Source organism: Pontibacter ramchanderi, assembly GCF_002846395.1.
Taxonomy (GTDB): Bacteria; Bacteroidota; Bacteroidia; order Cytophagales; family Hymenobacteraceae; genus Pontibacter; species Pontibacter ramchanderi.
The window spans coordinates 518,060-748,745 of the sequence record NZ_PJMU01000002.1; the positions used below are offsets into that span (position 1 = coordinate 518,060).

General features: G+C 50.9%; 225 protein-coding genes, 7 tRNA genes and 1 riboswitch (2 of these 233 cut by a window edge). Of the genes, 123 read left to right on the forward strand and 109 right to left on the reverse strand.

All coding sequences use genetic code 11. The annotated features are described in order from the left end of the window. From rplO to BD749_RS09285, 39 genes are all read right to left on the reverse strand, one after another. Positions 1 to 14, reverse strand: partial view of a 50S ribosomal protein L15 gene (rplO, locus tag BD749_RS09095; protein ID WP_101444069.1) — the start only. The gene continues 433 nt to the left of window position 1, outside the view; only the first 14 of its 447 coding nucleotides appear in the window; it begins with the start codon at positions 12 to 14; its stop codon lies off the left edge, out of view. Between the two features lies 1 nt (position 15). Next, on the reverse strand, positions 16 to 195 hold the full coding sequence (gene rpmD, locus BD749_RS09100) for a 50S ribosomal protein L30 (RefSeq protein WP_076669288.1): 180 nt from the start codon (positions 193 to 195) through the stop codon (positions 16 to 18). A gap of 5 nt (positions 196 to 200) precedes the next feature. Beyond that, positions 201 to 719 (reverse strand): 30S ribosomal protein S5, encoded by a 519-nt coding sequence (rpsE, locus tag BD749_RS09105; protein ID WP_101444070.1) that lies wholly within the window; start codon positions 717 to 719, stop codon positions 201 to 203. Between the two features lie 5 nt (positions 720 to 724). Then, a complete protein-coding gene (gene rplR, locus BD749_RS09110) occupies positions 725 to 1,075 on the reverse strand; it encodes a 50S ribosomal protein L18 (protein ID WP_101444071.1) in 351 nt (116 codons plus the stop codon). 8 nt (positions 1,076 to 1,083) lie between these two features. Continuing rightward, positions 1,084 to 1,638, reverse strand: a complete 555-nt coding sequence (gene rplF, locus BD749_RS09115) for a 50S ribosomal protein L6 (RefSeq protein WP_101444072.1) — start codon at positions 1,636 to 1,638, stop codon at positions 1,084 to 1,086. Positions 1,639 to 1,653: 15 nt separating this feature from the next. After that, positions 1,654 to 2,052 (reverse strand): 30S ribosomal protein S8, encoded by a 399-nt coding sequence (rpsH, locus tag BD749_RS09120; protein WP_101444073.1) that lies wholly within the window; start codon positions 2,050 to 2,052, stop codon positions 1,654 to 1,656. A gap of 89 nt (positions 2,053 to 2,141) precedes the next feature. After that, a complete protein-coding gene (gene rpsN, locus BD749_RS09125) occupies positions 2,142 to 2,411 on the reverse strand; it encodes a 30S ribosomal protein S14 (RefSeq protein WP_007654283.1) in 270 nt (89 codons plus the stop codon). 5 nt (positions 2,412 to 2,416) lie between these two features. Further along, positions 2,417 to 2,971, reverse strand: a complete 555-nt coding sequence (gene rplE, locus BD749_RS09130; RefSeq protein WP_101444074.1) for a 50S ribosomal protein L5 — start codon at positions 2,969 to 2,971, stop codon at positions 2,417 to 2,419. Position 2,972: 1 nt separating this feature from the next. Continuing rightward, a complete protein-coding gene (gene rplX / locus BD749_RS09135) occupies positions 2,973 to 3,296 on the reverse strand; it encodes a 50S ribosomal protein L24 (protein WP_101444075.1) in 324 nt (107 codons plus the stop codon). A 20-nt stretch (positions 3,297 to 3,316) separates the two neighbouring features. Continuing rightward, positions 3,317 to 3,685, reverse strand: a complete 369-nt coding sequence (rplN, locus tag BD749_RS09140) for a 50S ribosomal protein L14 (protein WP_076420876.1) — start codon at positions 3,683 to 3,685, stop codon at positions 3,317 to 3,319. 1 nt (position 3,686) lies between these two features. Further along, on the reverse strand, positions 3,687 to 3,944 hold the full coding sequence (gene rpsQ, locus BD749_RS09145; protein ID WP_101444076.1) for a 30S ribosomal protein S17: 258 nt from the start codon (positions 3,942 to 3,944) through the stop codon (positions 3,687 to 3,689). A 15-nt stretch (positions 3,945 to 3,959) separates the two neighbouring features. After that, the gene (rpmC, locus tag BD749_RS09150) at positions 3,960 to 4,160 is read right to left on the reverse strand and encodes a 50S ribosomal protein L29 (protein ID WP_076669271.1); all 201 of its coding nucleotides are present in this window, start codon (positions 4,158 to 4,160) and stop codon (positions 3,960 to 3,962) included. 3 nt (positions 4,161 to 4,163) lie between these two features. Next, a complete protein-coding gene (gene rplP, locus BD749_RS09155) occupies positions 4,164 to 4,586 on the reverse strand; it encodes a 50S ribosomal protein L16 (RefSeq protein ID WP_101444077.1) in 423 nt (140 codons plus the stop codon). Positions 4,587 to 4,616: 30 nt separating this feature from the next. After that, entirely contained in the window at positions 4,617 to 5,390 is a 774-nt protein-coding gene (rpsC, locus tag BD749_RS09160; RefSeq protein ID WP_101444078.1) for a 30S ribosomal protein S3, read from the reverse strand. A gap of 4 nt (positions 5,391 to 5,394) precedes the next feature. Continuing rightward, on the reverse strand, positions 5,395 to 5,790 hold the full coding sequence (rplV, locus tag BD749_RS09165) for a 50S ribosomal protein L22 (protein WP_101444079.1): 396 nt from the start codon (positions 5,788 to 5,790) through the stop codon (positions 5,395 to 5,397). 1 nt (position 5,791) lies between these two features. Then, complete coding sequence (gene rpsS, locus BD749_RS09170) at positions 5,792 to 6,070, reverse strand: 30S ribosomal protein S19 (protein WP_076420878.1); 279 nt, start codon at positions 6,068 to 6,070, stop codon at positions 5,792 to 5,794. A 3-nt stretch (positions 6,071 to 6,073) separates the two neighbouring features. Next, positions 6,074 to 6,898: a 50S ribosomal protein L2 gene (gene rplB / locus BD749_RS09175; protein WP_101444080.1), complete on the reverse strand. Its 825-nt coding sequence runs from the start codon at positions 6,896 to 6,898 to the stop codon at positions 6,074 to 6,076. Positions 6,899 to 6,908: 10 nt separating this feature from the next. Beyond that, positions 6,909 to 7,196 (reverse strand): 50S ribosomal protein L23, encoded by a 288-nt coding sequence (gene rplW / locus BD749_RS09180; RefSeq protein WP_040573765.1) that lies wholly within the window; start codon positions 7,194 to 7,196, stop codon positions 6,909 to 6,911. Between the two features lies 1 nt (position 7,197). Next, positions 7,198 to 7,824, reverse strand: a complete 627-nt coding sequence (rplD, locus tag BD749_RS09185) for a 50S ribosomal protein L4 (RefSeq protein WP_101444081.1) — start codon at positions 7,822 to 7,824, stop codon at positions 7,198 to 7,200. 1 nt (position 7,825) lies between these two features. After that, positions 7,826 to 8,443, reverse strand: a complete 618-nt coding sequence (gene rplC, locus BD749_RS09190) for a 50S ribosomal protein L3 (RefSeq protein WP_101444082.1) — start codon at positions 8,441 to 8,443, stop codon at positions 7,826 to 7,828. A 174-nt stretch (positions 8,444 to 8,617) separates the two neighbouring features. Continuing rightward, complete coding sequence (rpsJ, locus tag BD749_RS09195; RefSeq protein ID WP_007654312.1) at positions 8,618 to 8,923, reverse strand: 30S ribosomal protein S10; 306 nt, start codon at positions 8,921 to 8,923, stop codon at positions 8,618 to 8,620. 12 nt (positions 8,924 to 8,935) lie between these two features. Continuing rightward, on the reverse strand, positions 8,936 to 11,038 hold the full coding sequence (fusA, locus tag BD749_RS09200; protein ID WP_101444083.1) for an elongation factor G: 2,103 nt from the start codon (positions 11,036 to 11,038) through the stop codon (positions 8,936 to 8,938). A gap of 3 nt (positions 11,039 to 11,041) precedes the next feature. Continuing rightward, on the reverse strand, positions 11,042 to 11,509 hold the full coding sequence (gene rpsG, locus BD749_RS09205) for a 30S ribosomal protein S7 (protein WP_007654316.1): 468 nt from the start codon (positions 11,507 to 11,509) through the stop codon (positions 11,042 to 11,044). Between the two features lie 19 nt (positions 11,510 to 11,528). After that, on the reverse strand, positions 11,529 to 11,945 hold the full coding sequence (rpsL, locus tag BD749_RS09210) for a 30S ribosomal protein S12 (RefSeq protein WP_076669251.1): 417 nt from the start codon (positions 11,943 to 11,945) through the stop codon (positions 11,529 to 11,531). A gap of 106 nt (positions 11,946 to 12,051) precedes the next feature. Beyond that, positions 12,052 to 12,369 (reverse strand): DUF3467 domain-containing protein, encoded by a 318-nt coding sequence (locus BD749_RS09215; protein WP_101444084.1) that lies wholly within the window; start codon positions 12,367 to 12,369, stop codon positions 12,052 to 12,054. A 6-nt stretch (positions 12,370 to 12,375) separates the two neighbouring features. After that, complete coding sequence (rpoC, locus tag BD749_RS09220) at positions 12,376 to 16,701, reverse strand: DNA-directed RNA polymerase subunit beta' (RefSeq protein ID WP_101444085.1); 4,326 nt, start codon at positions 16,699 to 16,701, stop codon at positions 12,376 to 12,378. A 101-nt stretch (positions 16,702 to 16,802) separates the two neighbouring features. Then, a complete protein-coding gene (gene rpoB / locus BD749_RS09225) occupies positions 16,803 to 20,681 on the reverse strand; it encodes a DNA-directed RNA polymerase subunit beta (RefSeq protein WP_101444086.1) in 3,879 nt (1,292 codons plus the stop codon). Positions 20,682 to 20,832: 151 nt separating this feature from the next. Then, a complete protein-coding gene (gene rplL, locus BD749_RS09230; RefSeq protein ID WP_007654319.1) occupies positions 20,833 to 21,213 on the reverse strand; it encodes a 50S ribosomal protein L7/L12 in 381 nt (126 codons plus the stop codon). 42 nt (positions 21,214 to 21,255) lie between these two features. Next, positions 21,256 to 21,780 (reverse strand): 50S ribosomal protein L10, encoded by a 525-nt coding sequence (gene rplJ, locus BD749_RS09235; RefSeq protein WP_101444087.1) that lies wholly within the window; start codon positions 21,778 to 21,780, stop codon positions 21,256 to 21,258. Between the two features lie 4 nt (positions 21,781 to 21,784). Next, on the reverse strand, positions 21,785 to 22,477 hold the full coding sequence (rplA, locus tag BD749_RS09240; RefSeq protein ID WP_101444088.1) for a 50S ribosomal protein L1: 693 nt from the start codon (positions 22,475 to 22,477) through the stop codon (positions 21,785 to 21,787). 16 nt (positions 22,478 to 22,493) lie between these two features. Beyond that, positions 22,494 to 22,937, reverse strand: coding sequence for a 50S ribosomal protein L11 (gene rplK, locus BD749_RS09245; RefSeq protein ID WP_018476831.1), 444 nt, complete (start codon positions 22,935 to 22,937; stop codon positions 22,494 to 22,496). Between the two features lie 12 nt (positions 22,938 to 22,949). After that, positions 22,950 to 23,507: a transcription termination/antitermination protein NusG gene (gene nusG, locus BD749_RS09250; RefSeq protein WP_101444089.1), complete on the reverse strand. Its 558-nt coding sequence runs from the start codon at positions 23,505 to 23,507 to the stop codon at positions 22,950 to 22,952. 9 nt (positions 23,508 to 23,516) lie between these two features. Continuing rightward, the gene (gene secE, locus BD749_RS09255; protein ID WP_101444090.1) at positions 23,517 to 23,708 is read right to left on the reverse strand and encodes a preprotein translocase subunit SecE; all 192 of its coding nucleotides are present in this window, start codon (positions 23,706 to 23,708) and stop codon (positions 23,517 to 23,519) included. 27 nt (positions 23,709 to 23,735) lie between these two features. Continuing rightward, positions 23,736 to 23,808: transfer RNA gene (locus tag BD749_RS09260), tRNA-Trp, on the reverse strand. Between the two features lie 108 nt (positions 23,809 to 23,916). Further along, complete coding sequence (gene tuf, locus BD749_RS09265) at positions 23,917 to 25,104, reverse strand: elongation factor Tu (RefSeq protein WP_101444091.1); 1,188 nt, start codon at positions 25,102 to 25,104, stop codon at positions 23,917 to 23,919. Between the two features lie 69 nt (positions 25,105 to 25,173). Next, positions 25,174 to 25,245, reverse strand: a tRNA-Thr gene (locus BD749_RS09270). Positions 25,246 to 25,357: 112 nt separating this feature from the next. Then, a tRNA-Gly gene (locus tag BD749_RS09275) sits at positions 25,358 to 25,430 on the reverse strand. Between the two features lie 40 nt (positions 25,431 to 25,470). After that, a tRNA-Tyr gene (locus BD749_RS09280) sits at positions 25,471 to 25,553 on the reverse strand. 154 nt (positions 25,554 to 25,707) lie between these two features. Beyond that, complete coding sequence (locus BD749_RS09285) at positions 25,708 to 28,260, reverse strand: M1 family metallopeptidase (protein ID WP_101444092.1); 2,553 nt, start codon at positions 28,258 to 28,260, stop codon at positions 25,708 to 25,710. 88 nt (positions 28,261 to 28,348) lie between these two features. Between BD749_RS09285 and BD749_RS09290 the strand changes: the two genes are divergently transcribed. From BD749_RS09290 to frr, 3 genes are all read left to right on the forward strand, one after another. Further along, positions 28,349 to 28,846 (forward strand): biotin/lipoyl-containing protein, encoded by a 498-nt coding sequence (locus tag BD749_RS09290; protein ID WP_101444093.1) that lies wholly within the window; start codon positions 28,349 to 28,351, stop codon positions 28,844 to 28,846. A gap of 82 nt (positions 28,847 to 28,928) precedes the next feature. After that, entirely contained in the window at positions 28,929 to 29,714 is a 786-nt protein-coding gene (gene pyrH, locus BD749_RS09295) for a UMP kinase (RefSeq protein WP_101444094.1), read from the forward strand. Between the two features lie 61 nt (positions 29,715 to 29,775). Continuing rightward, positions 29,776 to 30,339, forward strand: a complete 564-nt coding sequence (frr, locus tag BD749_RS09300; protein ID WP_101444095.1) for a ribosome recycling factor — start codon at positions 29,776 to 29,778, stop codon at positions 30,337 to 30,339. A gap of 76 nt (positions 30,340 to 30,415) precedes the next feature. Here frr and nadD read toward each other — a convergent pair whose 3' ends face one another. The 4 genes from nadD to BD749_RS09320 are packed head-to-tail and all read right to left on the reverse strand — an operon-like array spanning position 30,416 to position 32,476. Continuing rightward, complete coding sequence (gene nadD, locus BD749_RS09305) at positions 30,416 to 30,988, reverse strand: nicotinate (nicotinamide) nucleotide adenylyltransferase (RefSeq protein ID WP_101444096.1); 573 nt, start codon at positions 30,986 to 30,988, stop codon at positions 30,416 to 30,418. Beyond that, positions 30,985 to 31,569: a guanylate kinase gene (gene gmk / locus BD749_RS09310; protein ID WP_101444097.1), complete on the reverse strand. Its 585-nt coding sequence runs from the start codon at positions 31,567 to 31,569 to the stop codon at positions 30,985 to 30,987. The genes nadD and gmk overlap by 4 nt, the downstream gene beginning before the upstream one ends. Before the next feature lie 6 nt (positions 31,570 to 31,575). Beyond that, positions 31,576 to 31,857, reverse strand: a complete 282-nt coding sequence (locus BD749_RS09315; protein WP_101444098.1) for an anti-sigma factor family protein — start codon at positions 31,855 to 31,857, stop codon at positions 31,576 to 31,578. A 25-nt stretch (positions 31,858 to 31,882) separates the two neighbouring features. Beyond that, positions 31,883 to 32,476 (reverse strand): sigma-70 family RNA polymerase sigma factor, encoded by a 594-nt coding sequence (locus BD749_RS09320; protein WP_007653448.1) that lies wholly within the window; start codon positions 32,474 to 32,476, stop codon positions 31,883 to 31,885. 267 nt (positions 32,477 to 32,743) lie between these two features. Between BD749_RS09320 and BD749_RS09325 the strand changes: the two genes are divergently transcribed. From BD749_RS09325 to BD749_RS09335, 3 genes are all read left to right on the forward strand, one after another. Beyond that, positions 32,744 to 34,285 carry a glycosyltransferase family 2 protein gene (locus BD749_RS09325; RefSeq protein ID WP_101444099.1) on the forward strand — a complete coding sequence of 514 codons (1,542 nt, stop codon included), beginning with the start codon at positions 32,744 to 32,746 and terminating at the stop codon, positions 34,283 to 34,285. 228 nt (positions 34,286 to 34,513) lie between these two features. Then, positions 34,514 to 37,486 carry a two-component regulator propeller domain-containing protein gene (locus BD749_RS09330; RefSeq protein ID WP_101444100.1) on the forward strand — a complete coding sequence of 991 codons (2,973 nt, stop codon included), beginning with the start codon at positions 34,514 to 34,516 and terminating at the stop codon, positions 37,484 to 37,486. A 30-nt stretch (positions 37,487 to 37,516) separates the two neighbouring features. Then, entirely contained in the window at positions 37,517 to 38,257 is a 741-nt protein-coding gene (locus tag BD749_RS09335; RefSeq protein WP_101444101.1) for a LytR/AlgR family response regulator transcription factor, read from the forward strand. 354 nt (positions 38,258 to 38,611) lie between these two features. Here BD749_RS09335 and ahcY read toward each other — a convergent pair whose 3' ends face one another. After that, positions 38,612 to 39,919 (reverse strand): adenosylhomocysteinase, encoded by a 1,308-nt coding sequence (gene ahcY, locus BD749_RS09340; protein ID WP_101444102.1) that lies wholly within the window; start codon positions 39,917 to 39,919, stop codon positions 38,612 to 38,614. Positions 39,920 to 40,080: 161 nt separating this feature from the next. After that, positions 40,081 to 40,767, reverse strand: a complete 687-nt coding sequence (locus BD749_RS09345; protein ID WP_101444103.1) for a DUF4397 domain-containing protein — start codon at positions 40,765 to 40,767, stop codon at positions 40,081 to 40,083. A 134-nt stretch (positions 40,768 to 40,901) separates the two neighbouring features. Between BD749_RS09345 and BD749_RS09350 the strand changes: the two genes are divergently transcribed. From BD749_RS09350 to BD749_RS09360, 4 genes are all read left to right on the forward strand, one after another. Continuing rightward, the gene (locus BD749_RS09350; RefSeq protein ID WP_101444718.1) at positions 40,902 to 42,098 is read left to right on the forward strand and encodes a THUMP-like domain-containing protein; all 1,197 of its coding nucleotides are present in this window, start codon (positions 40,902 to 40,904) and stop codon (positions 42,096 to 42,098) included. A gap of 293 nt (positions 42,099 to 42,391) precedes the next feature. Beyond that, entirely contained in the window at positions 42,392 to 42,844 is a 453-nt protein-coding gene (locus BD749_RS09355) for a hypothetical protein (protein ID WP_143741246.1), read from the forward strand. Between the two features lie 121 nt (positions 42,845 to 42,965). Beyond that, positions 42,966 to 43,136 (forward strand): hypothetical protein, encoded by a 171-nt coding sequence (locus BD749_RS19375; RefSeq protein WP_180336362.1) that lies wholly within the window; start codon positions 42,966 to 42,968, stop codon positions 43,134 to 43,136. A 110-nt stretch (positions 43,137 to 43,246) separates the two neighbouring features. Further along, on the forward strand, positions 43,247 to 43,990 hold the full coding sequence (locus tag BD749_RS09360; RefSeq protein WP_101444105.1) for an EcsC family protein: 744 nt from the start codon (positions 43,247 to 43,249) through the stop codon (positions 43,988 to 43,990). Here the strand turns inward: BD749_RS09360 and BD749_RS09365 are convergent, their stop codons facing one another. Continuing rightward, entirely contained in the window at positions 43,991 to 44,590 is a 600-nt protein-coding gene (locus tag BD749_RS09365; protein ID WP_101444106.1) for a DNA-3-methyladenine glycosylase, read from the reverse strand. It lies immediately after the preceding gene. Positions 44,591 to 44,888: 298 nt separating this feature from the next. Continuing rightward, positions 44,889 to 45,091: riboswitch (cobalamin riboswitch) on the forward strand. A gap of 103 nt (positions 45,092 to 45,194) precedes the next feature. Here BD749_RS09365 and BD749_RS09370 point away from each other — a divergent pair. Together BD749_RS09370 and BD749_RS09375 are read left to right on the forward strand one after the other, a co-directional pair. Next, positions 45,195 to 47,108, forward strand: a complete 1,914-nt coding sequence (locus tag BD749_RS09370; RefSeq protein WP_143741247.1) for a TonB-dependent receptor plug domain-containing protein — start codon at positions 45,195 to 45,197, stop codon at positions 47,106 to 47,108. A 20-nt stretch (positions 47,109 to 47,128) separates the two neighbouring features. After that, positions 47,129 to 48,259 (forward strand): YncE family protein, encoded by a 1,131-nt coding sequence (locus BD749_RS09375; protein WP_101444108.1) that lies wholly within the window; start codon positions 47,129 to 47,131, stop codon positions 48,257 to 48,259. Between the two features lie 81 nt (positions 48,260 to 48,340). Here BD749_RS09375 and BD749_RS09380 read toward each other — a convergent pair whose 3' ends face one another. Continuing rightward, positions 48,341 to 48,625 carry a hypothetical protein gene (locus tag BD749_RS09380; protein WP_101444109.1) on the reverse strand — a complete coding sequence of 95 codons (285 nt, stop codon included), beginning with the start codon at positions 48,623 to 48,625 and terminating at the stop codon, positions 48,341 to 48,343. 143 nt (positions 48,626 to 48,768) lie between these two features. Here BD749_RS09380 and BD749_RS19380 point away from each other — a divergent pair, with 143 nt between their 5' ends. The 3 genes from BD749_RS19380 to BD749_RS09390 all read left to right on the forward strand — a co-directional run bounded on the left by BD749_RS19380 (position 48,769) and on the right by BD749_RS09390 (position 51,853). Beyond that, complete coding sequence (locus BD749_RS19380; RefSeq protein WP_180336363.1) at positions 48,769 to 48,945, forward strand: hypothetical protein; 177 nt, start codon at positions 48,769 to 48,771, stop codon at positions 48,943 to 48,945. A 51-nt stretch (positions 48,946 to 48,996) separates the two neighbouring features. Next, positions 48,997 to 49,230, forward strand: a complete 234-nt coding sequence (locus BD749_RS09385) for a DUF2798 domain-containing protein (protein WP_101444110.1) — start codon at positions 48,997 to 48,999, stop codon at positions 49,228 to 49,230. A 418-nt stretch (positions 49,231 to 49,648) separates the two neighbouring features. Continuing rightward, a complete protein-coding gene (locus tag BD749_RS09390; protein ID WP_101444111.1) occupies positions 49,649 to 51,853 on the forward strand; it encodes a B12-binding domain-containing radical SAM protein in 2,205 nt (734 codons plus the stop codon). Positions 51,854 to 52,055: 202 nt separating this feature from the next. On the opposite strand, the gene BD749_RS09395 is transcribed toward BD749_RS09390, so the two are convergent. From BD749_RS09395 to BD749_RS09455, 14 genes are all read right to left on the reverse strand, one after another. Then, on the reverse strand, positions 52,056 to 53,729 hold the full coding sequence (locus BD749_RS09395) for a M28 family metallopeptidase (protein WP_101444112.1): 1,674 nt from the start codon (positions 53,727 to 53,729) through the stop codon (positions 52,056 to 52,058). Between the two features lie 151 nt (positions 53,730 to 53,880). Continuing rightward, the gene (uvrB, locus tag BD749_RS09400; RefSeq protein ID WP_101444113.1) at positions 53,881 to 55,908 is read right to left on the reverse strand and encodes an excinuclease ABC subunit UvrB; all 2,028 of its coding nucleotides are present in this window, start codon (positions 55,906 to 55,908) and stop codon (positions 53,881 to 53,883) included. 186 nt (positions 55,909 to 56,094) lie between these two features. Beyond that, positions 56,095 to 56,463 carry a hypothetical protein gene (locus BD749_RS09405; RefSeq protein ID WP_101444114.1) on the reverse strand — a complete coding sequence of 123 codons (369 nt, stop codon included), beginning with the start codon at positions 56,461 to 56,463 and terminating at the stop codon, positions 56,095 to 56,097. A 118-nt stretch (positions 56,464 to 56,581) separates the two neighbouring features. Continuing rightward, positions 56,582 to 57,040 carry a hypothetical protein gene (locus BD749_RS09410; RefSeq protein WP_101444115.1) on the reverse strand — a complete coding sequence of 153 codons (459 nt, stop codon included), beginning with the start codon at positions 57,038 to 57,040 and terminating at the stop codon, positions 56,582 to 56,584. Positions 57,041 to 57,058: 18 nt separating this feature from the next. Next, on the reverse strand, positions 57,059 to 57,208 hold the full coding sequence (locus BD749_RS19385; protein ID WP_180336364.1) for a hypothetical protein: 150 nt from the start codon (positions 57,206 to 57,208) through the stop codon (positions 57,059 to 57,061). Between the two features lie 112 nt (positions 57,209 to 57,320). Continuing rightward, positions 57,321 to 59,024: an outer membrane beta-barrel protein gene (locus BD749_RS09415; RefSeq protein ID WP_101444116.1), complete on the reverse strand. Its 1,704-nt coding sequence runs from the start codon at positions 59,022 to 59,024 to the stop codon at positions 57,321 to 57,323. After that, a complete protein-coding gene (locus tag BD749_RS09420) occupies positions 59,008 to 59,586 on the reverse strand; it encodes an RNA polymerase sigma factor (protein ID WP_101444117.1) in 579 nt (192 codons plus the stop codon). The genes BD749_RS09415 and BD749_RS09420 overlap by 17 nt, the downstream gene beginning before the upstream one ends. Before the next feature lie 228 nt (positions 59,587 to 59,814). Beyond that, positions 59,815 to 60,216, reverse strand: coding sequence for a YkvA family protein (locus BD749_RS09425; protein WP_101444118.1), 402 nt, complete (start codon positions 60,214 to 60,216; stop codon positions 59,815 to 59,817). A gap of 98 nt (positions 60,217 to 60,314) precedes the next feature. After that, positions 60,315 to 61,052 (reverse strand): shikimate dehydrogenase family protein, encoded by a 738-nt coding sequence (locus tag BD749_RS09430; protein WP_101444119.1) that lies wholly within the window; start codon positions 61,050 to 61,052, stop codon positions 60,315 to 60,317. Between the two features lie 19 nt (positions 61,053 to 61,071). Continuing rightward, positions 61,072 to 62,016: a DUF368 domain-containing protein gene (locus BD749_RS09435; protein ID WP_245868966.1), complete on the reverse strand. Its 945-nt coding sequence runs from the start codon at positions 62,014 to 62,016 to the stop codon at positions 61,072 to 61,074. Positions 62,017 to 62,105: 89 nt separating this feature from the next. Continuing rightward, complete coding sequence (locus BD749_RS09440; RefSeq protein ID WP_101444121.1) at positions 62,106 to 62,894, reverse strand: phosphosulfolactate synthase; 789 nt, start codon at positions 62,892 to 62,894, stop codon at positions 62,106 to 62,108. Beyond that, on the reverse strand, positions 62,894 to 64,291 hold the full coding sequence (locus tag BD749_RS09445; RefSeq protein ID WP_101444122.1) for a tetratricopeptide repeat protein: 1,398 nt from the start codon (positions 64,289 to 64,291) through the stop codon (positions 62,894 to 62,896). Before BD749_RS09445 ends, BD749_RS09440 begins: the two co-directional genes overlap by 1 nt. Before the next feature lie 68 nt (positions 64,292 to 64,359). Further along, positions 64,360 to 65,370: an NAD-dependent epimerase/dehydratase family protein gene (locus BD749_RS09450; protein WP_101444123.1), complete on the reverse strand. Its 1,011-nt coding sequence runs from the start codon at positions 65,368 to 65,370 to the stop codon at positions 64,360 to 64,362. 22 nt (positions 65,371 to 65,392) lie between these two features. Next, positions 65,393 to 66,139, reverse strand: coding sequence for a tyrosine-protein phosphatase (locus BD749_RS09455; protein WP_101444124.1), 747 nt, complete (start codon positions 66,137 to 66,139; stop codon positions 65,393 to 65,395). Positions 66,140 to 66,466: 327 nt separating this feature from the next. Between BD749_RS09455 and BD749_RS09460 the strand changes: the two genes are divergently transcribed. From BD749_RS09460 to hpf, 4 genes are all read left to right on the forward strand, one after another. Beyond that, the gene (locus tag BD749_RS09460; RefSeq protein WP_101444125.1) at positions 66,467 to 67,606 is read left to right on the forward strand and encodes an acyl-CoA dehydrogenase family protein; all 1,140 of its coding nucleotides are present in this window, start codon (positions 66,467 to 66,469) and stop codon (positions 67,604 to 67,606) included. A 163-nt stretch (positions 67,607 to 67,769) separates the two neighbouring features. Beyond that, complete coding sequence (rpsU, locus tag BD749_RS09465; protein ID WP_101444126.1) at positions 67,770 to 67,964, forward strand: 30S ribosomal protein S21; 195 nt, start codon at positions 67,770 to 67,772, stop codon at positions 67,962 to 67,964. A 74-nt stretch (positions 67,965 to 68,038) separates the two neighbouring features. Then, complete coding sequence (locus BD749_RS09470) at positions 68,039 to 68,917, forward strand: tyrosine-type recombinase/integrase (RefSeq protein WP_101444127.1); 879 nt, start codon at positions 68,039 to 68,041, stop codon at positions 68,915 to 68,917. Between the two features lie 24 nt (positions 68,918 to 68,941). Further along, complete coding sequence (gene hpf, locus BD749_RS09475; RefSeq protein WP_101444128.1) at positions 68,942 to 69,244, forward strand: ribosome hibernation-promoting factor, HPF/YfiA family; 303 nt, start codon at positions 68,942 to 68,944, stop codon at positions 69,242 to 69,244. A 95-nt stretch (positions 69,245 to 69,339) separates the two neighbouring features. Here hpf and metK read toward each other — a convergent pair whose 3' ends face one another. Then, positions 69,340 to 70,644, reverse strand: coding sequence for a methionine adenosyltransferase (gene metK, locus BD749_RS09480; protein ID WP_101444129.1), 1,305 nt, complete (start codon positions 70,642 to 70,644; stop codon positions 69,340 to 69,342). Between the two features lie 310 nt (positions 70,645 to 70,954). On the opposite strand from metK, the gene BD749_RS09485 reads away from it, so the two are divergent. Then, positions 70,955 to 71,776, forward strand: coding sequence for a phosphatase PAP2 family protein (locus tag BD749_RS09485; protein WP_101444130.1), 822 nt, complete (start codon positions 70,955 to 70,957; stop codon positions 71,774 to 71,776). Positions 71,777 to 71,975: 199 nt separating this feature from the next. Here the strand turns inward: BD749_RS09485 and BD749_RS09490 are convergent, their stop codons facing one another. The 6 genes from BD749_RS09490 to BD749_RS09515 all read right to left on the reverse strand — a co-directional run bounded on the left by BD749_RS09490 (position 71,976) and on the right by BD749_RS09515 (position 82,001). Beyond that, positions 71,976 to 74,378: a prolyl oligopeptidase family serine peptidase gene (locus BD749_RS09490; RefSeq protein WP_101444131.1), complete on the reverse strand. Its 2,403-nt coding sequence runs from the start codon at positions 74,376 to 74,378 to the stop codon at positions 71,976 to 71,978. A 112-nt stretch (positions 74,379 to 74,490) separates the two neighbouring features. Beyond that, positions 74,491 to 76,158: an amidase gene (locus BD749_RS09495; protein ID WP_101444719.1), complete on the reverse strand. Its 1,668-nt coding sequence runs from the start codon at positions 76,156 to 76,158 to the stop codon at positions 74,491 to 74,493. Positions 76,159 to 76,303: 145 nt separating this feature from the next. Then, a complete protein-coding gene (locus tag BD749_RS09500; RefSeq protein WP_101444132.1) occupies positions 76,304 to 77,779 on the reverse strand; it encodes a RagB/SusD family nutrient uptake outer membrane protein in 1,476 nt (491 codons plus the stop codon). A gap of 17 nt (positions 77,780 to 77,796) precedes the next feature. Next, positions 77,797 to 80,964 carry a SusC/RagA family TonB-linked outer membrane protein gene (locus BD749_RS09505; RefSeq protein ID WP_101444133.1) on the reverse strand — a complete coding sequence of 1,056 codons (3,168 nt, stop codon included), beginning with the start codon at positions 80,962 to 80,964 and terminating at the stop codon, positions 77,797 to 77,799. Between the two features lie 323 nt (positions 80,965 to 81,287). Beyond that, positions 81,288 to 81,668, reverse strand: coding sequence for a TM2 domain-containing protein (locus BD749_RS09510; RefSeq protein ID WP_101444134.1), 381 nt, complete (start codon positions 81,666 to 81,668; stop codon positions 81,288 to 81,290). A 3-nt stretch (positions 81,669 to 81,671) separates the two neighbouring features. Further along, complete coding sequence (locus BD749_RS09515) at positions 81,672 to 82,001, reverse strand: DUF2752 domain-containing protein (RefSeq protein WP_245868969.1); 330 nt, start codon at positions 81,999 to 82,001, stop codon at positions 81,672 to 81,674. A gap of 111 nt (positions 82,002 to 82,112) precedes the next feature. Between BD749_RS09515 and BD749_RS09520 the strand changes: the two genes are divergently transcribed. Further along, positions 82,113 to 82,328 (forward strand): YgaP family membrane protein, encoded by a 216-nt coding sequence (locus BD749_RS09520; RefSeq protein ID WP_101444136.1) that lies wholly within the window; start codon positions 82,113 to 82,115, stop codon positions 82,326 to 82,328. A gap of 63 nt (positions 82,329 to 82,391) precedes the next feature. After that, complete coding sequence (locus tag BD749_RS09525; RefSeq protein ID WP_101444137.1) at positions 82,392 to 82,925, forward strand: dihydrofolate reductase family protein; 534 nt, start codon at positions 82,392 to 82,394, stop codon at positions 82,923 to 82,925. Positions 82,926 to 83,074: 149 nt separating this feature from the next. Here the strand turns inward: BD749_RS09525 and BD749_RS19390 are convergent, their stop codons facing one another. Together BD749_RS19390 and BD749_RS09530 are read right to left on the reverse strand one after the other, a co-directional pair. Then, the gene (locus BD749_RS19390; RefSeq protein ID WP_180336365.1) at positions 83,075 to 83,242 is read right to left on the reverse strand and encodes a hypothetical protein; all 168 of its coding nucleotides are present in this window, start codon (positions 83,240 to 83,242) and stop codon (positions 83,075 to 83,077) included. 283 nt (positions 83,243 to 83,525) lie between these two features. Further along, positions 83,526 to 84,791, reverse strand: coding sequence for a DEAD/DEAH box helicase (locus BD749_RS09530; protein ID WP_101444138.1), 1,266 nt, complete (start codon positions 84,789 to 84,791; stop codon positions 83,526 to 83,528). Positions 84,792 to 85,151: 360 nt separating this feature from the next. Between BD749_RS09530 and BD749_RS09535 the strand changes: the two genes are divergently transcribed. Genes BD749_RS09535 through BD749_RS09550 form a run of 4 tightly spaced genes read left to right on the forward strand, consistent with a single transcriptional unit; the run spans position 85,152 to position 90,386 of the window. Then, entirely contained in the window at positions 85,152 to 85,838 is a 687-nt protein-coding gene (locus tag BD749_RS09535) for a TetR/AcrR family transcriptional regulator (protein ID WP_101444139.1), read from the forward strand. A gap of 9 nt (positions 85,839 to 85,847) precedes the next feature. Then, positions 85,848 to 87,587 carry a peptidase domain-containing ABC transporter gene (locus BD749_RS09540; protein WP_245868972.1) on the forward strand — a complete coding sequence of 580 codons (1,740 nt, stop codon included), beginning with the start codon at positions 85,848 to 85,850 and terminating at the stop codon, positions 87,585 to 87,587. Between the two features lie 2 nt (positions 87,588 to 87,589). Further along, a complete protein-coding gene (locus BD749_RS09545; protein ID WP_101444141.1) occupies positions 87,590 to 88,945 on the forward strand; it encodes an HlyD family secretion protein in 1,356 nt (451 codons plus the stop codon). 4 nt (positions 88,946 to 88,949) lie between these two features. Then, positions 88,950 to 90,386 carry a TolC family protein gene (locus BD749_RS09550; protein ID WP_101444142.1) on the forward strand — a complete coding sequence of 479 codons (1,437 nt, stop codon included), beginning with the start codon at positions 88,950 to 88,952 and terminating at the stop codon, positions 90,384 to 90,386. Between the two features lie 238 nt (positions 90,387 to 90,624). Here BD749_RS09550 and BD749_RS09555 read toward each other — a convergent pair whose 3' ends face one another. Then, positions 90,625 to 93,180, reverse strand: coding sequence for a lamin tail domain-containing protein (locus BD749_RS09555; protein ID WP_245868975.1), 2,556 nt, complete (start codon positions 93,178 to 93,180; stop codon positions 90,625 to 90,627). A gap of 429 nt (positions 93,181 to 93,609) precedes the next feature. Here BD749_RS09555 and BD749_RS09560 point away from each other — a divergent pair, with 429 nt between their 5' ends. From BD749_RS09560 to BD749_RS09575, 3 genes are all read left to right on the forward strand, one after another. Further along, complete coding sequence (locus BD749_RS09560; protein ID WP_101444144.1) at positions 93,610 to 94,599, forward strand: aspartate-semialdehyde dehydrogenase; 990 nt, start codon at positions 93,610 to 93,612, stop codon at positions 94,597 to 94,599. Positions 94,600 to 94,720: 121 nt separating this feature from the next. Beyond that, positions 94,721 to 95,626 carry a restriction endonuclease gene (locus BD749_RS09565; RefSeq protein ID WP_101444145.1) on the forward strand — a complete coding sequence of 302 codons (906 nt, stop codon included), beginning with the start codon at positions 94,721 to 94,723 and terminating at the stop codon, positions 95,624 to 95,626. 126 nt (positions 95,627 to 95,752) lie between these two features. Continuing rightward, positions 95,753 to 96,448, forward strand: coding sequence for a GNAT family N-acetyltransferase (locus BD749_RS09575; RefSeq protein WP_245868977.1), 696 nt, complete (start codon positions 95,753 to 95,755; stop codon positions 96,446 to 96,448). Between the two features lie 55 nt (positions 96,449 to 96,503). On the opposite strand, the gene chrA is transcribed toward BD749_RS09575, so the two are convergent. The 4 genes from chrA to BD749_RS09595 all read right to left on the reverse strand — a co-directional run bounded on the left by chrA (position 96,504) and on the right by BD749_RS09595 (position 101,195). After that, positions 96,504 to 97,853, reverse strand: a complete 1,350-nt coding sequence (chrA, locus tag BD749_RS09580; protein ID WP_101444146.1) for a chromate efflux transporter — start codon at positions 97,851 to 97,853, stop codon at positions 96,504 to 96,506. A gap of 108 nt (positions 97,854 to 97,961) precedes the next feature. Next, positions 97,962 to 99,104, reverse strand: coding sequence for an FAD-dependent monooxygenase (locus tag BD749_RS09585; protein WP_101444147.1), 1,143 nt, complete (start codon positions 99,102 to 99,104; stop codon positions 97,962 to 97,964). A gap of 119 nt (positions 99,105 to 99,223) precedes the next feature. Further along, positions 99,224 to 100,306: a lysylphosphatidylglycerol synthase transmembrane domain-containing protein gene (locus tag BD749_RS09590; protein ID WP_101444148.1), complete on the reverse strand. Its 1,083-nt coding sequence runs from the start codon at positions 100,304 to 100,306 to the stop codon at positions 99,224 to 99,226. A 118-nt stretch (positions 100,307 to 100,424) separates the two neighbouring features. Continuing rightward, positions 100,425 to 101,195, reverse strand: coding sequence for a segregation and condensation protein A (locus BD749_RS09595; RefSeq protein WP_245868980.1), 771 nt, complete (start codon positions 101,193 to 101,195; stop codon positions 100,425 to 100,427). A gap of 386 nt (positions 101,196 to 101,581) precedes the next feature. Between BD749_RS09595 and dxs the strand changes: the two genes are divergently transcribed. The 3 genes from dxs to BD749_RS09610 all read left to right on the forward strand — a co-directional run bounded on the left by dxs (position 101,582) and on the right by BD749_RS09610 (position 105,682). After that, complete coding sequence (gene dxs / locus BD749_RS09600) at positions 101,582 to 103,504, forward strand: 1-deoxy-D-xylulose-5-phosphate synthase (RefSeq protein ID WP_101444150.1); 1,923 nt, start codon at positions 101,582 to 101,584, stop codon at positions 103,502 to 103,504. Positions 103,505 to 103,734: 230 nt separating this feature from the next. Beyond that, positions 103,735 to 104,514, forward strand: coding sequence for an alpha/beta fold hydrolase (locus tag BD749_RS09605; protein ID WP_101444151.1), 780 nt, complete (start codon positions 103,735 to 103,737; stop codon positions 104,512 to 104,514). A gap of 25 nt (positions 104,515 to 104,539) precedes the next feature. Then, entirely contained in the window at positions 104,540 to 105,682 is a 1,143-nt protein-coding gene (locus tag BD749_RS09610; protein WP_245868984.1) for an MFS transporter, read from the forward strand. A gap of 127 nt (positions 105,683 to 105,809) precedes the next feature. Here the strand turns inward: BD749_RS09610 and BD749_RS09615 are convergent, their stop codons facing one another. Then, positions 105,810 to 106,241, reverse strand: coding sequence for a lipocalin family protein (locus BD749_RS09615; RefSeq protein WP_101444153.1), 432 nt, complete (start codon positions 106,239 to 106,241; stop codon positions 105,810 to 105,812). A gap of 206 nt (positions 106,242 to 106,447) precedes the next feature. Here BD749_RS09615 and BD749_RS09620 point away from each other — a divergent pair, with 206 nt between their 5' ends. Then, positions 106,448 to 106,756, forward strand: a complete 309-nt coding sequence (locus BD749_RS09620) for a LysM peptidoglycan-binding domain-containing protein (RefSeq protein ID WP_101444154.1) — start codon at positions 106,448 to 106,450, stop codon at positions 106,754 to 106,756. A gap of 79 nt (positions 106,757 to 106,835) precedes the next feature. On the opposite strand, the gene BD749_RS09625 is transcribed toward BD749_RS09620, so the two are convergent. Both BD749_RS09625 and BD749_RS09630 read right to left on the reverse strand, forming a co-directional pair. Further along, complete coding sequence (locus BD749_RS09625) at positions 106,836 to 108,110, reverse strand: energy transducer TonB (RefSeq protein WP_101444155.1); 1,275 nt, start codon at positions 108,108 to 108,110, stop codon at positions 106,836 to 106,838. A gap of 89 nt (positions 108,111 to 108,199) precedes the next feature. Further along, positions 108,200 to 108,619, reverse strand: coding sequence for a nucleoside-diphosphate kinase (locus tag BD749_RS09630; RefSeq protein ID WP_101444156.1), 420 nt, complete (start codon positions 108,617 to 108,619; stop codon positions 108,200 to 108,202). A 260-nt stretch (positions 108,620 to 108,879) separates the two neighbouring features. On the opposite strand from BD749_RS09630, the gene BD749_RS09635 reads away from it, so the two are divergent. The 3 genes from BD749_RS09635 to BD749_RS09645 are packed head-to-tail and all read left to right on the forward strand — an operon-like array spanning position 108,880 to position 111,460. Then, on the forward strand, positions 108,880 to 109,896 hold the full coding sequence (locus BD749_RS09635) for a DHH family phosphoesterase (protein WP_101444157.1): 1,017 nt from the start codon (positions 108,880 to 108,882) through the stop codon (positions 109,894 to 109,896). A 30-nt stretch (positions 109,897 to 109,926) separates the two neighbouring features. Continuing rightward, positions 109,927 to 110,889 (forward strand): FKBP-type peptidyl-prolyl cis-trans isomerase, encoded by a 963-nt coding sequence (locus tag BD749_RS09640; RefSeq protein WP_101444158.1) that lies wholly within the window; start codon positions 109,927 to 109,929, stop codon positions 110,887 to 110,889. A 28-nt stretch (positions 110,890 to 110,917) separates the two neighbouring features. Continuing rightward, positions 110,918 to 111,460 (forward strand): FKBP-type peptidyl-prolyl cis-trans isomerase, encoded by a 543-nt coding sequence (locus BD749_RS09645; RefSeq protein WP_101444159.1) that lies wholly within the window; start codon positions 110,918 to 110,920, stop codon positions 111,458 to 111,460. Positions 111,461 to 111,515: 55 nt separating this feature from the next. Here BD749_RS09645 and recO read toward each other — a convergent pair whose 3' ends face one another. From recO to BD749_RS09660, 3 genes are all read right to left on the reverse strand, one after another. After that, positions 111,516 to 112,226 (reverse strand): DNA repair protein RecO, encoded by a 711-nt coding sequence (gene recO, locus BD749_RS09650; protein WP_101444160.1) that lies wholly within the window; start codon positions 112,224 to 112,226, stop codon positions 111,516 to 111,518. 144 nt (positions 112,227 to 112,370) lie between these two features. Beyond that, positions 112,371 to 112,967: a thymidine kinase gene (locus BD749_RS09655; RefSeq protein ID WP_101444161.1), complete on the reverse strand. Its 597-nt coding sequence runs from the start codon at positions 112,965 to 112,967 to the stop codon at positions 112,371 to 112,373. Positions 112,968 to 113,332: 365 nt separating this feature from the next. Then, on the reverse strand, positions 113,333 to 113,653 hold the full coding sequence (locus BD749_RS09660) for a 2Fe-2S iron-sulfur cluster-binding protein (RefSeq protein WP_101444162.1): 321 nt from the start codon (positions 113,651 to 113,653) through the stop codon (positions 113,333 to 113,335). Positions 113,654 to 113,688: 35 nt separating this feature from the next. Between BD749_RS09660 and BD749_RS09665 the strand changes: the two genes are divergently transcribed. The 49 genes from BD749_RS09665 (at position 113,689) to BD749_RS09905 (ending at position 159,742) form a co-directional block, all read left to right on the forward strand. Next, the gene (locus BD749_RS09665) at positions 113,689 to 114,825 is read left to right on the forward strand and encodes a hypothetical protein (RefSeq protein ID WP_101444163.1); all 1,137 of its coding nucleotides are present in this window, start codon (positions 113,689 to 113,691) and stop codon (positions 114,823 to 114,825) included. Between the two features lie 309 nt (positions 114,826 to 115,134). Continuing rightward, a complete protein-coding gene (locus tag BD749_RS09670; protein WP_101444164.1) occupies positions 115,135 to 115,521 on the forward strand; it encodes a hypothetical protein in 387 nt (128 codons plus the stop codon). Between the two features lie 371 nt (positions 115,522 to 115,892). Next, a complete protein-coding gene (locus BD749_RS09675) occupies positions 115,893 to 116,357 on the forward strand; it encodes a hypothetical protein (protein ID WP_101444165.1) in 465 nt (154 codons plus the stop codon). A gap of 105 nt (positions 116,358 to 116,462) precedes the next feature. Next, entirely contained in the window at positions 116,463 to 117,455 is a 993-nt protein-coding gene (locus tag BD749_RS09680) for an AAA family ATPase (RefSeq protein WP_101444166.1), read from the forward strand. Positions 117,456 to 117,628: 173 nt separating this feature from the next. After that, complete coding sequence (locus BD749_RS09685) at positions 117,629 to 117,817, forward strand: hypothetical protein (protein WP_101444167.1); 189 nt, start codon at positions 117,629 to 117,631, stop codon at positions 117,815 to 117,817. A gap of 593 nt (positions 117,818 to 118,410) precedes the next feature. After that, complete coding sequence (locus tag BD749_RS09690) at positions 118,411 to 121,155, forward strand: TonB-dependent receptor (RefSeq protein WP_101444168.1); 2,745 nt, start codon at positions 118,411 to 118,413, stop codon at positions 121,153 to 121,155. A 70-nt stretch (positions 121,156 to 121,225) separates the two neighbouring features. Beyond that, positions 121,226 to 122,353, forward strand: a complete 1,128-nt coding sequence (locus BD749_RS09695) for a hypothetical protein (protein ID WP_180336366.1) — start codon at positions 121,226 to 121,228, stop codon at positions 122,351 to 122,353. A gap of 335 nt (positions 122,354 to 122,688) precedes the next feature. Beyond that, complete coding sequence (locus BD749_RS09700) at positions 122,689 to 123,978, forward strand: porin (protein WP_101444169.1); 1,290 nt, start codon at positions 122,689 to 122,691, stop codon at positions 123,976 to 123,978. A 293-nt stretch (positions 123,979 to 124,271) separates the two neighbouring features. Next, complete coding sequence (locus tag BD749_RS09705; RefSeq protein ID WP_180336367.1) at positions 124,272 to 125,459, forward strand: porin; 1,188 nt, start codon at positions 124,272 to 124,274, stop codon at positions 125,457 to 125,459. Positions 125,460 to 125,545: 86 nt separating this feature from the next. After that, complete coding sequence (locus tag BD749_RS09710; RefSeq protein WP_101444170.1) at positions 125,546 to 126,529, forward strand: PstS family phosphate ABC transporter substrate-binding protein; 984 nt, start codon at positions 125,546 to 125,548, stop codon at positions 126,527 to 126,529. Positions 126,530 to 126,553: 24 nt separating this feature from the next. Beyond that, the gene (gene pstC, locus BD749_RS09715; protein ID WP_180336368.1) at positions 126,554 to 127,477 is read left to right on the forward strand and encodes a phosphate ABC transporter permease subunit PstC; all 924 of its coding nucleotides are present in this window, start codon (positions 126,554 to 126,556) and stop codon (positions 127,475 to 127,477) included. Beyond that, positions 127,470 to 128,327: a phosphate ABC transporter permease PstA gene (gene pstA / locus BD749_RS09720; RefSeq protein ID WP_101444171.1), complete on the forward strand. Its 858-nt coding sequence runs from the start codon at positions 127,470 to 127,472 to the stop codon at positions 128,325 to 128,327. Before pstC ends, pstA begins: the two co-directional genes overlap by 8 nt. 10 nt (positions 128,328 to 128,337) lie before the next feature. Then, positions 128,338 to 129,102: a phosphate ABC transporter ATP-binding protein PstB gene (gene pstB, locus BD749_RS09725; RefSeq protein WP_101444172.1), complete on the forward strand. Its 765-nt coding sequence runs from the start codon at positions 128,338 to 128,340 to the stop codon at positions 129,100 to 129,102. Positions 129,103 to 129,163: 61 nt separating this feature from the next. Then, entirely contained in the window at positions 129,164 to 129,841 is a 678-nt protein-coding gene (gene phoU / locus BD749_RS09730) for a phosphate signaling complex protein PhoU (protein WP_101444173.1), read from the forward strand. Positions 129,842 to 130,194: 353 nt separating this feature from the next. Continuing rightward, positions 130,195 to 130,836: a heme exporter protein CcmB gene (locus BD749_RS09735; RefSeq protein WP_101444724.1), complete on the forward strand. Its 642-nt coding sequence runs from the start codon at positions 130,195 to 130,197 to the stop codon at positions 130,834 to 130,836. A gap of 191 nt (positions 130,837 to 131,027) precedes the next feature. Next, positions 131,028 to 131,693, forward strand: coding sequence for a cytochrome c biogenesis protein (locus BD749_RS09740; RefSeq protein ID WP_101444174.1), 666 nt, complete (start codon positions 131,028 to 131,030; stop codon positions 131,691 to 131,693). Next, a complete protein-coding gene (locus BD749_RS09745; protein ID WP_245868987.1) occupies positions 131,680 to 131,955 on the forward strand; it encodes a CcmD family protein in 276 nt (91 codons plus the stop codon). The genes BD749_RS09740 and BD749_RS09745 overlap by 14 nt, the downstream gene beginning before the upstream one ends. A gap of 116 nt (positions 131,956 to 132,071) precedes the next feature. Further along, entirely contained in the window at positions 132,072 to 132,389 is a 318-nt protein-coding gene (locus BD749_RS09750) for a hypothetical protein (protein ID WP_180336369.1), read from the forward strand. Positions 132,390 to 132,522: 133 nt separating this feature from the next. Beyond that, positions 132,523 to 132,948, forward strand: a complete 426-nt coding sequence (locus BD749_RS09755) for a cytochrome c maturation protein CcmE domain-containing protein (protein ID WP_101444176.1) — start codon at positions 132,523 to 132,525, stop codon at positions 132,946 to 132,948. 86 nt (positions 132,949 to 133,034) lie between these two features. After that, entirely contained in the window at positions 133,035 to 135,632 is a 2,598-nt protein-coding gene (gene ccsA, locus BD749_RS09760; protein ID WP_101444177.1) for a cytochrome c biogenesis protein CcsA, read from the forward strand. A gap of 117 nt (positions 135,633 to 135,749) precedes the next feature. Continuing rightward, complete coding sequence (locus BD749_RS09765; protein ID WP_180336370.1) at positions 135,750 to 136,667, forward strand: O-fucosyltransferase family protein; 918 nt, start codon at positions 135,750 to 135,752, stop codon at positions 136,665 to 136,667. A gap of 130 nt (positions 136,668 to 136,797) precedes the next feature. Next, positions 136,798 to 137,820, forward strand: coding sequence for a glycosyltransferase family 61 protein (locus tag BD749_RS09770; protein WP_180336371.1), 1,023 nt, complete (start codon positions 136,798 to 136,800; stop codon positions 137,818 to 137,820). After that, positions 137,817 to 138,596: a Rossmann-like and DUF2520 domain-containing protein gene (locus BD749_RS09775; protein ID WP_101444180.1), complete on the forward strand. Its 780-nt coding sequence runs from the start codon at positions 137,817 to 137,819 to the stop codon at positions 138,594 to 138,596. Before BD749_RS09770 ends, BD749_RS09775 begins: the two co-directional genes overlap by 4 nt. A gap of 116 nt (positions 138,597 to 138,712) precedes the next feature. Continuing rightward, positions 138,713 to 139,042, forward strand: coding sequence for a 2Fe-2S iron-sulfur cluster-binding protein (locus BD749_RS09780; RefSeq protein WP_101444181.1), 330 nt, complete (start codon positions 138,713 to 138,715; stop codon positions 139,040 to 139,042). A gap of 69 nt (positions 139,043 to 139,111) precedes the next feature. Continuing rightward, positions 139,112 to 139,354, forward strand: a complete 243-nt coding sequence (iscX, locus tag BD749_RS09785; protein ID WP_007652365.1) for a Fe-S cluster assembly protein IscX — start codon at positions 139,112 to 139,114, stop codon at positions 139,352 to 139,354. A gap of 92 nt (positions 139,355 to 139,446) precedes the next feature. Continuing rightward, positions 139,447 to 139,944: a KdsC family phosphatase gene (locus tag BD749_RS09790; protein ID WP_101444182.1), complete on the forward strand. Its 498-nt coding sequence runs from the start codon at positions 139,447 to 139,449 to the stop codon at positions 139,942 to 139,944. A gap of 117 nt (positions 139,945 to 140,061) precedes the next feature. Further along, positions 140,062 to 140,256 (forward strand): cold-shock protein, encoded by a 195-nt coding sequence (locus tag BD749_RS09795; protein ID WP_076669063.1) that lies wholly within the window; start codon positions 140,062 to 140,064, stop codon positions 140,254 to 140,256. A gap of 111 nt (positions 140,257 to 140,367) precedes the next feature. Continuing rightward, a complete protein-coding gene (locus BD749_RS09800) occupies positions 140,368 to 141,213 on the forward strand; it encodes a geranylgeranylglycerol-phosphate geranylgeranyltransferase (RefSeq protein WP_101444183.1) in 846 nt (281 codons plus the stop codon). Positions 141,214 to 141,371: 158 nt separating this feature from the next. Further along, entirely contained in the window at positions 141,372 to 141,809 is a 438-nt protein-coding gene (locus BD749_RS09805) for a Fur family transcriptional regulator (protein ID WP_101444725.1), read from the forward strand. 64 nt (positions 141,810 to 141,873) lie between these two features. Beyond that, positions 141,874 to 142,377: a PaaI family thioesterase gene (locus BD749_RS09810; protein ID WP_245868989.1), complete on the forward strand. Its 504-nt coding sequence runs from the start codon at positions 141,874 to 141,876 to the stop codon at positions 142,375 to 142,377. Positions 142,378 to 142,549: 172 nt separating this feature from the next. Next, positions 142,550 to 143,089 (forward strand): DUF1697 domain-containing protein, encoded by a 540-nt coding sequence (locus tag BD749_RS09815; RefSeq protein ID WP_101444184.1) that lies wholly within the window; start codon positions 142,550 to 142,552, stop codon positions 143,087 to 143,089. Between the two features lie 50 nt (positions 143,090 to 143,139). Next, on the forward strand, positions 143,140 to 143,607 hold the full coding sequence (locus BD749_RS09820) for a DUF1801 domain-containing protein (protein WP_101444727.1): 468 nt from the start codon (positions 143,140 to 143,142) through the stop codon (positions 143,605 to 143,607). A 490-nt stretch (positions 143,608 to 144,097) separates the two neighbouring features. Then, complete coding sequence (locus BD749_RS09825; RefSeq protein WP_101444185.1) at positions 144,098 to 144,784, forward strand: YceI family protein; 687 nt, start codon at positions 144,098 to 144,100, stop codon at positions 144,782 to 144,784. 22 nt (positions 144,785 to 144,806) lie between these two features. Then, positions 144,807 to 145,181, forward strand: coding sequence for a c-type cytochrome (locus BD749_RS09830; protein ID WP_143741249.1), 375 nt, complete (start codon positions 144,807 to 144,809; stop codon positions 145,179 to 145,181). A 27-nt stretch (positions 145,182 to 145,208) separates the two neighbouring features. Next, complete coding sequence (locus tag BD749_RS09835; RefSeq protein ID WP_143741250.1) at positions 145,209 to 146,135, forward strand: DUF5777 family beta-barrel protein; 927 nt, start codon at positions 145,209 to 145,211, stop codon at positions 146,133 to 146,135. A gap of 47 nt (positions 146,136 to 146,182) precedes the next feature. After that, entirely contained in the window at positions 146,183 to 146,416 is a 234-nt protein-coding gene (locus tag BD749_RS09840; RefSeq protein ID WP_101444188.1) for a hypothetical protein, read from the forward strand. A gap of 28 nt (positions 146,417 to 146,444) precedes the next feature. Beyond that, entirely contained in the window at positions 146,445 to 147,371 is a 927-nt protein-coding gene (locus BD749_RS09845; protein ID WP_101444189.1) for a 4Fe-4S dicluster domain-containing protein, read from the forward strand. 18 nt (positions 147,372 to 147,389) lie between these two features. Beyond that, a complete protein-coding gene (nrfD, locus tag BD749_RS09850) occupies positions 147,390 to 148,709 on the forward strand; it encodes an NrfD/PsrC family molybdoenzyme membrane anchor subunit (RefSeq protein ID WP_245868990.1) in 1,320 nt (439 codons plus the stop codon). Further along, positions 148,687 to 149,625, forward strand: a complete 939-nt coding sequence (locus BD749_RS09855) for a hypothetical protein (protein WP_101444190.1) — start codon at positions 148,687 to 148,689, stop codon at positions 149,623 to 149,625. The genes nrfD and BD749_RS09855 overlap by 23 nt, the downstream gene beginning before the upstream one ends. Before the next feature lie 60 nt (positions 149,626 to 149,685). Further along, positions 149,686 to 150,084: a c-type cytochrome gene (locus tag BD749_RS09860; protein WP_101444191.1), complete on the forward strand. Its 399-nt coding sequence runs from the start codon at positions 149,686 to 149,688 to the stop codon at positions 150,082 to 150,084. Between the two features lie 324 nt (positions 150,085 to 150,408). After that, complete coding sequence (locus BD749_RS09865; protein ID WP_101444192.1) at positions 150,409 to 150,975, forward strand: hypothetical protein; 567 nt, start codon at positions 150,409 to 150,411, stop codon at positions 150,973 to 150,975. A 114-nt stretch (positions 150,976 to 151,089) separates the two neighbouring features. Beyond that, complete coding sequence (gene purN, locus BD749_RS09870; RefSeq protein WP_180336372.1) at positions 151,090 to 151,683, forward strand: phosphoribosylglycinamide formyltransferase; 594 nt, start codon at positions 151,090 to 151,092, stop codon at positions 151,681 to 151,683. A 135-nt stretch (positions 151,684 to 151,818) separates the two neighbouring features. Next, positions 151,819 to 153,342 (forward strand): bifunctional phosphoribosylaminoimidazolecarboxamide formyltransferase/IMP cyclohydrolase, encoded by a 1,524-nt coding sequence (purH, locus tag BD749_RS09875; protein ID WP_101444194.1) that lies wholly within the window; start codon positions 151,819 to 151,821, stop codon positions 153,340 to 153,342. A gap of 270 nt (positions 153,343 to 153,612) precedes the next feature. Continuing rightward, entirely contained in the window at positions 153,613 to 154,638 is a 1,026-nt protein-coding gene (locus BD749_RS09880) for a rod shape-determining protein (protein WP_007652384.1), read from the forward strand. Between the two features lie 9 nt (positions 154,639 to 154,647). Next, complete coding sequence (mreC, locus tag BD749_RS09885; RefSeq protein WP_101444195.1) at positions 154,648 to 155,511, forward strand: rod shape-determining protein MreC; 864 nt, start codon at positions 154,648 to 154,650, stop codon at positions 155,509 to 155,511. Next, on the forward strand, positions 155,504 to 156,028 hold the full coding sequence (locus BD749_RS09890; protein ID WP_101444196.1) for a hypothetical protein: 525 nt from the start codon (positions 155,504 to 155,506) through the stop codon (positions 156,026 to 156,028). Before mreC ends, BD749_RS09890 begins: the two co-directional genes overlap by 8 nt. Then, on the forward strand, positions 156,025 to 157,857 hold the full coding sequence (gene mrdA / locus BD749_RS09895; protein WP_101444197.1) for a penicillin-binding protein 2: 1,833 nt from the start codon (positions 156,025 to 156,027) through the stop codon (positions 157,855 to 157,857). The genes BD749_RS09890 and mrdA overlap by 4 nt, the downstream gene beginning before the upstream one ends. 2 nt (positions 157,858 to 157,859) lie before the next feature. Next, positions 157,860 to 159,188, forward strand: coding sequence for a rod shape-determining protein RodA (rodA, locus tag BD749_RS09900; protein WP_101444198.1), 1,329 nt, complete (start codon positions 157,860 to 157,862; stop codon positions 159,186 to 159,188). A gap of 281 nt (positions 159,189 to 159,469) precedes the next feature. Continuing rightward, entirely contained in the window at positions 159,470 to 159,742 is a 273-nt protein-coding gene (locus BD749_RS09905; protein WP_101444199.1) for a DUF4242 domain-containing protein, read from the forward strand. Between the two features lie 57 nt (positions 159,743 to 159,799). On the opposite strand, the gene BD749_RS09910 is transcribed toward BD749_RS09905, so the two are convergent. Beyond that, positions 159,800 to 160,924 (reverse strand): hypothetical protein, encoded by a 1,125-nt coding sequence (locus BD749_RS09910; RefSeq protein ID WP_245868992.1) that lies wholly within the window; start codon positions 160,922 to 160,924, stop codon positions 159,800 to 159,802. Positions 160,925 to 161,280: 356 nt separating this feature from the next. Between BD749_RS09910 and BD749_RS09915 the strand changes: the two genes are divergently transcribed. Continuing rightward, the gene (locus tag BD749_RS09915; protein WP_101444200.1) at positions 161,281 to 161,772 is read left to right on the forward strand and encodes a hypothetical protein; all 492 of its coding nucleotides are present in this window, start codon (positions 161,281 to 161,283) and stop codon (positions 161,770 to 161,772) included. A gap of 234 nt (positions 161,773 to 162,006) precedes the next feature. Here BD749_RS09915 and BD749_RS09920 read toward each other — a convergent pair. The 3 genes from BD749_RS09920 to mutS form a co-directional block, all read right to left on the reverse strand. After that, a tRNA-Leu gene (locus tag BD749_RS09920) sits at positions 162,007 to 162,090 on the reverse strand. Positions 162,091 to 162,174: 84 nt separating this feature from the next. Next, a tRNA-Gly gene (locus BD749_RS09925) sits at positions 162,175 to 162,247 on the reverse strand. A 167-nt stretch (positions 162,248 to 162,414) separates the two neighbouring features. Beyond that, complete coding sequence (gene mutS / locus BD749_RS09930; RefSeq protein ID WP_101444201.1) at positions 162,415 to 165,045, reverse strand: DNA mismatch repair protein MutS; 2,631 nt, start codon at positions 165,043 to 165,045, stop codon at positions 162,415 to 162,417. Positions 165,046 to 165,695: 650 nt separating this feature from the next. On the opposite strand from mutS, the gene BD749_RS09935 reads away from it, so the two are divergent. The 5 genes from BD749_RS09935 (at position 165,696) to BD749_RS09955 (ending at position 171,809) form a co-directional block, all read left to right on the forward strand. Next, complete coding sequence (locus BD749_RS09935) at positions 165,696 to 166,226, forward strand: RNA methyltransferase (protein WP_101444202.1); 531 nt, start codon at positions 165,696 to 165,698, stop codon at positions 166,224 to 166,226. Positions 166,227 to 166,461: 235 nt separating this feature from the next. Continuing rightward, on the forward strand, positions 166,462 to 168,945 hold the full coding sequence (locus BD749_RS09940) for an outer membrane beta-barrel family protein (protein WP_101444203.1): 2,484 nt from the start codon (positions 166,462 to 166,464) through the stop codon (positions 168,943 to 168,945). Between the two features lie 731 nt (positions 168,946 to 169,676). Continuing rightward, positions 169,677 to 170,684, forward strand: coding sequence for a dipeptidase (locus tag BD749_RS09945; protein ID WP_101444204.1), 1,008 nt, complete (start codon positions 169,677 to 169,679; stop codon positions 170,682 to 170,684). Positions 170,685 to 170,863: 179 nt separating this feature from the next. Next, positions 170,864 to 171,049: a hypothetical protein gene (locus BD749_RS09950; RefSeq protein WP_101444205.1), complete on the forward strand. Its 186-nt coding sequence runs from the start codon at positions 170,864 to 170,866 to the stop codon at positions 171,047 to 171,049. A gap of 91 nt (positions 171,050 to 171,140) precedes the next feature. Beyond that, complete coding sequence (locus BD749_RS09955; protein ID WP_101444206.1) at positions 171,141 to 171,809, forward strand: hypothetical protein; 669 nt, start codon at positions 171,141 to 171,143, stop codon at positions 171,807 to 171,809. A 16-nt stretch (positions 171,810 to 171,825) separates the two neighbouring features. Here the strand turns inward: BD749_RS09955 and BD749_RS09960 are convergent, their stop codons facing one another. From BD749_RS09960 to BD749_RS09975, 4 genes are all read right to left on the reverse strand, one after another. Next, the gene (locus BD749_RS09960) at positions 171,826 to 172,380 is read right to left on the reverse strand and encodes a DUF4142 domain-containing protein (RefSeq protein ID WP_101444207.1); all 555 of its coding nucleotides are present in this window, start codon (positions 172,378 to 172,380) and stop codon (positions 171,826 to 171,828) included. A gap of 117 nt (positions 172,381 to 172,497) precedes the next feature. Further along, on the reverse strand, positions 172,498 to 174,795 hold the full coding sequence (locus BD749_RS09965; RefSeq protein WP_101444208.1) for a M20/M25/M40 family metallo-hydrolase: 2,298 nt from the start codon (positions 174,793 to 174,795) through the stop codon (positions 172,498 to 172,500). Between the two features lie 119 nt (positions 174,796 to 174,914). Further along, complete coding sequence (locus tag BD749_RS09970) at positions 174,915 to 175,697, reverse strand: TerC family protein (protein WP_101444209.1); 783 nt, start codon at positions 175,695 to 175,697, stop codon at positions 174,915 to 174,917. A gap of 77 nt (positions 175,698 to 175,774) precedes the next feature. Further along, positions 175,775 to 176,272, reverse strand: a complete 498-nt coding sequence (locus tag BD749_RS09975; RefSeq protein ID WP_101444210.1) for a YajQ family cyclic di-GMP-binding protein — start codon at positions 176,270 to 176,272, stop codon at positions 175,775 to 175,777. A gap of 757 nt (positions 176,273 to 177,029) precedes the next feature. On the opposite strand from BD749_RS09975, the gene BD749_RS09980 reads away from it, so the two are divergent. Together BD749_RS09980 and BD749_RS09985 are read left to right on the forward strand one after the other, a co-directional pair. After that, positions 177,030 to 177,461, forward strand: coding sequence for a GNAT family N-acetyltransferase (locus BD749_RS09980; RefSeq protein ID WP_101444211.1), 432 nt, complete (start codon positions 177,030 to 177,032; stop codon positions 177,459 to 177,461). A gap of 13 nt (positions 177,462 to 177,474) precedes the next feature. Next, positions 177,475 to 178,023: a lipocalin family protein gene (locus BD749_RS09985; RefSeq protein ID WP_101444212.1), complete on the forward strand. Its 549-nt coding sequence runs from the start codon at positions 177,475 to 177,477 to the stop codon at positions 178,021 to 178,023. Between the two features lie 45 nt (positions 178,024 to 178,068). On the opposite strand, the gene BD749_RS09990 is transcribed toward BD749_RS09985, so the two are convergent. The 10 genes from BD749_RS09990 to BD749_RS10035 form a co-directional block, all read right to left on the reverse strand. Further along, positions 178,069 to 178,674 carry a hypothetical protein gene (locus BD749_RS09990; RefSeq protein ID WP_101444213.1) on the reverse strand — a complete coding sequence of 202 codons (606 nt, stop codon included), beginning with the start codon at positions 178,672 to 178,674 and terminating at the stop codon, positions 178,069 to 178,071. Between the two features lie 10 nt (positions 178,675 to 178,684). Then, positions 178,685 to 179,116, reverse strand: coding sequence for a DUF4174 domain-containing protein (locus BD749_RS09995; protein ID WP_101444214.1), 432 nt, complete (start codon positions 179,114 to 179,116; stop codon positions 178,685 to 178,687). A 59-nt stretch (positions 179,117 to 179,175) separates the two neighbouring features. Beyond that, the gene (locus tag BD749_RS10000; RefSeq protein ID WP_101444215.1) at positions 179,176 to 179,619 is read right to left on the reverse strand and encodes a hypothetical protein; all 444 of its coding nucleotides are present in this window, start codon (positions 179,617 to 179,619) and stop codon (positions 179,176 to 179,178) included. 140 nt (positions 179,620 to 179,759) lie between these two features. Beyond that, positions 179,760 to 180,275 (reverse strand): GDYXXLXY domain-containing protein, encoded by a 516-nt coding sequence (locus BD749_RS10005; RefSeq protein ID WP_101444216.1) that lies wholly within the window; start codon positions 180,273 to 180,275, stop codon positions 179,760 to 179,762. Further along, on the reverse strand, positions 180,265 to 181,341 hold the full coding sequence (locus tag BD749_RS10010) for a DUF4401 domain-containing protein (protein ID WP_101444217.1): 1,077 nt from the start codon (positions 181,339 to 181,341) through the stop codon (positions 180,265 to 180,267). Before BD749_RS10010 ends, BD749_RS10005 begins: the two co-directional genes overlap by 11 nt. Then, a complete protein-coding gene (locus BD749_RS10015; protein WP_101444218.1) occupies positions 181,331 to 182,290 on the reverse strand; it encodes a DUF2157 domain-containing protein in 960 nt (319 codons plus the stop codon). Before BD749_RS10015 ends, BD749_RS10010 begins: the two co-directional genes overlap by 11 nt. A gap of 53 nt (positions 182,291 to 182,343) precedes the next feature. Continuing rightward, entirely contained in the window at positions 182,344 to 182,766 is a 423-nt protein-coding gene (gene yiaA / locus BD749_RS10020; protein WP_101444219.1) for an inner membrane protein YiaA, read from the reverse strand. 82 nt (positions 182,767 to 182,848) lie between these two features. Further along, entirely contained in the window at positions 182,849 to 183,412 is a 564-nt protein-coding gene (locus BD749_RS10025) for a Crp/Fnr family transcriptional regulator (RefSeq protein ID WP_245868995.1), read from the reverse strand. A gap of 92 nt (positions 183,413 to 183,504) precedes the next feature. Continuing rightward, entirely contained in the window at positions 183,505 to 184,227 is a 723-nt protein-coding gene (locus BD749_RS10030) for a YqjF family protein (protein ID WP_101444220.1), read from the reverse strand. 72 nt (positions 184,228 to 184,299) lie between these two features. Continuing rightward, positions 184,300 to 184,821, reverse strand: a complete 522-nt coding sequence (locus BD749_RS10035) for an adenine nucleotide alpha hydrolase family protein (RefSeq protein ID WP_101444221.1) — start codon at positions 184,819 to 184,821, stop codon at positions 184,300 to 184,302. A gap of 154 nt (positions 184,822 to 184,975) precedes the next feature. Between BD749_RS10035 and BD749_RS10040 the strand changes: the two genes are divergently transcribed. Further along, positions 184,976 to 185,917, forward strand: a complete 942-nt coding sequence (locus BD749_RS10040; RefSeq protein WP_245868998.1) for a glutamate--tRNA ligase family protein — start codon at positions 184,976 to 184,978, stop codon at positions 185,915 to 185,917. A gap of 96 nt (positions 185,918 to 186,013) precedes the next feature. Here BD749_RS10040 and BD749_RS10045 read toward each other — a convergent pair whose 3' ends face one another. Next, the gene (locus tag BD749_RS10045) at positions 186,014 to 186,541 is read right to left on the reverse strand and encodes a DUF2911 domain-containing protein (protein ID WP_101444222.1); all 528 of its coding nucleotides are present in this window, start codon (positions 186,539 to 186,541) and stop codon (positions 186,014 to 186,016) included. 208 nt (positions 186,542 to 186,749) lie between these two features. Between BD749_RS10045 and BD749_RS10050 the strand changes: the two genes are divergently transcribed. From BD749_RS10050 to BD749_RS10070, 5 genes are all read left to right on the forward strand, one after another. Further along, positions 186,750 to 188,111, forward strand: coding sequence for a mechanosensitive ion channel family protein (locus BD749_RS10050; protein ID WP_180336373.1), 1,362 nt, complete (start codon positions 186,750 to 186,752; stop codon positions 188,109 to 188,111). Positions 188,112 to 188,215: 104 nt separating this feature from the next. Beyond that, entirely contained in the window at positions 188,216 to 188,662 is a 447-nt protein-coding gene (locus BD749_RS10055) for a PepSY-like domain-containing protein (RefSeq protein ID WP_101444223.1), read from the forward strand. 182 nt (positions 188,663 to 188,844) lie between these two features. Beyond that, positions 188,845 to 190,602, forward strand: coding sequence for an ABC transporter ATP-binding protein (locus BD749_RS10060; RefSeq protein WP_101444224.1), 1,758 nt, complete (start codon positions 188,845 to 188,847; stop codon positions 190,600 to 190,602). Positions 190,603 to 190,670: 68 nt separating this feature from the next. Beyond that, complete coding sequence (locus BD749_RS10065) at positions 190,671 to 191,300, forward strand: hypothetical protein (RefSeq protein WP_101444225.1); 630 nt, start codon at positions 190,671 to 190,673, stop codon at positions 191,298 to 191,300. A gap of 69 nt (positions 191,301 to 191,369) precedes the next feature. Next, a complete protein-coding gene (locus BD749_RS10070; RefSeq protein WP_101444226.1) occupies positions 191,370 to 192,443 on the forward strand; it encodes a J domain-containing protein in 1,074 nt (357 codons plus the stop codon). Positions 192,444 to 192,460: 17 nt separating this feature from the next. Here BD749_RS10070 and BD749_RS10075 read toward each other — a convergent pair whose 3' ends face one another. Then, positions 192,461 to 193,264, reverse strand: coding sequence for an alpha/beta fold hydrolase (locus BD749_RS10075; protein WP_317046352.1), 804 nt, complete (start codon positions 193,262 to 193,264; stop codon positions 192,461 to 192,463). A gap of 165 nt (positions 193,265 to 193,429) precedes the next feature. Between BD749_RS10075 and BD749_RS10080 the strand changes: the two genes are divergently transcribed. The 6 genes from BD749_RS10080 to BD749_RS10105 all read left to right on the forward strand — a co-directional run bounded on the left by BD749_RS10080 (position 193,430) and on the right by BD749_RS10105 (position 201,423). Continuing rightward, positions 193,430 to 193,996, forward strand: coding sequence for a hypothetical protein (locus BD749_RS10080; RefSeq protein ID WP_101444228.1), 567 nt, complete (start codon positions 193,430 to 193,432; stop codon positions 193,994 to 193,996). A gap of 150 nt (positions 193,997 to 194,146) precedes the next feature. Next, positions 194,147 to 197,518: a transcription-repair coupling factor gene (mfd, locus tag BD749_RS10085; RefSeq protein WP_101444229.1), complete on the forward strand. Its 3,372-nt coding sequence runs from the start codon at positions 194,147 to 194,149 to the stop codon at positions 197,516 to 197,518. 175 nt (positions 197,519 to 197,693) lie between these two features. Continuing rightward, the gene (locus BD749_RS10090; protein WP_143741251.1) at positions 197,694 to 199,289 is read left to right on the forward strand and encodes a PAS domain-containing protein; all 1,596 of its coding nucleotides are present in this window, start codon (positions 197,694 to 197,696) and stop codon (positions 199,287 to 199,289) included. A 70-nt stretch (positions 199,290 to 199,359) separates the two neighbouring features. Further along, positions 199,360 to 199,767, forward strand: coding sequence for a response regulator (locus tag BD749_RS10095; RefSeq protein WP_101444231.1), 408 nt, complete (start codon positions 199,360 to 199,362; stop codon positions 199,765 to 199,767). 156 nt (positions 199,768 to 199,923) lie between these two features. After that, on the forward strand, positions 199,924 to 200,760 hold the full coding sequence (locus BD749_RS10100) for a hypothetical protein (protein ID WP_101444232.1): 837 nt from the start codon (positions 199,924 to 199,926) through the stop codon (positions 200,758 to 200,760). 225 nt (positions 200,761 to 200,985) lie between these two features. Next, the gene (locus BD749_RS10105; protein ID WP_101444733.1) at positions 200,986 to 201,423 is read left to right on the forward strand and encodes an acyltransferase; all 438 of its coding nucleotides are present in this window, start codon (positions 200,986 to 200,988) and stop codon (positions 201,421 to 201,423) included. Between the two features lie 14 nt (positions 201,424 to 201,437). Here the strand turns inward: BD749_RS10105 and BD749_RS10110 are convergent, their stop codons facing one another. Further along, positions 201,438 to 202,025, reverse strand: coding sequence for a hypothetical protein (locus BD749_RS10110; protein ID WP_245869003.1), 588 nt, complete (start codon positions 202,023 to 202,025; stop codon positions 201,438 to 201,440). Between the two features lie 63 nt (positions 202,026 to 202,088). Between BD749_RS10110 and BD749_RS10115 the strand changes: the two genes are divergently transcribed. The 3 genes from BD749_RS10115 to BD749_RS10125 all read left to right on the forward strand — a co-directional run bounded on the left by BD749_RS10115 (position 202,089) and on the right by BD749_RS10125 (position 204,731). Continuing rightward, entirely contained in the window at positions 202,089 to 202,673 is a 585-nt protein-coding gene (locus BD749_RS10115) for a uracil-DNA glycosylase family protein (protein WP_101444233.1), read from the forward strand. A gap of 60 nt (positions 202,674 to 202,733) precedes the next feature. Further along, positions 202,734 to 203,882, forward strand: a complete 1,149-nt coding sequence (locus BD749_RS10120; protein ID WP_101444234.1) for a pyridoxal phosphate-dependent aminotransferase — start codon at positions 202,734 to 202,736, stop codon at positions 203,880 to 203,882. Between the two features lie 75 nt (positions 203,883 to 203,957). Next, complete coding sequence (locus BD749_RS10125; protein WP_101444235.1) at positions 203,958 to 204,731, forward strand: amidohydrolase; 774 nt, start codon at positions 203,958 to 203,960, stop codon at positions 204,729 to 204,731. Here BD749_RS10125 and BD749_RS10130 read toward each other — a convergent pair. Together BD749_RS10130 and BD749_RS10135 are read right to left on the reverse strand one after the other, a co-directional pair. Next, positions 204,723 to 205,103, reverse strand: coding sequence for a hypothetical protein (locus BD749_RS10130; protein ID WP_245869005.1), 381 nt, complete (start codon positions 205,101 to 205,103; stop codon positions 204,723 to 204,725). The genes BD749_RS10125 and BD749_RS10130 overlap by 9 nt on opposite strands. Continuing rightward, positions 205,100 to 207,334 carry a T9SS type A sorting domain-containing protein gene (locus BD749_RS10135; RefSeq protein WP_180336374.1) on the reverse strand — a complete coding sequence of 745 codons (2,235 nt, stop codon included), beginning with the start codon at positions 207,332 to 207,334 and terminating at the stop codon, positions 205,100 to 205,102. Before BD749_RS10135 ends, BD749_RS10130 begins: the two co-directional genes overlap by 4 nt. Positions 207,335 to 207,460: 126 nt before the next feature. Here BD749_RS10135 and BD749_RS10140 point away from each other — a divergent pair, with 126 nt between their 5' ends. The 3 genes from BD749_RS10140 to BD749_RS19595 all read left to right on the forward strand — a co-directional run bounded on the left by BD749_RS10140 (position 207,461) and on the right by BD749_RS19595 (position 211,602). Beyond that, positions 207,461 to 208,747: a UDP-N-acetylmuramoyl-tripeptide--D-alanyl-D-alanine ligase gene (locus BD749_RS10140; protein ID WP_101444237.1), complete on the forward strand. Its 1,287-nt coding sequence runs from the start codon at positions 207,461 to 207,463 to the stop codon at positions 208,745 to 208,747. Between the two features lie 293 nt (positions 208,748 to 209,040). Then, positions 209,041 to 209,751, forward strand: coding sequence for a hypothetical protein (locus tag BD749_RS10145; protein ID WP_007654095.1), 711 nt, complete (start codon positions 209,041 to 209,043; stop codon positions 209,749 to 209,751). Positions 209,752 to 209,778: 27 nt separating this feature from the next. Further along, a complete protein-coding gene (locus BD749_RS19595) occupies positions 209,779 to 211,602 on the forward strand; it encodes a T9SS type A sorting domain-containing protein (RefSeq protein WP_101444238.1) in 1,824 nt (607 codons plus the stop codon). A gap of 128 nt (positions 211,603 to 211,730) precedes the next feature. On the opposite strand, the gene rfbC is transcribed toward BD749_RS19595, so the two are convergent. Next, positions 211,731 to 212,273: a dTDP-4-dehydrorhamnose 3,5-epimerase gene (gene rfbC, locus BD749_RS10155; protein ID WP_007654104.1), complete on the reverse strand. Its 543-nt coding sequence runs from the start codon at positions 212,271 to 212,273 to the stop codon at positions 211,731 to 211,733. 211 nt (positions 212,274 to 212,484) lie between these two features. Here rfbC and hflX point away from each other — a divergent pair, with 211 nt between their 5' ends. The 3 genes from hflX (at position 212,485) to ppk1 (ending at position 217,185) form a co-directional block, all read left to right on the forward strand. Next, positions 212,485 to 213,693 (forward strand): GTPase HflX, encoded by a 1,209-nt coding sequence (gene hflX / locus BD749_RS10160; protein WP_101444239.1) that lies wholly within the window; start codon positions 212,485 to 212,487, stop codon positions 213,691 to 213,693. A 798-nt stretch (positions 213,694 to 214,491) separates the two neighbouring features. Next, the gene (locus BD749_RS10165) at positions 214,492 to 214,986 is read left to right on the forward strand and encodes a SixA phosphatase family protein (RefSeq protein WP_101444240.1); all 495 of its coding nucleotides are present in this window, start codon (positions 214,492 to 214,494) and stop codon (positions 214,984 to 214,986) included. Positions 214,987 to 215,082: 96 nt separating this feature from the next. Continuing rightward, entirely contained in the window at positions 215,083 to 217,185 is a 2,103-nt protein-coding gene (ppk1, locus tag BD749_RS10170; RefSeq protein WP_101444241.1) for a polyphosphate kinase 1, read from the forward strand. A gap of 79 nt (positions 217,186 to 217,264) precedes the next feature. Here the strand turns inward: ppk1 and BD749_RS10175 are convergent, their stop codons facing one another. Next, a complete protein-coding gene (locus tag BD749_RS10175; RefSeq protein ID WP_143741252.1) occupies positions 217,265 to 218,314 on the reverse strand; it encodes a DUF6268 family outer membrane beta-barrel protein in 1,050 nt (349 codons plus the stop codon). Positions 218,315 to 218,394: 80 nt separating this feature from the next. Continuing rightward, complete coding sequence (locus tag BD749_RS10180; RefSeq protein ID WP_245869008.1) at positions 218,395 to 222,204, reverse strand: metallophosphoesterase; 3,810 nt, start codon at positions 222,202 to 222,204, stop codon at positions 218,395 to 218,397. Positions 222,205 to 222,555: 351 nt separating this feature from the next. Between BD749_RS10180 and BD749_RS10185 the strand changes: the two genes are divergently transcribed. The 3 genes from BD749_RS10185 (at position 222,556) to BD749_RS10195 (ending at position 224,669) form a co-directional block, all read left to right on the forward strand. Then, positions 222,556 to 223,818, forward strand: a complete 1,263-nt coding sequence (locus BD749_RS10185; protein WP_245869012.1) for a Pycsar system effector family protein — start codon at positions 222,556 to 222,558, stop codon at positions 223,816 to 223,818. Between the two features lie 293 nt (positions 223,819 to 224,111). Next, positions 224,112 to 224,183 (forward strand) — tRNA-Arg (locus BD749_RS10190). Positions 224,184 to 224,333: 150 nt separating this feature from the next. After that, positions 224,334 to 224,669 carry a hypothetical protein gene (locus BD749_RS10195; protein WP_101444243.1) on the forward strand — a complete coding sequence of 112 codons (336 nt, stop codon included), beginning with the start codon at positions 224,334 to 224,336 and terminating at the stop codon, positions 224,667 to 224,669. A 71-nt stretch (positions 224,670 to 224,740) separates the two neighbouring features. On the opposite strand, the gene BD749_RS10200 is transcribed toward BD749_RS10195, so the two are convergent. Beyond that, the gene (locus BD749_RS10200; protein WP_245869015.1) at positions 224,741 to 225,109 is read right to left on the reverse strand and encodes a T9SS type A sorting domain-containing protein; all 369 of its coding nucleotides are present in this window, start codon (positions 225,107 to 225,109) and stop codon (positions 224,741 to 224,743) included. A 158-nt stretch (positions 225,110 to 225,267) separates the two neighbouring features. Here BD749_RS10200 and BD749_RS10205 point away from each other — a divergent pair, with 158 nt between their 5' ends. From BD749_RS10205 to BD749_RS10220, 5 genes are all read left to right on the forward strand, one after another. Then, positions 225,268 to 226,380 carry an NAD(P)/FAD-dependent oxidoreductase gene (locus BD749_RS10205; RefSeq protein WP_180336376.1) on the forward strand — a complete coding sequence of 371 codons (1,113 nt, stop codon included), beginning with the start codon at positions 225,268 to 225,270 and terminating at the stop codon, positions 226,378 to 226,380. A gap of 169 nt (positions 226,381 to 226,549) precedes the next feature. Beyond that, a complete protein-coding gene (locus BD749_RS10210; RefSeq protein WP_101444244.1) occupies positions 226,550 to 227,671 on the forward strand; it encodes a type III polyketide synthase in 1,122 nt (373 codons plus the stop codon). A gap of 13 nt (positions 227,672 to 227,684) precedes the next feature. Continuing rightward, complete coding sequence (locus tag BD749_RS10215) at positions 227,685 to 228,353, forward strand: methyltransferase domain-containing protein (protein ID WP_245869018.1); 669 nt, start codon at positions 227,685 to 227,687, stop codon at positions 228,351 to 228,353. A gap of 39 nt (positions 228,354 to 228,392) precedes the next feature. After that, positions 228,393 to 228,569, forward strand: a complete 177-nt coding sequence (locus BD749_RS19400) for a hypothetical protein (RefSeq protein WP_180336377.1) — start codon at positions 228,393 to 228,395, stop codon at positions 228,567 to 228,569. Positions 228,570 to 228,592: 23 nt separating this feature from the next. Further along, entirely contained in the window at positions 228,593 to 228,805 is a 213-nt protein-coding gene (locus BD749_RS10220; protein WP_101444246.1) for a hypothetical protein, read from the forward strand. 2 nt (positions 228,806 to 228,807) lie between these two features. Here the strand turns inward: BD749_RS10220 and BD749_RS10225 are convergent, their stop codons facing one another. Beyond that, positions 228,808 to 229,710, reverse strand: coding sequence for a histone deacetylase family protein (locus tag BD749_RS10225; RefSeq protein ID WP_101444247.1), 903 nt, complete (start codon positions 229,708 to 229,710; stop codon positions 228,808 to 228,810). A 556-nt stretch (positions 229,711 to 230,266) separates the two neighbouring features. Between BD749_RS10225 and BD749_RS10230 the strand changes: the two genes are divergently transcribed. Continuing rightward, positions 230,267 to 230,686 carry the 5' portion of a porin family protein gene (locus tag BD749_RS10230; protein WP_101444248.1) on the forward strand. The gene runs 210 nt beyond the window's last position, so the window shows 420 of its 630 coding nt (coding positions 1–420); the start codon lies at positions 230,267 to 230,269; its stop codon lies beyond the right edge, outside the window.

The window sequence follows — 230,686 nt, forward strand, 5'->3', positions numbered from 1 at the left end:
GAATTCAAATACATATTAAATGTCCTTTACTTCTACTAAATTGTGAACCTTGTTGATCATACCAGCAATCTGAGGCGTTTTCTCAACAGTTACTGATTTATTGATTTTACCAAGACCAAGCGCTTTAATCGTAAGCTTTTGGTTCTTTGGTCTGTCAATAATGCTTTTAACTTGTGTGATTGTTACTTTAGCCATCTCAATTAACCGTTAAATACTTTCTGCAAATTAACACCACGCTGCTGAGCTACGGCCAAAGGATCACGCATCTTAGACAAAGCATCAAAAGTTGCTTTTACCACGTTGTGTGGGTTAGAAGATCCTTTTGACTTGCAAAGTACATCTTTGATTCCAGCACTTTCAAGCACGGCACGCATGGCACCACCAGCAATTACGCCAGTACCAGGTGCAGCAGGCTTTACAAGCACAAATCCACCTGAGTATTTGCCTTCCATCGCGTGAGGAACAGTGTGATGATACAGTGGAACTTTAACTAAGTTCTTCTTTGCATCATCTATACCTTTTGCAATAGCGTCAGTTACTTCATTGGCTTTGCCAAGACCATAGCCAACAACACCATTACCATCGCCAACTACTACAATGGCAGCAAAGCTGAATCTTCTACCACCTTTAACAACTTTGGCTACACGGTTGATCGCTACTACTCTTTCTTTGAGTTCGATCTCGCTAGCCTTCACACTACGAATATTATTTTTCAACATAATTCTTAGAATTTAAGGCCTGCTTCGCGAGCGCCTTCAGCCAATGATTTTACGTTACCATGGTAAAGATATCCAGAACGGTCAAACACCACCTGAGAGATACCTAACTCGAGAGCTTTAGCCCCTATTTCTTTTCCAACCTGATTGGACACTGAAATATTAGCGTTGGTTACACCGTCGAGCTTCGCAGAAGAGGCAGCCGCCAAAGTTTTTCCTGTAGTGTCATCGATTAACTGTGCATAGATAGCTTTGTTGCTTCTAAAAACAGATAATCTAGGTCTGGCAGAAGTACCAGAAATCTTGTTTCTGATACTTCTCTTAATTCTAAGTCTTCTTGATACTTTATTAACAGACATGATGATGATTATTTAGACGCTGTCTTACCAGCTTTTCTTCTTACAACTTCACCTACAAAGCGGATACCTTTACCTTTGTATGGCTCTACTTTGCGCAGTGATCTGATTTTGGCAGCTACCTGACCGATTAATTGCTTGTCATTGCTCTCAAGCGTAATAACCGGAGCCTTACCTTTTTCAGTAACTGCAGTTGCTGTTACTTCTGATGGCATGGCCAAAAAGATATTGTGTGAGTATCCCAATGCAAGCTCGAGTACGTTTCCTTGTACAGTTGCTTTGTAACCTACACCTACAAGTTCTAGCTGCTCCTTATAACCTTCACTCACACCAACAACCATGTTATTGATCAGTGAACGATAAAGACCATGCATAGCTTTGTGACGTTTTTGCTCAGTAGGACGCTCTACCAGTATCTGGTTATCCTCCTGCTTCACAATAATGTCTTTATCTACCGGAGTAGTAAGCGAACCTTTAGGACCTTTTACTGTCACAACGTTGTCTTTTGCAATTGCAATTTCAACATTGCTTGGCAGAGTGATTGGCAATTTTCCTATACGTGACATTGTCTATCCTCCTTATTAGTAAACGTAACACAATACCTCGCCACCAACGTTGAGTGACTTAGCTTCTTTTTCAGTCATCACACCTTTGGAAGTTGACAATATTGCAATGCCCAGACCGTTAAGTACGCGTGGCAGGTTGTCATTTCCGGTATACTTACGAAGCCCTGGCTTACTAATCCTCTCAAGTTTCACAATAGCAGACTGCTTAGTGGTAGGATTGTATTTCAGAGCGATTTTGATAGTACCCTGTACTGAAGAATCATCAAACTTATAGCTTTGAATGTATCCTTTGTCGTACAATACTTTTGTAATCTCTTTCTTGATATTGCTAGATGGTATTTCAACTACTCTGTGGTTCGCTTTGATGGCGTTACGCACTCTAGTTAAATAATCTGCTATTGGATCTGAGTTCATTATGAATCACTTAAATCTTGAACGCTTTTTCTAAGCGAGCGGCAAAGATAAGAATATCTTTTCTTCTTTCTTAATATGTTAAGAAAAAATTACCAGCTCGATTTTGTTACACCAGGAATTTTACCCATAACAGCCAGTTCTCTGAACACTACACGTGATATACCGAATTTTCTCATGTAACCACGTGGTCTGCCAGAAAGCTTGCAACGGTTATGTAACCTTACTGGAGATGAATTCTTAGGAAGTTTGTCAAGTCCTTCGTAATCTCCTTTAGCTTTCAGTTCAGCACGCTTCGCAGCGTACTTAGCTACTAACTTCTGTCTTTTAAGCTCTCTCGCTTTTACTGCTTCTTTAGCCATTTTTCTTATTTCTTAATATTAGTGAAAGGCATACCAAACGCTTTAAGCAATTCGTAACTCTCCTCATCTGTCTGAGCAGTTGTTACAAAGGTAATATCCATACCACTAATGGCTTTAATTTTATCAATGCTGATCTCAGGGAAAATGATCTGCTCTTTTATACCCAGGGTATAGTTGCCACGACCATCAAAACCTTTATCACTTACACCTCTAAAGTCACGTACACGCGGGAGAGCAATTGTCAAAAGACGATCCATGAACTCGTACATGCGCTCACCTCTAAGGGTTACGCGCGCACCAATTGGCATACCCTCACGCAACTTGAAGTTAGAAACTGACTTCTTCGCGATAGTAGCGACAGCTTTCTGACCAGAGATAGTTGTAAGCTCCTCTACACCGATATCAACAAGTTTCTTATCTGCAACTGCAGCACCGATACCTTTGTTGATGGAGATCTTTGTGATCTTTGGCACCTGCATTACGTTCTTGTACTGGAACTTCTCTTTCAGGGCAGGCACAACCTCCTTCTGATATTTTTCTTTAAATCTTGCAGTTGCCATATTAGATTACTTCTCCTGATTTTTTAGAATAACGCTCTGTTTTACCTTCGCTGTTTTTTCTTCTGCCAGCCTTAGCAGTTTCACCTGACTTAGGGTCTACTAAAGCTACGTTGCTGGCATGAATAGGAGCTTCCATTTTAGAGATACCACCTTGAGGATTCTTGGCGCTCGGCTTTGCGTGCTTAGTCACCATATTGATTCCCTCAACAGTTACTCTTTGCTTCTCAATATTAACAGCTGTAATGCGGCCTGTTTTTCCGCGGTCATCACCGGCAATCACTTTAACCGTATCGCCAGTTTTTACATGAAGTTTTTTCTTATTCATCTTGATGTCTGAATTAATGATTAAAGAACTTCAGGTGCCAACGAAACAATTTTCATGAATTGCTTTTCACGAAGCTCTCTTGCAACCGGACCGAAAATACGCGTACCACGAGGCTCGTTGTTAGCGTTCAGAAGTACAGCGGCATTATCGTCAAAACGGATATAAGAACCGTCTTTCCTTCTGATCTCTTTCTTTGTTCTTACAATAACTGCTTTAGAAACAGTTCCCTTTTTAACGTTACCAGAAGAAAGGGCTGATTTTACAGTTACAACGATTCTATCTCCTATAGAAGCGTATTTCTTGCCTGTACCACCTAAAACACGGATGCAAAGCACTTCTTTAGCACCACTGTTATCGGCTACGTTCAATCTTGATTCCTGCTGTATCATCTTATTTAGCCCTTTCTATAATTTCTACTAAACGCCAGTTCTTATTCTTGCTTAAAGGACGCGTTTCCTGAATGCGCACGATATCACCGATGTTGCACTCGTTTTTCTCGTCGTGAGCCATGAATTTGTTGGACTTGCTAACGAACTTACCGTAAATCGGGTGTTTCATTCTGCTTTCCACCAGTACAGTGATAGATTTGTCCATCTTGTTGCTAACAACCTTACCACTTCTTTCTTTTCTAAGATTTCTCTCTTCCATGATTTCTATTAAGTATTAAGAGTTAGCTTCAATTTCACGGCGACGAATTTCTGTATTCAGACGAGCAATAGATTTTTTCGTCTCACGGATTTTCATCGGATTTTCCAACGGAGAGATAGCATGTGCAAAACGCAGGTTTTGCATGGTTGTTTGCTCCGTATTAAGCTTCTCTTTCAGCTCTTCTAAAGACAAAGCTTTAATCTCTGAATTTTTCATATACTATTTCTCAACGTAATCTCTACGTACTACAAACTTTGTTTTAACTGGTAGCTTCTGAGCGGCAAGTCTTAAAGACTCCTGAGCTACTTCCAGAGGTACTCCGTCAGATTCAAACATGATGGTACCTGGCTTCACAACGGCTACCCAATACTCAGGCGAACCTTTACCCTTACCCATACGAACCTCTGCAGGCTTCTTCGTAACTGGTTTATCAGGGAAAATACGGATCCAAACCTGACCCTCACGTTTCATTGCTCTTGTCATGGCTATACGAGCTGCCTCAATCTGACGGCTTGTGATCCAAGATGCTTCAAGAGATTTGATGGCAAAAGAACCAAATGAAATAGTACTGCCTCTATGAGCCAGACCTTTCACGCGGCCTTTTTGCATTTTTCTATATTTAGTCCTTTTAGGCTGTAACATTTTCTAAAACTTAATAATGTTATCAATCAATTATTGACGACGCTTACGTGGCTTGGCAGCTCCGTCCGTTTTCTTACGGTCGCCACGCTCACCACCACGGCTTCTTCTGTCACCACTTCCACCTTGTGCTCCAGGTCCTCCTTTAGTTTCTAGGCCAGCATTTGGAGTAAGATCTTTCTTACCATAAACCTCACCTTTGAAGATCCAAACTTTGATACCTAGCTTACCATAAACTGTCTGAGCTTCAGACAAGGCATAGTCAATATCGGCACGAAGAGTATGAAGTGGAGTTCTACCCTCTTTGTAGTGCTCAGTACGGGCCATTTCAGCACCGCCCAAACGACCTGAAACCTGCACCTTTATACCTTCAGCACCTACACGCAGCGCAGAAGCAATAGCTTGCTTCATAGCACGACGGAAAGAGATACGGGCCTGCAACTGCTGGGCGATAGATTCGCCAACCAATTTAGCATCAAGCTCAGGGCGCTTAATTTCAAAAATGTTGATCTGAACATCTTTGTTAGTAAGCTTCTTGAGCTCTTCCTTGATCTTATCTACTTCCTGACCACCTTTGCCAATTACTACGCCTGGGCGAGCTGTATTAACAGTGATGGTTATGCGCTTAAGGGTTCTCTCAATAATGATTTTAGAAATGCCACCTTTAGGGATACGCGCTAAAATATACTTTCTGATTTTCTCGTCTTCAACCAGCTTCTCAGCGAAATCTTTGCCACCATACCAGTTAGAATCCCAACCTTTGATAACTCCTAGGCGAAAACCGATCGGATTTACTTTCTGTCCCATATTCTTACTTATTGGCTTTTTTAGATTTCTTAGTTTGCTGTTGCTCGAGTTGCTCTTCAGTCATGCTGTCAATCACGAGTGTCACGTGATTTGATCTTTTTCTGATGCGGTAACCACGTCCCTGAGGAGCAGGGCGAAGACGCTTCAGCATCTTACCTTCATCTACAAAGATCTCTTTGATGTAAAGATTTGCATCTTCAATGCGTGAATCCTCGTTCTTCTGTTGCCAATTTGATAGGGCTGATAAAAGAAGTTTCTCGATTCTGGCAGCGCCTGAATTTGCTTCGAATTTTAATAGGCCAAGAGCCTTGTTTACGCTCTTACCACGTACCAAACCCGCAACTAATCGCATTTTGCGAGGAGAAGTAGGTACGTTTCTTAGTCTTGCTACTGCTTCCATTTTATCGCTTGCCTTTATCTTTTTTAGCAATATGACCTCTAAAGTTTCTGGTTGGTGCAAACTCACCGAGCTTGTGTCCTACCATGTTCTCAGTCACATATACTGGTATGAATTTGTTACCATTGTGAACTGCGAATGTGTGTCCAACGAAATCCGGAGAAATCATGGATCTGCGTGACCAAGTCTTGATAACAGTCTTCTTACCAGACTCGTTCATCACGTCTACTTTCTTCTCGAGCCTATAGTCAATATAAGGCCCTTTTTTTAATGATCTAGCCATTTACTATTTCTTTCCTCTATTAACTATAAGTTTCTCAGAATGCTTCTTCTTGCTGCGAGTCTTAAGACCTTTAGCCAGTAAGCCTTTGCGTGAACGTGGGTGACCGCCTGATGACTTACCTTCACCACCACCCATAGGGTGATCAACTGGGTTCATCGCTACACCACGAACTCTTGGACGCTTACCTAACCATCTGTTACGACCGGCTTTACCGATCTTCACATTCATATGGTCTGAATTAGAAACTGTACCTACTGTTGCGTAGCAGTTTACCAATACCATTCTAAGTTCACCTGAAGGCAATTTAATAGTTGCATAACGACCTTCTCTTGCTACCAGCTGGGCATAAGAACCTGCGCTTCTAGCAAGTGTTGCGCCTTGACCTGGCTGCAACTCGATGTTATGGATGATAGTACCAAGAGGAATATCAGATAAAGGAAGGCAATTGCCTACTTCAGGAGCTACTCCAGGGCCAGAAACGATCTCTGTTCCAACCTGCATGCCAGATGGAGCAATGATATAGCTTTTCTCACCATCTGCATAGTAAAGCAGGGCGATGCGTGCTGTTCTGTTTGGATCGTACTCAATAGTCTTTACCGTGGCTGGTACTCCATGCTTTGAACGCTTAAAGTCTATTACTCTGTACTTTTGCTTATGACCACCGCCCATATAGCGCATCGTCATTCTGCCTGAGTTATTGCGTCCACCAGATTTTTTACTCGGTGCCAACAAAGATTTCTCTGGAGTAGCGGTGGTGATCTCATCGAACGCCGGCGCTACACGGAATCTTTGACCTGGTGTTGTTGGTCTTAACTTCTTTAAAGCCATTGTTATTTAATTAAATGCTGCTGTAAAAGTCTATTACTTCGCCCTCTTTCAAGGTAACGATTGCTTTCTTTTTGGAAGACGTACGGCCAGTTACAGCACCAGACTTAGTGTATTTGCTTTTAACTTTGCCTTGTGTTTTCATGGTAGCTACTTTCTCAACAGTAACTCCATAAAGTTTCTCAACTGCCTTCTTGATTTCTACTTTGTTGGCTTTGATGTTCACCTCAAAAGCATACTTTCCAACCTCATTCATGGCAGCGAATTTTTCCGTCAGAAGTGGTTTCTTCAGTATCATAATGTTATGCGCTTAAGAGGTTTTCAATAATGTTAACTGAATCTTCAACCAGCAGTACACGGTCTGTATTCAACAAATCGTATGTATTTAAATCGCTAGCTGTAGAAATCTTTACCTTGTTAAGGTTGCGGCCAGAAAGTACAACGTTCTTATCAACTGCAGGTATAACCAGCAAAGTTTTGCCTTCTACCTTTAGATTGCCCAAGATGCTTTTGAATTCTTTCGTCTTTGGAGTCTCAAATGTGAAAGACTCTAGTAAAGAAACCTTATTATCTTTTGCGAGTAATGAAAGCGCAGAAATACGTGCTACTTCTTTCAGCTTTTTGTTTAGCTTAAAGCTGTAGTTCCTTGGTCTCGGACCAAATACTCTACCACCACCAACAAAAAGAGGGGCTTTCAAGCTACCTGCACGAGCACCACCAGTTCCCTTTTGCTTTTTGATCTTCTTAGTAGATCCAGCAACTTCGTTTCTTTCTTTGGACTTGTGCGTACCCTGTCTCTGATTAGCCAGGTACTGCTTTACGTCAAGATACATCGCATGCTCGTTTGGCGTAGCACCAAACACAGCATCAGAAAGTGTTACCTTTCTACCTGTATCCTCACCTTTAATATTCAATACAGAAAGCTCCATTTTATTTCTCAATTAACACGTAAGAATTTTTGGCACCTGGAACAGAGCCACTAACTACTAACAGATTTCTATCTGCGATTACACGTACCACCGTCAGGTTTTGAATCTTCACACGGTTACCGCCCATACGACCGGCCATACGCATACCTTTAAATACTCTTGATGGCCAAGAGCATGCACCGATTGAACCAGGGTGTCTAGCTCTGTTGTGCTGCCCGTGCGTCTGCCCGCCAACACCGGCAAAGTTATGGCGCTTTACAACACCTTGGAAACCTTTACCTTTTGACGTACCTACTACGTCAATGAACTCTCCTTCTTCGAACAGATTCACATCAACTGTATCTCCCAGATTCAGTGATACTCCTTCTGTATCGAATTCAGCAACTTTTTTCTTAGCTGACGTATTAGCTTTCTTGTAGTGACCAGCTTCCGCTTTCGTTACTCTCTTCAGCTTTTTGTCGCCATAGCCAAGCTGCACAGCTGCGTAGCCATCAGTCTCAACCGTCTTCACCTGAGTAACTACACATGGGCCAGCTTGAATAAGCGTAACTGGTGTGTATTTACCATCTGCTGTGAAGAGGCTTGTCATTCCGATTTTTTTACCGATAATTCCAGGCATTCAACTTGTTTTTTAAAAGATGGATATAATGATTTTACCCTTCAGCTTTTGCTAAGGGAGTGCAAAGTTAATGAATTTTAAAATTCTATAACAACATTTGTCTAAAATATTATTAATCAGCGCATAAAAAAAGAGAACCCGAAGGTTCTCTTTTTCATATCCGATCAGTTTTTATCAAACTTTAATTTCAACATCCACACCACTAGGAAGTTCTAGCTTCATCAGGGCGTCTACTGTTTTAGAGCTGGTTGAGTAAATATCAACCAGTCGCTTATAAGTGCAAAGTTGAAACTGCTCTCTTGATTTCTTGTTCACGTGTGGTGAACGAAGCACAGTGAATTTGTCTTTCTCTGTTGGAAGAGGAATAGGTCCGCTTACGATAGCACCTGTTGCCTTTACAGCTTTTACAATCTTCTCTGAAGACTTGTCTACCAGGTTATGGTCGTAAGACTTAAGCTTAATTCTAATTTTCTGATTCATTATCTTTTACTACTATTTAGCTGCAGTTCCTTTTAATTTAGCAATGATGCCATCAGCCAGGTTTTGTGGTACTTGCTCGTAGTGAGAGAAAGTAAGAGATGCTGTGGCTCTACCTGATGTGATCGTACGAAGATCAGTTACATAACCGAACAGTTCTGAAAGTGGAACATCAGCCTTAACTACTGTTGATGTACCTTTCGTATCCATACCTTTCATGATACCTCTTCTTCTGTTCAAGTCACCTGTTACAGGACCTGTATACTCATCTGGAGTCACTACATCAACTGCCATAATTGGCTCGAGTAGTTTCGGAGCACACTGCTTACCTGCTTCTTTGAAGCCCTGACGTGCAGCCAGTTCAAATGAAAGTGAGTCAGAGTCAACGTCGTGGAATGAACCGTGGAATAGACGAACTTTCATCGAGTCGATTGGGAAGCCAGCCAGAATACCATTCTTCATTGCTTCTTCGAAACCTTTCTGAATAGCTGGAATGAATTCTCTTGGAATCACACCACCCACAATCGCGTTTTCGAACTCTAGTCCCTGCTTGCCATCCTCACGTGGCCCCATTGTGAACACGATATCGGCAAATTTACCACGACCACCAGACTGCTTCTTGAACACTTCTCTGTGCTCTACAGACTTTGTGATAGTCTCTTTGTAAGCTACCTGAGGAGCACCTTGGTTCAACTCAACCTTGAACTCACGCTTCATACGGTCGATGATGATCTCCAAGTGAAGTTCACCCATACCTCTTAGGATTGTCTGACCAGTCTCCTCGTCTGTGTTTACCTGAAGCGTTGGATCTTCTTCAACAAGTTTGGCAATTGCCATACCCATCTTATCAGAGTCAGCCTGTGTTTTTGGCTCAATCGCGTAACCAATTACTGGCTCAGGGAATTCCATTGACTCCAGAACGATTTTAGCTTCCTGAGCACAAAGTGTATCACCTGTTTTGATGTCCTTGAAACCTACTACAGCGGCGATGTCACCAGCCTGCAGTTTGTCAATCTGGATCTGCTTATTAGCGTGCATCTGGAAAATACGAGAGATACGTTCTTTATTTCCTGAACGCGAGTTATACACGTAAGAACCAGAATCAAGTACGCCAGAGTATGCACGTACGAAGCACAAGCGACCTACATAAGGGTCAGTAGCGATCTTGAAAGCAAGACCCGCAAATGGATCGGCTTCTGATGGCTTTCTTGCAACCTCTGCACCTGTGTCTGGGTTTGTACCAATAATGCTTTCTTTATCAACAGGTGATGGAAGCAGTGCCATCACATAGTCAAGCATTGTCTGTACACCTTTATTTTTGAAAGAAGAACCGCAAAGCATTGGAACAATTGCCATGTCGATAGTAGCAGCACGAAGTGCAGCTAAAATCTCAGCTTCTGTAATTGAGTTAGGATCATCAAAGTATTTCTCCATCAATGATTCATCATACTCTGCCACAGCTTCCAGAAGCTTCTCTCTGTATTCTTCAGCTTCTTCCAACATATCGTCTGGAATAGGAACTTCTGTAAAAGTCATGCCTTTATCTTGCTCATTCCAAACGATGCCTCTGAAGTTTACCAGGTCAACCACACCTTTGAAGTTATCTTCAGAACCGATTGGCAACTGAAGTGCTACGGCATTGCTACCCAACATTTCTTTTACCTGGCGGCATACATTCAGGAAGTCAGCACCTGAACGGTCCATTTTGTTAACGAAACCGATACGGGCAACTTTGTAGTTATCAGCAAGTCTCCAGTTAGTTTCAGACTGTGGTTCTACACCATCTACTGCACTGAAAAGGAAAACAAGACCATCCAATACGCGAAGAGAACGGTTTACTTCTACTGTAAAGTCAACGTGACCAGGTGTATCAATAATATTGATATGGTAATCGTTGCCTCTGTATGGCCAGTTCACAGTTACAGCAGCTGAAGTAATGGTAATACCACGCTCCTGCTCCTGCTCCATCCAGTCGGTAGTAGCACCGCCCTCGTGTACCTCACCTAGTTTGTGAGATTTACCTGTATAATAAAGTATACGCTCTGTTGTCGTTGTTTTACCAGCGTCGATGTGAGCGGCAATACCAATGTTTCTAGTGTATTTTAAGTCTCTAGCCATTGATTAGAATCTGAAGTGTGAAAATGCTTTGTTTGCCTCGGCCATTCTGTGCGTGTCGTCTTTCTTCTTCACGGCAGCACCTTCACCTTTTGCAGCTGCGATGATCTCGCCAGCCAATTTGTCTTTCATTGTCTTCTCACCTCTCTTGCGAGCGTAAGAAATCATCCACTTGATACCAAGAGATACTCTGCGGTCCGGACGAACCTCAGTCGGCACTTGGAAAGTAGCACCACCGACACGGCGGCTTTTTACCTCTACGCTTGGCATCACATTGTTCAATGCTTTTTTCCAAGTTTCAAGGCCGTTCTCTTTCGTTCTTTGCTCTACTAATTCTACAGCATCATAGAAGATACCATAAGCAATACTTTTCTTACCATCTTCCATCAGATAGTTTACGAAACGTGTTACCAGGGTCTCTTTGAACTTTGGATCTGGAAGGAGAACTCTACTTTTAGGCTTTGCTTTTCTCATTATATTATTACGCTATCAATTATTTTTTCTTTCCACCCTTACCTGCGGCAGCAGCTGGCTGTCCTGGCTTAGGTCTTTTCGCTCCATACTTAGAACGAGACTGCAGACGACCGTTAACACCGGCAGTATCCAATGCGCCACGAACGATGTGATAACGAACGCCTGGAAGGTCTTTTACTCTACCTCCTCTGATCAGCACAATAGAGTGCTCCTGAAGGTTGTGACCTTCACCAGGGATATAAGCATTCACTTCTTTACCGTTTGTAAGTCTAACCCTAGCTACTTTACGCATAGCTGAGTTTGGCTTCTTAGGAGTGGTTGTGTACACTCTTGTGCATACGCCACGACGTTGTGGGCATGAATCTAAGGCTGGAGATTTTGAGTTATAAGTCAACTTCTCTCTTCCTTTTCTTACTAATTGCTGTATAGTAGGCATTTATAATTTGTTAATTATAAGATATTTTTCACTCTAAAATTTGGTCTGCAAAGGTAGGAAAATCACTTTGCAAATTCAAAATTTTAATCCATTAATTATTAGCACCTTAGGCTTCACCTATCGTTCCACCGAAGTTCATCGGGAAAGACGGTGCCTCCTTTGCCGGCTTAATTTCCCCAAAGCTGTTTTCAAATTTCTGAATGTTATCAGCCAGAGCTGCCAACAATCTTTTGGCATGCTCTGGCGTAATAACGATTCTCGATTTCACTTTCGCTTTAGGCAAACCTGGCATCAGTCTAATAAAATCAATTACAAATTCACCACTGGAATGAGCGATCATGGCCAGATTGGCGTACTCTCCCTCTGCTATCTCTTCAGATAGCTCAATGTTAATTTGATTCTGATTTTTTAGTTCCTCTGCCATACCTGCTTATCTGTTATTCTGTAGCTCCTGCTGTCTGGCGCGGCTTCCTACTCCAGACTTTTTAGATTCTACTAATGAATCATACTCTTCCTGGCTGCCAACAATTAGGTTCTGATATTCGCGCAGACCTGTACCAGCCGGAATCAAGTGACCTACGATCACATTTTCTTTCAGTCCAAGTAATTCGTCCGCCTTACCTTTGATAGCTGCTTCGCTCAGTACTTTTGTAGTTTCCTGGAACGAGGCTGCAGAGATAAAGCTTTGCGTACCTAATGAAGCCTGCGTTATACCTTGTAGTGTCGGACGAGACACAGCTGGTGATGCATCACGTACAGTCACCAGCTTCAAGTCACGACGCTTCAGGCTGGAGTTCTCGTCACGCAGTCTTCTGGCCGTCACGATCTGACCTGGCTTCAGGTTGGTAGAGTCACCTGCATCCTCAACAACTTTCATGTCGATGATGCGGTCGTTCTCCTCCATGAAGTTCACCTTGTCCACAACTTGATGCTCTAGGAAGCTGGTGTCACCAGCGTCGATGATCACTACTTTCTGCATCATCTGGCGTACTACCACCTCGATGTGCTTGTCGTTGATCTTCACACCCTGCAGACGGTATACCTCCTGGATTTCATTTACCAGGTACTCTTGCACTGCACCCGGACCCTGAATGTTCAGGATATCAGTTGGCGTAATCGCACCGTCTGACAGCGGCATACCTGCACGAACAAAGTCATTGTCCTGTACCAGGATGTGCTTAGAAAGTGGAACCATATACTTTTTCTTCACACCGTCTTTCGACTCAATGAAGATTTCACGGTTACCACGCTTCACGCTACCATAGGTTACTACACCATCGATCTCTGAAACAACCGCTGGGTTAGATGGGTTACGTGCCTCGAATAATTCTGTCACGCGTGGAAGACCACCTGTAATGTCGCGTGTTTTACCAATGGCTCGTGGAATCTTCACCAGGATTTGACCGGCTTTGATCTTCTCACCATTTTCTACTGTCAAGTGAGCTCCTACTGGAATGTTGTAGCCTTTCGACTCGCCACTCTTCGGATTCACGATGATAGCAGGGTTCTGTGTCTTATCTTTTGTATCGATAATTACTTTCTCACGGTAACCTGTCTGCTCATCTGACTCCTCACGGTAAGTGATACCCTCGATGATCGATTCGTAAGCAATTTCTCCGTCGAACTCAGAAAGAATAACCGCGTTATATGGATCCCATACACACAGTTGATCATTCTTTTCAACTTGCTGGCCTTCATTTACTGTAATGAATGAACCGTAAGGCACGTGGTTGCTGATAAGTAACTTACCTGTAGCAGGGTCAACAATCTTCACCTCACCTGAACGTCCCATTACTACTTTCACTGGCTCACCTTCGTTGTTGATAGTGTCGATCGTACGAACATCTTCGAACTCGATCTTACCCGCGAACTTAGCTCTGATCATCGCATCTACTGCAATGTTAGAAGCAGTACCACCCACGTGGAATGTACGGAGTGTCAACTGTGTACCAGGCTCACCGATGGACTGCGCAGCGATTACACCAACAGCCTCACCTTTCTGCACCATAAAGCCTGTCGCCAGGTTACGGCCGTAGCACTTTGCACATATACCACGTTTTGACTCGCAGGTCAGTACCGAGCGAATCTCCACTGTTTCGATAGCAGTATTTTCGATAGCGCGTGCAATCTCCTCTGTCACTTCTGAACCTGATTCTACGATCAGTTCATTGGTGATTGGATCATATACATCGTGTACAGTCACACGGCCCAAGATACGCTCAGAAAGCGACTCCACGATATCTTCGTTGTCTTTCAGTGCACTTACTTCCAGACCTCTCAGTGTACCGCAGTCCTCCTCGTTCACGATCACGTCCTGTGATACGTCTACTAGTCGACGCGTTAGGTAACCAGCATCCGCAGTTTTAAGGGCCGTATCGGCAAGACCTTTACGAGCACCGTGTGTAGAGATGAAGTACTCGATTACATCCAGACCTTCCTTAAAGTTAGAAAGGATTGGGTTCTCGATAATCTCACCTACTGAGCCCTGCAATGATTTCTGAGGCTTAGCCATCAGACCACGCATACCTCCGAGCTGACGAATCTGCTCTCTCGAACCACGGGCACCAGAGTGCATCATCATGAAGATCGAGTTGAAGCCTTGATCATCATTCTCCAGACGGCGCATCAACGTTTCCGTGATCTGGTTGTTGATACGAGTCCAGATATCAATTACCTGGTTGTAACGCTCGTTGTCTGTGATCAGACCCATCGAGTAGTTCTGCCATACAGCATCTACATCTTTCTTGGCCTGAGCCACCAGGATGTCTTTCTCTGCTGGAATCTGGATATCACCCAGACCCATTGACAGACCACCTTTGTAGGCAGACTGGAATCCTAGTGTTTTGATATCGTCCAGGAAGTGAGCGGTACGTGCCATACCTGTCTCTTTGAAGACTCTGGAAATGATCTGCTGAAGTTTCTTCTTCGTTAGCAGTTCATCGATGTAGCCCACTTCTTCCGGAACAAACTGGTTGAAAATCACGCGGCCAGCTACTGTCTCGATCAGTTTTGTCTCGAGTTCGCCTTTGTCGTTTTTAACCTTGGTTCTTACCTTAATGTAAGCCTGCTTAGACAAACGACCTTCATTGATAGCGATGATTACTTCCTCTGCTGAGTAGAAGCTCATGCCTTCACCAGGTATAGTTTCGTTTTCTGTGCTACGCTTTCCTTTTGATACATAGTATAGACCAAGTACCATGTCCTGAGAAGGTACCGCAATTGGCGCACCGTTCGCAGGGTTCAGGATGTTGTGCGAAGCTAACATCAGCATAGAAGCTTCCAGAACAGCAGCAGGTCCCAGTGGAACGTGCACGGCCATCTGGTCACCGTCAAAGTCGGCGTTGAATGCCGTACAAACCAGTGGGTGCAGCTGGATCGCCTTACCTTCGATCAGTTTCGGCTGGAATGCCTGAATACCTAATCTGTGGAGCGTAGGAGCACGGTTAAGGAGCACTGGGTGGCCTTTCAGCACGTTCTCCAGGATATCCCAAACAACAGGGTCCTTACGGTCTACAATTTTCTTGGCTGACTTTACAGTCTTTACAATGCCTCTTTCAATCAGCTTGCGGATGATGAACGGCTTGAAGAGCTCAGCTGCCATGTTCTTAGGCAGACCGCACTCGTGCAGCTTCAGTTCAGGACCAACCACAATTACCGAACGGCCAGAGTAGTCAACACGCTTACCAAGCAAGTTCTGACGGAAACGCCCCTGCTTACCTTTCAGCATGTCAGAAAGTGACTTCAGCGCACGGTTACCTTCTGCACGAACAGCGTTCACTTTACGTGAGTTGTCGAACAGGGAGTCAACCGCTTCCTGGAGCATACGCTTCTCGTTACGAAGAATTACTTCAGGAGCTTTGATCTCGATCAGACGCTTCAGACGGTTGTTACGAATGATCACACGACGGTAAAGGTCGTTCAAGTCAGACGTAGCGAAACGACCACCGTCCAATGGAACAAGCGGACGAAGTTCTGGTGGAATAACAGGTACCATGCGAATGATCATCCACTCTGGTCTGTTTTCGATTCTGGTTGCGGCGTCACGGAATGCCTCTACTACGCGCAGGCGCTTCAACGCATCAGCTTTACGCTGCTGCGAAGTCTCGTGTGCAGCAGCGTGACGAAGCTCGTAAGACAGGTCGTCCAGATTCGTACGCTCCAATAGCATCTGCAATGCCTCAGCACCCATCTTCGCGATGAACTTGTTTGGATCATTGTTGTCCAACATCTGGTTCTCACGAGGGAGCTTGTCAATCATATCCAGGTACTCGTCTTCGGTCAGGAAGTCCAGTGTGTTCACACCATCTTCTGCCAAAATACCTGGCTGGATTACTACATATCTTTCATAGTAGATGATCTGGTCAAGCTTCTTGGTCGGTAAGCCTAACAGATAACCGATTTTATTCGGAAGAGATTTGAAGTACCAGATATGTGCCACTGGAACTACCAGTTCGATGTGGCCCATGCGTTCGCGACGCACTTTCTTCTCAGTAACCTCTACACCGCAACGGTCGCAGATGATACCTTTATATCTGATTCTCTTATACTTTCCGCAGTGGCATTCCCAGTCCTTTACAGGTCCGAATATTCTTTCGCAGAATAGACCACCCATCTCAGGCTTATAGGTTCTATAGTTGATTGTCTCAGGCTTTGTAACCTCGCCATTTGATCTCTCCAGAATCGACTCTGGAGAAGCCAAGCTGATCGTTACTTTGGAGAAGTCCTGAGTTAGCTTTTTGTTTTTTGCAAATGCCATATTATTACAATAATGTCGATACAATGAATTGCCTTACAGCTAATCTGTATAAAGTGCGCTAAGCGCCCTGACTTATGCCAGGACGCTCAGCTTATACTTTATTACTCTAGTGTGATCTCGAGTGCCAAACCTCTCAACTCGTGAATCAATACGTTGAATGATTCAGGGATATTTGGCTTTGGCAACACGTCGCCTTTCACAATTGCCTCGTAGGCTTTTGCACGGCCGATCACGTCGTCAGATTTCACTGTAAGAATTTCCTGCAGTACGTTAGAAGCGCCGAATGCCTCAAGAGCCCACACCTCCATCTCACCAAAACGCTGACCACCGAACTGGGCTTTACCACCCAATGGCTGCTGTGTGATGAGTGAGTATGGTCCAATTGAACGGGCGTGCATCTTATCGTCAACCAAGTGACCCAGTTTCAGCATGTAGATTACACCTACCGTAACCGGCTGATCAAAGCGATCCCCAGACAGACCATCGTACAGGTATGTACGGCCAAAGCTTGGCAAGCCAGCTTCTTTTAATTCTGCCTGAACCTGATCTTCAGTGGCACCATCGAAAATTGGGGTAGCATATGTTCTACCCAATTTCTTACCCGCCCATCCAAGTACAGTCTCGTAGATCTGACCGATGTTCATCCTTGAAGGTACACCCAGTGGGTTCAGCACGATATCCATTGGTTCACCTGTCTCCAGGAATGGCATATCCTCCTCACGCACGATACGGGCAACTACACCCTTGTTACCGTGACGACCGGCCATCTTGTCACCCACTTTCAGCTTACGCTTCTTCGCGATGTATACCTTGGCTAACTGCACGATACCTGCTGGCAACTCATCTCCTACCTCCAGTGTGAAACGCTCACGTTTGAAGTGCGCAGAAGTGATGTTGCGGCGCTTGTTGTAGTTCTTCACAAGCTCAACCAGCATGCTGTTGGTTTTCTCGTCGGCAGTCCAGTTCTCCAAAATCAGGTCTTTGAACATGTTCACCTCTTCCGGAACCGCATAATTACTTTCGTCTTTGTATGGGTTCTTCTCAGGGAACAAGGCTTCAATGATGTTCTTTCTAGAGAACTTAACACCTTTTGTCAGGATCTCGTCACCGAACTTGTGCTTGACGCCCTGTGAAGTTTTGCCTTCCAGCAATGCCACCAGTTTATCAACCATTACATTCTTAATGGCGTTAAGATCCTTCGAGTATTTCACTTTAAGCTCTTCAACCTCTTTCTTAGACTTAGCACGCAGGTTTTTGTCTTTTTTAGGTCTGGAGAAAAGTTTTGTCTCAATTACTACACCGTTCAGTGATGGCGGCGCCTTAAGCGATGCATCCTTCACATCGCCGGCTTTGTCACCGAAGATCGCACGCAAAAGTTTTTCTTCCGGAGTCGGGTCTGTCTCACCTTTTGGTGTAATCTTACCGATCAGGATGTCACCTTCACGAACCTCAGCACCGATACGGATGATACCGTTCTCGTCCAGGTTCTTCACGGCTTCCTCGCTCACGTTCGGAATCTCAGAGGTAAGTTCTTCTTCACCACGCTTCGTCTCACGAACTTCAAGTTCGAATTCCTCAATGTGGATAGAAGTGAAGATGTCATCTCTTACTACTTTCTCAGAGATAACAATAGCATCCTCAAAGTTGTAACCTTGCCATGGCATGAACGCCACCTGCATGTTACGACCGATGGCCAGTTCGCCATTGTTCGTAGCGTAGCCCTCGCAAAGCGGCTGTCCTTTTGTTACACGCTGACCTGTGTAAACGATCGGCGTCAGGTTAATGCAGGTATCCTGGTTCGTTCTTCTGAACTTGATCAGGTTATAAGTCACATACTCCGCATCAAAGGCAACCAACTTCTCTTCTTCTGTCAGATCGTATTTTACGACGATCTTATTCGCGTCTACAAAGTCAATCACACCGTCACCTTCAGCGATAACAAGTGCTCTTGAGTCGATAGCTGCTCTCCTTTCCAGACCTGTACCTACAATTGGAGCCTCTGGCTTCAACAGTGGAACGGCCTGGCGTTGCATGTTCGAACCCATCAGGGCACGGTTGGCGTCATCGTGCTCCAGGAATGGAATCAACGAAGCCGCTACCGATACGATCTGGTTCGGAGCAACGTCCATGTAGGTATAAGTCTTAGGTTCTTCTACAGGGAAGTCACCCTCGAAACGACCTTTTACTCTATCATTAACGAAGTTACCATTCTCATCAATGATGGCATTTGCCTGTGCAATGTGATGGGTATCTTCTTCTTCAGCTGTCAGGTATTCAACGGTCCCATCCATCTCTACTACTCCCTCATTCACTTTGCGGTAAGGAGTTTCGATGAAGCCCATGTGGTTAACGCGAGCATGTACACATAATGAGGATATCAGACCGATGTTCGGACCTTCCGGTGTTTCAATAGTACACAGACGACCGTAGTGCGTGTAGTGAACGTCACGAACCTCGAAACCGGCACGCTCTCTTGAGAGACCACCTGGTCCGAGTGCAGATACACGACGCTTGTGCGTCACTTCTGCCAGCGGGTTAGTCTGGTCCATGAATTGAGAAAGCTGGTTCGTACCGAAGAACGAGTTGATTACTGAAGACAGCGTACGCGCGTTAATCAAATCAACAGGTTTGAAGTCTTCGTTATCGCGCACATTCATACGCTCTTTGATCGTTCTTGCCATACGGGCAAGGCCTACACCAAACTGCGCATAAAGCTGCTCCCCTACTGTTCTTACACGACGGTTGCTCAGGTGGTCAATATCATCCACAACAGCTCTTGAGTTGATCAAACCGATCAGGTATTTTACGATCAGGACTATGTCCTCATTCGTTAATACTTTAGCATCCCAGTTTGTATCAAGACCCAGCTTTTTATTGATCCTATAACGACCAACTTCTCCTAAGTCATAACGCTTATCTGAGAAAAACAACTTCTGGATAATATCACGAGCAGTTTCCTCATCTGGAGCCTCAGTATTACGAAGCTGACGATAGATCTGCTCTACCGCTTCCTTCTCCGAGTTTGAGTTGTCCTTCTGTAGCGTGTTATAGATAATGGCGTAATCCGCAATGTTTACATTCTCACGGTGTAGAATGATAGACTTGGTACCCGAATCTACTATAACATCGATGTCGTCTTGAGTGATTTCTGAGTCACGCTCTAAAAGCACTTCATTACGATCAATCGAAACTACTTCACCAGTATCTTCATCAACGAAGTCTTCTGTCCAGGTGCGAAGTACGCGAGCAGCTAATCTTCTGCCTATTGCATTCTTCAAATTAGACTTCGTAGCAGGTAATTCTTCAGAAAGACCGAATAGATCAAGGATATCTTTATCTGTTCCGTAGCCAATGGCACGCAAAAGGGTTGTTACAGGGAACTTCTTCTTACGGTCGATGTAGGCATACATAACGTTGTTAACGTCTGTCGCAAACTCAACCCAAGAACCTTTAAAAGGAATAATTCTGGCAGAATAAAGCTTAGTTCCGTTTGTATGTTTGCTTTGCGCAAAGAATACACCCGGTGATCTATGAAGTTGAGATACAATAACACGTTCAGCACCATTGATCACAAAAGAGCCTTTCTCAGTCATGTATGGGATGTTACCCAAGAACACTTCCTGCTCTATTGTTTCAAAGTCCTCATTGTCTTCGTCGTTACATATCAGACGAAGCTTTGCCTTAAGTGGAACCGAATAAGTGAGCCCTCTGTCAATACACTCGTCTACGGAGTATTTTGGAGGATCTATGTGATAGTCGATAAATTCGAGAACAAAGTTTTCTCGAGAATCAGAAATAGGGAAGTTCTCGGCAAACACCTTGAACAAGCCTTCCTGTGCCCTGTTTTCTGCTGGTGTTTCCAGCTGAAAGAAATCCTGAAAAGACTGCAGCTGAACATCTAAGAAGTCAGGGTAGTCAATTACTGGATTTATTGAGGCAAAATTGATTCGCTCTGTCGTTTTATTCTTAGCCAAAGCCATGGAATTTTAACGTTTACAATATGATTCCAGCACATAACCGTTGAGTTGGTTACGGGCAAAAAAAGGATTCAAATTTGAATCCGTATACAAACAGGAAAAGACCTGACGAATCTGCCAGGTCTACCTGTTGTCGGTATGTTGGTAAGTGAGATTATTTAACCTCTACTTCAGCACCAGCTTCTTCCAAAGATTTCTTCAGTGATTCAGCTTCGTTCTTGTCCACACCTTCTTTCAAAGGCTTAGGAGCGCCGTCTACCAGTTCTTTAGCTTCTTTCAGGCCAAGACCAGTCAATTCTTTTACAAGCTTAACAACTGCAAGCTTAGATGCACCAGCTGACTTAAGGATTACGTCAAAAGAAGTTTTCTCTTCTGCAGCAGCTCCTCCTTCAGCAGCACCACCACCAGCCATCATAACTGGAGCAGCAGCAGCTGGCTCGATACCATACTCATCCTTAAGAATTGTAGCTAGTTCATTAACCTCTTTCACAGTTAAGTTTACTAACTGCTCAGCGAATGCTTTCAAATCTGCCATTTTATTGAAATTAAAAGTTACTTATTGATTACGTTTTTAAAATTATTCTTTTTCAGATAGGGTTTTCAGGATGCCGGCTAATTTGCCGCCGCTGCTCTGAAGAGCAGAAACAACATTCTTAGCTGGAGACTGAAGCAAGCCGATGATATCACCGATAAGCTCGTTCTTAGACTTGATGCTAGCCAGTGTATCCAGCTGGTTTTCGCCGATGTAGATACCGCCATCAATGTAAGCACCCTTCAACAGTGGAAGTGTGTTACCTTTCTTTCTGAAGTCTTTCAGAAGCTTACCAGGAGCATTACCTGATTCAGCAGAAAACAAGATACCAGATGATCCTTTCAGGATTGCTTCCAGATTAGAAGTGTCTGCTTCTAAGGTATCAAGTGCTTTCTTAATGAAAGTGTTTTTGTAAACTTTGTACTCCAAGCCTCTATCAAAGGCCAATCTCCTGAACTGGTTAATGCTGGCTACGCTCATGGTAGAAGCATCTGTGATATAGAAATAGTTAGTGTTCGCTAACTTCTCGCTCAGGTCTTTTACAATTATCTCTTTTTCTTCCCTGGTCATGTTCTTAGATAGTTGCGTTCTTGTCAACGATTACGGCCGGGCTCATTGTACTAGACAATGTTATGCTCTTAATGTAAGTACCCTTTGCTGAAGATGGCTTCAGGCGGTTCAGTGTAGCAATTACTTCAGCAGCGTTTGCAGCTAGTTGCTCAGGCGAGAAAGAAACTTTGCCAACACTTGTATGGATGATACCATACTTGTCAACTTTAAAGTCAATCTTACCAGCTTTTACTTCTTTCACTGCTTTAGCAACGTCCTGAGTAACTGTACCAGACTTAGGGTTTGGCATCAGGTTACGAGGACCTAGAATTCTACCTAAACGACCTACTTTAGCCATTACAGCAGGCATCGTGATAATCACGTCTACATCTGTCCAGCCTTTTTCAATCTTTTGGATATAGTCATCCAGACCTACGAAGTCAGCGCCTGCATCTTTTGCTTCCTGCTCTTTGTCAGGTGTAACAAGTGCCAGAACTTTTACGTCTTTACCGGTGCCATGCGGAAGGGTAACAATACCACGAACCATCTGGTCGGCTTTGCGAGGGTCAACGCCTAAGCGTACATCAATATCAACAGAGGCATCGAACTTGGTAAAAGTGATCTCTTTTACAACTGAAGCCGCATCTGTTAAAGAATACTCTTTTGTCAGGTCAGCCTTTTCAAGGGCTGCTTTCCTGTTCTTTGAAATCTTCGCCATTATCCTTTAACTGTTATTATTCGTTCCATGGAGCGTTTCCAGACACTGTAATACCCATGCTTCTGGCTGTACCTGCTACCATTTTCATGGCAGACTCCAGTTTGAAAGCATTTAAGTCAGGCATTTTCAGCTCTGCAATCTCTCTTACCTGATCCCAAGTAACTGAACCTACTTTGTTACGGTTAGGCTCTTTTGAACCTCCCTTAATTTTAGCAGCATCCATTAACAATACTGGAGCAGGTGGCGTTTTAATAACGAAGTCAAAAGACTTATCTGCGTATATTGTAATCAACACTGGTAACACTTGTCCTGGCTTATCCTGGGTTCTGGCATTGAATTGCTTACAGAATTCCATGATGTTAAGACCTTTAGAACCAAGTGCAGGTCCAATCGGTGGCGATGGGTTCGCGGCACCTCCCTTTACCTGAAGTTTCAGGTAACCTTTTATTTCCTTTGCCATTATTTGTATTTACTACGATTCTTTTTCTACCTGCATGTAATTCAACTCAACTGGTGTGTTACGGCCAAATATTTTCACCATAACATTGAGCTTCTTACGTTCTTCGAACACTTCTTCTACAGTACCTGAGAATCCACTGAAAGGACCGTCCATCACTTTCACCATTTCTCCGACTAAGAACGGAGTATCCAATACTTCTGCTTGCTCTTCCGCTTCGTCTACAGTACCCAATATTCTGTTTACCTCTGACTGGCGTAAAGGAACCGGCTTTTTATTTTGGCCTCCCTCGTTTGATCCAAGGAAACCAATTACACCCGGCGTGCTGATAATAATGTGTTCAGCTTCACCATGTGAAAGATCAGCTTGTACCAGTACATAGCCTGGAAAGAAATTCCGCTCTCTGATTTTCTTTTTTCCTCCTCGCATTTCGTATACCTTTTCAGCCGGTATAAGAACCTGAGGAACGTACTCTCCAAGATTTTGTCTTATTACTTCGTTCTCTAAGTAAGCCTTCGCCTTTTTTTCCTGTCCGCTCACAGCGCGAACCACGTACCATTTTAAATCAGCCATAGACTTAAATTAAAATTGGTTGTAAAACCAAGACAGCGAAGAGTCGAAAACAAAATCCATAGCTCCAACAACTAGAGCAAAAATCAAAGACCCAATCAAAACCAATACAGAGCTATTCTGCAATTCAGAATATGCAGGCCATGAAACTTTGTTTTTCATTTCCTCCACTGTCTCGTCTATGTAGCCTTTTACTTTGCTCATTGCCTTCGCTTTAATAGATTAAAATTGCACGGGTGGAGAGACTCGAACTCCCAGCCAATGGTTTTGGAGACCACTACTCTACCAATTGAGCTACACCCGTAAAAAAATGCACACCAATTTTAATTGGAGTGCAAATTTATTTAAAAGAATATTAAAAACAAACCCGTTCCTGAAAAAGATTCCAGAAACGGGCTAGTTTTATATCTTATTAGCTAAGGATCTCAGTTACCTGACCGGCACCTACGGTTCTACCACCCTCACGGATAGCGAAACGAAGACCTTTCTCCATTGCTACAGCGTTGATCAGGTTTACCTCGATGGTGATGTTATCACCAGGCATAACCATTTCTACACCTTCTGGCAGCATGATCTCACCAGTAACGTCTGTTGTTCTGAAGTAGAACTGTGGACGGTACTTGTTGAAGAATGGCGTGTGACGACCACCTTCTTCTTTAGAAAGAACGTAAACCTCAGCTTTGAATTTCGTGTGAGGCTTCACAGATCCTGGCTTACAGATAACCATACCACGACGGATATCAGTTTTCTCAATACCACGCAGCAGAAGACCTACGTTGTCACCAGCTTCACCACGGTCAAGGATCTTACGGAACATCTCAACACCAGTAACAACTGACTTAAGGTTCTCAGCACCCATACCAAGGATTTCAACTGGCTCACCAGAGTTGATTACACCACGCTCGATACGGCCTGTAGCTACAGTACCACGACCAGTGATAGAGAACACGTCCTCTACTGGCATCAAGAATGGAAGGTCAGTCAGACGGGCAGGGATTGGAATCCAGCTATCTACTGCAGCCATCAGCTCCTCGATAGTCTTCACCCATTTCTCGTCGCCGTTCAAGCCACCAAGAGCAGAACCCTGGATAACTGGAATGTTGTCGCCGTCGAAATCGTAGAAAGAAAGAAGCTCACGGATTTCCATCTCAACAAGCTCAAGAAGCTCTGGATCGTCCACCATGTCAACTTTGTTCATGAATACTACCAGCTGAGGTACACCTACCTGACGAGCAAGAAGGATGTGCTCACGCGTCTGTGGCATTGGACCATCAGTTGCAGCAACCACAAGGATAGCACCGTCCATCTGGGCAGCACCAGTAACCATGTTCTTCACGTAGTCAGCGTGACCTGGGCAGTCAACGTGAGCGTAGTGACGGTTCTCAGTTGCGTATTCTACGTGAGAAGTATTGATTGTAATACCTCTTTCTTTTTCTTCTGGAGCGTTATCAATAGAAGAGAAGTCGCGAAGTGCAGCAAGACCTTTCTTAGCCAAAACTGTAGTAATGGCAGCAGTCAAAGTTGTTTTGCCGTGGTCAACGTGACCGATAGTACCGATGTTTACGTGCGGTTTGGAACGGTCAAATGTTTCTTTAGCCATTGTATGATAATTAAATTAAGGTTAAAACGTTTAAGTATGTTGCGTTAATTATACACGTAACGGACTTTGAGCCAACGATGGGAATTGAACCCACGACCCCTTCCTTACCAAGGAAGTACTCTACCCCTGAGCTACGTCGGCTTTTGCCATCACTTATCTTAAAAATGAGTTTATACTAAAAAGGAAATCCATCTGCATGAAATTCCTTACAAAGCAACCCATATTTGATAAGCAGCACGCTGTTTGCTTATTGAGCGGGAGACGAGGGTCGAACTCGCGGCCTATAGCTTGGAAGGCTATCGCTCTACCAACTGAGCTACTCCCGCTTTTAATGCAGCAAACCATTAAAATGCGTGGTCTTAATTGTGGGGAGAGCAGGATTCGAACCTGCGAAGTATCACTACAACGGAGTTACAGTCCGTCCCATTTGGCCGCTCTGGAATCTCCCCTAATATTCAACCTGACTGACTTATTCAGCCCTCCTTTAGGACTTCAAATTTGCTTTTCAGCTCGCTGTTCGTTCTAAGGAGATGCAAAATTAAGCGCTTTTTCTTTCCAGTCAAATATTCTCTAAAAAATTATTCACTTTTTTTTCCTGATGCTTTACAAGGAAACCTGATTATAGAGTTCCAGCAGCCTTTTATCCTGCTCATTTGCTCGTATCTCCTTCAGCAGTTCTATGATCTCGGGCCGCTCTGAATGCACCATAAGTGTCTGAAAAGCAGCCATGCGCACATAGTATATCTGGTGGTGCTGGGCCAGTTCAGAGAGCATGGCAATAGCCTCTGGTTTATAAGCCTCCGGATTTACAGCCATAAAGGCCCCGTAGCTTTGCAGCAGGTAGTACAAGCCAGTTCCTTTGGCGTTTTTCATCTGTTTCATGAACCAATCATACTTACCCGGTCCTCCTTTCACGGCATAATACGACGCTAATGCCAGCACAATCTCTTCGTTTGACTCCTTCTCAAATGTGGCCAGTCTTTGATTGATATCTGGAGCTCCCGTCATGGCATAGCTGAGAATGCCCGCTGCGGCTACTTTGTATGAGCTATCCTGCATAGCAGTTTTGTAAAGGGCTGTATACGCATCATCCCCCCATTCTGACAGTAACAAAATGGCCCCTGCCCTTACATCACCTTTCTTATCACTCATAGCCATTTTCTTGACAATCGGCTCTAGCGACTCGGCCTGCTTAGCTGGCAGGCGCCCTGCCATGTCTAAGGCCAGATTCCGAACACCCCAGAACTCATCTTTCAAGGCGCCTTGCAGCAACACCAACATTCGCTGCTGATCCAACTCCTCTCCTAGTGCCTCCAGCGCTTCTAATTTTGAGGCTAATGTTTTTGCGTTGTTAAATTGAAACTCCAGCTCTTCTGTCGTTTTTGCGTGCTCTACTGTGCCTAGCAGTTGCTGTTCGCTGTCAAACAGCACCAACTGGGGTTCAGCAGTGGCTGGCAATTTAAAAACCTGATTGGCTTTCGTGATGTCGATACGATGCTCCGTTTTCTGACCATTTTCCCAAACAGCCACGTTCAGCGGCAATCTGTATACCGGCTGATACAGCGTGTCCTGTTGCTGCCATACCTGTAGCTTCAGCAAACTGTTTTGGTAAGTATGGCTTACTTTGAGTTCCGGATGACCGGCACGCATAAACCACTGATCAAAGAACCACATCAGGTCTTCCCCGGTAGTGTCTTCAAAGGCCATGCGCAGTTCAGCTATTTCTACATCAGAGAACTTATTTTTTGTGAGGTAACGATTGAGCGATGCAAAGAAAGCCTCATCACCAACATACTTGCGGAGCATGTGAAGCACCCGGCCACCTTTGGCATATGAGTGGCTGTCAAACATGTCTTCGCGGTCGGCATAGCGATAGCGAATCAGCGGTTCCCGTTTCGTTTCAGCCTCGTCGAGGTACTGGCTCAGTTCATCCAGATGGTGCATGGCTGCTTCGTCAGCGCCATACTTGTGCTCTGTCCACATGTACTCGGAGTAGTTGGCAAATGCTTCGTTGAGCGGCAGATTAGCCCACGATTCGGTAGTGACATAATTACCGAACCATTGGTGGAAGAGTTCATGGGCGATAATGCCGTCCCAGTGTTTGTCCAGCAACTCGCGCTCATTCAACTGCAGATCTTCCATGAAAGTTGAGGCCGAGGTATTTTCCATGGCTCCTGACACAAAATCGCGAACCACCACCTGGGAGTACTTAGACCAAGGATAGTCAACACCCAGTTTTTTGGAAAAGAACTCCAGCATTTCTGGTGTGTTGCCAAATATCTTCTTGGCAGTTTTTTCATAAGCTGGCTCTACATAGTAGTTCACCTCCAGGTTCCGCCACTTATCTTTTACCACAGCGTACTTCCCGATGGCCATCATGGTCAGGTATGGCGCATGTGGCTGCTCCATTTTCCAGTAGTCGGTTTTAGTGCCGTTTGCGTTTTTGCGCGAGTACACAAAGGTACCGTTCGAGAGTGTCGTATACTTGGGGTCCACGGTAATGTAGAGCTCCTGTGTCATGCGCTCGTTCGGAGAGTCGATAGTCGGAAACCAGGCAGAACTCGCTTCGGTCTCCCCCTGTGTCCAGATCTGGCGCGGCTTATTTGGCTCCTCTCCTTTCGGGTTGATAAAGTATAGGCCCTTGTCCTGTGTGATGGCGTCGCTGCCGCCAACTGCCAGCTCGTTAGGTTTCGCCGTATAGTCTATTTCGATGGTATACTTGTCGTTTCGGGTATAGGGCTTCCCCAGGTCGATGGTCAGCTTCATGCCGTCGTAGGTATACTGAAGCACTTTGGCGTCTAAGCCGTTCATCAGGTTCACACTGTGAATGTCAAAGCCTTTGGCATCGAGCACGAGTTGGTGCTGAGGATAGAAATAAGGCTGAAGCGTCAGCTCGGCGAGGCCATGCAGGTACTGTTTCTCCCAATCAAAGCTCACCCGTAACTTCGTATGCAGCAGATCGTGCAACCTGGTTTTGGAAGGATTAAAGGCATGGTTTTTAGGCGCCCACACAGGTGGCTCAGTCACTGCAGGCGCAGGCGTGGCTGTAACTGGCTCAACTACAGGAGTTGCTTTCGTTTGTTTGTTCACACTGCAACCGCCTGTAAAAGCCATAGTGGCAGCCAGGCCAACCAGGCTCAAAAACCTATGATTCATGATGGAATGTTTTAATTTTGAGCTCAATTTCTAAAAATACTCTGATAAATCAATTATCTTTAAGCCTCTAAAACCTGATTTCATAAAGATGCTCCAGATAAAAACAGCTAACGACAAGACATGGCAGGTTGATACTCAAAAAGACGCTATTCTCCTTAATGGATCACCTTTCAACTGGGACATTTCCCCCCTTGGCCCCAACAGGTACCACATCATAAAAGACGATAAGTCGTATACCGCAGAACTGGTAGAGGCTGATTATCAGGCCAAAACATTCACATTCAAGATTAATGGTGCGAAGCATACCGTAAGTGTAAAAGACCGCTTCGATCTGCTGCTCGACAAGCTAGGCATGAGCAATGCCAATGCCCAGAAAGTAAACGATGTGAAGGCGCCGATGCCAGGTTTGATCCTCGAGATAAAAGTGCAGCCCGGACAGGAAGTAAAGAAAGGCGACCCGATCATGATACTTGAAGCGATGAAGATGGAGAATATCCTCAAATCGCCTGGTGACGGTGTTGTGAGGGAAATTAAGGTAGCCGTGAAGCAGAACGTGGAGAAGAACCAGATCTTGATTCTATTTTAATTTTTGTGTTGCCAACTGGGCAGCACGTACTGCCCGGCCGCAGCATGAGCACCATAAACGTTAACATTACAATAAAACGACCGTGAAGTATAAAAGAATATTGCTGAAGTTAAGCGGCGAAGCGCTGATGGGAGAACAGCAGTACGGCATTGACTCAGACAGGCTGATGCAGTACTCGCAGGAGATTAAGGAGGTAGCCGCACTTGGCGTAGAGGTAGCAGTTGTAATCGGTGGAGGAAACATCTTCAGAGGTGTTCAGGCTGAGCAAGTAGGCCTTGACCGCGTACAGGGCGACTACATGGGCATGCTGGCCACTGTTATCAACAGCATGGCGCTTCAGAGTGCGCTCGAAAAACTGGGTGTCTATACCCGTTTGCTGTCCGGTTTAAACATACAGCAGGTATGTGAGCCGTACATCCGTCGTCGCGCCGTACGCCACCTCGAAAAAGGACGTGTCGTAATCTTTGGAGCAGGCACTGGCAACCCATACTTCACAACAGACTCAGCGGCCAGCCTTCGCGCCATCGAGATCGAAGCGGATGTTGTGCTGAAGGGAACCCGTGTAGACGGCATCTACTCAGCTGATCCGGAGAAAGACCCGAACGCCATTTTCTATTCCAACATTTCTTTTAAGGATGTTTTTGAAAAAGGGTTGAACGTAATGGACATGACTGCGTTTACGCTCTGTAAGGAAAACGGCCTGCCGATCATTGTGTTTGACATGAACACAGCTGGTAACCTGAAGCGCCTGGTGCAAGGTGAGAAAATAGGCACTCTTGTAACCATGGAAGACCTGGCAGACACCATACAGGATGCTGTAAATGAGGTAGAGGCTTCGGAAGGTGGAAGAACATCCGACAAAAATTAATATTTTTGCAGCATAACTTAAGTATACTTAAACGGAAGAACCTTATTAAGATAAAATTGATATGACGGAAGAAATTCAGTTTTACCTCAGCGAAGCCGAGGAGTCGATGCAGAAAGCGTTGCAGCACACAAACTCTGAACTGCTAAAAATCAGAGCAGGTAAAGCCTCTCCTGCCATGGTAGAGGACCTGCGTGTAGACTACTACGGTACTCCTACGCCCATCTCTCAGGTAGCAAACATCACCATCCCGGACGCTCGCACGCTCATGATCAAGCCATGGGAAAAAAATATGATTGGCGAAGTTGGAAAAGCAATCAAGAACAGCGACCTGAACCTGAACCCACTGGTGGAAGCCGATGGTGTTCGCCTGAACATCCCCGCTCTGACTGAGGAGCGCCGCCGCGAACTGGTAAAGCAGGTAAAGAACGAAACTGAGTCTGGCAAAATCGCTATCCGCAACATCCGAAAAGATGTAAACGACTCGCTGCGTAAGCTGCAGAAAGAAGGCACTTCTGAAGATGCCGTGCGCGATGCTGAAGCAAAGGTGCAGAAACTGACGGATGCCTACATCGTGAAGATCGATGAGCTGCTGACTAAGAAGGAAGCTGAGATCATGACGATTTAAGTGAGCAACCATACTATTACAAAAGAAGCCCGCTGAGTCATCAGCGGGCTTCTTTATTTTTATACTGCAGTTATACCTACAGGTATAGCTTATGCACTTTTATATACGCAGCCACCTCGTCGGGTACCATGTACTTGATAGACTTCTCCTCTTTTATGCACTGCCGGATGAACGTAGCCGAGATATCCAGCACAGGTGCTTTTACAAAGGTCACATTCGGCATGGCCGGAAGCTCAGTTGTGGTAGAGCCGGAGCGAGGGTATACGTATACCCGATGATACTCCAGGATACGCTCGTAATTTTTCCACTTCGGAAAGAGCGGCAGATTGTCTTCCCCCATGATCAGCACAAACTCATAGCTGGGGTACTTCTCCTGCAGGTAGGTAAGTGTGTCAATGGTATAGCTCGGCTTGGGCATGTTAAACTCGATGTTCGATACTCCCAGGCTCGGATTGTCGGCCACAGCCAACGACACCATGTGCAAACGGTCGAACTCGTGCAGCAGCGTATTGCTTGGTTTAAAAGGATTCTGCGGCGAAACGACCAGCCAGACTGTATCCAGATCCGTGTTGTTAGCCATGAAATTGGCCAGGATCAAGTGCCCGATGTGGATGGGGTTAAAGGAGCCGAACAGCAACCCTACCTTCATACGATAGCCGGTTCAGCGTTCAGAAACTCGTTCACCAGCTTTTCTGCCTTAGCGCAGGCTTCTTCGAGGTTATCGTTCACGATTACCTTGTCAAACTGGTCCTCGAACTTGATCTCGAACTCAGCTTTGAACACGCGGCTCGAGATGCTGGAGGCAGAGTCTGTGTTGCGGGCTTGCAGGCGCTTGGCCAGTTCTTCAATGGAAGGCGGTTTTACAAATACCGCCAGCGCTCTCTCTTTGTAAAAATGCTTTATGCTTAGTCCTCCTTTAACATCTACGTCCAGTATCACGTGCTTGCCACTTTTCCAGATGCGCTCTATTTCCGATTTTAAAGTGCCGTAGAAGGCACCTTCGTATACCTCCTCCCACTCAACAAACTCGTCTCTTGCAATCTTCTGCTTGAATTCTTCTGGTGTTATGAAGTAGTAGTCTTTTCCGTTTTCCTCGGTGCGGCCGCGCTTGTCGCGTGTGCAGGCCGAAATAGAGAAGGCAAGTGACGGGTTTACCTGTAAGAGGTGCTTTACAATAGTGGTTTTGCCGGCACCGGAGGGAGCCGAAAAAATGATAATCTTTCCTTGCATCAGAGGTTATACAGTTTCTTGAATTCTGGCTTTAATGGACAAAGCTAAGCTTTCCGGCACAATTACGCGCTTAAGATGACCACTTACAAGCCCTTTGAGGAGTTTTTGCTTTTGATGGCTTTCGAAGCAAGGTACGCACTCTTCGATGTGGGTATTAAAATAGGCCTGTTCTTCAGTGGAGGCTTCCCCATCAATCATCAGGTCCAACAAATGAGCAATCTTGTCACACTCCGATTCATGCCCGTCTTCGGAAAGTTTCTGGTGCGTTTCTGTAAATCTTGATTCCATCTTAACTCAAACTCTTTAGGTTATTCTAACTGTTATATCCCATGCTCTTCGCATATTTCTCCAACTTCTCTTTCAAAGAGTTACGGGCCCGATGCAGCCTGGAGCGCACGGTACCGATCGGTATATCCAGAATTTTAGCCATTTCCTCGTAGGTGAAGCCCTCGAGGTCGCAAAGTATGATCACGGTTCTGAAGTCGACCGGCAACGCGTTCAGGGCACTGGCCACCTCGTCGCCAATCAGGTCCTGTACGCTCTCGGTGCGCATGTCGGTGGTGGAAGCTACGCCCCCCTCACCCTCAACGTCGTCCGAATTGTAATATCCTTCGACCTCGCTATAGTCTACCTTAGCAGGCTGTTTGCTCTTTTTCCGGAACTCATTGATGAAAGAGTTCTTCAGGATTCGGAACAGCCAGGCTTTTGCATTAGTTCCTTGCTCAAAGTAATCGAAAAAGCGATAAGCCTTCAGGTATGTCTCCTGCACCAGGTCATTGGCATCATCTTCATCGAGGGTGAGCCTGTAGGCAAAATTGTACAGAGGATCCAGGACAGGCAGCAACTCCGCCTCGAAACGGGCGTCTTTTTCCTCTTTACTCAACTGTTTACCTGTTTGCTCGCTCATTTGACTTGATTTTGTAATTTATAAAGTCGTAATCGCGTAATTATACGCAAATATAGAAATTTTAATTACATACCTCCCTTGCCGCTTTTGGGTTGCATCGTTCTGTAGAGGCATGTACGGATCGGCCCGCTTTTAGGCGCCCTCATCCATTTCTTTACTAGCAACATACGGATTTTCAGAACTTTCAGCAGTTCCTGCGCTTTTTTTAATTGAATTAAGTGTTAAAACTTAATTTTGCATTTCCAACCACTCAGGTTGCTTTGAAGCATGAGCCAAGCCATATCCGTTACCATTCTGACTAAAAACAGCCAGCAGTACCTCGCTGACTGCTTGCAGGCATTGCACCGCTTTGCCGAGATAATTGTACTGGACAATGGCTCTGCAGACGAAACACTGGCCATTGCCGCCCGCTTTCCGAATGTACGTATCGTGGAGCACCCCTTCATCGGATTTGGACCGATGAAGAACCTGGCCGCGCAGCATGCCACCCACGCTTGGGTGCTATCTGTCGATAGTGATGAAGTGCTTTCGCCGCAATTGGCTGACGAGCTTCTTGCACTGAACCTGGGCGACACACGCCAGGTATACAGTTTTCTGCGCCACAACTTTTATGGCAAAAAACACATCAAGGCCTGTGGTTGGGACAACGATTATGTGTTGCGCCTGTACCATAAAGGCACTACCCGCTTCGCCGACCTGCCCGTGCACGAGCATATCCTGACAGAAGGTATGCAGGTACAACGCCTGCAAGGCACCATGGATCACTTCTCTTTCAACAGCATTTCGCAATTGATCGGGAAGATGGACCAGTACACAACCCTTTTTGCCCGGGAGAAACGATTCCGGAAAAATTCCTCCCCTGCCAAAAGTTGTTTTAAATGGGCTTTCTCGCTCTTCAGGAACTATGTGATGCAGCGCGGTTTTTTGTATGGGTACGAAGGGATGGCCATTTCTTTCTCAAACGCCAACGGCACTTTTTACAAATACATGAAACTGCACGAAGAAAACCAACGCCTCGGCATCAGCCTGGTTATTACCACCTACAACTGGAAAGAGGCCTTGGGCACCGTGTTGCAAAGTGCTTTTAACCAAAGCGAGCTACCGCGCGAGATCATTGTTGCCGATGATGGATCAAGAGACGACACGCGTGCGCTTGTGGAGCGCCTGGCGAAGGAGTCTCCGGTGCCGTTGCTGCACAGTTGGCAGGAGGACCTTGGCTTCAGGGCGGCCGAAAGCCGGAACAAGGCGATCGCAATGGCAACGGGTGAGTATGTTGTGATAATTGACGGCGATATGGTGCTGCACCCTGACTTTTTGAAAGGTCATCGTCGGGCTGCCCGCAAGGGTTATTTCACGCAGGGGAAGCGGGTGCTCCTGAGCCCTTCGTTAAGCCAGGACCTGATTCAACGGGGACCAAAGGTTATCTCTCCTATTTCGTCAGGTATAAAGAACAGGCTCAACGCGACAAACGCTCCTTTTCTGTCGAGCCTATTCAGTAAAGAAAAGACGGGCATCGCTTCCATCAAGAGCTGCAACATGGGCTTTTGGATGGAGGATATCATTCGGGTGAACGGTTTTAATGAGGACTTCGTGGGTTGGGGCCGCGAAGACAGTGAGTTTGCCATCCGATTGCTTAACAGTGGCACCAAACGGCAAAACCTTGCCTTCGGAGGTATAGCCTATCACCTGCATCACCAGGAGAACTCCCGCCAAAGCCTGGCTGCCAATGACATCCTGCTAGAGCGAGCCATCTCCGAAAAAAGCACCTTCTGCCCCAACGGCATTGACAAACACCTCACAACAGCGTAGCATTCCTTCTGTTTCCCCTATCCCTATACCTGCTGCATGTACAATAATGCAGCAGGTATAGGCCTTCCTTTTTATGCGACTACTTTCTATACCTGGAACAATGGCATAACATCGGGTAAAGGTATAAGCAACAAAAGTGCAGCTTTACAGTAATATAAACATTATGTTATTTTTTATTACAAAATATATTAACTTTATATATTACTCGCACTAACGCACTAACCCCAGATGCGCCTTACTGGTCTTATACTTCTGTTGGTAATTTCGCTCCACCTTCAGGCGCAGCAGTTCAATTTTCGTAACTGGTCGCTTGAGCAGGGCTTGCCGCAGTCGCAGGTAAATGATGTGATACAGGACCATAAAGGGCAGCTCTGGGTTGCAACTTACGGGGGGCTAAGCCGCTTTGATGGGTCCACTTTCCATACCTACACAAAACGGGACGGCATGAGCAGTAACAGCATCAGCTGCCTCCTGCTCGATAGTAGGCACCGCCTTTGGATCGGCACTACCGACAAGGGGCTCATGCTGCATACCAGTGATGGCTTTTACGGATACGACCTGCAGGCGGGGCTGCCACCCGGTGGGGTATACAGTATAGCAGAAGACAGCCAGGGCACTATTTGGGTAGCTACGGGCAGTGGCATCTACTCTTTGACCAAGAATAAGTTTGTAAGGCACCCGATCTTACCTCCTACCCACTTCAACGACATTCTCTTCACGGCCACTAACGAGCTTTGGGCAGCTAGCGACTCCCAGGGCGTTTACAGGGTGAATGCAAAAGGCCTCATTCACTATACTACTGCCAATAGCGCCCTGCCGCATGATGCCGTCAATGTGTTGAACCAGTCACCTGACGGTACCATCTGGATAGGCACGGCAAATGGGGCGGCGACTTTTAAGCTGAACAATCTGGAAGAATTTGATCTGCCGGCAGGTATACAGAACCCCAACATCCGCGACTTTACTACTGATAACTATGGACATCAGTGGCTGAGTGTGCACCTCAATGGCATTCTCAAATTCGATGGGAAGGAATTCCAGCACCTCACCCGCTACAGTGGCTTGCGCACCGACAAAGTCAACTGCATCACAACAGACCGCGAAGGGAATATCTGGATCGGAACGACCGGCCATGGCCTGATGCAGTATCGTAATCCCTGGTTTGTCCATTACTTCGATATGGGGCAGGTGAAGGAGCCCGTGGTAACGGCACTGGCACAGGATACCAAGGGCAGGGTATGGCTCGGCACCGATGACGGTTACGCAGCTTTTATGGAAAGCGGCATCCTGAACTGGCTGGAGACCGATATCTGGCCGAAAGGAACAACCCTGCACAGTATGTGGGTAGCGAACGAAAAAGATGTATGGGTGTGCACCAGCAACGGACTTTACCGGTTAGGCCCGGCTAATATATCCCACTACGGTACCGCCCAAGGCTTGCCCGCAGCGGAGGTATACCAAGCCTTGCCGATGGGGAACGGCGACCTTTTGCTCGCAACTGCAGCCGGCTTAGCTGTTTTGCCCCCGAACCGGCTCCAAATCAACCCCTTACAAAAACCACAGCTCACCGGCAAGGTATACGCCCTGCACCGCGACAGCAATGGCAGAATATGGGTGGGTGCAGAGAAAGGTGTGTTCAACTACGAAGCGGGCAGTGTGCAGTCATCAGCCGGGCTGGGCGATACAGGGTTTGGGGAGATACGCACGATAGCCGAAGACGCATCAGGCACGCTGTATTTTGGCGGTTTCAATTATGGCATTATGGCCTGGCACGACAAATGGAAAGCGCCCAAGGTGTTCAACTCCCGCAACGGGCTCCCCAATGAAGGTATAAAGAGCCTGTTCGTTGACAACACAAATCACCTGTGGGTGGGCACCAGCCGTGGGGTGCTGAAGGTGCAGCTTGACCAGTTGCATGACTTGGGGCGCCTCACCATCCGGTCCTACGCAAACCAGGAGGGTTTCAGGGGGCTCGAAGTCAGCAACAAGGGAATTACGCAAACACCGGACGGCACGGTATGGTTTGCCACAGCCAAGGGCCTGACCATGTACCTGCCCGAAATGGACCGGCGCAACCAGGTATACCCGCATACCATGCTCACCAGCATCATGCTCTTCCAGAAGCCCACCGACTGGGAGAGCATGGGCTACAAGGTCGACTCCACATCCGGATTACCCCTTGACCTGCGGCTACCGCACAACCGTAACCACCTCACGTTCGACTTTCAGGGTATATCGCTCACAGCCCCCGACCGGGTACGCTACCGCTATCGCCTCAAAGGGCACGACGATCAGTGGTCAGCGGTTTCGGATTACTCCTTTGCCACCTATGCCAGCCTCGACCCGGGCACCTATACCTTTCAGTTGCTGGCCGCCAACAGCGACGGTTACTGGACCCCAAGCCCGCTCTCCTATACCTTTACCATCGTGCCCCCGGTATGGCGCCGGGAGTGGTTCATTGTGCTGCTGGTGCTGTTGGGCACGGCTGCCACCATCAGTGTAGTCAGGTTGCGTGAAAGGAGCCTAGTGAAACTAAATACAATGCTAGAGCAAAAGGTGCAGCACCGCACCCAACTTCTGGAAGAGAAAAACCGCGAGAAGGAGATTCTGCTGAAAGAGATTCACCATCGCGTGAAGAATAACCTGCAGATCATCATGAGTATGCTCAACCTGCAGACCCGGCGCGTGCAGGATCCCAAAGCACTGGAGGTGATGCAGTCGGTGCGGGGGCGGGTCAGGTCGATGGCTGTTTTGCATGAGCGCCTTTACCAGCACGAGGACCTGGCTTCCATTGACCTGAGCGCCTATATAGCTGACATCTGCGAAGGTCTTGCCGCCACCTACGGCACAAAGGAGCGTCACATTAAGATAAAACTCGACATACCGCCAATCATGGTAGAGGCTGACACAGCTCTTTCGCTTGGTTTGATTGTGAATGAGCTTGTGTCCAATTCTGTTAAGTATGCCTTTCCAAATCAGTATGGCCAAATCGCCATTTACCTCATGCCCCTGCATAACGATACCTATACCTTGGTGGTGCATGACGACGGTATTGGGTTGCCATCCGACTTTGAGGAGCGGCGAAAGAAATCATTTGGCCTGCAACTGGTCCTGTCACTTGCCAGAAAACTGGGGGGTAGCATCGAGTTTCAAAACAATAATGGTACAAAATCAATATTACATTTTGTTTTGGCATCGTAACTGATTACTTTTACGTATGGGATTAATACTATGACAAAACCAAAAATTCTTATTTCGGAAGACGAAATTATAATCGCAGAAGACCTGGCTGCCTGTCTGGATGAGCTAGGTTACCAGACGTGTGCCATCGACTCCGGTGAGAACACGCTTGACATGATCCGGACCATGCAGCCAGACCTGGTTTTGCTTGATGTAAACCTGAAAGGAGACATTGACGGCATTGAGATCGGCTCCAAAATTCGGGAGGAGTTCGACATCCCCTTCATATACCTGACAGCCTATGCCGACAAGGCCACCCTGGACAGGGCAAAGAAAACAGAGCCCGACGGTTTTCTGGCCAAACCCTTCGACGAAAAAAACCTCCGCTCTGCCATAGAGCTTGCCCTTTACAAACACGATTCCGGCCAAAAGTCAGGTGAAAACGGCGCAGGCAAGGCGCCAAAGGAAGCTGAGTCGCAACCCGACTACATTTTTGTAAAGGTAAAGCACCGCATCATCAAGGTGCAGTACAGCGATATTTTGTGGGTGGAGGCCTACGATAACTATTCATTCATCGTCACTGCGGATCAGAAATACCTGGTCAGCTCTACCCTGAAGGACATGGAGCATAAGCTGCCCTCCAATAACTTTGTGCGGGTGCACCGCTCTTACATTGCCAACCTGGACAAGGTAGAGGCGCTGGAGGAGAATGCAGTGGTGTTCTCCAGGGGCGATGTTCCGATTGGCAAGTCATATAAAAAGGCTTTGATGTCCCGCTTCAACATCATTTGAACGAACTAGTAAGCACCCCATACGTCAACATCATGCAAATGCCCTGATCCTGAAATATACACAGCGTCAGGGCATTTCGTTTATACCTAAAGCACTACCGCTGTTCTCTCTATTTGCTTCTTTACCGAAGAGAAGCAGGTATACCAGAGGATTAGGTATAGGAATATTTTTGCTCTGAACCCAAGCCTAAAGCACATAAGCAACTACAAACTAATGGGCTCATTCAAAGAGTAGAGCCTTGGCCAACTCGGGTGCGAACTACCCGTCTTCTTTAGCGACATGAGGTATAAGCCACAGTAACAAAAAAGGCCGGAGCTTATGCCCCGGCCTTTCTGTATCAATAGTTTCCTACAATTAGTATCTGTAGTATTCTGGCTTGTATGGCCCTTCAACTTCCACACCAATGTAAGCAGCCTGGTCCGGACGAAGCTCATCCAGTTCCACACCGATCTTGCTCAGGTGCAAACGGGCTACTTTCTCATCGAGGTGTTTCGGCAAGGTATACACTTTGTTTTCGTACGCCTCTGCGTTTGTCCAAAGCTCCAGCTGCGCCAGTGTTTGGTTCGAGAAAGAGTTAGACATTACAAAAGATGGGTGACCAGTAGCACAACCCAGGTTCACCAGGCGGCCTTCAGCCAGCACGATAATGTCTTTTCCTTCGATGTTGTAGAGGTCAACCTGTGGCTTAATGGTATCTTTCGTGTTGCCGTAAGCGCCGTTTAGCCAAGCCATGTCGATTTCGTTGTCGAAGTGGCCGATGTTACAAACAATCGCCTTGTCTTTCATGCTACGGAAGTGCTCCTCTGTAATGATGTCTTTGTTACCAGTGGCGGTTACCACAATATCAGCTTCTTTCACGGCATCGGCCATTTTCTTCACCGCAAAGCCGTCCATAGCAGCCTGCAGCGCGCAGATCGGGTCGATTTCGGTTACAATAACACGGGCACCGGCACCACGAAGCGAAGCGGCAGAACCTTTTCCTACGTCGCCGTAACCAGCTACAACCGCTACCTTACCGGCCATCATCACGTCTGTAGCGCGACGGATCGCATCTACCAACGACTCTTTACAGCCATACTTGTTATCGAACTTCGATTTGGTCACAGAGTCGTTCACGTTGATAGCAGGCATAGTCAGGGTGCCATTTTTCACGCGCTCATAGAGGCGGTGCACACCAGTAGTCGTCTCTTCAGAAAGACCTTTGATGCCTGGGGCCAGCTCAGGGTACTTATCCAGCACCATGTTGGTCAGGTCACCACCGTCGTCCAGGATCATGTTTAGCGGCTTGCTTTCATCACCGAAAAACAGCGTCTGCTCGATGCACCAGTCAAACTCCTCGGCCGTCATACCTTTCCAGGCATAAACCGAAATACCCGCAGCAGCAATGGCCGCAGCGGCATGGTCTTGCGTGGAGAAAATGTTACACGAAGACCAGGTTACTTCAGCACCCAGTTCCACCAGCGTCTCAATCAGCACAGCAGTCTGGATGGTCATGTGAAGGCAACCGGCTATGCGGGCACCCGCCAGTGGCTTGCTTGGGCCATACTCCTCGCGGATAGCCATCAGGCCAGGCATTTCAGCCTCAGCCAGCCTTATTTCTTTGCGGCCCCACTCGGCCAGCGAAATGTCTTTTACTTTGTACTTGAGCGTTGTATCAATCATATTCTACTTTTTTCTTAAGGAAGCACAAAATTACAAAATATATCCCTCATCTTCAACCCAGGAGCACTATTCAACTGAAAATCAAATGGTTTAGTTTCCTACTAAATGCAGAAGCCCGTGCCAATGGCACAGGCCTCTTATAGGTATAGTCTTCTTCTGGGTTATCGGTTGGTAATGATCTCGGCTCCAAGGGCATTGTTGTTACCACTAGGTGGTGACACAAAACCTCTGGCAAATATGGTGTAGATGCGGCCATTGGCCAATTGCACGTTCGGAACCGTTAACACCACAGTTTGTGTGCCGGCCAGGCGCACCTCCAGGTTATAAGAGGCAGCGTCTACAGGCGTAAACTCTGTAGCGCTTTTGAAAGCACGGTTACCAAAAAGCACAGGACCACCTGTTACAGCCACATCCACAGCAGGGGCATCAGGCGACAGGTGCACGAAACGCACGTGGGCCTTACCGGAGGCAGGGGCATCCAGATCATCCTCCAATACCAGCGGCTCGATGGCGCTCAGGGTGTTGATTGCAAACACAGTATAGCTGTCGTTTCTATCGAGGTCGAGGTTGGCGTTGATAACAGTTGTGCTGGTGCCAGCGGCGTTCACTTTTATATTGCGGCGGCCGGATGGCACCTCAAGGTAACCGGTGTTGTTCGGGAAAGTAAGGGCAGCTGAGTTTACCTTTGCATCGTCTACCAGCAGGTCAACACCCGGCGCGTCAGGCGAAGCGTGCACCACCATCACATTGGAGTTCTCGATCACAGTGTCATCGTCGTCGTCATCGCAGCTTGTAAGCACCAGCGCCGGCAATACGGCCAGCATCATGATTTTCATCCATTTCTTCATAGTAGTCTGATAAATTATTTTTTAAAAATTTCTTTTAGCTGAGAATACAACCAGCAGGTATAAGGATTGTTTGCGGAAGGATAATTTTTAACAGAAAATGAGGCTGAATTAAATGCTTACCTTTGCAGCGCACCATGAAACACTATACTCCGGAAGAGAAGGAATTCATACAACAGCACCAGCACCGCAACCCCGCCGAGCTCATGCTGCAGGCAGGCCGCTACCCGCAGTTGCCGGTTGCCGAGCTGGTAAAGCAGATACAGGCTCGGCACAAGGCCGCAGACAAACTGCCTACCTGGGCGGCAAATCCGGACGTGGTGTTTCCAACGGCAGTATCGGTAGAGCAAACCTCCTCGGAGGCGACGGCGGCCTACAAAGCCTCGCTTGTAAAGGGAAAGTTGCTCATAGACCTGACGGGCGGTTTTGGGGTGGACAGCTTCTTTTTCGCAAAGCGGTTTGAGCAAGTGGTGCATGTGGAGCAGAACAGCGAGCTTTCCGAAATAGCTGGCTACAACTTTAAACTGCTAGGCGCCTACAACATTAAGACGGTGAACTCCACTGCCGAGGATTTCCTGCAAGCCTTTACGGGCCGCGCCGATGTGCTATACCTGGACCCGGCTCGGCGGGGCGACAGGCTGGAGAAGGTACACCTGCTGCAGGACTGTGAGCCAGACATATTGCAGCTGCTGCCGGTACTGTTCGAGAAGGCTGATGCTGTATTGCTCAAGACCTCTCCTATGCTCGATATAGAACTGGCAGTTGAGCAGTTGCGCTCCGTTAGCCAGGTATGGGTAATGGCACTGCACAACGAGTGCAAGGAGGTGCTATACCTGTTGCAGCCCCGCGTGGGTAACAACCCGGAGCGCCATGCAGTCAACCTGTTACCAGACGGCACTGTGCATCTACTCAGCTTCCAAAAGGAGCAGGAAGAAAGCGCTTCCGTCAGTTACTCTGACCCAAAGGCATACCTCTACGAGCCTAATTCCGCCATCCTTAAATCTGGTGCCTACCGTAGCGTGGCCAGTCAGTTTGGCCTTTACAAGCTTCACCCCAACAGCCACCTGTATACCGCTGACCAGCTTATACCTGATTTTCCGGGACGAGCCTTTTTCTGCGAAGGCATAGGGCGCTATCAAAAGAAAGAGCTCCTTTCAAGGCTGCCACAGCGCAAAGCCAACATCACAGTGCGTAACTTTCCGGAGTCCGTGGCCGATATTCGCAAAAAGACAGGTATAAAAGAAGGCGGAGCGGATTACCTCTTCTTTACGACCGACATGCACCAGAAGCCGATCGTGGTCTATTGCCGAAAAGTGGTAGCAGCTTCAAATTAATTTTTTTAAATTTATTTTGCAGACTTTCAGTATTGCCTCTCCTTCTAAAGTCCAACTCACCAAGTAGCTAGAGCCTCCTTTTAAGCTGTTCAAATCGTTCAGTCACAAACACATACATCCATTGTTATACTTGCGTAGCGCTATATACCCATACTCGGTTTAGTCTGTTTTATTGCTATACCCGCCATGGCCAACAGAGCTCTAAACAACTAACTGTTAATAGTTTAAGCCGTAAAACAGAGAGTCCCGTTTGGAACGGGTACAACATGTTTAATTTAAATTACCAGAAAGCTATGAAACGTAATAATGAAGAGAATCAGGGTATGAACCGTAATCGTAACAACGAAGACAACCTGAATCAGAACCAGAATAGAAATCAGAATCAGCCAAGAAACGAATCGGGCGAGTTTACAAGCTCCTCCGGTTCTCAGAATAACCCATCAGGCCAAAGCAACCGAGGCTCTCAGGCCAGAAGCAGCAACCAGGGCCAGGGCTGGCACGGCGACTCACAAGGCCATGCTGAGGCCGGCAGACAGAGCCATAAAAACGACAGCTCATCTTCTGGTAGCAGAAGCTCGTCTCAGAGTGGCCAGACCCAAGCCAGAGGCGGTAATCAGACACAGGCCAGAAGTAGCAGTGGCAACCAAGGAAAAGGCTGGCACGGCGACTCCGAGGGGCACGCAGAGGCAGGACGCCAGAGTAACAAAAACAACAATAACTCAGGCTCCAGCAGCAGCAATTCTTAATATAGTTTAGCTGAATATTATATAGAAAAGCCCGTGGCAACTGCTGCGGGCTTCTCTATTGGTGCTAACCGGAGCTGCCGGGCTGCGTAAACTGTGTACCACAACATTTGATTTTAAAGCTATGAAGAACGAGAAAGAAAATAAGAACATGCCAAAGAACCAACAGGCCAGCACAAGCAAGTCTGGCTCTAAAAAGGATATCGGCAACGACCTGCACAAAGATGCGGTAGGCAAAATGGGCTCCAACAACCCAACGCCTCAAGCCCGCACGGACAACGAGCAGCAGAAATAAGGATAACCGGACTATAATAAGATCAAAATTTATAAATTAGGCCAGCCGCAGCAACGATGTACTGTGGCTGGCCTTTTGTTTAGATTTATCAACCCCTGGCAACCGCTCCTATGACCGCTTACGAACAGTACGCTATTGATGAACTCCGGAACTGGCAGCAGGAAATGCGCAGCAGTCCCTCGTTTATGAATAAAATTTCGAAGCGAATGCAGGACAAGCTGAACAGCTACATTCCAGAGAAGGTGCATCAGGCGATTACTGCTACCATCAAGCAAATGGTGCGGGCCGTGCTTTTGGGCTCCGAGTTTACCACCCGCAAGCCCCTCCCCTTTTCGTCGTTGCAGTTCACCGAAAACATGGTGCAGGAGCGCATCAATTTCTACAAGAAGGCTGGCGCAGCAGAGGGAGGAATAACCGGGGCAGGCGGATTTTTGTTAGGTCTGGCTGACTTTCCGCTACTATTAGGCCTCAAGTTGAAGTTACTTTTCGAAATAGCCGCCCTTTATGGCTACTCCGCCGAAGACTACCGGGAACGGGTCTACCTGCTCCACATCTTCCAGTTGGCATTTAGCAGTCAGGAACGCCGCCGGGAGGTATACCTGCTCATGGAGCACTGGCAGCAGCATGCACAGCAATTACCAGAAGACATTCACCAGTTCGACTGGCGCAGCTTTCAGCAGGAGTACCGCGACTACATCGATTTAGCCAAGATGGCACAGCTCATACCGATTGTCGGCGCACCCATCGGGGCTGTTGTAAACTACCGTTTGATCAACAAGCTTGGGACCACCGCCATGCATGCCTACCGGATGCGGTGGTTGGAAGAGAAGCGCAACGTGCAGCAGATAAACTGATTATTTCTTCCGACTTACCCACTTATTCCCTTTCAGCCAGAAACGCCAGGGCAGCAGGGCATCATCGCCAGCGTAATCTATACCGATGCGTGGGCCGATGGCTATACCTTCGGCCGACACTTCCATGCCCTGGTCTTCTACCCAGATGGTGTTGCCGGTCAGGTCTTCGCCATAATGCCTACGATCTATACCTAGGGCGATGCTCATAACCCCCGGGCCGGCCGTCAGGTTGGGCTTCGGGGCGGCCATGTTGCGGCGCAGCAGCATTTCTTCTATCCCTTCTGTGGGTTCGATGGCTCGCACCAGCACGGCATCGGCGCGGCCTTCCACGTTGGTGATGATGTTGAACAGGTTATACATGCCATACACCAGATATACATAGGCCACGCCCCCTTCATGGTACATAATTTCGGTGCGCTGGGTGCGGCGGTTCAGGTGCGCATGGCAGGCTTTGTCGTTCGTGCCGGAATAGGCCTCTGTCTCTACGATGATGCCGCCTGTAAGCATGCCGTTGTGGTTTGTGTAGAGGTATTTGCCCAACAGGTCTTGTGCCACCTGCACCACATCAGGCCGGTTATAAAAGTCTTTCTGCAGCTTCAAAATTTAACAAGTAATGAGTAATGAATAATGACGAACAAGTTATGATGTATTACGTGCCAATCCCGCCAAGGTGGATAATAACACCTGTAGTCAGAGATTGCTAAAATGGGTGAGGTTGTGGCCAGCGTGTACGTCAGTAACTATTCATACTTCAGTATCCACTTAGCAAACCAGTAAGTCTTATCACTCATAGCTCATTCCTCCATCACCCTTACCCATGACAAGCTCTTCATCCGTCATTCATCATGAATCATTCACCATAAGTCATTATTCATTACTAATTATTCATTAAAACAATTACCTTTGCCCACAGATTGGTGGCCTTGTTGTTTCCGCAGCAAAGCCTTAAAAGGGAAATAGGTGTAAGACCTATGCTGTTCCCGCAACTGTGATCTTCTTTAAAAAGGGTAGCCAAAACCACCGCCACTGTGCCGCACAATGCATGGGAAGGCTGGCTGACCTGAAGAGAGCCAGGAGACCTGCCAGTCCGACAACATTTAGTCGTATGCTTTCGGGTAAAAAGCTGCACGGCCTTCGCTATACCTGCGCGCGCTGTTCCTGCCTATACCTGCCTGCATGCTTCGGGATTTAAGCAAGCGTTAACGTGGCAAACTCATCTTACCGTTTTTTAGGGTGTCTGGCCTTGGGGCTAGGCATGACAGCATCGGCTATAGCCCAGCAGGATACCACACTGTACCAGTTGCGCACTGTCGAAATATTTGGCAAGCCCGCCGAGGTGTTTGCCTCCGGCAGCCGTGTGAGCACCCTCGACAGCAGCTTTATCCATACCTATACCGCAGGCACCCTGGCCGACGTGATACAGGCGCGCACGCCGGTGTTCCTGAAAACGAATGGCCCAAGCGGCATCGCTGTGCCCGCCTTCCGTGGCACAAGCCCTACTCATACCGCCGTGCTCTGGAACGGGCTCAACATCAGTCAACCAGCCCTGGGGCAAAGCGACTTCTCGTTGCTACCTGTAAGCAGCATTGGCAACATAGCGGTGCAGCACGGGGCAGCGGGTGCCACCTATGGCAGCGGCGCCATTGGTGGAGCGGTTCTGCTGAGTTCTCAAACACAACCTGATCCAGGCTTTGGTGCGGAACTGATGCAGGAGGTCGGCAGTTTTGGACGCTATTTTTCCAGTGCCAACGCCCGTTACAGTGGCCGCAAGGTGTCTGTCGCTTTAAGTGGCTACCGTGTGGCGGCTGAAAATGATTTCGCCTTCCGCGACTACGGCCGCATCGGGGCGCCCACACGCCGGCAGGACCAGGCACAGGTGGCCCAGCATGGTTTTACGCAGGATGTAAGCTGGCAGCTTTCTTCTAAAACCCGACTGGCCCTGCACGGCTGGTATACCTACGCAAACCGCGAAGTGCCGCCCTCCCTCGGCGCGGCCAACACCAACGCCAGGCAACTCGACCGGAACCTGCGCCTGATGACCGAGCTGAACCACCACAGCAACTGGGGCGAAACGAGTGTGAAGGCCGCCATTTTCAACGACTACCTCCGCTATACCGACAACAACAATAACTCCCTCACCGACATCAACACATACCAGGTGCAGGCTGAGCAAACCTATACCTACGCCCGCCGCTGGAGCCTGCGCGGTGGCCTTAACCTGCAGCACTTTGAGGCCGATGTGCAGGGCTATGGCCGTCAGGTAACAGAAGACCGCGCCTCGGCTTTCCTGCTTTTCCGCTACGACCCCAGCCAGCGCCTCGATCTGAGCCTAAACCTGCGCCAGGCTTTCGTGAAAGGCTACAACCCCACGCCAGCCCCTACGCTGGGTGCAAACTGGCTCATGTTGCAGCAGGGTGGGCACGCACTATACCTGAAAGGCAATGTATCGGGCAGCTACCGGGTGCCGACATTGAATGAGCGCTTCTGGCAGCCAGGCGGCAACCCAGATATTAAGCCAGAGCAGGGCTGGAATTTCGAGACCGGCCTGCGCCACCGCTATACCTTGGGCGCCGTGCTGCTCGAGTCTGAGGCATCGGTTTACCGCATGCTTGTGGACAACTGGATCCAGTGGATGCCTGTTACGTCCAGCTACTGGTCGCCGCGCAACCTGCAGAAAGTACGCTCCCAGGGAGTAGAGCTCAGCAGCCGGGCAAGCACAGCGCTCGGCAACTGGCAACTGGCCGCCACGGTCGCTTACACCTATACCTCATCGGAGCAGGTGAAAGCTTACGAAGGGAGCCAGGAACTGAACCGGCAGCTTGCCCACATACCGCTACACAAGGCGCATTTGGGGACAGACCTCTCCTTCCGAACCTGGACACTGCTCGGCAACCTGACCTATAATGGCCTGCGCTACACCGACAACAGCAACGCCAACAACCTCCCGGCCTATACCTTGCTCAGCCTGGCAGTACACAAAAAATTCGCTTTGGGTCAGTCCCAACTTGTGGCTTCGCTGCGCAGCGATAACGTGACCGACCGCGCCTATACCGTGCTCGAAAATATGCCGATGCCGCCCCGCAGTCTGGCAGCCAGTTTACGCTTTATTATTCCCTAAATCATATACGCTTCATACTCATGAAAAAAATTACACGCTTCCGCAGCTACTTCTTGTCAGCTGCCTGTGCCTTTGCTGCTGTGGCTTTCAGTAGTTGCGACAGTGACAACGACGGCCCCGCCGGAGAATATGCCCGCAACGGCGTGCTGATCTCGAACGAGGGCGCCATGACCAAATCCAATGCCTCGGTGAGTTTCTACAGCCACGACAGCAAATCGGTGGAAAACGAATCGTTCAAGAAAGTGAATGCGCCCCTTGTGCTGGGCGATGTGTTGCAGCACATGACCAAACAGGGCGAAAAGTTATACCTGGTGATGAACAACAGCGGCAAAGTATTGGTAGCCAACGCCCATACCCTGAAGGCCGAAGGCGAGATTGCCGGCCTGGAGGCTCCCCGCTATATCGCCGTACTGGACGACAATAAGGCCTACGTAACCGAGTGGCTGGGTTATGATCCGGCTACCTTCGCGTATGACAACGGCCGTGTGGCGGTGGTCGACCTGAAAACCAACACTGTCACCAAAACCATTACCGTAGGCGTGCAACCAGAGGAACTTCTGATTACGGCGGGTAAGTTGTTTGTGGCAAACAGCGGCGGTCGTTCGGTAACGGTGATCAACACCAACACAGATGCCATCGAAACAACCATTACGGTGAACGACGGCCCCAACAGCCTGGCGCTCGACCGCAACAATATGCTTTGGGTAAGCAGCACGGGGGTAAAAGTTTATGACCCGACTGACTGGTCTGTAAGCGAAGAAAACAGCACGCCCGGCTCTCTTGCCAAGGTCAATCCCATCAGCAATACGGTGATGACAACCCTAACCTTCAGCCAGCACGCTCCTTCTCCGGGCAGGTTAACCTCGGCTCCTAACGGCGACAAACTCTACTATGTCTTTAACAACAAGGTATGGGTGCAGGATGTGAATGCGGTAGCACTGGCCACCAAACCGCTCATCGACCGGGGCACTTATGTTGCATATGGTTTCAACGGGCTGGGAATAGAGCCAGCTTCCGGCCTGATTTACGCAGGCAAAGCATCCGATTATACCTCCAATGGTTGGGTGGTGCGCTACAACTCGCAGAGCGGTGCCGCCATCGATTCGTTCAGGGTAGGTATAGCCCCGAATGGCTTTGTGTTCCAGCAATAGGTAGGATCAACGGCCTGAAAAGCGCAATGCCCGGTTCTCTCGCTTGAGAGCCGGGCATTGCGCTTCTATACCTGTGCCGTTTTACTGATTCGGGTTTGGTTTCAGGTTCTCGTCGTAGCGCTTGTCGCGCTTTCCTTCCTGGTTAAAGGCGCTGTCGCCGATGGCAGTGCCCTCACGGCCTTCATAAATGTCCTCATAGTTTTCAGTGGTATCATTGTCCATGCTGCTGCGGTCCGTCTCTTCGGTTCGCTCGTAATCGCTGCGCTCAGTGTTCGTCTCGCCGGGGTCGGTGCCTGTGTTGCAGGCGGCCATGCCTATACCCAGCAATACGCCCAACACAGCAGCCGTTGTCTTTATCGATTTCATAGTTCTCTCTTTTTAGATTCTCAAAGCGCCATAGCCTTTGCAGGTATAGCTCTCTCATGTACGACCGCCCTACAATTAGAGTTAAGAAAAGCCACACACGCCGCCTTTTGCCGTACTACATAGCATACTAAAAACAGAGAGCCATGATGAACGGAAAAAATAAGTCAGACCAGGAAAAGAGCACAAAAGAGATGTCGTCGGATCAGCAGAAACTGGCAACGGACAAGCAGACGCCCCCTCCGCAGAGCCAGGGAGAGAACAATCCGGGCCACACCAAAGACGATAGTTCGGACGCGGAGGCACAAAAAGGCCACGCCTGATGATGCGCGAACCAGGCTATACCTTAACTTTGCGGCTATACCTGGTCTACCATGAAAAAGAACTTTTTGAACCCAGCGCTTAAACGCAAACTGCTGGTTATCGCGCTGCTGTGCCTGCTCATAGCCTCGGCCCTGCAGCTCTATACCTTCGGGTTTGCCGATAACTTCTTCATGAACTGGCTGCGCCTGTTTGTGGTGCTGTTTGTGCTGGTGGCAGGCACTGTACTGGCCATTGTGCCCGGCGTGCATTACCTGGTTAACAAAACCTCGCAGCTGCTCCGATAGCAACTGTCATACCTGTCTAAACGAAAAGCCCGCGATAGCATCGCGGGCCTTTTGATTTAGGGAACAATTGAAACACTTACACCATCACAAGCCATTGCTTCAGGTTCTCAAATCATGATTTGTTTTCATTCATTCAGACCTTAGCTGTTACGCCTAGAAGCATTCAACTATAGATGATAATAATGCAAATATATACATATTAAAATTGATTTATGTAATTAAATACTGCTTTAATGCATAAATTATTCAATGTTATACCTACCATTCTCTAAGCCTCTCATTTACAATCCATCCGGACTGAACCCTGCTCACCATGTAAGTGTTAAGCAAGCAGCACTTGTTTTAGAAACCGCTACAGAATCAGTAGTTTTGCAGTTCGCGCCCTTTGGGCGTTCTTTATTTTTAGATTCCCGAGACTTTGAAGAAGCCCACCATACTGCTCATTACACCGCCGCTCACGCAGCTTAACACGCCCTACCCAGCCACTGCCTATATCAAGGGTTTTCTGAAAGGCCAAGGCTATACCGTGACACAGGCTGACTTTGGCATCGAACTTGTGCTGCGCATGTTTTCCCGCGCAGGCCTGGGCAGAATATTCGACGCCGTGGAAGCAGGCGACTTTGAACTCTCGGACAATAGCCTGCGCATGCTGCGCCTGAAGCGCGAGTACCTGAACACCATTGAGCCGGTAATCCGTTTCCTGCAGAACAAAGACAATACCCTGGCTCAGCAAATCAGCTACAGCCGCTACCTGCCCGAGGCCTCGCGCTTCGACCAGGTAGAGGACATCGATTGGGCTTTCGGTAGCATGGGCATCACCGACCGCGCCCGCTACCTGGCCACGCTATACCTCGAGGACCTTGGCGACCTGATCAAAGAGACCATTTGCCCCTACTTTGCCTTTAGCCGCTACGCCGAGAAACTAGCCCTGTCGGCCACTTCGTTCGACCCGCTGGAAGAGTCGCTGAAGACGGAGCCAAACCTGGTTGACCAAATGCTGCTGGAGTTGCTGGAAGAACACCTGCAGGAGGTGCAACCGGATGTAGTGGGCTTCTCTATCCCTTTCCCGGGTAACCTGTACGGCGGCCTGCGACTGGCGCAGTATATCAAAGCAAATTATCCGCACATTCACACGATGATGGGTGGCGGCTATCCCAATACAGAGTTGCGTAGTCTGCGCGAACCACGCCTATTCCAGTACATCGACTTTGTAACGCTTGATGATGGCGAGGGCCCTTGGCTGAAACTGCTGGAGTACCTGCAAGGAGAACGCCAAGTGGATTTCCTGCAGCGTACCTTCATGCTGCTTGATGGCAAGGTGGAGTACATTAACGGCTGCCTCGACAAGGACATTCCGCATATAGAAGTGGGTACACCGGACTACAGCGACCTGCCGCTGCAGGATTACCTGTCGGTGATTGACGTCATCAACCCGATGCACCGCCTCTGGAGCGATGGCCGCTGGAACAAGCTCACCGTAGCGCACGGCTGCTACTGGAAGCGCTGCTCTTTCTGCGACATCACCCTCGACTATATTTCCCGCTACGAAACGGCTCCGGCCACTTTGCTAGTGGACCGCATTGAGCAAATTATTGCCCAGACGGGCCAGACCGGCTTTCATTTTGTAGACGAGGCCGCACCGCCCGCTGCTCTGCGCGACCTGGCCATTGAGCTACTGCGCCGCGGTGTGAAAATAACCTGGTGGGGCAATATCCGCTTCGAGAAGACCTTTACACCAGATCTGTGTCGTCTGCTGGCTGCTTCGGGCTGTATCGCCGTTTCGGGTGGTTTGGAAGTGGCCTCCGACCGACTGCTGGATCTGATGAAAAAGGGCGTAAGCATTGCACAGGTAGCCCGCGTGACCGACGGCTTTACCCAAGCCGGCATCATGGTGCACGCCTATCTCATGTATGGCTTCCCAACGCAAACGGCTCAGGAAACAATCGACTCGCTGGAGGTGGTGCGGCAGTTGTTTTTGAACGGCGTGATACAGTCCGGCTACTGGCACCGCTTCAGCATGACGGCGCACAGCCCCGTGGGCAAGCACCCTGAAAAATTCGGCGTCGTGAAAGTGGGTCCACCGGCGGGCGACTTTGCCAACAACGACCTCTGGCACGACGACCCGCAAGGCACCGATCACGAAATGTTCGGCCCGGGTTTGGCCAAAGCCCTTTACAACTATATGCACGGCGTAGCCCTGGAAGAGCCGCTTTCGTTTTGGTTCGATTTCAAAGTACCACGCGTAACGTTGGATCGCAACCTGATTGCCAAAGCCATACAGGAACCCACCAAACCCGATAGTGAGCGCAAGCTGGCCCGTGTGCTCTGGCTGGGCAATGTGCCTGCCATCGACTTTATGATGTATGCGAAGAAGGGCCAGACCGTGGAACGCTGTGTGCTCACCTTCTACGAAAAGGCCGAGGATTTCGAGATTAAGACAACCGCCAACATCGGCCAGTGGCTGCTCGAGCAACTCACTTTGCTAGCCTCGGAAGATGCGCCAACCCTGACGCTGAAGCAACTGGAAGAAACCTACCCATTAGACGCGCACCTGAGTTTCCAGGAGTTTCTGGCCTCACCGGTTTGGTTTGAATTACGTGAGAAAGGGCTGCTGTTGCTGTAGGGCAATCTTATTGGACAAAGGTTTTTTTGACAAAGTACAAAAGACTTTGAAGCAGGAAAGGCGCTGATGAAGCGCCTTTCCTGTTTTTTATACCTGACCAACTTAGCAAATTAGCTGTTAATAGACCAGGGCGTAACTGCCAAGTACTGGTGTGCTTCTAGTCAGGTGGCTTGCAAACTTGCAGGTATCGAACAGCCTCCCTCTACTTTCTCATATACCCATCCCGCACAGCCTTAAATTCCGAACCGACCTTCCACTGTGGCCACTCCGAAGAGCCAGCCAAACGACGGCCTACTTGGTAAAGCAGCTTGAGGTCTTCCACAACACCGTCCATTTTGTAGTCGGCATGTACCTGATCAGCAGCCTTGTGATAGTAGCTGGCGTAATACTCGTCGAGTTTCTGCTTTCCCAGCACTTTACCGCCCTCTACCAGGTCAACACCTGGGCCGATGAACAGGGCCGGTATACCTATTTTAGCAAAGTTGAAGTGGTCGGAACGATAGTAGAGCCCCGCCTCAGGGTTCTCCTCTGGTGCAATATAACGGCCAGCAGCTTCGGCCTCCGCTGTGATGTAGTCCTCCAGCTCCGACTGACCCATACCATACAACACCACGTCTTTGGTCGTGCCATATGGGTTCATCATGTCCATGTTGATGTTCGCCACCGTCTTCTCTTTCGCGAATACCGGGTTCTCAGCATAGTAAGCCGAGCCCCATAGGCCCTGCTCCTCTGCCGTTACGGCCAGGAACACCACGGTTCGCTCCGGCTGCACCGACTGGGCTTTAAAAGCCTTGGCTATTGCCAGCAAGCCCGCTACACCACTGGCATTGTCCACGGCACCGTTGTAAATGCTGTCGCCTGCCGCATCGGCCTTGCCTATACCCAAGTGGTCCCAGTGGCCGGTGTAGATAATTGTTTCATCAGGACGTGTACTGCCCGTAATTTTGGCAATGAAGTTCGAAGTTTTGTCATAGCGTGTCTTCACCTGCATGGAGGTGCTGGCCTGCAAGTTGAGCGGAAAAGGCTTGTTACCTGGCTTCGCTGCCTTGTTCAGAACAGCCTTATAGTCCATACCTGCGGCGGCAAACAGCTTTTCGGCTATTTGGGTCGTAATCCAGCCTTCCATGGCGCACTTGTAGGTCTCGCGGCCACGGTTGTCGAGGTACATCTTGGAGGTATTCCAGTTGTTCTGCACTACCTGGAAGCCATACCCCGCGGGCTCGGTATCGTGCACGATCAGGGCTCCTTTGGCTCCCTGTCGGGCAGCTTCCTCGAATTTGTAGGTCCAGCGGCCATAATAGGTCATGGCTTTGCCTTTGAACACAGCAGGGTCCTGGGTATAGAAGCCAGGGTCGTTCACCAGCATCACCACAATTTTGTCTTTCACATCCACCCCAGCGTAATCGTTCCAGTTATACTCAGGCGCCACAATGCCGAATCCCACAAACACCATATCGGTCGGGTCTATCGTCACTGCCGCGTCCGTGCGTTTGGTCCAGATCACATAGTCGTTGCGGCCTTCCAGTTTCAGTTCCTGCTGCTTGCCCTTGATCGTCATACTTGGGCTAGCGGTGGTGTTCACCTCTACCATCGGCACCTCCTGAAAGTAGCTGCCGTTGTTGCCAGGCTCCACGCCTAGTGCCTTGAATTCCTGCTCCAGGTAGTCGAGCGTTTTCTGCTCGCCTGCGGTGAACGGCTTACGGCCCTCCATTTCATCCGCAGCCAAGGCCGTCAGGTACTTGCTGTAGCTGTCAGTGGATAGGGCTGAAACCGTTTCGGCACCAGCCTCTGCTGTGCCCGTGTCAGGTGATTGACAGGCGGTGAACACGCCGGCCACCAGGGCAGGAAATAAAAATGGTCTGATTCTTTTGATCATCGTGCTATCAGGTTGATTGAATTAGCCGAAGCTAAGGTATAGCATGGCTACAGAAATGTTAAAATACAGAAATCCTGCTAAAGAAAAAAAGCACCCACAGCCCAAGGCCATGCGTGCTTTTAACTTTCTAACTTCTAAACTTTCTAACTTATCAGTCTCGCTTTGTCTTGAGCAGCTGCCGAAGTTCGGCCAGTTCATCTCTATACTTGGCCGCCTGCAAAAAGTCGAGGTCTTTGGCGGCGGCCTCCATTTGCTTCTCAGTTTTCTTGATCAGTTTCTCCAACTCGTCGCGCTTCATCATCTGAATCACAGGTTCTGCCGCTATCGACACCTCCTCCGGACCCGCATAGGCTTTCACCTCTTTCTTCTTTGCATCGGCTACCGATGTCTGTTCAAAGATCTCGTCTTTGGTCTTGAGCACTGTGCGCGGTGTAATGCCGTGCTCCAGGTTATAGGCAATTTGTGTCTCACGGCGACGGTTGGTCTCGTCGATGGCCCGCTGCATGGAGCCCGTAATGCGGTCAGCGTACATGATTACCCTGCCGCGCTCGTTACGGGCGGCACGTCCCATGGTTTGGATCAGGGAACGTTGGTCGCGCAGGAAGCCTTCTTTGTCGGCATCAAGTATGGCCACCAGACTCACTTCTGGCAAGTCAAGGCCCTCACGCAGTAGGTTCACGCCCACGAGCACGTCGATCTCCCCTAGTCGCAGCTCGCGCAGAATCTCCACGCGGTCCAGCGTCTTCACCTCCGAGTGCAGGTACTTTACCTTGATGTTGAGGCGGTCCATGTATTTGGTTAGTTCCTCGGACATGCGCTTGGTCAGGGTTGTCACGAGTACACGCTCTTTGCGTTTGATGCGCTCGTCCACCTCGTCCAACAGGTCATCCACCTGGTTCGCGCTTGGCCTGATCTCAATCTCAGGATCGAGCAGGCCAGTCGGACGGATAATCTGCTCTACGATCACGCCTTCGGATTTTTGAATCTCGTAGTCGCCTGGTGTGGCGCTCACAAACACTACCTGGTGCATCAGGCTCTCAAACTCGTTAAAGGTAAGCGGGCGGTTGTCCATGGCGGCAGGCAGTCGGAAGCCATACTCTACGAGCGCCACTTTGCGGGAGCGGTCGCCGCCCCACATGGCCCGCACTTGGGGCACGGTTACGTGGCTCTCGTCAATCACCATCAGGAAGTCGTCGGGGAAGTAGTCGAGCAGGCAGAACGGGCGGGCACCTGGCGAGCGGCGATCGAAGTAGCGGGAGTAGTTCTCTATACCTGAGCAGTAGCCCAGTTCGCGGATCATCTCCAGGTCGAACTCGGTGCGCTCCTTGATGCGTTTGGCTTCCACGGGGCGGTCCTCTTTCAGGAAGTACTCGTGCTGGGCCACCATGTCGTACTGTATCTCCGAAATGGCCTGCTGCAGGGTGTCCTTACCCGTTACGAAGAGGTTGGCCGGGTATAGCGTAATCGCTTTCTCATCGGCTATCTTCTTGCCTGAAACAGGATCGATGCGGTGGATCTGCTCTAGCTCATCACCGAAGAAATACAGGCGGTAGGCAAAGTCAGCGTAGGCCGGGAAAATGTCTACTGTATCGCCCTTCACGCGGAATGTTCCACGCGTGAACTCGGCCTCGGTGCGGCTATAGAGGATCTGCACGAAGGTATAGAGCAGGTTGTTGCGGCTGTAGCGCTGGCCCGGCGCCAGGTAAATCACGTTCTTGCCAAACTCCTCGGGGTTGCCGATACCGTAGATACACGATACCGACGCCACCACAATCACATCGCGGCGCCCGGAGAGCAAAGCTGAAGTCGTGTGCAGGCGCAGTTTCTCGATCTCTTCATTGATTTGCAGATCCTTCTCGATGAACACATCCGAAGAGGCGATGTAGGCCTCAGGCTGGTAGTAGTCGTAGTAGGAAATGAAGTACTCGACTGCATTATCGGGGAAAAACTGCTTGAACTCACCGTAGAGTTGCGCGGCCAGGGTCTTGTTGTGGCAGAGCACCAGCGTGGGTTTGCCGGTGTTCTTTATCACATTGGCCATCGTAAAGGTTTTGCCCGTTCCAGTGGCACCCAACAGCACCTGAGCTGGTTCGCCGTTCTCTATACCTTTGGTGAGTTGTGCTATGGCCTTTGGCTGATCGCCGGTGGGTTGAAATTCTGATGTTAGCTTAAAATCCATTTGTAGGTTTTAGGACTTGTAAAGATATACTATAACATGAATTCTGCGCTGTAAGTTTAGCTTTTGCAAATATTATCGTGGTGCGGGCCAACTGTCTGTAAAACAAAAAACCTGCTCTGAGAGCAGGCTTTTGCATGTTTAACTATTCCTAACAATTAATATAAATTAGGCACTGTAAAAACTGTTTCATCCGCCTGAACAAACCTGCTTTACCCGCACCGGTGGGAACATCATGTAGATAGCCATGCACCGTGGCCCGTACTCGCTGTTGCGTTCCAGTGCCAGGTAGGCTACTTTTCCGGAGTGCCTCAAGTCTTCGGGCAGATTGTCCGTCGTAACGAAACCACTCTGCAGCTGGCCGATGTACTGGTTGCTGCGCTGCTCGCCGGAGCCATCCGCATCCACGATCTGGAGCACATACCAGCCCTCTGCACAATCAGGCCCTACTACCTCTACCTGCAGGCAGGCTGGCACCGCCACTTCCTGGTCGGCGCAGCTCACAAGCAGCAGCGCCAGCAACAGGTATAGCACAACAAGGGACAGGACGCTTTTCATAGTTTTATGTTGTACTAATGGCCTTAGGTGAACCGGGCTGCCTGACACAGGCATTGCTTGCGGGCAATTTGGGGTAATAGTCTTCTTCCGATCTGTCAGTTTACCCTTTCAGCTGCCTCTATCTGTATAAATAATAAGTATCTGTAAAGATGGCACTTGGGTTAGAGCCGTAATACACGCCCTCCAGCACCAGCATGCGCTGGTCGCGGTGCAGCACATTAAACCGGGCAGACCAGCCAAAGTTGCTCAGCACGAAGGCGCCGGGCTGCGAGTAGTCGGCTTTAAAACTATCGCGGTAAACACTTTTGGCGTTTTGCTGGCTTGCCCGCTGCAGGTAAGCGCTGTCTGCCTTAAACTCAAAGTAATCGTCTGCAGTGCCTGTGTATATTACAGAGGTGCAGTCGCCGCTGCGGCATAGTTTGTTTTGCACGCGCTCAATGCGCCATTTGCCCTGCACAGAATCCCGCAGCCCACTTTCGACTACAACTGGTTGCATGTCTTCATCTGATTTTGCGCAGCCTGTCGCCAGTCCCATCAAGACAATGGCCATGGCTGCGAGCCCCAACATCTTTTTCATAGTAAGGAAAGGCGTTGCTTAGAAGGCGCCTAAAAAGGAGTTGTCCTGTACTGCGCAGCCCGTGAGCAGTACGGAGAGCAGTAAAAGCGCCAGCAATACATACCACCCAGACAAATTTTCACGACCGGCAGCCACCAGGGCCACCAATGTCTGCAGAACGGATCTCATGAACAGCATCATTTGCATAGCGCTTCTAACTAAATCAACCAATCACTCTATACTACCATGATTCCCGTTTGACCCAAAGGGTTGCAAGGCACTACAAAAAAAAAAACAGGAATTATTTTCGGGAGCCACCCAGTTGGTAGTTCAGGCTCATGTTCATCCCGATGGCATAGGGTTTTCCCTGCGGAGCGGCTGCTCTATCAGGGTCGTCGACGAGGGTGCTGAAGTAGTTGCGCACCTCCGGCCCAAGTGCCAGCGTCAGGCCGGGCGTGATACGCTTGCCAACACCGATGGAGGCATTGCCCGAGAACTGTACCTGGCGGAAGGGAGAATCTGTGTCGTTGGCCGTGTAATTAACCGACTGCACCTCCTGGTTAGAGGCTGTCACGCTGGACTCGAGCAAGAAGTTGGCGGCCACACCTGCACCTGCATACACAAACCAGTCTTTGTTGATATCCTGCTCGTACTGCAAGCCGACAGGTACGGTTAGGTGGCGGTACTTATACTCTGTAGAGAATGAATCGCCGGTGCGGGCCACACTCACAGAGTCAGATGAAAAACCATCGTTAAGCGAGGACACAAAGAAAGTGGAAGGGCTTAGCTCGTAGCGCTCGTTGGAGCGGGGCTTCACCCAGAACTGACGCACGATGTAGTTCGACTTGGAGCGTGAACGGCTCTCGCTGTAGCCTATACCTGTCAGCAGCTTCAGTTTCTGCTTCAGCTTAAAGCCTACTTTTGCCTCTACGGCATACGAGTATGCAGGCTCTGTGCTTTCCTTGAACTCTTCTCGGGCAGCTGCTATATTCTGATAAGACTCTTTGGAGGCATTGACACTGGGGCCCGATGCCGCCAGACTGAACATATTTCTGTTAGTGCTTGGCACTGTAAGCGGATCCGGCAGGCCAATGTTCTGCTCAAACACAGCGGGTGCATAAGCCAGGTTCAGGCTCCAGCGACTGCTTGACTTAGTGGCCGCCTCCACCACTTTTGGCTGCTGATTCGCAATTGCCCCCTGCGCCGCGCCAGCTGCTGACTGTTGTGCCTGTTGGCGGCTGGCCTGGTGCGCCTCGCTCATCTCGGCAAAGGATTGCGGCTTGGCTGCCAACGATGGGCTGCCTGCTGCATATTGCTGTTTAGGCGCTATTGTGTTATTCCCGAACGTAATGGTTACGCTTTCCCAGGTAATGATCTGGGTATAGCGGCTGCCGGGATCAAACAGATTGCCCTGCGCAACGCCATTGCCAGGGAAACCACCCGACACATAGCCTCTATTCCGGCCTGACATGGGTGTATAGCCCAGGTACGGGCTGTAACCTGGCGCCACATTAAAATAATCGCCTGCCTGCCGTTCGCTGCCTGGCTCGGATAGCTCGGCTGTAAGAGCGTTTGTGTGCTGGCGTATACCTGCGACACTTGCACTTTTTTGGGTTTGCTGTGATTCTGCGGGGGTATACACGAAAGCCTCAGCCTCCTGTTGCTGATCGGCATAGGCTTTCATGGCCTGCTCCACGGTGATGGGCGCATCAGCCGGCTTGGTTGCCGGCAAAGCCGCTATACCTGGCAGCGCCCCACCCTGGTTCATACTGCCGTTGTAATAATAGGCCAACAGCGCACCGGTCACCGCGAACAGCACAAAGCAGGCGGCTGCCAGCTGGCGGTAGAACAGCACACGCTTCTTATAATCCCTGTTTTCCTGCACGGTCAGGTCGTGGTCGATGCGGGCCCATAGGTCCGGTGCTGGCCTGGCCTCAGCATCGAACAGGCGGCGCTGGAATTCGTCTTCCAGTGAGTTTCGCTTATGGTTATTGGCTGATGACATGCTCTTGATATGTTTTCTCCTGGCGCTCGAGCATACCTTGCAGGATGGCCCGGGCACGTGAATACTGTGACTTTGATGTACCTTCGGAAATGCCGAGCATCTCCCCTATTTCTTTGTGATTGTAACCCTCGATGGCGTAGAGGTTGAACACCATGCGGTAACGCGGCGCAAGGCTTTGGATCATGCCAAGCAGCTCGTCCATGGAGTAGCCCGTCAGATTGACGTCCCCGGAAGCGATGTTGCCGGCTTCTTCCGTTTCATGTGAAACGGTCATGAGCGACTTCTGCCGCAGCTGCTTCAGGGCGGTGTTGATCATGATGCGGCGCACCCAGAACTCCAGCGGACAGTCGCGCTTAAAATTCTGGATGTTGGCAAACACTTTCACAAACCCTTCCTGCATCATATCCTCTGCCTCAAAGCTAGTGGGGGCGTAGCGCATACAAACCGCCATCATTTTGCGGGAGTAAAGATCATAGAGCTGTCGCTGCATGTCCCGCTTGCCGGCCATGCATCCCTCTATAAGTTTATCCTCTTCTGATTTGGGTTTTGTAAAAAGCTTCAAACGCCTCTTCTTTTAGCTTCACTCCTATGATTCCCATAGCGAGGCAATGGTTGCAAGCACAAAAAAATATTTTTACCGCTGACGGGCGCCAGGGGTATACACCCATAACAATTGCACAGTAAATATATTGATATTAATTTTTCTAACAATAAAAAATGGCGTATAAACAACGAAGGCCTCCCCGCAATGGGAAGGCCTTCGTTGTTTGTATTTAAGGTGAGAGTAGTTTTAAAGCACAGTCAGGAACAAAAGCTTGTAGAACATGATGGCGAAAAGGGCTGCGACCAGCATCCAGGTATAGCCAATGATCTGGTAGGCGCTTGTGGCCTCTCCCCCCTCATGGCTCAGCACTTCGTAAGCGTGCAACCGGGCTTGCCCCAATATGTTTTTGGATACCAGCTGATAGGCCGTATGTATACCTAGCGCCACCAGCACTACATCATCCAGGAAACCGAACACCGGCACCAGATCAGGAATCAGGTCGATGGGGGAAATTGCGTAACCGATAGCAACAGCCAGCAGCAGCGGCACATACCATCTTACCTCCGGGTGGCGGGCAGCCAGGTATAGGGCGTAAATCTCTGCATTCATCTCATGCGCTTTCTGGCGAAGGTAGGTCAACTGCATCATGGGTGTCAGGCTAAGGGGGTGATTTTTTTATTCCTTACGCAGTAGCCCTACCAGAAAGTTTCATGATAACATGAAATAAACGCAATATTTTAATACGGCTATTCGTTCGTCCAGATTTTCCAGGCCGCATCAGCCTGAGCATAGAGCATGGGCAGCCCGTTGATGGTATGTGCCCCAGCCAGACGGCCCTTTTGCAGAAACAGGGTTTCTTCCGGGTTATATACCAGGTCGTACAGGTAATGGCCCGCTGTCAGAGCTTCGTAAGGTATAGCCGGAGCGGCTGCTGTGTTGGGAGCCATGCCAAGCGGTGTCGTGTTGATAATGAGGGAATAAGCCTGCAGTACTTCCGTTGTTATGGCCTCGTAGTGCAGCTGATTTTGAGTAGGGTTTCGGGAAACAGAGGTATAAGGGATAGCCAACTCATCCAATGTAGCCCAAACGGCCTTCGCCGCCCCGCCCGTGCCGAGCACCAAGGCCTTAACACCCTCTTCCGGCGGGCAAAACTGCAACAGCGTATCCCGGAAGCCAATATAATCAGTGTTGTAGCCTTTGGTTCTTTCCCCCTCTATCCTGATGGTATTCACAGCACCGATGCGGGCGGCGCTTTCGTCTAATTCGTGCAGGTATGGAATAACGAGTTCTTTGTAGGGCACCGTTACATTCAACCCGACCAGCTCCGGCTCTCTTGCCAGCAGCTTGGGGAATTCGGCAATCTCAGGCAGTTCATAGAGCTCATAGGCGGCATCCGCTATACCTTCCTGCGCAAACTTCTCCGAGAAGTAGCGCTTCGAAAAAGAGTGCCCTAGTTTTTTACCGATCAGTCCGAATCTACGCATAGCCTTTTGAGTTAAGCATCTACACTTTCCCCTCCGGGCGTTCGGCCATACGGTCGAGCAGGTATACCAGCAGGAACCCGAAAAGGGCCAGCACAATGGTATAGAGCAGGTATGAGCTTTCGCCGGTGAGCTCTGCATATTGCCCCGGCAGTATATTTTCCTGCAGCAATGGTTTCACCTCGCCATGGCGGTCGGTGTATGTCTCAAGCGTTTTTTTCCAGGGCCATACCTTGTTCAGGGAGCCGAGCATAAAACCTGTCAGGAGCGCCACGGTTATGTTGTGGTATTTCCTTAGCATCCAGTTGAGTACGTGCGAAAAAGCCAGAAGCCCCGTCACGCAGCCTACCCCAAACACAAGGATGATGTCAATCTTAAGCTCCTTCAGCGCATTCATGATAAACTCGTACTTGGCCATGAGCAGCAACAGGAAACTCCCCGATATGCCAGGCAAAATCATGGCACAAACCGCGATGGCACCCGCTATGAATACAAACCAATGGGCCTCAGGTGTCTGCATGGGCACGGCCACCGTAATGTAGTAGGCCATCACCACCCCAATGATCCCGAACAGGACGGTACCGGGGCGCCAATGGGTTATCTTTTTGGCCACCACCACAACCGATGCCACGATCAAACCAAAGAAGAAGCCCCAGACCATGATTGGATACGTTGCCAGCAGGTATACCACCAGGTTGGAAAGTGTCAGGATGGAAGTGAAAATACCGGCTAGCAGCACGATCAGGAAACTGCCGTTGATGTGGTTCCAGAAGCCTTTGAGATCGAACTTTGAAAGTAGGCGCAGCGCCTCTCCGTTAACAGAACGGATGGAGTTAAGCAGTTCTTCGTAAATACCAGATATGAAGGCGATGGTACCTCCCGAAACGCCTGGCACCACATCGGCCGCGCCCATGCTCATACCTTTTAAATACAGCAGCAGGTGTTCTTTCAATGAACGTCGTTCCATATTTGTCTAATGGGTTATTCTAATGGCGTAAAACAAAAAAATTGCCCGTCGGGACGACCGATGGGCAATTTTCATTTATCTGTCTTGTATTAAGCGTCGATGATTGGCGCTCCGTTGTTGAGGAAGTGCGTGAAAGTATCGCCGCGCAAGCCTAAACGGATCGTCTCGAGCGGAATTACCTCGCTTGGCGCAATATTGCCCAGGTTCACGTTAGCGCCCAGCAGTTTAATGAACCATACCTGCTGTGCTTTCTGAGGGGCTTCCCACAGGATTTTCTCAAACGGAATCTTGGTCAGGATCTCTTCTACCAGGCCGCTACGCACCTCACCGGTAGAGCGGAACAAACCTACGTTACCACCTTCGCGGGCTTCGCCGATCACTTTCCAGGCACCGGCATCCAACTCCGCCTGCATCAGCTTAATCCACATGTAAGGCGGGATGATCTTCTCGGCATCTTTTGAACCAACTTCTGACAGCACGGTCACCTGCTCGGCAAGCGCCTGAATGTAGCCGCATTTCTTTTCGTGGTTCATCTCAATCGAACCATCCGACACCTCCGCAAAGGTCATGTTATATTTGTCGAGCACACGGCGGTAGTCGTCGAACTGGTTGCGGGCGATGAAGGCCTCGAACAAGGTGCCCCCGAAGTAAACAGGTATACCGGCTGCGCGGTAGGCGTCGAGTTTGCGTTGCAGGTTAGGCACTACATACGATGTGGCCCAGCCCAGTTTCACGATGTCTACGTACTCACCTGCCACGTCCAGAAAGTCCTCTACTTCGCGTACGCTCAGGCCTTTGTCCATGGCCATGGTAAAACCACGCTCACGCGGTTTCAACTCGCGCTCTGGCAAGCCGTTCAGAATATAGTTACTGTTCATTATTTGCGATATTGGTCAATTAATCGGGATAATGCGCGCTGAGACTCAAGCTCGGGGAAGAACTCGAACAACAGCTTATGTTTTTCGAAGTCCAAAATTAACGCATTTTCCAGATAATTGTATGCTTCGCGGTATTTTCCTGCCGAAAGCATGTAGGCGCAAGCCCTGTAATACAGCTCTGCTTCGTCAGGCTGCAGCTCTATCGCATTCAGAATTATTTCGGTCGCTTCCTCAAAATTGCCCTGCTCATACAGGATGATCGACCAGTTGAGGTAGATGTCTTTATCCTCCGGCTGAATCTCGGCGGCGCGGGCGTAACTCTCCAGCGCCGACACCACGTGGCCCACATGGTACTCGGCCGAGGCCAGTGCCACCCAGTAGTCTACGCTGTCGTCGTAGAGCGTAACGGCCTTCTTGAAAAAGTGTACCGACTCATACCACTTGCCCTGCGCATCCAGCACCACGCCGATCCCAAACCAGGCTTCGTCCATCTCCGGGTCCAGGTCAATGGCCTTCTGGTAATAGCGGCGCGAGAGGTCCCACTGCTGCATCTTTTCATAGCACTCGCCTATGTTGCAAAACACCTCCGCCGATGGCGAGCCGTGCTCCAGCATGCCGTTAAAAGCGTCGATGGCTTTGGTATACTCTCCTATAAACACATAGGCGTTGGCCATGTTGTTATAGGCCGTGATGAAATCGGGCTTAATGATGGTGGCATAATCGTAGGCGGCGATGGCCTTTTCGTAGGACCCCAGCTTGTTGTACACGTTGCCCAGGTTAAACCAGGCCACATACGAGTAAGGGTCTTTGTCGATAAAGGCCTGAAAAAAAGGTAGCTCCTCGCGCATCGAGCCTGTGATCTCCATGCAATAAATGATTTCCTGCATGGCAGCCTCGTTCTCCACGTTCAGCTCAATGCACTTTTTGTAGTACTTGATGGCCGAGCTGAACTTGCCCCAGCTCTGGTAAGTCAGGCCAATGTTGAAATAGATATCGTCGCGGTCCTCGGCAAAGGCCAGCGCTTTTTTAAAATGGTCCACAGCATCGCGATACTCGCCACGCTGCGTGAAGATAATGCCCCGGGTCAACAGCACGTCGGGGTTCTGTGGCTCCACCTCGGCTACCTGGTCAATGAGCACCATGGCATCATCGAAGTTGCCGGACATGGCCAGCAACTGCGCCTTGTCTATTTGAAGCCCAGTCGAAAAAGGATATTGTGCTATGGCAGAATCACAGGCCAGCAACGCCTTCTTATAGTCAAAGTTAGCGGTATAATGGTCTATGATATATTCAAAATCGGTCAGGTCAAAAAAAACGGTCTCGTTTGTACCCAGCATCTGTTCGAACCGAATGATCAGTTCGGAATCCTCGCTGTGCTCGTCAAAATTCTCTTTCATCTCCTATATCCCACAAGCTGCAAAAGGCAGCTCTTGTCTTCTAACTACATTTATAAACTGCAAATAGTTTAGTTTGCGCGGGTCAGTTCCGGACCTCTCTGATTCTGTGTTGTTTGCATCAAAACATGGCACGTCCAGGCGATGGATTCGGTCAGTGGTCTGAAGGTTATACCTGTCGTTTCCCGCACTTTTCGATTGTCAAACACATGGCTCTTGGCCGACACGCGGGCCGTGTCTTTGGTGATGAGCGGACGGCTACCCGTAAGCCAGGCCCGGGCATGCTCCAGCCGCCAGACCACCTCGGCCAAACCAGGCGACACCTTAATGAACGGTGCCTTTTTACCGAAACTACGGGCGGCTTCTGCAAAGAACTCCTTATAAGTAAGCTGCCCTGCATTCAAGATAAACCTTTCGCCGGAAACATCCGAGAAGGTCAGGCGCAGCATGGCCTCCACCACGTCGCGCACATCCACGAAGTTGGCACTGCCAGGCGTATAGAACGGGCGTTGCTGGTATACATACTTAAAGAGACGGGTACTGCTGCGGTTCCAGTCAGCCGGTCCCAAAACCACCGAGGGGTTGACGATGACGGCCTGCAGCCCTTCGGCTATACCGCGCCATACCTCCACCTCGCCATAGTGCTTCGATTCGGCGTAGGCTGACTGTTTCTCGCCAGCGTCCCATTTGCTGTTCTCGTTTAGCAGCGTGGCTCCCCGGCTGCGCCCAATAGCGGCAATCGAACTGACATGGCACAGCTTAATCTCCTGCTCCGCCTCCAGGCAGGCATCCACTACATTGGCAGTGCCTTCTACGTTTACCTGCTGCAGCAACTCGGCGTCCTGCGGCGCATACGACACCAGCCCGGCACAATGAAACACGTAGGCTATACCTTGGAGGGTATTTCGCAGCAAGGCAATGTCCAGAATATCGCCCTGTACCCACTCCACCTGGTCGGCACTTGCGATAGCGGGCACCTGCCCCCTGTACAGCGCACGCACCTGGTGGCCCTGCGCGACGAGTGCCGGTATAAGATAGCTGCCAATCAGGCCGCTGCCGCCTGTCACAAAAACCGTGGCCATAGGTATAGGAGAAATGATAGGATTATAGTTTACTGTTGAGAAGCGGAAGCTCCAGTGCCTTTACCAGATACTTCGAGCAGAGTACTTTTTGCAGGTTGGCAATGTGTTTCAGGCTATGCGCGTCCGACCCCAGGAAATCAACCAGTCCGGCGTCGATAAGTTTTTCGATGACCATTTTGGCACCCGGTGAGTAGTAGCCCGTAAGTGAGTTAAGGTTTGGCTGTAGCAACACACCCTGCTCCCGCAGTTTTACCAGATCATCAAACTTGCCATAGAAATAGGTATAGCGCTCCGGGTGCGCCAGCACCGGCTTGTAACCCAGTGACTGCATCCGGAAAATGGCTTCGCGCAGGTTGAGCGGCTCGTTCAGGAAAGAGGTCTCGAACAGCAGGTAATTGTCGCCAAAGGTGAGCAGTTCCTCGTTGTCCTCCAGCTTCTGCAGCAGAGCCTCGTCCAGGTAGTGCTCGGCGGCGCAGGCCAGTTCCATCTCTATACCTTCCTCGGTTACGGCATCCTGCAGCACTTTCAGTTGCGTGCGGATGATGTCAGGCGTGTTCCGGTAGAAGTCGCTCATGATGTGGGGCGTCATGATCAACTTGCGGTAGCCTAGTTCCTTCATACCGCGCACGAGTTCCAGCGACTGCTCCACGGTGGCGGCGCCGTCGTCTATACCTGGCAGGATGTGGGAGTGCATGTCCACGGCAATCGCGCTAAGCGACTCTATCTGCACTTCTTCCTTGCCAAACAGATGCTGGAGAAATTTTATCATTTGCTCAGTTCAACCGTATGTACCCGGCACAAAACACAAACGTTGCCAAACACGGCAACGCAACATCAAAATAACGCAATTATTATACGCTATCAAAATAAACGCAGCCTGTTTGGGTTTAATATACAGCTGAAGCAAAACCCAAAGTATACTTGCAGGCGCATGATGCCTTTTACCTGTTCCCGGTTGAACTCCGGTTAATGTTCAGGCATCAGCTAAATCAAACTAAAACTCCGAATTTGCCAATCATGCTTATTTGGTTAGCTTTGTAAACCCTTTATTCATTTGTCAGTTTAATACACGCGACTTAATAACAACTAAACTTAAATGGAATTTAACTACACAGAAAACCAGCGCATGATTGCCGACATGATCCGTGACTTCGGCGCTAAGAACATCAAACCAAAAATGATGGAATGGGACGAGAGTCAGGAGTTTCCGGTGGAAGTGTTCAAGAAGCTGGGCGAGCTGGGCCTGATGGGCGTGCTGGTACCGACTGAGTACGGCGGCTCGGGTTTCGGTTACCTCGAATATGTAACGGCTATTGCGGAGCTTTCAAAGATCGACGGTTCTATTGGCCTCTCCATGGCGGCGCACAACTCCCTTTGCACAGGCCATATCCTGCAATTTGGTAACGAGGCCCAGAAAAAGCAATACCTCCCCAAACTAGCCACCGCCGAGTGGATCGGCGCCTGGGGCCTGACTGAGCCTAATACAGGTTCTGACGCGGGCAATATGCGCACGGTAGCCGTGCAGGATGGCGACTACTATGTGATCAACGGCGCCAAGAACTTCATCACGCACGGCAAAACGGGCAATGTGGCGGTGGTGATCGTGCGTACCGGCGAGGTGGGCGACTCCCATGGCATGACGGCCTTCATTATCGAAAAAGGCACGCCGGGCTTCAGCGCCGGCCGCAAAGAAGACAAACTGGGTATGCGTGCCTCTGAAACAACTGAACTGATATTTGAAGATTGCCGCGTGCACAAGGACCAGATTCTGGGCCAGGTGGGCGAAGGCTTCATCCAGGCCATGAAAGTGCTGGACGGCGGCCGTATCTCGATCGCGGCCCTTTCATTAGGTATAGCGCAGGGTGCTTTTGAGGCGGCATTGGCTTATTCGCAGGAGCGTCAGCAGTTTAATAAGTCCATCTCCAGCTTCCAGGGCATTGCCTTTAAGCTAGCCGATATGGCCACGGAGATTGAGGCGGCGGCACTGCTCACTTACCAGGCGGCCGACATGAAAAACCGCGGCCTGAATGTGAACAAAGAGTCGGCAATGGCGAAACTGTATGCCTCGGAGGTATCGGTGCGCGTGGCGAACGAGGGTGTGCAGATTTTCGGTGGCTATGGCTTCACCAAAGACTACCCAGCCGAGAAGTACTACCGCGATGCCAAGCTGTGCACCATTGGCGAAGGCACGAGCGAGATACAAAAACTGGTTATCTCCAGAGCCATCCTCAAATAAAAGGCTATCTTTGACCAAACAAAACAGTGCCTGCAGGCTATTTTGGCTATGCAGGCACCTTTTTTTCAGTGGGTTAAGTAAATATTTTGCTCAACCTATTGATTTTTAAGTAAAACATTAACTAAATTTGCATCCCTAAATATCAGTAGAAGCGAGGAAAAACATGATTATTGTAAACGTAAAAGATAACGAGTCTGTAGACCGTGCCCTGAAGAGATTCAAGAAGAAATTTGAGAGAACTGGTGTTCTGAAAGAGCTGAGAGCGAGAACGTTCTTCGAAAAGCCATCTGTAGCGAAGAGAAAGCAAAAAGAAAGAGCGAAGTACAAGCAGCAGCTTTTCGCTAACGAAAACTACTAGTCTTTCTTTAAAGATATTTTATTTTTCCATACCTTGTTACAAATGACAGACACATCTGTCATTTGTAACAAGGTATGGAATTATTTTTTAAGTATCTCGAATACGAGAAGCGGTATAGCCCGCATACCCTTACATCTTACCACACCGATCTGGGCCAGTTTGCGCAATACCTGCAGGACACCTACCAGATCACTGATCCCGCCGAGGCAGACCATACCATCATCCGGTCGTGGATCCTGACCCTGGTGCACAAAAACCTGGAGGCACGTTCTGTTAACCGGAAAATTGCCTGCCTCCGCTCCTATTATAAATTCCTGTTAAGCCAGCAGCGCATCAGCGCCAACCCAATGCTGCGCATCAAGGCACCCAAAGTTTCCAAAAAACTTCCGGCCTTTGTGCCCGAGGAGCCATTCAACAACTTCCTGGATAGCTTTACCTTTGAAGACACCTTTGAGGGACAACGCGACCGCCTGATACTGGAATTCCTGTATGGCACCGGTATGCGCCTGGCCGAACTGATCGGTATAGCCCACGAAGACGTAGACTTGCACGCCAAAACGGTACGGGTGCTGGGCAAGGGAAACAAGGTGCGCATCATCCCTTTAAACGATACATTGGTAGCTGCCATCAGGCAGTATCTGGAGCACAAGAAAAGCACCTTTGTCAATAACAATTCGGAAAGGCTGCTCGTTACTAATAAAGAACGAGCCCTCTATCCGAAGTTCGTTTATCGTGTCGCTAAAAAGTACATCAGCTTGGTTACCACTTCTGAACATAACAGCCCGCATGTGCTGCGACACTCCTTCGCCACTCACCTTCTGAACAATGGCGCCGACCTCAATGCCATCAAAGACCTGCTGGGGCATGCCAGCCTGGCCGCAACACAGGTATACACACACAATTCGATAGAAAAGCTTAAATCGATTTTCGAGAAAGCTCATCCAAAAGCATAAGTTTAACCATAAAATGTTACGATTATGAAGCTACAGATGCATTCCATCCACTTCGAGGCTGACAGACAGCTGACCGATTTCATCCAGCAGAAAGTAGACAAACTGGAAACATTCTACGACCGCATTGTAGAAGGCGAGGTGTTTCTTAAACATAACAACAACGACGGAACAGATAACAAGACTGTAGAAATTAAACTATACGTGCCAGGCTCCACCCTCTTCTCGAAAGAAGATGCGCCTTCTTTTGAGGCAGCCGCCGATGCAGCGGTAGAGGCCATGCGTCGCCAACTCAAGAAGTATAAAGAAAAACTTCTGGCTCACCACTAAGCCAGTCTGACATTTGCTATACCTGCAACAGGTATAAAACAAAAGGCCTGCTGATCGCTCAGCAGGCCTTTTCTATGATTAAAAGTGGAATACGGTTACAGACCGAACTCCGCCTTGATCTTATCAACATAGTCAAGTTTTTCCCAAGTAAAAGTCTCGAACTCTTTCACCTCCTTCACTCCGTTTACAGAAACCTCTACCGTCTTTTTGCCTGGCGTTCTACCCATGTGGCCATAAGCGGCAGTTTCAGAGAAAATCGGGTTTTGCAGTCCGAAGCGGTGCACGATCGCATAGGGTCGCATGTCGAACAGCTTGTTTACCTTTTCAGCGATTTCACCGTCGCTCATCACATTCCCGTTCGCATCCTTCACTTTGGTAGAGCCGTAGGTCGTCACGTACAAGCCAACTGGCTTGGCCACACCAATGGCGTAAGCCACCTGCACCAGTGCCTGATCAGCTACACCGGCAGCTACCAGGTTCTTGGCAATATGACGTGCTGCATAGGCAGCCGAGCGGTCAACTTTAGAAGAGTCTTTGCCAGAGAAGGCACCACCACCGTGTGCACCTTTGCCACCATACGTATCTACGATGATCTTACGACCTGTCAGACCAGTGTCGCCGTGCGGGCCACCGATCACGAACTTGCCTGTTGGGTTGATGTGGTAAGTAATTTCATTGTTGAACAGTTTCTGGATACGCTCTGGTAACAGATTCAGTACACGCGGTATCAGAATGCTGTCCACGTCTTCTCTGATCTTCTGCACCATCTGTTTCTCAGCGGCAAGCTTCGCTTCGTTGCTGTCGTTTTCAGGTAGCACAAACTCATCGTGCTGTGTCGAGATCACAATCGTATCGATCTTCTCCGGCACGTGGTTGTCGCTGTATCGGATAGTTACCTGCGACTTGGCGTCCGGACGCAGGTAAGTCATTTCCTTGCCTTCTTTGCGAATGGCAGAAAGCTCCTCCAGCAACAAATGCGAGATGCTCAGTGCCAATGGCATGTAATTATCTGTTTCGTTGGTGGCATAGCCAAACATCATACCCTGGTCACCTGCACCCTGGTCTTCAGGATTAGTACGCTCCACGCCTTGGTTGATGTCCGGAGACTGCTCATGTATAGCCGATATCACGCCACAGGCATCGGCGTCGAACATATATTCTGATTTGGTATAGCCTATACGCTTTATTACATCGCGGGCGATCTTCTGCACATCTACGTATGCTTCGGTTTTCACTTCGCCGCTCAGCACAACAAGCCCTGTCGTAACCAGCGTTTCGCAAGCCACCTTAGACTGTGGGTCCTGCTTTAAAAATGCATCTAAGAGGGCATCAGAAATCTGATCCGCTACTTTATCCGGGTGTCCTTCTGATACGGACTCGGAGGTGAACAAATATGGCATCTTAATGATGGGTTTAGGTACAAAGTATAAACCAACTGCCGGCAATGACAGCGAGTGCAAAGCTACGGCAATTCCGTCACAATAAAAACGATCATGCGCAGAAGGTATACCTGCTCCTGTAATCAAGGTATCCGGTTAAGCTCGGTTTGCCACGAATTGCATCTATCAAATAAAAACTATTTGATCTTTATATCAACCCTGCAGGAGGCAAAAGTTAGCCACAATGCTTACGAACAAAACAAATTCAACACAAAACCTTTTATATATAGCCGCGTTTCAATCATTAAAATTGCACATTTAAGATTCAACCATGAAGAAATATATTCTAATGATATGGTGCCTTGTGCTGACAGCACAGGCCAGCCAGGCACAAAGTGACTCTCCCTATAGAACCAAATTCGCAATAGATGCGCCGATAACGGCTGCAGGTATGGGCCTCAGCTATTACGGACTTACCCGTATGCAGGATAAGGACGGGCTTACCGAAGAGCAGATCGCTAACCTGAACAAGAACCAGGTCAACAGCTTCGACCGTTTCTCTGCCGGCTGGGACTCTGACCAGGCCAAGAAAGTGAGTGACTTCCCGTTCTATGGCTCTTTCGCGCTTCCTTTGGTATTGGTGGCGTTCGACGATGATGTGCGCAGCAATGCCGGGCAAGTGCTCGGGATGTACGTGCAGACCATGGCCATCACAGGCGCTCTATTCACGATGTCGAGTGGTTTTAACCCCAGAACCAGACCGCTGGTATATAGCCCGGATGTTGAAATGGGAGATAAAATGCGAGCCAATGCCCGTAACTCTTTTTATGCCGGGCACACGACGGCTGCGGCTGCGGCTTCTTTCTTCTTTGCGAAGGTGTTTCACGACTTTAATCCGGATTCGCCTGCCCGTCCTTATGTGTGGGTAGGAGCAGCTACTGTTCCGGCCGCCGTGGGTTATCTGCGTTTGCGCGCTGGCAAGCACTTCCTTAGCGATAACCTGCTGGGCTATGCTATAGGCTCGGCTGTTGGTATTCTGGTGCCACAACTGCACAAAAAATCTAACGACAGTGGCTTCTCGCTTAACCCTACCATCATACCGACATTTAACGGCACTGCTTCGCAAGGTGCTAATCTAAGCTATATCTTCTAAGCAGATTTAATAAATGCATCAGCAGCTGTCCTACTGAAATCTCTTGCAAGCCATAAAAACTGGCCAGCATTAGGCATGGGGCACTGATAGCTAAATGGTAAAAGACAGTTATTGGATAAGGCTAGCATTCTCTAAAAACAATAAAAGCGAACGCCCGACAGAAATGCCGGGCGTTCGCTTTTAAAATTACCATTACAGCTTACTTCTTCAGATTCTCTTCAAAGAGTTTGTAGATGCGCTTGTATTCATCCGTCCAGCTGGCTGGCTCTGTAAAGCCATGGTCCTCTACCGGGTAAACCGCCAACTCCCAATTGTCCTTGCCTAGTTCGATCAGGCGCTGCGTCAGGCGCACGACGTCCTGAAAATGCACGTTGGTGTCTACCATACCGTGGCAGATCAGGAGTGCTCCCTTCAGGCCCTCGGCATAGTAAATTGGCGAACTCTTGGCGTATGCCAGGCTATCGAGCTGCGGCACGTTCAGAATGTTGGAGGTATAACCGTGGTTGTAATGAGCCCAGTCTGTTACGGAGCGTAAAGCGGCACCGGCAGCAAACACGTCCGGCTCTGTGAACATGGCCATCAACGTAATGAAGCCGCCGTAAGACCCACCGTAAATACCGATGCGCTTCGGATCGACGTTATACTTGTCTACCAGCAGCTTGGCCCCATCTACGTGGTCGCTCAGATCCTTACCACCCATAAACTGATAGATGCCGGTGCGCACATCTCGGCCATAGCCGGCGCTGCCACGGTAATCAATGTCCAGCACGGTATAGCCATTATCGGCCAGGAAGTTGTGGAACATGTATTCCCTAAAGTAAGAGCTCCACCACTTGTGCGCATTCTGCAGGTAACCGGCACCGTGCACAAAGATTACGGCTGGCCCATTTGCCACAGCTTTCTCCGGGCGGTATAGACGGGCATACACATCCTCCCCATCACTTGCCTTAAAGCTGATCACTTCCGGCTCGCGCCAGTTATAGGATTTAAATTCATCGGTAAGCGATTGTGTCACCTGCCGAGGCTTGGCGCCTTTCTTATTGTCCTGCACGAACAGCTCCCAGGGCTTGTTGCTGTAAGAATAGCGGATGGCCAGTGTTTTTTCGTCCGGAGAAAGGGTTACTTCGTGCGCGCCAGTGCCGGAAGTCAGTTGGGTCATTTCTCCGCCGTTAACCGGCATCCGATAGAAATGCTTCTCGCCTGGGTGCACCTTGTTGGCTGTGAAATACCAGCTCTTCTTATCTTTGGAGATCTGTGGGCCGGAAATCTCAAACTTCCCACTCGTCAGTGCTTTTTTACTGCCATTGTTGAGGTTCACGACATATAAATGCGAATAACCGCTCTCCTCCGACTGGAACCAAACATGTTCATTATCCGGCATAAAGCCAATGTCGCCTGTTCCGAAACCTATACCTGGGCCGTTGATCCAGGCCTCATCACGCTGACGGTCGAGCGTACTCAGCTTGCCAGTGGCAGGGTCGAGTTTCAGAATCCATCGGTCTTTGTTATCGGCTGAGCGGGCTACCATCACGGCGTGCTTGCCATTGTCGGACCACACAGGCCCGAATACGGTTACGGCACGGGCTTCCGTTTTAGCAGGTTTTGTAGCAGGCTCTTTTGCGGTGCTTGCTTTGGTGTCACGGTCGCGCAGGTAAGCTGGCTGTTCGTTTATACCATCTATACCCGCTACCTGCAGCGCATAGGTAGTGTCGCGGCTGATGTCGTACACAAACGACTCAAAGGTCGCCTGGGCATCCCCTACTTTGGTGCGGGTGTTGATGTCTTCGGTATAGCCTGATGAAGTTACGAAATCCGGCACGATGGCCACCTTGGCGTTTCTCGGGCGCGTTACCATGCGGTAGCTGATGTAGCGCTCATCCGGACTTAGCACGATGTTATCAACAGACTTGTCACCGATGTAAATCTCCTTTGGCCTTTTTGGGTTGTCAGCCTTCTGCTGTTTCTGGGCAGCCTCTTTGTCTGCCTCACGCTCCCGCACGATCTGCAGCAGTGTCAGTTGCTGCTCTTTCAGCCAGTCTCGTTGTGGGTTCTTTCCTTCTCCTGCCGGCTGGTTGCCTTTTTTGAAATCAGTTAACTGAGCTAACTGCCCATTGGCGATTGTCCACAGGTATAGGTTTCCGTCCTTCACGAAAGCCACTTTTTTCTCATCATAGCTAAAGGAGGGGCTATTCTCGCGTTCTACCGTATTGGTGATCTGCTGGGTTTTGCCACTCTTGATATCGAGCAGGTATAAGTCTCCGTTCTTTTCGTATACCTTCTGGGTTTTGGCTCTGTTATAGCGCGCGTTCCAGGTTCCAGACAAGGCGCGACGTTCCTGTGCACTCACCTTCTGCAGATTGCCGCCATTTGCTGTTACGCTGTAAAGCGAGTCTTTGCGGTTGGCATCCGGATTCCAGCTGAAGTAAATCTTTTTGCCGTCTTCCGACCAGAATATGTTGCTGGGTGAAGTGCCGATCCAGGTCGGGTCGCGCATGATCTTCTCCACACTTAGCTTGCTGCTGTTTTCCTGCGCCTGCACGGCAGCACTGCCGGCCAGCACAAGCCATGACATCAGGAGAATAGCTCTCTTCTTAAGAAGCATAATAGATGTTGTGTTTAGATTAGGTTGTAGTGAAAGACTAAAAATAAGCTATAATACTCAAACATGCCAAGCCGCTCTCCTCTTCTTATTTCCTAGAGTCGGTTGTGCCCGGCTAACGGCTACTCAGTGCCATTGGTGGTCGCTGCTCGTCGTGGTTTGTCAAGTCCTGGTATAGCTTGGCCAGGGCAAGCACCTTTGCCTCACCGTAAAGCTGCCCCATAAAGGTGATGGTGGTGGGCATGCCGTTTTTCTGAAAGCCATTCGGCACAACCACACAGGGATGGCCGCTCAGGTTTGTCATCACCAGGTTGCTGCCTGCAAAAGATGGGCTCAGGTATACGTCTATACCTTTGAGTTGCTCGTGCATCTGCTGGATAATCAGTGAGCGCACTCGCTGTGCCTGCAAATACTCTACAGCAGTAACAAAGCGACCTGCTCTAAAGATATTTGGCCAGGCATTCTTGTGCTGTTGCACCATCAGGCTATCGCGACCGCTGCGGGTTAACTCATCGAAAGCAGCGGCTCCTTCTACCGATATGGTCAGGGTCAGGTCACGGGCAGGGAGGTTTGGCAGTTCGATCGGCACCAGTTCTATACCTGCTTTTCGTAGTGCCTCGAGTGTAGCTTTGTCATTTTCTTTAAAAGGATAGTCACGCTCAAAGTCTTTGTGCAGATAGCCTACCCGTAGCTTTTTTGCTTCTATGCTCTTGTTGTAATTGAATGGCGCATTTGCAACTGTCAGGTCTTTCCCATCTGGACCATAGATGGCGTTAAACACAATGGCACAATCTTCGGCAGAACGAGCGATTGGTCCAATTTTATCCATAGACCAACTAAGGGCCATAGCGCCATACCTGCTCACCCGTCCATAAGTGGGGCGCAAGCCTGTGGTTCCACACGCCGTGGATGGCGACACGATAGACCCGAGTGTTTCTGTACCGATAGCAAATGGCAATAAACCAGCTGACACTGCCGAAGCCGATCCGGCTGATGAACCACTTGAGCCTTTCGTCGTGTCCCAGGGTGAGCGGGTCTTACCCCCATACCATACATCACCCATGGCCAGTTCACCCAAGGTGAGTTTAGCCACCAATACTGCGCCGGCCTGCTCCAGTCGCTCCACTACCGTGGCATCCAGATCAATTTGCTGGTCTTTGTAGGGTACAGAGCCCCAGGTTGTTTTATACTTTTTAGTGGCGAGCAAATCTTTTACACCATAAGGTATACCGTGCAACATACCTTTGTACTTACCGGCTTTTATCTCCTGATCCGCACGTCGTGCCTGCTCCAGCGCCAGCTCCTCAGTTAGACTGGTAACGCACTGCAATGTTGGGCCGTGCTGCTTCAATCGATCTAAAAAAAATTTGGTAAGCTCCTCTGAGCTGATCTGCTTTGTTCTTACGAGTTCTGCGAGTTGTGGAACCGAATAGAAAGCAAGCTCCTCCCTGTTGGTAGGCAGCTTTATACCTTTCCGCCTTTCTACTTCGAATTTCTCCCGTTTCTGCTCAAACTCGAACCCAACAGGGATGGGGTTGAACTGTAGTGCAGGCGTTACCTCATTAGCCAGGGGTTGCTTTCTGATGCGCTGGTAGCCTTCCCGAAACTCTGCTACACTGGTTGTTGCCGAGTCTAGCTGCGCATCCGTGAAGTTCAGCCCGATCATTTGCTGTGCGCTACGCAACATATCCACCGTTATCTTGTCATCTGCCAGCTTCATCACGAAAGCACCCGACAAAAAGCAGATTGCGCCAAGAGCGGTATAGGTATAAGATTTCTTCATGAAAGTCATGTGCTTTGTTTTAGAGCTTTAAGTTAATAATTCTCTTCTACTTAAAGCTTTTGCTCAGGCATTATTAGGTATAAAAAAACCGCCCCCTGCATTGCAAGGGGCGGCTCTTATTAGATTCTATTTTTATCAGAATCGATTATGGGTTCTGATCACCAGCCGACAGTGCTTTATTGTTGTTAAGCTCATCCTGAGGAATTCTGAACAGAATCTGTGGATCTGTGATAGAACGCTCTTTTACCAGGATAAGGGCCTCAACGTGTTCACCGTTTGGAGCAGTACCAACAGTTCTCTTAACTGGTCTGTTCAGACGCTTCAGATCCAGGATAGAGAAACCTTCACCCCAAAGCTCGATTCTTCTCTGGATTAGGATCTCTTCGATTAGAGCTGTTCCAGAAGTAGCCAAAGTTACATACAATGGGTCTCTCGCTTTCACTAATGTCTCCAGAACTGTTACAGCCTCTGCGTCTCTACCAAGTCTGGCAAGTGCCTCAGCCTCGATCAAGTACATTTCAGAAGCTCTCATCAGCACGTAGTCAGCAGCCCATGAGCCAGCACCTGGCAGACGGAACTTCAGAGAAGTGTAGTTGTAGTAAGTGCCTTTGTTGTCAACAGAAGGAGCCTGTACGATCTCTCTACGCACGTCAGTAGGTGACATTTTCTCGTAAAGTTCTCTCGTGATCAGCTTCGTGCTACCCAGACCGGCGTAACCACCTGCGGTGTTTGCCATGTGCGAGAAGAAAGAAGCATAGATCGTAGACTGGTCGTTCGGAATCTGAAGACCCCACATCCACTCACCATTAGAAGTACCGAAACCAGCCTTGTAAGTAGCTGCATTCATCAGCGTATAACCCTGACGAGCTTCGTTTGCTTTTATAGCAGCTCTCTCCCAGTTCTCCATCTGCAGAGCTACACGAGCCTGAAGACCTTTTACAGTCTTTTGGTTGATGTGAGAAACGTGGTCTTTCGTTTTACCAGCTAACAGGGCTTCAGCAGCATCCAGGTCAGCAACAATCTGGTTGTAAACCTCTTGCACAGTACCACGGCCTTTACCTTCAGTAGTTGGCTCAGTGTACAATGGCACACCTGGGGCATTCTCGTTGCCTTTGTAAGTATGCTGGAACAGGTTAATCAGATAGAAGTAAGAGTGCGCTCTAAGGAACAGGGCGTTACCTTTGAGATAATCTCTGCGCTCCTGTGTACCAACAGCTTCATCTACGTTTGCGATAATAAGGTTCGCGTTGTTGATGGTTCTGTAGTAGTATCTCCAGGTAGCACCAGAGCGCGATGTTTGGGTAGCAGTACCGTATGCTGAGTGGTTATACTCTGCTACGAACCAACCATAACCACGTACTGGCGTGATTACGTCATTACCCATCATGTCCATCGTCAGGTCGTAAGACTTCTGCCCGAAGTGACCGTGGCTACCATCCATTGATGTCCACATAGAGCGGTAGATACCGTTCAGGGCTACTGTTGCACCTTCTGTCGAAGAAAACACTAAATCATTTGGCACCTGAGACTTAGGAGTTGTCTCCAGGTACTCTTTCTCGCAACCCGTCAGCACTAAAACTGCCAGTGCCAGCGGAGCTAGTTTTTTAACTATATTTTTCATTCTAGTAATATCCCTAATTAAAAGTTAGCGTTTAGACCAAGCGTGAAAGTACGCATCACTGGGTAAGTGAAGTCTGATGTACCGTTAAAGCTACGCTGTGGGTCCATACCTTCGTTCTTTGTGAAGATCTTGGCATTGTCAACAGATACGAATGCACGCATGTTGTTTACACCTACTCTTGAAGTCAACGTGTTTGGCAGAGTATAGCCCAGGTTGATGTTCTTGATGTTCAGGTAAGAAGCGTCGAACAGCCATCTTGTAGAAGCACCATCCTGTGTAGCCAAACCTTGCTGCAGTCTAGGTACATCTGTGTTGGTGTTCTCTGGCGTCCAACGGTTCAGCATATCTTTGCTGAAGTGTGTACCATAAGAACCTCTGTGCATCAAGCTACCGTAGTTGCTATCGTAGAACTTACCACCCACCTGGAATGTCATTAGGACAGAAAGGTCAAATCCTTTGTAACGGAATGAGTTAGTGAAACCACCCATTAGGTCAGGGATAGCAGAACCTTGATAATCATATGTGCCAAAGTTGATGTTGTTTGTTACAGTATCCTGGCCAATGATCTTATAAGCAGCATTGTCTGGCTTGTACTGTGTGTGGTCGGTGCGGTACAGGGCATCACCATTAGATGGGTCTACGCCATAGTACTCACGCAGCCAGAAGTCGTAAATGTTCTGACCTTCAGCATAACGCTTAGTGCCACTGATGATTGGGTCACCGTTAGGCATCTTTGTGATCTTGTTGGTGTAGCTGGTGAGGTTCATGTCCATTCTCCAGTCGAAGTCGCCTGTAGATACCGCATTGTAACCTAACTGCAGTTCCCAACCATTATTCTTCATTGTACCAATATTTTCCCATTTACCTAGGCCACCAGTAGAATAAGGAAGTGGAATTAAGAACAACAGGTTGTCAGAAATACGCTCGAAATATTCAACTGTACCTTCTACTTTATTGAAGAACCTGAAGTCAGCACCAATGTTGAAGTTAGCGTTAGATTCCCACTGTAGATCCATTGCTGGAAGTGAAGTTACCAGTGCACCTGGCGCATTCACGTTGTTCCAACCCAGTGAGTAAAGTCCTTGCCAAGCATAATAGTTCTGCGTTCCATCTGTGTTCAAGGTATTTTCGTTACCCTGCTCACCATAGCTACCTCTCAGTTTCAGTTCATCAACCCACTCAGCATTGAAGAAGTCTTCTTGTGAAATTCTCCAGCCTGCACCGATTGAGAAGAAGTTACCCCAACGTGTATCTTTGTGGAAGCGAGAAGATCCGTCTCTTCTAAAGCTGGCAGAAGCTAGGTATTTGTCAGAAAGGCTATAGTTCAACTGAGTGAAGTAAGACTCGATCTTGTGATCCTCAAAGTCAGAAGTACCGTCAGTCAAAGTTGCGGCTGAAGCAAGTTCAGTAGTACCAGGGAATGCGAAACCAGTCTTAGTAGTAGATACGTTTCTAGACTCCCAATCATAGTTTTCATGACCAGCTAAGGCTCGCAGGCTATGATTCCCGAACTGCTTGTTCCAAGTCAATACCTGGTTAAAGGTATAAGAAATAGTTCTTCTATCAGATTTAGTAGAGCGTCCGCTTACGTTGGCTGCATCACCAAACTGTGAGTTCTGGTAAGTAGTACCGAAACCATTGTAGTAGTTACCACCGAAAGTAGTTTTGAATGTGAAGTCTTCCAGGAATTTCACTTCAGCAAAAGTGTTTACAGTTGCCTCGCTTCTTCTCAAAGATCTTTCGTCCAGAGCCAGCGTACCAAGCAGGTTAGAGTTTGGCGCATATGGTCTGGCACCCATCTGGCTTGCATTACCCCAGTCCAGCGCATTACCACCACGTACAGGATCTGCTACGAAGTTACCTTCGCCATCACGCTGCCATACCGGGTAGATTGGGCCCATGTAGCGAGAGTAGTAGAATGGGTTAGATGTAGCGGTACCAGTTGCATAGTTACCCTGGTTTTCAGACATGTTACCGGCAATATTAACACCTGACTTTAACCAGTCAGTTACTTGCGTATTGATGCTGGCACGTGCATTTACACGGTCATAGCCAGAGAATTTAGCGATACCTTCTTCTTTGATATAACCAACAGACAGGTAGTAGTCGCTCTTCTCAGCACCACCTGACACGTTCATGTTCAGGTCTGTACGGTTAGATTTCTGGAACAATTCCTCAGCCCATGAGTCGCTGTAAAGCAAACGAGCATTTGGGTTCAAACGGCCAGTAGCCGGATCGATCACCTGGTTGCCAGGCACGTTGAATGGGTTGTAAACAAGACCGCTTCCACCTGCAATGTTGTCAGAAGCAAATTTGTTAGCAGCAGTAAGATCTTGGCCAGGCTGAGGTGCGCCACCGAGTTTCGCATTACGCATAGCCTCCCACATCAGTTCGTAGTATTCCTGCTCGTTTACACGGTCGTACTCTTTAATAGCACGATCAGAAACACCTCTTCTCAGGTTAACAGCAATGCTAGGCTTGCCAGTCTTACCTCTCTTAGTTGTAATCATGATCACACCGTTCGCAGCACGAGAGCCATAAAGTGAAGATGCTGCCGCATCTTTCAATACTGTTACAGACGCGATGTCGTCAGTTGAAATAGACTGAAGTGTGCCGCTGAAAGGAACACCGTCCACAACATAAAGAGGTTCGCTGCTTGAGTAGATAGAACCAATACCACGAACACGCACAGAAGCGTTAGAACCAGGAGCACCACCACCGTTGGTAGTTTGGATACCTGGTACCAAGCCCTCAAGTACGCGTGTAACAGATGTTACCTGCTGTCTCTCGATCGCTTTTGTTGTGATGGTTGACTCAGCACCCGTAAAGGCTGTTTTTGCGATAGTACCGTAAGGCACCTGGATTACAACCTCTGACAGCTGCTGGCTATCAATATCCAATGTCACGTTAACTGAAGTATTTGCGCCAATCGCCACCTCTTTTGCCACGTATCCGATGTAACGGAACACCAGGGTGTTCGCATTATCTGGCACGTTTACGCTGAATGAACCGTCTGCATTCGTTGCAGTACCTGTGGTGGTACCTTTCACAACTACAGACACACCTGGTAGAGGTGCTCCGTCCCCTGCCCCTGTAACTTTACCTGTTATTGTCCGACTTTGAGCCGCTACCTGACCCAAAAGCGCAAACAAAAACAAGAAGTTAAGTAGTAATACTTTCTTCATAAACTACACTTGTTTTGTTAGGTTGTTGATAAATAGATTAGATAATAGAATAGTTTTATCTCCAAATATAGGCATTAAAAACATTTAACAAAACCTTAACAAAGATTCTTCGTAATATTTTTTTATGCCTTTTTGAGACCCCTAACGACATAAAATGACCTCTGCAACGCACTGAAGGTCACTTCATTCAACTTAACTAACATTTTATTGGAGAAATTTTAAGGCGAAAGCTTGCCCGCCGATGTAAATTTTCAATAAAATTTACATCTTCAATACACAAGGTGTTATGGTAAGTTACATTGCCCTCGTAACAAAAGCTAAACTCAGTAGTTGTTGGTACCACCATAATTCCCTGTCTGCGACATGACAATGGCGTGAGCCTGCTGTGCTTCTTTAATATTGTACTCGAATGCCAGGCGCTTATAATTTATAAGATCGATAATAGTGCCTATAAAACAGAGTCCGGCCGTGAATAAGTAGAGCAACCCCATGCCTATATGCCCCAGCACAAAACGATGCACACCTGCCACCCCAAAGAAACCCAGCGCCGCCGTAATAAGCACTAACATCGGTTCGCGCCGGCGCGCTCTGTAAACCGACGTAAACTGTTGCGCCTCATATTCCGACATAGAATTGAGCAAACCTTGCACATAAGCCATCTCATCAGGCTCGAGCTCAGGCATTAAATTAAATACATTAGCCATAGTTTATAGTTTAGAGTGAAGTAGGTATAATTTCCGGGATTGTGCGGATAGCTTTGCTACCCGCCAACTCAGGAGGAGCAGCGCCGGCAATCCCAGCGGATGCGCTCGCCATGAGGATGTCCACTCTCCCCTGAACAGGTAAGCAATGCTATGGCCAAGCCCACAACCCGGGCACCCATCTGGCCAGATCCAGCTTAAAGGGCACAAACTGAACAGATGGTCGCCGGCAGGTTCCATAACGGCCAGCAACACCAAGCCTAACACCCAGGCTCCTGCTTCGGGTAACACATAGCGGGCGGCATAAAAGGCACTGTCTCTGTTCATCACTTGCATTACCCCTATAAGGTATACTTAATATCCTGATTGTCCAAATTATAATGCAATCAAATTAAAACAACTCTCTATAAATGTCACGTATGACATAAGGAACCTAAAATAAAAAGTATGGAATGTAACGTAGGATTGACGGAGCAGAAATTTCGGGTGCTGGCAGGAATGGCCATGATCGGAGTAGGGGCATTTTATAATATCAAAGCCCTGTCTGTTTTAGGGGCGATACCTATTGTAACAGGCATGTTGCGCTACTGTCCCGTTAACCAGGCAATTGGTTACAATGGCTGTGCCGGAGAACAGCACCGGGTTAAGAGCGCGGTGCTCTAACTCTCTATTATATATTATAGCTTCTCCTATACCTGAGCGCCGGTTTTGCGTACCTATAGCGCTATGAGAAAGATCATCCTATACATTGCAGCGAGCACCGACGGGTTTATAGCCCGACCTGACGGAAATATTGACTGGTTGCACGACAAGAAATATAACATCCCGGACGAGGACTTTGGCTACAGCGCCTTTCTGCAAACCATCGACACTACGCTGATGGGCCACACCACTTATCAGCAGGTGCTGGGTTTCGACATGCCCTTCCCTTACCCCGACCTCAAAAACTATGTCTTTAGCCGGTCCGCACAGCACAACAATGAGTATGTCACGTTTGTAAAAGATGGCGTAACAGACTTTATAGAGCAGTTGAAAGAGCAGCCAGGCAAGGACATCTGGCTGATAGGCGGCGGGCAATTGAATACTGCCGTACTTAATGCAGGCCTCCTCGACGAGATCATCCTGACATACATACCCATTATATTAGGCAAAGGTATACCGCTCTTTTCTGAAGAGGCACAGGAGCACAAACTCAAACTGATCCCAACCGACAACAAACTATACCGCAACGGTTTCCTGCAGGTCAGGTATAGCTGCTAAAAAGCTGCAGTAAAAAGGCAAGAGCCGCTCCATTTACCATAGGCGGCTCTGTGCATCATCAATGTTCATGTTGTTGGGTGCTGGCTGCCAGTCCGGGTAAAGCTAATCCCAGCAAAGCATAGCTTCAGTTTATTGGCAGGATGGCTTCGCTATTTCGTTTCGGTAGTATTATCTGGGCCATTAGCAGGGCTGTCTGTTGGCTCGTTAAGTTTGTGTTCAGCCATTCTGTTGTGTTCTCGCTCCAGTCTTTCTTCCCGAAGCATCTCATCGTTGATTCCGTCTGAGAAACTGCGGCTCACGCCAAGGCTATCGTCCACAGTGGGCAGGTTATAGTTTCCAGTATTAAAAAATAATCCTGAAAGGAAACTTCTTCTGTATCGTCTCATCTCATGCTCCTTTCTTTGATTGATTTGCCGGGGTTTGTCGGCAGGTTTATAAATTGATTTACAATAATATATACGTATATCACTCCAAATCAATCAATATCATGGCACCCTTATAAAGTTGAATTGCACTCAAAGGCAGCACTTTTTAGTGGAATATAAAAAGGCCTGTGCAAACACCATCTCTGCACAGGCCTTTCGTTATCCCTTTTGTACTCTACTTCTTTTTCTTAGCCTTGGCCTTGGCTTTTTTCGATTTGGCAGCTTTCACTTTCGAGTCTAACTCTTCGGCCTCTTTCATCAGGGCTTTCCAGTCGAACTTGGCCTCGGCGCTGAAGTCGATGGTTGTTTCGCGGTCCTCGGGGTCGAGCTGCAGCACTTTGATGTCTTTGGTCAGGTAAGTCTGTATCTCGTCTAGTATCGGCTTCTCCTCGGTACTGCAAAACGACACGGCTATACCTTTGGCCATGCCCCGGCCTGTTCGGCCCACGCGGTGCACGTAGTTTTCAGGCTGGTCGGGCAGGTCATAGTTCACGACGTAGTCCACATTAGGTATGTCGATGCCGCGGGCGCTCACATCGGTCGCGATCAGCAGTTTCACCTCCCCTTTCTTGAACTTCTTCAGGGCCTCGAGCCTGTCTTTCTGCTCTTTGCCGCCATGAATGCTCATCGCCGCGACTTCAACCCGCTCCATGGCTGCCACTACACGCTCGGCCCGCACCTGGGTGCGCACAAAGGCCAGTATCTTTTTATCCGGATTTTCCTTCACCACCCGCTCCAGGAAGAAACGCTTCTCGTCCATCTCCACGTACATCACCGAGTGGTCCACGTTCTTCGAAACCGGATCTTTTGGGGAGATCTGAATACGCACCGGCTTATTGACAAGCGAGTAGGCCAGCTCCTTGATCTTTTCGTTGATGGTGGCCGAGAAGAACAGCGTCTGTCGCTTGCGGGGCAGTTTGGTGATCAGTTGCCGGATGTCGTGGATAAAACCGAGGTCGAGCATGTGATCCGCTTCGTCGAGCACCAGCGTCTCGACGCGCTCCAGCCGGATGTAGCCCTGGCTTACGAGGTCGAACAGGCGGCCCGGCGTAGCCACCAGGATGTCTATACCTGCCTCTAGCTTAGCGATCTGCGGCCCCTGCTCCACCCCCCCGAACACACAGAAGGTCTTTACGCGGGTATGGCGCCCGAGCTGCTCAAACACCTCTGTGATCTGCAAGGCCAGTTCGCGGGTCGGCACCATCACGACACACTTGATACCGTCGGAGCGCCGGCGGTTGATCTGGTATTGCAGCTTATCGAGCACAGGTATAGCAAAGGCAGCCGTTTTGCCGGTGCCCGTTTGGGCGATGGCCAACACGTCCTCCCCTTTCATGATGGGCGGTATGGCTTTGAACTGGATGTCGGTCGGTTTGCGGAAACCAAGCTTGTCCAGGCTCTTCTTGATCTCGTCGGATATGCGGTAATCTTCGAACTTCATGGCAATGCGTTGCTGATTGGCTACTGGTCTTTACGTAAGGCCCTAGCGAATTGCAAAGGTACAGCTTCTTTTTCTGATTCGCGTCAGGTATAGCTCTAGGCTGGCTATACCTATGAGTAAGGCCAAACCTATTCAATTACCGATTTGCGCGGCATAAAACTTGGCCCATGCTATAGAGCGCTATACCTGCCTGATAATCAAATAGGTAAAATCAGGCAAAATATGTTTAGGACAAAAAAGTAAAATAAATCTTTTCGATAGTAAAACTATCATATTAGAAAGTTGTTATAACTTTGCGCTGTAAATCTCGAATAAAAAGCAGCCGGAAGGTATAGCAACCGCTCCTAACTCACCAAGGCCATGAACACAACGAGCATCAAGATAAATTTAAACCACAAAGCCTACTTGCGCGATCCGGAGCTCACCGAGCTTGGCCAGCGCATTATCCGGGAGAGCATCCGCCTTATCGACGAGCTGGGATTTGAGCAGTTCACCTTCCGGAAACTGGCCACTGAGATCAACTCGACCGAAGCGTCTGTGTACCGCTATTTCGAGAACAAGCACAAGCTGCTGGTATACCTGGTGTCGTGGCACTGGGCCTGGCTCGACCACTTTGTGCTGTTTCATACCAACAACGTGGCTGATGCCCGGGAGCGTCTGAGCAGGGCTATCGATGTGATCACCGCATCCGGCACCGACAACCCCGCCACGCTCCACATCAGTGAGAGCGCTCTGCACCGTATTGTGATCAGTGAGGCCTCCAAGGTATACCTGACCAAGGAGGTGGACGATGATAACAAGGACGGCTATTTTTTGGAGTACAAGCGTTTGTGCCACCACCTGGCCGAGATGGTGCTGCGCATCAACCCGGACTACCCTTACCCGCATGCGCTCATCAGCACCATTATGGAGGCGGCCCACCAGCAGGTTTTCTTTGCCGAGCACCTGCCCTCGCTCACCGAGATTAAGGGAACGCAGCGAAGCCCGGAAGAAACGGCTATTTTTTTAAAACATCTTGTTTTTGCGGCAGTTGACCAGAAGAGATAACACAGACACATGAACAAAGCTTATAAACACCGACCTCAATACACTCCCATGCAGCGCTTCTGGCAGCTGCTTGCAGCCGAGAAACGCGAGATCGTATACCTGTACATTTATGCCATTGTGGCCGGCCTTATCAGTTTGTCGCTGCCGCTGGGCATTCAGAGCATTATTGCCTTTGTATCCAGTGGGCAGATCACGGTGTCGGTGGTGGTGCTGATCACCCTTATTGTGCTGGGCTTGCTTATTGTGGGTGGCATGCAGATCATGCAACTGTGGCTGGTGGAGTACATACAGCAGCGCATTTTCGCGCGAACGGCTTTCGACTTTGCCTACCGGGTGCCGCGCCTGCAGTCGGAGGCGCTGCACCGTTACTATCCGCCCGAGCTCATGAACCGCTTCTTCGACACGGTGTCGCTGCAAAAGTCGATGGCCAAGCTGCTAACCGACTTCACCACATCTGCCATCCAGATCGTGTTCGGCCTCATCCTGCTGTCGTTCTACCATCCCTACTTTATTGTGTTCGGTATGATCCTGATGATCGTGCTCATCGGCATCCTATACCTGACGAGCCCCCGCGGGATCGATACCAGCATTACTGAGTCGAAGTACAAGTATAAGCTGGTGGCCTGGTTACAGGAAATGGCCCGCTCCATGAACAGCTTTAAACTGGGTGGCCAGTCTGTGTTGCCCACCGAAAAGACCAACGGCTTTGTTACCAGCTACCTGAAGGCACGCAAGCAGCACTTTCGGGTACTGATGACGCAGTACTTCAGCTTTGTGGGTTTCAAGACCGTAATTACGGGCGGCCTGCTGGTGCTGGGTGCTGTGCTCGTTATTCAGCGGGAAATCAACATTGGGCAGTTTGTGGCTTCCGAGATCGTGATCATTCTCATCATGACAGCCGTGGAGAAGATCATCATCAAACTCGACACTATTTACGACCTGCTCACCAGCCTTGATAAACTTGGCCAGGTAACCGATATGCCGCTGGAGGAAGAACGCGGCCTGACGATGCCCGACAAAGGGCAGGGCCTGTCGATACAGGTGAAGAATCTGCGCTACCAGTACCCCAACGTAGAGGAGTTTGCCATCGACGGCATTTCGTTTGATGTGCTGGCCTCGGAGCGGGTGTGCATTGCGGGCTTTAACCGGTCGGGCAAATCTACGCTCAGCCAGCTGCTGCTCGGCCTGTACGAGAACTACGAAGGCAGCATCGCCTACAACAACCTCTCGATGCGCGACCTGGACAAGAACAGCCTGCGCCGCCTCATTGGCGACAACACATCGAAGGAGCAGGTTTTCAACGGCACCATCCTGGAGAACATCACGCTGGGCAAACCGAACGTACCGATTGACGATGTGGTGTGGGCGACCGATAATGTGGGCCTTACCGACTTCATCCACGAGCTGCCAGACGGGCTGCAGACCGAGCTGACCGGCGGTAGCATTCGCCTGCCGGCCAGTGTGTCGCGCAAGATCATCATGGCCCGCTGCCTGGTGCACCGCCCCAAAATGCTGCTCCTCGACGACTTCTGGGGCGGTATGGAAAAACACGAAAAGCTGCGCCTGATCCAGATGCTCTCGTCGCACGAGTTCAGCTGGACGGTCCTGATCATTTCCAACGACCCGGAAGTGATGGCGATCTGTGACCGCACCCTGCTCCTGAAAGACGGGCAGTTGGTGGCAAACGGGAATTTTGAGGAAATAAGTAACAGCGTCCCCTATCGGCAACTGGCCAACTTGACTGTATAATTATGAAAGAGAAAGATCCTTATACCCCGACGGGGGAGAACAGGGCCATGGAGGCGATGAAAATGGTGCAGACCCCCAGTCTGGGGCGCACCCTAGCCTTCTGGATCTCAGGCATAGTGCTTCTCCTGATCCTGAGTCTGTTTCTGCCCTGGACCCAGAACATCTCGTCGCGTGGCGCGCTCACCGCCCTTAACCCTGCAGACCGTCCGCAGACCGTACAGAGCACCATTGCAGGCCGCATCGACCGCTGGCATGTGCAGGAAGGCGAGCTGGTGCAGAAAGGCGACACGATCGTGAGTTTATCGGAAGTAAAAGAAAAGTTCTTTGACCCGCAGCTGCTGGACCGGCTCGACGAACAGGTGCAGGCCAAGGAAGGAGCTGCCACCGCTACCAAAGCCAAAACCGCGGCCCTGCAGGACCAGATCAGGGCCTTGCGCGAGGGCTTGCAGTTCAGCCTGCAAAAGGGCCGCAACAAAATAGCCCAGACCCGCCTGAAGGTGCAGAGCGACAGCGCAGACCTGGCTGCCCAGCGCGTAGAAGTAGAGATAGCACGCAACCAGTATGCCCGGCAGGAGACACTATACGAACAAGGGCTCAAGTCGCTGACTGAGCTGGAGGCACGCCGCCTGAAGCTGCAGGAAGCCGAGGCCAAGCTGGTGGCCAACGAAAACAAACTCGGCAGCTCGCGGGCAGAGCTGCTCAATGCCTATACCGAACTCAATTCGCTGCAGGCTGAGTACGCCGACAAACTGGCTAAAGCTGAATCGGACCTGAACGCAAACCAGGCCTACCTGTACAGCACGCTTGGGGACGTCTCCAAACTCAGAAGTGAGTATAGTAGTACCCTGGTGCGGAGTAATTTTTACCAGGTGGTGGCACCGCAAACGGGCTACCTCGTGCGCACGCTCCGGGCAGGCATAGGCGAGAACATCAAAGAGGGAGAAGCGATTGCGACGATTATGCCCGAAGACCCGCAACTGGCCGTGGAGCTTTATGTGCAACCCATGGACCTGCCCCTGCTCTACCGCGGCGCTCCGGTGCGCCTGCAATTTGATGGCTGGCCGGCACTCGTGTTCTCTGGCTGGCCAAATCTGGGCTTCGGTACATTCGGTGGCAAAGTAGCCGTAATTGACAACACGGCTACCAATGGCCTCTACCGCATGCTGGTGGTGCAGGACCCGGAGCAGGAAAAATGGCCGGAAGCGATCCGCATCGGATCCGGCGTACAGGGATGGGCGATGTTGAATACCGTGCCGATCTGGTACGAGCTGTGGCGCCAACTGAACGGCTTCCCACCTGATTATACGGGCACACTGCCAGTAGAGGGAGCCAATACGCAAGCCAAAGAAGAGAAATAAGCACATGAGGAGATATCTTTTTTTAGTCTTTTTGCTGTTGCTGCTTTGCCTGACAGGTATAGCCCAACCGGGCGCGGCCCAACCGTCGGACTCGGTACAGGTGCTCACCATGCACGCGCTTTACGAGCAGGTGCTGGCGCACCACCCGCTTTCGGCGCAGGCAGCCTTGCTCGCCCGTCAGGCGGATCAGGAACTGCGTATGGCCCGTGGCGGCTTCGACCCTGTGCTTGACAGCAAGTATGGCGAAAAGCAGTTTTCGGATAAAGAGTACTATACCTATTGGAACAACAGCCTGCGGGTACCGCTCTGGTTTGGCCCTCAGTTGCTGGCAGGCTACGAGCGCAGCAGCGGCCCTTACCTCAACCCCGAAAAATACACCCCCTCTAACGGGCTGAGCTACGCGGGTATAGCCATACCACTGGGACAGGGCTTGTTTATGGACGAGCGCCGTTCCATTGTGCGGCAGGCACAGTTGCTGCCCCAAATGGCCGAGGCCGACCGCCTTAAACTGGTAAACAAACTACTGCTTGATGTAGCCAAGGACTATTGGGACTGGCTCTATTATTACCATGAGGTGCAGGTATACCGGGAGGCGCTGGAACTGGCAGAAGTCCGCACCCGGGCCGTAAACGAGCGGGCCCGCCAGGGCGACCTGGCCGCCATCGATACCGTGGAGGCCCGCACTGAGGCACTCAATCGTCGGGTATTGCTCAGCGCTGCCCTGCAACAGTACAACAACAGCAAGCTTCGGGTAGAAATGCACCTCTGGGATGAAGGCAATCAGCCGCTCGGGCTGACTGCCAACGCCGTGCCCTCAGCTGAAGGCACGGAGCTTGATCCGCTTAGTGCCGGAGATTTGCAGGAACTGGTAGCACTGGCCAAGGTGAACCACCCCGATATCGTGAAGCTCGACCTGAAGGGGCAGCAGCTGGAAGTTGAGCGCCGTTTCGCAGCCGACAAGCTTAAACCAAAGCTGGATGTAGAGTATAACCTGCTGCAAAGCGACTTTTTTATGAATGGCGAAGCGTTTCAGGCACCTTACATGCGCAATAACTACCGGCTGGGCGTGAGTTTTAGCCAACCACTGTTTTTGAGGGAGGAGCGCGGCAAACTGCAGCTCATCAAGATCAAGCAGCAGGAAGTGGGTTTTCAGCAAACTTATACGCTCCGGGCCATTGAGAACGCCGTGCAAATGGTTTACAATGAATGGCTGGCGCTGGAAGAGCAACTTGCGCTGCAGGAGCAGATGGTGACCAACGCCCGCATCCTGCAGGAAGGCGAGGTAGTTAAATTCCAGAGCGGAGAAAGCTCCATCTTCCTGATCAATGCCCGCGAGCAGAAGCTACTGGAGTCGCAGATCAAACTCTATGATTTGCGCAGCAAGTATGCTAAAACCAAAGCACAACTCTACTGGTCGGCCGGCAGTATGCAGCGGGAGTAAACCTGGATTCTAAAGAAAATAGCAAGCCTCTGTGGATAACCTAGACTTATCCACAAAGTTGCTAACAAACTTAGCTACCCTCCAAAAAAGTTAGTTTAAGAAGTTTGAATGGGAATATTTCTAGCAACTTTCTGAAGTTGTTAATTTCCAGGTCTCAATAGTCCTAGATGGCTGAAGTGCTAAATTCACTTGTTGTTCATTAAACAATTTAACCATCAGTTTCCAAACTCCTTAACTTTTACAGCCTCCCTCCTACAACCACCCGCTCCTTGTGCACGCTCTTCTGCCCGTCAAGCCCGAAGAGCTCAATATAGAACAGGTAGTACCCAATAGCAGCTTTGGTGCCGTCCTGTCGGGTGCCATCCCAGCGGAAAAAGCCGTCTGTGGCGAGCAGCTCGTTTCTTACCAGCTTGCGCACCTCCCTGCCCTGGGCGTCAAACACCGTGATAGTAGCCACAAAGCCGGATTGGTCTGTGCTGAAATTGATCGTCGTAAAATCTTCGTAACCGTCACCGTCCGGAGAGAAGACCCGAGGCTCCACCGAAAACATGCGCCGCGCCGCTATACCTGACTGTGATTGTGAATTGAGGTAACCGGGGGTGGCGCCAACCGACGTGGCTGCCGAGTGGAAGTTATCAGGTGCAGTTGCCCCTTCCAGCCGGATGCGCTCCAGCGAAATACCGTTACGGTCATCGATCAGGCTGAAGTGCATGCGCTCGCTGTAGTCGAAACGGTCGGCAATGCGGCCATCGGCCTGCAACACAATGACCGAGCCAGCCGCGTCGGGGTAGGAAGGCATGGAGCTCATCCGCAGAAAAGTCTCGTCGCGGGCAGCCGGGTAATTGCTTTTAAGGTTCTCGGGGTTAGTAGTGAGCACCACATATGCCCCGGGCTCCAGCACATAGCTGCCCGCCGTGATCGTGCGCCGATTGGCAATACTGTCATTACTGGTGTTGGCCAGTTGCCAATTTTGCAGGCTGATATACTTATCGCTGCGGTTGACCAGCTCCACAAAGTCCACGCCGCCGGGCCTTGGGTTGAACAGCACCTCGTTGATGACCACATCGCCGGGCTCCGGCGCGGAGGGCAAGGCAAAAGTAAAGGTGAGCGGCTGTGAATTGAGGTTGCCGGCGCAGTCGCGTATACCTGTGGCGGTTAAGGTATAGCGTTGCCGCTCCTGCAGTGGGCTGGCAAGCTGCAGCACAACTTCTTCAAACAACGGTGAGCTTACTTGCACCCCAGCTATACCTATACCTGCCGGACTCAAGGTATAACGACTCACCTCAGCCACTTGTGCGCTATCCAGGCGGTCGTTAAATCGGAGGAGCAGGCGGTCGGGTGCCAATGCTGTGACACTGAGCAATGCAGGTGGGGTATTGTCAGGTATAGAGGCGGCAATGGAGTTGGGTTGAGCGGGTGTGCCGCCGCGTGGGTCTGTGGAGGCGATCCAATTCTCAGCACCAGCACAGGGATTGGTGACATCAATCATCTCCAGACTCCAGCCCCCGTTACGCTTGGCCGTGTCGCGGTACCAGGTGTCGTTGTAGCTTACGGCGTAGATCAGGCGACCACTAGGCTGGCGCAGTTGCAGGAGCTCGCCAGTGTTGTTGAGGCTCGGGAAATTGCTGATGCCGATCACGCGGCCGTACTGCGTAAAATTGGCTACCTGCGTATTGGGCACCACCACGGCATACTCGCCGGGCTGCAGGAGTACGTTGGGCAGTGTAGTGGTAGAGGTGGCGTCGGAGTAGCGTATACCCTGCAGTGTAAGGACTTTCTCGGTGGGGTTGTGCAGCTCAATATACTCCACGGCGGGTAAGCCAACGGCCGGTGTTTCGCGGGCCATGATCTCAGTGATCAGCAACTCGTTATACCCGGGCAGCACAGGCGGCAGCGCATATTGAAAAGTCAGCTCTACCGGACTAGGCAAAGCATTCCCATACAGGTCGGCTATACCTGCCACCGCAATCGTATTAGCGCCGTTTCGTAGCGATTGCGCAAACGTGAGTAAGACCGTGCTACTTTCGTTAAGCTCAACAGAGATTGGTTTGATGTTTCCGTTCAAGGTATAGCTGACCGGGTTTTGGGCAATGGCAGGGGCGAGCGGTTCATTAAAGCGCAGCTCCAGCGTCTGGGTGCTCAGGGGTTGCGCAGCTTCGAGCACGGGCGGGTTTATATCGCTTATCCGGAAATCATCAAAGAAAAAGCGCTGACTGTTGGCTGAGCTATACCTGACCAGCACGCCAAAATAAGCCGAGCGCTTATGTGTAGCATCTGTTACTGTACCTTGGTTACGATAACTTTGCCCGGTGCCGGTGGCGTCAATCTCCAACTGCCAGGTATAGTCCAGGCTCCTGCTCACCCGCACCCATACCAGGTTGTTCGAGGTCGCCACAGTCTTGTCTTCCCCGTTGATAATGATCACAGGCGTGCGGCCGGCGTCTTTCCGGTAAAGGCTCACTTCGTCGGCGGTGTTGCCGATGCGCACAAAGTAGCCGTTCACATCGGCTGCCTTCAAATCCGCTCTGTCTGAGATAAGGAAAATATCGGTGTAGTTGCTGGCAGAAGTGGCCAGGCGCAGATTGGCCCAAAACTCCCATACCGTGCCCACTGCCGCCTGTGAGGGTGTGGCCAGGTATAGCACGGTGCCTGTTACAGCTGGTCCGTTGCTTTGCAGTTGGTTTTGCGGATTTACGATAAATCCGCTTACATCGCCTGTCCAGGTGGGGTTCTGAGTAAAGTTGCCATCGGAGAAGTCGTCCTGCAGCTGGGCCGTGGCCAGGTAGGGCAGCAAAAGGAGAAAGAGAAAGACTCCTCCCCCCAAAACAGGAGAGGGAATTAGGTAAATAACTGCTTTAAATATTTTGCTAATAGCTTGGTGTAAAGTTTGTTTCATGCGCAGATATTGTGGTGAAAACTTACGAACTTTGCAGCCGCAAAAGGGAAAGCCTGTAAAAGCTGAAAATACTTACAGGTCTGAAAGTCGAAGATCTCGAATATTGTGAGTTCGGAAAACTGGCTACTTTTGTAAGATTTAGAACTTTTACGCGAGCCTAATAAGTTAGTTAATGGAGTTTGGGAGTTGAGGGGTTAAAGAGTTCAAGAATTTAGAAGTCTCGAGTTCTGAATCTAAATCCTGATTCGAATACTAAGTAATACAACAATTTGACCATCCAGCCATTTAAGACTCACTCAATCACTCAATATAAACATACCCTAAACAATGAAAGTAGCAGTAGTAGGCGCCACCGGATTGGTAGGCGGCGAGATTTTGAAAGTACTGGCGGAGCGCGACTTCCCGGTGACAGAATTATTGTTGGTTGCTTCTGAAAGATCTGTTGGTAAACAGATGGAGTTTAAGGGTAAACAGATAAAGGTGATCGGGATGCAGGACGCCATCGCAGCTGCCCCGCAAATCGCCATTTTCTCTGCCGGCGGCAGCACCTCTACCGAGTGGGCCCCGAAGTTTGCCGAAGTAGGCACCGTAGTAGTAGACAATTCATCTGCCTGGCGCATGGACCCAAGCAAAAAGCTGGTGGTGCCCGAAATTAATGCCAAGGAGCTAACCAAAGAAGACAAAATCATCGCCAACCCGAACTGCTCGACCATCCAAATGGTAGTGGCCCTGAACAAGCTGCACGAGGAGTTAAAGGCGAAGCGCATTGTCGTGAGCACCTACCAGTCGGTGACCGGCACGGGCGTGAAGGCGGTGGAGCAATTGATGAACGAGCGCGAAGGCAAAGAGGGCGAGAAGGCTTACCCTTATACCATCGACCTGAACGTACTACCACACATCGACGTGTTCCAGGACAACGGCTATACCAAAGAGGAAATGAAGATGATCCTCGAAACCAAGAAAATCATGGGTGACGACTCGATTCGCGTAACGGCCACAGCAGTGCGCATCCCGGTGATAGGCGGCCACTCGGAGTCTGTGAACGTGGAGTTTGAGAAGGATTTCACCTTGGACGAGGTATACCGCATCCTGAATGAGACAGAAGGTGTGAAAGTGGTAGATGACGTGAAGAACCTGCAGTACCCGATGCCAAAAGACGCCCACGGAAAAGACGAAGTACTCGTAGGCCGCGTACGCCTCGACGAAACCCAGCCACGCACGCTGAACCTATGGATTGTAGCAGATAACCTGCGCAAAGGCGCCGCTACGAATGCCGTGCAGATTGCGGAGTATCTGGTGAAGCAAGGGTTGGTGTAGGCTGAAAGACAAAACCTAGTATACATGAAATGGGGACCTTTGCAGGTTCCCATTTTTTTATAATCCTTTATTTAAGAATAATTATTTATACCTATATTACATAATACAAGTATTACCTGCTATGGCTATCTTAGAAAAAAAGAAATCAAATTCTAAAACGGGGAAAATTAAAAAGCGAGCTGAATTTGTTCGCTGGTTTGGCCCTTTATTAGATGCACTTCGTGAGCTAGGATATTCTGGCAGGCCACAGGAAGTCTCTAATAAAATAGCCGAAGAGCTAAAACTTGAAGATTCCTTTCTAGATGAAACTCTCAAATCGGGCACTAATAGGTTTCACAACCAAGTGGCCTGGGCGCGGCAATACCTTACTTGGGAAGGCTTGCTAGATTCTTCGGTTAGAGGCACATGGAAACTGACAGAAAAAGGCAAAAACACACATTTAACTTATGAGCAGGCACATGAGCTCTTTTTGAAATGGGTAGAAATAAACCACAGAGCAAGAAAGAATAAAAATAAGGCAGATGTAATTTCTGAGCAGGAAGAGCAGTCGCCCGAAGAAGTTGAAATAAGCGCTGATACTAACTTATTAGAAGTATTACAAAATATTTCTCCTTCTGGATTTGAGCGTGTTTGCAAAGAATTACTACGGGAGCATGGATTTGAAAATGTTGAGGTAAAAGGTGGTTCACATGATGGAGGGATAGATGGCCAAGGGGTTTTAGAGATCAATCCATTTGTTAGCTTCAAAGTACTTTTTCAGTGTAAGCGCTTGAAGGGCTCTGTTTCCAGAGCACAAGTTGGCGACTTCCGGAATGCGATGATAGGGAGAGCCGAAAAAGGAATCATTATGACGACTGGTACTTTTACAACTGAAGCTGTTAAAGAAGCAAACAGAAATGGAGCTCCGCAGATTGAGCTAGTCGACGGGCAAAAGCTTATTAAAATGTTTGAGAAAGTCGAGCTTGGGCTTAAGCCTAAAGTGGTGTATGAAGTAGATTTATCTTACTTTAATAAGTTTAAAGATTAAACCCTAATGAAGGTAATTTATAAAATAACTTACCCTAATGGAAAGATCTATATTGGTAAGGATGTCACAAATACCTTAAATTATTTTGGCAGCGCAAACAGTGAATTAATTGCGAAAGACTTCTCAATGTCTGAACAGAAAGACTTTACTATCAGAAAGGAAGTTATCTGGGAATCCGAAATAGCATCAGATCAGGAAGTAAGTCGGAAAGAGGTTGAACTAATACGTAGGTATAGTTCAAATAACCCATCTATTGGATATAATCAGTGGCCTAAATATATCCCAAAAGCAGATATCCAATTAACAAATATCCATACCCGAAGGCTCGTCCTCATCCCTTTCACCCTCGAAGTCGCCCGCGAAATTTACGCCTTCAACACAGGTATACTGACCCAGATTGGCCTGCAGCCTACCCGCACTTGGCCTGATCAGGAAAGCATGGACACACTGCCGCGCATCATCAAGAGGCTGGAACAACTGCCGGAACCAACCGGCTTTGAGTCGTGGATGATCGTACTGCGGCACAATGCCACGGTGATAGGGGATGCCGGTTTTAAGGGCGGCCCGAACATAGAAGGGATTGTGGACATCGGCTACTCCATCATCGAGCAGGAGCAACAAAAGGGCTACGGACTGGAGACGGCGAGGGCACTGGTGGACTGGGCTTTCTGGCACCCTGAGGTGAAAGCTGTTACAGCAAACTGCCTCCTGGAGAACGCCGCCTCCATCCGGCTGTTGGAAAAACTCGGGATGCTGGAAACTGTGCGGGACGATGAGATGATCTACTGGAAGCTAGCCCGATCAGTGGCCGTTACAAGGTGATCTGTAAAGGCTAATGCCAAGCCAATTCAGCCTCTGTGGTCAGTCGTGCTATACCCTAGGGTTGGAAGTACCCAAGCAGGTACATGGCCAGACCAGCCGCTGCACTGACTGCTATCCACGGGATCATCCCTATTTTGAAGCGGTACATGGCCAATATGGAGACAATGATCCAGCCAAGGCTAAAGTAATCTACCCCCGTTATGCCTCCGCCTTCTCTTAGCACCACAGCTTGACCGAAATAAACTGTCAGATTCAGGATAACGCCCACTACGGCAGCGGTTACAAAGCTCAGTACTGCTTTTATACCTGCATTGCTTTGCGTGCGTTCCACAAGAGGCGCACCCACCAGTATGAACAGGAAACAGGGCAGAAAGGTATAGTAAGTAGTGACCAGGAGTCCGAGGCTGCCCATGAGCAGGGAGCCGGCAAAATGGTTATACCCTGCCATAAAGCCCACAAAGGCCAGCACCATGATCAGAGGGCCTGGTGTAGTTTCGCCCAGCGCCAGTCCATCGATCATCTGGTGACTGCTTAGCCAGTTGAGCTTTTCCACCGCCACCTGCGCCACATAAGGCAATACGGCATAAGCGCCACCGAAAGTGACCAGCGCTGCTTTAGTAAAGAACAGCGACAGGTGGTTCCAGAAGCTGCTGTCCTGCAGCAGGAGGTAAAACAGCAGGAAAGGCGCCAGCCAAAGCAAGGCCGCCATAGCCAGTTGCCTACCAACGCGCTTCCAGCTAAACACCGTGTCGGGCAGCACCGTCGAGGTGTTGATATAGTAGCCCGATTCGTCGGCGGCTTTGTACTCTTCATGACCACGTCGCTGCAGGGCGCCTGGAAATACCTTCAGCATGAGAAAAGCCACCACCATGGCACCCAGAATGATGAGCGGAAAGGGAATGTCCAGGAAAAAGATGAAAATAAAACTCAGCAGCGCCAGCACGTAGTGCAGCCAGCTTACCAATGCTTTCTTTCCTATTTTGAGCAGAGCTAAAGCCACGATAGCCACTACGGCAGGTTTGAGACCATAAAACAGCGCCGCCACCCAAGGTATACTGCCGTAGGTGACATACACCACGCTCAAGGCCAGCAGGATAAAAACCGAAGGCAGCACAAACAGGATACCCGCCGTTAATCCTCCTCTCACACCGTGCAGCAGCCATCCAATATAGGTAGCCAATTGCTGCGCCTCAGGCCCCGGCAGCAGCATGCAGTAGTTCAGCGCATGCAGAAACCTCGAGTCCGACACCCACTTCTTCTGATCGACAATAAAGGCATGCATAATGCCAATCTGACCGGCAGGCCCACCAAAACTGATAAAGCCTAGCTTCAGCCAGAAGAAAAAGGCTTCTTTAAAGCTAGGTTTGCTTACAGTGATCGCTGTGCTGGGGGAGTCTGGCTGCATGGCAGATAGGGTTTATATCATGAAGCCTAAATTACAATAAAAAGATTTGCTCAACCTGCGCCTCTGAGATGAAGCCCTCATCATCCGAACCATTTAGCCATGCAGCATTTAAAAGTCCACCCGGTACAGGTCTTCCATCTGCCGCTGGGTAATAAACCGGGGCATGGCACGGAAGAGCGTGTTGCGCAGCTTACCCAGCAAGGGGTTTCGCCAGTGCGCTACTTCGCCCAATGTTCTGGACAGTTGGATTACTTTGGCGGTTCGGGCTTTCCGCCGCTTTTCGTAGCTTTTTAAGGCTTTAGCCAATATAGGTTCCTGCTTCAGGCACTGAGCCAGCACCACGGCATCTTCTATGGCCTGGCAAGCCCCTTGCCCCATGTTAGGCGTGGTGGCATGGGCAGCATCACCAAGCAGCACGACGCGTCCGTACACAAAATGCTTCAGAGGTTTAAGGTCAGCAATGTCGTTCCAAATCAGTTGGTCCTGCGAGGTGCAAGCCAGTATCGCTTCCACAGGCGAATGCACTTCCTCAAAGTGGCGGGCAAGTTTTTCGGGTGTCATTCGCCGCATTTTCTCGTCGCGCTGCGGGGCATTGATGCAGGCATACCAGTAAATCTTGTCGTCTTGCAGGGGTGCTATACCTACCCTGCCCTGAGGCGCCCAGGTCTCCGCCGAAATCATGTTATTGATCTCCACACCTGGATTGTCAACCACCGCACGCCAGCAGGTATAGCCGGCATAGCGCGGTATGCTGTCGGGCACCAGCTGCTGACGCACCACAGAACTGATGCCGTCGGCGGCGACGAGCAGGTCGGCAGTGGCGTGGCTGCCGTCGGCAAACATGATCTGCACCTGCTCCCCGTTCTGTTCTATTTCTTCGCACCGCTTGCCCAGCACCACAGTACCGGGCGCCAGGTGCTTCAACAGTACTTCGTGCAGGTCGGCGCGGTGTATCACAAAGTTGTTGATGCCATACTTATTGCTCAGCCGGCGGGTATCCATGTTGCTGATCTCACGGCCGTGTTCATCAAAGATCACCAGCGCATCGAGCTGCTTTCCTCTGGCTACCACTTCGTCTACCACGCCCAGCCTTTGCAAACCCTGCATGGCGTTGGCAGCCAGACCCACACCGGCTCCCAGCCCCTTAAACTTGGGTGCAGCCTCGTACACGGTGGTTTCTATACCTGCCTGCTGCAGCGCAAGAGCCGCACAAAGCCCTCCTATTCCGCCTCCTACAATGATGGCTTTCATACTCGTGATGTCTATCTATACCTTATACTGTACTCGCCCTGAAAAAGACAAAAGTCTCTATGACAAAAGAAATCAAACAACCCCATTGCCTACTGTCAGCGGGTCCTTTATCAAAAAAGTTACTTGGCTGAGGCATCGTGGTAGCTTACTTCTTCCGCTACCACCGAGGAGCGACCAAACACCTTTGCCACCCACTTAGGCAGGAAGATAGAGCCGAGCACCAGGTAGGGGTAGTAGGTAATCAGGCGATAGAGCACCACCACGATGTTGCTGAAGCGCCCCAGGAACAGGCCAAAGAAGCTCGGGAAGGCCATCTCCACGATTCCGGCACCTCCCGGTGTAATCGCTACGAGCATCACGATCCAGAAAATAAGGTTGCGGGAAATGATGAGCAGGTGCTCGCTCAGCGTGACGTCGGTGAAAGCTGCAATGAGGCAGTTGAGCAGGAAATAACGGGCGCACCACACAAAAACAGTGGAGATGATAACGCGTGCCCAGTAGTTAAAATTCTTGCCGCGCAGCTGCTCCGATGCCCACACAATTTCGTTACCATGCTGAAAGGCATTGATGCGCCACTTGCGAAACAATCGCCAGCTTGTCAGCCTAAGCAAGATCCATTTGAAGGCTCGCGGGCGCACGAACAGCGCATAGATCATAATAAAGGTATACACCGCAATGAGCGAGTAACTGATGTAGAAGGCCATTTTAAGCGCATTGACATCTGACTCCGCAAGACCAAACGTGGGGAATACCTCGCCCTGCACGAACAGTAAGGCCAGCGGTGCGGCTATGATAAAGAACATGTTATCGAGCACGGCCGTGACCATGACGTAAGCCAGCGACTTGCCCAGCGATATCCCCTCTTTGTTGAGCACAATGGTGGCGATGGTCGTACCGCCGACTACCGATGGCGTAATAGCTGAGGCAAATTCCCAGAGCATGATCACGTCCAGGCTGTTGCGCCAGGAAAGGAACTTGTCGGTGAGGCTGCGGATGCGGTACATGTAGCCCAGGTCGCGGATCACGAGCACGAGCAATGCCGCGGCCAGCCACCACCAGTTGGCCTCAGCTATACCTTTCAGCTCGCTCAGCTTATCATCTTTGATGAAAAGCCATGCCGTGGCACCCAAACCCAGCAGCACCGGGATCAGTATTTTGATCGGACTGAAATTCTTAAGTATGGTCTTCTTGTTCTGGTCCATGCAGGCTATCGTAACCAAGTTAGTTGGCGCGCGTGCTTAACAGCTGACGTGCAAAACTACTTAACTATTCGGCAACTCGGGGGAAACGGTTCGGCTTTTTCAGGTATTTCGGCAATTGCTACTCCAGTATTAGCTGTGTTACCTGCGCTGCCTGCCCTTCGGCTTTGGTAATCACGAAGTCGTTAAAACCCTCACCTACCTCAATGCCGATCAGGTTGAGCTGCAACATGTCGAGTATAGCCAGGAAGTTGAAGATCATGCCGATCTTGTCGGGAAAGGCCGAAATGATCTCTGAAAAGGCAATCTGGTTTTTCTCCTCGAGCACGCGGCTGATGTACTCCCGCTGATCCTCTATGGTATAAGGATAGGTGAGCACGGTATGCTTTGGCCGGTTCTGCTCCTCCTCGAAGCGGTGCATCACCTTGTCGAACACCCGCATAAGTTTGTAAAGGCTCAGGTCCTGCAACTCATATTCGAAGTGGTTGGCATTGGCGATCTGCTGCAGCTCTTCATGCACGTTGCCACGGTTTTCCTGCGCCAGGCGGGTATCTTCCATCTGACCCAGGTCGCCGAGCACGGCCTTGTACTTTCTGTATTCCAACAGGTGCTGCACGAGTTCTTGGCGCGGGTCAATCTCGTTGCCTTCCTCGTCTTTTTCGGTGCGTGGCAGCAGCATTTTGGCCTTAATGCGCATGAGCGTGGCCGCCGTGAGAATAAAGTCGCTGGCCACCTCAATGTTCAGCTGCTCGAGCTGGCGCAGGTAGCCCATAAACTCGTTGGTAATCTGAAAGATGGGAATATCGTGGATATCCAGCTCGTCACGCTCAATAAAGAAGAGCAACAGGTCGAACGGCCCCTCAAACAACGGTAATTTTATTTCGAAACTCACTTCTCTGGCCTTTGGTTAATGCGCTGATCGCAGCAGATGGACAAAAATACTAATTTATTCGGATGAAATAGCAGCGCGATGGCTTCGTTATAGACGCTGTACCAACACGATTTCGAACAAAATAAGCTCACAACTGTATAAGTGTAGCATTATCAAGTGGAGTGCAGGCCTTTAAGTTCCGCAACACGCTTCATTCATTGACAATCAAACGCTTACCCCTTTTACACCATACATCGCCGCAGGCCGCCCACACAGGATAGGGAGGAGAAAAAGCAGCTTGTGTTCTGATTTTTGCTAACTTTACGTTTTGTCTGGCATACTGTATTTTGCGTGAAGCAAACTTTTGCCGGAAAAATTTGTTGGAAGTCTATAATAAAGACATTTCTATGATCATCAAACCAGGAGATCTCCTTGCCTCCATCAACTCGCCTGCCGATCTGCGCAAACTTAAGCCAGAGCAGCTGTTGCAGGTAAGCCAGGAGTTAAGGCAATATATTATCGATGTGGTATCGATCCACGGCGGTCATTTTGGGGCCAGCCTTGGGGTGGTGGAATTAACGACGGCACTGCACTATGTTTTTCAGACGCCCTACGATCAACTGGTTTGGGATGTGGGCCACCAGGCTTACGGACACAAGATCCTGACCGGCCGCCGCGATAACTTCCACACGAACCGCAAATACGGTGGACTCTCCGGTTTCCCGAAACGCAAAGAAAGTGAATACGATACCTTTGGCGTAGGCCACTCGAGCACCTCCATTTCGGCGGCGCTGGGTATGGCCGTGGCCTCCCAATATAAAAAAGAAGAGGACCGTCACCACATTGCCGTGATCGGTGATGGCGCCATGACAGGCGGTATGGCCTTTGAGGCTCTCAACCACGGCGGCGCAACCAACGCCAACCTGCTCGTCGTGCTCAACGACAACTGCATGAGCATCGACCCGAACGTGGGTGCTCTGAAAGAATATTTAACCGACATTACCACCTCCCGCACTTACAACAAGCTGCGCGATGAGCTGTGGAACGTGCTTGGCAAGATCAGCAAATTCGGTCCGAACGCACAGCACATTGCTTCTAAAGTAGAGAGCGGTATCAAAGCCACTTTGTCGAAGCAGAGCAACCTGTTCGAAGGCCTCAACTTCCGTTATTTCGGCCCGATTGACGGGCACGACATCAACCACCTGGTGTCGGTGATGGAAGACCTGAAGCGCATACCGGGTCCGAAAATCCTGCACGTGCTTACGACCAAAGGCAAAGGCTTTGCCCTGGCCGAGAAAGACCAGACTAAATGGCACGCGCCAGGCCTGTTCGATAAGATAACCGGGGAGATCTATAAAAAGCACTACGACACACCACAGCCGCCGAAGTACCAGGATGTTTTCGGACATACCATCGTGGAGCTGGCTGAGAAGAACGAGAAGATCATGGGGGTAACACCTGCCATGCCATCTGGCTGCTCGCTCAACATCATGATGAAGGCCATGCCCGACCGTGCCTTTGACGTAGGTATAGCCGAACAGCACGCGGTAACTTTCTCCGCTGGCCTGGCCACGCAGGGTATGGTTCCGTTCTGCAACATCTACAGTACGTTCATGCAGCGCGGCTACGACCAGGTGGTGCACGATGTGTGCCTCCAGAACCTGCACGTGGTGTTCTGCCTCGACCGAGCCGGTTTTGCCGGTGCCGACGGCCCAACCCACCACGGTGCCTACGACATTGCCTACATGCGCTGCATCCCGAACATGGTAGTAGCTGCCCCGATGAACGAGCAGGAACTGCGCAACATGATGTATACTGCCTCGCAGGAAGGCGCCGGACCATTCACGATCCGCTACCCGCGCGGCGAAGGCGTTATGCCGAACTGGCGCACCCCACTCGAGCTGCAGCAGATCGGCAAAGGCCGTACGATTCAGGAAGGTGAAGAAGTAGCCATCCTGACATTCGGCCACATCGGCAACTACGCTGTGGATGTTTGCCAGAAACTGAGCTACGACGGCATCAACCCGGGCCACTACGACATGCGTTATTGCAAGCCGCTGGACGAAGAGTTGCTGCACCACATTTTCAGCAAGTACAGCAAAGTGATTACTGTAGAAGACGGCTGCCTGCAAGGCGGTTTCGGTAGCGCAGTGCTCGAGTTCATGGTCGACAACGGCTATACCTCCCAGGTGAAACGCCTCGGTATACCTGACCAAATCTTCGAGCACGGTTCCCAACTGGAGCTGCACCGCGACGCTGGCTTCGACCCGACTGCCATTGAGAACACCGTAAGAGAGATGATCGGTGTAACGTCGAAAGTTTCGGTTTAAGATTAAGGTAAACCATTTGTAAGAAACATAAAAAAACCTCCGCAGTTCGTGATGAGCTGCGGAGGTTTTTGTTTGTCTGAATCTTTACACAAAGCCCTATGCCATTGATTTGCAGTATTTTAGAATCTACAGGATTAATTTAGGAGAACAATCGGTATTGAGAGCCCTGTAAATCCTGATTCAGACATTTAGCTATCTTTACAAACCAACACCTAAATACTACACAGACTATGACAAAACACACTACTTATACCGACCACGGCGCTGGCGATACACTCGTATTCCTGCACGGCTTCTGCGAAAGCACCGATGTTTGGGCTGAATTTACCAAGCCGTTGCAGCAGAAATTCAGGACCATTGCGCTAGACCTGCCTGGCTTCGGCAACAACACCCAAGGTATAGCCGACTACAGTATGGAAAGTATGGCGGACTATGTGAAGGCAAAGCTGGAAGAACTCAACGTGAAGAAGTGCATCCTGGTGGGCCACTCCATGGGGGGCTATGTGAGCATGGCGTTCGCCGAAAGGTATAGTCACATGCTCAGCGGCCTCTGCCTCTTCCATTCTTCCGCCCTCCCCGACACCGACGAAAAGAAGGACAACCGTAACAAGACCATCGAGTTTGTGGAGAAGCACGGTGTGGAGAAGTTCATGCAATCCTTCATTGAGCCCCTCTTCTACAGCGAGAACCGCGATCGACTACAAAAGCAAATCGCTATGATGAAAGAGATTGGCACCAATACACCTAAGGAAAGCGTAACGGGTGGCCTGGCCGCCATGCGCGACCGACAGGATAGAACCGATGTGCTGACCGCAGCTAAATTCCCTTTGCTGTTCATCTTTGGCAAAGAGGACGGTGCCGTACCACTTGACAAAGCGCTGGAGCAATGCCACCTCCCCGACAACAGCATGGTCTACTTCCTCGGCAAAACCGGCCACATGGGCATGTTCGAGCGCACCTACGAAACGCGGAAGGCGCTGGAGAAATTCGCCGAAACGATTTATGGGTGATTTAACCTTAGCGCCAACAAGATATTTGCTCCCAACTATTGTGTTCTCGCAATTTGCGGGCACGTCGCTTTGGTTTGCCGGCAATGCGGTGCTGCCCGAGCTACAGGCTTCGTTGCAGTTGCAGGATGGGGCGCTGGCTATGCTCACCTCGGCGGTGCAGTTGGGGTTCATAGCGGGCACACTGGTTTTCGCGTTCCTTTCGCTAGCCGATCGGGTGTCGGCTCGTTTACTGTTTATGCTATGTGCTTTGCTGGGTGCTGTAGCCAATGCGTTGGTGGCATTTGCAGCCAAAGATCTGTACGCAGTGCTGCTGTTCCGGGCCCTCACAGGCTTTCTTCTGGCGGGCATCTACCCGGTAGGCATGAAAATAGCCGCTAGCTGGTATAGCACCGGCTTGGGAAAAGCCATTGGCTACCTGGTTGGGGCACTGGTACTGGGTACTGCCTTTCCGCACCTGATCCGGGCATTGGGTGCTACGCTTCCGTGGCAGCACGTGATGTTCGCAGTTAGTGTGCTGGCTGCGGTTGGCGGGGTGCTCCTATACCTGTTGGTGCCCGATGGCCCATACCTGAAAAAGGGCGTTACCTTCAAAATGGGGAATATGCTGCTGGCTTTCCGTGACCTTGGTTTCCGATCGGCCGCTTTTGGCTACTTTGGGCACATGTGGGAACTGTATACCTTATGGGCTTTCACGCCGCTGGTCCTGGCCCTGGCATTGCCTCAACTCACTCCTGGCGAAGTATCGGCTTATAGCTTTGCTGTGATTGCGGCCGGGGCGGTAGGGTGTATCGGGGGCGGCTATTTATCGCAGGTATGGGGAAGCGCACGCGTTGCGTTTGTGCAGCTCCTGCTGTCTGGACTGTGTTGCCTGCTATCGCTCATCGTGTTTCAGGTCAATGCACCACAGCTGCTTATACCTTTCCTGCTTTTCTGGGGCGTGGTAGTAGCTGGTGACTCCCCGCAGTTTTCGGCTTTAACTGCCCAAACAGCCCCTCCGCAACTGGTGGGCACAGCGCTTACTGTGGTGGTAGCCATCGGATTTGCCATTACCGTGGTCAGCATACAACTCACCGGTTTCCTGTTATCGCAGTTTGAGCTACACCATACGTTGGCGCTGCTGGCCATCGGCCCCGCCCTTGGTTTGCTGGCACTGCGCCGTTTGGTGTAATTTCTGTAGCGTTCTGTTCCAGCTATACCTGTTTTTTGAGCATATAGCTGCTAAATTTCAAGGCAACAAAAAAGCCGACCCAAATATAGGTCGGCTTTTTTGGTCAAAACGGCTTAAAGTATGGCCTTTATTCTACCTCCATCTCCATTTTAGAACCGTCGGCTGCCACCAGGTCCATCTCTTTGTCGGTCAGTTTTTCTACCGTAAAGTTTTGCGACTCATTTGCGCCTTCAAATGTAAGCGATAAACGTCTGCCTGCCTGATCGTAAGTCCAGGTGCCTGTCTGTAGTGAGCCACCGCCGCCCATGGCAAACCGACCATCGGAATAGAACTGCATCGTTTCTTTTTTCTCCTCTGAGGTCAGTTTATCCTTATCGCCGGAGGCTGTTGTTTCTTTGGCGGCTTTCCAGGTCTTGCTGCTGCCCCCAGAGATCATGTTGGCATTGCCGGCGTTGTCCTTGTCTCCGCCGCAGCTTGTCATAAAGGCCATCAGCACGAAGGCCATTACAAACGTAAAGTAGGCTTTCGCCTGTTTCAGATTCGTGTTCATTTTATTCATAGTTTAATGGTTATCACTTGCACTTACTTACCAAAAGAGGCGTGCATAGAGTACGGTTAAAACTTTTTTAAAGTTGATAAAAACCATGTAATCCGGCAGGGATAAAGCGCACCACAACTATGCGCCCCGTTTGGCGTATTTATTTAAGCAGCTGCGCTTTTGCGGCTGTGCCAGAAATTATTTACTGACATCAAAAAATTTGAAATATGGGATTGCGTGATTTTTTCAAGAAGGGAGAAAAGGAACCCGTAAAGGCTCCAAACCCAACCAACCGCCAACCAGGCGACAGCACTTTTTTTAACCAGCAGGCACCGCAGCAACCAGCGGCTCAGCCAGCAGCGGGGGGGCAAGACACCTATACCGTGAAGAGCGGCGATTCGCTCTCCAAGATTGCCAAGCACTACTACGGCGATGCCAATGCCTGGAAAAAGATCTATGAAGCCAACAAAGCCACAATCGGAAACAACCCTGACCTGATCAAACCAGGCCAGCAGTTTGTGATTCCGAAGCAGTAGGTTGAATAACACAAAACAGGGAGAGCCGGCTAGTGATAGCCGGCTCTCCCTGTTTTGGAGGTATACGGTCAGGTACGCTTTAAAAGCGTCCTCCCCCAAATTGCCAGTTACCGCCGCCAGGCAAGTTTTCTTCCCGCTCGGCCATAAAGGCACGGCCTTTCATGCGGATAGGCAGTGTCATCACTATATCCACTGGTTTCCCGTTTCGGGTGCCGGGTTGCCAATCAGGCATTTTGTTGAGCATCTTGATCACCGCTTCATCCAGTGCCGGGTCTAAGCTTTTGATAATGGAAGGATTTTTCACTTTGCCCTGTGCGTCCACGGTGTAAATGGCAACTACTACTCCCTGCAGATTCAGATTGGCCAGGTGATTCGGCAACTTCAGGTATGTGTTGAGGTGGCTCTGTAGCCCTTTCTTAAACACGGGTAGCACAAGGGGTATCCCAAACTCCAGCGTATCGATGCCACCAGTTGCGAACGGTTGCATGATTTTATAATAGTGCTTGGCAGTGGCTTTTACTTTTTTATCAAGCTCCACTTTCTCGACTTGGCAGTTGAACACATCGGCTACAACTGGGTAGTTTTTTTCGTAGTAGGCAGGGTCCGGGCGCCACCACGTTGGATTTTGCGCGTGCTCCTTTTCGGGCTCCGGCTCCACCGGCAGTTTGTTCCCGAATGTATATTTCGACTTAACTTTGCCATTGTCGTACACTACACCACCGCGGGGCAATCCCTCCTCACCAAAAAACTGTCGCACAACAGGATCACCGCCCTCAGGCCCATAGGTCCATTCACCAGCTTGATAACCATCCTTATAGGTCCCTGTCTTTACCATGCGCGCACCGCTCTCATCCAGCGTAATGGCAATATAGATGCCGTTACCGTCCCGCACAGTCTGCTCGCCCTCATGGTTCCAGAAGCTCAACACCCGCTTGGAGTAGCCATCATACTCTGCCACCATCAACGGTTTCCCATCCGGCCACCAGAACTCCCATGTTCCTGTCAGCTTGAATCCGTCGTACTTTCCTTTGCAGTCGAGTTGCCCGTTGGGGTAGTAGAAGGTCCAGGTCGCCCACATCTTTCCGTCCTGGTAGTGGCCTTTCGCTTTTACCGTGCCGTCGGCGTAATAGTCGGTTACTGTATAGTTGAAGGGTGGATACTTTAGGTCCCTCAGGTTTCGGAGCGAATCCGGGAAGTAGGCCAGGCGCCTGTATACGGCGGCCTCCGACTTCGTTACCTCCCACTTGGCATTGTAAGGTATAACAATTGGTTGGTAGGTAGCGGGGTCGGTGTTTTGCGCAAAGGAGGCCTGCACAAACGAACAGGCAATGATAAAAAGTAAAAAGTGCTTCATAGAAAGGGAGATGGAATCCTGAAATAAAAAAGCCCACCAAACTCAGGAGTCCGGCGGGCCTTTCTAATCAATAAGTAGTCTTTTAGCGCTTAGAAACGCTCGTCGGCAGCGAAGAAGAAGTCACCTTCGATCTGGGCGTTCTCGTCAGAGTCAGAGCCGTGCACGGCGTTTGCCTCGATAGACTTGGCGTATACCTTACGGATCGTGCCTTCCTCAGCCTGTGCCGGGTTGGTAGCGCCGATCAGTTTGCGGAAATCCTCCACAGCGTTGTCTTTCTCCAGAATCATGGCTACGATCGGGCCAGAAGACATGTATTTTACCAGGTCACCGTAGAAAGGACGCTCTTTGTGCACTTCGTAAAACTTACCGGCACGCTCCTCAGTCAGTCTTGTCTTCTTCATCGCCACGATGCGGAAGCCGCCTTCCTCAATCATTTTAGTAATGCCGCCAATGTGGTTCTCAGCCACTGCATCCGGCTTAATCATGGTAAATGTGATGTTTCCAGCCATGTCTATTCTGTTAATGTGTATATGTTTCGTTTAGAAGCTGCAAAATTAGCGCATTTAGCTTAATTATAGCAGCACTTGCGCCATACTTTCTGCAAATATTTATGCCGGTTCGCTTCTGGCTATACCTGCTACCTATACCTGCACCATCGCTTCAGACCGCCTTGAAGCGTCTTAAAACGCTATTTTATTGCATTAGAAGTTATTTCTTCAGAAATTCGCGCCTTATATCCCTATTAATCAGCGGATTTATAGCAAGCTTTATGCATGACATTAATGCTCTCAAAGAGCTCCTGAGAGAACCTAAAGAGGTGATGATCACCACACATCACAAACCGGACGCCGATGCGTTGGGTTCGTCACTGGGTCTGGCCGGCTACCTCAAAAAGCTTGGGCACCGGGTTACGGTGATCACGCCTTCTGACTACCCGAGCTTTCTGACCTGGATGGAGGGCAATGATGATGTGCTCATTTACTCTGAGAAAAACGACGCCCTCGTACGCCGTATCATCGAAGAGTCGCAGATGATCTTCTGCCTCGACTTCTCCAACCTGTCCCGTATCAACGAGATGGGCGAATACATCCGCAATGCCAAGGGCACCAAGGTGCTGATCGACCACCACCTGCAGCCCGAAGACTTTGCCGACCTCGACTACTCCAACCCGCAGGCCGCCGCAACCGCCGAACTGGTATACGATTTGATCAAGGCCCTCGGCGACGGCGACCTGATTGACACAGGTATAGGCGAGTGCCTCTATGCCGGCATTATGACCGACACCGGTTCTTTCCGCCATCCAAGCACCTCCAAAAATGTGCACCTGATCATTGCCGACCTGCTGCACATTGGTGTGAACACCTCCAACATTCACCGTCTGATCTACGACAGTTCCACGGAATTGCGCCTGCGCTTTCTGGGTTATGCCCTGAAAGACAAACTGGTGGTGCTCCCGGAGTACAGAACAGCTTATATTGCCATTACGGCTGATGAGCTTAAGGCCTACGACTCCAAAACAGGTGATACCGAGGGGCTGGTGAACTTTGCGCTTTCCATTGAGGGCATTGTTTTTGCCGCCGTGATCATCGACCGCGTGCAGGCCGTGAAAATGTCATTCCGCTCGGTGGGTAATTTCTCTGTGAACGAGTTCGCCCGCGCCAACTTTAACGGCGGCGGACACAAAAACGCAGCCGGCGGCATGTCGCTCGACACGCTGGACAATACCGTAGCCAAATTCGAAGGCCTGCTGCCTGCTTACAAAGAGCAGTTACAGGCATCTTGTTAAGTAACAAACACTTTATCCAACCTATAACCCATGCTATTTAAATCAAAGTTCTTATTGCCGGTGCTAGCCGGTGCCATGTTGCTGCAGTCTTGCGGCGATAAAAACAAAAGCGACGAATTTTATACCACGCCAGACGGCCTGGCTTATAAAATATATGAGCAAAAAGATGGTGAGTATGTGAACCGTGGCGAGATCGATGCCAACGACTCCACAGGCGCCCGTCTTGGCCAGGTGATCACGATGCACATGTCATACCGCACCGCCGACGACTCTTTGCTGTTCGACTCGCGCCAGCAGGGCCAGCCGGTGATGCTTCCGGTAATGGAGCCAACCTTCAAAGGCAGTCTTGAGAACGCCCTAACCATGATGCGTGCTGGTGACAGCGGCGTGTTCAAGATCAGTGTAGACTCACTTTTCGCCAACACATTCAACCAGCCGATGCCTCCATTCATCAAGCCGGGTACGCATTTCACGTTCTTCCTGAAAGCCGAAAAGGTGCAGTCTGAGCAGGAAGCCGTAGCTGATCAGCAGAAGATGTTTGAGGAGCAGATGCTGGCCCAGCAGGAGCGCGCCAAAGAGCAGATCAAGATTGATGATGCCAAAATTCAGGAGTATATCAAAGAAAAAGGCCTGAAGAACGTGCAGAAAACCGACGCTGGTGTGTACTATGTGATAACAGAAGCTGGCAAAGGCCCGAAAGCCAAAGCTGGTGATAACGTATCGGTGCATTACAAGCTGTCTTTCCTGGACGGCAAAGAACTGGAGTCTTCTTACGACAATCCGATGAGCGGTGGCCAGCCTTTCTCTTTCCCGCTTGGCCAGGGCCAGGTAATTCAGGGTTGGGACGATGGCATTGCCCAGCTGAACAAAGGCAGCAAGGCGATCCTGCTTATACCTTCTACACTGGCCTACGGCGAGCAGGCACGTGGCGAGCAAATGCCAGCCAACTCGATCCTGCGCTTCGACGTGGAGCTTGTTGACATCAAAAACTAATTTCTAAGTACCCTTTAACCCGATTACCATGCATCTGACAAATCCAAAGCAGAAACTGAGCGCCTGGTTTGTAAAGGCTCTCTTCTTGCTCGTAGTGGTCGCTTCGTTTTCATCCTGCAAGGAGGACAACGAAAACCCTTATTATGTAACACCAGAGCAGGTCGAAGCCCAGAAAAAACTGGATGAGCAGACGATCAGAAAGTACTTCCGGGCTAACAATGTGGACACGACCAAAGTAGTGCGCCTGAACAGCGGCCTTTACATCCTGACCAAAAAAGCCGGAGAAGGCAATGTAATCAAGGCTGGCCAGTATGCTGAGGTAAATTATGTGGGCCGCAACGTGAGCAATGATGTTTTTGACAGCTCTTTCAGAGCCGGAAAACCATTTTCGGTACTGGTAGGTGCCGGTCAGGTGATTAAAGGCTGGGACGAGGGACTTCAGCAGATGCGCAAGGGAGAGGAAGCCAACCTGTATATCCCTTCCTACCTGGGGTACGGCATGTACGGCAGCGGTAACATCCCGCCAAACTCGGTGCTGATCTTCGAAATAGACGTACTGAATGTACGCTAGCAACTAATTGATACAAGCAAAAAAGGCGGTGCACATGCACCGCCTTTTTTGTTTATCAGCTCAGTACTTCTGACAGGATCGCCAGCGATTTTATTTCGCCCAGCCGCTCGACGTGGAGCTGGTAGTAGCGGATCAGGATAGAAAGCATTTCGCGGCGCACCTTGCCATTAGGTACAGCCGCTTGCTCCGGCGTGTGCAGCAGTTGGTCAAAAAGCTGTTCGTAAGCCTGCAAAGCCAGCACGGGCGGAGCATCGGTGAGGGACTGCGCATTGGGCGAGAAAGCGACCTGCTCTACTATTTCCGTTCCGCTGCTCGGCCCGAAGCCCAGATGGTGGCTCAGGTGCAGCAAAAAAACCAGGTGGAAGTTTTCAAAATGGTCCTGTAATTCGTCGAACTCGATGATGGCGTTGAACAGGAAATGAAACAGCGTCGGGTTCTCCTCCTCTTCCTTCACAGTGCGCGACACCATCTCCGAGAGAAACAGAAGGATGCTGCTCTTGCGGATATCGAAAGGGATGGTCGCAAACGGGTAGGCACTTTTATATTCGGAGATACGGGTAAGACCTCCTTTGTGCGAGGTATAGACCACCATATCGAGCAGGGTGAAAGGTTGGAACAGGGCAATGCGGGAGCCGGTGCCTTTTTTACGCACGCTGTTCACAATGTACGACTGCACGCCCAATTGCTCGGTGTATACCTTAGCAATGATCGACGACTCGCGAAACTTGATGTAATTGAGTACGATGCCTCTTGTCTTGACTAACATTTACTCCAGTACGGCTATTTGAGTGATACAGATTTGGCCAGACATGGGGTCTGCCTCGTGCTACAGGTACAGAGATATCGTACAGCCAAAACAACAGCTCCTACAGGTGTAGGCAACCGCATCAGCCAAGGTATAGCTTCCCAATTATTTGTTCTGCTTTCTTAATCCTTCCTGAAAACAGTGGCGGCAGCGGGCTTCGTACGATTCGGTTTCGCCCAGCAGCACCTGTTGCTCAGATGGGGAGTTCCGGAAGGAGTAAGTCGCGATATCGCCGCACTGCACACAGATGGCATGCACTTTGGTAACGTACTCTGCCACGGCCATCAGGGCCGGCATCGGCCCGAAAGGCTTGCCCAGGTAGTCCATGTCAAGGCCGGCGGCGATTACGCGCACACCGCTGTTGGCCAGTTTCACGCATACCTCAGCCAGGCCGTCGTCAAAGAACTGCGCCTCATCTATACCTACCACATCGCAGCTACCGCCCAAGAGTAGCATGTCCTGCGCAAAGTCTATCGGTGTGGATCTTATGGCATTGGCGTTGTGCGACACCACGTCCTCGTCGTGATAGCGTTTGTCGATGGTCGGCTTAAAGATCTCCACCTTCTGCTTGGCAATCTTGGCTCTGTTCAGTCTTCGGATCAGCTCCTCTGTCTTCCCCGAAAACATCGATCCGCAGATCACCTCTATCCACCCTCTTCTTATTGCGTGGTTATCATTCCCAACGCGCGGTTCTATAAACATCTACTATTCTGTAATGGCTGGCTAAATTGTTTAATTGTTGATTGCCAATTGTTGGTTGTTAATTGTTGATTGTTATTTGTCTGAATCAGGATTCACAGGATCAAAGAGGGCCCCTACCCCCACGGATTCACAGGATTACCTTTCCACTATGAGATTACTGATTAAATGAATTCTGAAAATTATAAAATCCTTTAAATCCTTGGGGTAGGGGCCCTATATAAAGATTCAGACAGTATCACTGGTGTACGATTATGACAGGCCGCAACCTGCCCCCACAAGCACACGCCAATGCTGCGTAGCACCACGACGTTACGGTGTAACGTCGCTACATTTCAACTTTCTCCCTTTCTAACTTTCTACCTTTCTTAACTATACTTCATATGCGGGAGCATGGTCTGCCGAGGCACGCGGCCTTGCGCATCTCCGCTCACCAATGTACACTGGCAGGTCAGTCTTTCGTTAGTCTGTAGGCGGCCTCTGCTCCGGTAGCGCTCCTCGCTCTCGGTGAGCGGCCCAAAGTGCTCCAAACCCTCTTGCACGATAATGCGGCAGGTGGTGCAGCGGCCCTTGGCTCCGCAGGCGTGCATCCAGTCTATGCCGGCGGCTTGCAGGGCCTGTAGCAGCGTTTGCCCGGATGCTACTTCTACCTGCCGATCGAACAGATTTTGCACCGTTAAGTTTGGCATATTATTTATTAACTTTACGAAAGAAAGGTATACCAATGGAAGACAAATATAATCAATTAAGGCTTGAACGTTACAGCAAAGAACTGGCAAATGTGCTTTGCGACCGCCACTTTGCTGCACACGACACCATCAACGGACCCCAACTAATTGGCTTCACGCCCATTAAACAGGTTAACCTGTTTGTGATAAAAGAGCTGTTGCTGAAGTGGCATCACGAAATGGCCAACCTGCGCAGCCCTTATTTTGACTATGAGCATGAAGAGGTGAAAGAGGCGCTGCTCAACTTCATGAACGTGCTTTCGCGCAAGATCCTCATCAAGCGCGATGCATTTGAACCGCTGCTCCAGAAGGCCATCCTCGACACATTTCTGCTCAAACTGGCTCCTGTGGCTACGTTCGAGGAGAAGTTTCTGCGCATTCAGGAAGACATAACCCTGCCCAAACTGCAGGAAAATCTTAAGTACATCGAACTGGACAAGCCCCTGTTCGCTGGCTTTGTAGGCACGCTCTCCCCTTCTAACCGCGACCGCGACTACATCCTGAGCAGGTTTAAGCTATACCTGAACGCCAACCGCGAAAACATTGCACCGCTTGCTGAGGTATTAACGGCCTTTAACAGCCTGCTGCCTGTTACCGAGGAAGAAATCAGACAAGAACAGATTTCGCCTTTGGCCGCTTATGCCGCCTCGATCGGTAAACCTACGCCTGCTGCCCCTATTGAGGAGAAGGACGTGGTAGCGCCCATACACATGGCGCAGCGCGAAGCCTCTATACCTGCAGCAGCACCCATTCCGGCCCCGGTAGCAGCTGCCCCAAGGCCAGCCACTATCGCAGAAAACAACCTGAACGAGCGCTTCAAGGCGGAGCGCCCTACCATGAACGAGAAGTTCAGCAAGCCGGCAGCCTCCTCTATTGGCGAATCATTGGGCAACACCAAGATAGAGTCGCTTAAAAACTCTATTTCAATTAACCAGCGCTTCAGCTTCATAAACGAGCTGTTTGACGGCGACAACATGACCTATTACAACACGATTCAGCAGCTGGACCAGTTCAGAACACCGAACGAGGCCACGCACTTTGTGACCAACGACCTGGCCCGCCGGTATGACTGGAGCAAAAAGCAGGACAGCGTGAACAAGCTGCTTCGCCTGATCGAGCGCAAATTCGCCTAGCCGCAGGCCGGCAAGCACAGTAGATAAAAGACCTCTCCCGCGGGAGCAGGTCTTTTTTTTCGCCTATCGGCTTTAGCCTCAAACCACTACCCCGGATCAAATTTTACCAAAGCAAAATAATTCAATACAGGGATGCCTTCAGGCGTTGCAAATACGGATTCGAAACATTATTTATGCATTTTCTTTGGGCAGCAAGCGAGGTGCGGCGTTGCTTTTGACGCTGTTTCCGGGAAAGAAAACTTTAACTTTATGCAACACCCAAAGAACAACCGTGCGTACTAACAATTCAAAATAACCTTATTATCAGCCATGAGAGACGATTTCGATTACGATGACGACTTAGATTACAGCTTCGATGATGAAGAGGAGGATGATGACTTCGGGATGACCTTCGAAGAGGACCTGTACCTGATGATACGGGAGAAGCTCCGCGATACCATACAAGAGTTTAAGGGCGAGCACCCTAGCCTGAAGAAGCTGGAGACGCACGTAAGTAGTTTTAAAGTGAATGCCAAGAACACAGACGACTCAAAGTTCTACCCATTGGCTGCTAAATTGCTGCTCGAACACATAAAACCCCTTACACAAGACTCTGAAGAGATTTTGGAAATTTACGAGAATATGCAGACCGACATCGGCCGCTTCAAAAACCAGCGCGCACATGGCCATGAAGGAGAGTTTTACCTGACTGCCTAAAAATAATTCGGCATCATCTATAAGAAAAAGCCACTCTGTTCGTTCAGGGTGGCTTTTTCTATATATAAATATAAATTATTTATAATATTTATGCCTGTTTCACCAAAAGGGCAAACTTTTTGCAAGCTAATTCACAATCAAATATACTTGATTATCGTAGGTATAGTACCCTTCACCCTGTTTTATAATAATACCGATACAGAGTCGATTGACTTCGTATAAGAATTAATATTTATTTATCTTTGTGCCGGACTTGCATGCAACCTTTTGGTGCTTCCGGGAATCCTGGATATAGTTAACACCAATTATTAGCTGTGATACACTCGCTACGACTCAATACGAAGATAAACAAACTTAATACTCCATCAGGAATGGCAGTAACACGACTTCTTGGTGGTGAAAGGCACCTTATCCAAACAGTGGATAAGAAATTGACCCTTACAACGCACCGCGTTATACTACGTCAGAAAAACTGGCTCATCAAGAGCTACCAGTCTGTGATGCTCGAGGATATCACCTCGTGGCAGATCAAGGCAACGGGCAAACCCCTTTACCTCGCTTTCAGCGTTGTTTCAGCCTTCTTCGTTTATTTCAACGATGTTTTTGCTTTACTCAGCGGCTTTTTCCTGATGCTATACCTGATGACGCGGCAGCACCGCATCCACATCGAGGCGCCCCACACTACCATGATCCTACCGATAGTGGATGTGGAGGAAAACAGACTCAGTAGCATGATAGAGTTGGTGCGGCAGGCCAAGCGCGAACGTATGGAAACGCTGAAGCAAGAAGCAGGCACTTCCCTTGTATTTGAGACAGAACATAAAAAGAGCGCCTAGGCGCTCTTTTCTTTTAAATCCTTTTCGCGGGGCTCAACTGGTGCCAATTAATTGCGCCCGTCTCTCAGAATTGCTATATTTAGGGCCTTTAAATGCCATTGAGCCATGCCAGCAGAAGAATTAGTGTATCAGGAACAGGTGAAAGACCACCAGCAGAAAATCAAACAGGTCTTTCAGGAAGTGGGGAAAGTCGTAGTGGGGCAGTCCTACATGGTCAATCGCCTGCTGATCGGTCTGTTTACGGGTGGCCACATACTGCTGGAAGGCGTACCCGGCCTGGCCAAAACGCTTACCATCAACTCGCTGGCCCGTGCCCTGCGCCTCGACTTCCAGCGCATCCAGTTCACGCCTGATTTACTGCCCGCCGACCTCATTGGCACCATGATCTACAATCAGAATGCGTCCCAGTTTGAGGTAAAGAAAGGACCTATTTTCGCGAATCTCATCCTGGCCGACGAAGTGAACCGCTCCCCCGCCAAAGTGCAGTCGGCGCTGCTGGAGGCCATGCAGGAAAAGCAGGTAACCATCGGCGAGACCACTTATAAGCTCGATCTTCCGTTTCTTGTTTTAGCTACCCAAAACCCGGTGGAGCATGAAGGTACCTACCCACTGCCTGAGGCGCAGGTAGACCGCTTCATGATGAAAGTATATATCGACTATCCGAAGAAAGCCGACGAACTGGAGATTATGCGCCGCATGGCTAACATGGCCTTCAACGACACCGTGAACAAGGTGCTTTCCAAGGAAGACATCTTCGCCATCAGGAGCGAGATCAACCAGGTGCAGATATCGGAGACGCTGGAGAAGTATATTATTGAGTTGGTTTTTGCGACCCGCCGGCCTGCCGAGTATGACCTCAACGAGTTTGCCGACTACATCCAGTTTGGCGTGTCGCCGCGTGCCAGCATCGCCCTGAACCGTGCCGCCAAAGCTATTGCCTATTTCGATGAGCGCGATTATGTGCTACCCGAAGACATCAAAGAAGTAGCGCACGATGTGATGAACCACCGCATCATCCTGAACTACGAAGCTGAGGCAGACGGCATCCGCACCAAAGACTTCATCGAGGCCATTCTGCGTAAGGTGCCGATCAGCTAATATAATCACATGGCACATCGAACGGGCAATGGCGCCGCATTACACCAGATGCGGCGCCATTGCCCGTTTTTATGCCTTATTATAACTACCGCTTTCTTATAGCCGTACCTTAAACTCCCAGAACTACTGGTACAGCCACAGGCTTTTTCTATATCATCATGAAGGTATAAGTTATGTTAAAAGGTTTATTCAGATTTTGGCTGCTGAGCAAATTGTTTGGCGGGAGAGGCAGCGCCGGTGACGGAAGAGGCCGGGGTGGATGTGGCGGCATTGGTTGCCTGGGCATTATTGTGCTGGCCGTGCTGGCTTACTTTCTGTTTCAGTACCTGGGCGGAGACGGCAGTGCTGCGACCGATTTTTAAGGTATAGCTCTTTGAGGACAAAAGATGACTTGACAATGGACAAAAGATGCTGTTGCGCAAGGTTGCCAGAAATAACTAACTGGAGGCAGACCGTACGCTTCTTTCCAACTGACTAGGTCATTCCTGCTTTCTGCTACAATCTTTGGTGCATTCCCATAAAGTCCTTTGTCAACAAACCCTTAGGTATAGGCATAACTAAAAAGACCCGCTCTTACGAGGCGGGTCTTTGTGCGTGATGTGGGAGACTAAGCCACACCACTATTGATTGCTGCAATTGATCTCACCCATAATGCGCAATCAGTTTCTTATGAAGGCAGGATTGATGCAACAAAACTATACACGCTATATTAGCTTTAGATTATTGTAAGGTTACTATATTGTTAAAACTCACGAAAATCCCACAGCACTCGCCGCCATCACCGGGTCCTCGCCATGCCTGCAAACGCCTGACCAACACACAGAAACTTATATTAACTGTATGTCAACAACTTACAGACAAATATTAATCTTTATTAATACAAACTTAACTCCCCATTAATATTGGGGTAATATAACCCTTCTACTTTTGTCGCATCAATCAGACTACAATTACAATGCGACAGAATCTCACCACAGTTCTATTTTTCCTGTTATCCGCTTTCCTTTCCGTGCATGCGCAGACGGGTAGTATACAGGGGGCCATCAAAGACGCTAAAAACGGCGAAGAGCTGATCGGCGCCATCATCAAGGTGCAGGGAACGGGGCTGGGTGCTCCGTCGGATGCATTCGGTAAGTTCCGGATCGACAACGTGAAAGAGGGAACTTATACCTTAGAAGTGAACAGCCTGTCCTACACCCCGAAAACGATTGCCAATGTAACCGTATCGGCAGGCAAAACAACCACCCTGGATGTGGCGCTGGAGCAAAGCACATCTCAGCTGTCGGAGGTGACGATCACAGCAAAGGGAAACAGGGAAACAGAGCAGATCCTACTCCTGGATCAGAAAAAGGCGGTTATCGCCACGCAGGCCATTGGCGCGCAGGAGCTCTCCCGCAAAGGCGTCAGCAATGCCGAGGGTGCCGTAGCCAAGATCTCAGGCGTCTCGAAACGCGACGGCGTGAAGAACGTGTTTGTCCGTGGCCTGGGTGACCGTTACAACACCACTACCCTGAATGGTTTTGCTATACCTTCCGAAGACCCGGAATTCAAGAACATCTCTCTCGACTTCTTCACGAGCGATATCATCCAGTCGGTCGATGTGAACAAGACCTTTTCATCATCCATGAACGGCGATGTAGGGGGGGCGTTGATTAACATCAATTCCAAAGAACTGATGGATGACAATGCCTTTCAAATTGGAATCTCAACCGGCATAAACAGCCAGGTGCCAGGCAGTGATTTTTACCTCCCCGGAGGGCTGAACAGCTTGGGCTATGCCACTTCCTCCAACGGTCCGATAGATCTGAATAGCCGACCAGAGGATGTCTCCCGCTATACCTCTAACCACTCCTTCAACACCTCGCTCAACCCGGTTCAGAAAAACCCGCTGCTCAACGGCGGTCTTTCGATAGCGGGCGGCAGCCAGTTCCTGGGCAAGCATCGCTTTTATGTGATGGGCTCTATGGATAACAAATACCATTACCAGGAGGGCGTCAGCCGATTGATCACGGCCACCAACCCTGAGAACCCTTTCAAAGACTTCGACTACAAACAGTCTACCCGTAGCGCTTCCCACATGCTGGGGGGTAACCTGGAGTTTAACCTCAACAACAGCCAACTGCGCTTTAACTCCCTATACCTGCATACAGCCACGGCTGCCGCCTATAACTTCTATGGCAAAGAAACCGAGCTGTTCCAGAAAGCGGACGAATTTAACTCGGAAGGCCACACCCGTCGCCTGCAGGTCAACGACAACACCGCTTTCATTAACCAGCTAATCTGGAACGGCGACCTGTCGGATAGAATAAAGTTTAACGTGGGTGCTGCCGTAAACCGCGTTATTGGCCAGGAGCCTGACCGCCGCACCATTATGCTTCCTTCAGTGGGAGATGGCAGGGTAGAATTAGGTATAGGAGAAGGAAGAATCCAGCGCTTCAACTATAAAATAACGGAAACCGCCCTCCTTCCCAAAGCCAACCTGCAATACGCGCTCTCGACAGACCCCGACAAACTGTCTTATGTTGAAGTAGGCTACGACGGCAGAATCAGCGGGAAAGACTTCTCGGCTCCCATTTATAACTACATCTGGGATGTTAGCCAAGGCCCTGCTCCTGTTTTCCCGCTGAGCGACATCAACCTGGACCCTTACCTAAACCAGGAAGGGTTGACTAGCGGCCGCTTCTTGCTGGAGCAAAACCTGGACGTTTACGACGTGAAAAGGATGAACCACGGTGCCTATGTAGACATGGTGCACAAGGCCGGAAACAAGCTTACCTTAAATACAGGCCTGAGAGCAGATGATGTGTATATGAAGATAAACTATAACGTGAACCGCGGCGCAAACCAGGGCTCTAACGTGATGGACAAATTCTTCTTATCGCCCAGCTTTAACGCCAAATACGAGCTCGACGACAAAAACCACCTGAGAACAGGCATGAGCCGCACCTATACCCTGCCACAGGACAAGGAGCTATCGCCCTTTATCTACCAGGGCATCTTCGGAAAAGAAAACGGTAACCCGAACCTGAAGCCTTCTACCAACTACAACTTCGACCTGAAGTGGGACTTTTACCCATCCACAGAGGAGCAGATATCGGTGAATGCATTTTACAAGCACATTCAGAATCCGATTGCGCGGGTAGACCAGGGCAACTCAGCAGGCCTGGCCACATACGACAACGTGTCGGACCATGCCGTGGCAGCAGGTGTAGAGGTAGAGGTTAGAAAGTCGCTGATGAACTTTGCAGAGAAACACCGTTTGAACGCCGGCCTGAACGCGTCCTACATTCACACGAGAATAGAAGATCTTCCTAGCTTCTTTGCACAGAACACCTCTTCTACTCTGGAGGGCGCTGCCCCCTACGTACTGAACGCGGACCTGACCTATAACCTGGTAACCAGCAGAAATACAAGCCTGACATCGGCCGTAGTGTTAAACTACCTAAGCGATAAGGTACACACCATCGGTACGCGCGGTTACACTAACCTGATTGAGAAAGGCATCACCACACTGGACTTTATCACAACGCTGGGCCTCAACGACCACCTCAAATTCAACATAAAGGCGAAAAACCTGCTGAACCCGGCCTACAGGCTGACCAGAGAAGGCGCCGGCTCCGACACCAAGGCCCAGAGCGTAACGATCGGCAGCTACAAAAGGGGCGCTCAATTCGACTTCGGGGTAACCTACCAGTTTTAACAATTAGTTAATATTTCGTTCACATTCAGTTGATCTCTCAACCTTAATATTGTATAAACAATCAAAGAAAATGAAAAAGACAATCCTTTACCTATTGATGATCCCATTCGGGTTATTCTCGTGCAAAGACGACGAAACGACAACGCCAAGCCCTACAGTGAGCAGCGAACTGAGCGGTGACATCTCCACTGATGTAACACTTGATCCAAAAATCGAATATAAATTAACCGGCTCGCTGCTGGTAGTGAACGGTGGTAAGCTCAGAATACCGGCTGGCACGGTTATCAAGGCTGAGAAAGGCTTTAACAAGTATATCCTGGTGGAGCAGGGCGGCCAGATCTTCGTGAACGGCACAGCCGACAAACCAGTTCGAATCACATCGGGAGCGGCTACTCCTAGCCAGGGCGACTGGGGCGGTTTGATCATCAACGGCAAGGCTAAACTTTCCGGCCCGGCAGGCAAAGTAACCACCAGCACCACAGAAGTAAACCCGGCCGTTATCTATGGCGGCGACAATAACAACGACAACTCTGGCTCTATCGAATACCTGATACTGGAGTATACCGGCGCGAAATCATCAGCAGACATCGAGCACAATGGCCTGACCCTGAACGGTGTGGGAAGCGGTACCAAGATCGAGAACGTTTACATCCCATACGGTGCTGACGATGCCGTTGAATTCTTCGGCGGCTCTGTAAACGTAAAGAACCTGCTGGTGGTAGACTCGGACGACGATATGTTTGACGTGACGCAGGGCTGGACCGGCACACTGGACAACGCTTACGGTGTTTGGAAGGCCGGCTACACCAGTACGGAGTCAGACCCTAGAGGCGCTGAGTTGGACGGCAACCTGGACGGCAATACTCCAGGCGACGTGAACCAGTCTGACTTCTTCTTCAAGAACATCACCATTGTAAACGAGTCTACTTTCGAAATGCAGGATGCCGTGAAAGTACGCAGAGGCGCTAAGGCCAACATTACAAACCTGCTGGTGAAAGGCGGTTCTGTAACGGACGTGATCGACATGACAGATGGCAAGGGCAATGGCCATGCCGGAACTGTGATTGAGTATAAAAACGACGGCATGGTGGTTAAAGGCCAGGAAGTTAAAAACCCTGACAACGCCAACATCAAATCTAACGCCGCTATCACAGGTGCCAACACCTCCGCATTCGGCTGGACTGGTTATAAGTTCTAATTGACGCTGAACACACAACAATTGAAATACGCAGGGGTGGACTAGACTACCTCTCATAAAAAAGGAGCCCGGGCAGCAAGTCCGGGCTCCTTTTTTGGTGCCATACCTGTCTTTGTTCCCTGGAGCCCCAATAACTAAACAAACAACTTAACATTAACTTAACACTGGCATAACAACCGGGTAATATTAGTACCTGACCTTTGTGGCGTCGAAAATGAAAGCAACACAAAATCAGCTGATTAGTGTCTTTCAGGTCCGACACTGCCCCCTTGAAGCGAGTAGACTCCGCCGAAAGAACAGACTGGGGTAGATAGTAAACCATACTCACCCAAACCATGAAGTTACCAACAGTAATGCGGGCTATCCTGATGGCAGGATTAGTCACTGGCTTTTTGATTCCGGAAGAAGCAAAGGCACAAGTCGCAGACTCCACAGCACAGGCCGCCTCAGTGGTGGTGCAACAGCCCGCCCCTGCCACAGTGCAGGAAGCCCCCAAAAAAAAGGCTTGGTACGATAAGATCTCGCTTCGCGGCTATGCGCAGGTACGTTACAACCGCCTCCTCGAGACAAACCCCAACCTCAAGTGCGACCAGTGCGACAAATCTATTGGAGAGGGTGGTGGTGTATTCCTGCGTCGCGGGCGTCTGATCTTTAGCGGCGATGTAAGCGATCGTCTCTCCATTTACATTCAGCCCGACTTCGCCTCCTCGGCCTCATCCAACGCCTTGCATTTCTTCCAGCTTCGCGATGCCTACTTTGATGTGTCGCTCGACAAGGCCAAGGTATACCGCTTCCGTGTGGGTCAGAGTAAGATCCCGTACGGTTTCGAGAACCTGCAGTCGAGCAGCAACCGCCTGGCGCTGGACCGGAACGACGGCTTAAACAGTGCCATTGCCAACGAGCGCGACCTGGGTATTTTCTTTTACTGGACTCCAGAGGTGATTCAGGAGCGCTTTAAGATGCTGACAGACGCGGGCTTGAAGGGAACAGGCAATTATGGTGTATTTGGCATCGGTATTTACAACGGCCAGACGGCCAACAAACCGGAGGCCAACAACACGCAGCACATCGTGACCCGTTTTTCGTACCCTTTGCTAGTGGGAAGCAAGCAAATTATTGAGCCCGGCATACAGGCTTATAAAGGCAGGTATGTGGTTACGCCAGACCAGGTATCGTCGGGGGTAGGTATAGCCGAGAAGTACCTAAAGGAGGGATTTGACGACGAACGCATCGCCGCTTCGTTGGTCGTGTACCCGCAGCCTTTCGGTTTTCAGGCCGAGTACAACGTGGGCCGTGGTCCGGAGTTTAACCCGGAAAATAACGCCATTGAAGTGAAAAACCTGCATGGCGGCTATGCGCAGGCCATGTACCGCAAAGAAGTTGGCTCGCAGGTGCTTATACCTTTTGTGAAGGTGCAGCACTACGAAGGTGGTAAGAAACACGAGCGCGATGCCCCCGGCTACAGCGTATATGAAACCGAAATCGGCGTGGAGTGGCTGGTGCACAAAAGCGTGGAGCTTACAGCTGACTACAGCATCGGCGACCGCACCATCCGAAACGCCCAGAACTTCGACAACCGCCAGCACGGTAGCCGCCTAAGGCTGCAGGCCCAGTTTAATTTTTAAGCAGTGACTATACCTGAAAGAGCCGCTTTCTCATGTGAGATAGCGGCTCTTTCATTTAAATAGGGTAAGGAAGAACCGTCTCACTATACCTTTCCTACCCTCGCTTTCGCATCAAACCTTAATTCTTAACATAACCGTAATATGACCATAACTTTCAGGTAATACTAAAGCGGTTGTTTTGTGGCGAGATTCAAAGCGAGGCAATGGACTGACTACCCAAACCTTTCTAACTGAATCTCTTTAAAGAAAATGCTTGCCATTAGCTTAATTCTCACCTTAACTAATACAGCAAATTGAACCAAAAACTCACCGGCGTATGCCTGGCTTTCCTTTTTGCCTGCCTCTTCGCTTTCAACACACACGCACAAACAACCAACAACACCACTTTCGGCAAAGGACTACGCTTCGTAGCAGCCGACTCCTCTTTCAGCATGCAGCTCGGCACCCGATTTCAGCTACTTTACCAGGGAGGTCATGATCCTAACACCAAGAACTGGGAAGACCGCTTTCTGATTCGCCGTGCCCGCCTTAAATTCGACGGCTTCGCTTTCTCCCCAAGACTGGTGTACAAGATTGAGCTCGGCCTGAGTAACAGCGACATCGGCAGCGACGTACCCGACGTGACCAACAACGCCGACAACATTATTCTCGACGCCGTAGCCAAGTGGGCCCTTACCCCCAACCTGCACCTATGGGTGGGACAGGCCAAACTGCCGGGCAACCGCGAGCGCGTCATCTCTTCGCAGAAGCTCCAGTTTGTGGACCGCAGTCTGCTCAACTCCCGCTTCAACCTCGACCGCGATGCCGGCCTGCAGTTGCACCACGAGCATAAGGTAGGTCAGGTGGTACTCCGGGAAATAGGATCGCTCTCGATGGGTGAAGGCCGCGATATCACGGTAAACAACTCGGGTGGCTACGACTATACGGGTCGCTTCGAGATACTGCCTTTGGGTGACTTTAAGGGCGGTGGTGATTATGTGGGCAGCGACATCGAGCGCGAACAAACGCCTAAGCTGTCGCTCGCCGCCTCTTACGACTTCAATGCCAATGCCGCCCGCGAGCAGGCACAACTCGGCGACTTTCTGAGCGAGACCCGCGACCTGCGCACCTGGTTTGTGGATGCCATGTTCAAGTACCGTGGTTTCTCGGCCATGGGCGAATACGCTAACCGCAAAGCCCCTGATGGCCCAGTAGTGCTGCGCGACGAACGCGGGGGCGTGGAGGAAACCTTTGTGACAGGCAGTGCGCTGAACCTGCAGGCTGGCTACCTCCTCCCAAGCAACTGGGAAGTGGCCGGACGCTATACCGACTACACCCCAACAACCGAAACACGTTTGCGAGCTCAGGACCAGTATACCTTGGGTATTTCAAAATACATTGTGGGGCATTCGCTCAAAGTGCAGAGCGACGTGACGCTGATACAGGAGGCTGGCCGCGACGACCGCACACAGTTCCGCTTGCAAATGGAATTGGCGCTATAAAGCAACTACCTGAATAACAAAACAGTATAGCCGCTTAATAACTCAAACCAAACACACTCATCTTATAAACTCAAACCCAGAATCCTATGCTAAACCTTAGCTTTTCTAAATTTAAACTGAGCGCCGCCCTGCTACTTAGTGCCTCGTTGGCCTTCACGTCATGCGGAGGCAATAGCGGCCAGGAGGCTGGCAGTGACCTATCAGGTGCCATCCAGATAGACGGTTCTTCCACCGTATACCCTGTAACAGAGGCTGTGGCCGAAGAGTACCGTGCCGAGGCTCCCAATGTGAAAGTAACCGTGGGCGTGTCAGGTACAGGCGGTGGCATGAAGAAATTCACCCGTGGCGAAATCGACATCGTGAACGCATCGCGCTCCATGAACGAGGCAGAAGCCCAGACGGCAAGCGAAAATGGTATTTCGTATGTGCAGCTTTCGGTGGCCTACGACGGCCTGACAGTGGTGGTGCACCCTTCAAACGACTGGGCCAAGGACATTACCGTAGCTGAACTGAAAAAGCTGTGGGAGCCCGAAGCGCAAGGCAAAATCATGCGCTGGAACCAGATTCGCCCGGAGTGGCCTGACCAGGAGATACACCTTTACGGTGCAGGCGTAGAGTCCGGCACGTACGACTACTTTACGGAAGCCATTGTGGGCAAGAGCCACTCGAGCCGCGGTGACTACACGGCCAGCGAAGACGACAATGTACTGGTGCAGGGTGTTTCAACAGATCCACTGGCCCTCGGCTTTTTTGGCTACGCCTACTATGAAGAAAACAAAAGCAAGCTTAAGGCTATACCTGTAGACAATGGCTCAGGCGGCGTGCTGCCATCGTTGGAAACCGTGAAAGACGGTTCATACGCTCCGCTTTCGCGCCCATTGTTCCTATACATCAGCTCAAAGGCCATTGCAAAGCCTGAGATCGTGGACTTTGTAAACTTCTACCTCGAAAACGCAGGCGAACTGTCGCAGGAAGTGGGTTACATCGCCCTGCCCGACAATGTGTACAAAGAGCAGCAACAGAAGTTCGACGAGTTTGCCAAAAGTGGCGCAACAGCCAATCAACAGTAATACACTGAAATAACCAGCGCAGGTATGGCCTTTGGGAACAAAAGCTATACCTGCGCTTCAATCCATAACACCTTGAGAGTACAGGAGAAAATAATAGAAGGCTTGCTGTGGCTGTCAGCCGCCATCACCATACTGATCACAGTCAGTATCATTTGGGTGTTGCTGTCGGAGTCGGTCAAGTTTTTTGGCGAAGTGTCTATACTGCGCTTCCTGACAGAGAAGGAATGGACGCCGCTTTTTGCTGACAAGAAGTTTGGCATTCTGCCGCTTGTGGCGGGCACCTTTCTCACCACAGCCATTGCCATCGCGGTGGCGCTGCCAATCGGGCTCACCATCGCCATCTACCTGAACGAGTACGCCCACGCCCGTTTCAAAACCTTTGTTAAACCGCTGCTCGAAGTGCTGGCCACTATCCCTACGGTAGTCTATGGCTTCTTCGCCCTTACGGTGGTCACGCCGTTTCTGCAGTCCTTTATACCTGGGTTGGCGGGTTTCAACGCCCTGTCGGCTGGTATCGTCATGGGCATTATGATCATCCCGATGATCTCGTCGCTGAGCGAAGACGCCATCAGTGCCGTGCCCCGCTCCCTGCGCGAAGCCGCCTACGGCATGGGCTCCACCCGACTGCAGACCGCTTTTGGGGTGATGGTGCCCGCCGCTTCGTCAGGTATACTGGTGTCAGTGATTCTGGCAATATCGAGAGCTGTGGGCGAGACCATGATCGTAGCCATTGCCGCAGGTCAGCAGCCACGCCTCACACTCAACCCGCTGGTACCGATCGAGACGATTACCACTTACATCGTGCAGGTGAGTCTGGGCGATGTGCCGCACGGCTCGCTGGAGTACCGCACCATTTTCGCAGCAGGTATGACGCTGTTCTTGTTCACGTTCCTGCTGAACAACCTCAGCTTCTGGATTAAAAAGAAATATCAGGAAAAGTATGACTAACTCCGAGAAAAACCGCCTTAAAGACAAGGCCTTTCAGGTGTTTGGCGTCTTCTGTACGCTAATTGGCCTGGTGGTGCTGGCCATCTTCCTGATCGACATCGTAATTGAGGGCATTGGCCGCATTGACTGGGACTTCCTCACCAGTCTGCCATCGCGCCGCGCTGCCAGTGCCGGTATACTCACAGCCTGGGCCGGCACCCTCTGGATTTTGGTGCTGTCTGCCGTTATCGCTTTCCCGCTAGGTATAGCCGCTGGCGTATACCTGGAGGAATATGCCAAAAAGACGAAACTCTCGAACTTCCTGGAGATTAACATTGCTAACCTGGCGGGTGTGCCGTCTATTATTTATGGTTTGCTGGGCCTGGAGCTGTTCGTGCGCATGATGAACCTGGGCGGTGTTTTACTGGCTGGTGCCCTGACGCTCTCCCTTTTGATTCTACCCATCGTGATTGTTACCACCCGTGAGTCCATCAAGGCTGTTCCGCGCACCATCCGCGACGGCTCATTTGCGCTGGGTGCTTCCAAGTGGCAAACCGTATGGCACCAGGTGTTGCCTGCCTCTTTTGGCGGCATCCTCACCGGGGTGATTCTGGCACTCTCCAGGGCAGTGGGCGAAGCCGCTCCGCTGATCGTGATCGGGGCGCTGGCCTATGTGCCGTTTGTTCCTAAATCGCCCATGGATGAATTTACGGTGCTGCCGATTCAGATTTTCAATTGGACCTCGCGTCCGCAGGCGGCCTTTTTGACCAATGCGGCGGCGGCCATCATTATCTTGTTACTGATCACCTTCTTGCTCAACGGCATTGCGGTATACCTGCGCCACCGGCAGCAAAAGAAAATAAAATGGTAAGTTTTCACCCATGACTAAAAAACACAGCAAGTTAGAAGCCATTAACCTCGACGCCTACTATGGCGACTTTCATGCACTCAAAGGCATTAACATCGCCATGGAGGAAAAGGCCGTAACCGCCTTTATCGGTCCCTCGGGTTGTGGCAAGTCCACGTTTCTGCGCACGCTTAACCGTATGAACGACTACATTGACGGCTTTAGGATAGAAGGCCAGGTACTGCTGGACGGCCGTGACATTTACGCCGCTGACGTGCGGGTGGACGAACTGCGCAAGGAAGTGGGCATGGTGTTCCAGAAACCCAACCCTTTTCCGAAGAGCATTTTCGAGAATGTGGTGTACGGCCTAAAGATCCAGGGTATAAAAGACAAAAATGTGCTGCAGGAGGCTTGTGAGAAATCGCTGCAGCATGCTGCTCTCTGGAACGAGGTGAAGGACAAGCTCGACAAGTCGGCCCTGGCACTTTCGGGTGGTCAGCAGCAGCGCCTGTGCATTGCCCGTGCCCTGGCCATACAGCCGTCTGTCATTCTGATGGATGAGCCTGCCTCAGCCCTCGACCCCATTTCGACAGCAAAGATTGAGGACTTGATCCACGAACTGAAGAAGGATTACACCATTGTAATAGTGACGCACAACATGCAGCAGGCCGGCCGTGTCAGCGACCACACCGCCTTTTTTTACATGGGCGAACTGGTGGAATATTCCAAAACCAAGACCATGTTCACCAGTCCAAAAGACACCCGCACGCAGAACTACATCACAGGCCGCTTCGGTTAACAGTTGCTTACCGCCGTTTCACGTATAGAAATTTAGTCTCACTCAAAATAACGACTTACGAATGCTACATATTGATGAAGAACTTAACCGGCTGCGGGAAAAACTGCTGGAGATGTGGGACTTGGTGGACCACCAGCTCAACAGCGGACGCGAAGCTGTTATGAACGCTGACCATGAACTGGCTGACCGCATTATCAAGCTCGAGCGCAAGGTTAACAACTACGATATCAAAATCGACCGGATGTGCGAGAATTTCCTCGCCCTGTACACCCCTGTAGCAGTAGACCTGCGGGCTGTACTCGCCCTGCTCAAGATAAACACGAACCTTGAGCGAATTGGCGATACGGCTGAGAGCATGGCCCACTTCGTAAAAAAACTCGACCGCCCTTTTACCCCGGAACTAGTAGAGCTCACCAATATGATGGTGATGTATGACCAGGCGCTGGCCATGTTCCGCGACTGCCGCGTTGCTTTAGTACAAGATGATCCAAAGCTCGCCAAGGAGGTCATTAAGCTCGACAAGGCCCTCAACAAAATTTACCGCAAGTCAGACAGGGTTATCACTAAGTACCTGCAAGCCAACTCTGACCAAATACCTGAAGCATTAGCCATCTTCTCTATCATCAAAAAGCTGGAGCGTGCAGGCGACCAGGTAACCAACATGGCTGAAGAAATTATCTTTTACCGGGAGGCAAAGGTGGTGAAGCACAAAAGAAAGAAGAAAAAGAAGGACGATTAAGTTGCTGATGGCTGAATTACTGGTTTGTTTGGAGTAGACTCAGCAGGTATAGCTATTTCACGGGCGCAGGCACAGAACCCTGCGCTTTTTTTATGCTGTAGCTCTCCAGTTCCGGGTATTAAAACCGGAAGTTGTGGGCAGGCGAAACCCATACCTGCCAGCTGTCCACCAGCAGAGCTCCAGTCATACCTCATTCCGTCTCCTACGCAGCCAGTCAGGCCCTTTACCCGGTTTCAGGATCTGGCATATATCTAAGCCCCGATCGCGGCTGTCGCCACTTTAGCAATTATACAATTTGTGTCGTACCTTTGCGCAAAATTACAAAGGTGCTGTTCAAAGAAGTCATATACCTCATGCAGAAGGATTTTCTGCTGGAGTGGCGGCAGAAGTATGCGTTCAATGGCATGCTGCTCTACGTCAGTAGCACGGTGTTCGTCTGCTACCTCAGCTTCGGGCTCCGCTCGAATGCGCTGCAAGTGCCCGTCTGGAACGCCCTGTTCTGGATCATCCTGCTCTTTACGTCGGTGAACGCGATCGCCAAGAGCTTTATGCAGGAGAACCGCGGCCGGCTGCTTTACTTCTACTCCATCGTGAGTCCGCAGGGGATCATCCTGGCCAAGATTCTCTACAACGCCTGCCTGATGCTGGTGCTGGCCTTGCTGTGCTTTGGCTTTTACGCGTTTGTGCTGGGCAACCCAGTTGAGGATATCCCGATGTTTTTGCTCAGCATTTTGCTCGGGGCCATCGGCTTTTCCACATCGCTCACCATGATTTCAGGTATAGCCTCCAAGGCAGCCAACAGCAGCACGCTGATGGCAGTGCTTAGCTTTCCGGTGATCGTGCCGATGCTGCTGATGCTGATCAAAATGTCGAAAAACGCCATGGACGGACTGGAGCGTTCAGCCAGCCTCGACGAACTACTCACTTTGCTTGCCATAAACATGATCGTTGTCACTGTTTCTTATATTTTGTTCCCGTACCTTTGGCGTTCGTAAGGTATGCCATTAAGAAACAAGGTATAGCCGAAGCGAGACAAGGTATAAGTAACTGAACCAACGAAAATTAAAACAGACCGTTCCAGCGCAGGTTGGTGACAATTTGAGCGGCAGAACTGTTAGAGATAAAAAAGGATAAAGTGGAAAACGGCGCAGGCTGGCTTCCATCATTAAGAAGAGAAGACGGAACAATGAAGAAGAATTGGTGGAAAATACTGACCGTGTTGCTGCTGGTGTTTACTGTGGTGGTGGGTATGTTGTCGGATGTTCCCCGACTGGCCATCCTGAATGAGACGATCCGAAACCTTTACTTTCACGTACCGATGTGGTTTGGCATGATCCTGATCCTACTGGTATCGGTGGTGTACTCGATCAAATACCTGCGCAAACCGAGCATTAAAAATGACATCATTGCGCACGAAGCCGCTAAGGTGGGCATCCTTTTCGGCGTTTTAGGCATTGTGACAGGTATGGAGTGGGCCAAATTTACGTGGGGCGAATACTGGAGTAACGACCCGAAACAGAACGGCGCGGCTATTGGCCTGCTTATCTACTTTGCCTACCTGGTGCTGCGCAGCTCTTTTGCCGAGCAGCAGCAGCGCGCGCGCATCAGCGCCGTGTACAACATCTTCGCCTTTGCGGCCCTAATCCCACTGCTGTTCATCCTGCCCCGCCTCACCGACTCGCTTCACCCGGGCAACGGCGGTAACCCCGGCTTTAACGCCTACGACCTCGACAGCAGCCTACGCATGGTGTTTTACCCGGCCGTGCTGGGCTGGACGCTGTTGGGCGTGTGGATCATAAACGTGAAATCAAGACTCGAATTACTGAGACAACGCATATATGAAAATGTTTAGAATACTGGCCATTTGCCTCTTCATGCTGGGTATGCTGCTCACTTTTGAGCCGGCTATGGCCCAGGATCAGATGGTGGAGTTCTCATCGGCTCCGCAGCAAAACATCGAGATGGCCGACGCACTGCGCCAGGATGGCAAAATCTACGTGGTGGTAGCCGTGCTGCTCACGGTGTTGGCGGGTGTGCTGTTCTACCTCATTGCCATCGATCGAAAGGTAGGCCGACTGGAAAAACAGTTGAAAGACGAATATGTGAACCGCTAAAGGCCACGGGCTCTAGCAGTATTTAAGGCAGCCGGCCTTTTATACCTAACGCGCAACGGCCACTACGGGATTATTTGCGTAGAAATGCTCATTTATTATGTATAAATACTTAAAAGATGAGCATCACCCTTAATCCCCGACTATACGTTTCGCTGAGCCCACTGGACCATGTAAAGCCGCACCCGATAAACGACGGTCGTTTTGACCCTGCCTATGCCTACAAAGTGCTGGGCGTGTACAATGCCAGCGAGACATCGGAGTGTTTCTTTATACTAAGCAACACCCACGGCGAAATGTGGTTTATTTCGCAGCGCCACCTGCGCACCCACAAGCTACTGGACTCCGATGAGTTTTTTGTGGCACTGGAGTCACAGCACAACGGTTTGGCGGATGAAACTAAAGTACTGCCCATTGCAAGCAGCGGCACCCACTGACAGGTATAAGACCGATGGTGTGTGAAGCTCGTTTTAGGGCAAAAAATGATAAATATCCCTATCCGCGATGGATTTATAACTTCCCCGCGCGTGTTAGGCTATCAGAAAAGGAGAATCTATACTTCAGATAAAGATGAAAAAGTCACACATCATCGGCATTATCGTTATTGCACTGGCCATTGGCATCATTATGACCACAGCCGGCGACGCAAGTACCTATGTTTCATTTGGCGACGCCATTGAGCTGGCCAAAGACGGCAACACGACCAAAGTACACGTAGTGGGCCGCCTCAAAAAAGACGATCAGGGTCACATCGTGGGTATGCAGTACGATCCATTGAGAGACCCAAACTACTTTGCCTTTACCTTGGTAGACACCAACCGCTTCGAGCAGCGCGTAGTCTACTTCAATCCCAAGCCACAGGACTTTGAACGTTCCGAACAGGTTGTGATCACGGGCAACATGCAAAATGAAGTATTCGTGGCCGACAAGATTCTTCTTAAGTGTCCGTCCAAGTACACAGAGACCGAAATCCAGACCAACACCGCAGGAATATAAATCCAGTTAGAAGTTAAAAGTGAAGAGTCTTTTATACCTCTTCCACTTTCTAACTTTTGAACTTTCTAACTTTCTAACTTATCAAGATGATTAATACGCTAATTGGAGACTTTGGCCACGCGAGTGTGATTGTGGCTTTTGTAGCGGCCATTGTAGCCTCCTATGCTTATTTTATGGCCTCGCGCCAGCAAACCGAAGAGAGCGGCGATACCAGCTGGCGCAAACTGGCACGCGTTGCCTTTTATGTGCATGCGATTGCAGTAGTGGCCATTATCTTCAGCCTTTTCAACATCATTTACGAGCACCGCTACGAGTATTACTATGCCTGGAGCCACTCGTCTAATCACCTGCCGGTGCACTACATGATCTCCTGTTTCTGGGAAGGTCAGGAAGGCTCGTTCCTGCTGTGGATGTTCTGGCACGTGGCCCTGGGCGTGGTGCTGATGAATGCGGGTAAGAAGAACAAGCAATGGGAAGCGCCTGTGATGGCCATCTTCTCTTTTGTGCAGATCTTCATCTCTTCCATGATTCTGGGCGTGGTGATCGGCGATTTCAAGTTGGGCTCCTCCCCTTTTATCCTCATGCGCGATTTTATGGCCGACGCCCCCGTGTTTGCCATGGATCCGAACTTTAGACCAGCCGACGGCACGGGCCTGAACCCACTGTTGCAGAACTACTGGATGGTGATTCACCCGCCGACCCTTTTCCTGGGTTACGCAGCGGCACTGGTTCCTTTTGCGTTCGCTATTGCCGGTCTCTGGAAGGGCAAATTCAGCGAGTGGATTCGTCCTGCGTTGCCTTGGTCTCACTTCGCGGCCGTAACGCTGGGTATCGGTATTATGATGGGAGCTTACTGGGCCTACGAAACGCTGAACTTCGGTGGTTACTGGAACTGGGACCCGGTAGAGAACGCCGTATACATTCCGTGGCTCGTGCTGGTAGGTGGTATCCATACCATGATCGCCTACCGCCGCAGCAAGCAAGGTCTGCGTGCTACGTTCATCCTGGTTATCACCTCGTTTGTCCTGATTCTGTACGCGACCTTCCTGACCCGAAGCGGTATCCTGGGTAATGCCTCCGTGCACTCTTTCACCGACTTAGGTTTGTCAGGTCAGCTATTCACCTACATGATGGCCTTCACGGTGCTAGCCATCGGTCTGTTGGTTTATAATTGGAAAAAGATCCCGACCACCGAGAAAGAGCTTTCGACTTACAGTGCTGAGTTCTGGGTATTCATTGGGGCTGCCGTGCTTTGCCTGGCTGCGTTCCAGGTACTCGTAACCACTTCTATCCCTGTGTACAATTCTTTCCTAGGCTTCTTTGGGATAGAGTCAAACGCGGCCCTGCCTGCCGATCAGGTGGAGCACTACACGAAGTTCCAATTATGGGCAGGTGTTGCCATCGCTATTCTGACAGGTATAGGCCAGCTGCTATGGTGGAAAAAGGCAAACAAGAAAAGCTTCAAGGATGCCATCACCATGCCACTCATGCTCACACTGCTATTCGCTAGTTTGGTGATCATTCTTTCCAACAAGTTCGATGTCTTCACTTTCCAACTCGACAACCCGGTCTACATCCTGCTGTTTGTGGTATCGCTGTTTGCAGTGTTTGCCAACTTCAGCATTATCCTTGGTTTGCTGCAGAAGAAAGTAACTTTGTCAGGTGGTGCCGTGGCCCACATAGGTATAGCTCTGATGTTGATTGGTATCCTGTTCTCTTCAGGTTACTCCAACATCATTTCGCAAAACAACTCAGGTCTGCTTTACTCACGGGAGTTCCCGGATGAAATTAACCGCGACAACGTGCTACTGTGGCGCAACACTCCAGTGCAGATGGACCGCTTTAAGGTAAGCTACCATGGGCAGTATCAGGAGGTAAAAGGTGTTCCAGGTTATGTAACCAAAGAGCTTCTTTATCAGACTGACGACATGTACAAGGCTATTGCCCGAGGTAAAATTCAGGTGAAGGATAAAGTATATTTCGAGACAGGCGACACGCTGGAACTGGTTTCGCCGGAGAACACCTACTACGAAGTGAGCTACGAGAGTGACAAGGAGAATTTCGTGCTATACCCAAGAGCACAGGTTAACCCAAATATGGGCCTCCTCGCCTCTCCCGACATCAAACACTTCCTTGGAAAAGACCTCTACACACACGTTTCTACAGTGCCAGATCCGAATGAAGAGAAGGATTGGGGCGAACTGCAAGAATACGAACTTTCTGCTGGCGACACCATTGTTATCAACGATTACATTGCAGTGTTCAACGGCATCGAGCAAATTGAGCAGGTTCCTGGTGTGCAGCTGGCCGAAGGCGACGTAGCAGTGCAGGCCGCCATGAAGATCATGGGTGAGCGCAAAAACTACCATGCCCACCCTGTGCTCATGATCAAAGACCAGATGATGGGCCGCGTGCCGGAAGTGATCGAAGACTTAGGTATACGCATTACCTTCCTCAACATCGATACAGAGAACCACCGCTTCAAGATCGGTGTAAACGTGACACAGAAGGATTACATCATCCTGAAAGCTATGGAGAAGCCTTTTGTAAATATCCTTTGGATCGGCACGATCATCATGTCCATCGGCTTTGTGATGGCCATCGTGCGTCGTAACAAAGAAGGTGGTTCTGGCGAAGGGAAAGCTCCGAAGGTGAAGGAGGAAAGAAAGGCGCAGGTAGCGTAAACTGTTGAATTGTATTAGATTTGTAAGGCAGGCCTTTGTAAAGGCCTGCCTTACTTGCTTTTAGTACTCTTAATAGTTGTCGAAAAGTGTATCAATTGGTTACCTTTAAGTGATACCATGGAAAATGGCAATAAACTATACCTTAAACCTGTTGGAGGTCTTTGCAACAGAATGCGTGCTATTGATTCTGCTGTTTTTTTGGCAGATCAATTTGGCAAGCGACTAGTTGTATTCTGGGGAAGGGATAGGTGGCTAAATTGTAGGTATGCTGATCTGTTTAGGCCATCTTACGGTTTTGATGTCATAGAAGAAAGGCAATGGCTAGGCAAGAAGTCACCTTTTCCTTATCTGCCTGGCTCCAAACCAACGAGCTTGGTTAAAAGTAGCCTCTACGCGTTGACTAAAGCCGCACTCCAAATCAACTCAGAGATATGGTATGAAGATATTGAGCATGCTGTGGCACAACTGGATAACGCCATTCAGCCTCAAAATATTAAAAAAATGGCGGATTATGACGCACAGTCGCTAAAGCACATAAAACCACTACTACAAACTCAAGACTCAAAAGGCAGTAGCTTTATATGCTCCGCCTGGAAATTATCTGCAGACCAAAGTTATGCCCAGCATTTTGTCCCTACTAATGCATTACTAAATCAAATAACAAGTCTAAGCAACCACTTTACGAACACAGTTGGCGTTCACATACGTCGCAGCGACCACACAGCCTCTATTAAGTATAGTACTTTAGAGAAATTCATCAAAGCAATGGATTTTGAAGCAAAGGAAAATAATGCGAACTTCTTTTTAGCAACAGATTGCAAAGAAACTGAGAATGAAATTCTTAAGCAGTTTCCAGGTAAAGTGACAACTTATCAGAAAGACAGTTTCAGCAGGAACACTGTTCAAGGTATACAAGGTGCTTTGATTGATTTGTATTGCCTTTCTAAAACAGATAAGATCTTAGGCTCTTATTACAGCTCATTCTCGCAGGTGGCCGCAGAACTTTCAGGTATAGAAGAGATTACAATTCATTAAGAGACACATGGCGTCCACTCTCATCAAATCACTAAAACGTAAACTAAACAGTGCATTCTACGTTTCTCTGCGACTATTTAATTACTACCCTTTTTTCTCTTACCTCCACGGCCGGGGCGAGAAGATCAACTTGACAGAAGAGTACGAATTAGAGTTTACAAAAGACGAAAAAGCATTTCTTAAAGCATGTGCTGCATCCTACAATTATTTTGAGTCAGACTTTGCGCTTGGGCACAGACAAAAAGAACTATCAATCTACAAACTGAAAGACGTCACATTTTTAAGTCATACTGGAGCTATAATGCTTGATCACAAACTAATTGTAGAATCAGCTTCCAGTGTAACCAGACTTACAGCAACGAAGGCATTTCGGGATTTCAGCTTGCTACTTCCTCATTCGTATGCGAAGGGCGCATTCACTACCATTCAGCATAGTCATTGGGCTGACAACAATATTTCTCACTGGCTGATTGACTGCTTGCCACGCGTCTACATCATCACCCACTTAGTCAAAGAACCTGTCACACTTCTAATGTGGAGCGGGTTACATCCCTATCAGAAACAAATGCTGGATTATCTACTTCGTGATTATCCTCATATTAAGGTAAAATACATCAGCAAGCATCACAAAATAAAGATCGCCCGCTTTTACCTGCCATCTTTCGTAGCGGCAACATTTAGTGCATACCTACCTCCACATGTAAGCCACTGGCTTAGAGAAAAACTTTGGGATGGATACAGGATTGATCGGACTAACCCTAAAAAACGAATTTATATCAGTCGATCCAAGGCTAGACTCCGTCGTGTCTTGAATGAACACGAATTGATTGTTCTTCTTGAGCAATTCGGCTTTATTACTGTCTGGGCTGAGAATTTAGATTACAGATCACAAATTCAGTTATTTTATGATGCAGAGGCGGTGGTTTCGTCTCACGGAGCAGGCTTGACTAATATACTTTTTTCCGAAAAATGCCATGTCCTGGAGTTTCATCCTGCAAAAATTATGAAAGCACACTATATGCTTTTAAGTAAGGGGCTTGGTTTTGATTACACCCCAATTATAGGTTCTTCTGGAGATGAATTAGAATCATACACAGTACCTTTGCCAGAAGTATCGCAATGGCTTCACTCAAATTTTAAACCCACCCCATGAAAATCAGCATCATCGGTTCCGGCAACGTGGCCTGGCATTTGGGCAAAGCACTGAAACAGGCGGGGCATGAGATAGTGGCCGTATACAGCCCGACTGTGCCGAACAGGGAAGAGTTGGCGAGGGTGCTGGCTCCCGCAACAGCCATCGCCTCATTGGATATGCGCGCTACCGGGGCAGAACTTGTTGTGATTGCTGTACCGGATGCGGCCATTGCTTCGGTCGTGGCGGCAGTGCAGGTCCCAGCAGGGGCTATTGTAGTTCATACCTCAGGCTCGCAGCCATTGGCGGTTTTACAAGGTATACCCGGTGCTCGGCCGGGTGTGTTTTACCCCTTGCAGACTTTCTCAAAATCGAAAGCCGTAGATTTCAGAGCTATACCAATGCTACTGGAGGCAGAAGATGAGCAAACTCTAAGCGGCTTGCAACAGGTGGCTAAGAGTATTTCTGATGAAGTGTATGTAGTGGATTCCCGGAAAAGAAAACAGCTGCACCTGGCGGCGGTGTTTGCCTGTAACTTTACGAACCATCTGCTAGGTATAAGCTATGAATTGCTTCAACAGGCCGCACTCCCACATACTTTGCTGCACCCCCTTATCCAGGAAACAATTGCCAAGGCACTGCAAAACCATCCTTTTCAGGTGCAGACCGGGCCAGCTGTGCGCCACGACCAGAACGTGATCGAAGAGCACCTGAACCTGCTGCAAGACCAGCCGGATTACCAACAGGTATACCACTTGCTCACACATAGCATTCAGGACCATTCCCCTAAGAAGTAGCAAGTCCCACCGTAACCTATTCACTCCCCTGTTGTTATATTCGGTAAAGGTATAAAGCGCCCGGCTTTGAATCGGAGGGCATGTTTCATAACTTTGCACCTTAAATAGCAAGACTCATGAAAATTGTAAATATAACTTTCAAGTTCGCTGACGGCTCACCCGATCAGGTCCTCCCGGCTGTGGAGGGTGAATCGGTGCTGGACGTGGCGCTTAACAACGACATCAAGCTGCAGCACAACTGTGGCGGGGTGTGTGGTTGCAGTACCTGCCATGTGTACATCGAGTCGGGTATGGACGACCTGCCCGAGATCTCTGACAAGGAGGAGGATTATATAGACCGCGCCATAGACCCGCGCATCAACTCCCGTTTGGGCTGCCAGTGCGTGCTGCAAGGAAACGAGGATATCGTCGTAACAATTCCGCCTCAGGATTTCCTGGGCCATTAATGGCAGGCACTCCGTACCATTTGTACTGAGCCGCTTGCTGATAACTGTTTACTGATAACTGAAAAAGATATGGATAAGAATTATGAACCGCCCATTCACTGGAATGACTATGAAGACATAGCCATGGCCCTGTATGAGAAATTTGGCGATGACTTTAACGAATCGAAAATCTACCGCGTACGCTTTACCGAGCTACTGGACTGGGTGCTTTCACTGCCAAACTTTGTGGGCAAGCGCGAGGAGTCTAACGAAGGGCACCTGGAGCAAATTCAGGCGGCCTGGGTATACGAGTGGCGCGACAACCAGGACTAAGCAGACATTCAGTCCTGAAAAATTCGTAATATTAAATTAAATATATAGTTTTAAAGGTCCTTTCCGGTGGAAGGACCTTTTTCTTTTATCCTATGTCTATCACACAACCTGACCTTACACGCATCAATACCTTTGTGTTTGATGTAGACGGCGTACTGACGGATGGCTCCCTCTACGTGTTTGCCGACGGCGAAAAAGTGCGCGCCTTCAACATCAAAGACGGTTTCGCCATTAAGCACGCCTTGCGACAGGGGTACAATGTAGCCATCATTTCAGCCAAAAATGAGCCCGGAGTACGCGTACGACTCGAAGAACTGGAAATTGAAGATATCTTTCTGGGGGCGGATGACAAGGTGGATACGCTCGAGAATTACCTATACATGCAGGGCGTCCATCCCGCCACAGTAGCCTACATGGGCGACGACATGCCCGACCTGGAAGCAATGCAGCGGTGTGGCCTCAGAGCCTGTCCGGCCGACGCGGCGGATGACATTCGCGAGATTTGCACCTTCATTTCAACCAAAGAAGGAGGCAAGGGTGCTGTGCGTGAGCTGATTGAGAAAATCATGAAAGTGCAGGACACGTGGTAGGCACGTTATACTTTTCTTCAATCAAATAGCAAATTTCTTTTACATAAAAATTTGCATATATATAATTATTTTTTAATCTTACAGACAGTTTATTTAAAATTATTTATTTTCATTTTTATGAAGACAGGAAAAGTAAAGTTCTTTATTGAGTCAAAAGGATTCGGATTCATCACCGAAGACGAAACAAATGAGGATTTCTTCGTGCACGTAACTGGCCTGAACGGCTTGCAAATTCAGCAGCACGACCGCGTAGCTTTCGATACGCAGGAAGGCAAAAAAGGAATCAATGCGGTAAACGTACAGCGTCTCTAACAGCTATACACCGATAAGAAAACCCCTTTCAGCGAGGGGTTTTTTTATGCCCTGTGTTTGAGGTGCCACCTCCCGGTCTTAACTTTACAAGGGCTATACCTGTTTCTTGTCTTGAAAGAATTTCTATCTCTCATCCGTTTCCCAAACCTGCTGCTCATCGTCCTGAGCCAGGCGCTGGTGCAGGCCAGTTTGCTGAGCGCGGGCATAAACTTTTCAGGTATAGTAACGCCTGACTTTTTGGTGCTCACCCTCTCCACCGTATTCATTGCCGCGGCGGGCTACATCATCAACGATTATTACGACGTCAAGATCGACGCCATCAACAAACCTGAGCGGGTGGTGGTGGGCAAAAGCATCCGGCGCAGGCCGGCCATGTTTATACACATGCTGCTTTCGTTTGCAGGCATAGTGCTTGGCTTTTGGCTTTCGCTGCCGGTGGGCCTCATCAATGTGGGTGCGGTTCTGCTCTTGTGGGGCTATTCTGACCGACTGAAAAAACTGCCTTTGGCGGGCAACCTGGTCATTGCGCTTTTGTCTGCTTCTATGTTGCTGGTCGTGGCTGTGTATGCCGGCAAGCTCAACAACATCACCATCAGTTATGCCGTGTTTGCCTTTCTGATTTCGCTAATCCGGGAGATCGTAAAAGACATGGAAGACGTGCGCGGCGACGCCTCCTTCGACTGTCGCACAATCCCGATCGTGCTGGGTATGCGACGCGCCAAATACGTGCTATATCCTATCATCGCGCTTTTTCAGGCCTTCCTGTTGGTGGTCATCTTCCACCCCGTTACAAACACCAGGTTCGACATCTACATGCTGCTGCTGGTGTTGCTGCCCAGCATCTGGATGACGGTAAAACTGGCCCGGGCCGACCGTAAACGCGACTTCACTTACCTGAGTAACTTGGGTAAGCTCATCATGCTGACCGGCATTTTGTCCATGCTGCTGATCAATTAAGCCATACCTGTTCAGCAGCTATACCTATGTGTGGGCATGGCAGGCATAATGTTGAGGCTACCAAGGGGTTAGGGCTTGCGTTTTAAGTGCGCTTTTTGTTATTTACAAAGTTCGATTGCCTGCGCAACGAACAACTGCACCTGAACCTACCTTACCTTATGAACAAACTTCACCAGTTACTCGAGGCCTATGGGCTTCGAAAAACGAAGTGCCGTATAGAGGTGCTTCGATTGTTTCTTGAACATCGCCACGCCCTGGCCCATTCCGCAATTGAGCAGCAGCTTGGTCCGCAGTTCGACCGGGTGACGCTGTACCGCACGCTGCATGCCTTTGAGGAGCATGGCCTGCTACATAGCATCCCCAGCACCGATGGCATTACACGCTATGCCCTGTGCCGGCAAGCCTGCAACAAACATCGCCACCAGCACGACCACATTCACTTTAGCTGCACTGCCTGTGGCCATACCTATTGCCTGAATGAAGTATACGTGCCTACACTGCGCATACCGGCAGGCTATCAGGTAAAGGAATTTCAGTTTTGTGTGCAGGGGGTATGTGACAAGTGCGTGCTTCAGCCTGTTGGGGAGCTGGCGTAGGTGTTTACTTTACCTGATTATCCCCGATCCTGAAGCATACATAACCTGTACATCACTCTTTTTTATGGCCACATCTACTTTAACCACCGCCGACCAGTTTCGCAGCATTGCCTCGTCGCCCAGCAAGCTTCGGCTTTTTATGCTCTCCAGTCTGCCGATGGCATACTTGGCCGGCCTTCGGGTGAAGTCTCTCGCCGAGGAGCGGGCAGTGGTGACCATTTCCTACAAATACCTGAACAAAAACCCGTTCAAATCTATTTACTTCGCCAGTCTGAGCATGGCTGCCGAGCTTTCGACGGGGTTGCTGTGCATGGCGCAGACATACAAGGCAGACCCGGCCGTTTCGATGCTGGTCGTGCATATGGAGGCAGATTTTATGAAGAAGGCGGTGGGCAGGATCACCTTTTCCTGCGAGGACGGGTTGGCTATAAAGGCTGCAGCTGACCAGACGAAAGCCACAGGTGCGGGTGTAACAGTGGTGGCTACCAGCACAGGTATAGACGAGACTGGCGATAAAGTAGCGGAATTCCGTTTCACCTGGTCGATGAAAGCGAAACTCAAAAAATAAGTTAAGTCTTTGATATTAGACAGTTGCTCTAGAAGAAAGCTTGATTGCAAAAGCGAACACACTTGAGCAATGGCGAACTGCATAGGTAGCTTTTATACCTTTTACCTGCGCATGAGGCAAATTTTCCAGACATCAGTATATATAATTTCAGCTTACCACTGATCCTTCTGTCATGAAAACATACATTGTACTGCTACGAGGTGTGATGCCTACCGGGAAGAACAGGGTGCCGATGGCGCAGCTGCGGCAAGTTTTGACTGATGTGGGCTTTCAAAAGGTACGCACCTGGATTCAGAGCGGGAACGTTGTGCTCCAAAGCGATTTGTCCCCTAAAGAATTGGAGATAAAAGTGCACCACTTGATTAAAGAGCATATTGGGCCGGAACTGGCCATTGTGGTAAGAACAAGCGACGAACTCAGGCAAATGCTGGATAACAATCCATTTCAGGGAGAAGCCTACCCAATTGACCGGGTGTTCTTTACATCACTGCAGGAGTTGCCCGACAAGGAGAAAGTAGAAGAACTGCTGGCTCAGAATTTCTCGCCTGAAGAGCTTCACATCGATAGCACGGCAGGCTATATGTTCATCCCGCAGGCTCACAGCAGCAGCAAGCTCAGCAACAATCTGCTGGAGCGCAAACTCAAAGTGTCCTCCACCTCCCGCAACTTCAACACCATTACCAAAATGATTGCCTGGGCTGAAGAAGAGTAAGTTGAGTGCAGGCAAACCAGATTCAGAAGCGCAAAAGCCACAAAACCAAGATGCAATCCACCGCCCCAACACCCGAGCTATACCTGACCGAACTGCCTGAAGAGCGTCAGCAAATTATGAGCGACCTGAGGAGGGTCATACTCAAGAACCTGCCAGCAGGCTTCGAAGAGGTAATGGGTTATGGTATGATCAGCTACGTGGTTCCCCATACGCTATACCCTGCCGGTTACCACTGCGACCCCAAACAGCCATTGCCTTTTATGGCCATTGCTTCACAAAAGAACCACATCGCCGTTTACCACATGGGGATATATGCCAATGAAAACCTGCTTAACTGGTTTAAAACAGCATATTCCAAACAAAACAAAACCAAGCTCGTCGTGGGCAAAAGCTGCATCCGCTTCCGGAAGCCGGAGCATGTACCATTGCAACTCATTGGTGAATTAGCTTCTAAGCTAACGCCACAGGAGTGGGTCAATACTTATCAGGTTATGATCAAAAAAGCAGTGAAGCCGTAAATTTTAGCAGAATACTGCCCACTGATAACCTTTCTAAAATTATACACAGGCTGTCCCAACCAGGGCAGCTTTTTTTATACTTGCCTCACTATCAAATTGATATTCACCTAATTAGCTACACCTACCTGAGGCTCTCTGTGCTACGGTACTCCAGATTCTATGACGAAGGCCATCTTTATGACTGAGCCACATCATATACAGAGTCTATATATAGCTATAATATTGTTTAACTGAAAGTGAGACACCCAGCGCTTCCATTTGCGGGGGTAGCATTATAGAAACATCGCCCTACGCCTTGCCCTTATCGCAGGCTCTATGAAAACAAGGCAGCAACTGTCTAAAAGCATAGCCACTTAATTTAAAACTTATGGGAACCCCCAGCTTTAACTCCTCCTGAAGCGGCTCCATTGTGGAGCAGCGGGCACTGTCAGGCCCCTACAGCCTGAATAGCAAATTGAAAAAATCCAATTAACCTTTAAAGTATAATCAAATGAAACGCATAAGCATACATTTCTTCCTGACCGCAATGATTCTGATCAGCGGCCTTGTTTATACAGGCTGTACACACGAGGACGACATCGCTCCTTCCGCAGGCAATAAGATTGAGCGTGGCCAGGCCTCCTACACAACAGGTGTAGATAAGTGGAAGCTAGACAAAACGCACTCCAGCGTCCTTTGGGAAACAGCCTACCTGGGCTCCGGCGGCTTGCTCACAGGCCGTTTCAATAACTTCGGGGTCACCAGCCTCAAATTCGAAGAGTCTAACCCAGAGAACATCGCTTTCGAAGGTTGGGTGCGCTTAAACACAGTGAACACTGGCGAGCCCGGCCGTGATGCAGGTTGTCTTCTGGGCACTTTCGGCACAGCTGCCGGTCTGACCGACGAAGCCAACAACCTTGCTACCCTCAAATCTAAGAAGGTGGAATTCAGCAAAACCGACAAGAGCTACATCGTAACCTTCGACATGACCTTTATGGGCCGAACAAAGGAGTATACCGGCAAACTGAACTACGTTCCCAAAGCCACTATTCCTGCATCGGGCACTGCCGCCGAATACCAGATATTTGGCTTACAGATGGAATTCCAGTTCATGGCTAAAACTGACTTCGGAGTTGTCTCTACTAATATAGCCGACAAGGTGGGAGTTACTCTCAATATGAACTTCAATAATAAATAAGCAGCCTTTAAAGGTATTCACGATGAAAAGGATATTCTCACTACTAGCAATAGCCTCCTTGTCTGTTGGCCTGACCAGCTGTTACGAGGACGTGATCAGCCCGGGCTCAGACCCGAACGGCCCGCCACAGGAAGTCAGCCTGAGCGGCGACCTGATCCCGATCTTTGAAAAGAACTGCGCCATGTCGGGCTGCCACAGCGCTGATGCTAAGAAGCCTGCTCTTACTGCCGATAAAGCCTATACCGAGCTGATGTCAGGCGGGTATGTCAACACCATGGTTCCGGATAAGAGCCCAATCTATACTGTAGCAAAGCCAGGGGGTTCTATGCCTACCCTGAATCCGAAGGATCTGCAGAAGCTGCTGGACTGGATACGAAACGGTGCACCTAACAATTAAAAAATCCGGATTTTAAATTCTCATATCATGAAGACAGCAATACTGTTACTCAGCAACTCTTGTCTCCGGAAGGTATACCCGGCACTTATGGCCCTGCTGCTTGTCAGCGGCGTGGCCGTGGCGCAGGATGACTCTACGGTGGTTCAAACAGAAGTACAGCCCAAGGTTGACAAGCCTGTGAAGAACACCTTTGAAAGCGGTTGGATCATTGACAACCAAACGGTGATGGTGCCAATAAAGGGCACGTTCCAGATGGACATTATGCACCGCTTCGGTACCGTGAACAGAGGCTACGACGATTTCTACGGTCTGTTTGCGCCATCCAACATCCGGCTTGGCTTCAACTACACGCCTATCAACAACCTGATGGTGGGTGCCTCACTCACCAAGCAGAACATGACCTGGGAGGGCTACCTCAAATACGCCATCCTGAAGCAGACGCAGTCGGGCGGGATGCCGGTGAGCATCACCTACTTCGGCGATATCGCCTATGACTCACGTGCCAAAGACAATTTCGTCTACAGATCGGATCGGTTCTCTTACTTTAACCAGTTGATCATTGCGCGCAAGGTAACCAATGCCTTCTCAGTGCAGGTAGCTCCAAGCCATACCCACATCAACAGTGTGTACGGCTACTTTGCAGAGCCTGGCGTGGTGAAAGGGGAAATGAAGCATGACCACTTCGCGGTGGCTGTGTCGGGCAGGCTGAAGGTAACAGAGAGCCTGGCGCTAATCGGCAACTACGACCAGCCGCTTACCCAGCACCCGACCAACAACCCGACCCCGAACATCTCATTAGGTATTGAAGCCAGCACCAGTGCGCACGCGTTCCAGATTTTTGCCGGCAACTACGCCAGCATTACGCCGCAGCGCAACAACTACTACAACCGAAATGACTTTACGGAGCGTCAGTTCCTGATCGGCTTCAACATCACAAGATTGTGGAACTGGTAGCCTACCTGTTATAACCGTTATTTTTTTAACCATAGTCAGACTTTCTCATGAAACCTTTAAAATCTTACCTATCGCGCAGGAAATTCACTTTTCTAGGCCTAGGCGTGCTTTCATCTTTCACCGTGTTCAGGTTCTTCGCCCCTGCCAACGACAAGGGCAACAAGAAGATGGTCCGGATGCTGGCCCAGGATGGCACCTTGGTAGAGGTGGATGCGTCCCTGCTCACTGCCAGCAAAAGAAAGGTATCGACTGATGAGGTACAGCACTGGATAAAAAAATAACGGTTTTTTATTTTTTAACACGATCGAGATGAAAGAGAAAGACAACTCCCGGAGACAGTTCCTCACGACGGGCCTGCTGGCGACCCTGGCCATAGGATGCACTTCCGAAGACCCCTTTACCGCGGCCGTTGACGCCTCGGTGGAGCCGAGTGGCGAAAAGGTGAAACTGCTCTCCGTTGACGGTGAGGAGATCGAAGTGGACCGTGCATTCCTGAAGCCGGTGCCGCACATGCCGAGCGTATCGGCTCTTGAGGCCAGGGCGGGTTTTCCAGGCAAAAAGTTTGTGATGGTGATTGACCTGAGTCGGTGCAAGAACCTGAAAAAGTGCCAGTCGGCCTGTAACCACATGCACCAGGTGCACCCCGGCCAGGGTTGGATACAGATCCATGCCATGCAGGACGCAGCCAACACGGCACCTTACTGGCAGCCCTCGCTCTGCATGCACTGCGACGAGCCTCCTTGCGTAAAGGTATGCCCCGTAGACGCCACCTTTAAGCGGCAGGACGGCATTGTGGCCATCGACAGCGACCGCTGCGTTGGCTGCCGCTTCTGTATGGCGGCCTGCCCTTACTCCGCCCGTGTATTTAACTGGGAGAAGCCGCTGATTACGGAGGTGCAGGCTGCTCAGCCCTACTCCTGCGAAACCAGCACCCCGCAAAAAATCGGTACGGTGGGCAAGTGCGACTTCTGCCCGGATATGGTGCGCAAAGGCGAACTGCCACACTGCGTGACGGCCTGCCCGAACGGCGTGTTCATGTTTGGCGACATGAACGAAGACACCGTGACCAATGGTCCGGAAACTTTCCGTTTCAGCGAACTGATCAAGGACAAAGCTGGCTACCGCCTTATGGAAGACCTCGGCACCAAGCCAAACGTGTACTACCTGCCGCCAGTAAACCGCAACTTCCCTTTTGAGGAGGGCTACAACACAGCGGCCGCCCAGAAAGGAGCTTAACCCTAAACCCCTACTCAAGTGGAAAAGGAAATCAAATTATCAGAAGCGCAAATTACGGCCGATCTGTATCCCCGCAAGTTCGGCCTGCCTGGCATGCTGTGGACAAGCCTGCTGATTGCCATCTGCCTGGTGGGCGCCTATGCCTACTACCTGCAGCTGCGCGACGGCCTGGGCGTAACCGCCCTCCGCGACTATGCCTCCTGGGGAATCTACATCTCCAACTTTGTGTTCTTTGTGGCCATCAGCTTGGTGGGATCCCTGATCACTGCAGTGCTGCGGCTGAGCAACGTGCACTGGAGCACACCCCTCACACGCATTGCCGAGATCATAGCCGTGTCGGGCATCGTGTTTGCCGCCATCATCATCATTGTCGACATGGGCCGTCCTGACAGGTTCCTGTACGTGATGATCCATGGTCGTTTGCAGTCGCCCATCATTTGGGACGTGGTCGTGATCAGTACCTACCTCGTTATCAGCCTGCTGCTGCTCTACATCCCGTTGCTGCCCGATCTGAAGATCATGCTGCAGCACAAGGAGAAGAATATCAAATGGTTGAACAAGGTATACCACTTCCTGGGCTCGTTCTGGGTGGGTTCTAAGGAACAGTTCCGGCTCAGCGAAAAAGCGATCAACATCCTGGCCGTTACCATCATTCCGGTGGCTTTCTGTATACACACGGTTACGTCCTGGCTGTTTGCCACCACCTACAGGCCGGGCTGGGACAGCACCAACTTCGGGGCCTACTTCATATCAGGGGCATTCCTGGTGGGAGCCGGTGCCGTGGTGGTGGCCATGTATGTCTTCCGCAAGGCTTACCACCTTGAAAAATACATCACCGATGACCACTTCAACAAGATGGGCAAGATCGTAGTGTTGCTTGCCCTGCTATACCTGTACTTCAACATTAACGAGTACCTGGTACCAGCCTTTAAGATGAAGAAGTTTGAAGTAGAGCACCTGGAGGGTTTGTTTACGGGACACTTCGCTGGCATCTTCTGGTTCGCCATCGCCACCAGTATGGTCCTGCCCATCCTGATCCTGCTGTTTAAATCTGGTCGCAAGCCGCTGCCGATGTTCATTGCGGGTCTGCTCGTGGTAGTGGGTGCCTGGTGCAAGCGTTTCCTCATTGTAACCCCCACCATGCTGCACCCCATGCTGCCTATGACGGACGCACCAGAGGAATTCATGCACTACTTCCCAACCTGGCAGGAGTCCGCCATCACGCTTGGCTCACTGGCTGGGGCATTGCTGATCGTGACGTTCTTCACGCGTATTCTGCCGATCATTCCTGTACAAGAAACTATAGCCGAACAACATGAAACGGATAAAGACAACTAGTGCAGGCCTGTTCTTCCTGCTGCTATTCTTAGCCACCAGCCTGTCTGCGCTGGCCCAGGAGGTCGAAAAAGCCGACTTAAATCTCAACCTGCGGTACTTCCTGAAGAACAACAAGGTCCCCTACCTCACCGTGGAAACCAACACCAAGGTGGAGCGAAGATTTGAGCCAGTGCAAGGCATGGCCGTAGCGGTATACCTGAACGAGGTGGCCCCCGAAAACCTGCTGGCCAACGTCGTGACCAAAGAAGACGGGAAAGCGACTGCGGTAATACCACCGGACAAGCGAGAGGTCTGGAACAGTTCGCACCAGCATACCTTTATCGGGGTGGCAGAGGAGAGCGAGCGCTTCGAGGAGACCACCAGCGAAATAGAGATAACCAAGGCCCGCCTGGCCATCAGCACCGACACCACAGACGGAGCACGCAACGTGATGGTGTTGCTGGAGGCGCTGGACGACGAGGGCAACTGGATTCCGGTAGAGGAGGCTGATGTGAAAATAGGGATACAACGGCTTAATACGGTACTGCCTGTTGGCCCAGACGATGCCTATACCACCGACGAAGAGGGCGTGGCGCTGGCAGAGTTCACACGCGATGGACTGCCTGGCGATGACAATGGCAACCTGATGCTGGTAGCCACAGTGCTGGATAACGACACCTACGGCACCCTGACGTTGGAAGAAGCGGTTGCCTGGGGGGCCATTGTGGCGCATTCAAACGATTTTGACAAGCGCAGCCTTTTCGCCACCCGCGACAAGGCGCCTTATTGGCTGCTGTTCCTGTCTGGTTTTATCTTTTTCACAGTATGGGGCACAATCGCCTATCTGGTATACCTGCTCATGAGGATCAGGAAACTAGGCAAAACCAAACCTGCCACCAAACCCGAACCTGCTCCCGTGGAATTGACACCTGCATGAAATAAGGTATAGAGGCCCATTATAGCTAAGAATCAACATTCACTTTTAAATATTACAATCATGAAAAATTCTATTCTATTGCTCGGACTGGCTACCCTCTTCATCACGCTGGTAGCTTTCGCTCCTGCGCAGAAAAGCAAGCCTTGGCCTGTGCCTGAGAAATTCGAAAAAATGAAAAACCCTGTGGCTGCCGATGAGGCTTCACTAAAGGCGGGCAAATCGCTATACACAAAGCACTGCGAATCTTGCCACGGCAAGAAAGGGAAAGGCGATGGCTCTAAATCAGCCCAGTTGGACACCGATCCAGGCAACTTCCCGAAAGACCTGCCAGGGCAGTCTGACGGTGCGTTGTACTACAAAATTGTAGAGGGTCGTGATGACATGCCGTCCTTTAAGAAGAAGATTCCAGACGCAGAAGATAACTGGCACATTGTAAACTACATGCGTACGTTTAAATAATCCAGTGGGACGTTTATCCCAGATCATCTAACCCAGTTATATCCGACATGTTGAGAGTGGATGTTTAACTCTGGCCGATGTAGCGAACGTAAAGCTGCATCGGCTGGGTTAGATCCCTCTACTTCCCTGACCTAGCAAAAAGACCCAACTTAACGGGTGCTCCTGTCCCTGGGATTAGCAAACCCCCTTTCTTGGTTTAGCCAGGGACCGAACCGCTCGCTCCTGCACTGTGCAGGCCTGGAAAAGGCACACGCTCCTAGCATCGAAGCGCGTGTACCCTGAATGATGCACTATTGAGTTCGCCAATCCTTTAAACGATACTTCATGAATCGTAATAGGGCATGCATCGGTTTACTCTTACTCTTTTTGTTCTTCTCGCCCAATCTCAGTGCCCAGCACCAGAAAGGGGCACATACCCAAAGTCACACTTCCACCGAATCGTCGGACACTCACAAGCTAAGGCATAATCGCCTGAGTGTGCTCCTATACCACAGCTATGTTCGAATCAGGGCACCACAAGGGCCTCACTTGGTCGTGATCCCCTCCATAGGCTTAGACTACGAGTACTGGTTTACCCACCAATTCGGGCTTGGAATCCACAACGACCTGATATTTACACACAAAATCCAGGAAGACCTGCTGTCTGACAACGCATTCCCGTTCCTGAGTTCTCTGGATGCCCTCTGCAGAATACACAAAGGGCTAGTGCTTGTGTTAGGCCCAGGAGTAGAATTCGAGCATAAAGAGCACTTGTTCTTTTTCAGGGGTGGTCTGGAGTATGAGATCAATCTGGGTGGGCACTGGGACGTGTGCCCGACCATATTCTATGACAACCGCAGGCACGCTTACAACACCAGTTCCATTGGCATAGGTATAGGAAAGACCTTTTAGTACTTTACACTAAAAGAAAGTTCACTAGCAAATTGCGACAGCCTTTTTTAGCTTCCTATGCTGGCTTCTATACCCAAACCCGCTATATTTGCAGCTTCATTACAAAGCCTTACTTTGGAACGAGCAGACAAAAAGAACATAGTCATTTTTGCTTCGGGTTCGGGCAGCAACGCACAGCGCCTGATGGAGTACTTCGAGCACCACCCAGACATTCGTGTGGCCGCCCTGTTTGCCAACAACCCAAAAGCGTATGCCCTAAAACGAGCCGAGACATTCCACGTCCCGGCTTTTTTATTTTCCCGCGACGAGTTTTACAACACCACCAAGGTGCTGGAGCAGGTGCAGTCGTTCAAGCCCGACCTGATCGTGCTGGCAGGCTTCCTGTGGCTGGTACCCCAGAACTTCCTGAAGGCCTTCCCCGACCGCATCATCAACATCCACCCGGCCCTGCTGCCGCAGTACGGTGGCAAAGGCATGCACGGGCTCAATGTACACACGGCCGTGGTGTCCGCCGGAGATAAGGAGTCGGGTATAACTATACACCGCGTGAACGAGGAATATGACAAAGGCGAGTTCGTGCTGCAGGAGCGCTGTCCCGTGCACCCCGGCGACACTCCCGAGGACTTAGCCGCCCGCGTATTGGAACTCGAGCACAAGTATCTGCCAGAGGTCGTGGAAAAACTGGTGTTGCAAACAGCCAAGAATTAGAAATTCTGCTGGCAAACACCCATGAAGTGGCTCGAAAATCAAGTATAGCAACCCAAAACGGAATAGCTATACCTGAGACAGGCCCCAAAAAATACATTAGCACACTAAAAATTAACCCATTAGCCCATTAACCACATGCAATCTGTCAAAATCAAATCCGCACTTATCTCGGTTTACTACAAAGACCGCCTTGAGCCACTGGTAGAGCTCCTGAAGCAGCACAATGTCACGATCTACTCCACAGGCGGCACGCAGGCTTTCCTGGAAGAGCAGGGCGCTGAGGTAGTAGCCGTAGAAGACCTGACTGCCTATCCTTCTATTTTCGGAGGCCGCGTAAAGACCCTGCACCCGAAAGTGTTCGGAGGCATTCTGCACCGCCGTGCAAACGAGAGCGACCTGACCGAGCGAGAGCAGTACGAGATCCCTCCTATTGATCTCGTGGTAGTTGACCTATACCCGTTTGAAGAAACAGTGGCATCGGGCGCTTCGGAAGCGGATGTGATCGAGAAGATTGACATCGGGGGCATTTCCCTGATCAGAGCAGCTGCCAAAAACTTCCAGGATGTGCTGATCGTGTCCTCGCGTGAGCAGTACGACGAAGTGGTGGAGATCTTGAAAGAGAAAGATGGTGCTACCGAACTGGCAGATCGCAAGCGTTTCGCCGCTAAGGCTTTTGACATCTCCTCTAACTACGACACGCACATCTTCAACTACCTGAGCAAAGAGCAGGACTTGAACGTGTTCAAGCAGAGTGTGCGTGAGGCAACCCCACTGCGCTACGGCGAGAATCCACATCAGCAGGCAACTTTCTTCGGCAAGTTGGAGGACCTGTTTGAGCAACTGAACGGCAAGCAGCTTTCTTACAACAACCTCGTGGATGTGGACGCTGCCGTAGCACTGGGCGCTGAGTTCGAGGAGCCGGCTGTGGCTATCCTGAAGCACACCAACGCCTGCGGTTGCGCAACGGGCGAAACCATAAAAGAAGCCTACCTGAATGCGCTTTCTACTGATCCCGTTTCGGCTTTCGGTGGCGTGATTATCGCCAACCGTGCTATTGACATGGGCGCTGCTGAGGAGCTGAACAAGTTGTTCTTCGAAGTGCTGATCGCCCCTGATTTCGACGCTAACGCACTTGACTTGCTGCGCACCAAAAAGAACCGCATTCTGCTTAAGCAGAAGCCAGTGGAGTTGCCAACCAAGCAGTTCAAGACGCTTCTGAACGGCGTGATCGAACAGGACAAAGACTTACAGACCGAGACAGAGGCTGACTTCAGAACGGTGACCAAGCGTGAGCCCTCTGCCGAAGAGAAAAAGGCATTAGTATTCGCAGCCAAGGTTTGCAAGCATACCAAGTCCAATACCATCGTGTTTGCCACAGATAAAATGATGATCTCCAGCGGCGTGGGCCAGACTTCCCGTGTAGACGCCCTACGCCAGGCTATTGAAAAAGCCAAGAGCTTTGGCTTTGACCTTAGCAACACTGTGATGGCATCCGACGCGTTCTTCCCCTTCCCGGACTGCGTGGAGATTGCCGATCAGGCAGGTATAAAAGCCGTGGTGCAGCCGGGTGGCTCTATCAAAGACCAGGACTCGATCGACTACTGCGACGCCCACAACATGGCCATGGTGATGACGGGCGTGCGCCATTTCAAGCACTAAGGTATAACCTTCGCAACCTCAAAAGCCTCGCCCAATTGGGTGAGGCTTTTTACTTAGCAGCCCATCCAATTTTATACCTATACCTGCGTTATGTAGGTCATCAAAGAGAATTGTATGGAACGTGGGCAAGAAAAAAATTGAAAACTTTTACCTCTTCCGCCTCAGCATTATTAATTCCGCTGAAAATCACTAATTTTGCGGCTAGTTTTTGATTGGAAATATTGTATATTAAACATATAACAGGCAGCCGCACGCCTTCAACAAATAAGAATGGGACTATTTAACTTTCTTACCAGCGATATAGCCATTGACTTGGGTACCGCCAATACCCTGATCATTCATAACGATAAGATTGTGGTAGACGAGCCGTCTATCATCGCCGTGGACCGGACCACGGGTCGTGTACTTGCCATTGGCCGCAACGCCATGCAGATGCACGAGAAAACCCACGAGAACATCAAGACCATTCGTCCGCTGAAAGACGGTGTGATCGCCGACTTCCACGCCGCCGAGGAAATGATCCGTGGCATGATCAAGATGATCGACACGGGCCGCCGCTTGTTCCAGCCTTCGCACCGCATGGTGATCTGCATACCTTCAGGTATAACCGAGGTGGAGAAACGTGCCGTACGTGACTCAGCCCAGCACGCCGGCGCCAAAGAGGTATGGATGATCCAGGAGCCAATGGCCGCTGCCATAGGTATAGGCATCGACGTGGAGCAGCCGATCGGCTCCATGATCGTGGACATCGGGGGTGGTACAACAGAAATTGCTGTAGTGGCCCTTTCGGGTATCGTGTGCGATCAGTCTATCCGCATCGCCGGCGACGTGTTCACCAAGGACATTCTGGATTACATGCGTCGCCAGCACAACCTGCTTATCGGTGAGCGCTCTGCCGAGAAAATCAAAATAGAAGTAGGCTCTGCGCTTACTGAGCTAGAAAACCCGCCTGCCGATTACGAGATCCGCGGTCGTGACCTGATGACAGGTATACCGAAAGTGATCAAGGTAACTTACCAGGAAATCGCGATTGCGCTTGACAAGTCGGTGTCGAAGATCGAGGAAGCGGTACTGAAGGCGCTCGAGATTGCGCCGCCGGAGCTGTCTGCCGACATTTACGACAACGGTATTCACCTGACGGGCGGTGGCGCCTTGCTGCGTGGCTTCGACAAGCGCCTGGCTGCCAAAACCAAACTGCCGATCCACATTGCCGAAGATCCGCTTAGAGCGGTTGTGCGCGGCACGGGTGCGGCTATCAAAAATCTGGAAGGCTTTAAGAACGTTCTGCTGACCTAAGCACCCCGCATGCGGAATCTATTTGCTTTTATTTACCGGTTCCGTGCATTCCTCATATTTGTGCTGCTGGAGGCACTGTGTATTTTCCTGATTGTGCGCTACAACACATACCAGGGAGCTGCCATGTTCAACTCCGCCAACACTTATGTGGGGCGTGTGTTGGAGTTCCAGAGCGGCATTACCGACTACTTCCGGCTGGCGTCTATTAACAGCACGCTTGCCGATGAAAACGCTGTGCTGCGCCAGCAACTCATGTCGTACAGGCAGGACGCTGAGGCAGACAGCACCGACCGGCTTGACGGCACCTACTTTGCCGCTTCCGACTCCGCCAAGTCAGAGCCCTTTATTCTGCATGCAGGCCGGGTAATCAACAATTCCATCCGGCGCACCAACAATTACCTGACATTGTCGGCAGGGAGCCTGGATGGCGTGAAGCCTGGCATGGGCGTTATCTCGCCAAACGGAGCTGTAGGGCGCGTTAAAACTGTGTCGAAGCACTACGCCACAGTAACCTCCCTGCTGCACTCGCAAATGCTGATCTCGGCCAAAATGAAGAAGGACAATACCTTTGGCACCATCAAGTGGACGGGTGGCGACTACCGCACGGCTCTGCTCGACTACATCCCCTTGCACATCAAGCCAGAGGTGGGCGACACCATTGTGACCAGTGGCTATAACACGGTGTTTCCGGAAGGCATCATGATCGGTACCATCAGCGAAGTGGAGCGTGAGTTAGACAAGAGTTTTTACACGATCCGGGTGAAGCTCTCCGTGGATTTTGCCCAGCTCTCATATGTGTATGTGGTTGAGAACCCACGCCGCCCGGAGCAGGATTCGTTGGAAATTGAAGCAGGAATACTACCCCATGAATAACAGCCTAGGTATACGACACATCGTGCAGTTCGTGCTGTTTGTCACGCTGCAGATCCTGCTGATGGACAACCTGGTGCTCTTCAGCACGGGCTTCAGCTTCATCTACATTGCCTTCCTGCTGTTTCTGCCGCTTCAGATTAACAGGGTGCTGCTGCTGTTCCTGGGCTTTATAGTGGGCTTTGCGGTAGACATCTTCTACGATACCATGGGCATACACGCGGCGGCCAGTGTGCTGCTGGCATATTTAAGACCGATGGTTTTGAACCTTCTCACACCACGCGATGGTTACGATACCAATGATTCGGTGAACATACACATTATGGGCTGGCGCTGGTTCCTGGCTTATGCGCTCACACTGATACTGGCACATCACACAGCGGTCTTCCTGCTTGAGATTTTCAGTCTGGAGGGCTTGTCGGCCGCAGTGCCCAAAATACTGCTGAGCACCTTGTTCACCGGGGTAGTTATGGTTATATTGCAGTTACTGTTCTTCTCCCTTAAGAGAGCGAATAGATGAATTATCTCGAAAACAGAAAATACGTCATCCAAGCCATATTTCTGGTAGTCGGCATCGTCTACGCACTGCGCCTGTTCTACATCCAGGTAATCGACAGCAGTTACAAGCAAGCCGCCGAAACCAACGCGATCAAGACGATCATTCAATATCCTTTCCGGGGCCTGATCTACGACCGCAATGGCGAGCTGCTGGTGCAGAACACTCCCGTGTACGACCTGATGATCGTACCAAAAGAGGCACGCAACATCGACACCCTGCGGCTGGCCAATATGCTCGACATTACCTTGGAAGATGCCCGCGAACGCTTCAAAAAGGCCCGCACCTATTCCTGGGTAAAGCCCTCCATCTTCCAGCAGATGCTAAGCACGGCAGACTTCGCCCATATTCAGGATAACCTCATCGACTTCCCCGGCTTTTATATCAATGCCCGTACGGCCCGTGGCTATCCGCACCAGAGTTTAGGACACGCGCTTGGTTACATTGCCGAGATCAGCCCGAAGCAGTTGGAGGACAGCACCTACAAGGGCTATCGCCCCGGCGACTACATTGGCAAGGCAGGTATAGAGATGGCCTACGAGAAGTACCTGATGGGCCAGCGCGGCGTGAAGTACAAGATGGTGAACGTGCGCGGCATCGACAAAGGCTCGTTTAAGGACGGGGCTTATGACACCCTTTCCATCGCCGGCCAGAACATGGTAAGCACGATTGACTTGGATTTGCAGGCCTACGGCGAATACCTGATGAACGGTGCCAAGGGCAGTATCGTGGCCATTGAACCGAAAACCGGTGAAATCCTGGCCTATGTTTCGGCGCCTTTCTACGACCCCAACCTGTTCACGGGCAAAGACTACGGCAAGAACTACATGCAGCTGCTGCAGGACCCGGACAAGACCATGTTCAACCGCCCGATCATGGCCGATCGTAATCCGCCGGGCTCGATCTTTAAGCTCACGCAGGCCCTTATTGCATTGGAAGATGGCGTTATAAACCCGAATACAACATACGCCTGCAATAAATCCCTTGTGAATTGCCACCCACACCCATCGCCACTCGATTTGCGTGGGGCCGTGCAGCACTCTTGCAACCCCTGGTTCTTCCAGGCTTACAAGGCCCTCATTAACCAGGGCAAGTCCAAAAACACCTTTACCGATACATCGCTGGGCCTCAAAGACTGGCGCGAGCATGTGCTCACCTTTGGATTTGGTAAGAAGCTGGGCATTGACATACCGGGTGAGAAATCGGGCATTATCGCATCTACCGACCTGTACGACCGCGTTTACGGCAAGAACCGCTGGAAATACTCGACCATCTACTCGCTCAGCATCGGGCAAGGCGAACTGGGGGTAACGCCACTGCAGATGGCGAACTTCATGGCAATTGTTGCCAACAAAGGTTATTACGTAACGCCCCACCTGATTCGCTCCATCGGGGAAGACGGAAAACCTCTGGCCGAGAACTACGAACGACACTATACCTCTGTGAAACCGCATCACTTCGACCCGATCATTGAGGGTATGGCAGAAGTGGTTCGTGCCGGTACAGGCCGCAAGGCCAGCCTGGATAAAATAGGTATAACCGTTTGCGGCAAGACCGGTACGGCCCAGAACCCGCAGGGACCTGATCATGCCGTGTTTGTAGCCTTTGCGCCGAAGGAAGATCCTAAGATTGCAATCGCCGTCTACGTAGAGCATGGCAAGTGGGGAGGCCAGTCAGCTGCCCCAATTGCGGGCCTGATGATTGAGAAGTACATGACAGACTCTATCTCTGCCCTCAAAGTCCAGGAGAAGTGGGTGTTGAGCCGTGAGTATTTGAATATTAAATCGAAATAAGTATGCCAACGGGAGGACAGGGATTACTCAAGGAGAGAGTGGTGCAGCCGAGTAGCCGTCGCCAGTCAACCACTGTGTTCGGTAACCTGGACTGGTTCACGGTGCTGATTTACTTTGTGCTGGTATGTCTGGGTTGGATGAACATCTACGCGGTGGTTTACAGCCCCGACAACGTGGTGAACATCTTCAGTTTCGATATCAACTCCGGCAAGCAATTGGTATGGATCGGTACGGGCGTGATTCTGATGATCGTGCTGATCGTCGTCGATTACAAGGTATACGAGCACCTAGCCTACCCTATTTACGGCGGCATCATCCTGCTGCTGCTCTTCACGCTGGCTGTGGCCAATCCGGTGGCAGGTTCCCGCTCCTGGCTTGACCTGGGCGGTGGCGTACGCTTGCAACCCGCCGAGCTGGCCAAGTTTGCAACGGCATTGGCTATCTCTAAATTCCTGAGCCAGGTGAGTTTGCGCCAGCAGAAAATGAAAGACCAGATGATTCTGGCGGCCATCACGTTCCTGCCAGCAGTTATCATTATCCTGCAAAACGAAACCGGTTCGGCTCTTGTGTTCGGTGCTTTTATCCTGGCTTTCTTCCGCGAGGGCATGTCACCGCTCATCCTCATCATCGGAGGTTCTGCGGCAGCTATTTTCATCCTAACGTTACTAGTGCCCAAGCTATACCTGCTTATAGGGGTAGCGGCGCTCATGGGCCTGGCCATGTTCCTGGACTACCGCCTTATGCGCCGCTTCAAGACCATGATTGCACTCTTTGTGCTGGTGGTGGGCATGGTGTTCAGCGTGGATTACTTTGTGAACGACATCCTGCAGCCGCACCAGCAAAACCGTATCAAAGCGCTCATCAACCCCGAGGCCGATCCGCTGGGCTATGGTTGGAACGTGACGCAGTCGAAGATCGCGATCGGTTCGGGTGGTTTCTGGGGCAAGGGCTTTCTGGAGGGTACGCAAACCAAGTTTGATTTTGTGCCGGAGCAGAGCACCGACTTTATCTTTTGTACCATTGGCGAGGAGCACGGTTGGGTGGGCAGCACCATTCTGATCGGCCTTTTTATGCTACTCATGATGCGGATTGTGTACATTGCCGAGCGACAGAAATCTGTCTTTGGCCGGACCTATGGCTACTGCGTCGTGTCGGTCATTTTCTTCCACTTCGTCATCAACGTGGGCATGACCATTGGCCTGGCACCGGTGGTAGGTATACCGCTCCCCTTCTTCAGCTATGGTGGTTCTTCCCTTTGGTCGTTCACCATCCTTTTGTTTATCCTACTGGCCATTGATGCAAACCGGAACAGGGAGCTAGTAAGGCAATAGCATTTTTAGAGAAGGCGATGTAGGGCAATTACATCGCCTTTTTTATATGCACCTTTTCCGCTGAGCGTAGCCTCCGCACTGATTCACACACTTTAAACTATACATATTCCTATACGTAATAATTTAACAACATTTAGTTCACGTTATACCATAGCAGTCTAATCCGCTTTTTGCCCTTTTGAAAAATCCGGGTTGCCATTTCCTCCCCTGTCAGTAGTCTCAGTATTGGGCTACTTGTGTTTTTGATTTATATCCTTCAAAACACTTTAATCAATCAACCCATGCCCAAATTCGTTATTGAAAGAGAGATACCAGATGCCGGCAAACTGACACCAGATCAGCTAAAAGCTATTTCGCAAACCTCCTGCGGCGTGCTCGACAAGATGGGCCCCAAAATTCAGTGGGTCCAGAGTTTTGTAACTGACGATAAAATTTACTGCATTTACAACGCACCAAATGAGGAGATGGTGCGGGAACATGCCAAGCAGGGAGGCTTTCCGGCTAACAAAGTTAGCCGGGTAGGCACTGTGATAGACCCAACTACCGCTGAGTAAACTGGCCCGACACATACTTAAGGTATAGCCCCTGTTACCGGCAAATTAGAATCGGGCCTATACCTTAGCGCTATACCTGATCAGTGAGGTTGTTGTCAGTTTAGAAACGGGCTGACCAGTTTTAGGATTGATGAACCTGACGCGCCCTAGCCGCATCAGCTTTTCAAAGGCTACTTTGTAGTTCTCCAGGGTATAATGCGTGCCGGTACTGTGCTTTTCGTAAATATGTTGGATCGTGCGGTTGTTATAGGCAGCTTGCGAATGTGAAAGTTCCTGCGCCAGGCTAACTATGGAGTATTGGTAGTGCTCGTGAAACAACGCGGTCTGCTGCTGTTGCAGATTAGCACCAAACAGCGGCACACCGTCCTCCTGGTAGTCGCTGTACCCTTCCAGCAGTTCTTTCAACCGTAGGTATACCTGATTTGACTTCGCCGTGAAGACCAGGTAGTGGCTCGTCTGCTTTTTATCGGGTGCATTGATGCGGAAACAGAGGGTTAAGAAACCGTTGCGCCGGAAAATCTCCTCGAAGCAATTTAGTATGTACTCCTCCCTTCTCTCTGTATTTTTGTGTTGCCTATAAAAGGTCTTTACCTGCTCTAACCCCTCGCCAAGGAATTGATGCCATAAACTGTTCGCTTTGGCTTTCCTTATAGCATGTTCCAACAGCTTCGGGTTAAAGAGCATGATCAGGTCTGTTCTGCCTGCCCGCAAGGCACTCAGTAGCAGTTGCTGTGCTATACCTTCCAGACTAGGATCCAAAAAAGCAAGATCAGGTTGTACGCTCTCCAGCAGTTGCGCTGTCAGTGTATCGTCATCGGTTTCAGACAGCAAGATGGGCAGATGTATCAAATCGTGGTAGAAAGGCAGCTGCTCTACCTTGCGCTGCAACGTTACCAGGGCACTTGGGTCGGCATCGTAATAGAGGGTGCTTATGCCTTTGTTCAGGTCGACTCTGGATCCCGTGCTTTTGTATACCTGTCGTAGCAGTTGCAGGGCAGCGGGAGTTGTGTCGTCGCTATCCAGGCCAGTTTGTGCATCCAGAAAGACAAGTGGCACTTCAGGCGATGGGATTTGCTGCAGCACTGTTGTCGCCCATACCTCAAACAGGCGGGGCAGTAGTTCCGCCTTTATCTCTTGGGCTATTCGCTCTGTTTTGAAAAAATCGCTGGGTGCTGCGGGCATGGGTTGTAATGCTGTCTACTATCAGGTTGCTGGTTATACCTGTACGAAAGTGTTGGTTTAGGTATACAAATATAAAGCCTGGCAAAATAAAAAGCTCTAGCACTAGACGTCACAAGATTCCTTTCAGTTATTCAGGACTAGGAACAAGGGTTTTGTAAAGTCTGCACAATATTGATTAACAACTCAATATGAATTGCAAAGTGTTCAAATCAAGGCTTAATCAGGCAATGTAAAGCAACATTTCTACTTATAATTGTATAGACATTAATTTTTAACACAAAATATAAATAATTAAAACTAATATAATCCAACAAAAAGGTTTGTGTTACGTATAATAATCTATATATAGCAAAAGTATGAAGCCTTATAATAATATTACTGTTAAGACAATACTAGTACCATTGTTGGTATTTTTGTTGTTTGCGTCTTGTAAAGATGAAAAAGATCCCGAGCCCGTATCTGAAACAATAATGGACCTTAAGGTGATGAAACAAAAGAAATCATCATCTGGACAAACAATTACAGAGCCTGCTTCAGCAATTATTCACGTTTGGAAGGCTGAAAACCGCGAGTTTGATGTTGCAGCGTCTCCAGACATACACTTCGGTTATGTTTATGACAAGATCAGCCAATCCTATGTGACAATGAACTACGGAGCAATTGGCTCTAAAATGCGCGAAAGGATTGAGCCTGGTAAGTATTTTGTCTTTGTTCTCCTTCCCAAGTCCTCCGATAACACTAGCTTGGCATATTCATATTCATATTTTGAAATCAAGAAGGGAGAGACGTTGAATTTGGTTAGGACTTTCAGCCACAATGTAAGCCCAGGAGCTTATGAGAGCTGGTAAGAAGCAAATAAAACCTTTAACTATACTTCATGTAAAGTCATTCCTATCGTTTCATTTCCTTTAGCATTAAGTTAAAATGTTAGATGAAACGATTATTAAAAGCTATCTTATTAAGTTTAATACAATGTATTTTGTAGAGAGGATAGGTTAAGCGAAAGCAATAAAAAGACAGCCCCACCTAATCTGAGGACTAGGTGGGGCTGTCTTTTTATTGCTTTAATCAGATTATTATAGTACCAGGAGCGGGAATCGAACCCGCACGAGCTTGCGCTCACAAGATTTTAAGTCTTGCGTGTCTACCAGTTCCACCATCCCGGCGCCTTCCGAACGTTATTCGGAGGGGTGACTTTAAAAAACAAAGACGTTGCTTATCACAACGTCTTTATCAATTTGCCTTTTTTGAGCGGGAGACGAGGTTCGAACTCGCGACCTCGACCTTGGCAAGGTCGCGCTCTACCAACTGAGCTACTCCCGCTTTTAGTCATTCCCTAAACCCCCTTAGCGATTTAGTGATACAAAGATATAGACAAAATTTCAGAAGTCAAGAGGCAGCGCTAAAATTTTCTATCACTTTTGCTTTTTGCACTGATTTTCAGCGAGAAAATTTTCTAAAAATCTTTAGCCACCGCCCCGCTATACCTGTTAGCGTACCACTTCGCCTTTATCTTTCAACAATAATTTGAGTTCGTTGAGTTTCAAAAGTGCCTCTACAGGCGTTATGGTGTTAATATCGAGTTGTTCCATCAGCTCTTTCACACGCTGCAGCTGCGGGTCTTGCAGCTCGAACATGCTGAGTTGGTAGTTGTTTTTCGGGGCTGACTTCATGCGCTGCTTCGGTGCCTGCTCCGATACTTTCTCTTTCTCGAGGTGATGCATGATCTCGTCGGCACGCAGCACCACACTGTTCGGCATACCGGCCATCTGGGCCACGTGTATACCAAAGCTGTGCTCACTGCCGCCCTCTACCAATTTGCGCATAAACAGAATCTTGCCACCCGTCTCTTTCACCGACACATTGAAGTTCTTCACGCGGGTCAGGTCCTCAGCCAGTTGGTTGAGTTCGTGGTAGTGCGTGGCGAATAGGGTCTTGGCCCGGAATTTCGGGTGGTTGTGCAGGTGTTCTACAATCGACCAGGCTATCGAAATGCCGTCGTAGGTACTTGTGCCGCGCCCAATCTCGTCCATCAGCACCAGACTGCGGTCCGAAAGGTTGTTCAGAATACTGGCCGTCTCGGTCATCTCCACCATAAAGGTCGATTCGCCTTTCGAGAGGTTATCCGAAGCGCCCACGCGGGTAAATATCTTATCAATGATGCCGATGCTGGCAGCCTCGGCGGGCACAAAGCAACCAATTTGCCCCATCAGCACAATGAGGGCGGTTTGGCGCAACAGGGCGCTTTTACCGGCCATGTTCGGCCCCGTGATGATGATGACCTGCTGCTCCTCGTTGTCGAGGTAGATATCATTCGGCACGTACTCCTCCCCCAACGGCAGTTGCTTCTCGATCACCGGGTGGCGGCCTTTGCGTATGTCGAGCACGTGCCCGTCGTTCACCTCCGGCTTCACGTAGTTGCCAGCCACGGCTATACCTGCAAAGGCGCTCAGGCAGTCGATGACGGCGATGACCTTGGCGTTTTGCTGAATCTGCCCCACGTAGTCCATGGCCTGCAGCACGAGCTCGTTGAACAGCCCGAACTCGATGGTGTAGATGCGCTCCTCGGCATTCAGTATTTTTTCTTCGTAGGTTTTGAGCTCTTCGGTAATGTAACGCTCGGCGTTTACCAGCGTCTGCTTGCGAATCCAGCTGGCAGGCACCTTGTCTTTGTGCGCATGCGTTACCTCAAGGTAGTAGCCAAACACCTTGTTGTAGGCGATTTTAAGCGAGCTGATGCCCGTATTGCGTACTTCCCGCTGTTGCAGTTGGGCCAAATAGTCCTTGCCCGAAAAAGCGATTTTTCGCAGCTCGTCCAGCTCCTCGTTCACCCCATCGTTTATCATGTTGCCCTGATTCGTGAGCATCGGGGCATCCGGCTTGAGCATGTTCTTGATTTCCTCACGCAGTCCGTCGCAGGGCGCCAATTGGTCAGCCAGTTTCACGAGGGCAGGTATACCGCTTGCCGTCAGCATTTTCTTGATCGGATGAATGGCATCCAAGGCCTTGGCCAGCTGCATCAGCTCCCGTGGGTTCACGCGGCGCACGGCCACTTTGGAGATGAGGCGCTCGAGGTCGTTGATTTGCTTGAGGTGCAGGTATAGTTCATCGAGCAACTCGCTGTGGTTGGTGAGCGCCTCCACCGTATCAAGGCGGCGTTTGATTTGCACTACATCCTTGAGCGGCAGCACCACCCACTTTTTGAGTAAGCGGGCACCCATTGGCGTAGTGGTCTGGTCCAGAATCTGAATCAACGGCACGCCATCCTGATTTTGCGGGTATACCAACTCAAGATTACGCACCGTGAAGCGGTCGAGCCATACGTACTTGTCCTCCTCTAATCTAGAGATAGTCGCAATGTGGCTGATTTCGTTGTGGTGCGTTTCGGATAAGTAATGGAGTATAGCGCCCGCAGAAGTAATCCCCTCCTGCATGCCCTCTATACCAAAGCCTTTGAGCGAAGTCGTACTAAAATGCCGCGTCAGGGACTCATAAGCGAAGTCGTAGCTAAACACCCACTCCTCTAGGGCATAGTAGCGAAAGTCAGGGCCATAGCTCTGGAAGAAAGTTTCTTTCTCGCGCTTACAGAATAGTACCTCCGCCGGCGCCAGACTTTGCAGAAGCTTGCCTACATAGTTCTTATCGCCCTGTGCTGTGATGAACTCACCGGTCGAAATATCCAGAAAGGAAACGCCTGCCTCGGTTTTGCCGAAATGCACAGCCGCCAAGTAGTTGTTGCTGCGTTTTTCGAGCACTTGGTCGTTAAAGGACACGCCGGGTGTTACCAGCTCGGTTACACCTCGTTTCACAATGCCTTTCACCGATTTCGGGTCTTCGAGTTGGTCGCAGATAGCGACGCGCTCACCGGCTCTTACCAGTTTGGGCAGATAGGTATCGAGGGAGTGGTGCGGGAAGCCCGCCAGCGCCGTCTCCGAAGTGGAGCCGGCACCGCGCTTGGTCAGCACGATGTCGAGTATCTTACTGGCCTTGATGGCGTCTTCGCCAAAGGTTTCGTAAAAGTCCCCTACCCTGAATAGCAGCAGCGCCCCCGGATGCTTCGCCTTAATGGCGTTGTATTGTTTCATTAGTGGGGTTACTGTTCCGTTGTCTCCTCCTTTCATACCTGTATATCTTTGCTGGGAATGCTCTCCCGGTTAATCTAAAATTATTGTTCTGTTTGGCGCGAGCGTCTTCGCTCAAGACGGCTATCGTGGGGCCTCTGGCCCAATGGATTTATACCGTAAATTTCGCATTAGCACAACTTGCGGTTATTTATGGAGCCAGTTCGTAACTGGGGTAGCCAGAGCTGAAGGTATAGCTACCTGAGTTGTTCTATAGCTTGCCCTGGCCGGGCGGGCCTTACTTTTTTCCTTGATGAAAAAAGTAAGCAAAAAAATCAAGACGATTTTGAACTCGCTGACCGCTCAAACAAAAAATCGTCGTTGGTGCACCCGGCACCGCTATCTGCTGCGTAGGCTCTGTGCGAGTTACCTTATAATGCGTGCCAGTGGTCTGTGTGGTCTGTGCTACAGAGTTTATACTTTAAAAGTGTCAACCACAGATTCCCCGCCTTGGACAAGGAGGGGTTAGGGGTGGTTTGACCTGATATCTGAGATAATCCTGTTAATCCTTAAATCCTGTAAATCCTTAGGGTAGGGGCCCTATGTAAAGTTTCAGACAACCCTATTCGCTATCTTTGTACCCAAAGTATAGCCTACGCTATACCTGTCAACGGAAGTCTTTTGCCTCAACACCCATTACCAATAGCCCAATGCGTAAACTCTCCATGGACGACCTCAACCGCGACTCGGTTGAAGAATTCAAAAATAAGAAAAAAATACCGTTAGTCTTGGTGCTCGACAATGTGCGCAGCCTCAATAATGTGGGCTCGGTTTTTCGCACGGCCGACTCCTTTATGGTGGAGAAGGTATACCTCTGCGGCATTACCGGCACGCCGCCTCACCGCGACATTGAGAAAACCGCCTTGGGCGCCACTGAATCGGTGGAATGGGAGCATGCACCCGACACACTGGAACTAGTGAAGCAGCTGAAAGGTCAAGGTTTTGTAATTGGGTCGGTGGAGCAGGCCGAGAACAGCTTAAAGCTGAACAAGTTTATACCTGAGCCGGAGAAGCATTACGCCTTCGTATTGGGCAACGAGGTATTTGGGGTGGAGCAGGAGGTAATTAACCACTCCGATTTTGTGCTCGAGATACCGCAGTTTGGCACCAAGCACTCGCTTAACATCTCGGTGGCTACCGGCGTGGTGGTGTGGGACTTCCTGAGCAAAATCACCAGCTAAAGATCTGGTGTAGAACACCTTTACAATTTTAGGTCATTTTTTTAATCGCCCTGCTTAAACCATTGCAGCAGTCGCTCGTCATACCTGTGGCTAAAAGTTGAGCCGGGGGAAACCGTCATCCTCGTTAGTGGCATTACGGCGTACCCCGGTCTTTACCCCCTCTCCCGCTCTCGTTTGCTGCCTCTCCACCCTGAGGCCACTAAGCACCTTCTGGCATTACCCGTATAAGAAGACTATGAAAATCTTCACTTTACCATTACTCCTCGTTCTTTTTCTACTGCTTATTTCCGGCACCGCGCTCCCGGCCCAGCAACAGCCACCAGCTACTGCCCAGGGCCGAATTTCCGGCACAGTGCAGGACGAAGAGACCAAAGCGCCGCTCGGCTTTGCCAATGTGGTACTGCTTACTGCCCAGGACTCCAGCCTCGTAACCGGTGCCACTTCGGATATGGAAGGAAAGTTTGAATTGACCCGCGTACCCCAGGGGCACTTCATTTTGCGCATCTCCTCAGTAGGTTATCCTACCAAATTTATACCTAACATCATCGTTTCTGCTACCAACAGCAACCTGCAGTTGGGCGCTATACCTGTGCGGGGCAGCGCTACACAGCTGAAGGAGGTACAGATCGTGACGGAACGGCCCATCGTATCGTTTGAACTGGACAAACGGGTGGTGAATGTGAGTCAGGACCTCAACGCCGAAAGCGGCTCGGTGGCCGAGGTGATGCAGAACCTGCCCTCGGTGACTGTTGATGTGGACGGTAATGTGAGCATGCGCGGGAGCTCCAACGTGACCATTTTGGTGGATGGCAAGCGCTCCGCCCTCTCCAACCTCACCCTCGACCAGATTCCCGCCAACCTGATTGAGAGCATCGAACTGATTACCAACCCCTCGTCGAAGTATAACCCCGAAGGCACATCCGGCATCATCAACCTGGTACTGAAAAAAGAGAAGAAGCCCGGTTTCAATGGCTCTGCTTCCGTTACGGCCGGCACTTACGACAACTACAACACCTCACTCAACCTGAACTACCGCTACTACAAGTGGTCGCTGAACTCGGGCTACGACTTCAGGCAGCGCACCCGGCCGGGATGGAGCAACAGTACCACGACCAACTTCCATTTCAACGAGTTCGGGCAGCAGGACAGCACCAGTTACCGCTTGCAGGAGGGTACCCGCAACAGCAAAGACGTTTCGCACAGTTTCCGCCTGGGTGCCGACTATTTCCTCACGCCCCACCATACCTTGTCAGCCTCCGGCATTTACCGCTTCGGCCGCGACACCGGGTATAACAACATCTTCTACCGCTTCGAAGACGAGAACCGCCAATTGGTAAACACCCGCACCCGCAACACCGAAGAAGAAGAAAACGAGAACGCCGTGGACGTGACGCTGGGCTACCGGCAGACCTTTGAGCGAAAGGGACAGGAACTGACGGCCGACATCGTCTACAACACCAACATCGACGACGAGGTAGCGCTGTTCAACGAAAGGAGCAGCCTGCAAAATGCTTTCCCGGAGATGCAGCAGACGCTGGTAGACGATGCCAACCGCGAGGTTGTTGCCAAAGCCGATTACGTGCATCCTATCTCGGAGAACAGCAAATTCGAGGCAGGCTTCCGCAGCTCCTTTGAACGCCTGGACGAAGACTCCCGTTTCTTCAACCGCAACAACGAGACCGGCGAAATGGTCTACAGCACCGACCAGAGCAACCACTTCGTTTTCGACCAGAACATCTACTCCCTCTATTCCAACTACAGCAACCGGTACAAGTCCATCAGCTACCAGGTGGGGCTGCGCGCCGAGCAGACCGTCACCAAAACCGACCTGCGCACCGAGGATAGAAAGGATAACAACGACTACTTCAGCCTCTTCCCGACCCTCTTCATTACCAAGGATTTCAACCCGGACAACAAACTGCAGTTCAGCTACAGTCGCCGCATCAACCGGCCGCGCAGCCGCTTCCTGAATCCCTTTGTGGACCGCTCAGACCGTTTCAGTGTGCATTACGGCAACCCCGAGCTAAAGCCGGAGTTCGTCAACTCGCTGGAATTGGGCTACCTGAAGTACTGGGGTGAGGCCTCCATTAACGCGACTGTCTTCTACCGCCATACTATGGACGAGATAGAGCGGTTCCGGATGGCAACGCAGGTGATCGTGGGTAACGACACCATACCTGCCACCGAGACCACTTTTCTGAACATCTCCGACAACAAGGCCTATGGCGCAGAGCTGGGTTTCAACTACCCGGCCACAAAATGGTGGCGCATCAACGGCAGCATCTCGGGCTTCCGGACACAGCTCAACACCACCCAGGGCGACACGGAACTGAGCAATGCGCAGTTCAGCTGGAACTCAAAGGTGAACTCCACTTTTACGGTGTGGGAGGACCTCAACATCCAACTGTCCGGCTTCTACCGCTCGCCCATGGCTGACATCCAGGGCCGGATGGAGCAGATGTTCAGCGCTGACCTGGCCATGAAAAAGGACGTCCTCAAGAAGAACGGCACTATTTCCCTGCGCGTATCGGATGTGTTCAACACGCGTCAGTTCAACTTCCTGAGCTTTGGCCCGGAGTTCAGGACCGAGAGCGAGAACCGCCGCCAGAGCCGCATCATCTACCTGGGCTTCACCTTCCGCCTCAACAGTGAGGGCAATAACCGCGAGCGCCGCCGTCCAAATGAGCAAGGTGGAGATGACGAGGGTTTTGAGAATTAAGATTTTGAATTGACTAAAGGAAGCCGGGGGGAAAATCTCCGGCTTTTTTGCTTCTGTGCTGCTCCTCCTGTCATTTACTCTCGCTTCTGCCATTTCGCCGATAGGAGAAATCTGTTACCATACCTACCGCCGGTTCGAGCGCAGCGGGAAACGGTGGTAGGTATGGTATCGCGTATGGATTCGCAGCAAAGTCGCGTTGGCACTGCCGCGCAACTTACGGCCTGTATGGTATCAGATTCTTCCTACCGTCGGAATGACATTAGGAAGAAAAGTCCCCCATTGAAGGAGGGTCATTAAGTTAGAGGATTCTCTCTTAAGGGCAGAATTGTTGCGTCCCAAGGAATTTTCCCCTTGAGGATTACCGAGAACGCGAGCTCGAAGGTAGCGAGCGTAGCTCTCAGAGGGGTGTTTACAACTAAAGGAAATTTGCAAAGTGGCCGTTTACTGGTTTTATAGCCCTGAATTTACACCCCTATTGACCCTTGGTCGCAAGTTTCGACTCTCGTATCACTTGTCCCCAAGGGGATGTCTCCATTGGGTCGTAACTACCCTACTCTTTGAAGTGACAATCGCTCCCCGTTTCTCCACTATAATTCGCACTGCTATACCTGACTAATGTACTTCACATTTCTCCTTTAGTCGAAATGACACGCCTGAGTAACCGAAATGACACACCGCCATACCTTCTGCCCTGCTTCTCCGTATCTTAGACCGAACAAAAAACCAACTCCATGACACCTCCCGCCCGCCTGCCTATCATTGACCTGCACTGCGACCTTTTGGTATACCTGTCCGACGTTCCCGATTCGGCTATTGACAAGGTAGCTGAGATCGGGTGTTCGCTGCCCGCCCTCACGCAGGGCAATGTGCGGCTGCAGACGATGGCCATTTATTGCGCCACCGCGCCGGGAAGCACCAACTATGCCTACCTGCAGGCCGAGATATTCCGCAAGCTGGCCACAGACGAGCGCAGCTGCCTGACGGCGGTGACGGATGTGGCATCTTTACAGACAACGCTGAGCGGCAAAGGTGACATTGGCATGGTGGCTTCTATCGAAAATGCCTCTGGCTTTTGCGAGGAGGACGAACCGCTGGAAGAGGGTTTTAAGAAACTGGAGAAGATCATCGAAGCGGTGGAGCGACTCCTGTACATCAGTTTCACGCACCATATGGGTAACCGCTTCGGGGGCGGCAACATGACGGACCGGGGCATCACCCGAGACGGCAAAATGCTGCTCGACTACCTGCATGGCCGCCGCATCGCCGTGGACTTTTCGCACACCAGCGACGCCCTGGCCTACGACATCCTCGAGCACATCGACCGCGAAAGGCTCGACATACCTGTGATGGCCAGTCACTCCAACTTCCGGCCGGTTTGGGAACACAACCGCAACCTGCCCGACGAGATTGCCCAGGAAATCATTCGCCGGCAGGGGCTGATCGGCATGAACTTTCTGCGGGCCTTTGTGAACAACGATCAGCCAGAGGCCTTGCTGCAGCACATTCTGTATGGCTTTGAGCAGGGAGCCGAAGACAGCATCAGCTTCGGAGCCGACTATTTTTATACCCTCGATTCGCCAGATCTTAGCCGGGTGCCTTACTATTTCAAGGAGCACGAGCACGCAGGCACCAGCTATACCCACCTGCTGGAGCAACTTCAGGGCAAGCTAACACCACTGCAGCTCGAGAAGCTCGCCTACCGAAATGCGCAGCGTTTTATGGAGCGCATCTGGTCCTGATTCAGGCTTTTATCCAATCCCAGGCAGTAGTCGGCCCAGCTATTTTTTGCATGAATTCTTGTGCTGAAAATAATATTTATTATATTTAAAGTGGGCTATATGGAGGTCATTGAATAAAGATCGCTCTTTGTTATAACATACTTCTGTAGCCTGATCAAGGCACCATCTACTAAGCTGTTATGAAATTCATTGGACTGTTTCTTTTACTTGCCGGGCTGGTTTCGCTCATTATTGGTTCCACAGGGGCCAATTTGCTTGTGCTAAACTGGGTAAACCAATGGGGCGAGGGCATTGGCTGGGCAATTCGGGCGGGTGTTGCGGCGCTCGGTGGGGTATTGTACTATATTTACCGACACGAAGATTAAGGCCATTCGCTTATTTTCTATATAGAAACTTTGCCATGTGCAAACAAACTGCGTATACGCAATTACTGTACACCAAAAGCCGAACTCAGCCATGGACTCTCCGCAGTACGCACCATACTACATTCAGATAAATGAGCTCTACATCGATACCGTTGTCATAGACGATACGGAGTTCATCACACTATGGTGCTTCACTGTGCTCGACGATGAGTATAAGTTCATTTACCTGGGCTGCGATTTCACGCAGTTTAACCAGATCCTGATCGGGGCCGGCGACAAAGGCAAGGAGATTGCCCTGCACATGGCCAACGTGCTCAACAGCGAACACGACTCCCCTACCCTGGTACCCATCAAAGAGCAGTTTGACGACTACCTGGAGCTAACCGGCTTCGACCTGATTGTGTATGAGCCGCTGGCTGTGGATGATGAACTGGAGGATGAGTACGAGGATGACGATGACCTGCCCCTGGAACAACTACTGGGCGGTGGTAGCAAGCGCTCCGACAATACCTCCCAAAAATACCTGATTTACCAGCTCGATAAGCTATACCCTTCTAAGATCTTCGAGCCTGAAAAGCTGCAGCGCGAAAGCATGACAGAACAGTTTGAGGACGACTCGCTGGAACTGGCGCAGCTCTACTACGATTACCTGAACGCCTCCGAAAACGGCTACTCCGAGTGCGAAGCCCGCCAGGTGGCAGGCCTCGAAAAGGACCTCTTCTTCCGGATGGCCCGCAAAGCCGCCGACCTCTGGAGCTAAACGATACTTGCTATACCTACCTTGCACTGTCATACTGCGCTGCCAGTTGCAGGCGCGCCCGCAATTGCAGCTGCATTTCATTTACCCAACTCCGGATCTGCTCTTCCTCAGCCTTTAACAGCATTTCGCTGTAATGGTCCAGTTGCGCCTGTTGCGACGCCTGCACAAACTCCCTATAGCGCTCATCAAAAGCCGTCCCGCTCAGTTTCCTGAATTCCGCGATGGTGGCCCTGTCTGCCGACCCCAGCGAGTCGGGCAGGCTGTTATGCAAGCCTTCTGCTTTGGCTACCTGCTGCAGTTGCTTCAGGGCCTGTCGGTAAAAGCCCTGCATTTCGGCACTCAGCGCTTTGATTTGTTCTGATTCAGCTCGTTCGGCGGCTACCTGGGCCAACTCCGCCTGCAGCATGGTGGTGCTGGCGGCATAGTCCAGAAAGGCGGCGCTGCGGCTCATTTCCTTTACTACGGGAGGTGTGGTAGCTTTGGTCTGGTCAGATGCAGGGCCGTCGCCACAGGCGATCATCAGCAAAAGCAGTAGCCCGAAGGCCAGGGTGAGAAGTTTATCGGTGAGCATAGGTATGGTTGTGCAAGGTGCCGTCTACAGCTATACCGTATACCCCGCGCAACAAGTTATACCTTACCTAAAGAAACATCCTAAAGTGCAGCAATGCCTTATTCTTTTGCTAATACCTTAAAACTGATACGCCTTGCGCACCACTGTCAGGTTGCTGTCGCGGCCCTGCTCGGGCAGTATGTGTGCCGGCATGGGTGTGCGCACGAGTTGCGCCGGCAGCCCGATCGTATGGTCAAAAAGCAGCAGGTTGAGTTTAGACCCGACTGGTATCTTTAGTTCGAACTCTACCTGTTTGGTTAGGGGTAAGCCATAAAAGCGCAAGTGGTATACCTGTCCGTTCGCCGTATCGATGGCTTGCAACGGAACGATTTTCCCATTTATAGTCGCCTGAATTGCTGCAGCGGGGTTCTCAGGCTGCAGCACTGCCTCGAGGTGCGCTGCTTGTCGCTGCGAGGCTAATTGCAGGCGCAGCACCCGTGTGTCTGCCACCACCGAGTCGCTCAGCACAGTAGCCACCGGTGCAGCTACAGGTATAGCCGGGGCTGTGTTGAGCAGGTAAGGCCGCTGTGCTTGCGGGTACATGGCGGCCAGAGTACCTTTGTCAGTATCGGGGAAAAACTGTTTGTTCCAGTCGTTGAGCTGCTCGTGAGCCGTTGCCCAAAAAGCTGTGTTCTGGTCGGCGTCGAGGTAGTAGGCTGTGTGACTGTGCAAGGGCGTTGTAGGGGAGGGCTGCTCTTTGCTAACAGCTATACCTAGCACCGCTATACCTGCCAGCAGGCTGATCGCAGGTATAGCCCAGGTATAGCGAACTACATCAACGGCCACCAGTACCGGCAGCAGCAAGTTGAGCAACAGCAGAAAGAGGATAACAGCCGCCACGGGCAGGGCCAGTGAGAACACCACGAACAGCACCTGCACAATGGGCATCAACAGGAAAAGAGCCGGTACCGCTGCCAACACCACCACCAAGCCATATGCCAGTGCACGACCAGGTCTGTAGAGTTCAAAATGCAGCACCACAAGGCAACCCAGCACAGCGAAGAGCAGCGGGAACACCGCCAGGTACGCCGCAGCAGGCACCAGCAGGTATAACACCAGCATGGGCGGCACCTGACCCGCCAGACTTCCCGCCACCAGGCCAAACACCGGCCTGCGGCGTACCGACCGATAAGTTAGCCACAAAAACAGACCCAGTGCTACCAGCAGATAGCCCAGCAGAAAGTAATGGGTATGGTACACACCGTTACCGGTATGGGCATAAGGAAGCAGGCGCAGCACCAGCAGGTTGAGCAGGTATATGCCCCCGCCAATGAACACGAGCCAGAGCAGCGGTAACCCGGAGCCCGCCATCAATTGCTTGCCTGTGGCCAGTCCTTTACGCAGCACCATGCGCAGCAGCACGACCACCAGCACGAGCGTCAGCAGTACCCATACCAGGTTAAGCCACACGGGGTAGTGGATCACCCATTTGCCAATGAAGTTGAAAAAAACAGCATCGGGCGCTTTCACGGCTGACAAATCTGCGGTTCCGAAATGACGCGCCAAGGCCAGCATGTTGTCGCCGTGCTGCTGCAGACTTCCCTGGCTCAGGTTTTCGGGAGAATCGGATAGCTTGTGATAATGCACAAAACCATCGATAAAGGCCGAGTTAAGACCGCTATACCCGGCATTCCGGAAAACGGTGAAGTCAGTATCGTTCGGCATGCGGCGGTATACCTCGTAGGCCACGGAACTGATAAATGGATAGGGTGCCACCTGACTGTACTGCTTAGCCAGCCAGCCGTTCTCGGGACTCAGCTCGAAGGTCATGCTCGGGCCCTGGTTGCCGCGTGCCTCTACATTCAGCACCAGCGCCACGTCTTTGGCCCAGGGATGCTCCAGAAAGCCACGCGCCCCAAAGAGCCCATACTCCTCGCCATCGGTTAGCAGCACGATCACGTCATGTTCCAAAGCTGGCGCCACCTGCAGGGCACGCACAGTCTCTAGTATAGCGGCCACGCCAGCGGCATCGTCGGCGGCCCCACGGGTATTGGGCTGCGAGTCGTAGTGAGCCATCAGCAACAGCGCCTTTCCCGTACTTGCACTTCCTTTGATGCGGCCAAGCAGGTTATACACATGGCCCGCTGTTGTAAATGGTCCCTGCTGCCAGGCAACCGTCGTTTCCTGCACCTGCGGCTGCAGCCCAAGCTCCTCCATCTGACCAAGCAGGTAGCGGCGCACCTCGGCATGGGCGGCTGTTCCCATGGCGTGCGGCTCCCGGGCTATTTTATGCACATGCCCCATGGCCCGCTCTGCCGAAAATACGGCAGCAGGAGAAGAGGCAGGCTCCGGTGCCGGTGGCATCAGCAACCAGACGCTCAGCCAGGCGAGCACTACAACAACCAAAAGCAACAAAAACCTGTGTATCAACTGCATGGGCGGGCTATAGTATAGTTTGAGGCTAATATAGGAATTCTGTAGGTTCGCTGGTGCATACGCATAAAAAAAGCAGCGCCCTTGTGGTAAGGTGCTGCTTTTTACAGGTATAGCATATTCTACCGCGAAGGGTCGCCTTCAGGCAATACCTCGTTCTGGCGCAGGTGTACTGGTTCGGTTTTCTTGCGCAGGCGCAGGTTAAGCATCTCTACCATCAGCGAGAAGAACATCGCAAAGTAGATATAGCCTTTCGGGATGTGCTGGTGCAGCGCCTCTACCACCAGCATAAAGCCAATCAGCAGCAGGAATGAAAGTGCCAGCATTTTCACAGTCGGGTGTTTGTTCACAAAGTCGCTCACATACTTAGCGAAAACCAGCATAATGCCCATGGCAATGATCACGGCCACCACCATCACAACGATTTCCTGGGCCAAACCAACGGCTGTCAGGATGGAGTCGAAAGAGAACACGATGTCTATGAGGATGATCTGTATGAGCACTTTGCCCAGCGTGGTGGTTCCCTTTCCGGCCTCGTGGCCTTCCTGCTCACCTTCCAGCTTATTGTGTATCTCGGTTACGGATTTGGCCAGCAAGAACAGACCACCCGCAAACAGAATGATGTCGCGCCACGAAACCGGAAAGTCCTCGTCCGTAAACGGCAGGTTGATCGAGAAAATCGGATCACTTGCGCTTACGATCCAGGCAATGAACATCAGCAGGATAATGCGGAAGACCAAAGCCAGCGTCAAACCAATATTGCGCCCCCTGGCCTGCTGCTCTTTCGGCAACCGGCTGACGATAATCGAGATGAACACAATGTTGTCGATGCCGAGCACCACCTCCATAAAGGTCAGGGTCAGCAGACTTATCCAGGTATCTGGGTTCGCGAAAATTTCGAGCATAAGGCGAGTGAGGTAAAGGTTAATTTGTTAAATGGCTAAACTGCTTTTTCTGAAGGCAACAATTTAACCCTTAAGCATTACGACTTCATATTAACATATTGAAGTGGCATGCCTATTTCTTCGGCGTTTGTACGCAAAACGGCGATCACTTGCTGCAAGTCGTCGATTTTTTTACCTGTCACCCGGATGGTCTCGTCCATGATGGCGGCCGACACCTTCAGTTTGCTGTCTTTTATCAACTTCATGATCTTTTTGGAAGTTTCCTTGTCGATGCCCGCTTTCACCTTGATGTCCTTCTTCACCATTGCCCCGCTCTGGTAGGCTTCTTTGGAGAAATCGAGGGCAGTGGCGTCGAGGCCCTGCTTCACCATTTTGCCGATGAGCACGTCTTCGGTGTGCTGCAGGCGCATGTCGTTCTCCATGCTGATGTGCACTTCGTTGTTTTTCTTGTCGAACTCCAGCGAGCCTTTGGTGTCGCGGAAGTCGTAGCGGTTCATGATTTCCTTGCGGGCCACGTTCACCGCATTGTCCATGGTCTGCGGGTCTACTTTGCTGATGATATCGAAAGATGCCATAGTTTTTCGGGTTATGTTAAATGATAAGATTTACACGGTTAATAAGCTGCAAAGTTATTTAAATGGCTGAATTGCTAAATGGTTAAATTGTTGGTGGAGGAATTGTTGATTGCTGATTGTTAATTGTTGAAGGTATGGAACGTGCGGCACTACTTTATCTGCATCTTTCTATAGGGCCCCTCCCCCAAGGATTTACAGGATTAGGGATTCTCAGGATTCCGTGCACGTTTATACCCACCCCTGCACCTCCCAAGAGGAGAATCCCGCCGCTGCCATACCTTAGGTATAAACTTCGTTGTTTAAGTTCTAACCCACACATACCCCTGGCAGGTACAGCAAGGCTAACTTGCCCCTTACACTACGAAGCAAATAGCACTAACCAGGTGCACTTAAATGATTACCCACTGTTTGAGAGTTCAGCGAGTGGGGGTAGGGCCCCTCGATTTGGGGAATCTTGACTTTTTTGCCTACTTTGGGGGTAGGGGCCCTCGATTTGTGTCAAGACAAAAAGTAGGGCCCGCTCGGCCAGGGCAAGCTATAAAACAGGATAAGTCAAGATTCAGACAAGCAGCAGCTACTCCAGGTATAGGTATAGCCACACGACTCGCTATACCTAGCGAGAGCAGTCACGAGCGAGGACGATCGCTTCATAAGATGCTCTACCGCATAGAAAATAAATGCATTTCACAATAGAAACCCACTATACCCACCACACCACATTTTATAGTAAACTTGCATCGCAAAATCATATAAGTAAATGAAAGTCATAGAACCCGCTACCCCCGAGCAATACAAACAATACTACCAACTCCGCTACTACACCCTGCGCAAGCCCTGGGACCAGCCAGAGGGCAGCGAACGGGCAGACGACGACGAACAGGCGATTCATGCTATGCTGGTAGACGACAACAACGAGGCGGTGGGCGTTTGCCGGCTGCACCTGAACACACCAGAGGAAGGGCAGTTGCGCTTTATGGGCGTGCGGGGCGACAAGCAGGGCCAGCGCCTCGGCGACCAGTTGATCAGCTACCTCGAAGACCGTGCCCGGCAGCTCGGCGCTACTTTCATGACCTTGCAGGCACGCGAGAATGCCGTAAACTTTTACCGCCGCAATGGGTATGAGGTAGTAGAAAAAACATACCTGTTGTTTGGCTCTATTCAGCACTACAAAATGGCCAAGCAACTGTAAGCACGTTGCAAAAATGGCTTTCGACAATAAGAAGAAACTTTTCCTGGCCGCCGGTGCCGTTGTGGTTGGCGCGGCTATCATCAGTAGTTGCAGTAGTACAAACGCACCGCTCGAAACAGTGCCAAACGTGGACCTGGAACGCTACATGGGCAAGTGGTACGAGATCGCTTCCATTCCGCAGCGCTTTACCAGAGGCTGTAGCTGCACCACGGCCAAATATAGGCTCAATGCAGAAAAAGGCTATGTGGAGGTCTACAACTCCTGTCTGAAAAAAGGCAAGGTAAGCGATGCCACAGCAAAGGCCTTCCCGGTGGAGGGCAGCAACAACAGCCGGCTTAAGGTGCAGTTCTTCTGGCCTTTCAAAGGCGACTATTGGATTCTGGAACTTGACCCGGATTACCGCTACGTGATGGTGGGCGCCCCCGACCGCGAAAGCCTCTGGTTCCTGTCCCGCACTCCTACCCTCGACGAAGCCACTTATGCCAGGCTGGAGGAGTCGGCCAGGGAGAAGGGCTTCCCGGTAGAACAGTTGCATAGGACAGATCAACAGTGCGCTGAGTAGCGTCCCTTTCAATCTCTATACCTGAGAGGAAATCTAATAAGCCCGTCACAAACCAGTGGTGTCGGCGGCCGCATCGGCAGGTATGGGAGAGCGCTGCAGCACGGGGTCGTCTTCCTGGTTGAAACGGTCGGCACTGAACACGAACGACACGACGCCCAGCAGCAGCACAAACACAAAAGGGAACACAAGGTTGCGGTAGAAGAACTTGTGCAGCGGCTCGTGCAGTTTCTGGAAGCGCTTCAGGTATAGAAAGAGCAACACGCCAGCCAGCAGGTACAGCGGCACCACTGCATAAAATAGCACTTGCCAGCCATACCAGTTCTGGTACCGGAAAATAAGCGCCAGCAAGCCCGAAACCAGCGAAAAACTGCTGAACGCACCCAGCAGCGCCAGCCATACGTTAGACACGATGTAGAAAAACGACAAGCCCACCTGCACCAAAAACAGCAGCATAAGCACGGCCATGGCAAACACAAACACAAAACTGCCTCCCGTCAGGCCAAGGAATTTCATGGCAACACCTACCATGGCCATGCCCATGGCAATGTATAGCAGCAGCGTAAACGAGCGGATAAACGAGATCAGCTGATAGCGCACATCAGCTACCAAGGATCGTCTTTCGTGTCGTAAAGGAGGCTGCTCGAAGGTCATGACAGGTGTTTTAGTCTTGTTTACGCATTTCCCGGCGGCGCATCGGCATCTGGTCGATTATTTTGAAGACCTCCTCCAGGGGCACGGCTTTTTGGCTCCGGTATTTCTCCAGGCCATCTTTCCCGAGCAGCAGCAAGGTATAGCTCCCTGCCTCTACCCCAAACTTCCTGAGCAGGTTTTCCCGCATGTTGGCCGCGTTGCCGCCCGGCACCAGCTCCAGCACCTCAAGCTGCCGCTCAGCTATACCTGACTGGCTTTTGCGAATCATCTCCTGCTGACTAACCAACACAGTATTCTCCATGGCGGGCGCGAAGAGCAGCAAAAGGCGCTTCTCCCATTTGTAGATTTCCAGATCCATCTCTCTTTTGTTTTGTGCCTGTGTGGCAAAGGGTATGCTGCACAGGCAGCAGAGCACCGTAATATTTAAAAATAGCTTTCCCATCTCTTTGTCATACGCAGGTATAACAAGCAGGGCGAAACAGGAGTTATGCCGGCAGGTAGCTAGTTTGGGGTGTTAGAGTACGCAGGGGTAGTCGCCTGGTGGCGCGTAGTATCCGGTTGCTTGCCTGCAGGGTACAGGGGCGGCGCTTTTTGGTGATGTGTGAGGGCCTCGGATGCGATCGGATCGCCGGTGTCCCGTTTGAGGGCGCCGTTCAGAATAATAAGCTTGAAGAACAGAATGAACCCAACCACTGCCATTACGTGCACCAGCAGCGCTCCTTTGTTGTACCTGTCGGTTGGTGAGGCGAAAACAGTGATCAGGCGCCTGATGAGTAGCACGGCGCCTATGACCAGCACCAGCAAGGCTACCAGGTGGTAGGCGGCCGGCGCGTGGGCGTACTCCCAGCCAAAAAGCAGGTAGGTAAGCCATACCAGTGCCGTGCCTCCCGCATAGTAAGCAAGCCCACGGGCTATACCTGCAGCAAACTTCTTCTCAATGTGCATGTCTCATTTCACTTCGGTGAGCTCAATTTTGTCCCACAGCAGGCCCTACACGACCGGCTGCAATTACTGCCCTCCCATTCCGCTCTGCAGCGGAGAAGGCCTAGGGTCCGGGTATCATGTTTTGGTCCTCAAGGTAAGGTTTATTTCTGAGATGTCGACTGCCGCTTTGGCACTATCAGGGCCCTGTTTTCATCATAAAGGCCTACCAGCACACTGTTCCCTTCGCCATCCACTTTCAGCCCGCCGTAAGCAGCTTGTTCAAAGGTTTTCGCCTGGCCTTCCTCAAAAAAGTAAGACTCCGCCCCCAGGTTCAGCGACCACCCGCCTTTGCTATACCTGATCAGGATTTCCCCTTCGTGTAGCGGCTCTTTTTCGGGTTGGTAGCGCACCAGCTGCGCCACATTCTGTGAGTCGAGCTGCACCACGGCGTAGCCCCGGTTGGGGAGCTTTTCCAGTTCCCGCGTCTGGCTGATGGCGTAGCTGAGCACCATGTAGTCGCCCTGCATGAGCGAGCGCGGGTCTACTGGGGCAAGGCTCAGCAGCACCAGTTGACCGTCCTTCAGCAGCTCTTCCTTCTCTACCACCGTCAAGTTGAAAAAGGCCAACACCGCTACCAAGTTCACCAGCACGACAATAGATTTGATGTTACGTTTCATGATTTCGCAGATAACGGTTTAACAGGTATAGGCCACCTAGAAACAGAGCGCCCGTGAGCATCAGCACCCCGGATTTAGCCAGGAGTGTCATGTTGAGGTCGTAGTAATAGAGCACCAGAAAATAGGCCAGCGCCAGCAGCCCGACCCACAGGCCTGTTCTGTGGCCGATATAGAAACTGGATAACACCACCAGCAACGCACCCGGTACCGAAGGCGCCAGCACTGTAGGCAGCAACACCAGTCCGCAACAGGTATAGAAAATAGCCAGTGTCATTTTATCTGTCAGCCCACTTTCGCGCAGCACCCGGTGTAGCAACAGCAGCAGGCAGCCAATCAGAAACAAACCCGATACCCAGAAATATGAAATGTGGGTGGAGAGCAGTTTCTGGTGCACAAACAGCACCAGCGTAAAGATCAGGGAGAAAATGAGCCCGATGCGGACCGGACCGAAAACCAGTGCAAAGCGCCGCGACAGGGCGAGCAGCCTCGCTTCGTATAAGCTCATGAACGCCACCATACCTGCCAGCAACACCACCAGCACATGCGACAGGTTGTATACCTTGTGGATGAAGATCAGGCTCAGCAGACTACCGTTGAGCACCAGCACCGAAAGGAACACACAGATCGCGCTCTCCGAGAAAAGCAGCACCAGCAGCGCAGCTATACCTAAGACCGATGCCACGGCTGTCATGTTTTCGGACATGATTCCGGTACCGATCGCCAGTAGTACGTAGCCGGCAATGTTGAGCGACACGCCAATGGCCTCAGCCGTAAACGTTTTCTCGACACGGATCAGCGCCTCCGCCCCTACCAGGAAACCGGCTCCGAAAAGTAGCATGCCTATACCTGAGTTGTAAAGTCCGGCCGCGAATAAAAAGCCAAGCAGCGTAGACATGGCCAGCAAACCGCCCAGTATAGTGAGCAGCTTCACCGGCCAGCGCTTGAGCAGCGAGGAGGAGTGGTCTATTTCTGCCGCTATCGCCAGCTCGTCGTAACGGAAGTCGGGTTGCTCCTGCGCTATTTGCTGCAGCAGGGCGTTTAGTCGAAGTGTCTCTTTATCGGCCATGCCACTGACGGTTAAGTTTCCCCAGGTACTGCACAAGCAAGGTGATACTGCCCACCACAAAGAGCGTGGCCAGCAAGAGCATAATTTCAGGCACGTTCTCACCAATTCGAACCAAGATGGCTGTTACAACGGCTATGGCACTAAAGGGCAACGCCGTGAGGTAAAAGATGTCATGCACCTTCAGGCCGTAGGCTATACCTGCCCCATACATGGCCGCGCCGAGCAGGTAAGCTAGCCCAAAGTCCTCTCGTATACCTGCAAACAGTGAGGAGATCATGCTGCAGGTGATAAATGTGATCGCAGCCAACCCCACGAGCCTCGGAAACCAGCGGTGCTGTATACCGACACGAGCTTTTGCAGCCAGCACTTCCCATACCATCACTGCTGTTGCGTTGAGGATAAAAAGCACATCCAGCACCACTGCAAAACTCCAATGGGTAGCAACCTGCTGGGTATAGAGCACAAACGTGGTGTTGAGCAGCACCAGAAAGATGAACCACAGCGGCTGAAACCTGGCCACAACCACCCACAGCACCACGCACATCGTCCAGCCCAGAAAGAAGTCGTAGGCATTGGCACCCGTCTGATAGATTTGCCCAAACACGGCAAAAAGCACACCCATCAGCATAGTGCTGGCCGTGAGTAGCACGTTCTTCACGGTACTACTGAGTTTGGTAAACACTGCCCCAAAGGTCACCGCCAGTATCAGCAGCTCGATCAGGCCCAGCTTCACGAACTTGTGCATGTCGGCCCAGTTGTAGGCGAAGAAGAAGATGATGCCCGAGATGAGAAAGCTGCCTCCGAGCGCGAGCAGGAACAGCCGGATGAATTTTACCCAGTCCTGCGGACCAGTATATACCTGCCCTTTGCGGAGCCAATCGGCTATACCTGCCTCGCGCCAGTTGCTGTGCCGGGTAATGCTGTAAATGATGTCGCGGGAGAGTTTCATGGGATCGTTTGAACAGGTGTTGTCATTTTAAAATGGGTAGTGTAAAGTGATTATTAATAATACTGCTCCACTTCCTGCTTCTCAGGCATTTGTCTTGCCAGGCTATCACGGGTGTTTTTCTGCACCGCAATAGCCGCGAAAAGGCTCAGCAAAAACGACATGCCGTAGAAGCCTTTTTCGCTTAGCAGCAGATCGGCATTCCAGAGCCCCACGGTCAGCAGCACGATTGCCAGCAAAGTAGAAAACCAGCTAAGCCCGTAATAAATGTTGGTAACCGGAATACCTTCCAACTGGTCGCGCACGCTTTTTTGGAGTGAGATGGCGGAGAACAGACCGAACATCAGGATGGCAAAATAATAGCCCTTTTCGTTCAGCATCATGTCGGCGTTCCACAGTCCGATAAGGTAAGCGGTTATACCTATGAGTAAAGTAGCCCAGGAGGCTGCTACAAATGCGTTGGATGGTTTCTGATTCATGTTCGTTTTTCGTTAAGTGATGAATCAAAGGTATAGCAGCCCCAAACGTTTTCTTTTGACAATTGTCAAAAAAGGAAACCTCTTAAACCTGGCTCCGGATCCTGCTCAGCGTTTCCTGGCTGATGCCCAGGTAGGAAGCAATTTGCCCGAGCGGGATCCGCTGTAGAATATGCGGTGAGCTTTCCAGCAGTTGTTCATAGCGCTCACGGGCCGTCTTGAACTGCATGGCCATCAACCGCTCTTCCAGCCGGATGTAGTACTGCTCGTTGATAATCCGCACCAGGCGCTCCAGGTCGTGGTGCTGGTCGAACAACTGGTGTAAGACTTCCGCGCTGATCCCCCACAAGGTAGAGTCCTCCAGCACCTGTATATTTTCAATACCTGGCTTCCGGGAAATGAAGCTGTAAAACGAGGTAATGAAATTATGCTCGAAGCCAAACCAATACGTCACTTCTTTCCCATCCAGGTTATAGTATCCGCGCAAACAACCTTGCTCCAGGAAGTACAGCTTGTTGCACACCGTTCCTTCTTTTACCAGAAAGGAGCTTTTGGGAACCTCCACCCGCGTCAGGGCCTTGGAAAGCGCCTCCCACGCAGGTAAAGAAATAGGGTAGTACTGGGAGATGCAATGGTGTAGGGCGTTCATGTTGGGGTGATTTGAGCAGTGTTTAGGTTTATATATTGAAGAGGGAATGGATTTATCTGGCTTATCTAAGGCGCTTTTCCACGCACTGAAGCTTATTTTTCATACCTCTTTTTGTCCCAGGCAATCACCTTAACCCCTGTTGAATAATGGCTCAGATCTGGTGTGCCGCTCAGTAGCTTGCCAAATCTGGGGTAATTGACGTTGATGTGCTCCAATGCTACTTCATATGTCGGCCACTCAACATGGTGAATCTCGAATTCATTTATGGAGGTTTCTGTATCCTGAAACAGCGCATATCTTTCGGTTAGCCATTTGTCCAACTGGGTTTTCTCCGTAAGTGGTGGCCCAATCTTGTAATTTAGCTCAAGCCTGTCTTTGAAAAGGCTATTTTCAGCATAATAGTGATTGTATGTCCTTTTGATTTTTGAGAAGCGGTAAGGTAGCGCTGATAAGGTTTTGGCGATTTGGCAAGATAGTTTCGCGCCGCCTTCAATGCTCAGGAAGTAGACACCCGCTTTGCCTTTATACTTCACGTATGTCCTAATATTGATTTCGTGAAAGTCCGATACAGGGGAGAAAGCAGGCAGGTTTCTTGGCCGTATCTTTTCCATCGTGAAAGCCACCAACGATACCCAAGCCTTGCCCTCCAACAGGTCGATGACCAGGTCGTCAGGGACGAACTGCCTTAGTTCGTTAAGGTCAACCTGCCAGTGCAGAAATACAGCATTATTCCATTCCTGGTAGTACCTCCAATTGCCCGTCGGAAGCACCCAAGGTCTGTGTTCGGTTTGCTGCAGTATCTCTCTAATTCCCATTATGGTTTTTGTAGCGTACGGCTTAGGCTTTGCGGTGGTGCAGCTACCGTAAAGCTCGTGTTGTACGATGTCTTATTTATTTCTTCGTCTATGCCACTCACTCCAAAACTTTTCATAGCCTTTCCTATCAAATTCATCTTCTATTTCCTTTGGTTGGCTGATGAGATAAAAGGCTTCTACCTTGTCTGCAAAAGTGTAGACTGTCTCTTTGTATAAGTCATAGGAAACTATAGCTTCTGCACCTGATTCTGTTGTTAATTTCACTTGATTGTTTGCGTGTCTAACTTCCCAATCAATTCCGCTTGGACAGCACCCTACAAAAACATCATCGTTGTCAGTATCTGCTACGAGGAAGTGTCCACAGCAAGGTATGAGTTGTTCTCCTACAGGCTTCTCTTTAGTATGATTAGATTCTAGTGTGCGTAGTAGGTGCAGAGCTGCGGCGCTTACACACCATTCTGTACCACTGTCTGAAACAATCTCGTCACCGATTCTGACAAATACATATCCATGAGCGCAAATGTCTAATTTTTCAAAATCGTCATCAAGCCATTTGATTCTCCCTAACCTTATTTCAAACTGGTCTCTTTTCATGATTTAGATGACGTACAACTATCTCAAAAGCGTAAACATACGCTTTTCTGCATATTATCAAACATAGCGAAATTCCGTAACTTATCCATCGGATCATCCTACATTTCAAGTACCACCAATTTGACATTAGAGTCAGGCCCCTATACCTTTGACTGTGCATAAACCCAGCGCTATACCCGTGCAAACAACGCAGCAAATAAAAACCCGCATCGCCCCAACCCCCAGCGGCTTTCTGCACCTGGGCAATGCGCTGTCGTTTGCCATTACCTGGGCGCTGGCCCGCAAGCAGCAAGGCATCGTAGCCCTCCGCATCGACGATCTCGACAATGCCCGCTTCCGTCCCGAGTACCTGCAGGATATCTTCGACACGCTCGACTTCATGGGCCTCGACTACGACGAAGGACCGCGCAACCCACAGGATTTTCAGGAGAATTATTCACAACTTTTAAGACTCCCCTCCTATCAACAGCTATTGGATAAACTGGTGCAGCAAGGCATGGTATACGCCTGTCCCTGCTCCCGCAGCCAGATAAACGCCCTGTCGCCGCAGGGGCTCTACCCGCTCACCTGCCGCGACGAACAGCTGCCGCTCGACACACCCAATGCCGCCTGGCGCGTGCGTATACCGGAGGGCACCACCATCAGCTTCGAAGACCAATTGCTGGGCACCTGCACCGTGGCACTGTCCCTCGAAATGCCCGACTTTGTGGTGCGGCGCAAAGATGCTATACCTGCCTACCAGATCGCCTCTATTGTAGATGACCTGGCCATGGGCGTGAACCTGATCGTGCGGGGCGAGGACCTGATGCTCTCTACGGCGGCGCAGCTTTTCCTGGCGCAGCACACGGGGGCTACGGCCTTCACCGAGGCAGCTTTCGTGCACCACCCACTCATCACCGCCGAGGGCAACAAACTCTCCAAATCGCACGACTCGCTCTCGCTTACCGAGATGCGCAAGGCAGGATTCACCCCGTCACAACTCTGGCAAAAACTGACGGAGCTGCTCGGCTGGCAAAGCGCAGGTATAGCCGATGCCCAAAGCTTCCTGCAGCGCTTCGAGCTCCAGGACCTGCCACGGCACATCGCGCAGGTATAGCCGCTGGCAGGCGGGCACAAAAAAGCCCTGCTGCTTTCCAGGCTATACCTGAAACCACAGCAGGGCTTCTCAACTTACGTAGTCCCTTACTTGTCCTTACTTGGCTGCCTGTACTTTTACCGGCACTTCCAGGTTTTCCCAGCGCAGCACAATGCCGTCTTTGGTCACGTCATACTTCAGTTGCTCGCTCATGGAGGCTGCCTTGCGCGGCTTGGCTTTTACGCGCAGCGCGTCCTGCTTCTCGTCGTACTGCGTGCCCCACTGCTTGGCGGTCTTGTTGAAGATCACCGTCCACTCGTCTTCGCCCGGTATAGTATAAAAGCTGTAGGTGCCGGCCGGCAAAGCTTTGCCTTCTACCATCAAGGCTTTGTCGGTGGTGATGGTCGTGGCCTCGTTGGCACCCGAGCGCCATACCTTGCCGTACGGCACCAGTTCCCCCCAAATGGTGCGGCCCTTCACAGACGGGCTGCCGTAGTTGATGGTAACAGTGGCACTGCCGATCTTGCCCGTGGCCGTGGCCGGTGGACTTGCTTTTGGCTTGGCATCCTGTGCCCAGGCGGTGGATGATACCAGTATGCCAACCAGCAGCATGGCGAGCACATTCATGAATTTCAGGTTTTTCATAGTGTTTTATTTTGGTTTTGACTGAAAGATAAGCAATTGGCTAATCCTTTACTACTTCATAACGGGCCATTTAGCTAACGAATAGTGGCTCCTCCGGATTGTGCGGGTAAAGCAGCGTATTTCGAGGTGCGCAAGCCACCTTCTGCAGCACCCTGGCTTTTGTTGCGTATAGAAGGAAAAGCTACAGAAAGAGAAAGCCGCGCCACCTATGCCTGCTTACAATCAAAACAGAAGAACTTCCAAGCGAAATCCACGCATTTCTATACCCGGTGACGGCGCACAACCTACTGGTCAGCCGCAGCGCTATACCGCTGGTGCCACACGCAGAAAACTTCGCACCAAATTCCGAAACAGAAAGCGCACACGCGGCTCAGCTGTGAAAGGAGCCCAGAATCGGCTTCGCAATTTCCGGCAGGCCTCCATTCTGGCCGTGGCCATTACAGGCCTGATGCTGATCATGTTCGCTCCCTCCGAAGCAGGTTTGGCCCAGGACAATTACCCCGACACCGTGGCTGTGGTAGAAGAGGTGGCCGTGCAGGACCTAGTGCCAGGCGACACCGCTGCAGCTGAGGTGGTGGTTGAAAAGAACGGCTCTACCAAAGAGGCGGCAGAAGAGGCGATCGGGGCACTGCAGGGCCTTTGGGAAAGCTTCATCTTCAACTTACCCAAGATCGTGATCGCGCTTGTCACCCTTGTTCTGGCCTGGCTACTGGTGCGTGTGCTGCGGGCTATTCTGCGTCGCTCTATCGGCAAGTGGCAAAGTGCCAGCGCCATCATCTCGCTGGTTTCCATTGCCGTTTGGCTGCTGGCCATTGGCGTGGCGCTGAGCGTGGTGGCCGGCGACATCCGGGCGCTGGTGGGCTCCTTCGGCCTGATCGGCCTGGCCCTGTCGTGGTCGCTGCAGACACCTATCGAGAGCTTCACGGGCTGGCTCATGAACTCATACCAAGGCTACTACCGCGTCGGCGACCGCATCCGGGTGGGCGAGGTGTTCGGAGATGTCTACCGCATCGACTTCCTCACCACTACCGTTTGGGAGATCGGGGCTCCCTACCAGCCCGGCTTTGTGCGGGCCGAGCAGCCCACTGGGCGTATGGTTACTTTTCCCAACAACGAGGTGCTCACGGGCACTGTCATCAACCTGACCGGCGATTTCCCCTACGTGTGGGACGAACTGGATGTGGGTGTGGCCAATGAATCGGATATGCCCCTTGCCATGCAGGTGATCGAAAACATTGCGCTGGAGCTCCTGGGCGACTACATGAGGACACCCGCCGACTTATACTCCCAGCTGCTGCAGCAAGCCGGCCTGGACGATACTGTACCGGACAGGCCCCAGGTGTTCATTTCCATGGACGAGTCGTGGACCAACATCACCGTCCGCTACCTGGTAGGCGCACGCGAGCGGCGCAAATGGAAAAGTGAACTCACCCTGCGCATCACCATGGAGCTGAACAAACCCGAATATATAAATAAAATCATACCCGTATACCCACGCCAGCAGGTGCAATTCATTAACCCGGATGGCACTCCCACACAAGCCAGTCCTCCAGCCGCCGGCACAGCATAAGTCTTAATCATTTTAATATCAATCAGCTCCGAAGTTCAAATTTGCTTCAGAATTGCATCGTTCATTTGCATTACAACATTTTTTAAACTTAAAAATCAGGAGTAATGAAAAAGATATTAGTTGGATTTACCTTCGTTATCGGTTCAGTTATGGCAGTGCAGGCCCAGGATGTGGCCGAGAAGGATGTACCGGAAGCCGTGAAGAGCGCTTTGACGCAAAAATATGCCAACGCTACCGATCTGGAGTGGGAGAAGCATGGCGAAAACTACGAGGCCGACTTTGATGTGGACCGCATTGACCACGCCGTGATGATCGACCCGTCGGGCAAAGTCCTGATGACCAGACACGATCTGATGGAGAAAGACCTGCCGCAGGCTATAAAAACCGCCATCAGCCAGAACTACAAAGGCATGCGTGTGGACGACATAGAGCAGGTAGAGAAAGACGGCAATACATATTACCAGTTAGAGCTCGACCAGAAGGGCAAAGACAAAAAAGTGGTGCTGTCGAAGGATGGAAAAGAGGTGACAGAGCCCGCCTATTGGGACTAAGCACCTTTCTTATACCTACCTGAATTCAAATGCCCGGAGCCCCGCTTCGGGCATTTTTTATACCTGCACCTAAAGACTATACCTGACGCTGGGCTGGGTACTGCCCCAGAACGAAACAGAGCAGGCCGTATACTGACGCGCTATACCTGCGTACGAAGAAACGCTAACTCAACCAGTTTTTTATGCGCGTACTCTGGAACTACCTGCAGCCCCACCGCGGGCTCGTGATTCTCTCGCTTCTGCTGGCCGGCACCAGCCAGGTACTGGCCCTCGTCGACCCGATCATCTTCGGCAAGATTATCGACAATTACGCTACGCCGCCATTTACTATGTCGAGCGAGGAACGCGTAAAGGGAGCGCTCTGGCTGATGTTACTGGCTGTGGTGGTGGCGCTGCTCTCGCGGTTGGCAAAGGCTTTTCAGGAGTATTTCACCAACCTGGTAGTGCAGAAATTCGGAGTGCAGATCTTCAACGACGGCCTCAAGCAAACCCTCCGCCTCTCGTACCAGGAATACGCCGACCAGAACAGCGGCGAAACGCTTTCCATCCTGCAGCGGGTGCGCCGCGACACGGAACGCTTCATCAACTCGTTCATCAACATCCTGTTTTCGTCTTTGGTCGGCGTTGGCTTTTTGGTCTGGTATGCCATCACCAAGCACTGGGCACTGGTACCTATTTTCATCATCGGGATGGTGGTGCTAGGCGGACTTACCAGTTTGCTCAGCGCCAAGATCAAGACCATGCAGCGATCCATCAACCGGGCCACGAACAAGATGTCAGGAGTGATTACGGAGTCGCTGCGCAATATTGAGCTGGTCAAAAGCCTCGGCCTGACCTACCCCGAAATTCGTCGCCTGCGCGAGCATACCGAGCGGATCTTTGCATTGGAGATGGCCAAAGTAAAACGGGTGCGCACGCTTTCGTTTCTGCAGGGCACGGCGCTCAACCTGCTCAAACAGTCCATTTTGTTCACCTTGCTCTGGCTCATCTTCCGGGATGTGCTCAGTACCGGCGAACTAATCTCAATGCAGTTTATTTCGGTGAGCATCTTTGGGCCGCTGCAGGACATGGGCACCATCATCCTTACCTATCGTGAAGCCGAGGCCTCGCTCCACAATTTCGACGAGCTGATGAACAAGCCTGTCGAGACCCGGCCGGAGTCGGCGATAAACGTCGGGCCGCTGCAGCAGCTGCGTTTCGAAAATGTGGTGTTCCGGCACAAAGGCGCTCCGCAAAACTCTGTGGACGGCATCTCTTTTGAGGCCAATACCGGCGATACCATTGCGTTTGTGGGGCCGTCGGGCTCCGGAAAATCTACGCTGGTGAAATTGCTGGTCGGGCTATACCTGCCGGCTAGTGGCGAGATCTACTACAACGGCACCCCTGTGAAGGAAATCTGGCTGAACGAGGCGCGGCGGCAGCTGGGTTTTGTGACGCAGGAAACCAATCTGTTTTCGGGCACTATCAAGGAGAACCTGCAGTATGTGAAGCCGGACGCGACGGACGAAGAGGTGATCGCAGCCATGCAAAAGGCCTCTGCCACCGGACTGCTCGCCCGTTCCGAAAAAGGCATCCATACCCAGATCGGGGAGGGTGGTCTGAAAATGAGCGGTGGCGAGAAACAGCGACTATCCATTGCCCGCGCCCTCATCCGCAACCCGCGCCTCCTCATTTTCGACGAAGCCACCTCGGCCCTCGACTCGCTTACCGAAGAGGAGATCACCGCCACTGTGAAGGAAATATCGGCCCTGCGCGAGCAGATCACCATCCTCATCGCTCACCGCCTCAGCACCATCATGCACGCCGACACCATTTATGTGCTCGAAAAAGGCAAAATCGTGGAGCAGGGCACCCATGCCGAACTCGTGGAGCAAAAAGGCCTCTACTACGCCATGTGGCGTCAGCAGATCGGCGAGCGCAAGGTGGAGCTGATCCGGTAGGCGCCCTGCAACCTTCTGCCAGACAGCACGGTATGCAAAACAACTTATTTAACCTGAATTTTATACCAATGAAAAGATACCTACTTGCCATGGCCGGGCTCTTGGCCCTGGCCTCCTGCGGCTCCGACTCTGCCGACGGCAACTACAACCGGACCGCGGACGATGACCTGATTGAAAGCCAGATAGACTCCGACACCAAAGCCTCGATTGACAGCGTAGCCCGCGCCACGGACGAAGGTGCTATCCTGCATCCGCTACCCGACACGCTCACCACCCTGTTGCAGCAGCGCCAGCCGCAAGCCAAAGTAGCCGTGCTCACCGACCAGGCCATGTCCAACCGCACCCAGCAGGTCGACAACCCGGTATACCTGCGCGGCAACCTCAACGGCAACCGCACCCCAGACTATGCCGTGCAGGTACTGCAAAACGACTCCATCCACATCCTCGCTTTCCTGGATTACGGCACACCGCAGGTCCGTGAAATGAAAGTAGCCGCCTACCCTGCACAGCAGCTCAACGACCGTAGGTATAGCAACCTGCAACTCAAGCTCGCCCCACAGGACTCGCTGGTGCGCAACCCACGCAAGCAGCAGTTCACTAACCTGAAAATGGACGGCGTGTCCGTGCTCGATGGCAACCGCACCACGCTATACCTGCTGCAGAACAACCGCTTCATCCCTTTCGACGCGCAACAGTAAGGTAGGTATAGCGTCGGCTTATCCGTAAATTGCCGGCGCTATACCTATTCCTATACCTGCTCACTGCTTATGCCTTCTTCCAAATCTGACAAACCTGTTCCATCACTCACGCCCCAGATCACTTCGCCGGACCACCGCAGGCTGAGCCAGCTGCAGCAGGAGTTCAACAGAAAAGTAGCCCAGATAGAGCAGCTGAAGCAGGAACTAACCACACGCCGCGACAGCATGGACCTGGCCCAGAAAAGCATCGAAAAAGAACTGCGCCCCATCATCATGCAGCAGGTGGCACAGCGCGTGGCCCTGGTCAAGCTGCTGGACGCGGCTTTTGCCCTGCCGCTGTTCAGTTTTCGGGAGAAAGAGAAGCTTGCGCAACTGATCGTCAGCATGGCGCTTGACCTCATCCGGGACTACGAGCGCGAAGACCTCATCGCCCTGCACGACCGCTATGCCGAAGTGCCCTACGCTGAACGCGCGCTATACCTGACGGAAGATGAAGATGCTACAGAAACAGGTATAGCTGAAGAGGAGGACGCTCTACCTGACAACTGGGATGAGCTCGATGAATTTGAGCGCCTGCAGGCCCAGTTGGACCGCGAAGAGGAAGAGCGGGAACGTGCCCGGCAAAACCGTCAGAAAGGCCGCAAGACCAAAGCACAGCAGGAAAAAGAGGCAAAAGCGAAGGCCGAGCTCAGCAACATCAGCAAGGCCAGCCGCCGCGTGTACACCGACCTCGCCAAGCAGCTGCACCCCGACAAAGAACAGGACGAAACCAAGCGCGCCTGGAAAGAAGAGGCCATGAAGCGCGTCACACAAGCCTACCACCACGACGACTTTTTCGAGCTGCTGCGCCTGCAGATGGAGTTTATGCAGGAACAAGGCCAGGCCCTCGACAAACTACCCGACGAACAACTCGCCTACTACATCAAACTTTTGGATGATCAACTTGGCGAGTTGCAGACTGAACTCAACGGTTTCATTTTTGGCCCCAACGCTACTTTTTACGACCGCTTCTGCGGCTCCCAAAAGCAGATGAACCAGAAGTTTAAGCAGGCAAAGGAAAGCCTGACCTACGAACTGGAGCAGCTCAAGCACAACCTGCGCGTGCTCCAGGACCCGGTGCAGATCAAGGTACTATTGAAGTAGGTATAGCGCAGCGCGACTCAGTTCAAGTAGGCCTCTATCACGGCAATGGTCTCCAGGGGAGCGCTCAGGTTAGGGCAGTGCCCAGTAGCCTCCATTTGCACCAGGGTGGAGTTGCGGATCGCGTGGTGCACGTAGTTACCGACTTCGGTTGGGGCGATAATATCCTCCGCGCACTGCATGATCAGGGTCTTGGTCTCCAGCTTGGGCAGGTCCTGGCGGTTGTCGGATAGAAACGTGACCTGCGCAAAATGCCGGGCAATGTCAGGGTCCGTGTTGCAGAAGCTCTGCGCCAGCTCCTCCCCCAGCGATGGCTTATCCGGGTTCCCCATGATCAGGGGAGCGAAGGTATCGGCCCAGAGCGGGTAGTCGTGCTCCATGTAGGCCAGCATCGACAGCACGTCGGCCCGGTCAAATCCGCCGACATAGTTTTCATCGTTGATGTAACAAGGTGAAGGGCCAATCAGAATCAGTTTGCTGAACAAGGCCGGTTCTCTGATGGCACTGAGCACTCCCATCATGGCGCTTACGGAATGCCCGACAAAGATCACATCCTCCAAGTCCAACTCTACGCACATCTCCAGTATGTCGGAAGCATAGCCCTGGAGGCTGCCATACTTGTTGGTATCATACGCCTTGAGGTCAGAGTTGCCAGCCCCCACGTGGTCGAACAGCACGATCTTATACTGCTGCTGAAAAGCAGGTGTGACAAAGCGCCACATGTTCTGATCGCATCCAAAGCCATGACCGAACATAAGCGCCTGTTCACCTTTTCCGAACATATTGATGTTATTTCGTTTCAGCACATCCATTGCTATTTCCAATAATCTACTTCCCTGTTCTACTCTTAATAGATTAACGAAAAGACATTAATATACTTATACGAATTTAAAATATGATTAAACCCAATAAAATCAAAAGATTAGCGTCACTGATAAATTTGCTCCAGGCTTGGCGCTGTGCTATACCTTTTCCTATCTTGTCACTGCATGGCTTACGCGAATTCACTTCCGCCTATTGTTATCAAGATTTGCAGATGGTTTAATGCTTTCTGCTTACTATTAACTTTTTTAGTTGGTCTGGACGTCTTCTTATTGCCTAAGGTGATTCGAAACGAAAAGATATTGGCTAGAGAAGCAGTATATGTTACGACTCGCTCTCGGTTCACAGGGGAATCAAGTACAAGCCAGCTTGATAACGTGACTCTAATCACAGAGAACTTTTATTACCCCTACAACAAAATTCAGGGGTTTAACCCCACAGAAGCCGATTCAGTTAAACTCGTCACCACTTATCTATTTCGTATAGTGAAGACAGGTTATGTCAAAAGATTTGGCGAGGAGAAAGAGTTAATTCAAAATGCAGGCATTTTTGGCACCCTCTGCTTTCTCCCAATCAGTTTCGGCCTGATTGCAATCTTCGGAGTAGCCATGCGGCACAATAGGGAGCAGCTCTTAAATGCAGCTGTTATGAATCTACTACTGCTACCCATTCATTTGTGGATCATGGGTTATTTCACTGCCTTGTTCACAGACTTAGATTTAAGACACTGGTAGCATAAAACAGTTCCGCTCCCCTGCAACCTTCTCCCCGCTCTCCCAGTTCTGATAAGACGTTAATTTGTAGTATCTTTGTAAGTAAAACCAGCAGAACACGACTATCGAAAAGTCCTGTGTTCTGCCTTTGCTGTTTTGTGATATACCTGCATGAAAGTAACTGACTTTTTAGAGCTATACCGGCTCGATGGCGTGGTGCAGACCATTGCCGAGAGACTTAAAGCTGATAAACCTTACCGCCTGCAACTCAAGGGCATGGCAGGCAGCCTCGATGCTGTGATGGCCTCGGCGGTCTATACCCTGCACCCGCAGCACCAACTCTTTGTGTTGCACGACAAGGAGGAGGCAGCCTATTTCTATACCGACCTCAAAAATCTGCTTGGCGACGAGAAGGAGGTCATGCTTTTCCCGACGTCGTACAAGCGGCCCTACAGTTTCGATGATACCGAGAACGCCAACATCCTGATGCGGGCCGAGGTGCTCAACCGCCTCAACACCAAGTCCGACAAGGGTGAGCTGATCGTAACCTACCCGGAGGCGCTTACCGAGAAAGTGATCAACAAAAAATCGCTGGTGGAGAACACGCTGGGGGCGAAGGTGGGAGAGAAACTCGACGTGAACTTCCTGAGCGAAATGCTGGCTGAGTATGGCTTCGAGCGTACTGAGTTTGTGTACGAGGCGGGGCAGTATGCCGTGCGTGGTGGTATTGTGGATGTGTTTTCGTACGCCAACGACCTGCCCTACCGCATCGAGCTTTTCGGCGACGAGATCGAAAGTATCCGCACCTTCGACCCCGACACGCAGCTGAGCGTCGAGACGAAGAAAAGTATTTCGATTATACCTAATGTCCAGACCAAACTGCTGCAGGAAACCCGTGAGGCGTTCCTCGACTTCCTGCCGAAAAACACCGCTATCTGGTTCAAGGACGTGCGCCAGACACTGGATGTGATCGACGAGTATTTTGATAAGGCATCGCAGGCGTTTGACAAGCTGATGGCAGGCAGCGGCGGCACCCAGATCGTGTCGGACCCCGAGCAGCTGTTCCAGACGCAGAAGCAGTTCAAAAAGCTGCTCGAGAAGTTCAGCATTGTGGAGTTTGGCAAGCGCTTTAATTATAAAGACACCGAGGTGTTGCAACTGCAGTCCAAGCCACAGCCCTCGTTCAACAAGGATTTCAACCGACTGGTAAAGGACCTGCACGAGCAGCAGAGCAAAGGCTTTGTGAACATCATCGCCACCGACTCGCCGCGGCAGATCAACCGCCTCACGACTATCTTCGACGAGCTCGACCACGACATGCGTTTCCAGCATTTGGGCATTTCGCTGCGGGAGGGTTTCATTGACGAGCAGCTCAAAATCACCTGCTACACCGATCACCAGCTCTTCGACCGCTTCTACCAGCACAAAGCCAAAGAGGGCCGCTCCAAAACCAAGGCGATGACCCTGAAAGAGCTGCGCACCCTGCAGCCCGGCGACTACATCACGCACATGGACTACGGCGTGGGACGCTTTGCGGGGCTGGAGAAAGTGGAAGTGGGCGGTCGTTTACAAGAAGCCATCCGTTTAGTCTACCGCGACGACGATTTGCTGTATGTGTCCATTCACTCGCTGCACAAGATCAGCAAGTACAGCGGCAAGGAGGGCGGCCCGCCGACCATGAGCAAACTGGGCTCGCCGGAGTGGGAGAACAAGAAGAAGAAAGTAAAGAGCAAGGTAAAAGACATTGCCGCCGAGCTCATTCAACTCTACGCCAAGCGCAAAGCCGCGCCGGGCTATGCCTACACCCGCGACGGCTTCCTGCAGGCTGAGCTGGAGTCCTCGTTCATCTACGAAGACACCCCGGATCAAGGCAAGGCAACCGAAGACGTGAAAGCCGATATGGAGCAGCCGCACCCCATGGACCGACTCGTGTGTGGCGACGTGGGCTTCGGCAAAACCGAGGTGGCCATCCGTGCTGCGTTTAAAGCCGCATGCGACGGCAAGCAGGTAGCCGTGCTGGTGCCCACCACGGTACTGGCCATGCAGCACTTCAAGACGTTCCGCGACCGACTCGAGCAGTTCCCGGTTACAGTAGACTACATCAACCGCTTCAAAACCACCAAGGATATCAAAAACACCCTCAAGCGCGTGGAAGAAGGTAAAGTAGACATCCTGATCGGCACGCACCGCATCGCCAGCAAAGACGTTAAGTTCAAGGATCTGGGGCTGCTGATCATTGACGAAGAGCAGAAATTTGGTGTGAAGACCAAGGAGAAGCTGAAAGAGATGCGCGTGAACGTGGATACCCTCACCCTCACCGCCACACCTATACCTCGTACGCTGCACTTCTCACTAATGGGTGCCCGCGACCTGAGCGTGATTGCCACGCCACCACCCAACCGCCAGCCCGTGAAAACAGAACTGCACGTGTTCGACGAGATTCTGATCCGCGACGCCGTTGCTGCCGAATTGAAACGTGGCGGCCAAGTGTTCTTTGTGCATAACCGCGTGAAAGACATCGAAGAGATTGCCAACATGATCCTCAAACTCGTGCCCGATGCCCGCATCACCTATGCCCACGGACAGATGGACGGTGAGACCCTGGAAAAACGCATGATGAAGTTTGTGGAGGGTGACTACGATGTGCTGGTATCGACCAACATCATCGAGTCAGGTTTGGACATCCCCAATGCCAACACCATTATCATCAACCGGGCGCACATGTTCGGCCTCTCCGACCTGCACCAGATGCGGGGTCGTGTGGGCCGCTCGAACAAAAAGGCCTATTGCTACCTGCTCACGCCACCCGTTGCTGGCCTGGCCACCGATGCCCGCAAACGCCTGAGCGTGCTCGAAGAATTCTCAGACCTGGGCGAGGGTTTCAAAATCGCCATGCGCGACCTCGACATCCGGGGGGCCGGCAACCTGCTGGGCGGCGAGCAGAGCGGCTTCATCAACGACCTCGGCTTTGAGATGTACCACCAGGTGCTCGACGATGCCATTAAAGAGCTGAAAGAAACCGAGTTCCGCGACCTGTTCCTGAAAGATAACCTGGCGGAGTTCGTGGAGCCGGTGCGCGACTGTAACATCGAAACCGACATGGAGGTGCTCATACCGGATTGGTACGTGGGCAACATCTCGGAGCGCCTCAACCTCTACAGCAAACTCGATAGCACCAAAGACCTGCAGGACCTCGAAAAGCTACAGGCCAGCATCGTCGACCGTTTCGGACCATTGCCGCAGGAGGTGCAGAAGTTGGTGGAGATCGTGAAGCTGCGCTGGCAGGCACAGCAGCTGGGTTTTGAGAAGCTCACTATCAAAAAAGAAGTGATGAAAGGCTACCTGCCGAGCGAGAACAACGATGCTTACTTCCAGTCCGAGACCTTTGGCAATATTCTCAAGTATGTGCAGCAGCATCCGCGTCGCTCCCGACTCAAGGAGGCCAAAGACAAGCTGATCGTGATCGTGGAGGACATCCAGAGCATTGCCGACGCCCGCGAAGTGTTCGACAGCCTTGATGTGAAAGCCACTGTGAAAGGGTAAATGTATAGTGATCTGCTCCTCTGAATAGTGTCAGCTGCACATGCTCTGAGACAACATAGCCTGTGCAGCTGCATATTTTTTCCCAGACTACATGGTTCAGGGCAATTATTAGATTAAATTTTGCTATTTTGGAAACTTCTATGCTACGAAACCGAACTTAATCTAACTTATACCTGTGCACCAAATAACCGCGATATCGCCACCTATGCTGGCACCCATCTTCAGGGCGCTGCCAAGGCTGTATGCTGTCCTGACTCCTGATCTTGTGATTGCTGATGCCACCGATGCCTTGCTGAAGCAACTACACATGACACGCGAGCAAATTGTAGGGCAGCCACTGTTCGCTGTATTCCCAAACAATCCGAATCATCCTGAATCGCAGGAGGCTGTGCTGCAATGCCTGCAGCATGCACTCATGCACAAGGAGCTTTTTCATAACCCCATGCTCCGCTACGACATGCAGTCTGGCGCAGGGTATGAAGAGCGCTACTGGAGCGCAACCAGTGTGCCTGTGCTGAACGACGCCGGAGAGGTGCAGTACCTCATACACGAGGTAAGCGATGTGACCGACAAGATCCTGTTTGAGCGCATGCACCAGCAAAGCCAGGAGCAACTGAACCTGATCAGCAACGCAACCAAAGCCATTGCCTGGGAATACGACATCGTGAACGACCACATGCACTGGGGCGAGGGGCTTCAGGAAATATTCGGCTACACCCCCGAGGAGATGGGACCAAGCGGTGACTCATGGGATTCCCGCGTCCATCCGGACGATTTTGAAGAGGTGCAGCGCAGCATACAGGAGGCGCTGGCCAACAAGCAAAGCACCTGGACAGGCGAGTACCGTTTTCAGAAGGCAGATGGTAGCTACTCCTACATTTTGGACCAGGGTTACACCACGTACAATTCCTTGGGCCAGCCTGTCCGCACCATCGGCTCCATTATCGATATCACCCAGAACAGAGACACACAAAAGGCACTCAAAGAAAGTGATGCCCGTTTCCATCACCTGCTGGAAGTGCTTCCACACATGGCCTGGACGGCCTCACCAAAAGGCAAGGTGCTTTTCTTCAACGAGAACTGGTACAGCTTTACCGGCATGAAACGCGGACAGACCGATGGCTGGATTGGAGTGGTGCATCCCGAAGACTCGGCCATGGTGCTCACCAACTGGCACAACGCGGTGGCCTCGGGTACCACCTATGAGCTAGAGTATCGCATACGCCAGCACATAGACGGCAGCTACCGCTGGTTTCAGGAGCGCGGCCTGCCCATGCGCGACGCCAACGGAAACATCACACTCTGGATCGGCACCTACACAGACATAGACGACCAGAAAAACCAGGTGGAAGAACGCAAAGACGACCGTCTGGAGAGCATGCTGCGCCTTGCGCCGGTGCACCTGTGTATGTTGCAGGGCCCCAACTATGTGTGCCAGTATGTAACGCCAGGTGTGTACAAGCTGTATGGCAACCGCAACTACATTGGCCGGAGCGCCCACGAAATATGGCCGGAGCTTGAGGAAATAGGTTTTTTTGACTTGCTGGACGAGGTATACACCAAGGGGCGCACCGTTTACATCAATGAGTTCCGCGCCAAGATCGACCATAAGCTGAATGGCGACTTACGAGACGCCTATTTTAATTTCAAGTACCAGCCTTTATTCGACAGTACTTCGAACGTAGAGGGCATTATAATATCGGCCATAGAAGTAACTAACCTGGTGATAGCCAGGCAAAAAGCAGAGGCATTGGCCCGGGGCGAATCCTGATATTCCTATTTTTTGGCTTTGTTTAGAACAAAAAAGGCCATAATTTGTAAAAGAATTCAAAATACCAATTATGAAATCAGTAAAGACTATCCTGCTGATAGACGACGACGATACGACCAATTACCTGAACCAGCGCCTGCTCTCCCGTATGGAAGCCGCATCCGATATCAGGGTTGTGACAAACGGTGAAGAAGCCCTCGACTATTTGAACAAAGCCTTTAGCGGGGAGGAAAACTACCCGAAACCGGATCTGATATTTGTTGACATCAAAATGTCGGTGATGGATGGCTTCGAGTTCCTGGATGAGTACCAGCGATTTGAGGATGAGAACAAGATGCGCACCGTGATGCTCATGCTCACTTCTTCAGCCAGCTTTTACGACCTCGAGCGCCTCAAAAAATACCCGGAGGTGCGCAAGCACTACTCCAAGCCGCTGGCGGAAGCGGATGTACGCGAGATCATGGAAACATATTTCTAAAATCACGATAGCCCAATACAGAAGAGGCGCCCTTTTAAAGGGGCGCCTCTTTTTTATACCTGCTCCTTTGCCAACAATAGCCCTGCTGAACCGTAAAAAATAACGCCATCTTAAACTGGCACTAAAACAGGCTACTATTATTAAACAAATAAAATTATGAGAAACGACGCAGAACACCACGACAGACCGGGCGACTACAACCAGCGCATCGGCCGGGAGCTATACAACCAGGACAGAGAACAGCAGCCACAGCCGCAGCAGCGCTATGCCTACAGAGGGCAGGACCAGCGCCAGAGGAAATGGGACGAGGGCAACTACTTCCACACAGGCCCCAGCCCACGAGGCGCGCAGGACCGCGACCGGCAGGCCGAAACAGGACGACACTACATCGGCAACAGGCCAGGCACCTATCAGAGTAACCAGGGCTCGTACCAGAGCGGCCATTACGGTAGTCGCAGCGAAAGCCCCTACCGCAACGAGAGCCAGTACCTGAACCACGGCTACCGCGGCCAGGGAAGCGGCAGCCAGCAAGGTTACCGTTCACAAATGGGTGGCGGTTCGCAACCTGGCAACTACAACGAGCCCCCTACCTCGCAGGACAGCCTGTGGCGGGAAGGCCCCGGCACCCGCAGCCGCTACAAAGAGACCGACTACCGCTACGGCAGTGGCTCGCATAACTGGTACAGCGAAGGCCGCTACTCACCTGACGTGGAGCCCGAGAGTCGGGACAAACGCGGCTTCTTCGAGCGTGTGCGCGATACCTGGGACGACATTATGCACTCCGACGATCCGGAGTACAGGCCGCACAACCGCTACGACTCCGAGCGACGGGCCGAGCAATTAAGCAGCCGCCAGCGCTACAGCGGAGAGTCTTTTCGCGACCGCAACTTTGACCAAGGCTACGAAGGCGGGCCGCGCTGGGCCGACGAAACCGACTCAGGCAACGACAGCTATTACAAAGATTCTGACAGAAACCAACGCAACCGTCGCTAATGCGTATAGCAGACAGATTAGGTTACTTTGGTAGTAGATTAGTAAAAAGACAGCCCACCGGAAACGGCGGGCTGTCTTTTTTTATGCCGAATCCATACCCCGACAAACATCAGCCCCCGCTGCCCGTACATAAAATCCGGTGCCGTGCCCTGCCTGATTACGGGCATACTCAGTAGCGGTGCCGATGCTTTGGTTTAAATGTTCAAAGAAATAATACGGAAAGATATGCATCACGAGGAAGAAGAAAGACACCACGAGCGTCGCGAGCGCCGTATGCACCGAGGCCACGACATGGAGCAGCAGAACTTTCGCAGCCGTTGGGATGAGCCACGGCCTTTTGCAGATGACCGGGACAGAAGGCGTTATGAAGAAGAAATGCGCCTGCGTGACGAGCGGGAGCGCCACGCGTACAGACAGCAGCAAAACGAACGGCAGCAGCGCGAAGACATGAACCGACACCAGCATGGTTTTTCAGACGATCACCATGCCCCTCATAGAAGAGACGAGCGGCGTGAGTGGCGCGATGGCAGTGAGCATTACAGCCCCGATAACCAGCACGCCCGCGACAGATGGCAGCAGCATGAGCAGCTCCCTCCGCTGCGCGAACAGCGCCGTCGTAACCAAAGCCGCCGCGACGAAGACTGGGAAGAGCGCGGCTGGTAGCTACGTCCCTCTACTTAAAAACGCTTCCTGAACCCGGCCCCGAACGACACCAGTTCCGGTATGCCGGGCACCAGGTTGAGCGACAGGTCATACTGCCCTTTCAGCTGATAGTTGTACTCAAACTCGCCGCCGTACCAGTAAAACTTGTACTGCCAGTCGCCGCTGCGCTCAAAATAGCCGTCGTCTTCGTAGCCCGGCAGCCGATTCCAGTCGCGGCGGTAGACCAGGGTGGGGCCGAAGCCGCCGTTGAGCGAGTGCCGCCCTGTTTTAAAGATCTGCCCACGCCAGCCCAGGTGTGTAAAGCCAGCCAACGAGGAGGCGCAATCGGAGTACAGCCCCTGCTCTGTCCGCACACTGATGACGTCGCGCACCACAAAGCGGTCGTAGCCCACTATACCTCCAAAATTGAGCACAGCTATACCTTTCTGGTCGAGCCTGTTTTTGAACAGCTCCGGGTAGGGTGTTTGGCGCAGGTGCATCGACAGGCCAAAGAACTTGACGGTAAAGGCATTTTTATAGGCAGGCTGCTCTTGCGCCCGGCCTGTACCGGAAAGCAGGAGTAGGATCATCAACACGAGAAACACTGGTATCCTTTGCCGCATATACCCACTGTATACCGTTAAGAGCACAATTTGTTAGCAGCTTGCTATACCTTTGCACCGAATATGAACCAATCGCTAGACCTTCTGTTGGAACAGGTGCGCGCCTGTCGCCTCTGTGCCGAACACTTGCCGCACGGTCCTCGGCCTGTGCTGCGGGCCTCCCCCTCGGCCAGGCTGCTTGTGGTGGGGCAGGCACCCGGCACCAAGGTACACGCCAGCGGCATCCCCTGGGACGACCAAAGCGGCAAGCGCCTCCGGCAATGGATGGGTATAGCACCCGAGGTGTTTTATGACGAGCAGCAGGTGGCCATCATCCCGATGGGCTTTTGCTACCCCGGAAAAGGCAAAAGCGGCGACCTACCCCCGCGCCCCGAATGCGCCCGGCACTGGCACCAACAGCTTCTGCCGCTGCTCCCCAACATTCAGCTTACCTTGCTGGTCGGCAAGTATGCGCAGGACTACTTTTTGGGTAACGCAGCCAGACCGACCCTAACCGAGACGGTAACGCACTGGGCAGACTACCTGCCCCGGTACATGCCCCTCCCCCACCCTTCGCCGCGCAATGAGTTCTGGCTGCGGCGCAACCCCTGGTTTGAGCAGGAGGCTATACCTGTGCTGCAGCAACTCGTGGCGCAGGCTCTTGGCTAATTTGTACTTGGTTTATCGCCCGCAACTTCTATCTTCGTTCATCAGCATAAAACTCTCTTTATGATCAACTACCCAAGCAGCAAACTACCTGACGTTGGCACCAGTATTTTCGCTGTAATGTCGGCACTGGCCAATGAGCATGGCGCGATCAACCTCTCACAGGGCTTCCCGGATTTTAATTGCCCGGATGAGCTCATTGCGCTGGTGACCAGGTATATGCAGGAAGGCTATAACCAGTACGCCCCAATGCCCGGCATGCCGGCGCTGCGCCATAAGATTAGCGAGAAAACGGAGAAGGTATACAGTTACCGTCCTGATGCCGACCAGGAGGTAACCGTGACTTCCGGCGCGACGGAAGCCTTGTTTGCAGCCATCACGGCTGTGGTAAAGCCCGGCGACGAGGTGGTGGTGCTGGAACCCTGCTACGACAGCTACGCTCCTGCCATCCGGTTGGCGGGCGGCATCCCGATCTACGTGCCTCTGGCTATACCTGAATTCAGTATTGACTGGGATTTGCTAAAGAAAAGCATTTCGCGCCGTACCCGCCTGATCATCATCAACACGCCGCACAACCCAACCGGTGCTGTCATTCCACGTGAGGACCTGGAGAAACTGGCCAGCCTGACCGATGGCACCGACATCCTGATCTTGAGCGACGAGGTATACGAGCACATGGTGTTTGACGGGAAGGAGCATGTGAGCGCTTTGCAGGTGGAGTCGCTGCGCCAGCGGGCCTTTGTGATTTCATCTTTTGGCAAAACGTACCACACCACCGGCTGGAAGATTGGCTACGTGGTAGCGCCACCGGCCCTAACGGCAGAGCTGCGCAAGATGCACCAGTTCATTACCTTTTGCTCCGTTACCCCCCTGCAGCTGGCCATCACCGACTACATGGACAACGAGGCCCACTACCGTTCCCTCCCCGACTTCTACCAGGCCAAGCGTGACCTTTTTTGTGAGCTGGTGAAGCCGTCCCGCTTCGAGCTTATACCTTCAGCGGGTACCTATTTCCAGCTTCTGAAGTACGATGCCATCTCGCAAGAGCATGACCTGGATTTCGCTAAGCGTCTGACCCAGGAAATCGGTGTAGCCTCCGTGCCTGTCTCAGCCTTCTATCACAACAAAACCGACCACCGCTACCTCCGTTTCTGCTTCGCCAAAAGTGAAGAAACGCTGCGGCAGGCGGCGGAGAGGTTGGTGAAACTTTGATGGTTGAATTGTTGATTGTTTTAATCATTAATCACTACTCATTATTCATTACTCTTTCTTCACTATTCATTAAAAATGGACCTCCGCATCACCATCATCCAAACTGCACTGCACTGGCAAGACGCCACCGCTAACCGGCAGATGTTCTCCGAAAAGCTAGCGGCCGTTGCTCCGGCCACAGACCTGATCGTGCTCCCCGAGATGTTCACGACGGGTTTCAGCATGGACGCTACTAGCCTGGCGGAAGAGGCAGAAGGCCCTACCCTGCAATGGATGAAAGAAGAAGCAGCCAGGTATAGCGCCGTGCTGACGGGCAGCGTAATCGTGAAAGCGGGAGAGAACTATTACAACCGGCTCTATTGGGTGCGGCCGGACGGCACTTACGAGCATTACGACAAGCGTCACCTCTTCCGGATGGCAAAAGAGCACCATACCTATACCTCAGGAAAAGAAAAACTGCTGGTAGACTTGAAGGGCTGGAGCATCTGCCCGCTGATTTGCTACGATCTGCGCTTTCCGGTGTGGAGCCGCAACACGGGCAGCCAGTACGATCTGCTGCTTTACGTAGCCAACTGGCCCAAACCCCGCGCCAATGCCTGGAGCGCCTTACTGCAAGCACGCGCCATCGAGAACCTGAGCTATGTGGTGGGCGTGAACCGGGTCGGAACCGATGGCAACGGGCATCCCTACAGCGGCGACTCGGCCATCATCCATCCTAAAGGGTATAAACTCCTCGGGACCACCGAAGCAGAAGGTATACACACCATTGCCCTCAGCAAGCAGGAGCTGACGGACTTTCGGGAGGCTTTCCCGGCGCACCTCGATGCGGATGATTTTACGCTAAATTGATTTGGTCAGGAACTGGCGCAGCGCTTCTTCGTCGGCCAGCAAGGTATAGGCTATACCTGGCCGTGCCTGCAAGAGACGCAATAGGCGCGGGTGCTCACCGATGAGTATGATGTGCCGTTGTGGTTGCGGCCGCAGCAATTCCTCGAGCAGTGGTATCAGCCGGTTTAAGTCTCCTGCCCCACCCTTTACATACACCACCGTTTCCGGATTTTCCTGTAGCAAGCGCACTGCGTAATGCTGCAAGGTGGCATCGGACCCGGCATCCACATCAAAAACAGGTATAGCAGGCGCATGCTGCCGCACCATTTTCAGGATAGGCTTGTCAAAAGCGAGTTCCCCGGAGAGGTCTACTAACAAAAAGGCCTGCATCATTGTACTACCAGTCTGCGGGATTCGTGGCTGCCGCTGCGGGAGGTAGCGCGGAGCAGGTATACACCGGCTTTGAGGTGGCCAAGGCTTACCGTGTGGCGTCGGTTATAGCTTTCGGCTGCATCGTATACCTTGCGACCGACCATATCATACAGCACCAACGCAACTGACTCACTGGCCTGCACCTGCACAGGCTCCTGCGCACCGGCTACGGGGTTAGGGTATACCTTCAGCCCTAGTTTGCCTGCGTTATCATTTGGGTTGCCGTAGTGGCCACCTGTTTGCTCCAACAAGTATAAGCCGCCTCCCTGCGTGCCGACGGTCAGGTATAGCTTATAGGGCCCGCCAAGTTCGGCCACAGCCAGGCCCAGTCCGCGGCCGAAGCGGGTAGCTTGCGCTTCTCCCGTCAGTTCGTTTTGCAGCACCTCGGTTGTCTCCGTAAAGTCGCCATTCAGCTTGTCCAGAAAATCAGGGTAAATGCGCAGCGTCCCGCTGTCGTCCACAGTGAGCAGGTCGAGCTTGGAATTGCCGTCTATGTCCACCACAACGGGTGCCAGGTTGCGACGGAAGAAGTCAAATTTGATGCCCCCGATGCCCTCTTTAACGAGCTCAAAACCGCTGCCGGCAGAGCGGTAATAGTCCAGGGTGCCGCCAGCTCTCCCCACCAGCATTTCCACGCGCTGGCCATCTACCCGGAATAAGTAAGGCGTATCGCCATTGGCCAGGGTATGCAGGTGCATCAGGCGGGTGGTGTTGAAGGCAAAAGGCTGCCCGGCTTTCGCGTTGTTTACAAAGTACTCCAGCTGCGTCGCGCCTCCTGCATGATGGCCTGATCCGGTCTGTATCTTGTAAGTCAGCACCAGATCCAGGGCTCCATCCTGGTTGATGTCGAAAAATGACGGCTTCAGCGAAAGCATTTCCTTGCTGGACAGGTTCAAGTAATCGTCTGTGACAAACGTGAAGGCGGGTTCGGTCAGTGTGCCGGTGTTGCGGTAGAGGCTGAGCGTTGCCACAAAGCGTCCGTTACGGTTTGCCCGCCCATTGCCGACCAGCAGGTCAAGCAGGCCGTCACCGTCGATGTCGGCAAAGGCAGGGTAAGCGTTTTCGCCCAGGTCGATCATCTGGCTTTGCAAAAAGTTATCCTGCGTAAACTCAAAGTTCGGCTGGTTGGCTGTGCCCGTGTTGCGGTAAAGCCAGGATGAGCGCTGCAGTTCCAGGTTGCCTTCGTTCTCGTTGCTGTTCGGAGCCACAAGCAGGTCCGGTATACCATCGAAGGTCACATCTTCGGCGTATGCGGCCGGAAAGAGGTTGAAGCGGGCCGCACGTGTGCCGAACGGGAAAGCAGGTTCAAAGCTGTCCATGCGGGCCAGGGTTTTGGTGCCTTTGTTTTCCATCATCACCAGGTTGTCACAGGCTACCCCGCCTATCAGCAGGTCTTTTACCCCGTTGCCATTCAGGTCCAGGGCCAGCAGTGAGGAACCGTCGTGACCGGAATGAAGCGGCGCAGCCATGCGGCATTGTACGCCAAAGCCATAGGCATTGCAACCTTCGCACTCTGTAATCTGCCCCCACCAGTCGGAGCCGAGTGTAAACTCCAGCGAGCCACAGGGCTTGCCTTCTTCCGCCTGCATGTTCTGGTAATACTCCAGGGTATAGCCTCCCGAAAACTCCGACAGCAGAATATCCAGGTCGCCGTCGCCGTCCATGTCCACTATGGCAGGTATATCGGCGATGTTCATTTGCATGTTGATGCTGTTCACACCGTTGCGGCTTCGGTAAAAGAGGGCATCCTCGGCCAGCACAAAAGTGGGGTATTTGTTGCCTGTGGCCTCCTGCCGGTATACCCGTATACCTAGCGGTGTGCTAGTGAAAATGTCTTTCAGGCCATCGCAGTTGTAGTCGCGCAGCAGCACCCAATTTTCCAGCTCAGCCGGAAACATTACCTCGTATTCGGGCGCATAGGTATAGCGCCACTGGCCTCCCTCCTGCACGGCCAGGTAGGTATAGACCTTGCGCAGCATGCGGTCGAATACGAAAAGGTCGTCGCGGCCATCTTTGTTGAGGTCGATGGTGGAGAATTGCGGTGTGTTCAGGCCGCCGCCCCAGGGGTTACGCAGTTCGGTTGCACCTACGGTGACACGTATGTCCGTTCGCTGTTGAAATCGCAGAGGTTCCTGTGCAGATACATTGGGTAGCAGAAACAGGAAAAGGAGCATGGAGAATAGGTAGCGCATAGACAGTTTGTTAGGCAATGGGGCTGTTGCTTTTGCCGTTTTGAACGTATATTGCCGCGGCGGCTGAGGGTTATACCTAAACTCCGGTAGCTGCCACCAATTTAAGAGACTAAAAATAAGCATTTCATGCCGAACAGCATCGACTTTCTTTATCAAAAATACCTGGAGTGCCGCCACGTGAGCACCGACTCTCGCGCTCTACAGGACCAGAGCCTGTTCTTTGCCCTGAACGGACCCAACTTCAAAGGCGCCAAGTTTGCCCAGGGTGCCCTGGAAAAAGGCGCCAGATATGCGGTGGTAGATGATCCCACCTTGGCATCGGATAATGTGTTTGTGGTGGAAGACACCCTGCAGGCGCTGCAGGACCTGGCCCGTCACCACCGTCGTCAGCTGAGCATACCGGTGATTGGCATTACGGGCAGCAACGGCAAAACCACGACCAAGGAGTTGATCTATGCCGTGCTGAGCCAAAAGTTCAACACCCTCTATACCCAGGGCAACCTCAACAACCACATTGGTGTACCGCTGACTTTGCTTCGCCTCAAGCCCGAGCACGAAATGGCGATCATCGAAATGGGCGCCAACCACATTGGGGAGATCGCCCTGCTCAGTAGCATTGCGATGCCTACACACGGTATGATCACCAACATTGGCAAGGCACATTTAGAGGGCTTTGGCAGTCTGGAGGGCGTGGCCCGCGGCAAGAGCGAGCTCTACGTGCACCTGCTCGAGCATGGCGGCACGGTGTTCGTGAACACCGGCAACGAGCACCTGATGCGCATGAGCCGCCGTATCGAAAGCAAAGTAACCTACCCGGCGCAAGGCGACTTTTACCACAGCGAATTGCTGGAGGCCTCGCCTTACGTGGTGTACAGAGACGAAGAAGGCCACGTGGTGCACACGCAGCTGGTGGGTAGCTACAATTACGAGAACATGGCCGCTGCTGCCTGCATCGGCAAGTTTTTCGGGGTGCCGCTGGAGAAAGCTAATACCGCCATCGCCAACTATAGCCCCGTGAACAACCGCTCGCAGGTGATGCAGAAGGGAAGCAACACCCTGATCCTCGATGCTTACAATGCTAACCCAACGTCTATGGCAGCGGCTATCCGCAACTTTGGCGGTATGAACGCACCGCGCAAGGTCGTGATTGTAGGCGATATGCTGGAAACGGGAACCGAAAGCGCCACGGAGCACAAAGCCATTGGCGAGATCATCGCAGAGCAAAACTTCGACACGGTGCTGCTTTGCGGACCGGAGATGAAGCATGCGGCTGAAACTGACAGCAAATTCCATTACTTCGCTACAAAGCCTGAGCTTCAGAGCTGGTTGCAGGCTAATCCGGTTTCGGAGAGCTATGTGCTGGTGAAGGGCTCCAGAGGTATGGGGCTGGAGACGCTGGTGGAGGTGTTGTAGAGCTAGAGATTACTCTTTAATCAGTACAACAGTTAGCGCCTGGTAGACCCGTTTTACCAGGCGCTTTTATTTATTCTGTTCGTTTTAATTTAAGTCTGCCACTTTGTTACCAATACGACTTAAACCGATATTATTTAAATCAAAAATATATCTTATTACAACATCAACCAACATCAGATACATAAAATAATATTTATTATAAATTAAATATAAGTTACTTTTTATAGATAACATTATACATATAACTTTAAATATATTCGCATATAATTATTACCCATTTACCCCTACCTTTTATGAAAATCAAATACTCTCTAATTTTCCTCCTTCTCTTCGCCTGCCAATTTGCGTCTGCCCAATCGCAGGATTCAATAGCGTTATACCGTCACCATATTGTCATAAACACGCACGTAATACTTGATAGATTAGCTGACCCTGCTAGCCGCATGCCGCTGCATCTTATGTACAAATACCAGTTTTCCCGTAATGGGGCCATTCGGTTTGGAGCAGAGGGGATGTATGCCAAGTCTGACTCTACGCAGTCTTACACAAATCGTCGTGACGAAATTACAGACTTTCTCTTTGGGGGAAGTATTGGCTACGAATGGCAGAGACCGCTCAGCAAACTATTCACACTGTATTACGGAACTGATGGTTTTTATCAGCAGAAAGTGAGGAATATAGAGATGTGGGACGAATTCAGTGAACCGGACCCATATGGTGTAATAGAGAAGCATTCAAAAGATCTTCTTACTACCACCTCTTTCGGAATAAGACCGTTTATTGGCTTCCGCATTAATATTGGCACCAGATTTTATTTATCGACAGAAACAGCATTCCACTTAAGCAAAGTAAAAAGCTCGCAAGATCTCGTACTCTCTCTCAAAACATACTCACCAGAGTACGATAGTTTCGGCAACCCCAAGACCTATATTGACTATACTACCAACAAACTTGTTTTTTCCTACATCCCAATAACGTTTGTCAATCTTAACTGGACTTTCTAAAATTTAAATTAACCTAAAAACAAACTTATGAAGAAGCTCTGCTTCTTACTGCTATTCTTAATAGCCCCATTTTTATTAGCTGCACAAACAGCTTTAACGCCTGATGGCAGAGTTCCCCAATGTCCTGGAAATAGAATTGCTTATACAGCTTTTCCAGCAGGTGGTTCTGCTTCTGCCAATTATGCAGGCTGCTCTTTTAAATGGTCTATTACCAACGGCAAATTTTACATTACTAACAGCAGTGATGATTACACTACATCCAACAGTTCTGTAGAAGTAATCTGGAACGATGTAACAAATAAAGGAGAATTAAAAGTAACAATTACGTCCTGTAACAACAAATCTAATGATGGCACACCAACTACTGGTGGCGTCATAATCAAATCTATAAACGGTGTTAACCCCTCACAAGTTAAGGTAAACAACGTAGCAAAATCAAGCCACAGTATAGACTGGTGCAGCACAGCCCCTATAACGTTAGCTATAGATAGGCTCGCAATTCCTAACACCCCAAGCAGCTCTAACCCATCCTATTCTTCTACTTTATATGTAGACACCTATGAATGGACGCTACCATCCGGTTGGCGCACTAATGACAATAAGACGGGCACCTTTACGACTCCTTCCTACTCCATCTCGGTTATACCTGCAGCAGGGTCCGGAGGCCAGGTAAAAGTGAGAGGCCTGAACCAGGAATGCAGCATAAGCAGTGTACCAAGGGTAAACTTCTATAGCAATTACAGCACACTCACTATTACGCGCGAACCTCAGGTAAGCGCAATCACTGCTTCCAAAACCAATTTGCACTGCGGCGACAGAAACCCTGTTAACCTCTCGGTTCCAGCCATGACGGGAGCCACATCCTATACCTGGTCGCTTCCGCAGGGCTGGACGATTTCGGGATCTGCTTCCGGCAATTCTATCTCCGCCATACCGAGCGGCACGAATGGCGGGCAGGTATCGGTAGCGGCCAACATTACCTGCACCACCCCTAACAAGGCGGTCAACTCAACACCTATCACCATCAACTACAACAGCAGCCTGCCTACACCGACGTTCAACAACGCACCTTACGATATAGGAAATACTGCATCTTCCTTTAGCATAACCTCAGTAGCCGGTGCTACCAGCTATACCTGGGAGGCCAGTAGCAACATCCTCATTAATGGGCAAGTGTCACCGCTGCAAAGCACGTCAACGACCGTAGCGATCTCGCAGCGGCCCGGTTACAGTGGCGGAGGCTGGGTAAAGGTAACGGCCAATAGTGCGCAGTGTGGCAGTAGCACTTTAACCAAAAATGTTTGGGTGGGCCAACCAGAAATTTTATACTTCAGCTATTTTGGCAGTGCCAAACACCCTACCTGCCCCTACGAACAGCACACTTTTGCTCCTGTTTACAGTAACGGATATCAGGGGCAGCCATCGCGCTACCGTTGGGCAGTTGGCAATGTGAGCAGCCACGGCGACTTAACAGGCTCAACACTTACTGTAACGGCAGCAGGGTTTAACTTTAGCTCCCACATGTCAATCGGCTTAGAGGTTGAAACTCCTCTCGGCTGGACACAGCAGTTTGTGATGCTCTACGAGATCCGCGACTGCGACAATGGTGCAGAGCCTATGTTTAGCCCGAATCCAGTCACCGCAGACGAGTTCACCTTAGAACTTTCCGGAAGTTCAGACGAGAGCTACAGCTATACCTTGTATGACTTGCAGGGAAACCAGCGCCTTTCCGGCAAAGCCAAGGGCAAGAAAACCAAAGTTAGCACAAAAGGTATACCTGCTGGCACCTACATGCTCAGAATAGAGCATAAGGGCAAATCCACGACCAGAAGAATGATAATAAAGAAGTAACCACCCTGGTGAATAAACAAGGCCCACGATTGTTTTAATCGTGGGCCTTGTCATTTATAAGCAGGAGACATCATAAATCTAAAAAATCAGACAATTGGCCAATATTTTAAGTTCTTTTGTCCAGGCACTCAAAACGGCGAGACAAAATCCTGTAGCAGCGGCAGTACTTCGTCCTTGGGCGAAACCAGCGGCTGGGCTATACCCCAGTCTATACCCAGGGCTGGGTCGTTCCAGAGGATACCGCCTTCGGATGGCTGATGATACAGGTTGGTGCATTTGTAGAGGAAACTGGTGTTGTCTTCCAGCGCTACAAAGCCGTGGGCAAAGCCTTCCGGAATATAGAGCATGTTATGCTGCTCCGCATCGAGTATGCAGGTGGCGTGCTGTCCGTAAGTGGGGGAGTTTTTGCGGAGGTCGAGCGCCACATCCAGCGCACGGCCCGAAGCAACCCGCACCAGTTTGCCCTGCGCATAAGGCGGCCTCTGAAAATGCAGGCCGCGCAGCACGCCTTTTCTAGAAACAGACTCGTTGTCCTGCACAAAGACCGGGTTGATGCCGAAGGGCGCAAACATGCTGGCATTGTAGGTTTCCATGAACCAGCCACGCTCGTCGCGGAACACGCGTGGTATAAATTCGATCAGGCCTTCAATGTGATAGGTCTTATGCTGCATAGCTGGTGTAAATGGATCTGCTTTGGTTCTTTTAGAAGGGTAGCAAGTTAGGTTTTTTCCCCTTTCTTCTGAAATTTTTCAACTAACTTGCGTCCATCCTGCCTGCTTCCACGGCGCTATACCTGCTAATTTTGACCGGGGCCGGGAACAATTACGTACAATGATTCACGCCGAAAAAAGGCTGACAAACCGCTACGCTTAACATCTGAAAATGGGTAAACAAAAATACTACGAAACCGCCAAGCCGCAGGAAACCGCCGTGCTGGTGGCTGTGCCTGGTTATAAGCAAACCGACGAACAAACTAACGAATACCTCGACGAACTGGCCTTCCTGACCGAAACAGCCGGCGCCGTAACCATGAAGCGCTTTGTGCAGAAACTCGACAAGCCTGACCGTGCCACCTTTGTGGGCAGCGGCAAACTCGAGGAAATCAAAGCCTATGTGAAGGAGCACAACGTGGATATGGTGATCTTCGACGATGACCTCACCCCCTCGCAGGTGCGCAACATCGAGCGCGAACTACAGGTGAAGATCGTGGACAGAAGCTTGCTGATTCTCGACATCTTCGCGCTCCGTGCCAAAACCGCTCAGGCCCATACCCAGGTGGAACTGGCCCAGTACCAGTACCTGCTGCCCCGCCTGACCAACCTGTGGACTCACCTTTCCAAACAAAAAGGTGGTATCGGCATGAAGGGTCCGGGTGAAACCGAGATCGAGACGGACCGCCGTATTGTGCGCGACAAAATCTCGCTCTTGCGCGAACGACTGGAGAAGTTCGAGAAACAGAATTTTGAGCAGCGCAAATCGCGGGCAGGCATGGTGCGCGTAGCCCTGGTAGGGTATACGAACGTGGGCAAATCCACCCTGATGAACCTGCTCTCCAAATCCGACGTGTTTGCCGAAAACAAACTCTTCGCGACAGTAGACGCCACGGTGCGCAAAGTGGTGCTTGACAACATCCCATTCCTGCTCTCCGACACGGTAGGGTTCATCCGCAAGTTGCCGACCAAACTCATCGAGGCCTTTAAGTCCACGCTCGACGAGATCCGCGAGGCTGATCTGCTGGTACACGTGGTGGATGTGTCGCACCCTTCGTTTGAGGACCACATTGCGGTAGTGAACAACACGCTGCTCGACATCAACTCAGCCGACAAGCCGGTACTGCTGGTGTTCAACAAAATAGACCAGTACCTGGAGCAGCGCGAGCAGGAGCTGGCAGAGGAAGCGGGTATCAACGAGGATGGCCACAGCAACGTGCGCCCTTCCATCGACGACCTGAAAGCGACCTACATGGCCAAGGTGCATGCCCCAGCCCTGTTCATTTCAGCCACCAACCGCATCAACATCGACGAACTGCGCGCCGAACTGCAGCGCCGCGTTGCGGAAATTCACTTTGAACGCTACCCGAATAACGTGTAGTTTATACCAGGAAGCATCAGAAAAGGGAACAGTCCGGTAAGGATTGTTCCCTTTTTGCGTTTTCTGCCACGGCCAGACCTCGCAGTGGATTTCAGTCCTGCGAACGTCTGTTTGGGTATAGCTTGTCTGAATCTTTATATAGATATAGGGCCCCTACCCCAAAGGTTTACAGGATTCTTGTGCACGATTAACACACCCCTGCCCCTCTCAAGAGGGGAATTTCTGCCCTGCCCAATTTTCAAGGATCAGCAATGTAGTTACTGTCACACCCCACTGGCAGGTATAGCAAAGGTAACTTGCCCCGGAAGCGATGAAACAGAAAGCCTAAGCCAGGTGCACAAAACGGCGCTCCACTGTTGGGGGTGAAGGGGTCCCCCTGTCAAGAGCGTTCAGCGAGTGGGGTAGGGGCCCTCGATTTGGAGCGTCTTGATTTTTTTGCTTACTGGGGGTAGGGGCCCTCTTTCTTTTCATCAAGGAAAAAAGTAGGTCCCGGCCGGACAGGCCAAGCTATAGAACAACACTGTTTGCTATACCTCCAACAGCAGTAGCTACAAAGCCTCTATACCTGGTCCGAAGACCCCACGCGTGAACGCTCACACCATCACCGCTATAACTGCATAGGCCAGAGCTATACCTACGCGCAACTATTACAAGAGCAGATCTCCCCTAGCTAGCCAAGCCATCACACTCCCCCACCCCGTCACAACTATTTTATACTGCTTTCAGTAAACAGCAGGTATAGCGGGCACGCTATGTAAAAGACACGCCTGCTATACCTTTCTGAAAGAGAATCACCTTATGAAAACCTTGTATATCATGCGTCATGCGAAGTCCAGCTGGAAATTTGAAGAGCTGAGCGACCATGACCGCCCTTTAAATAAACGCGGCCGGACAGATGCGCCTTTGATGGGGCAGGAACTGGCTTCCAACAATGCGAAGCTGCAGCTCATCCTATCGAGCCCGGCGGTAAGAGCCATCACAACGGCCACTTTGGTGGCCCGCGAGCTCGACTACGATGCCGATGACATTGTGGTGGATGACCGCATGTATGGCGCCAGTGCCGAAGAACTGCTGGAGGTAGCCCGCGAGGCACCCGCAGATGTGGATTGCATGCTGATGGTAGGACACAATGAGGCCCTCTCGGAGTTTGCCAACATGCTGTCGCCCAAGCACGTCTCCAGCATACCTACCGCCGGCATTGTGGCCCTCCGCTTCGACTGCGACAGCTGGCGCGATATCGCCCGTAGCAATGCCGGGCTTCTGTTTTACGATGTACCCAAAAACCACAAATAACACAGCACAACGGCCTGGCCAGGCATCCCCCCAGACCTGACCACGCTGCTCATACCTTTATTTCAAACTGCTCCGCACCGGGCAACAAACTAAACCATGGAAACCAATACCGAAGATAAAAAACCAACCCTTACGCCGCTGATCAACCGTGAGCTCAGCTGGCTGGCCTTCAACTACCGTGTGCTCCAGGAGGCGAAAGACCGCACCGTGCCGCTCCTGGAGCGCATCAAGTTCATGGCCATTTTCTCATCGAACCTCGACGAGTACTTTAAAGTACGCGTGGCCACGCTCAAGCGCCTGATCAAACTCAAAAAGAAGACCCGCGAAAAACTGTCTGAAGACCCCGCCGATACTTTTGAGCAGGTGATGCAGGAGGTGAAACGCCAGCAGGAAGAGTTTGGGGAAGTTTTCAGAGAAGGCATCCTGGTCGACCTGCGCCAGCAGGACATCCACCTGCTCACCGAAAACGAACTAAGCGAAGCACAGCAGCAGTGGGTACAGACCTATTTTACCGAGCACGTTCAGCCTCACATCCTGCCGCTCCTGCTCGACGATACCGAGACCCACTTTTTCCTAAAGGACCAGACTGTATACCTGGGCGTGCACCTCTTCGAGCCTAAGAAGCAAAACCTGAAACCGGAGCGTTTCTCCATGCTCGAAATACCCACCAAAAAACACGGCGGTCGTTTTGTGAAGCTCCCGACGGAGGGTGAGCAGCGCTATGTGATGTTTCTGGATGATGTGATCCGTTTCTGCCTGCCGGCCTTGTACCCGGATTACGGCCGCTTCGAGGCGCATGCCGTGAAAGTTTCGCGCGACGCTGAGTTGGATATAGAAGAAGAAGTATCCGGCAGCCTGATGGCCAAGATCCAGAAAAGCCTGAAAAAGCGGGAAACCGGCTACCCTGCCCGCCTGCTGTACGACCCGGTTACGCCACAGGCCATGCTGGACGCCATAATGGCACATACCGGCATTTCGGAAGATGAACTGGTGGAAGGCAGCAAGTACCATAACTTCCGTGATTTTTTTGGTTTCCCGGACTTTAACCTGCCCGACCTCAAGTACTCGCCGCAGCCTACACTGGTGCATCCACTCCTGGAGAAAGAGGAAAGCCTGATCGAGGCCATGAAAAAGCAGGACTACATGGCGCATTATCCTTACCAGTCCTTCGACTACGTGCTGCGCCTCTTCGAGGAAGCCGCCAACGACCCGAAGGTGACTGCCATGAGCGCCACCCTCTACCGGGTGGCCGACGACTCTGCCATTGCCAAATCGCTGGTGAAGGCCGCCAAGAGCGGCAAACTGGTGACGGTGGTGGTGGAGCTCAAAGCCCGTTTCGATGAAGAGTCGAACATCTTTTGGGCAGGCAAGCTGCAGAAGGCCGGCGCAAACGTTATCCTGGGTTTGCCCGACCTCAAAGTGCACACCAAGCTGGGCCTGATCACCCGCAACGAGGACGGCCAACTTGTGAATTACGCCTACCTGAGCACGGGCAACTACAATGAAGACACCTCCAGAATCTATGCTGACCATGCGCTTTTTACCTCCAACAAAGACATTACACAGGATGTGGAGCAGGTCTTCAACTTCTTCATCGACCGCCAGCACGACAAGAAATTCAAGAAACTGCTGATGGCCCCGATCAACATGCGCGACCGCTTTGTGGAGCTGATCAACCGGGAGATAAAAAACGCCACCAAAGGCAAGCCGGCCAAGATGATCCTCAAAATGAATGCCTTGCAGGACGAGCGGATGATCAAAAAGCTGTACGCTGCCAGCCAGGCCGGTGTGAAGATCGAGCTGCTGGTGCGCGGCATTTGCTGCCTGGTGCCGGGCGTGGAGGGACTGAGCGACAACATCCGGGTGCGCAGCATCGTGGACCGTTACCTGGAGCATGCCCGGGTATACATCTTCCACAACGACGGCAAAGAGGAATACTACGTAGCCTCTGCCGACTGGATGACGCGCAACCTGAGCCGACGCGTGGAGGTGGCTTTCCCGCTGCTCCAGAAAGACATCATCGAGCAGGTCCGCACGATCATCGACCTGCAGCTCACCGACGATACCAAGGCCCGCGACATAGATAACAACTATGTAGAACAGGTAAGCCCTACGCACGTCCGGTCGCAGTATGCCATCTATGAGTATCTGCGCAGCCTGGTGCCCGAAGGAATGGACCCAGCCAGAAAATCGGAGTAACTATACCTGACACAAATATTGCAAAGCCCGACGCGCTATACCAGCGAGTCGGGCTTTGTCGTTGCTATACCTTGGCGCGTTAGCGGTTCTGGCTGCGCTCCAGCAATTTGCGGGGTGGCACGGCGTAGAGCTCAATGCCAATGTAGCCTGCCCCGGCTAGTTTGTTAGTGATCAGCTCATCGCGCGAGCCCACATCGTCGAAAGCACGGTGGCGGTAGTACTGCCGGAAACCGCCCTCCACGGCAAACCACAGAAAATCGTAGATCTCCTGCTCCAGGCGCAGCAGGCCTTTGATGTCGGTGCGACGCAGCTCCACGTCGTTGAACTGCGCGAGCGGCGGTTCGTCGGCATAGAGGTTGTAGCTGGCACCCTCAATGCGATAGCCTGTGTAGAGCAGCGTTTTCTCCGACACATTGTAGCGAACGCGCAGGTTGGCCGGAAAGATGGACTCCACGCCCCAGCGGTCGTTGAAGGTGCGGTTGTACATAATGCCCGGGTAGATGCGCTGCCGCCCGAAGGTATAGCCGAGCTGCAGGCCCACGCCCCAGGCAAAGTCTGGACTGCGTTTCCAGCCATAGGCCAGGTCCACGGTGGTTTTCAGGTAGTCCGATACGTTCACGTTGTCGCGGGTATAGTCCCCGTTGAGCTCGCCTTTGGCGCGCACCAGCATAAAACGCACCTCATCGAAGGAGTGCAACAAGGCCAGTTGCAGCCCCAGGCTCTTCAGGTTCTTGTCTTCCAGGTTGCGGTAGAGGCTATAAGAGGCCGGCGATACGTCCTCGAAGTTGAACTCCTCAAATTTATGGTCTATACCCAGGATCAGTTTGGTCTGCGGCTTGTTCATGACAGGGGCCAGCGCCCGCACAAAAAACTTGTTGTGCCGCCGCACACGCGCCCGTCCGTCGCCCACCTCCGGGTTGTCAGACTCCGACTCGATGTCGAACTGCGGCAGGCGCTCGTAGCCGATCACAATGCCCCGGCTTTTGCCCATGCCCCTGACGCCGGGGCTGGCATACTCTATTGTTTGTTTCTGCACATCCGTCAGGTCCTGCTCTGTTTGCTGTGCCAGTGCGTGTTCTCCCAGCATGAGCAAAGGTATAAGGAGTAATCCTGGTAGGTTTAATTTCATAGTTTGGTGTTCTTTACAAGGGTACAAATGCAAAAAGTGCCTTAAATCCGGCACTTTTTGCTATACGTCTTTCGGTGCTTTTAGAATAAAAAGCCGAAGCTTAATGTCCACAGCCTGTCCACATCGCCTTTGGCATAGGTCAGCACGATCACGTTCTTTTGCATGATATCGGCCCATACGCCACCCCCTACACCTGTATGCAGACTGCGGAAGAAGGCTGACTCGCGTTCCCCATCCTGGTACACGCGGCCCACGTCATACAAGCCAAGCACCCCCATCCGGCCCGGCGTCAGGTATAGGTTAAAGTCAAAGAGCGACAGGCGCGCCTCTGCATTGGCAAAGATCGCGCTGCGGCCGGCAAAACGGGTACGGCGGTAGCCGCGCATGTTGTCCATGCCGCCGAGTGTATTGGCCTGGTAAAACCGGAAATCGCCAAAGTTATGCGCCGCCCCCAGGCGACCCGCCCACGTGAGTTGGAACGGGAAGTTCGGTGTCAGGTAGAAGGCAAACTCCGAGCTTACGTGGGTATAGCTCAGCCCTTCGCCGTCGATCTGCTTATTGTAGCTCATGCGGTTGTGCAGGCGCATACCGATGCGTGGGTTCTTCAGGTTGCCCTCACCCAACACATCCATATCGGCAAAGGCCGTCACGCCCACGTAGTGCTGCGATTCGAAGCGATTTTGCTCAAAGTCGTAAGTACCCGGCTCCATCCGGCCGTTAATCGCTTCGTTTACCAGATAGGTGTCCTGCTCAGAGTTCACCACCCGGAAGCGGTCGTAGGTAGGGCCTATCCCTATCTTAAAGAAAGGCGCCAGGTTGTTGTTGAGGCTTGCGCCCACGTTCACCCGCTTAAACCGGACACGGTAAAAGGAGTCATCCTCTCCATCCTGCTGGCGGGTGTCGTTGCCGTAGCCGTAGAAGTTGCGTTGGTATTGCGGTCCTTGTATACCTGCGTTCAAACCGATGTTCCAGTTGCCGAACACCTGCCGCACATCGCCGGTATAGCGCACATTGAATGAGTTGGTGTAAAAGGCATAGTTCCCCTCCAGCAGGTGCTCCGTTGCGTAAGGCGACTTGCGGAACTTATGCGTGCGGGCCAGAATGCCGGCTCCCACAAACAGGCCATCGTCCACGTTATACTCCAGCGACAGTCGCGGCCCCAGGTAAGGCAGTTTGTAGTTGTCGCGGTCGTAGAAGTTCACATCCGGACTGATGCTGGTTTCGTCTTTCGTTTCGGGTCCGAAGTTAAACACATTGCCATCCTTTGTATCATACACAACGGTATGGCGCTTCTGACCGGTCACGCGGGAGTTGTCGGTGATCACATCCTCGTCATTGCCTCCAATGATGCGCACGACGATACCTTTGCCCACGTCGCCGTTCACTTCAAATTTATCTTTCCCGCGCTGCCCGTACAGGCGCAGCTCCTTGGTTTCGGAAGTATAGAAGGTGCGTTTGTAGAGCGTGTCGCGCAGCACGCCTTCTTTGTTGATCTTGTAGACTGTCAGGTGTGTTTCGTCGTCGTTCAGCCGGTCGATCACAAAGTGCTCATGCTTGTCGCTGCCAGCCACGTCCACCATCTCCGAAATATGTTCGTAATAGGCTTCTGCCGCCTGGGGCAGCTTGTCGCGGCGAGAGCGCAGTTTCGCCTTTATATCCTCTCCCGATATAGCTCTTACTTCTTCCGGCCACTGGTTAATGGCTTCCTCGATCACCTGGTCTGTCACACCGGCCTGTATCTCTTTGGCAATGCGGATCCAGTCCTGCCGGGTGATGGCCGAGGTGAAGGTGCGGTCGATGGTGAGTGCACTCAGGTTGAGCCCCACAATGTCGCGGTAGTCGTGGCTGAAGTTCTGGACATTGCGCACTCCCCACTTGCGGGTAGCCAGCCAGGGTATAATCCCGTCAGCTTTGAAAAACACCTGGTCACGGTCTTCGGGCACCGGAATGTATACCTTGCCGCTGTCGGTTTTCTCCTCTTTCCAGCGCCACTGCCCCTCGTGGCGGTCCCAGTCACCCACCAGCATATCGAAGAGTCGGGCGCGCACAAACTCCTGCTGGTTTAATTTGTTGTCGTTGTCCTGTCGCAGTTCTTTCAGCACCTTGTCGGTGCCCACCAGGTTTTCGGCAAAGCCCAGGCTCTCCACGTCCTCATGGTTCTCGTCGGCATCTTCCTCCAGAAAGGCCAGCGTGTTGCTGAATTCGTCCATGTATTGGCGCAGGTATGGGGTCTGGGGTATATACACCAGCTTGGGGTTGGTATGGAACACGCCGGCTCCGTCGGCCAGTTTAGGTATAGCCAGTGCGCCGTAAGGGTGCTGGGCCGATACCTGATCCTGTAGCAGGGCCTTGGCTGCGGTCTGGCGCAGGTACTCCGGCAAGGCCATTGTGGGGTCCTTGTCTACGGTGCGCAGGGTGTACTCGCGGGCATCCGGATTGCGTACTTTCAGAGAGGCCGTTTGTTTGCCGCCCCCCTTCTGGTAAGGCGTTAGTCCGCCCAACTCGTTGCGCATATCCAGCAGCGGCACCTCCACCGGCGTGGCCCACTCGCGGCGGTAGTGATCGCCTAGCATGGTGCGGCGCAAGCCTTTGGCTTTGTAGTTATCGTTGGCGGCTACCACTATGGTACTGTCGGCGTAGTTGGTCTCATCTACAATGGCTGCTCGCTTGCGGCGTGGCTCCTTGGCATAGAGCGGCGTCCGGAAAGTCATGGTGCCCTCCGAACCATCGCCCTCCGGCACCCAGTACTCTACCCAAGCCTCGCCGTTGTCATAATACTGTAGCTTGGCGAAACCCTTGATCTGGTGGGTGTACATGGCGTTGCCGCCTCCTTTCACATGCTGGATCTTACAGCCCGAACCACTGACAATGTGCGTCAGTTTATTGTGCTTGTAGTGCTGCAGCGAGTGCTCGTGCCCGGCGGCGTACACAATGTTATCGTACTTGTCGAATATGTTCAGCAACCCCTCGATGTAGGCATTGTAGCGTGGATGCGGAATATCCTGCAAAATGCCGCCATACTTGCGGGCGAACGGATAAATGGAGCCGATGACAGGCAGCGGCAGGTAAATCCAGTCGCGGAGCATGGTAAGCGGAAAGACGTGGTCAGTAAGCGTGAAGAAACCGCCGTGGTTACCTCTTGTAAACAGTGGGTGGTGCGCCACCACCAAAATGTTCGTGCCCTGGTGTTTTTCAATGATGTCTTCGAGTTTCACCAGAAAGTCGGCTTCCGTAGAGGCCCAGCAGTTGCTGCCTGCACCATACGGGCGCTCCCAGGGGTGCAGCCACCACTCCGAGTCCAGGGCAATCAGTACCAGGTCGTCGCTTATCTTCACTTCATAAGGACCCGGGCAGCCGTCGCCAGGCACGTAAAAATCGCCGCCCACTACAATGCCCTCTTCTGTCAGGTATTCGTTCACGTAGTTCTGCTGGCGCACCACAAACTCCAGCCCGCCGCGGCCGCTGTGGTTCCAGTCGTGGTTGCCGGGTATCATGTATTTTTCACCCTGGTAGCCGCGCAGCACATCCAGTTGGGCATTCAGGCGCTGCTCTGACACCTCGCGGTCGTAGCGGCCGGGTTCGGGCAGGCCGTTGTGGTACACGTTGTCGCCCAGGAAAATGGTCGCGCTCTGGGCACCGGCTTCGTTCATCTGCTTTTTCATGAGCTTGAGCGAAGGTTCCTGCTGCTTCAGGTCGGGCGCGCCCACATCGCCGATCAGGAAAACAGTGTAATTTACTTTGTTGTCGGATTTGGGCTCCGTCTGTTGCCAGTTAAGCACATCGCGGCTGTAGTAAGGTTTTTTGGTGGCACAGGCTTGCACGAGCACTAGGAAGATGCCCACAGCCAGGGAACGCAGGATGAGAGAGGTCAGGTGAATATGGTTTTTCATAAAGTTCTGTGTGTACGGGATGTCCTGTCTAGCGAAAGCATACAGGCCGGTAACGACATAAGGCTTGGTACTGGCCGGCAAGGACCGAAAGCAACGGTTGGGTTTGGTGGTGCATGGTAGTTGTAGCCCATGCGTGCTGTCAGGGTTGGGGCAGGGCTGAGATAAATAACGTAGGGCGGCTGTATTAAGTTTTTGCTTTACTATATAGCGCATTGTGCGCATCACAGCCGCGCTTATCAACAAAAAGCGGTATTCACCGTAACGGCAAAAGAATACTAGCACCACTTTCAACCGCCGCTCACAACTATGCACCAATTGCAGAGCTCCCTGACAATAGCGGCAAGCACCGTTATGGAAGAACAAGATATCGTCAAGCAAGCCAGTGAATACGTTTTCAGGCTTTTTAAGGAACAGCTGTCCAAAAAGCTTGTTTACCACAATTACAAACACACCTTTGAGACCGCTAACGAAGCCCGGCAACTGGGGGAAATGTCGGGCATAAGCCCTGAAGAACTGCAGGACCTGCAACTGGCCGCCTGGTTTCACGACACGGGCTATATTAAGGCCTACGATGGTCACGAAGAGGAAAGCATACGCTACGCCACCGCATGGCTCCAGGATAAGCAGTACCCGCCAGAGCGCATTGCCCGGGTAAATGAGTGCATCCTGGCTACCAAGCACGGCCGGAAGCCTGAGTCGCTGCTGCAGGAGATTATCGTGGATGCCGACATGGCCAACATCGGCAAGGAGACTTTTTTTGCCACCGCCGAACTGCTGCGTGTCGAGTGGGAGATTTTTAAAGACCAGTTTTTCACAGACCAGGAGTGGGCGCAGTTTCAGATGGAGTTCCTGTTGTCCACTTCCTTTTACACGGCAAAAGCCCAGCACAAATATGCCGGTCAGCTCGGCCTGAACATACAGGAGCAGCGCAACCAACTGCAGAAAGAGTCGAAGAAGCTGAAGAAGGAGGAAAAGGAGCAACGCGAGACACTGGCGCAACCCAAGCGCGGCATCGAGACCATGTTTCGCAACACCTACCGCACGCACCTCAACCTGAGCGCCATTGCCGACAACAAGGCCAACATGATGATCAGCCTCAACGCCATCATCATGTCCGTGATCATCACCTACCTAAGCACTAAGACCTCCATTACGGGAGCTGAGTTTGCGCAGCACCGCTCGCTGCTTATACCGGTGGGCATGCTGCTGCTGACCACGCTGGGCTCAGTCATCTTCGCCATTATCTCGGCGCAGCCCGAGGTGACGAGTTTCTCTTTTAAGCGCAACAAGATCAATAGCAAAAAGGTGAACCTGCTTTTCTTCGGCAACTTCACCAACATACCGCTCGAGGATTTTCAGAACGGCATGCACGAGATCATGCGCGACAAGCAGTCGCTCTACACCAACATGATCACCGACATCTATTACCTGGGTGAGGTGCTTAGCCGCAAATACAAGATTCTGCGCATTTCTTACTCCATTTTTATGGCCGGGCTGATACTGACCGTAATCGCGTTCGGCATCTCCATTGCCCTTTACGACGCACCATTAACAGATTCCGTTTTGCAGAACCCAGCCACACCAGAACAGAGTTCGCAGGAGCAGACTCCTTAGCTGCAGGGTATAAAGATTGCTGTTACTACAAAAAGCACCTGAATACTGCTGCTAGGCGCTGTCTTTGATAAGCATCGACAAAAGACAGACAAGGTTATTTTACCAGCCGATGCCATTTACAGCCTAAGACAGCTTTTATGATGTATTCATAAAAGTTATCTTTGCATCATCTGCTATCAACCTTCGCCCTACTACGTTTTACTTCCGAAGGACTGGTAACACAAAGTACAAGGCACTTTTGCAAAGACAGTCAGCGAAGCGCTGCGTCAGTAAAAAAGGTACCCCATCAGCAAGGCCCTGTAGTTCAATGGATAGAATAGGAGTTTCCTAAACTCTAGATTCAGGTTCGATTCCTGACAGGGCCACTTTTAAAAACCATTTTTTGGTGTCTTTGAGGAACTAATCTCCCTTCAGTTCCACTTAATACAAAGAGTCTGAGTTACTTCGCCACGGCACTATATTTCCGATTTCATATTTTATTTTCTATATTGTAGCTGAAGCCACTCTTAAGCACCATGAAAACAACTTTAACTGTATGCCTGCTGGCCCTTTTCGCCAGTCTGGCCGCCTGTAACAGCGAGAAAAGGAGTACAGAGGTGGACGGCTCTGAGGCCACCGTGGCCAGCGAAACAGGGCAACTTCCTGCCGATGTGCTCTACGCAACCAGGCCCCTGATCGGCGGCGAGGTATACAGAACGGCCAGCTTTCAGGCCAGCAGCCTGTTGCACTTCGACACCACCCAGCTTATACAGGTGCTCGACACAACCGATGCCGTGTTTGTGAAAGCCCGCGTGCACCGCGACACCGCTGCCTATACCGGTTTCGTATCCAAGGCCATTTTGCCAGAATAAACTGCCTATACCTGAAACGACAAGGGCCGCGCTGCATGCAGCGCGGCCCTTGTCGTTTCAGGTATATTCCCTTATTTTACTACAACCCTTCTTACAGAACTGTAGCCATCAGCTTCTATCTTCACATAGTACAGCCCTTTGGCGAGACGGGTCAGGTCGATGGTTTTAGTCGTTTGAATGTCCGGGCGGCTGATCACCTCCTGGTGCACCTCGTTTCCGATCACATTCAAAATACGCAACTCCACCTGCCGCGCATCGAGCTGGGCAAACGAAATCGTAAAAACCCCGTTGTTGGGGTTAGGATAAATGGCAACTTCTTTTTCCTGCTGTTCCAGGCTTTTGCTTTTTGGATCGGTCTGCACCGGAGCAGGCTCACGTACCTGGGCCTGCGCCAGTAAAACTGCCACACAGAAAAAGAGTGTAAGTATAATTTGCTTCATATTGAAAATTAAGATCTTGTCCTTCTGAGTATATACAAAAGTTGTTCCATATTGTTAACGTCCGGAGAGATAATTTGTTCTTGCATTTTACGCATCAAATCGGATGCATTCACTAAATAGTGGAAAGTTTTTTTGGACTTAAAAAATATTGTATATCAATGATGCAGATAGCCGTTATCGGAGGAGGCCTCGCCGGACTGACCAGTGCAATTGCAATGGCCGGGCAAGGGCTTTCCGTAACGCTGATCGAAAAAAAGTCCTACCCGCTGCATAAGGTCTGCGGAGAGTATGTTTCCAACGAAGTGCTGCCGTACCTGCGTGCCATCGGAGCCGACCCGGCACCACTCAACCCCGCTCCGATCTCCCGCTTTCAACTTACCTCCCCTAAAGGCGTCGTGCTGGAGTCACCGCTCGATCTGGGAGGCTTTGGCGTTAGCCGCTATACCCTCGATCATTACCTCTACCAGGTCGCCGTGGCTAAAGGGGTGCAGGTACGGCAGCAGACGGCGGTACAGGATATTCAATTCGCAGCTGATCATTTTACACTGAAACTTTCCGACGGCGACACCTTGCAGGCCGAAGTAGTGCTGGGGGCCTACGGCAAGCGGAGCACGCTCGACCGGCAGCTCAGTCGCTCCTTCTTCTCAAAGCGCTCGCCCTACATTGGCGTGAAGTACCACCTGCGCCTTGACATGCCTACCGACCTCATCGCGCTGCATAACTTCCAGGATGGCTATGCCGGCATATCTGCCATCGAAGGCGGCCGTTACTGCTTCTGCTACCTGACCACCCGCGAGAACCTGCGCCGGTATGGGACTATACCTGCCATGGAAAAAGCCATCCTGCACCAGAATCCGCACCTGCGCCGCATTTTTCAGGAGGCTGAGTTTTTGTATGAGCAGCCGGAGGTAATTAACGAGATATCCTTTGCCACCAAAACCTGCGTGGAAAATCACATGCTGATGTGCGGCGATGCGGCTGGCATGATCACGCCGCTTTGTGGCAACGGTATGGCCATGGCCATCCATGCAGGCAAGCTGGCGGCAGAGCAGGTAGTCCATTATTTCGAAAACGGCCGCAACCGACAGGCGCTGGAGAGGGGCTATACCCTAGCCTGGGAAAAGCAGTTTGCGCAGCGGCTCCGGCTAGGGCGTGCCGTGCAGCGCTTGTTTGGCAGCCCGCTGCTATCGGAGGTGGCAGTAGGTACGCTCCGCTATATGCCGGCAGCCGTGCGCCTCATCATGCGCCAAACACACGGCCAGCCTTTCTGATCCTTACATCTTAAAAACGTCCGCTTGCGTACTAATTCCATACCTGCACCTGCGCACCATTTTCAGGCATAGGTAAACTTAAAACACCCCCGCTTGTTGTCGCTATACCTGTCGTGGCTTAGCAAAACGGCAAAAGAACTCGTATGACACACACTCTACTCACCGGCTTATGAAAAGCTATATATGCGGTATCGGCACGGCTAACCCGCCCCACAAAGTCCCACAGATGCAGGTGGCCGACTTTATGGCAGCGGCCCATCAACTCGATGAACAAGGGAGCCGCAAGCTCAAAGCACTCTACCGCGTATCAGGTATAGGGCAGCGCTACAGCGTGCTTCAGGACTTTACCCGACAAAACGGCGACTATACCTTCTTTCCCAACACACACGACCTCGAGCCCTTCCCGACGGTACAGCAGCGCATGGCGGTATACCGCAAACACGCCCTCGACCTATCAGAACAGGCGGTGCGCAACTGCCTGGAGCAATTGAGCAACGCTAAGCTCCAGGACCTGACCCACCTGATCACGGTGAGCTGCACGGGTATGTATGCGCCGGGTCTGGATATTGAGCTGGTGGAGCGGCTTGAGCTGAACCCTTGCGTGCAGCGCACGGCTGTGAACTTCATGGGTTGCTATGCAGCTTTCAATGCGATTAAACTGGCTGATGCCATTTGCAAAGCCGACCCGAATGCCCGTGTCATGCTGGTCTGCACCGAGATCTGCACGATTCACTTCCAGAAAAACTCGGAACAGGACCACTTGGTGTCGAATGCGCTGTTTGGCGATGGGGCGGCGGCCGTGCTCATGCAAGGGCAGCCCTGCCAGGAGGTGAGCCTGGAGCTGCAGTCTTTTCACTGCGACCTGGCCCCGGCCGGTAAGCGTGAAATGGCCTGGCACATCGGCGACACCGGTTTTGAGATGACCCTTTCCTCTTACGTGCCGGACCTGATCAAAAATGGTATCAAGCAGCTGACCGATCGCTTGCTGCAGGGCTTGCGCACTACTGTTTCGGAGATCAAGCTGTTTGCCATTCACCCCGGCGGCCGCCGCATACTGGAGGTGATAGAGCAGGAACTGGGCCTGACCCGCGACGACAACCGCTTTGCCTACCGGGTGCTGCACGAGTTCGGCAACATGTCGTCGGCTACGGTGCTGTTTGTGCTGAAGGAGCTAATGGCCAGCCTGACCACACAAGAAAAAGACGAACCGGTGCTGAGTTTTGCCTTTGGCCCGGGCCTTACCCTGGAATCGATGCTACTGAAAGTGCATTATGCTGAAGCAAAGGTCTAACCAAGCCGAACTAATGGACGACCTCAGCCTGTCGGGGGACGAGCTGCGGCGCAACCTCGAAGAACTGGAGGTGATCAATACCTGGCTGGGCGGGTATAAGGTGGTGCTCGATGCGCTGGAGCAGCTGCTGGCAGGGTATACAGGTCCGCCCTTGCGCCTGGCTGACATCGGCTGCGGAGGAGGCGACACGCTGCGTCACATCGCCAAGTGGGCCCGCCGCAAAAACATAAAACTGCAGCTTACAGGTATAGATGCCAACAGCTTTATGGTGCAGTACGCCCGGCAGCGCTGCGGTGGCTTTCCGGAAATAGAGTTGGAGCAGCACGATGTTTTCTCAGAAAGCTTTCAGCATCAGCGATACGACATTATCGTATGCAGCCTGTTCTGCCATCACTTTACGGATGAACAGCTCGTGCACATGTTTCGGCAGCTGCACCGGCAGGCAGGTATAGCCGTGATCATCAACGACCTGCACCGGCACTGGTTTGCCTACCATTCCATCAAACTGCTCACCCGGCTCTTTTCTGATTCGCATTTGGTGAAGCATGATGCGCCGCTTTCGGTGTGGCGGGCTTTCCAGCGGGACGAACTGGGCCACCTGGTGCAAGCGGCAGGTATAGAACAATATAGCCTGCGCTGGATGTGGGCTTTCCGGTGGCAGCTGCTTTTGAAAAAAGCTTAACAATTCGTATCTTAACAAGGTATACCAAGCAACTCCCTTATGATGCGACGGATCAATGTGCCTTACCTGCTTTCGGTAGTGCTGGCTGCCACGGCGTTTTATTTCGCCTGGTCCCGTGAACTTGTAACCAATGTATGGCTGGCTCTTGCACTGATCGCTACGCTACAACCGGCTGTTTACCTAGTGCTGCGGCACGCCCGCAACAGGTATAGCTAAACCGTTCACTTAATCCTTTTGACATGAACAAAAGCACGCTTAACTTCTGGATTCTCTTCGTAGTGTCCATCATTATTTCAGCCCTGGTTATCTCTCTTTTCGTGAAGGTGCTCAAGGCTGTTTTGTTCATCATCCTGGTGCTGGTACTGGCCCCGATCATTTACATTGCGCTTAAGTTGATACTGCCAGGTGCCCGGGGCAAGAGTGAAGATGACAAGCTGAAGTCCAGGCCTTAGGATCAGAAGAAAAGCTGCTGCGCCAGCCGGAATGTGTTGGCGTGCGCCTCTACAATGTGTGCGATCTGTTTAGAGTAGCCACCTCCCATGCTCACCGCCACAGGTATACGGTTTTGTACGCAGGCCTCCAGCACCATGCGGTCGCGGGCCTTGCAACCGGCGATGCTCATGCTCAGTTTCCCGAGTTTATCGGTAGCCAGCACATCCACCCCCGACTGAAAAAACACAAACTCCGGCTCCTGCTCATCTAGCAGCCGTGGCAGGTGCTCGCCCAGTAGTTTCAGGTATGTCTTATCATCAGTACCCTCTGCCAGTGGCACATCCAGGTCCGACTGCTCTTTGTGGAAAGGGTAATTGTGCCCCCCGTGCATGCTGAAGGTAAATACCCGCGGCTCATCCCGGAAGATTTGTGCCGTGCCGTTGCCTTGGTGCACGTCCAGGTCCACTACCAGCACTTTTTTGATTCCCTTATACCTGAGCAAATGATTGGCGGCAATAGCTATGTCGTTGAGCAAACAGAAGCCTTCTCCCCTATCCGTAAAGGCATGGTGTGTGCCGCCGGCTATGTTCATGCCGATGCCGAACTCCAGCGCAAACAGGGCCGCCTGCACCGTGCCGTTCATGATCACAATCTCCCGCTGCACCAGTTGCTCAGACAATGGAAAGCCCGTCTTTCGAATCTCCGACGGACTTAGCTGCAGGTCGCGCAGGCGCTGCCAGTAGGTGGCGTCGTGGGTGTCGAGGATGTACTGCTCGGCAAGCGGCTCGGGAGCAAACAGGTTATCTTGGGTGATGGTGCCTTCGTAGAGCAGCTGCTCGGGCAACAGGTCGTACTTGGCCATCGGGAAACGGTGGCCTTCGGGTAAGGAATGTGCGAATATCTCGGACCAGGCAATTTTTAGCATTGTGCAAAATTAACACTTATACACGGTGCCTGGTTTATCCACCGTCGCCTTTTTCTGTACGGGCAAGCAGCTGCACCACTCCGCCGCCGCCTATACCTGTGCCAGTTACACTATCTCTAAACGACACGCTTCCAACTGATTTTCAGTACAATTACGATCAGACAACATTATGTAAAGCACCCTATGCACACCGGTGTATAAATTCTTGTAACCCTATATAGTTGCCCACAAATGCACATTCGGCATGTGGAAAAATGTGGATAACTATGTTGATTATGGTGAATTATCCACCGTTTCGTGTTAACTCTATGTTAATTTCAGGTAAATTTTAAGCTCCCGCCTCCTCAACTACCCCCTACACCAGAGGTGACAAGACCTGGAGCAGTCCAATTTAGATCTGCTGCTAATCTGTTGTGGCGCAGCTCAAAATCCATACCTAACACCTAAGCATCCACGCATATGCAACCTTCATTTCTCAAAAACGATATATAGTTATTCATAGATAAAAGACCTATTTTGTCTTAGCACCTAAAAATAGCAACACAAACCACAACCCATGAAAAGCCCCTTACTCTTTATTATCGCCCTCCTGATTTCAATAAACACCTTTGCTCAATCAGAATATGGTCCCTCAGCCGGACAGCAGAACCATAACCTGTTCAGCGGCACCGGCCCTAATTCTGGCTTTGGTATAAAAGGTGGTGTGAGCTTTGCCACTCTCCGTGGCAGCGACAAAGACGTGTTGGGCGACTTCAGCGGCCTTACTACTTTTCACGCCGGTGTGTATACCCAGTTTTCGCTTGGCAACACATTCTCCATACAGCCCGAGGCGCTCTACTCTCGCAAGGGCATCGAGCGCAACGACTCCACTTTCCGCTTCGACTACCTGGAAGTACCTATTCTGGCGGTGTTCAATATCACCGAGACTGTGAGTGTGCACTTTGGCCCGCAGGTTGGCATCCTGATGTCGGCGAAG

Excerpts from the sequence above, each read along its gene's own strand:
- BD749_RS10045 (WP_101444222.1), bottom strand. The coding sequence starts at position 186,541 with ATGAAAAACCTGAAATTCATGAATGTGCTCGCCATGCTGCTGGTTGGC.
- BD749_RS09865 (WP_101444192.1), top strand. The coding sequence starts at position 150,409 with ATGAATCGTAATAGGGCATGCATCGGTTTACTCTTACTCTTTTTGTTC.
- BD749_RS09375 (WP_101444108.1), top strand. The coding sequence starts at position 47,129 with ATGAAAAAAATTACACGCTTCCGCAGCTACTTCTTGTCAGCTGCCTGT.
- rfbC (WP_007654104.1), bottom strand. The coding sequence starts at position 212,273 with ATGCAGCATAAGACCTATCACATTGAAGGCCTGATCGAATTTATACCA.
- uvrB (WP_101444113.1), bottom strand. The coding sequence starts at position 55,908 with ATGGATTTTAAGCTAACATCAGAATTTCAACCCACCGGCGATCAGCCA.
- BD749_RS09635 (WP_101444157.1), top strand. The coding sequence starts at position 108,880 with ATGCATGACATTAATGCTCTCAAAGAGCTCCTGAGAGAACCTAAAGAG.
- BD749_RS10185 (WP_245869012.1), top strand. The coding sequence starts at position 222,556 with ATGGAAGAACAAGATATCGTCAAGCAAGCCAGTGAATACGTTTTCAGG.
- BD749_RS09840 (WP_101444188.1), top strand. The coding sequence starts at position 146,183 with ATGAAACCTTTAAAATCTTACCTATCGCGCAGGAAATTCACTTTTCTA.
- BD749_RS10175 (WP_143741252.1), bottom strand. The coding sequence starts at position 218,314 with ATGAAATTAAACCTACCAGGATTACTCCTTATACCTTTGCTCATGCTG.
- BD749_RS09985 (WP_101444212.1), top strand. The coding sequence starts at position 177,475 with ATGGCTTTCGACAATAAGAAGAAACTTTTCCTGGCCGCCGGTGCCGTT.
- BD749_RS09525 (WP_101444137.1), top strand. The coding sequence starts at position 82,392 with ATGAGAAAGATCATCCTATACATTGCAGCGAGCACCGACGGGTTTATA.
- BD749_RS09535 (WP_101444139.1), top strand. The coding sequence starts at position 85,152 with ATGAACACAACGAGCATCAAGATAAATTTAAACCACAAAGCCTACTTG.
- nadD (WP_101444096.1), bottom strand. The coding sequence starts at position 30,988 with ATGAAGGTAGGGTTGCTGTTCGGCTCCTTTAACCCCATCCACATCGGG.
- BD749_RS10210 (WP_101444244.1), top strand. The coding sequence starts at position 226,550 with ATGAAAAGCTATATATGCGGTATCGGCACGGCTAACCCGCCCCACAAA.
- BD749_RS09765 (WP_180336370.1), top strand. The coding sequence starts at position 135,750 with ATGGAAAATGGCAATAAACTATACCTTAAACCTGTTGGAGGTCTTTGC.
- BD749_RS09320 (WP_007653448.1), bottom strand. The coding sequence starts at position 32,476 with ATGAGCGAGCAAACAGGTAAACAGTTGAGTAAAGAGGAAAAAGACGCC.
- BD749_RS10130 (WP_245869005.1), bottom strand. The coding sequence starts at position 205,103 with ATGATGCAGGCCTTTTTGTTAGTAGACCTCTCCGGGGAACTCGCTTTT.
- BD749_RS10025 (WP_245868995.1), bottom strand. The coding sequence starts at position 183,412 with ATGAACGCCCTACACCATTGCATCTCCCAGTACTACCCTATTTCTTTA.
- BD749_RS10135 (WP_180336374.1), bottom strand. The coding sequence starts at position 207,334 with ATGCGCTACCTATTCTCCATGCTCCTTTTCCTGTTTCTGCTACCCAAT.
- BD749_RS09890 (WP_101444196.1), top strand. The coding sequence starts at position 155,504 with ATGAATAACAGCCTAGGTATACGACACATCGTGCAGTTCGTGCTGTTT.
- rpsN (WP_007654283.1), bottom strand. The coding sequence starts at position 2,411 with ATGGCTAAAGAAGCAGTAAAAGCGAGAGAGCTTAAAAGACAGAAGTTA.
- rplR (WP_101444071.1), bottom strand. The coding sequence starts at position 1,075 with ATGTCTGTTAATAAAGTATCAAGAAGACTTAGAATTAAGAGAAGTATC.
- rplD (WP_101444081.1), bottom strand. The coding sequence starts at position 7,824 with ATGGAGCTTTCTGTATTGAATATTAAAGGTGAGGATACAGGTAGAAAG.
- rplF (WP_101444072.1), bottom strand. The coding sequence starts at position 1,638 with ATGTCACGTATAGGAAAATTGCCAATCACTCTGCCAAGCAATGTTGAA.
- BD749_RS09415 (WP_101444116.1), bottom strand. The coding sequence starts at position 59,024 with ATGTCATCAGCCAATAACCATAAGCGAAACTCACTGGAAGACGAATTC.
- BD749_RS10145 (WP_007654095.1), top strand. The coding sequence starts at position 209,041 with ATGAAAATCAAATACTCTCTAATTTTCCTCCTTCTCTTCGCCTGCCAA.
- BD749_RS09970 (WP_101444209.1), bottom strand. The coding sequence starts at position 175,697 with ATGCTCGAAATTTTCGCGAACCCAGATACCTGGATAAGTCTGCTGACC.
- BD749_RS10120 (WP_101444234.1), top strand. The coding sequence starts at position 202,734 with ATGATCAACTACCCAAGCAGCAAACTACCTGACGTTGGCACCAGTATT.
- BD749_RS09410 (WP_101444115.1), bottom strand. The coding sequence starts at position 57,040 with ATGAAAAAGATGTTGGGGCTCGCAGCCATGGCCATTGTCTTGATGGGA.
- BD749_RS10070 (WP_101444226.1), top strand. The coding sequence starts at position 191,370 with ATGCCTTCTTCCAAATCTGACAAACCTGTTCCATCACTCACGCCCCAG.
- BD749_RS10215 (WP_245869018.1), top strand. The coding sequence starts at position 227,685 with ATGGACGACCTCAGCCTGTCGGGGGACGAGCTGCGGCGCAACCTCGAA.
- BD749_RS09515 (WP_245868969.1), bottom strand. The coding sequence starts at position 82,001 with ATGCAAGTGATGAACAGAGACAGTGCCTTTTATGCCGCCCGCTATGTG.
- BD749_RS09625 (WP_101444155.1), bottom strand. The coding sequence starts at position 108,110 with ATGAAGCACTTTTTACTTTTTATCATTGCCTGTTCGTTTGTGCAGGCC.
- BD749_RS09795 (WP_076669063.1), top strand. The coding sequence starts at position 140,062 with ATGAAGACAGGAAAAGTAAAGTTCTTTATTGAGTCAAAAGGATTCGGA.
- BD749_RS09505 (WP_101444133.1), bottom strand. The coding sequence starts at position 80,964 with ATGAAGAAAGTATTACTACTTAACTTCTTGTTTTTGTTTGCGCTTTTG.
- rpsH (WP_101444073.1), bottom strand. The coding sequence starts at position 2,052 with ATGAACTCAGATCCAATAGCAGATTATTTAACTAGAGTGCGTAACGCC.
- BD749_RS09355 (WP_143741246.1), top strand. The coding sequence starts at position 42,392 with ATGAAACGTAATAATGAAGAGAATCAGGGTATGAACCGTAATCGTAAC.
- BD749_RS09775 (WP_101444180.1), top strand. The coding sequence starts at position 137,817 with ATGAAAATCAGCATCATCGGTTCCGGCAACGTGGCCTGGCATTTGGGC.
- BD749_RS09935 (WP_101444202.1), top strand. The coding sequence starts at position 165,696 with ATGCGTAAACTCTCCATGGACGACCTCAACCGCGACTCGGTTGAAGAA.
- mfd (WP_101444229.1), top strand. The coding sequence starts at position 194,147 with ATGAAAGTAACTGACTTTTTAGAGCTATACCGGCTCGATGGCGTGGTG.
- BD749_RS09700 (WP_101444169.1), top strand. The coding sequence starts at position 122,689 with ATGAAGTTACCAACAGTAATGCGGGCTATCCTGATGGCAGGATTAGTC.
- BD749_RS09685 (WP_101444167.1), top strand. The coding sequence starts at position 117,629 with ATGTTAAAAGGTTTATTCAGATTTTGGCTGCTGAGCAAATTGTTTGGC.
- BD749_RS09620 (WP_101444154.1), top strand. The coding sequence starts at position 106,448 with ATGGGATTGCGTGATTTTTTCAAGAAGGGAGAAAAGGAACCCGTAAAG.
- BD749_RS09385 (WP_101444110.1), top strand. The coding sequence starts at position 48,997 with ATGAAAAAGAACTTTTTGAACCCAGCGCTTAAACGCAAACTGCTGGTT.
- rpsC (WP_101444078.1), bottom strand. The coding sequence starts at position 5,390 with ATGGGACAGAAAGTAAATCCGATCGGTTTTCGCCTAGGAGTTATCAAA.
- BD749_RS09645 (WP_101444159.1), top strand. The coding sequence starts at position 110,918 with ATGCATCTGACAAATCCAAAGCAGAAACTGAGCGCCTGGTTTGTAAAG.
- BD749_RS09520 (WP_101444136.1), top strand. The coding sequence starts at position 82,113 with ATGGAATGTAACGTAGGATTGACGGAGCAGAAATTTCGGGTGCTGGCA.
- BD749_RS09665 (WP_101444163.1), top strand. The coding sequence starts at position 113,689 with ATGGAAGACAAATATAATCAATTAAGGCTTGAACGTTACAGCAAAGAA.
- BD749_RS09910 (WP_245868992.1), bottom strand. The coding sequence starts at position 160,924 with ATGCCCGCAGCACCCAGCGATTTTTTCAAAACAGAGCGAATAGCCCAA.
- nusG (WP_101444089.1), bottom strand. The coding sequence starts at position 23,507 with ATGGCTGATTTAAAATGGTACGTGGTTCGCGCTGTGAGCGGACAGGAA.
- BD749_RS19385 (WP_180336364.1), bottom strand. The coding sequence starts at position 57,208 with ATGAGATCCGTTCTGCAGACATTGGTGGCCCTGGTGGCTGCCGGTCGT.
- rplJ (WP_101444087.1), bottom strand. The coding sequence starts at position 21,780 with ATGACCAGGGAAGAAAAAGAGATAATTGTAAAAGACCTGAGCGAGAAG.
- BD749_RS09285 (WP_101444092.1), bottom strand. The coding sequence starts at position 28,260 with ATGAATCATAGGTTTTTGAGCCTGGTTGGCCTGGCTGCCACTATGGCT.
- rpsL (WP_076669251.1), bottom strand. The coding sequence starts at position 11,945 with ATGCCTACTATACAGCAATTAGTAAGAAAAGGAAGAGAGAAGTTGACT.
- BD749_RS09485 (WP_101444130.1), top strand. The coding sequence starts at position 70,955 with ATGAAGAAATATATTCTAATGATATGGTGCCTTGTGCTGACAGCACAG.
- BD749_RS10105 (WP_101444733.1), top strand. The coding sequence starts at position 200,986 with ATGCATCACGAGGAAGAAGAAAGACACCACGAGCGTCGCGAGCGCCGT.
- BD749_RS19380 (WP_180336363.1), top strand. The coding sequence starts at position 48,769 with ATGATGAACGGAAAAAATAAGTCAGACCAGGAAAAGAGCACAAAAGAG.
- ccsA (WP_101444177.1), top strand. The coding sequence starts at position 133,035 with ATGATTAATACGCTAATTGGAGACTTTGGCCACGCGAGTGTGATTGTG.
- BD749_RS09545 (WP_101444141.1), top strand. The coding sequence starts at position 87,590 with ATGAAAGAGAAAGATCCTTATACCCCGACGGGGGAGAACAGGGCCATG.
- pstC (WP_180336368.1), top strand. The coding sequence starts at position 126,554 with ATGGCCTTTGGGAACAAAAGCTATACCTGCGCTTCAATCCATAACACC.
- BD749_RS09905 (WP_101444199.1), top strand. The coding sequence starts at position 159,470 with ATGCCCAAATTCGTTATTGAAAGAGAGATACCAGATGCCGGCAAACTG.
- BD749_RS09835 (WP_143741250.1), top strand. The coding sequence starts at position 145,209 with ATGAAGACAGCAATACTGTTACTCAGCAACTCTTGTCTCCGGAAGGTA.
- BD749_RS09380 (WP_101444109.1), bottom strand. The coding sequence starts at position 48,625 with ATGAAATCGATAAAGACAACGGCTGCTGTGTTGGGCGTATTGCTGGGT.
- rplV (WP_101444079.1), bottom strand. The coding sequence starts at position 5,790 with ATGGAAGCAGTAGCAAGACTAAGAAACGTACCTACTTCTCCTCGCAAA.
- BD749_RS09585 (WP_101444147.1), bottom strand. The coding sequence starts at position 99,104 with ATGAAAGCCATCATTGTAGGAGGCGGAATAGGAGGGCTTTGTGCGGCT.
- BD749_RS09325 (WP_101444099.1), top strand. The coding sequence starts at position 32,744 with ATGAGCCAAGCCATATCCGTTACCATTCTGACTAAAAACAGCCAGCAG.
- BD749_RS09755 (WP_101444176.1), top strand. The coding sequence starts at position 132,523 with ATGAAAAAGTCACACATCATCGGCATTATCGTTATTGCACTGGCCATT.
- ppk1 (WP_101444241.1), top strand. The coding sequence starts at position 215,083 with ATGGAAACCAATACCGAAGATAAAAAACCAACCCTTACGCCGCTGATC.
- BD749_RS09630 (WP_101444156.1), bottom strand. The coding sequence starts at position 108,619 with ATGGCTGGAAACATCACATTTACCATGATTAAGCCGGATGCAGTGGCT.
- BD749_RS09575 (WP_245868977.1), top strand. The coding sequence starts at position 95,753 with ATGTCTGAACAGAAAGACTTTACTATCAGAAAGGAAGTTATCTGGGAA.
- rpoC (WP_101444085.1), bottom strand. The coding sequence starts at position 16,701 with ATGGCATTTGCAAAAAACAAAAAGCTAACTCAGGACTTCTCCAAAGTA.
- frr (WP_101444095.1), top strand. The coding sequence starts at position 29,776 with ATGACGGAAGAAATTCAGTTTTACCTCAGCGAAGCCGAGGAGTCGATG.
- BD749_RS09810 (WP_245868989.1), top strand. The coding sequence starts at position 141,874 with ATGGCCACATCTACTTTAACCACCGCCGACCAGTTTCGCAGCATTGCC.
- purH (WP_101444194.1), top strand. The coding sequence starts at position 151,819 with ATGCAATCTGTCAAAATCAAATCCGCACTTATCTCGGTTTACTACAAA.
- BD749_RS09830 (WP_143741249.1), top strand. The coding sequence starts at position 144,807 with ATGAAAAGGATATTCTCACTACTAGCAATAGCCTCCTTGTCTGTTGGC.
- BD749_RS09660 (WP_101444162.1), bottom strand. The coding sequence starts at position 113,653 with ATGCCAAACTTAACGGTGCAAAATCTGTTCGATCGGCAGGTAGAAGTA.
- BD749_RS09790 (WP_101444182.1), top strand. The coding sequence starts at position 139,447 with ATGTCTATCACACAACCTGACCTTACACGCATCAATACCTTTGTGTTT.
- pstB (WP_101444172.1), top strand. The coding sequence starts at position 128,338 with ATGACTAAAAAACACAGCAAGTTAGAAGCCATTAACCTCGACGCCTAC.
- BD749_RS09960 (WP_101444207.1), bottom strand. The coding sequence starts at position 172,380 with ATGCTCACCGATAAACTTCTCACCCTGGCCTTCGGGCTACTGCTTTTG.
- BD749_RS10195 (WP_101444243.1), top strand. The coding sequence starts at position 224,334 with ATGAAAACAACTTTAACTGTATGCCTGCTGGCCCTTTTCGCCAGTCTG.
- rpmC (WP_076669271.1), bottom strand. The coding sequence starts at position 4,160 with ATGAAAAATTCAGAGATTAAAGCTTTGTCTTTAGAAGAGCTGAAAGAG.
- BD749_RS10000 (WP_101444215.1), bottom strand. The coding sequence starts at position 179,619 with ATGCACATTGAGAAGAAGTTTGCTGCAGGTATAGCCCGTGGGCTTGCT.
- BD749_RS09735 (WP_101444724.1), top strand. The coding sequence starts at position 130,195 with ATGCAGAAGGATTTTCTGCTGGAGTGGCGGCAGAAGTATGCGTTCAAT.
- rodA (WP_101444198.1), top strand. The coding sequence starts at position 157,860 with ATGCCAACGGGAGGACAGGGATTACTCAAGGAGAGAGTGGTGCAGCCG.
- rplE (WP_101444074.1), bottom strand. The coding sequence starts at position 2,971 with ATGGCAACTGCAAGATTTAAAGAAAAATATCAGAAGGAGGTTGTGCCT.
- BD749_RS10125 (WP_101444235.1), top strand. The coding sequence starts at position 203,958 with ATGGACCTCCGCATCACCATCATCCAAACTGCACTGCACTGGCAAGAC.
- BD749_RS09780 (WP_101444181.1), top strand. The coding sequence starts at position 138,713 with ATGAAAATTGTAAATATAACTTTCAAGTTCGCTGACGGCTCACCCGAT.
- BD749_RS10065 (WP_101444225.1), top strand. The coding sequence starts at position 190,671 with ATGAAAAGATACCTACTTGCCATGGCCGGGCTCTTGGCCCTGGCCTCC.
- BD749_RS09360 (WP_101444105.1), top strand. The coding sequence starts at position 43,247 with ATGACCGCTTACGAACAGTACGCTATTGATGAACTCCGGAACTGGCAG.
- BD749_RS09965 (WP_101444208.1), bottom strand. The coding sequence starts at position 174,795 with ATGCAGTTGATACACAGGTTTTTGTTGCTTTTGGTTGTTGTAGTGCTC.
- BD749_RS09695 (WP_180336366.1), top strand. The coding sequence starts at position 121,226 with ATGAAAAAGACAATCCTTTACCTATTGATGATCCCATTCGGGTTATTC.
- rpsE (WP_101444070.1), bottom strand. The coding sequence starts at position 719 with ATGTTGAAAAATAATATTCGTAGTGTGAAGGCTAGCGAGATCGAACTC.
- hpf (WP_101444128.1), top strand. The coding sequence starts at position 68,942 with ATGAAGCTACAGATGCATTCCATCCACTTCGAGGCTGACAGACAGCTG.
- BD749_RS10205 (WP_180336376.1), top strand. The coding sequence starts at position 225,268 with ATGATGCAGATAGCCGTTATCGGAGGAGGCCTCGCCGGACTGACCAGT.
- BD749_RS09495 (WP_101444719.1), bottom strand. The coding sequence starts at position 76,158 with ATGAAGAAATCTTATACCTATACCGCTCTTGGCGCAATCTGCTTTTTG.
- rpoB (WP_101444086.1), bottom strand. The coding sequence starts at position 20,681 with ATGGCTTTGGCTAAGAATAAAACGACAGAGCGAATCAATTTTGCCTCA.
- mutS (WP_101444201.1), bottom strand. The coding sequence starts at position 165,045 with ATGAAAGGAGGAGACAACGGAACAGTAACCCCACTAATGAAACAATAC.
- BD749_RS09915 (WP_101444200.1), top strand. The coding sequence starts at position 161,281 with ATGAAGCCTTATAATAATATTACTGTTAAGACAATACTAGTACCATTG.
- BD749_RS09820 (WP_101444727.1), top strand. The coding sequence starts at position 143,140 with ATGCAATCCACCGCCCCAACACCCGAGCTATACCTGACCGAACTGCCT.
- BD749_RS09560 (WP_101444144.1), top strand. The coding sequence starts at position 93,610 with ATGAAAGTAGCAGTAGTAGGCGCCACCGGATTGGTAGGCGGCGAGATT.
- BD749_RS09710 (WP_101444170.1), top strand. The coding sequence starts at position 125,546 with ATGCTAAACCTTAGCTTTTCTAAATTTAAACTGAGCGCCGCCCTGCTA.
- BD749_RS09950 (WP_101444205.1), top strand. The coding sequence starts at position 170,864 with ATGAAATTCATTGGACTGTTTCTTTTACTTGCCGGGCTGGTTTCGCTC.
- yiaA (WP_101444219.1), bottom strand. The coding sequence starts at position 182,766 with ATGAATCAGAAACCATCCAACGCATTTGTAGCAGCCTCCTGGGCTACT.
- BD749_RS09945 (WP_101444204.1), top strand. The coding sequence starts at position 169,677 with ATGACACCTCCCGCCCGCCTGCCTATCATTGACCTGCACTGCGACCTT.
- BD749_RS09590 (WP_101444148.1), bottom strand. The coding sequence starts at position 100,306 with ATGGACCAGAACAAGAAGACCATACTTAAGAATTTCAGTCCGATCAAA.
- rpmD (WP_076669288.1), bottom strand. The coding sequence starts at position 195 with ATGGCTAAAGTAACAATCACACAAGTTAAAAGCATTATTGACAGACCA.
- BD749_RS09470 (WP_101444127.1), top strand. The coding sequence starts at position 68,039 with ATGGAATTATTTTTTAAGTATCTCGAATACGAGAAGCGGTATAGCCCG.
- BD749_RS09615 (WP_101444153.1), bottom strand. The coding sequence starts at position 106,241 with ATGAATAAAATGAACACGAATCTGAAACAGGCGAAAGCCTACTTTACG.
- BD749_RS10100 (WP_101444232.1), top strand. The coding sequence starts at position 199,924 with ATGAGAAACGACGCAGAACACCACGACAGACCGGGCGACTACAACCAG.
- BD749_RS10015 (WP_101444218.1), bottom strand. The coding sequence starts at position 182,290 with ATGAAACTCTCCCGCGACATCATTTACAGCATTACCCGGCACAGCAAC.
- BD749_RS09530 (WP_101444138.1), bottom strand. The coding sequence starts at position 84,791 with ATGAAGTTCGAAGATTACCGCATATCCGACGAGATCAAGAAGAGCCTG.
- BD749_RS09405 (WP_101444114.1), bottom strand. The coding sequence starts at position 56,463 with ATGAAAAGCGTCCTGTCCCTTGTTGTGCTATACCTGTTGCTGGCGCTG.
- BD749_RS09550 (WP_101444142.1), top strand. The coding sequence starts at position 88,950 with ATGAGGAGATATCTTTTTTTAGTCTTTTTGCTGTTGCTGCTTTGCCTG.
- BD749_RS09680 (WP_101444166.1), top strand. The coding sequence starts at position 116,463 with ATGCCAGCAGAAGAATTAGTGTATCAGGAACAGGTGAAAGACCACCAG.
- fusA (WP_101444083.1), bottom strand. The coding sequence starts at position 11,038 with ATGGCTAGAGACTTAAAATACACTAGAAACATTGGTATTGCCGCTCAC.
- BD749_RS09395 (WP_101444112.1), bottom strand. The coding sequence starts at position 53,729 with ATGATCAAAAGAATCAGACCATTTTTATTTCCTGCCCTGGTGGCCGGC.
- BD749_RS10060 (WP_101444224.1), top strand. The coding sequence starts at position 188,845 with ATGCGCGTACTCTGGAACTACCTGCAGCCCCACCGCGGGCTCGTGATT.
- rplX (WP_101444075.1), bottom strand. The coding sequence starts at position 3,296 with ATGAATAAGAAAAAACTTCATGTAAAAACTGGCGATACGGTTAAAGTG.
- BD749_RS10225 (WP_101444247.1), bottom strand. The coding sequence starts at position 229,710 with ATGCTAAAAATTGCCTGGTCCGAGATATTCGCACATTCCTTACCCGAA.
- BD749_RS09655 (WP_101444161.1), bottom strand. The coding sequence starts at position 112,967 with ATGTTTATAGAACCGCGCGTTGGGAATGATAACCACGCAATAAGAAGA.
- BD749_RS09670 (WP_101444164.1), top strand. The coding sequence starts at position 115,135 with ATGAGAGACGATTTCGATTACGATGACGACTTAGATTACAGCTTCGAT.
- BD749_RS09815 (WP_101444184.1), top strand. The coding sequence starts at position 142,550 with ATGAAAACATACATTGTACTGCTACGAGGTGTGATGCCTACCGGGAAG.
- metK (WP_101444129.1), bottom strand. The coding sequence starts at position 70,644 with ATGCCATATTTGTTCACCTCCGAGTCCGTATCAGAAGGACACCCGGAT.
- rpsG (WP_007654316.1), bottom strand. The coding sequence starts at position 11,509 with ATGAGAAAAGCAAAGCCTAAAAGTAGAGTTCTCCTTCCAGATCCAAAG.
- BD749_RS09435 (WP_245868966.1), bottom strand. The coding sequence starts at position 62,016 with ATGGAACGACGTTCATTGAAAGAACACCTGCTGCTGTATTTAAAAGGT.
- BD749_RS09855 (WP_101444190.1), top strand. The coding sequence starts at position 148,687 with ATGAAACGGATAAAGACAACTAGTGCAGGCCTGTTCTTCCTGCTGCTA.
- chrA (WP_101444146.1), bottom strand. The coding sequence starts at position 97,853 with ATGCAGCCAGACTCCCCCAGCACAGCGATCACTGTAAGCAAACCTAGC.
- BD749_RS10115 (WP_101444233.1), top strand. The coding sequence starts at position 202,089 with ATGAACCAATCGCTAGACCTTCTGTTGGAACAGGTGCGCGCCTGTCGC.
- BD749_RS09440 (WP_101444121.1), bottom strand. The coding sequence starts at position 62,894 with ATGAACAGTAACTATATTCTGAACGGCTTGCCAGAGCGCGAGTTGAAA.
- BD749_RS10165 (WP_101444240.1), top strand. The coding sequence starts at position 214,492 with ATGAAAACCTTGTATATCATGCGTCATGCGAAGTCCAGCTGGAAATTT.
- BD749_RS10095 (WP_101444231.1), top strand. The coding sequence starts at position 199,360 with ATGAAATCAGTAAAGACTATCCTGCTGATAGACGACGACGATACGACC.
- BD749_RS09805 (WP_101444725.1), top strand. The coding sequence starts at position 141,372 with ATGAACAAACTTCACCAGTTACTCGAGGCCTATGGGCTTCGAAAAACG.
- BD749_RS09745 (WP_245868987.1), top strand. The coding sequence starts at position 131,680 with ATGAAAATGTTTAGAATACTGGCCATTTGCCTCTTCATGCTGGGTATG.
- rplB (WP_101444080.1), bottom strand. The coding sequence starts at position 6,898 with ATGGCTTTAAAGAAGTTAAGACCAACAACACCAGGTCAAAGATTCCGT.
- BD749_RS10140 (WP_101444237.1), top strand. The coding sequence starts at position 207,461 with ATGCCGAACAGCATCGACTTTCTTTATCAAAAATACCTGGAGTGCCGC.
- BD749_RS09315 (WP_101444098.1), bottom strand. The coding sequence starts at position 31,857 with ATGGAATCAAGATTTACAGAAACGCACCAGAAACTTTCCGAAGACGGG.
- iscX (WP_007652365.1), top strand. The coding sequence starts at position 139,112 with ATGGATAAGAATTATGAACCGCCCATTCACTGGAATGACTATGAAGAC.
- BD749_RS10180 (WP_245869008.1), bottom strand. The coding sequence starts at position 222,204 with ATGAAAAACCATATTCACCTGACCTCTCTCATCCTGCGTTCCCTGGCT.
- BD749_RS10080 (WP_101444228.1), top strand. The coding sequence starts at position 193,430 with ATGGCTTACGCGAATTCACTTCCGCCTATTGTTATCAAGATTTGCAGA.
- BD749_RS09690 (WP_101444168.1), top strand. The coding sequence starts at position 118,411 with ATGCGACAGAATCTCACCACAGTTCTATTTTTCCTGTTATCCGCTTTC.
- rplN (WP_076420876.1), bottom strand. The coding sequence starts at position 3,685 with ATGATACAGCAGGAATCAAGATTGAACGTAGCCGATAACAGTGGTGCT.
- BD749_RS09565 (WP_101444145.1), top strand. The coding sequence starts at position 94,721 with ATGGCTATCTTAGAAAAAAAGAAATCAAATTCTAAAACGGGGAAAATT.
- rplC (WP_101444082.1), bottom strand. The coding sequence starts at position 8,443 with ATGCCTGGAATTATCGGTAAAAAAATCGGAATGACAAGCCTCTTCACA.
- BD749_RS09880 (WP_007652384.1), top strand. The coding sequence starts at position 153,613 with ATGGGACTATTTAACTTTCTTACCAGCGATATAGCCATTGACTTGGGT.
- BD749_RS09675 (WP_101444165.1), top strand. The coding sequence starts at position 115,893 with ATGGCAGTAACACGACTTCTTGGTGGTGAAAGGCACCTTATCCAAACA.
- BD749_RS09860 (WP_101444191.1), top strand. The coding sequence starts at position 149,686 with ATGAAAAATTCTATTCTATTGCTCGGACTGGCTACCCTCTTCATCACG.
- BD749_RS09750 (WP_180336369.1), top strand. The coding sequence starts at position 132,072 with ATGAGCATCACCCTTAATCCCCGACTATACGTTTCGCTGAGCCCACTG.
- BD749_RS09975 (WP_101444210.1), bottom strand. The coding sequence starts at position 176,272 with ATGGCATCTTTCGATATCATCAGCAAAGTAGACCCGCAGACCATGGAC.
- rplK (WP_018476831.1), bottom strand. The coding sequence starts at position 22,937 with ATGGCAAAGGAAATAAAAGGTTACCTGAAACTTCAGGTAAAGGGAGGT.
- BD749_RS09995 (WP_101444214.1), bottom strand. The coding sequence starts at position 179,116 with ATGGGAAAGCTATTTTTAAATATTACGGTGCTCTGCTGCCTGTGCAGC.
- rpsQ (WP_101444076.1), bottom strand. The coding sequence starts at position 3,944 with ATGGAAGAGAGAAATCTTAGAAAAGAAAGAAGTGGTAAGGTTGTTAGC.
- BD749_RS10030 (WP_101444220.1), bottom strand. The coding sequence starts at position 184,227 with ATGGGAATTAGAGAGATACTGCAGCAAACCGAACACAGACCTTGGGTG.
- BD749_RS09940 (WP_101444203.1), top strand. The coding sequence starts at position 166,462 with ATGAAAATCTTCACTTTACCATTACTCCTCGTTCTTTTTCTACTGCTT.
- BD749_RS09460 (WP_101444125.1), top strand. The coding sequence starts at position 66,467 with ATGGAATTTAACTACACAGAAAACCAGCGCATGATTGCCGACATGATC.
- BD749_RS09335 (WP_101444101.1), top strand. The coding sequence starts at position 37,517 with ATGACAAAACCAAAAATTCTTATTTCGGAAGACGAAATTATAATCGCA.
- phoU (WP_101444173.1), top strand. The coding sequence starts at position 129,164 with ATGCTACATATTGATGAAGAACTTAACCGGCTGCGGGAAAAACTGCTG.
- secE (WP_101444090.1), bottom strand. The coding sequence starts at position 23,708 with ATGAGCAAAGTAAAAGGCTACATAGACGAGACAGTGGAGGAAATGAAA.
- BD749_RS09350 (WP_101444718.1), top strand. The coding sequence starts at position 40,902 with ATGAAACACTATACTCCGGAAGAGAAGGAATTCATACAACAGCACCAG.
- BD749_RS19400 (WP_180336377.1), top strand. The coding sequence starts at position 228,393 with ATGATGCGACGGATCAATGTGCCTTACCTGCTTTCGGTAGTGCTGGCT.
- BD749_RS09845 (WP_101444189.1), top strand. The coding sequence starts at position 146,445 with ATGAAAGAGAAAGACAACTCCCGGAGACAGTTCCTCACGACGGGCCTG.
- BD749_RS09430 (WP_101444119.1), bottom strand. The coding sequence starts at position 61,052 with ATGCGTAGATTCGGACTGATCGGTAAAAAACTAGGGCACTCTTTTTCG.
- BD749_RS09500 (WP_101444132.1), bottom strand. The coding sequence starts at position 77,779 with ATGAAAAATATAGTTAAAAAACTAGCTCCGCTGGCACTGGCAGTTTTA.
- BD749_RS09980 (WP_101444211.1), top strand. The coding sequence starts at position 177,030 with ATGAAAGTCATAGAACCCGCTACCCCCGAGCAATACAAACAATACTAC.
- BD749_RS09640 (WP_101444158.1), top strand. The coding sequence starts at position 109,927 with ATGCTATTTAAATCAAAGTTCTTATTGCCGGTGCTAGCCGGTGCCATG.
- BD749_RS09955 (WP_101444206.1), top strand. The coding sequence starts at position 171,141 with ATGGACTCTCCGCAGTACGCACCATACTACATTCAGATAAATGAGCTC.
- BD749_RS09330 (WP_101444100.1), top strand. The coding sequence starts at position 34,514 with ATGCGCCTTACTGGTCTTATACTTCTGTTGGTAATTTCGCTCCACCTT.
- BD749_RS09215 (WP_101444084.1), bottom strand. The coding sequence starts at position 12,369 with ATGGCAGAGGAACTAAAAAATCAGAATCAAATTAACATTGAGCTATCT.
- mreC (WP_101444195.1), top strand. The coding sequence starts at position 154,648 with ATGCGGAATCTATTTGCTTTTATTTACCGGTTCCGTGCATTCCTCATA.
- hflX (WP_101444239.1), top strand. The coding sequence starts at position 212,485 with ATGGGTAAACAAAAATACTACGAAACCGCCAAGCCGCAGGAAACCGCC.
- BD749_RS09740 (WP_101444174.1), top strand. The coding sequence starts at position 131,028 with ATGAAGAAGAATTGGTGGAAAATACTGACCGTGTTGCTGCTGGTGTTT.
- rplP (WP_101444077.1), bottom strand. The coding sequence starts at position 4,586 with ATGTTACAGCCTAAAAGGACTAAATATAGAAAAATGCAAAAAGGCCGC.
- BD749_RS09455 (WP_101444124.1), bottom strand. The coding sequence starts at position 66,139 with ATGATAAAATTTCTCCAGCATCTGTTTGGCAAGGAAGAAGTGCAGATA.
- BD749_RS19375 (WP_180336362.1), top strand. The coding sequence starts at position 42,966 with ATGAAGAACGAGAAAGAAAATAAGAACATGCCAAAGAACCAACAGGCC.
- BD749_RS09605 (WP_101444151.1), top strand. The coding sequence starts at position 103,735 with ATGACAAAACACACTACTTATACCGACCACGGCGCTGGCGATACACTC.
- BD749_RS09510 (WP_101444134.1), bottom strand. The coding sequence starts at position 81,668 with ATGGCTAATGTATTTAATTTAATGCCTGAGCTCGAGCCTGATGAGATG.
- BD749_RS09825 (WP_101444185.1), top strand. The coding sequence starts at position 144,098 with ATGAAACGCATAAGCATACATTTCTTCCTGACCGCAATGATTCTGATC.
- tuf (WP_101444091.1), bottom strand. The coding sequence starts at position 25,104 with ATGGCTAAAGAAACATTTGACCGTTCCAAACCGCACGTAAACATCGGT.
- rpsJ (WP_007654312.1), bottom strand. The coding sequence starts at position 8,923 with ATGAATCAGAAAATTAGAATTAAGCTTAAGTCTTACGACCATAACCTG.
- BD749_RS09290 (WP_101444093.1), top strand. The coding sequence starts at position 28,349 with ATGCTCCAGATAAAAACAGCTAACGACAAGACATGGCAGGTTGATACT.
- BD749_RS09490 (WP_101444131.1), bottom strand. The coding sequence starts at position 74,378 with ATGCTTCTTAAGAAGAGAGCTATTCTCCTGATGTCATGGCTTGTGCTG.
- rpsU (WP_101444126.1), top strand. The coding sequence starts at position 67,770 with ATGATTATTGTAAACGTAAAAGATAACGAGTCTGTAGACCGTGCCCTG.
- BD749_RS09450 (WP_101444123.1), bottom strand. The coding sequence starts at position 65,370 with ATGGCCACGGTTTTTGTGACAGGCGGCAGCGGCCTGATTGGCAGCTAT.
- mrdA (WP_101444197.1), top strand. The coding sequence starts at position 156,025 with ATGAATTATCTCGAAAACAGAAAATACGTCATCCAAGCCATATTTCTG.
- BD749_RS10055 (WP_101444223.1), top strand. The coding sequence starts at position 188,216 with ATGAAAAAGATATTAGTTGGATTTACCTTCGTTATCGGTTCAGTTATG.
- BD749_RS10200 (WP_245869015.1), bottom strand. The coding sequence starts at position 225,109 with ATGAAGCAAATTATACTTACACTCTTTTTCTGTGTGGCAGTTTTACTG.
- rplL (WP_007654319.1), bottom strand. The coding sequence starts at position 21,213 with ATGGCAGATTTGAAAGCATTCGCTGAGCAGTTAGTAAACTTAACTGTG.
- rpsS (WP_076420878.1), bottom strand. The coding sequence starts at position 6,070 with ATGGCTAGATCATTAAAAAAAGGGCCTTATATTGACTATAGGCTCGAG.
- BD749_RS09540 (WP_245868972.1), top strand. The coding sequence starts at position 85,848 with ATGAACAAAGCTTATAAACACCGACCTCAATACACTCCCATGCAGCGC.
- BD749_RS09345 (WP_101444103.1), bottom strand. The coding sequence starts at position 40,767 with ATGAAGAAATGGATGAAAATCATGATGCTGGCCGTATTGCCGGCGCTG.
- dxs (WP_101444150.1), top strand. The coding sequence starts at position 101,582 with ATGATCATCAAACCAGGAGATCTCCTTGCCTCCATCAACTCGCCTGCC.
- BD749_RS10110 (WP_245869003.1), bottom strand. The coding sequence starts at position 202,025 with ATGCGGCAAAGGATACCAGTGTTTCTCGTGTTGATGATCCTACTCCTG.
- pstA (WP_101444171.1), top strand. The coding sequence starts at position 127,470 with ATGACTAACTCCGAGAAAAACCGCCTTAAAGACAAGGCCTTTCAGGTG.
- rplA (WP_101444088.1), bottom strand. The coding sequence starts at position 22,477 with ATGGCGAAGATTTCAAAGAACAGGAAAGCAGCCCTTGAAAAGGCTGAC.
- recO (WP_101444160.1), bottom strand. The coding sequence starts at position 112,226 with ATGTTAGTCAAGACAAGAGGCATCGTACTCAATTACATCAAGTTTCGC.
- BD749_RS10005 (WP_101444216.1), bottom strand. The coding sequence starts at position 180,275 with ATGAAACGTAACATCAAATCTATTGTCGTGCTGGTGAACTTGGTAGCG.
- BD749_RS10035 (WP_101444221.1), bottom strand. The coding sequence starts at position 184,821 with ATGAAAAGAGACCAGTTTGAAATAAGGTTAGGGAGAATCAAATGGCTT.
- BD749_RS09425 (WP_101444118.1), bottom strand. The coding sequence starts at position 60,216 with ATGATGCAGTTGACCTACCTTCGCCAGAAAGCGCATGAGATGAATGCA.
- BD749_RS09445 (WP_101444122.1), bottom strand. The coding sequence starts at position 64,291 with ATGAAAGAGAATTTTGACGAGCACAGCGAGGATTCCGAACTGATCATT.
- gmk (WP_101444097.1), bottom strand. The coding sequence starts at position 31,569 with ATGCAAGGAAAGATTATCATTTTTTCGGCTCCCTCCGGTGCCGGCAAA.
- BD749_RS10050 (WP_180336373.1), top strand. The coding sequence starts at position 186,750 with ATGCCTGCTTACAATCAAAACAGAAGAACTTCCAAGCGAAATCCACGC.
- BD749_RS09990 (WP_101444213.1), bottom strand. The coding sequence starts at position 178,674 with ATGACCTTCGAGCAGCCTCCTTTACGACACGAAAGACGATCCTTGGTA.
- BD749_RS10010 (WP_101444217.1), bottom strand. The coding sequence starts at position 181,341 with ATGGCCGATAAAGAGACACTTCGACTAAACGCCCTGCTGCAGCAAATA.
- BD749_RS10220 (WP_101444246.1), top strand. The coding sequence starts at position 228,593 with ATGAACAAAAGCACGCTTAACTTCTGGATTCTCTTCGTAGTGTCCATC.
- ahcY (WP_101444102.1), bottom strand. The coding sequence starts at position 39,919 with ATGATTGATACAACGCTCAAGTACAAAGTAAAAGACATTTCGCTGGCC.
- BD749_RS19595 (WP_101444238.1), top strand. The coding sequence starts at position 209,779 with ATGAAGAAGCTCTGCTTCTTACTGCTATTCTTAATAGCCCCATTTTTA.